Raw genomic sequence first — 223,270 nt, 5'->3', positions numbered from 1 at the left:
TAACAATGGACTGTGATCTCTCCGGTCTCCCCGATGCCCCGGAGCGCCCACCGGCACAAGCCGGAGGCGACTCCCTACGTCGACCTCACCCGAGCCGAGTGGAGCGCGCTGCGCGACAAGACGCCGCTGCCGCTCACCGCCGAGGAGGTCGAAAGGGTGCGCGGGCTCGGTGATGTCATCGACCTCGACGAGGTGCGGGACATCTACCTCCCACTGTCCAGACTCCTCAACCTCTACGTCGGCGCCACGGACGGCCTCAGGGGCGCTCTGAACACCTTCCTGGGCGAGCAGGGCTCCCAGTCCGGCACACCGTTCGTCATAGGCATCGCCGGATCCGTGGCGGGCGGCAAGTCGACCGTGGCCCGCCTGCTCCAGGCGCTCCTCTCCCGCTGGCCCGAGCACCCGCGCGTGGAGCGCGTGACGACCGACGGCTTCCTGCTGCCGACCAAGGAGCTCCAGGCCCGCGGGCTGATGTCACGCAAGGGATTCCCGGAGTCCTACGACCGCCGGGCGCTGACCCGGTTCGTCGCCGACATCAAGGCGGGCAAGGACGAGGTCACCGCCCCCGTCTACTCCCACCTGATCTACGACATCGTCCCCGGCGAGAAGCTCGTCGTGCGCCGGCCCGACATCCTGATCGTCGAGGGGCTCAACGTCCTCCAGCCGGCGCTGCCCGGCCAGGACGGGCGCACCCGGGTCGGTCTCGCCGACTACTTCGACTTCAGCGTGTACGTCGACGCGAACGCCGAGGACGTCGAGGGTTGGTACCTCAACCGCTTCAAGCGGCTGCGCGAGACCGCCTTCCAGAACCCGGACTCGTACTTCCGCAAGTACACCCAGGTGTCCGAGGAGGAGGCCCTCGACTACGCCCGCACCCAGTGGCGGACCATCAACAAGCCCAATCTGGTGGAGAACATCGCCCCCACCCGGGGCCGCGCCACCCTGGTCCTGCGCAAGGGCCCGGACCACAAGGTCCAGCGGCTGCGGCTGCGCAAGCTGTAGACGGGCCGTCGGACCGGACTGTTAAAAAGGGCACCATGCTGCATCTGCGCCTGATCACTCCGTCCGACACGACCGACGCCGTGGTCCGGCTGATCGAGAAGACGGTCGGCACCACACATCTGGTCGTCCTGCCCGGCGCCGCCCGCAACCCGGCCGGCGATGTCGTCATGTGCGACGTCGCCCGCGAGGCCGGTGACGAACTCATCGGCGGGCTACGGGCGTTGGAGCTGGACCGCACCGGCTCGATCGCCGTCGAGAACATCGACCTGTCGCTCTCGACGCGCGCCGACGAGGCCGAGGACGAGGCGCCGGGCGAAGGCGCGGACGCGGTGTTGTGGGAGCACCTGGCGGACGCCACGCACGAGGAGTCGACGCTCTCCGTCACCTACGTCGCCTTCATCACGCTCGCCACGATGATCGCGGCCTGCGGTGTCGTGCTCGACAACGCGATCCTGATCGTCGGCGCGATGGCGGTGGGCCCGGAGTTCGGCCCGCTGGCCGGCATCTGCACGTCGGTGGTGCAACGCCATCCACGGCTCGCCCTGCGCTCGTTGACCGCCCTGCTGGTGGGCTTCGCGGCGGCGATGGCGGTGACGGTCGGCTTCACGTACTTCATGCACGGCGTCGACCTGTTCAGCAAGGTGCAGTTGGAGGCCGAGCGGCCCAACACCAACTTCATCTACCGGCCGGACGCGTTCTCGTTCGTCGTCGCGGTCCTGGCGGGCATCGCCGGTGTGCTGTCCCTGACCTCGGCGAAGTCGGGCGCGCTGGTCGGCGTCGCGATCTCCGTGACGACGGTCCCGGCGGCGGCGAACGCCGCCGTGGCCTTCGCCTTCACCGAGTACCGCCAGGCCTGGGGTTCGGTCGAGCAACTCCTGCTGAACCTCCTGGGTATCGTCCTGGCCGGCATCTGCACCCTGCTGGCGCAGAAATGGCTCTGGAGGCGACCCGCCCAGGACCGGGCCGCCTCCTGAGGCCGTCGCGCTATGCCGGTCGGGCGGTCCAAGTCGCCTGGCTGGAAGGGTCGTTGAGGTCGGTGGTCACACCGGACCACCTGCCGTCGGAGCCCTGGTGGCCGTCGTAGCGGCCGGTGTGTCCGAAGTTCCAGTGGATGAAGAAGACGACGTTGTCCCCGGTGATGGTGCCGTTGATGTCCCCGCGGTCGCCGCCCACGGCGGCGAGGCCGGTGAAGCCGCCCCCGCCGTCGGGACTGTTCAGGAACAGGGCGATGTTCTGCACATTGCTCTGATCCATGGTCCACCTGCCCGCGAAATTGCCCGCCCGCAGCGCGACGGGTGCCGCCGACACCTCATGGCGGGCCCCGACGGTCGTGGCGTCCGCCGCGGAGACGGTGCAGGCCAGCACGGCGGCCGAGACGGCGGCCAGCGTCGCCACCCTGCGGATCAGTCCGGATCGCATGAGATTCACGGGATTCCTCCTCGGAAGTCTTCGGAACGCTTCGCGAAGCCAGCATGCGATGAGGGCCGTACACGGCACATACAGAGCCCGTACAGGACGACCGCGCGCCTCCACGCTCGGCTGTTGGAGTGAGAAGACGCAGGTCAGCGGGGTCCGTCGCGGTGGCGCTGGCACGCTGGGGCCGGAATCGGGACACGGCCGTGGCATGGGGGGCACCGTGGAGTTTCGCTTGCTGGGACCGCTGGAGGTACGGGACGGCGCGAGTGAGGTGGTGATACTGCGCGCCGCCCGCCAACGCTCACTGCTGGCCGGGCTATTGCTCTCGGCGAACCGGTCGGTGAGCGTGCCCCGGCTCGTCGACATGGTCTGGGGTCCTACGTCTCCCACCTCGGCGGTGGCCGGGACCCACCCTTCCGTACGACTCGAAACACGCCCCGGCGGCTATCAATTGACCGTACTCCCCGGCGAGTTGGACCTGACCGTACTTCGGACGGGCCCTACGGCTGTGGCGCGGCACCCCGCTGGAGAACCTGGTGCTGTACGGCTCCGGGGAGGCCGACCGGGCCCGGCTGGACGAGATGCGGCCCGCCGTGGTCGAGGACTGGCTGCGCGCCCGGCTGGCCTGCGGGGAGCACGCGGAGGTGATCGGCGAACTGCGCGCACTGGTCGTGGAACAGCCGCTCAGGGAACGGCTGTGGGCGCTGCTCATGCTCGCCCTGCACCGGACCGGGCGGCGCGCCGACGCCCTCGGCGCCTACGACCAGGCCCGGGCCCGGCTCGTGGACGAACTGGGCCTTGACCCCGGGCGCGAGCTGTCGGCACTGCACCGGGGCATCCTCGACGGCGACCCGGTCCTCACCGCCGGAGCGGGCGGGTGGGACACCGTTTTGGCACCGCACCCGCCCCGGCGGGAGGCTCAGCCCAGGGCCGACTTCACCGCGTCCGCCAACCGCCCCGCCACCGACCGCGCCTGATCGATGTCGGCGGCCTCGACCATCACCCGGACCAGCGGCTCCGTACCCGAAGGACGCAGCAACACCCGCCCGGTGGAACCGAGTTCACGCTCCGCGTCGGCGACCGCGGCCGCCAGGTCGGCGGAGGTGCCCACCCGGGTGCGGTCCACGTCGGGCACATTGATGAGCACCTGCGGCAGCCGCGTCATCACGGACGCGAGGTCCTGGAGCGTACGGCCGGTGTCGGCGACCCGCGCCGCGAGCATCAGGCCGGTCAGTGTGCCGTCGCCGGTGGTCGCGTGGTCCAGGATGATGACGTGCCCGGACTGCTCGCCGCCCAGCGCGTAGCCGTGCTCCTTCATCTCCTCCAGGACGTAGCGGTCGCCGACCGCGGTCTGGACGAGCGTCAGGCCCTCGCGCTCCATGGCCAGCTTGAAGCCGAGGTTCGACATGACGGTCGCGACGACGGTGTCGGAGCGCAGTGCGGAACGCTCCCGCATCGCCAGCGCGATCACGGCCATGATCTGGTCCCCGTCGACCTCTTCGCCGGTGTGGTCCACGGCCAGGCAGCGGTCGGCGTCACCGTCGTGCGCGATGCCGAGGTCGGCGCCGTGCGCGACGACGGCCGCCTTGAGGAGGTCCAGGTGGGTGGAGCCGCAGCCGTCGTTGATGTTGAGGCCGTCGGGGTCCGCGCCGATCGTGATGACCTCGGCGCCCGCCCGGGAGAAGGCCTCCGGGGAGACCCGGGCGGCGGCGCCGTGCGCCTCGTCGAGGACGATCTTCAGCCCGTCGAGCCGGTTCGGGAGCACGCCGATGAGATGGGCGACGTACTGGTCGAAGCCCTCGTTGTAGTGCCGGACCCGGCCCACGCCGGAGCCGGTCGGGCGGTCCCAGGGGGCGCCGGTGCGGTGCTCCTCGTAGATCTTCTCGATCCGGTCCTCCAGCTCGTCGTCGAGCTTGTGCCCGCCGCGCGCGAGGAACTTCAGCCCGTTGTCGGGCATGGCGTTGTGGCTCGCCGAGAGCATCACACCGAGGTCGGCGCCCAGCACACCGGTGAGATACGCCACCGCGGGGGTGGGCAGCACACCGACGAGCAGTACGTCCACTCCCGAGCTGGCCAGGCCCGCGACCACCGCGGCCTCCAGGAACTCCCCGGACGCACGCGGGTCCCGCCCGACCACGGCCGTTGCCCGGTGGCCCGCGAAGGTGCCCGCCTCGGCCAGCACGTGCGCCGCGGCGACGGAGAGGCCGAGCGCCATCTCGGCCGTCAGATCCGCGTTGGCGACACCGCGCACGCCGTCCGTGCCGAAGAGTCGTCCCACTTGTCCTCCTGAGGAAGGCGAATTTCCTGCATCCCAGGCATACGATGCCTGATCATCCGATCACACAAGCCTTTGAGCGCCTTGTGCCGTTTATACGCCCCCGGCTGTGATAAACGAACGCCCCGGCGGCACGAGTGGCGTGCCGCCGGGGCGTTCGGAGTACTACTGCCGCAGCAGGCGTGATTAACGCTTGCTGTACTGCGGAGCCTTGCGGGCCTTCTTGAGACCGGCCTTCTTGCGCTCGACCGCACGGTCGTCGCGACGGAGGTAACCGGCCTTCTTGAGGGCGCCGCGGTTGTTGTCCACGTCGGCCTCGTTCAGCGCGCGAGCCACGCCGAGGCGCAGGGCACCGGCCTGACCGGAGACGCCGCCACCCGAGATACGGGCGATGACGTCGTAGCGGCCGTCCAGCTCGAGCACCTTGAAGGGCTCGTTGACTTCCTGCTGGTGGACCTTGTTCGGGAAGTAGTCCTCGAGCGTGCGCCCGTTGACCTTCCACTTGCCGGTGCCGGGCACGATGCGAACGCGCGCGATGGCGTTCTTGCGGCGGCCCAGGCCGGCGGCCGGCTGCGGGTCGCCGAAGCGGCCGGCGAGCGACTCCGACGTGTACTCACCCTCGACGGGGACGTCGGACTCGGTGGTGTAGCTCTCGATGTCGACGAGCTCGGTCTCGGTCTCTTCGACCGGCTGCTCAACGGTGGTCTCGGCCACGGTTCTCCTCAGATCTTTTCTGTTTAGGGGTGTGGCCGGAACTACTGCGCGACCTGGGTGATCTCGAACGGCACCGGCTGCTGCGCAGCGTGCGGGTGCTGGTCGCCCGAGTAGACCTTCAGCTTGCCGAGCATCTGACGGCCCAGGGTGTTCTTGGGGATCATGCCCTTGATGGCCTTCTCGACGGCCTTCTCGGGGTTCTTCGCCAGCAGCTCGTCGTAACGGACGGAGCGCAGACCACCCGGGTAACCGGAGTGGCGGTACGCCAGCTTCTGGGTCTTCTTGTTGCCGGACAGGTGAACCTTGTCGGCGTTGATGATGATGACGAAGTCGCCCATGTCCATGTGCGGGGCATAGGTCGGCTTGTGCTTGCCACGGAGGAGGTTCGCGGCAGTGGTAGCCAGACGGCCCAGGACGATGTCCTGAGCGTCAATGACGTGCCACTGGCGAGTCACATCGCCGGGCTTGGGGCTGTACGTACGCACTTCGCAGCCTTCTTCTTCAGTGGATGGGTGCTGACACATGGCATCACTGAAGCGATCGTGCAGCTGGGGACGACAATGGCCGGGACCGAGTCCCGTATGCCGCCCACTGGTAACTGCTCCAGGGAACCTACGTAAGGGCTTCTCGTCTGAGAACGACCAAGCCGATACGCATAACAAACCGTAAGAGTACCCGCGCCGCCCCGGACGGGTCAAAACGGGGTGTGACCACCACGAGCGGCAGCACACAGCGAGGGTTCGAGCACATACCGTGACAACCCCAACGCGAGTTGCCCCAGGGCTCATTGAGGCGCACCTGTACGCCCGTTGCCCCGTCTAGGATGCGTCCCATGAGCTTCGGGCAGGGGGGACCCCAGTCCCAGTGGGATCCCTGGAAACCGCAATCACAGCAGCCGTGGGGCGGCAACGTCGACGACGAGACCCCGGACTGGGCCGCGCTCGCCGACCAGGCGGAGACACGTAACCGGCGCAAGAGACTGCTGCTCATAGGCGGCGGCGCGCTCGCGACGGTGGCCGTCGGGACGGCCGTGGCCATGGCCGTGATGTCGGCGAACGGCGACGACACCGCGTCCGGGCAGCCGACGAACCTGCCCGCGAGCGGGACCCTGCCGAGCGCCGGCGCCAGTTCGCCGTCCTTCGCGCCGACCAGCGCGCCCCCGCCGCTGGACCCGAAGGACTTCATCTCCAGCAAGGCCAAGGACACCGCGCCGCTGAGCGCGGAGATCCTGTTCCCGGGCACGCAGCTGACCGCGGGCTCCACCGTGTACAAGAAGGGCCCGACGGCCGACACCACGAACTGCGCCTCCGTCACTTCGGGCACCCTTCCCAAGGCCCTCACCGCGAGCCACTGCACCCGCCTCATGCGGGTCACCTACGTCAAGGACGACATCGCGGTCACGGTCGGCGTGGCCCTCTTCGACACCGAGGCCCAGGCGGCCAAGGCCATAGGGCAGGCAGACACCAAGAGCGTCGTCAAATCACTGTCCGGGAAGGGCGTCAAGGCGTTCTGCGAAGGCGCGGTCTGCCGTACGACGACCAACTCCTATGGCCGCTATGCCTACTTCACGACGGCCGGCTTCACCAACGGCACGGACGTGACGACGAAGGACACCAAGGTCTTCACCATGGGCGACGCCCTGGGCAAGTTCGCCTTCGACCAGATCCGCCAGCGGGGCGAGGCGCAGGCATCGGCGGCGGCACAGGGCTGACGAGCGGGCGCGGGCCCGGCGGCCCACCCGCTCAGTGCACCGCGCCCCGCACCCGCCGCGCCTGCAACTGCCGCTCCGCGAGCAGGCCGTCGGCGGGATAGGCCACTTCCTCCAGCGTCAGCCCGTGCGGCCGTACGACATGCACGGCGCTGTCGCGGACCCGCGCGTCCAGCACCTTCCGCGGCCACTCCGCGCCCCGGTGCCCGTCGCCGACGAACAGCAACGCGCCCACCATGGACCGCACTTGGTTGTGGCAGAAGGCATCGGCACGGACCTCGATCTCGACGACACCGTCGTCCCGCCGCCGCACCCCGAAGTCGAAGATCTCGCGGACCGTGGACGCGCCCTCGCGCTTCTTCGCATAGGCGGCGAAGTCATGTTCCCCCACAAGGGACTTGGCGGCGGCGTCCATCACCTCGACGTCCACCTCCCAGTCGTGCCACAGCACATGGTTCCGCAGCAGCGGGTCCACTCCCCCGGGCCGATCGCCGACCCGGTAGACGTAGCGCCGCCACAGGGCCGCGAACCGCGCGTTGAAGCCCTCGGGAGCCTCCGCCACCCGCCAGACCCGCACATCCTTCGGCAGCCGCCCCGCAAGCCGCTTCAGCAGCTTCTCCCGGTGCTCCGCCCACAGCTCCCCCGGCAGATCGACATGCGCCACCTGCCCCCGCGCATGCACCCCGGCATCGGTCCGCCCCGCCACGGTCAGCTCGTACACGGTCTCCTGCGACCGCGTCACCGTCCGCAGCGCGTCCTCGACCTCCCCCTGCACGGTCCGCCGTCCCCCGGCCTGCTTGGCCCACCCGGAGAACGCGGTCCCGTCGTAGGAGAGATCGAGTCGTACGCGTACGTGGTCGGGCAGAACTTCGTCACTCACCCCTGGATCCTTTCAGGTGCACGAAAGCGGGCCCGCCCCTCGGAAGAGACGGACCCGCTCGAAGGACTGCTTACGCGTCCTTGGACTCCTCGTCGGCCTCGGCCGGCTTGGCGTCCTCGACGACCTCGGCCGGAGCAGAAGCCTCGGCGTCCTTCGCGGCACGCTTGGTGGCGGCCTCGGCCTCGCCCGTCGCGGCCTGCGCGACGGTCAGCGCCTCGACCAGCTCGATGACAGCCATGGGCGCGTTGTCGCCGCGACGGTTACCGATCTTGGTGATGCGGGTGTAGCCACCGGGACGGTTCTCGTAGCGCGGGCCGATCTCGGTGAAGAGCGTGTGGACGACGCTCTTGTCCGTGATCACCTGGAGCACCTGACGACGGTTGTGAAGGTCGCCCTTCTTCGCCTTGGTGACCAGACGCTCGGCGTAGGGCCGCAGCTTGCGGGCCTTCGCCTCGGTGGTGGTGATACGGCCGTGCTCGAAGAGCGACTTCGCGAGGTTCGCGATCAGCAGCTTCTCGTGCGCGGCACTGCCGCCCAGACGGGCACCCTTGGTGGGCTTCGGCATGTCTTTCTCCTTGGTATCTGCCCCGGCCGTATGAGGTACCGGGGTCAGGACCCGATGAGCGGATGCTCACCGGCAACAACCGATCAGTACTGCTCGGTCTCCACAAAACCCGCGTCCACGTCGTCGTCGGCGCCGAAGGCGTCGGCAGCGGCCGTCGGGTCGAATCCGGGCGGGCTGTCCTTCAGGGCCAGGCCCATGCCGGCCAGCTTCGCCTTGACCTCGTCGATGGACTTCGCACCGAAGTTACGGATGTCCAGGAGGTCGGCCTCGGAACGAGCCACGAGCTCACCCACGGAGTGGATGCCCTCGCGCTTGAGGCAGTTGTAGGAGCGGACGGTGAGTTCCAGCTCCTCGATCGGCAGCGCGAGGTCGGCGGCAAGGGCGGCGTCCGTGGGGGACGGGCCCATGTCGATGCCCTCGGCGTCGATGTTCAGCTCGCGCGCGAGACCGAACAGCTCGACCAGGGTCTTGCCGGCCGACGCCATGGCGTCACGCGGCCGCATGGCCTGCTTGGTCTCGACGTCGACGATCAGCTTGTCGAAGTCGGTGCGCTGCTCGACACGCGTCGCCTCGACCTTGTACGTGACCTTCAGCACGGGGCTGTAGATGGAGTCGACCGGAATACGGCCGATCTCCTGGCCCACCTGCTTGTTCTGCACGGCCGAGACATAACCGCGGCCACGCTCGACCGTCAGCTCCATCTCCAGCTTGCCCTTGCCGTTCAGCGTGGCCAGGACCAGGTCGGGGTTGTGCACCTCGACACCGGCCGGGGGCGCGATGTCGGCGGCGGTGACCAGACCCGGACCCTGCTTGCGCAGGTACATCACGACCGGCTCGTCGTGCTCCGAGGAGACCACGAGCTGCTTGATGTTGAGGATCAGGTCGGTGACGTCCTCCTTGACGCCCGGCACGGTGGTGAACTCGTGCAGGACCCCGTCGATCCGGATGCTGGTGACAGCGGCGCCGGGGATCGACGAGAGGAGGGTGCGACGGAGGGAGTTGCCGAGGGTGTAGCCGAAGCCCGGCTCCAGCGGCTCGATCACGAACCGGGAGCGGAACTCGTCCACGACCTCTTCGGTCAGAGACGGACGCTGAGCGATCAGCATGTGTGATTCCTTCAGTCATGGACGCCCGCTATTTGACGTCCTGCTGTTACTGCAAGGGTACGGGCGATACGTCTCCGAAGAGTCGTACCGCCCGAAAGCCCAGAACTACCGGCCGTGCGTCAGACGCGGCGGCGCTTCGGCGGGCGGCAGCCGTTGTGCGGGGTGGGGGTGACGTCCTGGATGGAGCCGACCTCAAGACCGGTGGCCTGGAGGGAGCGGATCGCGGTCTCGCGACCGGAGCCCGGGCCCTTCACGAAGACGTCGACCTTACGCATGCCGTGCTCCTGCGCGCGACGGGCGGCCGACTCGGCGGCCATCTGCGCGGCGAAGGGGGTGGACTTGCGCGAGCCCTTGAAGCCGACGTGGCCGGCGGAGGCCCAGGAGATCACGTTGCCCGAGGGGTCCGTGATCGAGACGATCGTGTTGTTGAACGTGCTCTTGATGTGCGCGTGGCCGTGAGCGACGTTCTTCTTTTCCTTGCGGCGCACCTTCTTGGCAGCGCCCTGACGACCCTTGGGGGGCATCTATTACTCCTACGGGGAGGTGGTCGGTCCTACAGCGAAGACCGCTGATGAAGCGTTGTCCGCTGCGGACTACTTCTTGCCCGGCTTCTTCTTGCCGGCGATGGCGCGACGCGGACCCTTGCGGGTACGAGCGTTCGTGCTGGTGCGCTGACCGCGTACGGGCAGACCACGACGGTGACGGAGACCCTGGTAGCAGCCGATCTCCACCTTGCGGCGGATGTCGGCCTGGATCTCGCGACGGAGGTCACCCTCGGTCTTGATGTTGGCGTCGACGTACTCACGAATCGCGACGAGCTGCTCTTCCGAGAGGTCGCGAACGCGGGTGTTGGGGTCGATGCCGGTCTCGGCCAGCGTCAGCTGGGAAAGGGTCCGACCAATGCCGAACACGTAGGTGAGGGCGACCTCCACGCGCTTTTCGCGCGGGATGTCGACACCGGAAACGCGTGCCATTCAATGGCTCCAGTTGATCTTCGGAGGTCTTCCGCAGAACCGGATCCCGACCGCCGTACCAGGTACGAATCGGGTCCCCGGCCTCCGAGCCGGGGGTGTCGGGCGCCTACTACGCCCGGGTCCTGCGTATGAACATGTATTGCTCGCGTCGCGCGAAACTCTGCGAATCGATGCAGAGGGAAGGTCGTGCGTCAGCCCTGGCGCTGCTTGTGGCGCGGGTTCTCGCAGATGACCATGACCCGACCGTGACGGCGGATCACCCTGCACTTGTCGCAGATCTTCTTGACGCTCGGCTTGACCTTCATTGGTGAGGTTCTCCGGGTCAGTTGCCTTCGGCGCCGCTCGCGCGGAACCTGGGCAAGATCTACTTGTAGCGGTAGACGATCCGGCCACGCGTGAGGTCGTACGGAGACAGCTCCACCACGACCCGGTCGTCAGGGAGGATACGGATGTAGTGCATACGCATCTTGCCGCTGATGTGTGCCAGGACCTGGTGGCCGTTCTGGAGCTCGACCTTGAACATGGCGTTCGGAAGAGACTCGACGACAGTGCCCTCGATCTCGATGGCACCTTGCTTCTTGGCCACGCTTCGCCCTTCGAATCGACTACCTTGATCGACTCGGTGCGTTCCCCTTGCGGGGTGCATGCGGACATGCGGGTGCACGAGAGCCGACGAGTCAGTCTACGTCAGGCCTCTCGGAAAGACGAATCGAGGAAGGATGCCCCAACGCGTAGATCGTTAAGCACACGGGGCTGTATAGCGCCCCGGGAGACGCGTCCCAAAGCGGCGCGGGTCTGTGCCGATGTGCGGCTGCCGCCGCGTGAGCGCGACAAGCCCCCACCGTGCCCCTCGGCCGAAGAACTAAGCAAGAGGATCCGGCGCAGCCGTGATCCCGTGCTCCGCCAGCTTCGCCTTCCCACCATCGGGAGCCGTCAGCACGAGCGGGCCCTCCTCGGTCAGCGCGATCGAGTGCTCCCAGTGGGAGGACCATGTGCCGTCGGTCGTGATGACCGTCCAGTCGTCGGAGAGGACCTCGGTCTTCGGGGTGCCGAGGGAGACCATGGGCTCGATGGCCAGGCAGAAGCCGGGAATCAGCTTGGGGCCCTTGCCGCGGCGCTTCTCGACGTAGTTGAGGAGGTGCGGGTCCATGTGCATCTCGGTGCCGATGCCGTGGCCGCCGTAGTCCTCGATGATTCCGTACTTGCCGCCGCCGGGCTTCGGCTGGCGGCGGATGTACGTCTCGATGGCGCGGGAGACGTCGACCAGGCGGTTGCCGAGCTTCATGGCCGCGATGCCGGCCCACATCGACTCCTCGGTGACCCGGGAGAGCTCGATCAGCTCGGGGGCGTGGCCGGAGCCGACGAAGGCGGTGTACGCCGCGTCGCCGTGCCAGCCGTCGATGATCGCGCCGCAGTCGATGGAGATGATGTCGCCGTCCTTGAGGACGACCTCGTCGGAGGGGATGCCGTGGACGACGACCTCGTTCACCGAGGTGCAGATGGTGGCCGGGAAGCCGCCGTAGCCGAGGAAGTTCGGCTTCGCGTTGTGGTCCGCGAGGACCTTGCGGGCGACCTCGTCCAGATCCTTCGTGCTGGCGCCGGGCACCGCGGCCTCACGCGTGGCCGCGTGGATCGCGGCGACGACCAGCCCCGCCTCGCGCATCTTGGCGATCTGCTCGGGGGTCTTGATCTGCACCATGGGGGCCTGCGCTCTCCGTCTTCCGTGTCACATGGGAATGGCTGTACACAACAGTACGGCCGCGGCACCCGTGCGGGCACCGCGGCCGGAACTGCCTGGCTACTACTTGTCGCTCTCGTCCTCGCGCTTCAGCGCCTCCAGCGCCCGCTGGGTGATCTCGTCCACCGGACCGAGCGAGGAGATCGTGACCACCAGGCCCTGGGCCTTGTAGTAGTCGATGATCGGCTCGGTCTGCGTGTGGTAGACCTCCAGGCGGGTGCGGACCGTGTCCTCGGAGTCGTCGTCACGCTGGTACAGCTCGCCGCCGCAGACGTCGCAGACGCCTTCCTGCTTGGCCGGGCTGTACGTCACGTGGAAGACGTGGCTGGAGTCCTTCCGGCAGATGCGGCGGCCGGCGATGCGCTTGACCACCTCGTCCTCGGAGACCTCCAGGTCGAGCACCGCGTCCAGCTTGATGCCCTCGGTCTTCAGCAGCTCGTCCAGCGCCTCGGCCTGCGACACATTGCGCGGGAAGCCGTCCAGCAGAAAGCCGTTGACCGCGTCCGGCTGCTCCATGCGGTCCTTGGCCATCGCGATGGTGACCTCGTCCGGGACCAGGTTGCCCGCGTCCATGTAGGACTTCGCCAGTTTGCCGAGTTCCGTGGCCTGACTGATGTTGGCACGGAAGAGGTCGCCCGTGGAGATGTGCGGGATGTGCAGCGTCTTGGCGAGGCGCACAGCCTGCGTACCCTTACCGGCACCCGGCGGCCCGACGAGGACGATTCGCATCAGCGGAGGAACCCTTCGTAATTGCGCTGCTGGAGCTGGCTCTCGATCTGCTTCACCGTCTCCAGACCCACACCCACGATGATCAGGATGCTGGTACCACCGAACGGGAAGTTCTGGCTTGCCCCGAAGCCGACCAACGCCATCGTCGGTACGAGAGCGATCAGACCCAAATACAGCGAACCCGGCCAGGTGATCCGGTTGAGTACGTAGCTCAGGTACTCAGCGGTCGGTCGGCCAGCCCGGATGCCCGGGATGAAGCCACCATACTTCTTCATGTTGTCGGCGACTTCCTCGGGGTTGAAGGAGATCGCCACGTAGAAGAACGCGAAGAAAACGATCAGGAGGAAGTACGCGGTGATGTAGATCGGGTGGTCGCCCTTGGTCAGGTTCTGCGTCACCCAGGTCTTCCAGGCGGCGTCGCCGCTGGAGAACTGCGCGACCAGAGCCGGGATGTAGAGCAGCGACGACGCGAAGATGACCGGGATCACACCCGCCTGGTTGACCTTCAGCGGGATGTAGGTCGACGTACCGCCGTAGGAACGGCGGCCGATCATGCGCTTCGCGTACTGCACCGGGATACGGCGCTGGGCCTGTTCGACGAAGACCACCAGGCCGACCATCACCAGGCCGACGAGGATGACGGTGCCGAACTCGATCCAGCCGCCGGCCAGCGTGCCCTGCTTCTTGATGGTCCACAGCGCGGACGGGAAGGTGGCCGCGATCGAGATGAACATCAGGATCGACATGCCGTTGCCGATGCCGCGGTCGGTGATGAGCTCGCCGAGCCACATCACGACGCCGGTGCCGGCGGTCATGGTGACGACCATGGTGATGGTCGTGAAGATGGCACGGTCCGGGACGATGCTCGTCGCGACCGTGCAGCCGGAGAAGAGGGCGCCGCTGCGGGCGGTGGCCACCAGGCCGGTGCCCTGCAGGATGGCGAGCGCCACGGTCAGATAGCGCGTGTACTGCGTGATCTTCGCCGTACCGGCCTGGCCCTCTTTCTTGAGGGCTTCCAGACGCGGGATCACCACGGTCAGCAGTTGCAGAATGATGCTCGCGGTGATGTACGGCATGATGCCGAGCGCGAAGACCGTGATCTGCAGCAGCGCACCGCCGGAGAACATGTTGACCAGACCGAAGAGGCCCTGGTTGCCGGAGGCCTCGGTCACACACTGCTGTACGGCCGTGTAGTTGACGCCGGGGATCGGAACGTGGGTACCGACCCGGTAGACCACGATGATGCCGAGCGTGAAGAGCAGCTTCTTGCGCAGGTCGGGCGTCCTGAACGCCCGGGCGAACGCGGTGAGCACGGTGCCTCCTGCGACCCCCGCGCCAGTGCGTCAAGGGTGACGGTCTTGAGGTTCGACGAATACGAAACAGAACAGTGCAGGCCACCTTACCGGCGACACTGCCCCCGTGGAACGACCAACCGGGGATACCCCGTTATGGGGTATCCCCGGTCGGGATCGCTTACGTCATCGTGACGTCCGAGAGACTCAGACGAGCTCGGTGACAGTACCGCCGGCGGCGGTGATCTTCTCCTTGGCGGAGCCGGAGACGGCGTCCACCGTCACCTGCAGCGCCACCGAGATCTCGCCCTGGCCGAGGACCTTGACGAGGCTGTTCTTGCGAACGGCACCCTTGGCGACGAGACCCTCTACGGTGACCTCGCCACCCTCCGGGTACAGCGCGCCCAGCTTGTCGAGGTTGACGACCTGGAACTCGGTCTTGAACGGGTTGCGGAAGCCCTTCAGCTTCGGAAGACGCATGTGGAGGGGCATCTGGCCACCCTCGAAGCGCTCCGGAACCTGGTAACGGGCCTTCGTACCCTTGGTTCCACGACCGGCCGTCTTACCCTTCGACGCCTCACCACGACCCACACGGGTCTTGGCGGTCTTGGCGCCCGGGGCGGGACGGAGGTTGTGGATCTTGAGCGGGTTGTTCTCCGCCATGATCAGTCGACCTCCTCAACCGTCACGAGGTGGCGGACGGTGTGCACCATTCCGCGGAACTCGGGGCGGTCCTCCTTGACGACCACGGTGTTGATCCCCTTGAGACCAAGGGACCGCAGTGTGTCACGGTGGTTCTGCTTGCTGCCGATGTACGACTTCGTCTGCGTGACCTTGAGGCGAGCCATTACGCACCCGCCCCGGCACGTGCACGAAGGAGAGCCGCGGGGGCGACGTCCTCGAGGGGCAGACCGCGGCGGGCCGCGATCTCCTCGGGACGCTGCAGGCCCTTGAGGGCCGCCACGGTCGCGTGCACGATGTTGATCGCGTTGGACGAGCCGAGCGACTTCGACAGGATGTCGTGCACGCCGGCGCACTCCAGGACAGCTCGCACCGGGCCACCGGCGATAACGCCGGTACCGGGGGAAGCAGGCTTGAGCAGGACGACGCCCGCGGCCTTCTCGCCCGTGATCGGGTGCGGGATGGTGCCCTGGATACGGGGGACCTTGAAGAAGTGCTTCTTGGCCTCCTCAACACCCTTGGCGATGGCGGCCGGCACCTCCTTGGCCTTGCCGTAACCGACACCCACGGTGCCGTCACCGTCGCCCACCACGACCAGCGCGGTGAAGCTGAAACGACGACCACCCTTGACAACCTTGGCGACGCGGTTGATCGCGACTACGCGCTCAACGTACGCGGTCTTCTCGGCGGCAGCAGCGCCGCCGTCACGGCCCTTCCGGTCCCGCCGCTCGCCGCCACCGGCACCGCTTCCACGGCGCTGGGGTCCAGCCATTGGATTACCTCTCTCTTTCCGCTAGCTACGGAAGCGACTAGAACTTCAGTCCGGCTTCGCGGGCGGCGTCCGCCAGGGCGGCGATGCGCCCCGCGTACTGGTTACCGCCACGGTCGAATACGACAGCCTCGACACCGGCGGCCTTGGCGCGCTCGGCGACCAGGGCGCCGACCGACTTGGCCTGCGCGGACTTGTCGCTCTCGCCGCCGCGGATCGAGGTGTCCAGGGTCGACGCCGACGCCAGGGTGTGACCCTTGATGTCGTCGATGACCTGGGCCACGATGTGGCGGTTGGAGCGGGTCACGACCAGGCGCGGACGCTCAGCCGTACCGGAAATGTGCTTCCGGATGCGGATGTGACGACGCTTGATGGCAGCACGCTTGTAAGCGTCGCCCTTAGCGATCTTCGTACCGTATGCCATGGCTTACTTACCCGCCTTTCCGACCTTGCGCCGGATGACTTCGCCCTCGTACTTGACGCCCTTGGCCTTGTACGGGTCGGGCTTGCGCAGCTTGCGGATGTTGGCCGCAACCTCGCCGACCTTCTGCTTGTCGATGCCCTCGACAGAGAAGTGGGTCGGGTTCTCGACCTTGAACGAGATGCCCTCGGGCGCCTCGACGGTGATCGAGTGGCTGTAGCCCAGAGCGAACTCCAGGTTCGAACCCTTGGCCGCGACGCGGTAACCGACACCGCTGATCTCGAGCTTCTTCACGTAACCCTGGGTCACGCCGGTGATCATGTTCGCCACCAGCGTGCGGGACAGGCCGTGCAGGGCCTTGTTCTGACGCTCGTCGTTGGGGCGGGTGACGTTGAGAACGCCGTCCTCACCCTTGGCGATGTCGATCGGCGATGCGACGGTGTGGGTCAGCGAGCCCTTGGGGCCCTTGACCGAGACCGTACGGCCGTCGATGGTGACGTCCACGCCGGCGGGAACCGTGATGGGGAGCTTGCCAATACGCGACATAGCTTCTTCCGATTCCTTTCCGCTACCAGACGTAGGCGAGAACTTCTCCGCCTACGCCCTTCTTGCCGGCCTGCTTGTCGGTGAGGAGACCGTGCGACGTGGAGATGATCGCCACGCCGAGGCCGCCCAGCACCTTGGGCAGGGAGGTGGACTTCGCGTAAACCCGGAGACCGGGCTTGGAGATCCGCTTGATGCCCGCGATGGAGCGCTCACGGTTGGGGCCGAACTTCAGCTCCAGGACGAGGTTCTTGCCGACCTCGGCGTCCTCGACCTTCCAGCCCGTGATGAAGCCCTCCTGCTGGAGGATCTCCGCGATGTGAGACTTGATCTTCGATGCCGGCATCGTCACGGAGTCGTGGTATGCCGAGTTCGCGTTCCGCAGACGCGTAAGCATGTCTGCGATCGGATCAGTCATGGTCATGAATTGGCCTTCGGCCTCTCTCGCCGGGGTTTCCAGGTGCCCATCCCTCTCCTCGATCCGAGACGAGGCGGGTGCGGTGCGGTGGACCTACGGCGTAGTAAGTCGTTTGGGCGTCAGGCGCCCAACCCTCCTAGCCTAAGCCATGAAGGGGTGGGCACCTGACCGAGCCCTTTACTTACCGAGAGCTTCGGGAGTCCGGAACTACCGGACTACCAGGAGCTCTTGGTCACGCCCGGCAGCTCGCCACGGTGAGCCATCTCACGAAGGCACACGCGGCACAGGCCGAACTTGCGGTACACGGAGTGCGGGCGGCCGCAGCGCTGGCAGCGGGTGTAGCCACGCACACCGAACTTGGGCTTACGAGCAGCCTTGGCAATCAGAGCCTTCTTCGCCATCTCGCTTACGCCTCCTTGAAGGGGAAGCCGAGGTGACGGAGAAGGGCACGGCCTTCGGCGTCGTTGGTCGCCGTGGTCACCACGGTGATGTCCATACCCCGGACGCGGTCGATCTTGTCCTGGTCGATCTCGTGGAACATGACCTGCTCGGTGAGACCAAAGGTGTAGTTGCCACGACCGTCGAACTGCTTGGGAGACAGACCACGGAAGTCGCGGATGCGCGGGAGCGCGAGCGACAGGGTGCGGTCCAGGAACTCCCACATGCGGTCGCCACGGAGCGTGACGTGGGCACCGATCGGCTGACCCTCGCGCAGCTTGAACTGCGCGATGGACTTGCGGGCCTTGGTGATGGCCGGCTTCTGACCGGTGATGGTGGTCAGGTCACGGACGGCACCGTCCATGAGCTTGGAGTCACGGGCGGCGTCGCCGACACCCATGTTGACCACGATCTTGACGAGGCCGGGGATCTGCATGACGTTCTCGTAGGAGAACTCCTCACGCAGCTTGCCCGCGATCTCCTCGCGGTACTTCGTCTTGAGACGCGGAGTGGTGGTGGTAGCCATCAGATGTCCTCACCCGTCCGCTTGGCAACGCGAACCTTGTTGCCCTCGTCGTCGAAGCGGTAGCCGACACGCGTGACGACCTTGTTGCCGTCCTTCTCAACGACCAGCTGGACGTTGGAGACGTGGATCGGCGCCTCGGTCGTGACGATGCCGCCGGCCTGCGAACCGCTGGCGGTCGGGCCGGCCTTGGTGTGCTTCTTGACCCGGTTGACACCCTCGACCAGGACGCGCTCGTCGCGCGGGTAAGCGGCAATGACCTTGCCCTGCTTGCCCTTGTCCTTGCCGGTGATGACCTGAACCGTGTCACCCTTCTTGATCTTCATGCTTACAGCACCTCCGGAGCCAGCGAGATGATCTTCATGAACTTCTTCTCGCGCAGCTCGCGCCCGACCGGGCCGAAGATGCGGGTGCCGCGAGGGTCGCCGTCGTTCTTCAGAATGACGGCGGCGTTCTCGTCGAAGCGGATGTACGAGCCGTCCGGACGACGGCGCTCCTTCACGGTGCGAACGATGACCGCCTTGACGACGTCACCCTTCTTCACGTTGCCACCGGGGATCGCGTCCTTGACGGTGGCGACGATGACGTCACCGATACCCGCGTAGCGGCGACCGGAGCCACCGAGCACACGGATGCAAAGGATTTCCTTCGCACCAGTGTTGTCGGCGACGCGCAGTCGCGACTCCTGCTGGATCACGTCTATCTCCTGATCGTCTGCCGGTTCCCCAAGGGCCGCTCAGTGAACGGCCCTTGGAGCCTGGCGGAACTGTCCTGCGAGGTTGCCCGCAGGAGAATTACTTGGCCTTCTCGAGGATCTCGACGATGCGCCAGCGCTTGGTCGCCGACAGCGGACGGGTCTCCATCAGGAGGACCCGGTCGCCGACGCCGGCCGCGTTCTGCTCGTCGTGGGCCTTGAGCTTGTTCGTACGGCGGATGACCTTGCCGTACAGCGCGTGCTTCACGCGGTCCTCGACGGCGACGACGACGGTCTTGTCCATCTTGTCGCTGACGACGAGACCCTCACGGGTCTTGCGGAAGCCGCGGGAAGCGGTCTGCTCTTCAGTCACGTTGCTCTCGCTCATCAGGCGCTCTCCACCGTCTCGATGCCCAGCTCGCGCTCACGCATCAGGGTGTAGATCCGCGCGATGTCCTTCCGGACGGCCTTGAGCCGACCGTGGTTCTCGAGCTGACCGGTCGCCGCCTGGAAGCGGAGGTTGAACAGCTCTTCCTTGGCTTCGCGGAGCTTCGCGAGAAGCTCCTCGTCACCCAGTTCGCGCAGCTCGGACGCCTTGGTACCGGCCGACATCACGCTTCACCTGCCTCGCGCTTGACGATCCGGCACTTCATCGGCAGCTTGTGGGCTGCGCGAGTCAGGGCCTCACGGGCGATCTTCTCGTTGGGGTAGGACAGCTCGAACATGACCCGGCCCGGGTGCACGTTCGCGATCCACCACTCGGGAGAACCCTTACCGGAACCCATGCGGGTCTCGGCAGGCTTCTTCGTGAGCGGGCGGTCCGGGTAGATGTTGATCCAGACCTTGCCGCCACGCTTGATGTGGCGGGTCATCGCGATACGAGCGGCCTCGATCTGGCGGTTCGTCACGTACGCCGGCGTGAGGGCCTGAATGCCGTACTCGCCGAACGAAACCTGCGTACCGCCCTTGGCCTGACCACGGCGCTTGGGGTGGTGCTGCTTGCGGTGCTTGACCCTACGGGGGATCAGCATGTCGGTCAGGCCTCCGTTCCGGTGCTCTCAGCCGGAGCGGCAGCCGCCGGAGCCTCGGCCTTGGGGGCCTCGGCAGCGGGAGCAGCCTGCTGCGGCTTGCGACCGCGACCGCCGCGCTCGCCACCACGGCCACCACGGGCCGGGCGGTCGGCGCCGCCGCCACCACGGGCCGGGCGGTTGCCGGCGCGGGCAGCGGCGTTCTCGGCGCGGACCTCGGCGATGTTCTTGACATCGCCCTTGTAGATCCAGACCTTCACGCCGATACGGCCGAAGGTCGTCTTGGCCTCGAAGAAGCCGTAGTCCACGTTCGCGCGGAGCGTGTGCAGGGGCACACGGCCCTCGCGGTAGAACTCCGAGCGGGACATCTCGGCGCCGCCGAGGCGACCGCCGCACTGGATCTTGATGCCCTTGGCGCCGGCCTTCATCGCCGACTGCATGCTCTTACGCATGGCGCGGCGGAAGGAGACGCGGGAGGACAGCTGCTCGGCGACGGCCTGGGCCACCAGCTGAGCGTCCGTCTCCGGGTTCTTGACCTCGAGGATGTTGAGCTGGACCTGCTTGCCGGTCAGCTTCTCCAGGTCACCGCGGATGCGGTCGGCCTCGGCGCCGCGGCGGCCGATGACGATGCCCGGGCGAGCCGTGTGGATGTCCACACGGACGCGGTCACGGGTGCGCTCGATCTCAACCTTCGAGATGCCGGCGCGCTCCATGCCGGACGTCATCATCCGACGGATGGCGACGTCTTCCTTGACGTAGTCCTTGTACAGCTTGTCGGCGTACCACCGGGACTTGAAGTCCGTGGTGATGCCGAGCCGGAACCCGTGCGGGTTAACCTTCTGGCCCATTACCGGGTTCCTTCCTTGCTGCTGACGACCACGGTGATGTGGCTGGTCCGCTTGCGGATCCGGTAGGCACGGCCCTGGGCACGCGGCCGGAACCGCTTCAGGGTCGGACCCTCGTCGACGTACGCCTCGGAGATGAAGAGGCTGTCGGCGTCGGTGTGGTCGTAGTTGTGCGCGGCGTTGGCAATGGCGCTGTCCAGCACCTTGCCGACCGGCACGCTCGCGGCCTGCGGGGCGAAACGCAGGACCGCCTGAGCCTCCGTGGCGTCCATGCCACGGATGAGGTCCACCACGCGGCGGGCCTTCATGGGCGTGACGCGGATGTACCGCGCCTGGGCCCTGGCTTCCATGGTTGTCCCTTCAGTGTTTGTCATGGTCGGTCACCCCGCGCTAGCGGCGCTTCGACTTCCGGTCGTCCTTGACGTGACCCCGGAAGGTGCGCGTCGGCGAGAACTCGCCGAGCTTGTGGCCGACCATCGACTCGGTGACAAACACCGGGATGTGGGTCTTGCCGTTGTGCACCGCGATCGTGTGGCCGAGCATGGCCGGGACGATCATCGAGCGGCGGGACCAGGTCTTGATGACGTTCTTGGAACCGGCCTCGTTCTGTACGTCCACCTTCTTGATGAGGTGGCCGTCGACGAAGGGCCCCTTCTTGAGACTGCGCGGCATCTAAACCCGCTCCTAGCGCTTCTTGTTCGTCTTGCGGCGGCGGACGATGTACTTGTTCGAAGCCTTCTTCGGCGAACGAGTACGACCCTCCTTCTGACCCCACGGGGAGACCGGGTGGCGACCACCGGAGGTCTTGCCCTCACCACCACCGTGCGGGTGGTCGACCGGGTTCATCGCAACACCGCGGACGGTCGGGCGGACGCCCAGCCAGCGCTTGCGGCCTGCCTTGCCCCAGTTGATGTTGCTCTGCTCGGCGTTGCCGACCTCGCCGACCGTGGCGCGGCAGCGCTGGTCGACCAGACGGATCTCACCGGAGGGCATGCGGAGGTGGGCCATCGAGCCCTCCTTCGCGAGCAGCTGCACGGAGGCACCGGCGGAGCGGGCGAACTTGGCGCCGCCACCCGGACGGAGCTCGATCGCGTGGATCGTGGTACCGACCGGGATGTTGCGGAGCGCCAGGTTGTTGCCCGGCTTGATGTCGGCCCCGGGACCGTTCTCGACGCGGTCGCCCTGCGACAGGTTGCGGGGGGCGAGGATGTAGCGCTTCTCGCCGTCCGCGTAGTGCAGCAGCGCGATGCGCGCGGTGCGGTTGGGGTCGTACTCGATGTGCGCGACCTTCGCCGGCACGCCGTCCTTGTCGTGACGACGGAAGTCGATCACTCGGTAGGCGCGCTTGTGTCCGCCACCCTGGTGGCGAACGGTCACACGACCGGCGTTGTTACGGCCGCCCTTGCTGTGCAGCGGGCGGACCAGCGACTTCTCCGGCGTGGACCGCGTGACCTCGACGAAGTCGGCGACGCTGGAGCCACGACGGCCCGGCGTAGTCGGCTTGTACTTGCGGATTCCCATTTCTCAGTCCTCGTCCGATATCGGACGATCCGACCCGCTTACGCGGTCGGACCGCCGAAGATGTCGATACGGTCGCCCTCAGCGAGGGTCACGATCGCGCGCTTGGTGCTGGCACGCTGACCGAAACCGGTCTTCGTGCGCTTGCGCTTGCCCTGGCGGTTGATCGTGTTGACCCCGGTGACCTTGACCGAGAAGACCGCCTGGACGGCCTGCTTGATCTGGGTCTTGTTCGCGCCCGGGGCGACGATGAACGTGTACTTGCCGCCGTCGAGGAGCGCGTAGCTCTTCTCGGAGACGACCGGCTTCAGCAGCACGTCACGGTGGTCCGTGAACGACTTGCTGATCGGCGTCTCGACGGTGTTCTTGCCCTCGGTCTCGTGGCGCTTCGCCTTGGCGAGACGCGCGACCTTCTTGGCCTTGGCGGCCTTCGAGGCGATGCTCGGGTGACGCGTAGCCATCAGGCTTCGCTCCCTTCGGTGTCAGCGGCCTGGGGGCCAGACACGAAGGACTCGAAAGCGGCCTGAGTGAAGACCACGTCGTCCGAGACGAGAACGTCGTACGTGTTCAGCTGGCCCGGCTCCAGGATGTGGACCTGGGGCAGGTTGCGCGCGGAAAGCAGCGCGGCCTCGTCGGAGCGCTCGATGACCAGGAGCACGTTCTTGCGCTCGCTGACCTTGCCGAGGAAGCTCTTGGCGGCCTTGGTGGAGGGGGTCTCGCCCTCGATCACGCCGGTGACGACGTGGATACGAGCGTTGCGGGCCCGGTCGGTGAGGGCGTGGCGCAGGGCCGCGGCCTTCATCTTCTTCGGGGTCCGCTGCGAGTAGTCGCGCGGCGTGGGGCCGTGGACGACGCCACCGCCGGCGAACTGCGGGGCGCGGGTCGAACCCTGACGGGCGCGGCCGGTGCCCTTCTGGCGGTACGGCTTCTTACCGCCACCGCGGACCTCGCCACGACGCTTGACCTTGTGCGTGCCCTGACGGGCGGCGGCCAGCTGCGCGACGACGACCTGGTGAAGCAGCGGGATGCTGATCTTCTCCACGTCGAAGATCTCGGCCGGGAGCTCTACGGTCCCGGCGGTGTCGCCGGAGGGCGACAGAATGTCAATGGTGCTCATAGTCCTCAGGCCCCCTTGGCCGCGGTGCGGACCAGGACGAGGCCGCCGTTCGGACCAGGAACCGCGCCCTTGATGAGGAGCAGGCCCTTCTCCGCGTCAACGGCGTGAACGGTCAGGTTCTGGGTGGTGACCCGCTCGTTGCCCATACGACCCGCCATGCGGAGGCCCTTGAACACACGGCCCGGGGTGGCACAGCCACCGATGGAGCCGGGAGAGCGGTGCTTGCGCTGGGTGCCGTGTCCGGCGCCGAGGCCCTTGAAGTTGTGACGCTTCATGACACCGGCGAAGCCCTTGCCCTTGCTCTTGCCGGTCACGTCCACCTTGACGCCGGCCTCGAAGGTCGCGGCGGTGATCTCCTGGCCGAGGGTGTACTCGCTGGCGTCAGCGGTACGGATCTCGACGAGGTGGCGGCGGGGCGTGACGTCGGCCTTGGCGAAGTGGCCCTTGAGGGGCTTGTTCACCTTGCGCGGGTCGATCTCGCCGAAGGCGATCTGGACCGACTCGTAGCCGTCACTGTCGTTCGTACGGACCTGGGTCACGACGTTGGGGCCGGCCTTGACGACGGTGACCGGAACAACACGGTTGTTCTCGTCCCACACCTGCGTCATGCCGAGCTTCTCGCCCAGGATGCCCTTGATCTGCTTGGTCATCTCTAACTCACCGACCCGATCAGAGCTTGATCTCGATGTCGACACCGGCCGGGAGGTCGAGTCGCATCAGAGAGTCAACGGTCTTGGGGGTCGGGTCGAGGATGTCGATCAGGCGCTTGTGGGTGCGCATCTCGAAGTGCTCGCGAGAGTCCTTGTACTTGTGCGGCGACTTGATGACGCAGTACACGTTCTTCTCAGTGGGCAGCGGCACCGGGCCCGCGACCGACGCACCAGTGCGGGTCACCGTCTCGACGATCTTCTTCGCCGAGGAGTCGATGACCTCGTGGTCGTAGGCCTTGAGCCGGATGCGGATCTTCTGTCCCGCCATGGCTACTCAGTAGTCCTGTCTCTAGTAACGCTCTGCACCCCGGTAATTCCTTCCGCCCTCTACGGTTCCTCCGACCCACGCGGTCGGGTGTGTCGCACTCTCACCGACACAGAGGCCCACATTCGGAACTTCCCTGCTGGGAAAGCACGGCCCGTCCGGAACCGCAAGCCGAGGGCGAAGAAGCCCACCGGGTGCCTGGCCGGCGCTGCACTGACACTTCCCGAAAGATTCCCGTACGTCCGCCCCAGTGCTGCCGTAAGGCAGTTGGAACGACGAGTACTGTGGGACTCGCTTCCGGTCCTCCCGGCGGGAGGCGCGCAGCATCAACACTCGACCGAGCAACTCCGACAGTCTGCCATATGGGGCAGGGGGCTGGCCAATCGGGGCGTAGAGATTACCCGGGGAGTGACGTAGGTCAAACCCGGGGCCGCGGAGATCGCTCGTGGTGTACGAGCTCGCCCCCTCTACGATGCCGCCGCGCGACTAGGGCCTCCCCACAAGTGCCATGACGGCCATCCAGCCCAGACACCCCCCGCATGCGATCAGCAGCGGCACCCAGCGCTGAGCCCGCCGGGCCGAGACGATCAGCCACACCGCGCCCGCGGCCACCACGAGCCCCAGGGCGGCCGCGGCCGTCCGAAGGCCACCGACCGCTTCCCCGCGACCTGCCGCACTCCGACCGAGCACCACCAGCGAGCCGACCGCGAGCAGAACCGCGAAGAGGCCGGCGAGACCGGCGAACAGACCCCGCCCACGGTCGTCGACCGCGGCCCGCGCATCGGTACGGTCACCGAGGCGGACCCCGTTGTCGAGGTTTGCCCTGCTTTCGTGGTTCGTCACGGCGGGCACTCTATCGGCGCCGACGACGGCGTTCGCTCATTATTTCCGGCGAATCGCGAAACGTCCGCGCTGCAGCGGGAGTTGACGGGACGGGAACGCGGACGCGAGCACGGGAGGCCCGAATGAACCTCAGAGTGAACCCTTGGGACCTCAGTGGATACGCGCGGCAGATCGGCCGCGCGGCGGACGACGCGGCGGACTTCAAGAGCCACTGCACCAAGTACACAGGCGTAGCCGTCTCGGACCAGGGCCTGCTGAACCTTTTCCTGACCACACACACGGCAACGGTGAAGACGGTCAACCTGGCGATGGACAGGCTGCAGGAAGTCCTCAGAGCGGCAAGCGCGGAACTGGAACGCAACAACAAGTACTACGCGCATACGGACTTGGCTGTGGCGAGGCGTATGGACGCCACCTATCCCCTCGTCGAACGCCCGGCGGACTAGCCCCATGTCCGACTTCATCGACCTCACCGAACCGACGAGCCTGCTCAAGGCCCCGTCCGCCCCGGACGAGTACTCCTGCGGCCCGATCCTCGACACGTTCAACAACTGCGGCGACCTGATGAGCCCGACGTACTGGGTGACGGAGGCCTACAACGCGGTCTTCGGCTTCAACCCGCTGGACGAAGTGATCCAGTGGTTCGCCGGCGACTGGGAGTCGTTCGCCAAGTGCGGTGTCGTCTGGGACCAGTTGGGCAAGGCCGTGGATGCGGTCTCCGGCAACGTCAGAGCCGGCAACAAGACGCTCGACCTGACATGGGACGGACGGGCCGCCGACGCGGCCTACACGTACTTCCACACCTGCGCGGCGAAACTCGAAGAGATCAGGGACGAGTTCGGCAACCTGAGGAGTCAGTACGACCATCTGGCCCACTCCGCCTATGCAACGGCCGAGGCCGTCAACGGTTACCTGTGCGGCATCATCGACGGCCTCCTGATCACGGCCGTCGAGCTGGCGGCAGGCACCGCACTGTCGTGGACCGGCGTCGGCGCGGCGGTGGGCTACGGCCTCGCCGCACTGGAGATCGCCAACATGCTGCGCCTGTGGGGCCAGGCCACCCAGGCCATGGGCAACGTCCAAGGCATCGTGAACGGCGCGGTGGGCGTAGTGGAAACCATCGGCGCAGCCCTTTACGGAACGATCTCCGAGTTCACGAAGATCGGCGAGTACGACCACCCGGACCCGTCGATCTGACTCCGCACCCCCACCCACCGCACGCACGCACGAACCAGGGAAGACGCCCGTGCCCGACGAACTCCGCATCGGCGACGCCGACTTGATGGACATCACCGGCGGCGACCAGGCCCGCGCCCGGTCGCTCCGCAAGGCCCTCCAGACACTCGCCCACGACCGCGCCCCCGACGATCCGCTGCGCGAGATGGCCCGCGAGGTCCTCAACGGCCGCACGGGTCTGCGCGAGGCAGCCCGAGTTCCCGCATACGCGGAGGCACTCGGAGATCGCGTCGCCCGCGGCTTCCGCGAGTACAACAGCCTCTCCCCCGAGGAACGCGGGAACCAGGAGGCTGCGGCGCGGGCCTACCTGGCGGAACAGCAGGAGGAGATCGAGGCGGAGCGACTGAGCGACCGCCACGAACACCGCACAGGTTCATCTCTGTGAACGTGAATCAGGTACACGCATCTTGACGCGTCCACAGCAAGCGCTTACGTTCCCTCACGAGAACGCGGGCAAGCGCTTTCTCTTGCACGGAACCCCTGGTCATGGGACGACCCTGGAGGCAGAACGATGCAAGTGAGACCAGTCATCGCGAGTGTGAGTCTGCTGGCGGGCGCGTTCGTCGCGCTGTCCGGCGCCCCGGCGCAGGCCGCGAGCGCCACGCAGTACGTGTCACCGACCGGCACCGCGAGCGCGGCCGGCACCCTCTCCGACCCCACCACCCTCGCCACGGCGATCAGTCGCATCGCGTCCGGCGGCACGATCTACCTGCGTGGCGGGACGTACGCCTACGGCTCGACGATCACGATCCCGGCGGGGAGCGACGGCACGTCCGCCGCCCGCACCACGCTCACCGCCTACAACGGCGAGACGCCGGTCCTCAACTTCTCTTCGCAGACCGAGAGTTCGTCGAACCGCGGACTCCAGCTCTACGCCAACTACTGGCACGTCTACGGCCTCACGGTCGAGCACGCCGGCGACAACGGCATCTACGTCGGCGGCAGCGACAACGTCATCGAGCGCACGGTGACGGCGTACAACCACGACACGGGTCTGCAACTGGGCCGTATCTCCTCCAGCACGTCGAGCGCGCAATGGCCCTCGAACAACCTGGTCGTCAGCTCGGAGTCGCACGACAACGCCGACTCCGACGGCGAGGACGCGGACGGCTTCGCCGCGAAGCTCACCACCGGCACCGGGAACGTCTTCCGCTACGACGTCTCCCACAACAACATCGACGACGGCTGGGACCTCTACACCAAGACCGACACCGGCGCGATCGGCCCGGTAACCATCGAGTACAGCCTCTCCTACGGGAACGGCACCCTCACCGACGGCAGCCAGAGCGGCGACGGCGACCGCAACGGCTACAAGCTCGGCGGCGACGACATCGCCGTCAACCACGTCGTCCGGCACGACATCGCCTACGGCAACGGCCATCACGGGTTCACCTACAACAGCAACCCCGGCACGATGGCGATCTCGAACAACGTCGGCATCGACAACGCGGAACGCAACTTCTCCTTCGACACGGGCACGTCGGTCTTCCGTACGAACACGTCGTGCCGGTTCGCGGTCAGCGGCTCGAACGACAAGACCATCGGCGACGCCGACACCTCCAACCAGTTCTGGACCGGCACGAACGGTTCGCGCTGCGCGTCGTACAGCGGGAGCCTGGGGTGGTCGTTCGCCTCGGACGGGAAGCTCGCGGTGACGTTCGGGGGGAAGGTGGTGAACCCGTAGGGGCACGGCGTGCGGGGTGGGGGGTTCCTCACCCCGATGCGCCGGTGGGCCGCGAGGCGCGAGCTGCGTCCGGGCCCAACTGTTCGACATCTTCAGCAAGTTGATGCCGACCACTGACCAACAAGGCCTGCCGCGCCGAACACCGACGGACAAAGTGGTGCTCCGGATTGACTCTTGGCGGCACTAATTGACATCCACTCCTAAAGCACATCATGAAGCAGTTAATGTGCTCATCGACCGAATAATCCACTCTGTCGGTGGGGGTATGCATGCACAAGTGGGCGAAGATCGCTCTTGTGGCAGCCATGGCCTTGGGGGGAATGGCGGGACCGAGCGCAGGAGTCAGTTCCGCCGCGACGAGCTGCTACGGGGGTGCCCGGTCGGCGACCATCCAACTGCTGTACGGCAACAACGCGGTGGGGCCCTACTACACGACCAACCGCTGCATGGACGTCAACGTACGGCTTACGTACGTCCGCTACCAGACGGACGCCCGCTCCTGCCTGGAACGGGCCAACGGTTCGACGATCAGTTGCAGCCGTTGGAAGCTGCTGCCCTATCCGGGGTGGGCAACGTTGTCCACCAACGTGCGGGACAACACCCGCTTCCGCCTGGAGTTCAAGACACAGCCCGGTGAGACGATCAGCTACCTCGTAGCTTCGTAGGACGCCTCCCCTTGGGTGCAGCTGACGAGACAACGTCACCTGCACCCAAGGGTTTTGAGAGTCTCCGGGAAGCAAGCGCGCGCGGCCGTTGGTCTTGCAGGGGGCGATGGAGATTGCGCCGTCGGTGCCAGCGATTGCCTTGTGACCGAGGTTGATGCTGCGCGGTGCCGTGATCGCCGCGGAGCGATCGACTCGGGCCGGTCCACGACGTGCCCATGGAGATGCCGTGCACATCGCGCCGGTACGCCGTCTCCTGTTTCTCGGACTCGCCCGCCATGCCCTCCCAGCGCTCGGCCGCCGTGGTCAGCGTGGCGAGGTCGGTGGTCATGATCTCGTGATACGTCGGCATACGTTGTCGCCCCGGCCTCAGTACGTGTCCAGCGCCGACCGCTCCCGCAACGTCGACCCCACCGCCAGATCCGTACTGGTCAGCACCGCGTTCCCGCTCCGCAACGCGTCCCTCTCCGCGCCGAGCCGGTTCATCAGGTTCCCCACCTGGTCCGCCCAGGTCGTGTGCGCCTTCTTCAGGGCGGCGGAGGTGAGCCGGCCGTCGCCGTCCTTCGCGCCGAACTCCCGTACGGCGGCGCCGTGTTCCTCGTCAGCCCAGCGTCCCGCCGTACGCGTGCCGGACTCGATGTGGTCCTCGATCGCCTTCGCCGCCGCCCGTTTCTCACCCGGCGACGAAGCCAGTCGCCCCGGTGCCGAGACGCCCGACTCCCGCGGCACAACCGAGACATCCAGCACGCCCGGCACACCCGTCGCCCTCGCCCTCCGCCGCGCTAGACCCGCCGGCTCTCCAACGGCCCCAGGTACAGCGCCGGCAGACCCCCCGTGTCGATCACGAGCCGCTGCAGCACCACCGTCGGGTCCACCATCCAGAACTTCAACCGGTGGACCCCGGCCTTCGTCACAGAGTGTTTCGTCGCCGTCGCATTGACGTTGTCGGAGGTGTTGCGGGCCCACACCGCGTTCAACAGCCCGTCATCAGCACCGACGTTGATGTCGACGGTCTCGATCGGACCGGCGTCGAGGGAGACGCCGTAGCGCAGACCACCCGTCGGCAACGCAGGGTTACGAGGGGACAGGTGCGCCCACACCGTCACCTCTCCCGCCGACAGGAGACTCACCTCGTATTCGAGGCGCGGTGAATTCGCCCCGCCCGGCGTCTGTCTGGGCAGCGTCACCGGCCACGGGGTCATCCCCGCTCCCGTGCGTCCGATGCCGTCGATACGGCGCCATCCGCCGACCGCCCGGTCGTAGTGCTCCCCGTCGATCGCCACATAGCCGCCCGCCTCCACGAACCCGCGCAGTCCCCGGGCCGAGGGCTTCTCGGCGACGCAGGTGACGGTCGCCGATGTCCCCGCGCCGGTCACGGTCAGCACCCCCTCGGCCCGCCCGACCGGCAGCCGAGCCCAGTTCACCCTCACCTCCACCCGCACCTGCTGCTCGACCCGCCCTCGTGGCCGGTCCACCACCAGCCACGGCACCGACGTCTCGATCCGGTAGTCGAATGCCGTACGGCCCCGGTTGAACACCTCGACATACTGCTGCGGCCGCGTCTGGTACGGACTGAACACGGGCAGTACGGCCGCCCCCGAACCAGCCACACCTCCATCGCCGTCCACCGCCACTCCCAACCCCGCGGCCTCCGGCACCTCGATCCGCCGCACCGCCGGAAACAGCACGTCCGGCAACGCCACGTTGTCCTTCTCCGGCTGCTGCCAACCGGCGTTGGGCCCGTACCGCTCCACATCGCCGTAGTCGATGTGTGGCTGGGTCTGGAAGCCGGCCCACTTCCCGTCCGCCACCGCCGAGTTGAAGTGGTCGGCGAGTGCGAAGTCCTTCGACAGGCCCGACTCCGCCGCGTCCGCGAGGGAGTTGGTCGCGGAGCGGCCCTGCGCCGCGTACAGCAGGTTCGTGAACTCGGCCGACCGCAGACCGTAGAGGTTGGCGGTCGCCTGCACCTCGTAGCCGACGAGTTCGAACCACGCGTCCCGCAGCCGGGCCGGCAGCCGCCGTCCGATCCGCTCGGCGCGCTTCCCCAGCTCCCGCCACTCCTCCGTGACCCGCTCCAACTCCCGGTGCCCGAAGGCGAACGGCGTCTGCTGGTCGTCGTAGACCACCTGTCCGTCGACGAGAGTGATCCGCCGGTTCAGCAACTCCGGTTTGCGGCGGGCCTGCAACTGCCCGTAAGCCGCCAGGACGGAGGCGATCTCCTGCGACTGGTCCGCCCCGAAGTTCTGCCGCGCGTACCGGCGTTCCCATGCGCCGAGCTGCGAGAGGTCCCAACCGGGCGGATTCCAGGCGTAGTTGAGGAAGAACTCGGTGGGGAGTTCGTTCCCCTTCAGATCGCCTACGTTCGCGACCCACAGGCCGTGGTTCCCGTACGCGTGCGCCGCGTGGAGTTGCTCCCAGACGTTGCGCAGGTTCGCCGTGTCCACCCATTTGTAGTTGCGTCCGGCGCCCACGTAGTCGAAGTGGTAGTACAGGCCGTAGCCGCCGGCCCGCGCCTCCGCCGCCTCCGGGTGCTTGCGGATGTTCCCCCAGTTGTCGTCCGTCAGTACGACGGTGACGTCGTCCGGTGCCCTCAACCCCCGGTCCCAGTACCGCTGCACCTCCTTGTACAGCGTCCACACCTGCGGGGTCTCCGCCGCCGGCCGGCCCGTCACCTCCTCGATGATCTGCCGCTGCGCCGCGATGATCTCCTGCATCAACTCGATGCCGTCGCCGTCCGGGAGGCTCGTGTCGCCGTTGCCGCGCATGCCCAGCGTGACGACGCCCTCGAAGCCCTGGTCGACCATGCGCTGCACGCCGGCCCGCCAATAGGCGCGGATCGCGGGGGCGTTGAGGCGGTACGACCACTCGCCCGTACCGCCGTACGGATCGTGGCCGGGCGTCACGATCGCGCCGGAGGAGTCACGGACAGCGGCCACCGCGTGGCGGTTCCACTCCTCGATGCCCCGCATCATCGGCGCCTCGTGCGACGTGCCCATGACAACGCCGTACGCGGCCGCCCTCCGATGGTTCTCCGGGTCGTCCTCCGCGAAGGCCCGCCCCCACACCGCCGGCCACAGGTAGTTCCCCTTCAGTCGCAGCAGCACCTCGAAGACCCGGCCGTAGAAGTCCGCGTTGAAGCCGCCCGGATACCCCGGCGCCTTGCCCGGCCCGAAGTACGCCGGCGCCCAGGTCCCCAGCGCCGGGTTCTCGTCGTTGATGAAGAATCCGCGGTACTTCACCGCCGGCGTGCCCTGCGAGTACCGCCCCGGCAGCACCCACACCTGGTCACGATGGGTCGGCGGCACGTCGTCCCACCAGTGCCAGGGCGAGACCCCGATGCCGTACGACACGTCGTACGCACCGAAGATCGTGCCGCGCGGGTCGCTGCCCGCGACGACGAACGCCCGGTCCACGCCCGGCAGCGGCTGCTCGACCACCGTCTGCAACGAGGTCTCCCAACGGCCGCGGATCCCGGACACGTCCAGTTTCCCTGCGGCCACCAGGCCGTCGATCAGCGCGCTGCGCCCGATCGTGCCGACGAGTACGGCCTCACGGGCGAGCGTGCTGCCGGGGCGTACGCCGGTGACGCGTTCGATGTCGGCCCTCAGGTCGCCTGCCACCCGTACGACTCCTGGGTGATCGTCGGGGTCCACCACGACCGGGGCACCCACCAGCGAGAACGCTCCACCGGTGAACGAGATGTACGCCCCCGCCTCCAGCGGCCCCGGCCCCGCTCCCGTCTTCGACGACAACACCGGCACCGCGGCAAGTCCCGTACCCAGAACGGCTCTTCGACTGACGGACGCAGACATGGGCCCGGACATGGCACACCCCTCCACACCTAATTTGGTCAGCGGCATGACAAATGGTGGGACGAGTGGCGGGCGGGAACAACGGGTCGTACGCGCCGAATAGTTTCGTAACAGCTGGCCCGCGACGCAAAGAGGCCCGTACGACCGAAGTCGTACGGGCCTCTCTGAACTACCGGGAAACTACCGGGTCAGATCAGACTTACTTGTTGATCTTGGTGACCTGGCCGGCGCCCACCGTGCGACCACCCTCACGGATGGCGAACTTCAGGCCCTCTTCCATGGCGACGGGCTGGATGAGCGAAACCGTCATCTCAGTGTTGTCGCCCGGCATGACCATCTCGGTGCCCTCGGGGAGGGTCACGACGCCGGTCACGTCCGTGGTGCGGAAGTAGAACTGCGGACGGTAGTTGTTGAAGAACGGCGTGTGACGGCCACCCTCGTCCTTGGACAGGATGTACGCCTGGGCCTCGAACTCCGTGTGCGGGGTGACCGAGCCGGGCTTGATGATGACCTGGCCGCGCTCGACGTCCTCGCGCTTGATGCCACGGAGGAGGAGACCGACGTTCTCACCGGCCTGGCCCTCGTCGAGCAGCTTGCGGAACATCTCGATGCCGGTGACCGTGGTGGTGGTCTTCTCCTGCTTGATGCCGATGATGTCAACGGTCTCGTTGACCTTCAGGACACCACGCTCGATACGGCCGGTGACGACCGTACCGCGACCGGTGATCGTGAAGACGTCCTCGACGGGCATGAGGAACGGCTTGTCGACGTCACGCTCGGGGGTCGGGATCGACTCGTCGACGGCGGACATCAGGTCGAGGACCGTCTGGCCCCACTCCTTGTCGCCCTCAAGAGCCTTGAGCGCCGAGACCTTGACGACCGGCAGGTCGTCGCCCGGGAACTCGTACTCGGAGAGGAGCTCGCGCACCTCGAGCTCGACGAGCTCCAGGATCTCCTCGTCGTCCACCATGTCGGCCTTGTTCAGGGCGACGACGATGTACGGAACGCCGACCTGGCGGGCCAGGAGCACGTGCTCCTTGGTCTGCGGCATCGGGCCGTCGGTGGCGGCGACAACGAGGATGGCGCCGTCCATCTGCGCCGCACCCGTGATCATGTTCTTGATGTAGTCCGCGTGACCGGGGCAGTCGACGTGGGCGTAGTGACGCGTCTCGGTCTGGTACTCGACGTGCGCGATCGAGATCGTGATACCGCGCTGGCGCTCCTCAGGAGCCTTGTCGATCTGGTCGAAGGCCGAGGCCTCGTTCAGGTCCGGGTACGCGTCGTGCAGCACCTTGGTAATGGCGGCCGTGAGGGTCGTCTTACCGTGGTCGATGTGACCGATGGTGCCGATGTTGACGTGCGGCTTAGTCCGCTCGAACTTCGCCTTCGCCACTGGGTCCTCCTGTGGAGTGGTTCTGGTACGCCTTACTCATCGGCGCCAGGTGATCTTTGCTGGGATGCCGCCCGCCGGGGTCTGCCCTCCCGGGTGAGCCCCGGCGGTCGGTGTCAAGCCTAAAGCGTGCAAACGGTGTGTGTTACTCGCCCTTGGCCTTCGCGATGATCTCCTCGGCGACGTTCCGGGGAACCTCGGCGTAGGAGTCGAACTGCATCGAGTAGCTTGCGCGACCCGAGGTCTTGCTGCGGAGGTCGCCGACGTAGCCGAACATCTCCGAGAGGGGCACGAGGCCCTTCACGACGCGCGCACCGGCACGCTCCTCCATGGCCTGGATCTGGCCACGGCGGGAGTTGATGTCACCGATCACGTCACCCATGTAGTCCTCGGGCGTGGTGACCTCGACGGCCATCATCGGCTCGAGGAGCACGGGAGACGCCTTGCGCGCGGCCTCCTTGAAGGCCTGCGAACCGGCGATCTTGAACGCGAGCTCGGAGGAGTCGACCTCGTGGTAGGCACCGTCGAGCAGCGTGATGCGGACACCCGTCATCTCGTACCCGGCGAGGATGCCGAACTGCATGGCCTCCTGCGCACCGGCGTCCACCGACGGGATGTACTCCCGCGGGATACGGCCACCGGTGACCTTGTTCACGAACTCGTACGCCGGGCCGTCGGCCTCGGTGATGGGCTCGATCGCGATCTGCACCTTGGCGAACTGACCGGTACCACCGGTCTGCTTCTTGTGGGTGTAGTCCACGCGCTCGACGGCCTTGCGGATCGTCTCACGGTAGGCGACCTGCGGCTTACCGACGTTGGCCTCGACCTTGAACTCACGGCGCATACGGTCGACCAGCACCTCGAGGTGCAGCTCGCCCATACCACCGATGATGGTCTGGCCGGTCTCCTCGTCCGAGTGGACCTGGAAGGAGGGGTCCTCCTCCGCGAGACGCTGGATGGCGACACCCAGCTTCTCCTGGTCACCCTTGGACTTGGGCTCGATGGCGACCTGGATGACCGGCGCCGGGAAGTCCATGGACTCCAGGATGACCGGGTTCTTGTCGTCCGAGAGCGTCTCACCGGTGGTGGTCTGCTTCAGGCCCATGACGGCGACGATGTCGCCGGCGCCCACCGACTCGATCTCCTCACGCTTGTTCGCGTGCATGCGGTAGATCTTGCCGATGCGCTCCTTCTTGCCCTTGACCGAGTTCAGCACAGCCGAACCCGCCTCCAGGCGGCCCGAGTAGACCCGGACGAAGGTGAGCTTGCCCAGGTGCGGGTCGCTCATGATCTTGAACGCGAGCGCGGACAGCGGCTCGTCCACGGACGGCTTGCGCTTGATGACGACCTCGGGGTCCTTGACGTCGTGGCCCTCGATGGCCTCGACGTCCAGGGGGGTCGGCAGGTAGCGCACGACCGCGTCGAGCAGGGGCTGGACGCCCTTGTTCTTGAACGCGGTGCCACAGAACACCGGGGTGACCGTGACGCCCTTGGACTTGCCGGACGCGATGGTGACGCGACGGATCGCGGCGTACAGCTGCTCCTCGGTGGGCTCCTGGCCCTCCAGGAACAGCTCCATGATCTCGTCGTCGTTCTCCGCGACGGCCTCGACCAGCTTGCCGCGGTACTCCTCGGCGGCCTCGGTGTGCGTGGCCGGGATGTCGACGACGTCGTACATCTCGCCCTTCGCCGCCTCGGCGGACCACACGAGCGCCTTCATGCGGACCAGGTCCACAACGCCCTTGAAGTCCATCTCGGCACCGATCGGAAGCTGCATGATCAGCGGCACCGCGCCGAGGCGGTCCTTGATCATGTCGACGCAGCGGTGGAACTCCGCGCCGGTCCGGTCGAGCTTGTTCACGAAGCAGATGCGGGGCACGCCGTAACGGTCGGCCTGACGCCACACCGTCTCGGACTGCGGCTCGACACCGGCGACACCGTCGAACACAGTGACGGCACCGTCGAGGACGCGGAGCGAACGCTCCACCTCGACCGTGAAGTCCACGTGACCCGGGGTGTCGATGATGTTGATCGTGTAGTCGTCGTCCTCAAGCGGCCAGTGACAGGTGGTGGCAGCAGAGGTGATCGTGATGCCACGCTCCTGCTCCTGCTCCATCCAGTCCATGGTGGCGGCGCCGTCGTGGACTTCACCGATCTTGTAGCTGACGCCGGTGTAGAAGAGGATCCGCTCGGTGGTGGTCGTCTTGCCCGCGTCGATGTGGGCCATGATCCCGATGTTGCGGACCTTGGCCAGGTCAAGTGAAGTGGTAGCCATAAGGCTTCAGTCTTCTCTCGGTCTCGATGGGGTCTGCGACTACCAGCGGTAGTGCGCGAAGGCCTTGTTGGACTCGGCCATCTTGTGGGTGTCCTCGCGCTTCTTGACGGCCGCGCCGAGGCCGTTCGAAGCGTCGAGAAGTTCGTTGAGCAGACGCTCGGTCATGGTCTTCTCGCGACGGGCGCGGGAGTAACCGACCAGCCAGCGCAGCGCGAGCGTGTTGGCGCGACCGGGCTTGACCTCGATCGGAACCTGGTACGTCGCACCACCGACACGGCGGGACTTGACCTCAAGCGTGGGCTTGATGTTCTCCAGCGCGCGCTTCAGCGTGATGACCGGGTCGTTGCTGGTCTTCTCGCGCAGGCCCTCCATGGCGCCGTACACGATGCGCTCGGCGGTGGAGCGCTTGCCGTTCAGCAGCACCTTGTTGATCAGGGAGGTGACAAGAGGAGAACCGTAGACCGGGTCGATGATGACCGGGCGCTTCGGGGCGGGGCCCTTACGAGGCATTTTCTACTTCTCCTTCTTGGCGCCGTAGCGGCTGCGGGCCTGCTTGCGGTTCTTCACACCCTGGGTGTCAAGCGAACCGCGGATGATCTTGTAGCGAACACCGGGCAGGTCCTTCACACGGCCGCCGCGCACGAGCACGATGGAGTGCTCCTGCAGGTTGTGTCCCTCACCCGGAATGTAAGCGGTGACCTCGATCCCGCTGGTCAGACGCACACGCGCGACCTTACGCAGGGCCGAGTTCGGCTTCTTCGGGGTGGTCGTGAACACACGCGTGCAGACGCCACGACGCTGAGGGGAACCCTCGAGTGCGGGCGTCTTGTTCTTCTCGACCTTGTCCTGCCGGCCCTTCCGGACCAGCTGCTGGATCGTAGGCACTACTTCTCCGGTTTCTGTGTGCCGATGGTGAAGCTAACCTGGAACGTCGCCGACCCACGCGGTCGGGTGTGTCGAATCCCGCAGACTTTCGCCGGGTAGCAAAAGGGGCGCAGATTGCGGTGGCCAGTGTCGGCTCCCCTAGTGCGGTTCAAGGCACGCACGAGAGCCAGGGCACACCCCAGGCACAAGGTCTGAGCGTACCTACCTCATTCGCTGCGGTCAAAACAAATGGGTGTCACCCATGGCTCGACGGGGAAGAGGCCATAGCCGCACCCGCTCGGCGATCTTCGAATCCACGGCCCGGAGCCCTCAGCCGGACGACACGGTGGCCGCTATCAGGCCCAGCAGGATCAGCAGCCCCCAGCCCGCGACGGAGAGCCAGCCGAAGACCAGTCCGGTCAGCGCCATGCCGTCGCCGCCCTCGTCGGTCCGCCGTATTTCCGCGCGGGCGGTGTGGCCGAGAACCACCGCGGGGATGCCGGTGAGTCCGAGCGTCGGCACGGTGAGCAGGCCGCAGACCAGCGCGCCGACCGCCTTGCCGTTGGTCACCGGCACCGGGGCCGGCAGGAACGTCGGCGGGGTCGGCCGGAATCCCGGCTGCGGGCCCTGGACGGCGACCGAGGCCTGCGGGCCCTGGGGGAGATCGGCGACCAGGAGCATCAGCTCGCCCACCGTGCGGGCGTCGTAGGCCCGGGCGACCCGCTTCTCCAGCTCGTCCTCCCGCAGCCGCCCCTCGGCGAAGCCCGCCCGGAGCACGTCCACCGCCCGCTCCCGGTCCGCGGTCGCGGCCAGCATCGACGCACCGCTCTGGCCCTGCCACGGCTGCGGCTGCGATCCCTGCCCCTGCCACGGTGTCGGGTACGACACGGAACACCTCCCCCGGCGCCGGAGACCGAATGCCTCCATGATGCTCCAACGCACCGAAAACGGCACCGGTTCCCCCTCCGGGACCGAAAGGGGACGGCCACCCCGCTCCTGGTGCAAAGGGGAGCGGAGTGGCCGGTGTCATCGGGTGCGACGGGCGGTGCGTTCCGCGGCGAACACGTCCTCCAGGCGGAAGAGCTGGGCGCGGCCCGACTTCCCGGCCGCCCGGAGCCGGCCGAGCTGGACCCACTTGCGGATGGTGGCGGGCGCGACCCCGGCCTCCTGGGCGGCGAGCGGCCCGGGGATCAGGGTCGGCGGTCCGGTCCTCGTCGGTGGCGTCATCGGCTCCACTCCCCCTCGTCCCAGGTGTGCCGGTAGGCCGGGTCGTCGTGGCAGCCGCAGTCCGGCGCCGGACAACGGCAGGCGGGGTTCACACAGAGGACGGCGCCGCGGTCCGGGAAGGCCCGCAGCGAGACCGAGTCGCACCAGGGGCAGCGGCCCGACACCCGGACGACGGTCTCGGTGTCGCCCAGGGCACGGGCACACCGCCGGGCCATCCGCCGGGTCTCGTCCCGTACATGCGCCGCGAGTACGGCGTCGGCGGCGACCTCGTCGAGCAGCGCGGCGATCCGGCGCAGCCGCTCGGGCACGGACACACGCCGCGCGCGGGGCAGCCCGAGGCGGTCCCGTACGGCCTCCTCCAGTTCTACGACGCCGTCCGTGATGTCGCGGATGGTGTCGGAGATGTGCAGGCGCAGCGGGGCCGCGCTGTGGCCGGGGGCGACCAGCCCGTGCCGCTGCTCCATGAGCAGGGCCTCCGCGCGCTCCTCGCGGAGCCGGTCGGCGAGGCCGGGCGGCGGGGCGGGTGCGCGGTGGGCCGGCGTGGTGCGGCCGGGGGCGAGTTCGACGCTCAGTTCGGGGAACTGCTGGAGCAGCGTGCCGATCCAGAGGGCGGCGTGCGCGGTCGGGTCCGTCGCTGCGGACGCCTGGCTCCGGTCAGGCAAGGGAGCCTCCCCGCGGGGTCGGCAGCGCGGTCAGGGCGAGCGGGAGGAGATGGGCGGGGATCTCGACCGGGCGGCCGGAGCGGTAGAGGCGGCCGCCGCAGACGCCGTCGAACCAGTTGTCGGCCGGGGCGACGACCCGCTCGCAGTTCCGCCGTACCGTGCAGCGGGCGCAGGCCCGCAGGACGGGGGCGGCCTCCTTGGCCTTCTTGGAGAACACCGCCCTGGGCGGGAGTCCGGCGCAGGCGGCGGCGGTCTGCCAGCCCACGGGTTCGTCGTGGGGGCGGGGTGGTGGGCACGAGTCGGTGGACATGGGGCCTCCCTGTGGGTCGGGGGTGGCACGGGCGGATGGCACATGCCATCCGGGTCGACCAGGTTTACAGATTGCGCGCGCGCTCGCAACAAGAACTCTGGTCACTCACCCCACAGGACCGGCGACCACCTGTCACGAACCCGGCGATCACGGCCTCATCTCCACCGAATCTCCCCCTCATTGGGCCGGTTTTTTCCCAGTGCTTGCACGCGAGCACGTAATTCCGTGCGCGCAAGCAAGCTAAACTCGCTGCCATCCAAAGGAAGCGAGCACACGATGACCAGCCAGGATCTGGACGCGTTCGCCGCGTGGGTCGAGGACCTGATGCGCGACCGCGGCTACGACATCGACAGTCCGCGCGGCGGCGGCAAGTCACGGATAGCGGACGAGGCGGGCGTCCACCGGGCCGCCGTCACCCGCCTGTTGCAGCGCCAGAGCATGCCGGACCTGGAGACCACGCGCAGGCTCGCCCGGGTGCTGGGGGTGCCGGTGCGCGACATGCTCATCCGCTCCGGCCGGCTGACCGCGGAGGAACTGGCCGATCCGCACGAGCACTTGGCCTCCCCCGCGCCCGGCGCCGAGTTCGGCCGCCGTCCCACCCTTGAGGAGGTCGCCGATCTGCTGGGGGTGCCGGCCGACCGACGGGAGATGTTCGTGCGCGTGGTCGAGCAGTTCCTGCCCAACGACGTACCGGCCGTCGGGCACGCGGACCACGAGGAGGCGCGGCTGCTGGTGACCGACTGACCCCGGCCACCGCCCGCGCCGCCGCGCTCCACCCCCGCTCACCCACTCCCCCACCCCTCACTTCCCCCTGCTTCACCTCGCACCACTGCGTGATCACACCCCCCCACAGGCCTCTCCCCACAGATCTCCCCCGCGCTCGTTCTCGATTTTAGTTGCGTGCGCGCACGCTCCTCTGTCACAGTTGGTGCAGCGGCGGAGCTGCGCCCGCAGGTCGGCCGCTCAGTGCCTCGTCGCGTCCAGCACGCCCTCCGAAGCTGCCCCGAGGTGACCCGGCATGACCACTCCCACCCCACCGAGCGCCTTCCCCGACGTCGAGGCGATGATCGTCGACATCCTGGAGGACGACTCCCGGCTCTCCGGCGCGATCGTCGCCGTACAGGCGCCGTCGGGCTTCGACGGCACGGCCGCCGCCGTGTTCGTCAACCGGCGCGGCGGAGCCTGGGTCGGCGAACGCCACGTCGACCAGCCGCTGATCGAGCTGGAGGTGTACGGCCCGACCAAGCAGGCCGCGCACGTCCTGGCCAACGACGCCCGCCAGGCCGTACTGGCGATGGCGAACAACAAGTACGGCACGAACCTCGTCACCGAGGTGGAGGAGCAGGACGGCCCGCGCTGGCTGCCCGACTACCTCTACTCCGCGGCCAACCGCTACGTCACGGTGATGAAGGTGTACGTGGACGTCTACTGACGGACGCTCCACGCCCCGAGACCGAAGGCCCCGCCACCCCCCGGCGGGGCCTTCTTCGTACCCGGACCCCGGCGTACGACACCACCCCAGAGCACCACGAGAACAAGGAGAGACACCACCATGGCAGGAACCAACTCCTCCGAGATCCGCATCGCCGGCGTCGGCCGTCTGTACGTCGCCACCGCCGACACCGCCGTACCGTCGACGTTCTCCTCCGACACCGCCACCGACTGGGCGAGCTGGAAGAACCTCGGCTTCACCTCCGGTGACGGCGTCACCTTCAGCAAGAAGGACAAGCTGGAGCCGGTCGACGTGTGGCAGGCCGTCAGCCCGGTGCACTTCGTGTACTCGGACCGCGACCTGACCCTGAAGTTCTCGCTGATGCAGTTCAACGAGGACACGCTGCCGTTCTTCATGGGCGGCGGCGGGGTCGACGCGGTGACCGGCGCGACGGGCGTCTACCAGTACGACATCGCCGACCGGCCGTTCGCCGATGTGCGCGCCCTCGGCCTGGAGTTCACGGACGTCCGGGCGAGCGACGGCTCGACCGTGACCTACCGCTTCGGCATCCCGCGCGGTCAGGTCACGGCCGCCGACGACATCAAGCTGGCCCGCAAGTCCGCGGCGCAGCTCGGCGTCACCTTCACCGCGATGTCCGCCGCCGACGGTTCGGCGCTGGCCAGCTTCGTGATGAAGGACGCGGCGTACGCGGCTGCCTGATCCACCGGGGTGGGACAGGCCAGGGCGCCTGTCCCACCCCGACCTCGACTCCCGTTCCCGTACCGCCTGTAAAGGAGTGCCCTTCACCATGGCCCGTTTCGACGTCAACGCAGCCCGCGCCCAGCGGCTCGAAGCCCTCGGCCGCACCTGGTCGTTCGAACTCGACACCGAGAGCTACACCCTCCCCACCGAGCTGACCCGCGCCACCGCCAGGTCGCTGCGCAAGCTCGACGACAACGACGTGGACGGGCTGCTCCGACTGCTCCTGGGCGAGAAGCAGTTCGCCCGCTTCGAACAGCACGAGGTCACGATGCAGGACATCGCCGCCATCCTGGAGGCCTACGGCAAGGAGACCGGGCTCGGCCTGGGGGAAGGCTGAGCCTCGTCGGGTTCGTCGACGAACACGCCGAGGCCCTCGAAGCGGACCTGCTCCGCTATTACGGCATCGATCTGCTCGACTGGCACCGTGACCGGCTCTCCGCACGCCGGCTCACGGTGCTCGTCAGGCAGTTGCCGCGCGACAGCGCCCTCCACCGGGAGCTGCACGGCGAGGCCGCCGACTGGTCGGTGACCGACCATCTCCTGGCCGCCGCCGTGGACCATCTGGCCGCCGCGAACTGGATGTTCGCGAGCGTCAACTCGGAGGAGGGCGACCAGCCGGAGCCACCGGCACCGGTACCGCGTCCTTCGTACGACGAGGAGACACCAGGACCGGAGAACGAACCCGAGGTCGAGGAGCCGGCTCCGTCGACGGTCCAACTGGCCCGGTTCTTCGGCTGATCGTCAGTCCCCCGCCTCCTCGTCCCGGCGCCGGCCCGGGGCCCGGCCCTCCAACTCCTCCGCGAGGGCCCGGACCTTGACGGAGAGCCGGGGGCGTTCCCCGCTCCGGGTGCCGGGCGGGGGAGGCGTGGGTTCGGACGATTCGGCCGACTCGGTTCTACGTCCCCTGTCGCGGCCGGTGCCGGTGTTCAGCGGAGGGACGCTGGGCCGACCGTTGCGCCGTACGACCGAACGCCGTTCGGCGGGTGCGGCGCGCTTCTCCCGGGTGTCCCGGGCGGTGACAAGGATGTCGGGGTCGGTATCGGGATCCACCAGGTCCCGAGGGCCGTCCGCCGCGACCCGCTCCCGTTCCCCGCGCTCTTCTACCCGCGTCAACTCGGCCGGTGGGCTGAGCAGTTGGACGTAGGGCAGCTGGATGACGTCACCCCCGACGTGATCGCGATCCCGCGCCCGGCGCGGCCGGCGGCCGGTGCGGGCGTCCTCCTGGCCCTGGAGATAGGCGGCGGTGATCCGTTGCTCGTACGCCCGCCGGACGGCAGGGAGTTGCTCGTCGACGACATCGGCCCAGCCGGCGCTGTAGGCGGCCAGTTCACGCCGGTCCAGTTCGGCGCGCGGCAGGATCACCAGGTCGTCGGGCGCGTGGCCGAGCCGTAGCACCAGTTCGGACAGGCGGGCGATGAGATGCGGTAGATCGGGGGCCTGTTCGAGCCAGTCGATCACATGCGTCTGCCGCGCGTTGCTCGCGTCCCCATCCACCCCGTAGGCCTTGCTCTCGTCCGTACCCCACCGCGCCCCCCCGCGCGAGGACGGCCGCCCTGTCGCCGCCCACCGTCGTGCACAGGCCCCTCAAGTGCCGCACCGGGCCTGGTCATTCACCTTTCGTTCACCGACGGGAGAACGGCCGGATCCTACTTCACCAACCTGGCACAAGCTCCACCGCACCCCGCATCACCGCAGGTCCGGACCGCGGGGAGGGCGTTCGTCTTCGGCAAACACGGAACGGCACCACGAGATTACTCGTACACTAGTTCGAACAGACGCTTCGAACGCCTCGGGAGCGCCACCTGTACCACCAGCCGAGCGGACAGACAGGAAAGCAGGACGACGACATGGCGACTGGCACGAGTCACTCTCCGCAACAGCCGATCGACACCTACACCCGCCTCGCCCACCTCCTGCACTCACCGGCCCCCGACCGCACGGCTCTGCTCGACCGGCTGTACGAGGAGCTGCTCACCCGGGAGTCGCGGGCGTACGCGGCGGGGTGGACGGACGCGTTGACCGAGGTGGGGCGCGGGCGGGGCGGACGGCCGTAGGCGATCCACGACTCGAAGGACCCGGAACCGCCCGGCGCCCCCGTGACTCAGTAGAAGAAGATCGCGAGCACGGCACCCACGGCGATGAGCGCCAGTCCGGGCACCCAGAAGAACATCACCATGCCCCGCTCCTGGGAAGAGTCGACTTCCGCGAGGCTGCCGGTCTTGGCCCGCTTCGGCTTTCTGCGGTCGTACACCACCGGAACGACCGTGCCGACCGGCCCCCTCGGCTCCGGCCCGACTTCGATGAACTGGGGCGGTATGTCCTGGGGCGGGGCTCCCGGAATACGGATGTGGTAGTAGACGCGATGCCCACCGCTAATCCATTCCTGAAGGTCGGACACCGCCTCCCCCTCGACGCCGTGCCGCTCCAGGCTTCTCAGCTTCATAAACTTCATGAATCCCCCTGAATTCGCGAAGCAGAGCAGCACGCCAATGCCCATCAGGACGAATCCCACACCCGCGATGTTACCCATTACATCCCCCTCTTCCTGGAAAAAGATACGCGAAAGCTATCAATTGACGTCGCCCGAGGTCAACCCTCGCCGACTTCCCATCGGAGGCATACATGGCCCAGGACAAAGATACGGAAATCCTGGAGAAGGTCGAAGACGTCCGGCAGGACGTCGCTGATATCAAACGAAATCTGGCGTCCGGGAAAACCGTCACGAGCGCAGACATCACCAGCCTCAAAAAAGAACTCAAGGGCGACATCGAGAAAGGACCGGACACCAGCAAGAGCCTCTTCGAGTCGCTTTTCGAGGCGCTCGGCCTGAAGGACCTTGTCGCCGCCATCAAGGACGGATCGGATTGGGGCAGCAAACTCCTGCTGGCCTTCGGGGCCCTGGCCACGCTGGTGATCGGCCAGATGTTCAACTTCGGAAAGATCTTCAACACGGGGCTGGAGAAGATCACCCGGACCAGGGCGAACCCGGCCACCGGCCGGGCAGCCGCACCGGGAAATGTGCTGGCCATCAGCGAGACCGGCTTCCCCAAGGCCATGACCCGCGCGGAGATGGAGGGCCTCAACTCCGTCTCCATCAATCCGCACGGTCTCACGCCGGAAACGCTCAACGGGCTGAAGTCCGCTCTCGCGGGACTCCCCGAGAAAATCCGTGACTTCAGTTCCGCGACCGCGGACATGAAGTCCGCGAGCACGATCAAGAACATCGCCAAGGCCATCGGAGGGTTGAAGGAAAAGCTGGACCCGAGCCCCGAGGGAACCATCAAGGAGGTGGCCGCGGCCATCGAGACGCTCCATACGAAGCTCGCCCCCTTCGAGCACGACAAACTCCCCAAGCCCAGGACCCTCAAGGACATCGCCTCGGCCGCCCGTGATGTCGTCCGGGACGGTGACCGGCTTCGGCTGCTTTTCCGGGAGCTCGCCACCGCCTCCACCGAAGCCGCCAACCGCATCGCAGGATGATCCCGCTCTCTTCGAAGGAGGTGTGCGATGAGTCTCGTTAGTTCCCTGAAGAAGGCTTCCGGCTCCCTGGACGACTTCAAGTCCAAGGCGTCCGCCGCCGGCACGGCGGCCAAGGGGATCGGCGGCAACAGTCAGAAGAGTGCCGATCAGCTCAAGGCCCTGAAGACCGCCGCCGACGGTTCGGGAAAGGAGCTGAAGGATCTCAAGACCGCGTCGGACCAGGCCGAGAAGTCCCTCGGCAAGGCCGGCAAGACCGGTGCCGGCGCCGGCACCGGCCTCGGGAAGTACGAAACCGGGGCGGGCAAGGCGGCCAAGGGCCAGGACAAGATGAACAAGTCGATGAAGGGGAACTTCTTCGGCCTGCTCATGCAGTTGCTGCAACCCCTCATCGACAAGGTCATCGACATGGTGACCAACTCGAAGACCATGCAGAAGGTCCTGAAGCAGGCCTTCGAGGTCATCAAGTCCGTGATCGGCAACGTCATGAAGGCCATCGAGCCGATCATGAAGAACGCCGGCAAACTGATCAAGTCGGTCTGGAGCGGCATCAAGACGGCGATCACCACCGTCGTCAAGGCCGTCGCCACGGTCATCAGGACCTACGTCGCCGTGTGGAAGTCGGTCATCACCGGCGCCCTGAAGGCGATCAGCACGGTCGTCTCCACCGTCTGGAAGGGCATCAGGAACGTCATCTCGCCGGTCGTCGGTTGGGTCAAGTCCGCGATCCCGGACGCCTTCCGGGCCGTGAAGGACCGGCTGTCCAGCATCTGGGGCGGGCTGAAGGGCATCGCGAGCCGGGCCTTCGACGGCATCAAGGGCGCGGTCCGCGACCCGATCAACGCGGTCATCGGTCTCATCAACCGCGCGATCGGCGCCCTCAACGGCATCCATGTGTCCATCCCGGGCTGGGTCCCGATGGTCGGCGGCAAGACCTTCGGCGTCAGCCTGCCGAGGATTCCCGCGCTGGCCACCGGCGGTGTCGTCATGCCCCGCTCCGGCGGTGTCCCGGCGCTCCTCGCCGAGGCCGGTGAGGCGGAGGCCGTACTGCCGCTCAGCAAGCTGGACCGGCTGCTCAGGACGGCGGCCTCGCGCGGCCGGGCGTACGCCGGGGTCTCCGGGGCCGACGGCAGCGCGCTGCACATCGAGCACTACTACGCGGCCGAGACCAGCAGCCCGCAGCGCACCGCCGACGCGTTGATGTTCCTGGCGAAGGCACGCGGATGAGCAGCGCCGTGCTCCGCGATCCGCTCGCCGGTGCCGCCCCCGTCCTGCGCTCCTTCCGGACCGGGGTCGAGCGGACCCAGGCCGGCGTGCGGTCCTTCACCGCGCGCGTCACAGGCGCGGCCGGCGACCTCGACCGTGTCGCCGCTCCCGCCGCCCAGAGCGCCACCGCCGTGCAGCGCATCAGGACGAACGCCGACACCGCCGCCCGCTCCGTCACCCGGACCGGGCAGACCGCCACCGGCGCCGCCACCGGCATCAGGTCCGCCGGCACCAGGGTCAGGTCCGCCAAGAAGTCCCTCGGCACGCTCACCACCGGCCTCGGCGGTGTCTTCGCGATCGTCGGCGGACTCATCGCCGCCTCCGGTGTCCTCGGCGGCCTCCTCGACACCTTCGGCACCGCCATGACCATCGGCTCCGGCGTGATGATCGTCGTCAATGCGCTGACCCGCGCCAACCCCCTCGGCTTCGTCGCCGGCATCCTGCTCCCGTTGGCCGGCTGGCTGCTGGACATCGCGCTGAACTCGGAGACGGGCCGGCGGCTGATGGACCAACTGGCCACGCTGATCCTGAAGTACGTCCAGGGCTACCTCACGATCCTCGGCCCGGTCCTCAGGCTCGTCGCGAGCGCGGTGAACACCTACGTCACCGGCTACCTCACCCTGATCACCACCGCTCTCTCCGCCATCGGCACGGTCATCGGCACCGGCTTCGCCGTCCTCAAGGCGCTGACCACCGGCGACACCCGCGCCCTCAGCGGCAGGGTGTCCTCGATCTGGAGCGGCTTCAAGAACGCCGTCAAGCCGGTGCTGAGCTGGATCACCAAGGAGATCCCCGCCGGGTTCACCCGGGTCAGGAACGCCACCGTCAACACCCTGCGCGCGATGGGGCAGTTCGTCACCACCGGCGCGCAGACCGTCGCCGGGGTCGTGAAGGGCCCGATCCAGGGGCTCGTCGCCTTCGCGAACTGGGTGATCGACGGCCTGAACAAGCTCAGCTTCAGCATCCTCGGCAAGAAGTTCGGCGTGCACCTGGACAAGATCCCGATGCTGGCCGAGGGCGGGATCGCGGTCCCCGGCGCGCGCACCGGCCGCGTGCTGTCGCTCACCGCCCTGGAACAGCGGCGAGGCAGGACCACCAGGACCGCCCAACCCGCCCGGCGCATCAGGGAGTTCCACGAGAGCAAAGGCACCGGCGCCCACGGCACCGCGACCGACCTGCTCTTCCTGGCCTCCGCCCACGCCCGCGCATGAAGCGGCACACCCCCGACTGCGAGGTGACGGCCCCATGGCCGATCTGACGACCACCACGTCCACCGACGACGTTCCCCCCGGCTCACTCATCACCCGCGACGGGCAGATGCAGTGGGCCGGACTGCTGCTCGGCCCCGGTACGCCGTACGAGATCGGCAGTGACGGGCTGACCGGCTGGGAGGATCTGCCGGACTACGACACGACCGACGCCGACCACCCCACCGCGCACGGCGCCTGGCCGGGCGCGCGCTACGCCAAGCCCCGCAAGGTCGGCGGCTCGGTGTGGACGGTACCGACGAGCGACGACACCGCGTCCTCGCTGTCCGCGATGCGCGCCCTGCGCCGGGCCCTGCTGCTGGGCGACTCGGAGCGCTGGCTGGCGGTGCGACTGCACGGCGAGACGCTGGCCGTCCGGGCCCGGGTCAGCCAGCGGGTGCTGGCCGCGGACCGCACGTACACCACACAGGGCGTCTCCAAGGCGTCCGTGCAGTGGTACGCCACCGATCCGCGCCGGTACACCGTCGACGAGCAGACGGCCGTCACCGGCGCCCCGCAGCCGGAGAGCGGCCTCACCTGGCCGCTGACCTGGCCGCTGTACTGGGGCCAGGCCTCGTCCACCGGTGACGTGGGCGCCGACAACTCCGGTTCTGCGCCCACCCATCCGGTCCTCACCTTCACCGGCCCGTGCACCAACCCCACGGTGACGGACCGGACTTCGGGGCGGCGGCTGCGCTACGAGATCGGGCTCGCGGCCGGTGACGAGCTGGTCGTCGACACGGCGGCCGGCACCGTCACCCTCAACTCCACCGCCTCGCGCCGCCACACGGCCGCCGCGGACAGCAGCCCCGAGGAGCTGTTCGCCTTCGAACCGGGCCGCGCCGAGCTGGCGTTCCGCCCCGACACCTACGACACGGGCGCGCAGCTCTCGGTGCGCTGGCGCTCGGCGGAGTGGTGATCCCATGACGGTGAAAGCGGCCTGGCTCACCCCGGGCGACCAGACCCGGGAGGACACCCGGCTCACCCTCTCCGGCCTGCTCACCATCAACGCCGGCGCGGCCGAGAACGTCCCGCTCAAGGCGCGCGGCGGCATCGTGCCGGGCGGCTTCGCGCTCACCGGCGCCGCCGGGGCGATGACGTTCACGATCGGCACGGGGCGGGCCTTCGTGCAGAGCGGGCGGATCCTCCAGGGCGCCTACCCGGTCGCGGTCACCGACCCGGAGACCCTGACCGTGCCGGACGGCGACGCCCAGTACGGCCGTATCGACCTGGTCGAACTCGCCGTACTGGACGACGACTACGACGGCACGGGCACAACCGCCGCGCTGGTACGGCTCGTTCAGGGCACCCCGGCGGCCCTGCCCACCGTGCCGAACACCCCGAACGGCAGCGCCCTCCCGCTGTACCGGATCGCGGTGCCGGCCGGCGCCTCGGCCGGCACCGGCGGTCTGTCCTGGGCCACGGCGGTCACCAACCTGCGCTATCCGACGGCGGCGTTGGGCGGCATCGTGCCGGCGTCCGGCTTCGACGGCGCCTACGCGGGGCAGTACCGCGACACCCCGGGCACGCTCCAGCGCTGGGACGGTTCGGCGTGGGTGCCGTACCCGAAGGCGGTCGGCGGGATCGCCCCGGCCGGCGCGCTGGGCACGGGGAGTTACACGGGGCAGTACCAGGAGAGCGCGGCCGGGCTGCTGCAACGCTGGGACGGGTCCAACTGGCAGTACGCGGAGGGCCGTTCGAAGATCCTGCTGAGCGTCGAGCAGACCACCGCGCAGTCCGTGGCGACCGGGACCTGGACGCAGATCACCCTCCAGACGACGGACGTGGACGACGTCACCGGCTGGTCCGGGTCGAACACCTACACCGTGCCGAGGGCCGGGTGGTGGCGGGTGACCGCCACCCTCACCTGGTTCAACGAGTCGACCACCGGCTCACGCGGCGCCCGGATCTACCAGAACGGCGCCGGTGTCCCCCGCGCCACCTGGCTGGTCGGCGCCGGGCCGGGCGCGACCAGCGTCGGCGGCGGCACCCTCCTCAAGTGCGCGGCCGGCGACAGGCTCGCGCTCTACGGGCTGCAGAACTCCGGTTCCACGATCACCACCCTCGGCGGCTCCGGCTACGCCACCAACCTCACCGCGGAGTGGCTCCGTTCCTGAACCGCACCGCACGACACCACAGGAGACCTGCAGATGAACCTGCGCAGCTCATGGGTGGCCGAGACCGGTCAGACCCGCGAGGACACCCGGCTGACCCAGCTCGGCGCGACCACCCCCGCCAACCCCCTCGAAGTCCGCTCGGGCATCCTGCCCGGGTCCTACGACGGCCTCAACCGGATGTCCGGTTTCTGGCTGGAGGGCACCGCGGGCGCCATGACCGCGACCGTCCACGAGGGCCGTGCCGTCGTCGCCGCCGGCGCCACCCGGGGCGCCTACCCGGTCACCCTCCCCGAGCCGTCCCCCCTGACGTTCACCGACGGCGACGCGACCAACCCCCGGATCGACCTGGTCGTCCTGCGGATCTACGACTCGCTGTACGACAACTCAGGGCAGACCAAGGCCGCCCTGGAGATCGTCAAGGGCACCCCGGCCACCACTCCGGTCGCGCCAGCGGTCCCCGGCACCGGCCTGGCGCTCTACCAGGTCAAGGTCCCGGTCGGGATCAGCGCCGGCAAGGGCGGCATCAACTGGAGCACCGACGTCACCGACCTGCGCACGCCCGTCGTCGCGGTCGGCGGCATCCTGCCCGCGTACGGCGAGACCGGCAACGGCGCCTACCCGGGCCAGTTCCGCGACTCCGGCGGCGCGCTGCAGCGCTGGGACGGCTCGGCGTGGGTGTCGTACCCGAGCGCGCTGGGCGGTATCGCCCCGGCCGGCGCGGTCACCACCGCCAGCTACACCGGCCAGTACCGCGACACCTCCGCCGGAGTGCTGCAGCGCTGGAACGGCACGACCTGGGTGTCCTACCAGCCGGCGCCGACCTGGACCGACTACACACCGGTGTGGGGCGCCGAGAACGGCACCGCCCCGGCGATCGGCAACGGGACGCTGGCCGGGTCGTACGCGAAGATCGGCACGGTCGTGCACGTCCGGATCTATCTGAAGATCGGGTCGACGACCAACCTGACCGCGCAGGCCGCCAACGCCAACTGGACGTTCCGGCTGCCCGTCGCCCCGCCCACCACCGCGTGGAAGCTCGACGGGCGGGTGCTGAGCGCGGAGGCCTACGACTCCTCGGGCCTGCTCTTCTACCAGGGCAGCGGCCTGCTCTCGGTGACCAGCGGCGTCGGCTACGTCCGCTCGCTGCGCGACACCCTCGCGACCAGCACCGGCATCTGGGACAAGGCACTGCCCTTCACCTGGGCCTCCGGCGATGTGCTGTCCATCCACGGCACCTACGAGTCCGCGTCCTGACCACCCCTCAACTCCCCCCATCCTGAAAGGAGTCGGCCCATGGCCGTACGCTCCGGCTGGCTGTCCCCGGACAGCCAGTCCCGCGAGGACACCAGGCTCGTCTCGCTCGGCGCCCTCACCCCGACCTCGCCCGTCGCCACCCGCTCCGGCATCCTGCCCGGGTCCCCCGACGGCCAGTTCCGCATCTCCGGCTTCACCCTGACCGGCACCACGGGCGGCATGAGCGCCACGGTCAGCCCCGGCCGCGCGCTGGTGCAGTCCACCGACGCCCGGGGCGCCTATCCGGTCGCGCTGACCGAGTACCTCCCGGTGACCTTCGCCGACGGCGACGCCCAGTACGGCCGGATCGACCTGCTGGTGCTGCGGATCTACGACGACGTCTACGACGGCTCCGGCCGCACCGAGGCCGTCGTCGAGATCGTCCAGGGCACCCCGGCGGCCACCCCCGCGATCCCGGCCACCCCCGATCTCGCCATCCCGCTCTACCAGATCGCCGTGGCCAAGAGCACCAGCGCGGGCAGCGGCGGCATCTCCTGGGCGACCGCCCTCACCGGCGTGCGCAACGCGACGGTCGGCCTCGGCGGCATCCTGCCGGTCACCACCGACACCGCGAACGGCGCCTATCCCGGTCAGTACCGGGACGTGAGCGGCCAGTTGCAGCGGTGGAGCGGCACCGCCTGGACCGACTACCCGGTCCTGCCGACCTGGCAGAGCTGGACCCCGGCCTGGACCACCAACACCGGAGCGGCGACCCCATCCTTCGGCAACGCCACGGTGAGCTGCCGGTACGTGAAGTTCGGGACGACCGTGCATCTGAACTTCGCGATCACGTTCGGCACCACCACCAACTTCGGCACCAGCCCCACCACGAACGACAACTGGCGCTTCTCGCTGCCCGTCACCGCGGCCGCGACCCGGCTGGGGATCGGCTTCGCCGAGGTGGCGGCCAACAGCGCGAGCAACCGCGGTACGGCCCGGGTGACTCTCTCCACCACCGGGACCTTCGAGCTGGTCATGTCCTCGGGCCAGGTCAACGCCGCCGTCTTCGCCAACACCGGCGGAGTGGACTCCCTCACCCCGTGGACCTGGGCGAGCACACACACCATCATCGGCACCGCCACCTACGAGGCCGCCGCATGACCACCGTCAACACGCCCTACCGGGCGATCTTCTGCGACCTGCGCACCGACAGCACCATCGACATCCTGCCGCTGCGCGACGTCACCGTCGACGACTACATCGGCAAGGCCGGCTCGCTGTCGGGCACCGTCCCCGTCCCGGACGCGGCGATGGCCGCCCGGGTCCGCCGGATCGAGGAGGGGCGCACCTCGGTCTACCTCCAGCGCGGCACCGACCTGTGGTGGGGCGGCATCGTCTGGACCTCCACCCTGCAGAGCGACGACCAGGGCGTGCTCACCCTCGGCGTCCAGGCGGCGACCTTCGAGTCGTACGCGGGCCGGCGGCTGATCCGGGCGACCACCCCCGCCTACGACCCCGGCTACGAACTCGCGCTCGACGGCGACCAGTTGGACATCGCCCGCGACCTGTGGACCGACCTCCAGACCGCGCTGCCCGGCGGCGACATCGGCGTCAGCTACGGCACCGAGACCTCCGGGGTGACCCGCTCGGCGAGTTACCGCGACGGCGACGAGACCGTCTATCTCGACGCGCTGGACGCGCTGGCCGCGCTGGAGGACGGCTTCGAGCACTACATCTCCGTCTACACCGACCCGACCAGCGGCGCCCGGGTGCGCCGGCTGCGGCTGGGCAGCCCGAAGATCCTCACCGGGGCCACCGACCTGGTGATGGACCGGCCCGGCACGATCCTGTCGTACTCCTTCCCGCGCGACGCCACCCGGGGCGGCACCACCGACCGCGCCCGGGGCGCCTCCACCAACACCGACCAGGCCACCGAGTCCCGGCCGCTGTGCTCCACGGTCGCGGTCGCCACCGACCTGATCGAACAGGCCGGCTATCCGCGCATCGACCTGACCTCGGACCACAACGACATCACCGACGAGACCACCCTGACCGCCCTCGCCCGCACCGAACTGGCCGCCGCCACCGGCGCGGTGGTGATCCCCGAGATCAGCGTGCGGCTCGACGACCTGGTGCCGTCCGCGCTGATCGGCCGGACCGTCCGCATCCGGATCACCGACGAGTGGTACGCCGAGGGCCTCGACACCCGCTACCGGATCATCGGCGTCAAGGTCAGCCCCGCCCAGCGCGGCCGCCCCGACACCGCCGAGCTGTATCTGGAGGAGGTCTGATGCCCCAGCTCCCCGAAGACATCATCGACCGGCTCACCCAGATGGAACGCCGTATCCAGCAGCTCTCCACCGCCGTCAACACCCGGCCCGCCCTCAACACGGTCTCGGGCGGCACCCTGGAGGTCGGCCCCGCCACCGGCTCCCCGGTCTTCAAGGTCGGCAAGTGGCCCGGCGGCAGCGAGTACCGCATGGAACTCCGCCGCCAGACCGGCACCCGCGCCATGAGCATGTACAACGGCGACGGCACCGCCACCTCCGCACAGCCCCTGCGCATCTACGACATCGCCGAGCGCGAGCTGCTCTCGGACGACGTCTCCACCGGCGGTCTCGCCCGGCCCTGGCTGAACATGCTGCCGCCGCAGGACACGACCGTCACCCGCTGGCCGCTGACCACGGCGACCACGATGACGACCGTGGCGATGTCCTACAACGTCGTCTGGCAACCGAAGATGCGGCTCCTGATGAACACCCGCACCAGTTCGGGCGCCACCGGCTCCGTCCAGGTGCTCGTCAACGGCGCCCCGTGGGGCACCGTCGTCGCCGCCGGCGCGGACTACGACCAGTCGGGCCTGGTCGGCTCCGACTTCGCCTCGGTCTACGGCACCCTCCTCAAGGTCGAGGTCCAGGCCCAGGTCACCAGCGCCTCCGGCACCGTCTACGTCAACCCCGTCCTGATGTACGGCCGTCAGACCTGAGGAAGGACCCCGCCCATGGACATCGACACCGGCCAGCCCTGGGGCCTGGCCATCGACTTCGCCGGCCGCGCCACCCTCACCGAGGCCGGCCACACGATCTACGTCAACGTCACCGACTCCAGCTACAACAGCGTCATCGCGCCCGACTCGATCACCGGCACCTACTCGCCGGTCACCGTCACCGCCCAGTTCACCGAGTCCGGCGCGGGCTCCTCGGTCCTGCGCGGCAGCGGCCGGGTCACGGTCATGCCGGTCGGCACCGACCCGGTCGTCCCCGACCAGACCGCGATCCAGCGGGCGGTGGCCGCCGCCCTCGCCGACTTCGTGGACAACACCGCCGCCTGCACGGCCCTGTGCGCCAAGTGGACACCGCAGGACGGAGGTTCGGGCGGCGACACCGGCGACCTGTAGACGAATCCGCGCCCCCGCACTACCCGAGCCGCCCGCCCCGGCCCGGGTTTTTTCATGCCCACCTCCCGATCGAAAGGGCACCCCATGGCCACACCCCTCTCCGCCGACGCCCTCCTCGCCGCCCTGCGCGCCGAGGGCGTCACCGTCGTCGAGCACCCCGGCTGGCGCACCAACAACCGCAACAGCAAGGGCAGTTGGGGCCCGGTCAACGGCGTGGTCATCCACCACACCGTGACCACCGGCACCACCGGCTCCGTCAGCATGTGCTTCAACGGCCGCTCCGACCTGCCCGGCCCGCTCTGCCACGGAGTCATCGCCAAGGACGGCACGGTCCACCTGGTCGGCAACGGCCGCGCCAACCACGCCGGCAGCGGCGACGGCGACGTACTGAAGGCAGTGATCGCCCAGAGCGCCACCCTGCCCGCGCCGAACCAGAACGACACCGACGGCAACGTCCACTTCTACGGCTTCGAGTGCGTCAACCTCGGCGACGGCAAGGACCCGTGGCCCGCCGTCCAGGTGGACGCGATGGTCCGGGCCTCGGCCGCGCTGTGCCGGGCGCACGGCTGGAACGCGCACTCGGTCATCGGCCACAAGGAGTGGACCAGCGCCAAGATCGACCCGCGCGGGTTCACCATGGCCGACTTCCGCGGCCGGGTCGCGACCCGGCTCGGCACGAAGACCACCACTCCCCCGGCCAAGCCCGCCTACCAGCCCTTCCCCGGCGCCGACTGGTTCAAGAAGAACCCCAGGTCGGCGATTGTCACCGCGATGGGCAAGCGGCTGGTCGCGGTCGGCTGCTCCGCGTACGCCTCCGGTCCCGGCCCCCAGTGGACCACGGCCGACAAGGCCTCCTACGCCAAGTGGCAGCGCAGGCTCGGCTACACCGGCACCGCCGCCGACGGCTGGCCGGGCGCCACCTCCTGGGCCGCGCTGAAGGTCCCGTACAGCTCCTGAGAAAGGAGGCCCCCATGTCAGAGGCCGCCAAGCGAACCCTCCGTACCGTCGTCCAGACCGCTGTCGGCCTGTGTGTCCTGCTGCCCACGATCGTCGACGCCGTCGGCGCGTCCCGGACGATCCCGTGGGTGGCCGGCGCGCTGGCCGTGGCCGCCGGGATCACCCGGGTCATGGCCCTGCCCGCCGTACAGGCGCTGCTGCCCGGATGGCTGCGGACGGGAGGTGACGATGACCGATCCTGACACGAACGACGCGATCGCCGTCGCCCTGGAACTGGAGCGCCTGCGCGGCTCGTTGGAGGCCGGCTTCGCCCGGGCCGACGGCTCGCTCGCGCTGCTGGTCCAGCGCAGCGACCAGACCGACAAGCAACTCGCCGACCACGAGCAGCGGTTGGACGCCCTGGAGCGGTCCCGCTGGCCGCTGGCGAGCATCGGCGCGCTGGCCGCCGTGGCGACCGTCGTGGTCACCGCGTTCGAGATCACCGCACGCTGAAACGCCGAAGGGCGGTCACCCCGCGATGGGGTGACCGCCCTTCAGAACCAACTGCTACTGGTTGTACGGACCGTAGTCGTAGTCCTCCAGCGGGACGGCCTGGCCGGAGCCGGTGCCGAACGGCGAGTAGTCGATGTCGTCGTAGCCGACGGCCGAGTACATCGCGGCCTTGGCCTCCTCGGTGGGCTCCACCCGGATGTTGCGGTAGCGGGACAGACCCGTACCGGCCGGGATGAGCTTACCGATGATGACGTTCTCCTTGAGGCCGATGAGGCTGTCGGACTTGGCGTTGATCGCCGCGTCCGTCAGGACTCGGGTCGTCTCCTGGAAGGAGGCGGCCGACAGCCAGGATTCCGTCGCCAGCGAGGCCTTGGTGATACCCATCAGCTGCGGACGACCGGAGGCCGGGTGACCGCCCTCCTGGACCACACGACGGTTCTCCTGCTCGAAGCGGGAGCGCTCGACCAGCTCGCCGGGCAGCAGCTCGGCGTCGCCGGACTCGATGATCGTCACACGGCGCAGCATCTGCCGGATGATGATCTCGATGTGCTTGTCGTGGATCGACACACCCTGCGAGTTGTAGACCTTCTGGACCTCGCCGACCAGGTGGACCTGGACGGCACGCTGACCCAGGATGCGCAGCACGTCGTGCGGGTTGGTGGCACCCACGGTGAGCTTCTGGCCCACCTCGACGTGCTCGCCCTCGCTGACCAGAAGACGGGCGCGCTTCGAGATCGGGAACGCCGTCTCGTCGCTGCCGTCGTCCGGGGTGACGACGATCTTCTTGGTCTTCTCGGTCTCCTCGATCCGCACGCGGCCCTGGGCCTCGGAGATCGGGGCGACACCCTTGGGCGTACGAGCCTCGAAGAGCTCGACGACACGGGGCAGACCCTGGGTGATGTCGTCACCGGCCACACCACCGGTGTGGAAGGTACGCATCGTCAGCTGCGTGCCGGGCTCACCGATGGACTGGGCGGCGATGATGCCGACCGCCTCACCGATGTCGACCAGCTTGCCGGTGGCCAGCGAACGGCCGTAGCACATGGCGCAGGTACCGACGGCGGACTCGCAGGTCAGGACCGAACGGGTCTTGACCGTCTCGATGCCGTGCTTGACCAGCTCGTCGATGAGGACGTCGCCGAGGTCGGTGTTGGCCGGGGCCAGCACCTTGCCGTCGACGGTGATGTCCTCGGCCAGCGCACGGGCGTACACGCTGGTCTCGACGTTCTCGGCCTTGCGCAGGACACCGTCCGCGCCGCGCTCCGCGATGTGCAGCTTGAGGCCGCGGTCGGTGCCGCAGTCCTCCTCGCGGATGATGACGTCCTGGGAGACGTCGACGAGACGACGGGTGAGGTAACCCGAGTCGGCGGTACGCAGAGCGGTGTCGGCCAGACCCTTACGGGCACCGTGGGTGGAGATGAAGTACTCCAGCACGGACAGGCCTTCACGGAAGGACGCCTTGATGGGACGCGGAATCGTCTCGTTCTTGGCGTTCGACACCAGACCGCGCATACCCGCGATCTGACGCATCTGCATCATGTTTCCTCGGGCACCCGAGTCGACCATCATGAAGATGGGGTTCGTCTTGGGGAAGTTCTCGTTCATCGCCTCGGCGACCTCGTTGGTCGCCTTGGTCCAGATCGCGATGAGCTCCTGAGTGCGCTCTTCCTTGGTGATCAGACCGCGCTCGTACTGCTTCTGGACCTTCTCGTCCTGCGCCTCGTAGCCCTTGACGATCTCCTTCTTCGCCTCGGGAACGACGATGTCGGAGATGGCCACGGTGACGCCGGAACGGGTGCCCCAGAAGAAGCCGGCCGCCTTCAGATTGTCGAGCGTCGCCGCCACGATGACCTTGGGGTAGCGCTCCGCGAGGTCGTTGACGATCTCACCGAGCTGCTTCTTGCCGACCGAGTAGTCGACGAAGGGGTAGTCCTCGGGCAGCAGCTCGTTGAAGAGCGCGCGGCCCAGGGTCGTACGGAGGCGGAAGGTGTCACCCTGCTGCCACTCCGGCTCGCCCTCCTCGCGGACCGGCGGCACCCAGCCACGCGGCGGGATGGTGCCCACCGGGAAGCGGATGTCGACGGCCGACTGGAGCGCCAGCTCGCCGGCGTCGAACGCCATGGTCGCCTCGGCCGTGGAGCCGAACGCGCGGCCCTCGCCCTTGACGTCACGGAGCTCGCCGTCGGTGGTGAGGAAGAACAGACCCAGCACCATGTCCTGGGTCGGCATGGTGACGGGACGACCGTCGGCCGGCTTCAGGATGTTGTTCGAGGACAGCATCAGGATGCGGGCCTCGGCCTGCGCCTCCGCGGAGAGCGGCAGGTGCACGGCCATCTGGTCACCGTCGAAGTCCGCGTTGAACGCGGTGCAGACGAGCGGGTGGATCTGGATGGCCTTGCCCTCGACCAGCTGCGGCTCGAAGGCCTGGATGCCGAGGCGGTGCAGCGTGGGCGCACGGTTCAGCAGCACCGGGTGCTCCGCGATGACCTCTTCGAGGACGTCGTAGACGACCGTTCGGCCGCGCTCGACCATCCGCTTCGCCGACTTGATGTTCTGCGCGTGGTTCAGGTCGACCAGACGCTTCATCACGAACGGCTTGAAGAGCTCCAGCGCCATGGCCTTCGGCAGACCGCACTGGTGCAGCTTGAGCTGCGGACCGACGACGATCACGGAACGCGCGGAGTAGTCCACACGCTTGCCGAGCAGGTTCTGACGGAAGCGACCCTGCTTGCCCTTGAGCATGTCGGACAGCGACTTCAGCGGACGGTTGCCGGGGCCCGTCACCGGGCGGCCACGACGGCCGTTGTCGAAGAGCGCGTCGACGGCCTCCTGGAGCATGCGCTTCTCGTTGTTCACGATGATCTCGGGCGCACCGAGGTCGAGAAGGCGCTTCAGGCGGTTGTTGCGGTTGATCACACGGCGGTACAGGTCGTTCAGGTCGGAGGTCGCGAAGCGGCCACCGTCCAGCTGCACCATCGGGCGAAGGTCCGGCGGGATGACCGGGACGCAGTCCAGGACCATGCCCTTGGGGCTGTTGGAGGTCTGCAGGAACGCGGACACGACCTTCAGCCGCTTCAGGGCGCGGGTCTTCTTCTGGCCCTTGCCGGTGCGGATGATCTCGCGAAGGCGCTCGGCCTCCTCGTCCAGGTCGAAGGACTCCAGGCGCTTCTGCAGCGCCGCGGCACCCATCGAACCGTCGAAGTACGTGCCGAACCGGTCCCGCAGCTCGCGGTAGAGCAGCTCGTCACCTTCGAGGTCCTGGACCTTGAGGTTCTTGAACCGGGTCCACACCTCGTCCAGGCGGTCGATCTCGCGCTGCGCACGGTCGCGCAGCTGCTTCATCTCCCGCTCGGCGCCTTCGCGCACCTTGCGGCGCACATCGGCCTTGGCACCCTCGGCCTCCAGCTCGGCCAGGTCGGCCTCGAGCTTCTTGGCGCGGGCTTCGAGGTCGGAGTCCCGACGGTTCTCGACCTGCTGACGCTCCACGGAGACATGCGCCTCCAGAGAGGGCAGGTCACGCGTACGCCGCTCTTCGTCGACGAACGTGATCATGTACGCCGCGAAGTAGATGACCTTCTCGAGGTCCTTCGGGGCGAGGTCGAGCAGGTATCCCAGTCGCGACGGGACACCCTTGAAGTACCAGATGTGGGTGACGGGCGCGGCCAGTTCGATGTGGCCCATCCGCTCACGGCGCACCTTGGCGCGGGTCACCTCGACGCCGCAGCGCTCACAGATGATGCCCTTGAAGCGAACGCGCTTGTACTTGCCGCAGTAGCACTCCCAGTCCCGGGTCGGACCGAAGATCTTCTCGCAGAAGAGTCCGTCCTTTTCGGGCTTGAGCGTGCGGTAGTTGATGGTCTCAGGCTTCTTGACCTCGCCGTGGCTCCACTGACGGATGTCGTCAGCGGTGGCCAGACCGATCCGGAGCTCATCGAAGAAGTTGACGTCGAGCACTATGCGTCAATCCCTCTCAGGGTTGTAAGTCTTGGGGTCTGATACGGGGGTCCTGGGGCCGGAGACCTGCGTGGCGCAGGTCTCCGGACTCCCGTCAGACCTCTTCGACGCTGCTCGGCTCGCGCCGGGACAGGTCGATGCCGAGCTCCTCCGCTGCGCGGAAGACATCCTCGTCGGTGTCACGCATCTCGATGGACATACCGTCACTGGACAGCACCTCCACGTTCAGGCAGAGCGACTGCATCTCCTTGATGAGCACCTTGAAGGACTCGGGGATGCCGGGCTCGGGGATGTTCTCGCCCTTGACGATGGCCTCGTAGACCTTCACGCGGCCGGTGACGTCGTCGGACTTGATGGTGAGCAGCTCCTGGAGGGCGTAAGCGGCGCCGTATGCCTCCAGCGCCCACACCTCCATCTCGCCGAAGCGCTGCCCACCGAACTGCGCCTTACCGCCCAGCGGCTGCTGGGTGATCATCGAGTACGGACCGGTCGAACGGGCGTGCAGCTTGTCGTCGACCAGGTGGTGCAGCTTCAGGATGTACATGTAGCCGACCGAGATCGGCTCCGGGAACGGCTCGCCGGAGCGGCCGTCGAACAGCGGGGCCTTGCCGGTCGGGAGCACCATGCGCTCTCCGTCGCGGTTCGGGATCGTGTGCTGCAGCAGACCCGCCAGCTCGTCCTCACGCGCACCGTCGAAGACGGGGGTGGCGACGTTGGTGCCGGGCACGACCTGGTCGGCACCGATGGCCTGGAGGCGCTGCGCCCATTCCTCGCCGAGCCCGGAGACGTCCCAGCCGCGGCTGGCGAGCCAGCCGAGGTGGATCTCCAGGACCTGTCCCGGGTTCATTCGGGACGGGACACCCAGCGGGTTCAGGATGATGTCGACCGGAGTTCCGTCCTCGAGGAACGGCATGTCCTCGATCGGAAGGATCTTCGAGATAACACCCTTGTTGCCGTGGCGGCCGGCCAGCTTGTCGCCGTCGGTGATCTTGCGCTTCTGCGCAACATACACACGGACCAACTGGTTGACGCCGGGCGGCAGTTCGTCGCCCTCCTCGCGGTCGAAGACGCGGACGCCGATGACCTTGCCGATCTCGCCGTGCGGCACCTTCAGCGAGGTGTCGCGCACCTCGCGCGCCTTCTCGCCGAAGATCGCGCGGAGCAGGCGCTCTTCGGGGGTCAGCTCGGTCTCGCCCTTGGGCGTGACCTTGCCGACGAGGATGTCACCGGCGACGACCTCGGCACCGATACGGATGATGCCGCGCTCGTCGAGGTCGGCGAGGACCTCCTCGGAGACGTTCGGGATGTCCCGGGTGATCTCCTCGGGGCCGAGCTTGGTGTCACGGGCGTCGACCTCGTGCTCCTCGATGTGGATCGAGGAGAGGACGTCGTCCTGCACGAGGCGCTGCGACAGGATGATCGCGTCCTCGTAGTTGTGACCCTCCCACGGCATGAACGCCACGAGCAGGTTCTTGCCGAGCGCCATCTCTCCGAACTCGGTCGCCGGGCCGTCGGCCAGTACCTGGCCGGCGATGACCCGGGCGCCCTCGTCCACGACAACCTTCTGGTTGACGGACGTGCCCTGGTTGGAGCGGGAGAACTTCGCGAGGCGGTACGTGGTGTATGTGCCGTCGTCGTTGGCGGTGGTGATGTAGTCCGCGGAGACCTCCTGGACCACACCGTCCTTCTCCGACTTCAGGACGTCACCGGCGTCGACCGCGCAGCGGTACTCCATGCCGGTGCCGACCAGCGGCGCCTCGGACTTGATGAGGGGCACGGCCTGACGCATCATGTTCGCGCCCATGAGGGCACGGTTGGCGTCGTCGTGCTCCAGGAACGGGATCATCGCGGTCGCGACCGACACCATCTGGCGCGGGGAGACGTCCATGTAGTCGACGTCGTCACCGGGGACGTAGTCGACCTCTCCGCCACGACGGCGGACCAGGACGCGGGACTCCTCGAAGCGGAACTCGTCCGTCAGCGGCGCGTTGGCCTGCGCGATGACGAATCGGTCCTCTTCGTCGGCCGTCAGGTAGTCGACCTCGTCGGTGACGACACCGTCGGTGACCCGGCGGTACGGCGTCTCGACGAAACCGAACGCGTTGACCCGGCCGTAGGAGGCGAGCGAGCCGATCAGGCCGATGTTCGGGCCTTCGGGGGTCTCGATCGGGCACATGCGGCCGTAGTGCGAGGGGTGCACGTCACGGACCTCGAAGCCGGCCCGCTCACGGGAGAGACCACCCGGGCCAAGGGCCGACAGACGGCGCTTGTGGGTGAGACCCGACAGCGGGTTGTTCTGGTCCATGAACTGCGAGAGCTGGCTGGTGCCGAAGAACTCCTTGATGGAGGCGACGACCGGCCGGATGTTGATCAGGGTCTGCGGCGTGATCGCCTCGACGTCCTGGGTCGTCATCCGCTCGCGGACGACTCGCTCCATACGCGCCAGGCCCGTACGGACCTGGTTCTGGATGAGCTCGCCGACGTTGCGCAGACGGCGGTTGCCGAAGTGGTCGATGTCGTCGGTCTCGACGACGATCGTCGTGCCGTTGTCACCGACCGTCTCGGTCTCGCCTGCGTGCAGCTTCACCAGGTACTTGATCGACGAGATGATGTCCTCGACGGTCAGCACACCGGCGTCCAGCGGGGCTTCGCCGCCCAGCTTCTTGTTGACCTTGTAACGGCCGACCTTGGCGAGGTCGTAGCGCTTCGGGTTGAAGTAGAGGTTCTCCAGAAGCGTCTGCGCGGCCTCGCGGGTCGGGGGCTCGCCCGGACGCAGCTTGCGGTAGATGTCGAGCAACGCGTCGTCCTGGCCCTGGGTGTGGTCCTTCTCCAGGGTGGCGCGCATCGACTCGTACTCGCCGAACTCCTCCAGGATCTGCTCGGTCGTCCAACCGAGAGCCTTGAGCAGGACGGTGACGGACTGCTTGCGCTTGCGGTCGATGCGGACACCGACCATGTCGCGCTTGTCGATCTCCATCTCCAGCCAGGCGCCCCGGGACGGGATGACCTTGGCCGAGAAGATGTCCTTGTCGGACGTCTTGTCGATGGAGGAGTCGAAGTAGACGCCCGGCGAGCGGACGAGCTGCGACACCACGACACGCTCGGTGCCGTTGATGACGAAGGTGCCCTTGTTGGTCATGAGCGGGAAGTCGCCCATGAAGACCGTCTGGGACTTGATCTCGCCGGTCTCGTTGTTGGTGAACTCGGCGGTGACGAAGAGCGGCGCGGAGTACGTGAAGTCGCGCTCCTTGCACTCGTCGATGCTGTTCTTCGGAGGCTCGAAACGGTGGTCGCGGAAGGTCAGCGACATCGACCCGGAGAAGTCCTCGATCGGGGAGATCTCCTCGAAGATCTCCTCCAGACCGGACTTGGTGGGGACGTCCTGACCTGAATCCAGAGCCGCCTCGACACGAGCCTTCCACGCGGCGTTGCCGAGCAGCCAATCGAAGCTCTCGGTCTGCAGCGCAAGAAGGTTCGGAACCTCAAGGGGCTCCTTGATCTTTGCAAAGGAGATGCGCAGCGGGGCGGTGCTGGCGCCGTTGTTCGTATTCGCGGTCGAGGCAGTGCGCGAGGCGGCCAAGAGGGGGTCCTTCCGAGGGCTCGGACTCACTACGCGCGTACCGGCCCCTCGCAGGGGCAAAGAGACATGGACTTCCTGAATCGGCCCGGAAAGGCCAGGTCAGAGATGGTCCGGTCATCGATGCTCAAGTGAGGGCATGCCCCTGGTGACGGGCAGGGGACAGCTAACAGGCAGCGCAAAGGGTCAGTGTAGCCACTCGGCACACTGATGTCCAGTGCGGGTTTTTTGAGACCCTCGTTGTTCTCGACACCTGCGCAAGCCCACGCCCTCAATGCACGTTGATACTGCCCTCTTCGTCGCCGATCCATGCCTCGGATCCGGATCGTTGTGACGACGCGTCCTGAGAATTGCGCGCTGCGTGCGGTTCGTCAAGGCCTGTCTTGCCCAAACCGGGTGCTGCCATCGTCACGTTTGCGGCCTGCCACCAGGGGTCCTCGAAGGCACGACGAAGATCACCATACTCCGAGCACCCCTGCCCGCAAGGCAGTCGCGCGCCGACCCTCGGATACGCCGAAGAGCGACCACCCGGATGGATGATCGCTCTTCGGTGCGGTCGCGTTACAGCCCTCTCGGGCCGTGTCGGCGCGCAGAGGCCCTTGAGGGGGCCTCGAAGGTGTTACTTGACCTCGACGGAGGCGCCGGCGCCCTTGAGGGACTCGGCGGCCTTCTCGGCGGCGTCCTTGGCGACCTTCTCGAGGACCGGCTTCGGAGCGCCGTCCACGAGGTCCTTGGCCTCCTTCAGACCCAGGGAGGTCAGCTCACGCACGACCTTGATGACCTGGATCTTCTTCTCGCCGGCACCCGTGAGGATGACGTCGAACTCGTCCTGCTCCTCGACGGCCTCGGCGGCGGCGGCCGGGCCGACGGGGGCAGCGGCAACCGCGGCGGCCGCGGTGACGTCGAACTTCTCCTCGAACGCCTTCACGAACTCGGAGAGCTCGATGAGGGTGAGGGACTCGAACTGCTCAAGCAGCTCTTCCTGGGACAGCTTCGTCGCCATGGGGGCGATCCTTCCACTAATTTCGGCTGGTGCCGGATGTACATGTGAGGCGGGCGTACTTACGGCCCGCTGCGACCGCTGCCGGGGCGGCGGTCAATGCGCGAGCCGAATTACTCGGCACCGCCCTGCTCGGCCTGCTTGGCACGAAGCGCCTCCGCGGTGCGGACGAACTTCGAGGGAAGCGCCTTGAGGAGCTGAGCAGTCTGGGTCTGCTTGCCCTTGAAGGCACCCGCCAGCTTGGCGAGCAGAACCTCGCGGGACTCGAGGTCCGCGAGCTTCTTGATCTCGTCGGCGGACAGCGCCTTGCCGTCAAGGACACCGCCCTTGATGACGAGGTTCGGGTTGTCCTTGGCGAAGTCACGAAGACCCTTCGCCGACTCCACCGGGTCACCGGTGATGAAGGCGACCGCCGTCGGACCGTTGAACAGGTCGTCGAGCGTAGAGATGCCGGCCTCGTTGGCCGCAATCTTGGTCAGCGTGTTCTTCACCACGGCGTACTGGGCGTTCTCACCGAGCGAACGACGCAGCGTCTTGAGCTGCGCCACGGTGAGACCCCGGTACTCGGTCAGCACGGCGGCGTTCGAGTCGCGGAACTGGTCCGCGAGCTCGGCTACCGCGGCAGCCTTGTCGGGCCTTGCCATAGAGCGTCGGCCTCCTTCCGGGTGATGAGGACCGCTCAGAAGGGGCTGGGACAAAAAGAACGCCCCGGCGCAGGCGCACGGGGCGTAACTCGACCGGTAATCACATAAGCAATGCATGTGGTTTCCGGGAGAACATCCAGTTCACCTGCGCGGGTCGTCCACTGTTCAGCGGATCCTTCGGTCACCGCGCCCTCTCACGAGCACACGGCAACGACCAGCGGTCTTTGGCTTCTGGAGCAGAGTACGTGAACGGCTCACCCGCAAGCAAATCCGCCCGTACGGCTCAGGAACTCGTACCGGATCCGGTCGCCGTGTCGCCGCTGCCCGGGGTCATGCCCTGCTTCTTCAGCAGGTCCGTGAAGTCCTCGGTGTCGCCCGCCGGGGGCACGGTGGCTGTGACCTTCGCGCCGTAGTCGCTGTAGTAGGCGGTCTGGGTGTACTGACCCGAGGACATCTCGCCCTTCTCGACCTTCTTGACCAGCAGGTCCTGGGCGTTGACCCAGATGTCGACCTGCTCCGTGGAGACACCGGCCGCGGTGAGCTGCTTCTTGAGGCCGGCGAGCTGGGCCGCGGTGAGGTTGGAGTTCTTGGCGGCGAGGTCGGCGACGTTCACCGTGCCCGAGTAGTGGGTGGTCTGCTGGCCACGCACCGACTCCGTGCCGACCTTCTCGACGTCCCCGGAGGCGAGCAGGAGCTTCACCGACTGGTTCGGCGTGGAGTTCTGCATCTGGTCCTTGAGGTACGCGCCGGAGCTGCCGCCGAGCTTGGCCAGGTCGTCGTACGCGTACTTGATCCAGTGCTTGCCGCCCGCCTGCTCGGCGAACTTCTCGCCCATCTTCGCGTAGTAGGCGTCGGGCAGATAGCGGGCCTCCATCGAGGTGCTGCCGGCCGCGCGCATCGTGTCGGCGAGTGTGCCGCCGGTGTACGTCATCGTGAGGGTGCCGGTGATGCCGTCGCCCCAGCCGAGGTTGCCCTTGGCGTCCATGGACATCAGGGAGCCCATGACGGTGGAGGACTCGACCTTGGCGGAATCGGCCTTGTCGGTGGACTGCTCGGCGCTGCGCAGGGCCGCTATGGGGCTCACCCGCGTCGTGCCCTTGCCGGCGGCCCCGCCGTCCTTGCCCGAGCCCCCGGAGGAGCCCGAGGAGCCGCAGGCGGCCACTCCGGTCAGCGCGGTCGCCGCCGCGATCGAGAGACCCACCCGGCGCACGGTCGTGCTCTTCATTCGTCCCCACCCCTATGCGATTGCTGTGCCTGCCCAAAACGCTAGCGCAGGGCACTGACACCCCGTACGAAAAGAGGACGAGCCCCGCACCTCGAAGGTTGCGGGGCTCGCCCAATTCTGACGCGTACGCGACGCGGCTACCGGGGTGAGCGCGGGGCTCAGACGGAGGCCGGGTCCTCCTCGACGAGGAGGTTGCGGGTGCGGTTCGGGTCGAGCGGAATGCCGGGGCCGATCGTGGTGCTGATCGCGGCCTTCTTGATGTAGCGACCCTTGGCGGCGGACGGCTTCAGACGGAGGATCTCGTCCAGGGCCGCGCCGTAGTTCTCCACCAGCTTGGTGTCGTCGAAGGACGCCTTGCCGATGATGAAGTGCAGGTTCGAGTGCTTGTCGACGCGGAACTCGATCTTGCCACCCTTGATCTCGTTGACAGCCTTGACGACGTCCGGGGTCACGGTGCCGGTCTTGGGGTTCGGCATGAGACCACGGGGACCGAGCACACGGCCGAGGCGGCCGACCTTGCCCATGAGGTCCGGGGTGGCGACGACGGCGTCGAAGTCCAGACGGCCCTTCGCCACCTCGTCGATCAGCTCGTCGGAGCCGACGATGTCGGCGCCCGCGGCGGTCGCGGCCTCGGCACGGTCACCGGTCGCGAAGACCAGGACCCGGGCGGTCTTACCGGTGCCGTGCGGGAGGTTCACGGTGCCACGGACCATCTGGTCGGCCTTGCGCGGGTCGACACCCAGGCGGAAGGCGACCTCGACGGTGCCGTCGAACTTGGTCGTGGAGGTCTCCTTGGCGAGACGCACGGCTTCGAGCGGGGCGTAGAGCTTCTCCCGGTCGATCTTGGCGTCCGCAGCGCGGAGAGACTTGCTGCGCTTGCTCACTACTGCTCCTGATGTGTTCTGAGGAGTCGTGGTACGGACCGAGCAGGTCCCACCACAATCACTGCTACGGGGGTGGAGGTCAGCCCTCGACCGTGATGCCCATGGAACGGGCGGTGCCGGCGATGATCTTCGACGCGGCGTCCAGGTCGTTGGCGTTGAGGTCGGGCATCTTGGTCGTGGCGATCTCGCGGACCTGCGCCTGGGTGATCTTGGCGACCTTGGTCTTGTGCGGCTCGCCGGAGCCCTTCTCGACACCCGCGGCCTTGAGGATCATCTTCGCGGCCGGCGGAGTCTTGGTGATGAAGGTGAAGGAGCGGTCTTCGTAGACCGTGATCTCCACCGGGATCACCCAGCCACGCTGCGACTCGGTGGCCGCGTTGTAGGCCTTGCAGAACTCCATGATGTTGACGCCGTGCTGACCCAGCGCGGGGCCGACCGGCGGAGCCGGGTTCGCGGCGCCGGCCTGGATCTGGAGCTTGATAAGCCCCGTGACCTTCTTCTTCTTGGGAGGCATTCCGGGTCCTCTTCCTGCTTTCTGGTTTCCAGTTGCCCAAGGGCAACCGCACCACGATAAGCGACACCGTGGTGAGGCACGAAACCGAGCAGGTCAGGCCAGCTCCAAGAGCCGACCTGACCTGGACGGAAGCTACGGGGTGAGCTAGTTCTTCTGGATCTGGTCGAAGGACAGCTCGACCGGCGTCTCGCGGCCGAAGATCTCGACGAGGCCCTTGACCTTCTTCGAGTCGGCGTTGATCTCGTTGATGGTCGCCTGCAGCGTCGCGAACGGGCCGTCGGTGACGGTGACCGAGTCGCCGACCTCGAAGTCCAGCACCTGGACCTCGACCTTGCGCTGCGGAACCGGCTTGCCCTCGGCCTCGGCGGCCTCGCGGGCGGCCTTCTCCTCGGCCTCCGGGGCGAGCATCTTGACGATCTCGTCCAGGGTCAGCGGGTAGGGGTCGTAGGCGTTGCCCACGAAGCCGGTGACGCCGGGGGTGTTGCGGACGACGCCCCAGGACTCGTTCGTCAGGTCCATACGGACCAGGACGTAGCCCGGGAGCTTGTTCTGCTTGATGGTCTTGCGGTCGCCGTTCTTGATCTGGACGACCTCTTCCTGCGGCACCTCGGCCTGGAAGATGTAGTCCTCGACGTTCAGCGAGACGGCGCGCTGCTCCAGGTTGGTCTTCACGCGGTTCTCGTAACCGGCGTACGTGTGGATGACGTACCACTCGCCGGGAAGGAGACGCAGTTCCTCGCGCAGGGCGACCACGGGGTCGACGGGCTCGGCCGGTTCGGCCTCTTCCTCGTCGTCCTCGGGCGTGACCTCGTCGTCGAGGTCCTCGGTCTCTTCCGTGCCCTCGTCCTCGACGTGCACGGCGACTTCCTCGGCGGGCTCGCCCGCGTCGGCGTCCGCAGCCTCGACCTCGTCCAGCTCCTCGTCCGCGCCCTCGACGATGTCGAGTTCGTCTTCCACGGACTCGTCCGGCTCGACGGCCTCGTTCAGGTTCGGGTCAGACACGGTGGCTGCTTCTTCCTGGATACATGGGGGTGGAACACGCGAAAGGGGCGCCGGTCAGGGCGCCCTTCGCTTCCGGCCTCAGCCGAAGACGTACTTCGCGGCGTGATTGAGTCCATAGTCAATCACGGTCACCAGACCGATCATGATGACGACGAAGACGATGACGACCGTCGTGTACGTCGTGAGCTGGTTGCGCGTGGGCCAGACGACCTTGCGGAGTTCCGCGACGATCTGGCGGTAGAAGAGCGCAAGCCGCTTCAGCGGGCCCTTCTTGGCGCGCTTGCCGCCTTTACGGGCCTTCTTCTTGGACTCCGACACCTCGTCCTGGGCATCAGGCATGTCGATGGAGCCCACGGCGTCCGCCATTCATCCTCACCTGTTCCCGGGTCGTGGCCGTGCCGCGCCCGGTCTGAGCCGCACGGCGGTGCATTGCTGTACGTACATGCGCTGCGCACACATCCTGGTGAAGGTGTGTGTAGCAGGGCCGGAGGGACTTGAACCCCCAACCGCCGGTTTTGGAGACCGGTGCTCTACCAATTGAGCTACGACCCTATGTGACTTCCCCAACGTACCGCATCCACCCGGGTGCTCGGTGTGCACCAAGTAGGGCGCGGCTGCTGAAGGCCAACGAGGTAGGAGTGTACGTGCTCCGGAGCCGGTCGTCGAACAGAAAGGGCCTGTACGGGGATTGCCGGAGGAAGATCGCCCAGGCCGGGGCGGGAATCCGGACGGTTGTTCAATCCCTTCCCGATCCTGTTCAGTCTGTGAAACCGGTGTGCCGGGCGGGTTTCCGGTCTGAAACGATGGGTCCATGAGCGCCTCAACCCCTCCCACCGAGCGCCGGGTCTCCGCCCGAGTCGGCGCGATCTCCGAGTCCGCCACCCTCGCCGTGGACGCCAAGGCCAAGGCCCTCAAGGCCGCCGGACGTCCGGTGATCGGCTTCGGCGCGGGTGAACCGGACTTCCCGACTCCGGACTACGTCGTCCAGGCCGCGATCGAGGCCTGCTCGAACCCGAAGTACCACCGCTACACCCCGGCCGGCGGTCTGCCGGAGCTGAAGGCCGCGATCGCCGCGAAGACGCTGCGCGACTCGGGCTACGAGGTGGACGCCTCGCAGATCCTGGTCACCAACGGCGGCAAGCAGGCCATCTACGAGGCCTTCGCCGCGATCCTCGACCCGGGCGACGAGGTCATCGTCCCGGCGCCGTACTGGACGACGTACCCGGAGTCGATCCGGCTCGCGGGCGGCGTCCCGGTGGACGTCGTCGCCGACGAGACGACCGGCTACCGCGTCACGGTGGAGCAGCTGGAGGCGGCCCGCACCGAGAACACGAAGGTCGTCCTCTTCGTCTCGCCGTCCAACCCGACCGGCGCCGTCTACAGCGAGGCCGAGGCCGAGGCGATCGGCCGCTGGGCCGTCGAGCACGGCCTGTGGGTCATGACGGACGAGATCTACGAGCACCTCGTCTACGGCGACGCGAAGTTCACCTCGCTGCCGGCGATCCTTCCGGAGCTGCGCGACAAGTGCATCGTGGTCAACGGCGTCGCCAAGACGTACGCCATGACCGGCTGGCGGGTGGGCTGGATCATCGGCCCGAAGGACGTCGTCAAGGCCGCGACCAACCTCCAGTCGCACGCCACCTCGAACGTCTCGAACGTCGCCCAGGTCGCCGCGCTGGCCGCCGTCTCCGGTGACCTGACGGCCGTAGCGGAGATGCGCGAGGCCTTCGACCGCCGTCGCAAGACGATCGTGCGGATGCTCAACGAGATCGACGGCGTGCTCTGCCCGGTGCCGGAAGGCGCCTTCTACGCCTACCCGTCGGTCAAGGCCCTGCTCGGCAAGGAGATCCGCGGCAAGCGCCCGCAGGACACGGTCGAGCTGGCCGCGCTGATCCTGGAGGAGGCCGAGGTCGCGGTCGTTCCCGGCGAGGCCTTCGGCACCCCCGGGTATCTGCGGCTGTCGTACGCCCTGGGTGACGAGGATCTCGTCGAGGGTGTCAGCCGGATCCAGAAGCTGCTGGCGGAGGCCCAGGACTGAGGTTTCCGGAGGGAGGGCGGCAGGTGGACCCACCTGCCGCCCTCCTTTGTCTGTGCGAGTTTGTGCGAGTTGTTTGTGCGAGCGGGACCACGATCGGGGAAAGCGGTACCGGGACGACCGGAACGTACGGCAGGATTCCCAGATGGAGCGTGTACGTGATGTCTCTGAACTGCCGAAAGCCCATCTGCACCTGCACTTCACCGGGTCGATGCGGCCCACCACCGTGCTGGAGCTGGCCGACAAGTACGGCGTGCGTCTGCCCGACGCCCTGACCGAGGCGCTGACCAGCGGGGAGCCGCCGAGGCTGCGGGCGACGGACGAGCGGGGCTGGTTCCGTTTCCAGCGGCTGTACGACGCGGCGCGGTCGTGCCTGCGGGAGCCCGAGGACATCCAGCGGCTGGTGCGCGAGGCCGCCGAGGAGGACGTCAGGGACGGCTCGGGCTGGCTGGAGATCCAGGTGGACCCGACGTCGTACGCGCCGCGTCTGGGCGGGCTGATCCCGGCGCTTGAGGTCATCCTGGACGCGGTGGAGAGGACCTCCCGCGAGACCGGGCTCGGGATGCGGGTGCTGGTGGCCGCGAACCGGATGAAACACCCGCTGGACGCCCGCACGCTGGCCCGGCTGGCCGTGCGGTACGCGGACAAGGGTGTGGTCGGTTTCGGCCTCTCGAACGACGAACGCCGGGGTATGGCACGGGACTTCGACCGGGCCTTCGCGATCGCCCAGGAGGGCGGCCTGCTGTCGGCGCCGCACGGCGGCGAACTGGCGGGCCCGGCCTCGGTGCGGGACTGCCTGGACGACCTGCACGCGACCCGGATCGGCCACGGCGTGCGCGCGGCGGAGGACCCGCGACTGCTGAAGCGGCTCGCCGACCGGGGCATCACCTGCGAGGTGTGCCCCGCGTCGAACGTGGCACTGGGTGTCTACGAGAAGCACGAGGACGTGCCGCTACGGACCCTCTTCGAAGCGGGCGTCCCCCTGGCGCTCGGCGCCGACGACCCGCTCCTCTTCGGCTCCCGGCTGGCGGCCCAGTACGAGATCGCCCGCCAGTACCACGCCTTCTCGGACCGCGAACTGGCCGAACTGGCCCGGCAGTCGGTGCGTGCCTCGGCGGCCCCGGAGGACATGAAGGCGAAGCTCCTGTCGGGCATCGACGACTGGCTCAGCGCCCCGGTCGCCTGAAGTGCGCGTACGGCGGATACGGCTTGAAGGAGATCAGGATCTCGGCCTCTTCATGGGGGGCCAGTTCGCCGTGCAGACAGGTCATGAACGCCGACTGCCCCTTGACGACCCGCTTCTGCCGCGGTCCCCAGCCGGCCGCGTAGGCGAAGGACGTCGCGGCGGCGGCGAGAACGTCACGGCCGCCGATCAGGAAGTACGTCCGCGCGTGCGTGGCGTGCCGCAACCGCCCGCGGGCGTACGGCCGCTCCAGCCACGCGCGCGCGTGCCGCTCGGTACGCGCCTCGTCCGTGTGCACGGTGAGCGGCGTGCCGCGCCCGAGCGCCCGGCGCAGCTCGGGCCATTTGGAGGGCCGCAACCCCGCCTCCGGGTGCGCCAGCACCAGATCGACCAGGTCCCCGCACCCCTCGTCGGGCGGCACACAGTCCCGCAGTGGGATGTGCACGATGGTGTGCCGGGAGTGGGCGGCGAACGAGAAGAGCCCGGCCAGCCGGCTCAGCCCGTCGTGGTCGCCCATGAGCATTCCGTACGACGCCGGGTCGCGCAGTGAGGTGTGGCGCAGGGGTTGCCTGGGCTGGACGACACGGTGTTCGTGGGGGCCGGTCCTGGGTCTGAACCGAGTCAGTCTCAGCTCCATCTGGTGTGCCTCATACGAGAAGGGTCGCGGTCAGGCGGAGTCCTCGGCAACGGAGATTCCGCCCAGCAGGGTCCGGGCCAGCCGGGTCGCGAACTCGTCCACGGGCGGGCGTACGCCGGTCTCCGTCGCCTCGTAGGCGAACGCGCGTTGTGCGCAGGCGCCCAGGAGGAGGGAGGCGGCCGCGAAGGTGTCGGCGTCGGGGCGGACGCGGCCGGCGGCCTGTTCGGCGCGCAGATAGGCGTCCAGGCCCTCGATCGGCTTGTGGGGGCCGGAGCCGAGCTGTCGCAGCGCCTCGTCGTTGCGCCGCTTGAGCTGGGTCTCGGCGTACAGGGAGGCCGCGATCGGGAAGCTCTGCTCATAGAAGAGGGCCGCCTGGCGGGCGATCTCGGTGAGGTTGTCCTCCAGGGAGTGCCGGCCGGGCTCGGCGGCGAGGCTGCGCAGCAGCGGGGTGAGCCGGGGCAGCCGTTCCGCGAGGACGCTGATGAACAGCTCCTCCTTGCTGGCGAAGTACTTGTAGAGCGCGGCTTCGGAGCAGCCGGCCGCCTTCGCGATCTCCTTGGTGGTCGCCCGGGCCAGACCGACGGTGAGCATCAACTCGTGGGCGGCGTCGAGGACACGGACCCGGGCGGGCTTCTGCGCGGCGGGCTCCGCGGCCGGTTTCTGCTGCATGGGGCCCAAGGATTCCATGACCTGTCCGTTCGGGCTTGACGGGTGGGTGAGTACTTACCCACTCTAGAGGGAGACAAGGGTGAGTGAATACTCACCCACCTCGTCGAGGGGCAGGAGTGCGCCATGAAGCTCACCGTTTTCGGTGCCACCGGAGGCATCGGTCAGGAAATCGTCCGCCAGGCCCTGGCCTCGGGCCACGAGGTCACGGCGGTCGTCCGGGATCCGGGGCGGCTGGCCATGGGAGGCGAGCGTCTGGAGGTGTTCCGCGCGGACCTCACCGACCCGGGGGCGCTGCGCCCCGCGGTCACGGGCCGGGACGCGGTCCTGTCCGGGCTCGGCCCCCGCAGCCGCAAGGACGCGGGGGTCGCGACCCGGCTCACGCGTACGGTGCTGGCCGCCACGGAAGCGGAAGGCGTACGCCGGGTGCTGGTGGTGAGCGCCGGCCCGGTCGGCCCGGAGCCGAAGGGCGCCGGGCGCCTCGACCGCACCGCGCGCGGGTTGATCTCGGCGCTCCTGAAGGACGTGTACGCCGACCTGCGCGAGATGGAGGCGGAACTGGCCCGCAGCACGACCGACTGGACCTCGGTCCGCCCACCGCGCCTGCTCGACAAGCCGCTGACCGGCACCTACCGCACGGTCGTGGGCGGCTTCCCGAACAAGGGCCGTTTCATCGCCCGCGCCGATGTGGCCCACGCGATGCTGGCGATGATCGACGATGCGGGGACGGTGAAGCAGGGGGTGGGGGTGGCCTACTAGGGCCTGTCCGGCCGCAGCAGCCGGCGCTCAGCCGTCGAGACTGACGCCGACCGTCACGGGTTCGTTGACGAGGGTGACGCCGAAGGTTTCCTGTACACCGGCGACCACTTCGCGTGCCAGGGCGAGCAGGTCCGCCGTGGTCGCCTCGCCGCGGTTGGTGAGGGCGAGGGTGTGCTTGGTGGAGATACGGGCGGGCCCGCTGCCGTACCCCTTGGTGAAGCCCGCCTTGTCGATCAGCCAGGCGGCGGAGGTCTTGGTGTGGCCCTCCCCCGCCGGGTACGCGGGCGGCTCCACTCCCTCCCCGAGACGCTCCCGCACGCGCGCGTGGAACGCGGTGAACTGAGCGTCGGTGAGGATCGGGTTGGTGAAGAAGGAACCGGCCGACCAGGTGTCGTGGTCCTCGGGATCCAGCACCATGCCCTTGCCGGCACGCAGCGCGAGGACGGTCTCACGGGCCCGCGCGAGCGGCACCCGGTCACCGGGCTCGACACCGAGGACACGGGCCGTCTCGGCGTACTTGACCGGCGCCGACAGCCCGTCGGCGTCCTCCAGTTCGAAGCGGACGCGCAGCACGACATAGCGCTCGGGGTCGGCCTTGAAGCGGCTGTGCCGGTAAGAGAAGGCGCACTCCTCATTGGTGAGGGTGACCGTCTCGCGGCTACGGCGGTCGTACGCGGTGACGTCCGTGATGGTGGCGGAGACCTCCTGGCCGTACGCCCCCACGTTCTGGATCGGGGTCGCGCCCGCCGATCCGGGGATCCCGGCGAGGCACTCGATCCCGGCGAGTCCGGCCTCCACGGTGCGGGCGACCGCGTCGGTCCACACCTCACCGGCCGCCAACTCCAGCCGTGTGCCGTCGAGCACGAACCCGCGCGTGGCGATACGCAGGGCGGTCCCCTCGAACCCCTTGTCCCCGATGACCAGGTTCGACCCACCCCCGATCAGCAACAACGGCGTCCCGGCGTCATCGGCCTCCCGGACGGCGTCGATCACCTCGGCATCGGTACCAGCGGTAATCAACCGAGCCGCGGGCCCACCCAACCGGAAGGTGGTCAGCGGGGCGAGGGGAGCGTCATGGAGTTCCAGCACGGGGCCAAGAGTACGAGACGGGACTGACAATGCCGGGGGTCGGTGGGGTGGGGGGTGGATTTCGGTTGGGTGGGGGACGGGAGGTGGGGCGGGTAATGGGTGCGGGGTGGGGGTGTGGGTCCCGCGCGGCATGCGGCGCCGATGGGGCGTGCGGCCGGCACTGTGGACCACATGACCAGGACGGGTGCCCGTGGGGTCGGTGCGACTCGGACGTCCCGTCGCGAGAGACGTGCTGCGCCGACGGGATGTGCAGGGCACGGACGTGGTTGTGGGACCGGCAACGCGGACGACAGGCGCGCGGGCTCCAGCAGGGCGCGGGGCGCGCTCATGGCACGGGCACGATGTCGGCGGCCGGCCCGCTACCCGACACCATCAACCCACGACGGACACAGGCCGCATGGCATGTGCGGGGCGGCACGGGCGTCCCGCCGCGAGAACACGCTGAGCACGCTCACGGCACAGACACGACATCCACCGCCCACCCGCGGCTCGCGACATGTGGCTGCCCGTTCGGTGCGCCTGCGGCATGCGTCCGGCACGGAGCCGCTGCCGAGCGGGCGCCACGCAGGCGGCGCGCGCGGCGCGGGACGCGCCTGACACCGGCAGCCCTCCCAGCACGCACGCGTGCGGGAACGGACACCGCCAAGAGCGCGTGCGGTCCAGGCCACAGGTCGGACGTCCGACTCCACCCAGCACGAAGCACGCCCCCTGTCCGACATCCCGCATCCACCACAGCCCAGCCCCCCCATCACCTCAACGTTCGGAACAGAACCGAGCGCACCCCCGTAGAAACCCTCGCCAGCGAACCCGCACACACGCGTGAGGCCCCGCCAACATTGGCGGGACCCCACACACGCGTGCCGGATGTTCAGCTCACCGTCCGGCGGACTCCAGCACCGACGCGGACCCAGGCCCCCCAGCCGACTCCACCCGCCCCGCCGACTCAGAATCCGCGGACATCGCCTCAAGCTGCGCCGCACGCCGCCTAGTCGGGATCAGCAGGGTCGCGACTCCGGCGAGGGCGACCACCGCCGCGCCGGTGACGAGCGCGGGCTTCAGGCCGTCGACGAAGGTCTGTGCGGTCTGGTAGCCGCCCTGGGACGAGAAGATGGACGCCATGACGGCGATGCCGAGCGCGCCGCCCACCTCGCGGAGCGCGTTGTTGGCGCCGGAGGCGATGCCCTGCTCCTGCGGACGGACGCTGGACATCACCAGGTTGGAGGCCGGCGCGAAGAACAGGGCCATGCCGATGCCGCTGAGGATCAGGCCCGGCAGCTGGACGCCGTAGGACGCGTCGGTGGTGACGACGTAGGACATGTAGCCGAGACCGGCCGCCTGGAGGAAGAGGCCCGCGGCGACGACCGGGCGGCCGCCTATGCGGTCGGACAGGATGCCGGCGATCGGCGCGACGAGCATCGGCATACCGGTCCAGGGCAGCATCCTGAGGCCCGCCTCGGTGGGCGAGTAGCCGAGGACGCCCTGCATGTACTGGCTGAGCAGGAAGATCGACCCGAACATCCCGAGGAACATCAACAGGCTCGCGGCATTGATCCCGGAGAAGGCGCGGGAGCGGAACAGCCGCATCGGGAGCATGGGGTTCTTGGCGTTGACGCTGTAGACGATGAAGCCGACCAACAGCGCGCTTCCCGCGAACAGTCCGGTGAGGACGAGCGAGCTGGTCCACCCGTCGGCGGGCCCGCGGACCAGGCCGTAGACGATGCCGAAGAGACCGCCGCTGGCGAGCAGCGTGCCGGGGAAGTCGAGCGGAGCGCCGGTGCCGTGTGACTCGGAGAGGCGCAGGCGGGCGAGCGGGAGCAGCGCGAGGCCGAGCGGGACGTTCAGCCAGAAGATCCAGTGCCAGGACACGTGTTCGGTGAGGCTGCCGCCGATGAGCGGTCCGGAGGCCACGGCGAGTCCGTTCACGGCGCCCCAGATGCCGAACGCCATCCCGCGCTTGGCCGCGGGAACGGCCGCCGTCAGCAGGGTCAGTGTCAGCGGCATCATGATCGCCGCGCCGACACCCTGCACCGCGCGGGCCGCGATCAGGGACTCGATCCCGGTCGCCATGGCCGCGGCGGCGGAGGCGCCGGAGAAGATGGTGATGCCGATGAGGAAGAGCCGGCGGCGGCCGAACCGGTCGCCGAGCGCCGCGCCGAACATCAGCAGGACGGCGAAGGTGAGCGTGTAGGCACTCACGGTCCACTCCAGGTCACCCAGCGCTCCCCCGAGGTCCTTGCGGATGGACGGCAGGGCGGTGGTGACGACGAGGTTGTCGAGGGCCGCCATGAATCCGGCGACGCTGGTGATGACGAGGGCCCAGATCATGCCCCCGCGCGGTGCGGTCTTTTCTGACATCGCTCCCCCAGTGGGTGATCGCTACTGGTGATTAGTTATTGATGACTAACTTTGGCGCTCATGAAAAGGCCCGGAATCCGCCCTTCCATAGCCGCTGCCCGCTACGACTTCTCCAGCCGCCCGGTGACCCGGGCCGACGGGTACAGCCCCTCCCAGACCCGGTGCTGAGGCGGAAAACCCATCGCTGCAAGGGTGTTGATCAGCATTCCGTACGCCAGGAAGGTCGTGGTCTCGTCCACGTCCGCCCCCAGCGGCACATGCACGACATCCCAGAGCTTCATCCAGCCCCTGCGCACGGCCTCGCCGAACTCGTGGTCACCCTCCGCCTCGGCGGCGGCCACCGTGATGTACGTCTGCATCTGCATCTGGAGCTTCTCGGGGTGCTCCGTGATGAGCTGCACATAACCGTTGGCCATGGCGTGCAGGGCCTCTTCGCCCTCCAGCCCCTTGGACGACTTCTCCATGACCTGGCACACGTCGTCGACACACCTGAGCGCGGCCGCCGCGAACATCGCCTTCTTGCCGGGGAAGAGCCGGAAGAGATACGGCTGCGAGACACCGACCCGCTTGGCGATCGCCTCCGTGGAGGTCCCGTAGTACCCCCGCTGCGCGAACTCGGCGATCGCCGCGCGGACGACGCTCTCGCGCCTCTCCTCTGCGCTCATCCTGACCATGCGGCTAAGTTAGTGCTCAATCACTAACCAAGTCAAGGGGTGGTCGGGCAAGTCCCTGACACCGAACCCGGCCGACCGGGCCACGGAGTCGGCCACCAACACCTGGAGCCTGGGCCCGAGGCCCTCCGGTCCCGGGTCCGCGAACTGGGGTTCCCGGGAGTCGCGACGTTCTACGTCCGGCACGACGTCCAGGCGGGCCGACTCCGGTGTTCGACGAGCTCACTGTCGGGTGTGGGTCCGGGGAGTCGGAGCCAGGACTCAGTGAGCCGCACGCGCGGGCTCGCGCGTAAGGGGCACCCGCAATGCCGGCGCCCCTTACCTCGGCTCACCCCTGGAGACCGGTGCCCCACCGTTCACGCCAGTCGTACGACCGCGCGTGACATCCCCAGCACCTTCTGGCCCGCGCTCATCGCCACCAGGTCCACGCGAACCGTGTTGTCGTCGAGCTTGGCCGCCACCTTGGCGCTGACCTCGACGGTCGCGCCCTGGTCGTCATTCGGGACGACGACGGGCTTGGTGAAACGGACGCCGTACTCGACGACCGCGCCCGGGTCGCCTGCCCAGTCGGTGACCACGCGGATCGCCTCGGCCATGGTGAACATGCCGTGCGCGATGACGTCCGGGAGTCCGACCTCCTTGGCGAACTTCTCGTTCCAGTGGATCGGGTTGAAGTCCCCGGAGGCGCCCGCGTACTGGACGAGGCCGGCACGGGTCACGGAGAAGGTCTGGGCCGGCAACTCGGTGCCGACCTCGATGTCGTCGTAGGCGATCTTCGCGGTCATGTCAGCTCTCCTCCGCCGCACGGGCCACGAGCTTGGTCCAGGCGGTCACCACGTGCTCGCCCGCCTCGTCGTGGACCTCGCCTCGGATGTCCAGAATGTCGTTGCCCGCCATGGACTTGATCGCCTCGATCGTGGAGGTGACCGTGAGGCGGTCGCCGGCGCGCACGGGGCGGACGTAGACGAACTTCTGGTCGCCGTGCACGACCCGGCTGTAGTCGAGGCCGAGCTGCGGGTCCTGGACGACCTGGCCGGCCGCCTTGAACGTGATGGAGAAGACGAAGGTGGGCGGGGCGATCACATCGGGGTGGCCGAGCGCCTTGGCGGCCTCCGGGTCCGTGTACGCCGGGTTGGCGTCCCCCACCGCCTCCGCGAACTCACGGATCTTCTCCCGGCCCACCTCATAGGGGTCGGTGGGCGGGTAGGACCGCCCCACGAAGGACTGGTCGAGCGCCATGACTCGGCACCTCCTGATGTTTCCGCATGTCTCTGCTGACCAAACGACACGAGGCCGCCCCCAACGTGCGGGGGCGGCCTCGTGTACGAGCCTGATTTATCGCGTTTCGCGGTGCGCGGTGTGCGCGTTGCAACGCGGGCAGTGCTTCTTCATCTCCAGTCGGTCCGGGTTGTTACGCCGGTTCTTCTTGGTGATGTAGTTCCGCTCCTTGCACTCCACGCAGGCCAGCGTGATCTTCGGGCGGACGTCGGTGGCAGCCACAGGAGTGCTCCTTGACGAACGGATGGGACGATTAACGCATAGAAGAGTAACCGATCGAAGGACCGACCCCGCAATCGGCTACTGTCAGTAGCGGTGACCGGACTTGAACCGGTGACACAGCGATTATGAGCCGCTTGCTCTACCGACTGAGCTACACCGCTGTGATGCGATCCGTTCCCACCTCGCGGCGGGAACTTCTCACACCAGAGCCCCAATACGGAATCGAACCGTAGACCTTCTCCTTACCATGGAGACGCTCTACCGACTGAGCTATTGGGGCGAGCGATGAAGACATTACACGCTCGGTCGCCGTTCACCCAAATCCGTTTCGCGGCCCCACTCCTGCCGCTTCCGCGGCCCTCACAGAGGCCTCTGGAGCCCCTCCCGCACGGCGGACCACACCGGTACGACTATTGCGCTCCTCCCCTCCGCGAGCGGATCACCGCCCTAGGCTCGACGCACTCTGCGTGATCTTGCGCCCCTTTGCGCAGCCCCAGTAGTGAGCCCCGAAGCCGAGCCCGCGAAGCCCTGAGCCCCTGGAGCGCGATGCCCGACAGCCAGCCCCAGCCGTCCCACTCGTCATCGGGTTCGTCGGGTTCGTCGGGACCTGCCGATCCGGCGGCGCTCCTGTTGTGCGGGGCCCGGCTGACCGACGGCCGGACGGTGGACGTACGGCTGGGCGGCGGGCGCATCGAGGCGGTGGGCACGGCCGGCAGCCTGGCGGCGGACGCCACGCGCGCGTGCGGCGCGCGCGTGGACCTCGGCGGCTACCTCCTCCTCCCGGCCCCGGCCGAGCCGCACACGCACAGTGACACTGCCCTGTCGGCCGAGAACGGCGGACCGGTCTGCTACGACCCCCAGGACGTCCAGCGTCGCGCCACGGAGGCCGCGCTGCTGCAACTCGGGCACGGGGCCACGGCGCAGCGGGCACACGTGCGCGTGGGGGACGTCCAGGGCCTGAGCGCGCTGGCCGCCGTACTGCAGGCGCGGCGGGCGCTGCGCGGGCTGGCGGAGTTGACGGCGGTGGCGATGCCCCGGCTGCTAACCGGGGTGGCGGGGGCGGACGGGCTCGCGATGCTGCGGGACGCGCTGAAAATGGGTGCCTCCGTAGTGGGCGGTTGTCCAGATTTGGACCCCGACCCGACGGGATATGTGGAGGCCATCCTGGAGGTGGCGTCCGAGCACGGCTGTCCGGTCGACCTGCACACGGACGCCGCCGACCCGGCCCGGCTGGCCCGGCTGGCGGCGGTCGCGGGCGGCATGCGCCCCGGGGTGACGCTCGGTCCGTGCGGCGGCCTGGGGCGGCTGCCGGCGGACACGGTCACGCGGATCGCGGACCAACTGGCGTCAGCGGGCGTGACGGTGGTGTGCCTGCCGCAGGGCGGCTGCGGTGGCGTCGACCGCCGGGGCACGGCTCCCGTACGACTGCTGCGCTCCGCCGGCGTGCGGGTGGCGGCCGGCAGCGGTGCCCTCCGTGACGTGTCCAACCCCGTGGGCCGCGGGGACCCCTTGGAGGCGGCCTACTTGCTGGCCTCGCGCCACGGGATGCGGCCCGAGGACGCGTACGACACCGTGAGTTCCTCGGCACGCGCGGCGCTCGGCCTGCCTGAGGTACGGGTCGAGGCGGGATTTCCGGCCGAATTGCTCGCGGTGCGCGGCGACCGGCTCGCGGGCGCGCTGTCGCTGGCGTACAGCAGGATCGTGGTGCACCGGGGGCGCGTGGTGGCACGGACCAGCGCGGTGCGGGAGTACTGCAACTCGGCGGCGGGCGCGGAGTTGGGGCTGCCGCGCCAGGGACGGGGCGAGTTGTCCTGAGCCGCCGCTGCCGCACCGGGGCGTACGCCTGAGGCGCCGTGGTCCGTGTTCGCGCGCCCCGCGCGTGTGCCGTGGGTGTGCGCTGCTGGGACACGGCTGAAGTCATGCGGCGCGTGCGGCCGTCCGGGCGTACGGTCGAAGGCATGCGCATTGTCATCGCTGGAGGTCATGGTCAGATCGCGCTGCGGCTGGAGCGCCTGCTCGCCGCGCGCGGTGACGAGGTCGCGGGCATCATCCGCAACGCCGGACAGAGCGGCGATCTGGAGTCGGCGGGCGCCGAACCGCTCGTGCTCGACCTGGAGTCGGCCTCGGTCGAGGAGGTCGCGGCCCTGCTGCGGGGCGCGGACGCGGCGGTCTTCGCGGCGGGCGCGGGCCCGGACAGCGGTACGGCCCGCAAGGACACGGTGGACCGGGGTTCGGCGGTGCTGTTCGCCGACGCGGCGGTCCTGGCCGGCGTACGACGTCATGTCGTCGTGTCCTCGATGGGCGCGGATCCGGCGCATCCTGGGGACGGCGTGTTCGACGTGTATCTGCGGGCCAAGGGCGAGGCCGATTCGTATGTACGCGGCCTGGACGCCCTGGACTGGACGATTCTGCGCCCCGGTTCGCTCACGAACGACGCGGGCACCGGGCTGGTCCGTCTTGAGGCCCACACCGGCCCCGGCGCGATCCCGCGTGACGATGTGGCCGCCGTAATCGCGGAGTTGGTGGAGACCCCGGCCACGGCCGGACTGACACTGGAGCTGGTCGGCGGACACGCGCCGGTGTCGGTGGCGGTGAAGTCGGTGGCCGGGAACTGAGGCTCCCCGCCGGGCAGTTGACCCGTCGCCTAGAACAGCGGCATCTGGCCGGGAAACTCCGGCACCACGTACCCGTCCAACGCGGGCTGCGCCGCCCCGAGTTCCGCCTGTCGGCGGGACCCGGGGCAGGACACGAGCTCGCCGCTCTCGCGCGCGCCGGGCGGGTCGTGCCGCGCGAACCGTCCGGCCACGACGGCGATCTCACGACGGCACTCGGGGCAGCTCCTGCGACGAGACGACATGGGATCAGTCTGCCCCGCCGCAGGACGCATCGGCTGTTGAGGCTCGCTCAGCTGTGGGAGACGGTGAGGCCGTAGAAGGCGACCCGGGCGCCCTTGGTGGTGCTGTCGGAGGACGACTGGTTGTACGAACCGGCCTTGAAGTACTGCTTGTAGGCGTTGAACGACGACGGGATCGCGTAGTGCGTGGTGCTCCCGTTGACCGTCAGGTTGATGGTGTTTCCGCCCGAGACGCCGATCGTGTAGCTCCATGTCTTGCCGACCGACACGTTGCCCACGGTGTGCAGTGTCTGTCCTCCTGAGGGCGAGTTCTCCGTGCCGAGGACGATGTCGCCGCTCGACCGGTAGTACAGCTCCAGCAGCGGCTTGGTGGACGTGCCTCCCGTACCGAGGTGGATCTGGCCGACGCAGACGTTCGAGGTGACGGACACCACCCGCAGCGTCGCCTTCATCGTGTGCGTGCCGCTGAGCGACCAGTTGGCGGCGCTGCCACTGCGGTTCATCTCCCGCAGTTCGGAACGGGCGTAGTTCGAGTTCGGTGTGGTGACGCCCTTCTCCGGCGCCCAGAAGGTCATCGCGCCGTCGCGGGTGTCCGTGTAGAAGTACGCGTCCTGGAACCCGTTGGCCCCCTGGAGCCGGGCCGACGAGATCGTCGTGGGCGAGCCGGGGGAACCCACCGGCTCCTGGAGCTGCCACACCGACAGATCGAAGTTCCCACCGGGCGCGACGGACGGATCCGCGAGGGGTGAGGCGACGGCGCCGGTGACGTGGTTACTGCCCGTACTGCCCGACGCGGCGGGGGCCGCGAGGGCCAGCCCGCCGGTGACGGCGGTGACGGTGGCCAGGGAGGTGAGCAGCTTACGCATGCGCATGGGGGGTGCCTTCCTGTCTGCTCGGTGGACTCGGTTGGCGCACGCCCATGTGTTCACATAGATGAACTTCGTGTTTCAACATGAACGCGGTGCCGCGACAGTAGGGCTGTGGCACGAGCACGTCAAGACTGGGGGTGGGCGGGGGAAGGCCGCGACAGAACACTCCAGGAACGCCGAAAGGGTCTGTGATCAGCATTGCTGCTGATCACAGACCCTTTCGGTCATGTGGCGGCGCCAGGATTCGAACCTGGGAAGGCGAAGCCGGCAGATTTACAGTCTGCTCCCTTTGGCCGCTCGGGCACACCGCCGGGGTTGCTGCCTCTCGAACCGCTTTTCGGCGGTGCTCCGTGGCAACGACGTAAACGATACCCGATGCACAGGGGTGCTTCGCCACCCGATAGATCGGCGCTCGGAGGGGAGGGGGTGGCTAGGCTTATGCGGATGCGGCCCGGGCCTACACCGGGCTCGGCGACTGCCCCCACGTACGCCGATACGCAGTGACACGCATCGATACGCACCCCGATACAAGGAGCCACAGGACATGGCCGACTCCAGTTTCGACATCGTCTCGAAGGTCGAGCGGCAGGAGGTCGACAACGCCCTCAACCAGGCCGCCAAGGAGATCTCGCAGCGCTACGACTTCAAGGGCGTGGGTGCCTCGATCTCGTGGTCCGCCGAGAAGATCCTCATGGAGGCGAACTCCGAGGAGCGGGTCAAGGCGATCCTCGACGTCTTCCAGTCCAAGCTGATCAAGCGCGGTATCTCGCTGAAGGCGCTGGACGCCGGTGAGCCGCAGCTCTCCGGCAAGGAGTACAAGATCTTCGCGTCGATCGAGGAGGGCATCTCCCAGGACAACGCGAAGAAGGTGGCGAAGATCATTCGCGACGAGGGTCCCAAGGGCGTCAAGGCCCAGGTGCAGGGCGACGAGCTGCGGGTCAGCTCGAAGAGCCGTGACGACCTTCAGGCCGTGCAGGCGCTGCTCAAGGGCAAGGACTTCGACTTCGCGCTGCAGTTCGTGAACTACCGGTAGAACAGCGTGAATTACCGCTAGAACAGCGCTTCGCGCGTCCGCCGCGCGCAGGCACGAGGAAGGGTGGGCACCCGCCGGTGCCCACCCTTCTCGCCTGCTGGCTGCGGCACGGGGCGCTCAGTTGCGCGAGTTGCCGAACAGGATGCGGTAGACGATCAGGAGGACGAGCGCGCCGCCTATCGCCGAGGCCCAGGTGGCACCGTCGTAGAAGTTCTTGGCGACCGGGTGGTCCAGCCAACGGGCCGATATCCAGCCACCGATGAACGCGCCGGCGACGCCGATGATCGTCGTACCGATGAAGCCGCCGGGGTCGCGGCCCGGCAGCAGAAACTTGGCGATGGCTCCGGCCAACAGTCCCAGGATGATCCAGCTGATGATGCCCATGCCGTGAACCTGCCCTCTCGCGCTGTGCTTGCACTGATCCGGAGCTGTGAATTCCGCCCGGACAGGCTGTGTTCGTAGGTCCTTGCCCGGACCTGTCGCTGCATGTTCCGCCGTGTCGATGAACAGGACGTCACGGATGCGTGTGGTGGTTGCAGGCATCGGCGGAGTCGCGCACCGGCGGTCAGGACGTGTGCGCTGTCGTGCGTATACGGAAGTCGGCCCACGGGGTCGGCTCGGCGTCGCTCCCGTCCTCGTACCAGCCCGTGCCGTCGAGCCAGGAGCGCAGCCAGTCGGCGAGGCTGGGCGCGTCCACGTACCACGCGTGGTCCGCTTCGTCGGCGTTCGGTTCGTGGAGCAGCACGGTGGCCTGCGGGCTTCGGCAGTCCACGCACGCGTACATCCCGCAGCCCCAGTGCGATATCGGCAGGACGCCCTCGGGCCAGGGCCAGTCAGGGTCCTTGTGTCCGCTCTCGCGGTTGGCGAGGTACTGCGTGACGGCGGCGGGGCCGTCGGCGGGCGGGTTGCCTAGCAGGGGCAACAGGCCGTACTCCGGGCCGAATCCGCCGTCTCCTATCCGCAGGTAGAGCGCGGCGAGCAGCGGGGGCAGGCGGAAGCCGAGGGCGGCCTCGGCGCGGGTCACCGTGGTCTCGTCGGCGGGGGCTGGTAGTGAAGTCCAGCCAAGGGGACGGGTGTTGCGGGCCTCGGTCGCCACCCGTGTCAGCAGCTGCCGCTCGTTCTCGGTCATGGCTTCATGGTGCAACGCGCCACTGACAGTCGGGCCGGCCTGTGGACAACCCGGCGGTTGTGGAGAACCCGCCGGTCGTGCGATCCGGTGGCGGGTGCCGCATGATGGCGAACGGTCAGGCCAGGCGGATGTCGACGTGCCTCTCCGCGAGAAAGGCGAGGAGTTGGTCGAACGTCGGCGGGCGCCGGCCGGTGTGCGGGGTGCCGTCGAGGTGGGTGCGGGCGACGGCTGCGGCGTGCCAGACGAGGGTGAAGGGCGTGCGCGCTCCCCAGTGGCCGCGCAGGCAGTCGTTGAGGGCGTGCAGGTCCCGGCCGAAGTATCCGGCGGGGCCGTTCACCGCCTCGCCGAGGGCACAGAAGAAGCCGGGCAGGTCGGTGATGTGGTTGCCGTCGAGGTGGTAGGTGGTGCTCGGCGGCCGGTTCGGGGTGTCGTGGGTGTGGTGTGCCAGAGCCGTTTCCAACCACAATCGGCGGCCGTCGATGTCACAGGCGGCCCAGCGGCCGGGCTCGGCGGGGCGGCCTTCGTCCCACAGGTCCCACACCTCACGGGCCGCGAGCGGCGGCCGTTCCGACCAGGGGTCGAGGGCCAGGTCGACCAGGCCGGGGCCGCGTGCGGACGGGATCCAGGCCCGTAACTCGCCCTCGGCGGTGGGCTGGAGGGGCCGACCGGACAAGTCGACGCGGACCACCAGGGCGTGGCCGAGGTCCTCTTCCCCGCCGTCCAGGGCCGCGCGCAGCGCACCGCGCGGGGAACAGCCCAACAGGCGGACGGGAGGCTCCGGGGCTTCGGGCCCGTCCTCCTGGACGTGGGTCAAGTCCCGGCAGCCGCCCCAGGGTTCACCGTCCGCGCCCAGGAGCCGGTAGCCCGGGGAGAGAGGTGGGCGCTGCGGCTGGCCGTAGAGGTTGTCGCCGGACGGTCGTCCCTCCACGGTGACGTCCCTCAACGACATGTCATGTGCGCAAGGACGGTCGCCGATGACTCGTACGTCCTCCAGGCACCACTCGCCCTCTCCCCTGCCGCCCTTGTCGAGGGGCTCCAGGGTGAGGCGTCCGAGCGGCGCCGAACCGTCGGCACGCGCGCGTGCGAGGGCCGTGCGTAGTTCGCCCCCAGGCGCGCAGCCGAGCAGTTCGTATCTCTCCGGCATGGGTGGGGGCGGGTCGGCGAAGAGGTCGGCGGCGTCCTCGCACAGGGCCCAGGTCCGCTCGGGGCCGTACACGCCGATGGGCTCGGTCCCTTCGTCGTACGACAGCAGGACGTACTTCGGCGCCCCCACCGCTGTCCGCCGTCAGCGGGTGGCGAACGGCTGGTCCGTGGGCACGATTTCGCGGCCCAGGGGGAACAGCGAGACCGGGATCAGCTTGAAGTTGGCGATACCGAACGGGATACCGATGATCGTGACGCACATGACGATGCCGGTGACGATGTGGGCGAGGGCCAGCCACCAGCCCGCGAGGATCAGCCACAGGATGTTGCCGATGAAGGAGGGGGCGCCCGCGTCACGGCGCTCGACCGTGGTGTACCCGAAGGGCCACAGGGCGTAGACGCCGATACGGAAGGCGGCGATGCCGAACGGGATGCCGATGATCGTGATGCACAGCAGCGCACCGGCGAACAGGTACCCGAGGAACAGCCAGAAGCCGCTCAGGACAAGCCAAATGACGTTCAGGATGGTTTTCACTGGGGACGACCTGCCATCTTTTCGAGCCGGGCGATGCGCTCCGCCATCGGCGGATGTGTCGAGAACATCTTGGAGAGTCCCTGGCCCGGGCGGAAGGGGTTCGCGATCATCATGTGGCTCGCGGTCTCGATGCGGGGCTCCGGGGGCAGCGGTAGCTGCTTGGTGCCGGCGTCGAGCTTGCGCAGGGCGCTCGCGAGCGCGAGGGGGTCTCCGGTGAGCTGCGCGCCGGACGCGTCGGCCTCGTACTCCCTGGAACGGCTGATGGCCAACTGGATGAGGCTGGCCGCGAGGGGCCCCAGGATCATGATCATCAGCATGCCCAGGATGCCGGGCCCGTCGTCGTCGTTCGAGCGGCCGATCGGGATCAGCCAGGCGAAGTTGACCAGGAACATGATCACCGAGGCGAGGGCGCCGGCGACCGACGAGATCAGGATGTCGCGGTTGTAGACATGGCTGAGTTCATGACCGATGACTCCGCGCAGCTCGCGCTCGTCCAGGATGCGCATGATGCCCTCCGTGCAGCACACGGCGGCGTTGCGCGGATTGCGGCCCGTCGCGAAGGCGTTGGGTGCCTCCGTGGGTGAGATGTACAGACGCGGCATGGGCTGACGGGCCTGGGTGGAGAGCTCGCGGACCATCCGGTACAGGGCGGGGGCCTCGAACTCGCTCACCGGGCGGGCACGCATCGCGCGTAGCGCCAGTTTGTCGCTGTTCCAGTACGCGTACGCGTTCGTGCCCAGCGCGATCACGACCGCTACGACGAGCCCCATGCGGCCGAAGAAGCTGCCGATGACGATGATGAGTGCGGACAGTCCCCCGAGGAGAACTGCGGTCCTGAGCCCGTTGTGCCGGCGGTGCACGGTACGCCCTCCAAATCGTGCGGCGGGGGAACCCTTTGCTTGCTGATCTCTGATGCCACTGGTGTCGTCGTGTCACGTCCAGTGGACCCTTCCGTACTGGTCAACGCCAGGCGGGGGGCTCTAGTTCCCTTGTGCGTGCGGCGGCGGGCGTGGGCCGTCCGGGTGAGGACGGTGGTATGTGCCGGTGGCTCAGAAGAGTCCGGTGGCGGCGAAGCGCAGGACCAACTGGGGTGCTCCGGAGAGGGCGATTCCGAGGGCTCCGGTGAGGGCGATCGCGGCGGTGAGGGGTGCGGGGACGCGGTGCTTGCCGTGCTCGCCCTCGGGGGCGCGGAACAGCAGGGCCGTCCACTGGAGGTAGTAGAAGAGCGCGATCACCACGTTGACGGCCATGACGACGGCCAGCCAGCCCAGGCCCGCGTCGACGGCCGCCGAGAACACGGTGACCTTCGCGAAGAGACCGATGACGCCCGGTGGCAGTCCGGCGAGACACAGCAGGAAGAAGGCCAAGAGCAGGGCGGCGAGCGGGTTCGACGCGTACAGGCCGCGGTAGTCGCTGATGCGGTTGAGGGCTCTGCTACGGCCCACCAGCGCGGCCACCGCGAAGGCGCCGAGGTTCACGGCCGCGTACATGAGGGCGTAGGCGACGGTGGAGCCGATCGACTTCTGGGCGTCCTTGCCGTACGCGGCGGCGGCGATCGGCACCAGGAGGTAGCCGGCCTGCCCGACGGAGGACCAGGCGAGCAGCCGTACCGCGCTGTACGCGCGCGTGGCCTGTTGGCGCAGGGCGCCCAGGTTGCCGACCGTCATGGTGAGGGCGGCCAGCGCGGCGAGAGCCGGGCCCCACACGTGGGCGTACGACGGGAAGGCGACGACGGTGACGAGGATCAGGCCGGAGAAACCGACCGCCTTGCCGACGACCGACAAGTAGGCGGCGATCGGGAGCGGCGCTCCTACGTAGGTGTCGGGTACCCAGAAGTGGAAGGGGACGGCGGCCGTCTTGAAGGCGAAGCCGACGAGGGTGAGGACGACGCCGGTCTGGGCGAGGGTGTCGAACTGGCCGTCGACGTGCTGGATGCGGTCGGCGATCCGGGTGAGGTACAGGGTGCCCGTGGTGGCGTACACGAAGCTGACGCCCATCAGGCTGACCGCGGTCGCGGTGACCGAGGACAGGAAGAACTTCAGGGCCGCTTCGGCGGACTTCTTGTCGCCGTGCCGGATGCCGACGAGGGCGAACGCGGGCAGGGAAGCGACCTCCAGGGCGACGATCAGGGTCGCGAGGTCGCGGGAGGCGGGCAGGAGGGCGGCGCCCGCGGCGGAGGACAACAGCAGGAACCAGTACTCCCCTTCGGGGAGTCCCCTGTTGGCGTCCTTCAGGGCGGTGACCGACAGGAGGGCCGCGAGGAGCGCGCCGCCGAGGACCAGGAGCTGGATGACCAGGGTGAAGCGGTCCGCCGTATAGCTGCAGGCGGTCGCGTCGCCGGTCAGGCAGAAGGTGGCGCGATCGCCGTCCAGGAGAGGCAGCAGCATGAGGGCGGAGGCGGCCAGGCCCGCGACCGACAGCCAGCCCAGGAGCGCCTTTTTGGCGTCCGGGAGGAACAGGTCGGCGACGAGGACCACCAGGCCGACGACCGCCGTGATGGTGGGCGGTGCGATCGCGAGCCAGTCGACGGACTGGACCGCCGACTCCGCCAGGGGCTGGGCCAGGGGGCTCATCGGGTGCCTCCCGCGAGGAGTTGCTGCACGGCAGGGTCGGTCAGGCCGAGGAGCGCCTTCGGCCACAGGCCGGCGGCGACGGTGAGGGCGACGAGCGGGGTCCAGGCCGCGAACTCGTACGTCTGCACGTCGGCGAGTTTCGGCGCTTCCTGCGCGACGGCGCCCATGCAGACGCGGCGGACCACGGCGAGCATGTAGGCGGCGGTCAGGAGAGTGCCGAAGGCCGCGATGGCCATGAAGGTGAGGAAGGCCGGGCGGCTGAGGTCGGCGGCGGGCTTGAACGCACCGAACAGCGCCAGCATCTCGCCCCAGAATCCAGCGAGTCCGGGCAGTCCGAGCGAGGCGACGGCGGCGAACGCGAGCAGCCCGCCGAGGCGTGGGGCCTTGCCGTAGAGGGCCGCCCCGGTCTCCTCGGCCAGGGTGTCCAGGTCGGTCGTGCCCGTGCGGTCCTTGAGGGCGCCGACGAGGAAGAAGAGCAGGCCTGTGATGAGGCCGTGGGCGATGTTGGCGAACAGCGCGCCGTTCACGCCGGTCGGGGTCATGGTCGAGATGCCGAGCAGGACGAAGCCCATGTGGCCGACGGAGGAGTAGGCGATGAGGCGCTTGAGGTCGCCCTTCGCGCCCCGTTTCGCGAGGGCGAGGCAGGCCAGAGAGCCGTAGATGATCCCGACTACGGCGAAGGCGGCGAGATAGGGCGCGAAGGTGCGCATGCCGTCGGGTGCGACCGGCAGCAGGATGCGGACGAAACCGTACGTGCCCATCTTCAGCAGCACACCGGCCAGCAGGACCGAGCCGACGGTCGGCGCGGCGGTGTGGGCGTCGGGCAGCCAGCTGTGCAGCGGCCACATCGGCGTCTTCACCGCGAGCCCGATCCCGATCGCCAGAACCGCGATGACCTGCACGGATGTGGTCAGCGACCGGCCGTTGTCAGTGGCGAGTGCCACCATGTCGAATGTGCCCGCCTTGATTCCGATCAGGAGCAGGCCGAGCAGCATGACGACGGAGCCGAGCAGCGTGAAGAGGATGAACTTCCAGGCGGCCTGGGTCCGTTGGGCACCGCCCCAGCGGGCGATGAGGAAGTACATCGGGATCAGGACCGTCTCGAAGGCGAGGAAGAAGAGGATCAGGTCGAGGACGGCGAAGGTGGCGAGGGTGCCGGACTCCATGACGAGGAGCAGGGCCACGAAGGCCTTCGGGGACGGGCCCGCGGGCATCTTGAAGTAGGAGTAGAGCGCGCACAGGAAGGTCAGCAGCGCGGTCAGGATCAGGAGGGGGAGGGAGATGCCGTCGATGCCGAGGTGGATGCGCACGTCGAGTGCGGGGATCCAGCTGATGTCGGTCGTGGCCTGCATCTTCGACGGATGGTCGTGGTCGAAACCGAGCGCGAGGACGATCGCGGCGATGAGGACCGCTCCGGTCACGGTGACACCGTGCCGCAGTACGGCCTGCTCTGGTGACTTCCCCTTCAGCCCGGGCGGGGCGGGCAGCAGGGCGGCGACGGCGCCGAGGAGCGGGCCGACGACGACGAACGCCAGAAGGACCTGCATCAGGGACTCGTTGATATCGATCACGCCTGCTCACGCTCCCGTGGCGACGAGGAGGACGGCGACCGTCAGGACGACGGTGCCGGCGAGCAGCGCGCTCACATAGGTCTGCACATTGCCGGTCTGGGCGCGCCTGACGGCGGCTCCGAGGAGGCGGGGCAGGGTGCCCGCGCCGCGTACGTAGGTGTCGACGACCTCGCGGTCGAGGAACCGGACGAGACTCGCCGCCGCCGTCACCGGGCGGACGAACAGGGCCGCGTACACGGCATCCAGGTGGAAGCCGGTGGCCGCGTGGCGGTGCAGCGGGCCGAGCAGGAGGCGGCCCGGGTCCGCCGGGTCGGGTGCTGAGGCGACGTCTCCGTAGGCGGGCGCGTGGCTCGCGATGGCCTCGGCCTCGACTAGTCCGGCGTCGCCCTCGGGGTGGGCCGCGACCGCGCCCAGCGGTGCGCGGGCCGCGAGTGCGGTGGTGTGCCGCCACGCGCCGTAGGTGAGGATGCCGCCGACCAGGGCGACACCCGTGCCCAGGACGGACGTGGTGAGCGTCGGGGTGAGGTCGCGGCCGTCGAACCAGTCGGGGAGCACGCGGTAGGCGAGTCCGCCGAGGGCGAGGGACGGGACGGCGAGCACCCACAGCACGGCGTTCATCGCCACGGGCTGCCTGCCGTGGTCGGGGGCCTCGGCGCCCCGGCCGTGGAAGGCGAGCAGCCACAGGCGCATCGCGTAGGCGGCGGTGAGGAGAGCGGTGAGCAGGCCGGCGGCGAGGACGATCCAGCCTGCGGCGCCGGGGATGCGTCCGCTCTGCTCGGTGGCGACGTGTTCGGCGGCGCCGAGGACGGACTCCTTGGAGAAGAAGCCGCTGAAGGGCGGGATCGCGGCGAGCGCGAGGAGCGCCACGGTCATCGTCCAGAAGGCGTCGGGGACACGGGCGCGGAGGTTGCCCATACGGGACATGGCGGCCAGTGAGTTGGTGCCGGAGGCGTGAATGATCACGCCGGCCGCGAGGAAGAGCAGCGCCTTGAAGGCGCCGTGAGACAGGAGGTGGAAGACGGCGGCACCGCGGTCGCCGACGGCGAGGGCGCCGGTCATGTAGCCGAGTTGGCCGATCGTCGAGTAGGCGAGGACGCGCTTGATGTCGTCCTGGGCGAGCGCGGCGAGGCCCGAGCCGGCCATCGTCACGGCGGCCATGACGGCGAGGACGACCATCGCGGCCGAGGAGGCCTCGAAGACCGGAAGGAGACGGGCGATGAAGTAGACACCGGCGGCGACCATCGTCGCGGCGTGGATCAGCGCGGAGACGGGGGTGGGGCCCGCCATCGCGTCGGGGAGCCAGGTGTGCAGCGGGAACTGCGCCGACTTGCCCGCCACGCCCGCCAGGAGCAGAAGGGCGATCAGCGTCGGGTGGTGCAGCCCGCCGCTCGCGACGGTGCCGAGGACCTTGGTGATGCGGAAGGACCCGGCGGCGGTGGCGAGCGCGAACAGGCCGATCAGGAAGGGGACATCGCCGAGTTTGGTGACGAGGAATGCCTTGATGGAGGCGGCGCGGGCCTCGGGGGTCTCCCAGTAGTGGCCGACCAGGAAGTAGGAGCAGATACCCATGACTTCCCAGCCGACCAGCAGCACGATCAGGTCGCCGGAGTAGACGACGAGGAGCATCGCGGAGGTGAAGAGGGAGACGAGGGCGGCGTACGAGGGGTAGCGCGGGTCGTCGCGCAGGTAGCCCGTCGAGTAGATCTGCACACAGGTGGCGACGAAGCCGACCAGGACGGCGACGAGGGCGGCGAAGCCGTCGATGTGCAGGGCGAGTTCGACGGGGACCGAGCCGGTGGGCGTGAGTTCGGTGGCGGAGTCGATGGCCGCCTCACCGCCCTGGCGTACGGCGATCACGGCGGCCAGAGCGAGTGCGGCGAGGGTCGGCAGGACGGCGAGCGGGCGGACGAACCCGGGGGCGGTGCGGCCCAGGAGCAGTCCGGCCGCGGCGCCCAGGAACGGAAGGAGGGGGACGAGGACGGCGAGGGTGGTCGTGGTCACGCGGTGGCCTCAGCCTTCTCGGCCGCGGGGGGCTCGGTGCCGTCGTTGTCGGAGCCGTCGGGACTGTCGGCCCCGCCGGGGCCGCCGGGACCGTCGGATTCGTGGCCCTCGGCGGTGTCGCGGAGCTTGTCGACGTCGGAGGTGCCGCGGCCCCGGTAGACGGCGAGGACGATCGCCAGGCCGATGCCGATCTCGGCGGCGGCGATGGCGATGGTGAACAGGGTGAGGGCCTGGCCGGAGTGCAGCTTGTCCTCGGCGGTCCTGCTGAGCCAGACGTCGAAGGCGACCAGGTTCAGGTTGACGGCGTTGAGCATCAGCTCGACCGACATCAGCACGAGGATCGCGTTGCGGCGGGCGAGGACACCGTAGAGGCCCGTGCAGAAGAGGAGGGCGGCGAGCACGGCGGGATAGGCGAGGTGCATCAGTGGGCTCCTTCCTGCTCGGTCGGATCGTTGCCTGGATTCGGGTTGTTTCGCCCGATCGTGTGATTACGGGAATCCGGGACGGATGGGGAACTACCGGTCGAGGCCCGGGAGTTCACAGGGGGAGAGCTCGACTCCGCCTTCGCTTTGCGGGACAGGACGATCGCGCCGACCAGGGCCGCGAGGAGAAGGACGGAGAGGGCCTCGAAGGGAAGGACCCAGTTCTGGAACAGGCTCGCGCCGGTCACCGCGGTCGAGCCGGCGGCCGGACCGTCCAGGTCCATCCAGGTCGCGCGGAAGGCGTCGACGACGACCCACACCAGGGCCGCCGCGGCGGCGACGGCCACGGAGAGGGCGACCCACCGGTTGCTCGAGTCGGCGTCCGGGGAGCGGCCGATGGGGGCCTTGGTGAGCATCAGACCGAAGAGAAGGAGGACGACGACGGAACCGACATAGATGAGGACCTGCACCCAGGCGATGAACTCGGCGGTGAGCAGGAGGTATTCGACGGCGAGACCCCCGAGGGTCACCACGAGCCACAGGGCGGCGTGCACCAACTGCCTGGTGGTGACGGTGACAAGAGCGGCGCCGAAGGTGACCAGGCCCACGAGGAGGAAGGCGATCTCCACACCGGTCGGCGAGAGAAAGCCGTGGGTGTGGGCGGCGGCGACGGTCGCCGTGGCGGTGGAGACGGCGAGGGTCACGACTGTCCCTCCGGCGGCTCGGTGGGCTCGGGCCCGGCGGCTTCGGACTCGGGCCGCCCGACCTCCGCGGCCTGAGCGGCAGCCTGAGTCGCGGCCAGCTTCTCGGCGGACTTGCGGGCGGCGGCGATCTCCTTGGGTTCCTCGGCGCCGGGGTCGAGGGCGGGTGGGGCCGGGACGGTCCACATCCACTCGCGGAGCTTGTCGCGTTCGTGGGTGAGTTCGTGGATGTCGGTCTCGGCGTACTCGAACTCCGGGGACCAGAACAGGGCGTCGAAAGGACAGACCTCGATGCAGATACCGCAGTACATGCAGAGGGAGAAGTCGATGGCGAAGCGGTCGAGGACGTTGCGGCTGCGCTCGCGGCCGCCGGGGGCCGCCGCCGGGACCGTCTCCTTGTGGGAGTCGATGTAGATGCACCAGTCGGGGCACTCACGGGCGCAGAGCATGCAGACCGTGCAGTTCTCCTCGAACAGGCCGATGACTCCGCGGGTGCGGGGCGGGAGGTCGGGCTGGGTGTCCGGGTACTGCTCGGTGACGGTCTTCTTCGTCATCGTGCGCAGGGTGACGGCCAGGCCCTTGGCCAGGCCGGAGCCGGGGAACGGGGTCACTGGAGGAACACCACCTTCACGATGCCGGTGAGGGCGATCTGAGCGAGGGAGAGGGGGACGAGGAGGGTCCAGGAGAGCTTCTGGAGCTGGTCCTCGCGCAGGCGGGGATAGGTGACGCGGAGCCAGATGACGACGAAGGCGAGGAGCGCGGTCTTCAGCAGGGTCCACACCCAGCCGAGACCGTCCGCACCCCACGGGCCGTGCCAGCCGCCCAGGAAGAGGACGGTGGTCAGGCCGCACAGGACGACGATTCCTGCGTACTCGGCGAGGAGGAAGAGGGCGAAGCGCAGACCGGTGTACTCGGTGTACGCGCCGAAGATGATCTCGGAGTCGGCGACGGGCATGTCGAAGGGAGGGCGCTGGAGTTCGGCCAGGCCGGCCACGAAGAACACGATCGCGCCGACGATCTGCCAGGGCAGCCACCACCAGTGGAAGGCGTCGAGGATGCCGAGGAGGGAGACCGTGCCGGCCGCCATCGCCACGGAGGCGGCGGTGAGCAGCATGGGGAGTTCGTAGGCGAGGAGTTGCGCGGCGGTGCGGAGGCCGCCGAGGAGGGAGAACTTGTTGGCGGAGGCCCAGCCGGCCATGAGGGAGCCGAGGACGCCCACTCCCATCACCGCGAGGACGAAGAAGATGCCCGCGTCCAGGACCTGGCCGACGGCGCCCTCGCTCGGGCCGATCGGGATGGCGAGGAGGACGAGCAGATACGGGAGGAGGGCGACGGCGGGGGCGAGTTGGAAGATACGGCGGTCCGCGCCCGCCGGGACGATGTCTTCCTTCTGCGCGAACTTCACGCCGTCCGCGACGAGTTGGGCCCAGCCGTGGAAGCCACCGGCGTACATCGGGCCGAGGCGGCCCTGCATGTGGGCCATCACTTTGTGCTCGGTCTGGCCGACGATCAGGGGGAAGGTGAGGAAGACGACGAAGACGATCAGGAGTCGCAGGGCGACGTCGAGCGCGTCGTTCACTGCGAGCCTCCTGCGGGGGTGTCGGGGGTTGGGTCTTCGGGGGCTTCGGGGGCCGGGTCTTCGCGGGCCGGTTTCTCGGGGGTTTGGTCGGCTTCGGATGGCGGTCCGTCGGCCGGCCCCGTGGTGGAGTCCGGATCCGGCTGAGGCGCCGGCTCGGACGCGGGCTCGTCGAAGGCTGGGCGGGCGTGGTGCCACGGGGCGTCTGCGGTGCGGGGCGGGGTGGCGGGCTGCGTGGCGGCGCTTTCCGGTGCCGGTGCGGATGCGGACGCCGAGTCTGGTGCGGCTGCCGGTTCCGCCGCGGGCTCCAGGGGCGGGGTCGGTGCCTGTGCCTGTGCCTGTGCCTGTGCCTGCTGCGAAGCTGAACCCTCGCTCGCGCTGCGCGCCCGGCGCGGCCTCGCGGCAGCGCCCTCGGCCGACGGCGCTTCACTGCCGGCCTGCGACTGCGGCTGCGGCGCTTCGCTCCCGGCCGGTGCCGTCTGGCTCGCCGAGCCCTCCGAGGCCGTGCGGGCGCGTCGCACCGGACGGTCCCCGGCGGCCGCTCGGGCCGGACGGTCCCCTTCGGCAGCTCGGGGTGGGCGGCCGCCCGCCGCTCGGGTGGGGCGGGTCGGGGCCGGGGGGAGTTGGCCCTTCAGGGGGCCCCATTCGTTCGGGTCGGGGACGCCGGGTGGGAGCATCTGGCGGCGCTTGGGGCCGCCGTGGTCGGACTCGCCCGGTTCCTTGGCGCCGGGCCAGGCCTTGGCTACGCGGGCCGCCAGGACGAAGTCCTTGCGGAGGGGGTGGCCTTCGAAGGTCTCCGGGAGAAGGAGGTGGTCCAGCGCCGGGTGGCCCTCGAAGTCGACGCCGAACATTTCGTGCGTCTCGCGTTCGTGCCAGGCGGCGCCCGCGTAGACGTCCACGGCGGTGGAGAGTGCCGGGTTCTCGTGCGGGACTGTCGTACGGACGAGGAGACGGCGTACCGGTGACAGTGCCACGACGTGGGCCGAGACGCGGAAGCCGGTACCCGGCTCGTCGACCGCGCTCAGCCAGTCGAAGTAGGTGCAGCCGAGGTCGTCGCGGGCGGTGCGCAGGGCGGAGAGCCAGGTGGTGGGGGGTACGTCGACGGTGAGGAGTTCGTACGACTCCTCGGCCGTGGATTCCGGGCCGAAGAGTTCCTCGGTGGGTGCGGGCAGCCAGCCGACGGCGGTCATCGGGCGTCCCCCGGGTCCGAGGAGTCCGAGGCGTCCGTGGCGTCCGTGGCGTCCGTGGCTGTCTCGCCAGGCGCCGGCGACGGTGTCGGCGCCGGTGGCGTCACCAGTCCGCTCTGCAGGGCCGCCGTAGAGGGACGCGCCCCCTCGGTCCCGTACCCGTACCGCTCCCCCAGTGACTCGCGGGCGATCTTCTCCTGGAGTTTGAGGATGCCCTGGAGGAGGGCTTCGGGGCGGGGCGGGCAGCCGGGGACGTAGACGTCGACCGGGATGATCTGGTCGACGCCCTTGGTGACGGAGTAGGAGTCCCAGTAAGGACCGCCGCAGTTGCTGCACGCGCCGAAGGAGATGACGTACTTCGGTTCGGGCATCTGCTCGTAGAGGCGTTTCACGGCGGGGGCCATCTTGTCCGTGACCGTGCCGGAGACGACCATCAGGTCGGCCTGGCGCGGGCCGGGGGCGAAGGGGATCACGCCGAGACGGATGAAGTCGTGGCGGGCCATGGACGCGGCGATGAACTCGATGGCGCAGCAGGCGAGGCCGAAGTTGAAGACCCAGAGCGAGTAGCGGCGGCCCCAGTTGAGGACCACCTTCATCGGCTCGGGGGCGAGGCGGGCGAGGGTGCCCAGCCGTTTCGGCTCCGGCAGCGGCACGGGCTCGGGGGTCACGTCCATGTCAGGACGCCCTTCTTGTATGCGTACAGCAGGCCCACGGTGAGGAAGCCGAGGAAGATGAACATCTCGACGAGGGTGGTCGCGCCGTAGCCCGGCGCGGCGAAGACCGTGGCCCAGGGGAAGAGGAAGATCGAGTCGACGGCGAAGATGACGTAGAGGAACGCGTAGACGTAGTAGCGGACCTGGGTGTGGGCCCAGCCCTCGCCGACGGGGTCGACGCCGCACTCGTAGGTGAGCAGTTTCTCGGGGGTGGGGACGACCGGGCGCAGCAGACGGCCGGCGCCGAAGGCCACGGCGACGAAGAGGACGCCGACGACGGCGAGCAGTCCCACGACGGAGTAGGACCGGAAGTAGTCCGCCGCGACGACCACGGTCGGTTCCCGCAAGCTCTGCCGGAAGCTCTCCGGCAAGGTCCCCTGCAACGTCTCCCGCAAGTCCGGCTCCTCCTCTTCCGCGCGGGTTCCCACGGGCCCGCTCCCGATGCCCGGTGCCCCGGTGACCCGTGTGAACTCTGTGTTCGACGATCCGTACGCACGGGAGTCTAGGCCCTGTTAAAGGGACCGTAAGCAGCCCGTCACGGCTTGAGATCCGCTCGGAATGATGGGAGGTAATGATTGGGACGGAGGCGAGGGTGGGGTTTTCCCCAGGAGACCGGGGCGGCGTACCTCATGGCGCGGGAGCGCGCCGCGCGGCACGCTGGCCCATATGACCGTACGCATCCCCTACGCAGACCCGGCGGCCCTTGGCGGCGACAAGCTCGACGAGCCGTTGCCGCCGGCCCGCTTCGCCTACGACAGACACACCTGGAAGGAGATCGCGCACCTCCTGGCGAATCTGCCGATGGCGGTGTTCGGGTTCGTCTATGTGGTGACGGTGCTGGTCACCAGTTCCGCGCTGACCGTCACGGTGGTCGGGTTTCCGCTGCTCGCGCTGGGGCTGATGGGCGCGCGGCTGATCGGGAAGTTCGAGCGGGGCCGGGCCAGGCGGCTGCTCGGGGTGCGGATCGAGGAGCCGAGCCCGTTGCCGTTGCGCAAGGGGGGCGGGCTGCTGCAGCGGGTGTGGATGGCGCTGAAGGATCCGGTGGGGTGGCGGACGGTGCTGTACGACGGGATGCGGTTGCCGTGGGGCATCGTCACCTTCACCATCACGCTGACCTCGTTGTTCGTGCTGTGGCCGGTGCTGCCGTTCATCGCGCGGGGGCTGGCGAACGCGGACCGGGCGATGGTGCGCGGTCTCCTCTCCCCCTCAGACGAGCTGGAGCGCCGTATCGCCGAGCTGGAGTCGGACCGGGGTGTCGTGGTCGACACGGCGGCGGCGGACCTGCGGCGGATCGAGCGTGATCTGCACGACGGGGCGCAGGCCCGGCTGGTCAACCTGGCCATGGGTCTGGGCCTGGCCAAGGAGAAGCTGCTGGAGGGCCAGGCCGACGAGCATGTCGCCGCGATGGTCGACGAGGCGCACGGCGAGGTGAAGCTCGCGCTCCAGGAACTGCGCGACCTGGCGCGCGGCATCCATCCCGCCGTCCTCACTGACCGGGGTCTCGACGCGGCGCTGTCCTCGGTCGCCTCGCGGTGCACGGTCCCGGTGAAGGTGACGGCCGACCTGGGGGCGCGCCCGGCGGCGGCCATCGAGGGCATCGCGTACTTCACCGTCTCCGAGCTGCTGCAGAACATCAGCAAGCACAGCGGCGCCCGTTCCGCGTCGGTGGACGTGTGGCGGGCGGAGGACCGGCTGCTCATCCAGGTATGGGACGACGGCCGCGGCGGCGCCCGCCTCGACGGAGGCACCGGCATGCGCGGCCTGGCGGACCGACTCGGCGCGGTGGACGGCCTGTTCGTCCTCGACTCCCCTCCCGGCGGCCCTACGACGATCACGGCAGAGCTGCCGTGGCGCGAACGCGCGGCGGATGCGGGCGGCCGGCAGTAGCGCAGCCTCACGACCACACACACGCGCGCCGGAGACGCGGCCTCCCCGACCAACCCGCCGCCGTGGACGGCCTGTTCATCCCCGATGTCCAAACAGGCGACCCCAGGACAGGCACAGCGGTCGCCGCCTTGGCACGAACGCGCCGCCGACCCGGGCAGCTCGCAGTAGCGCAACCTCCCGACCACACACACGCCGGAGACACGACCTCCCCGGCCAACTCGCCGCCGTGGACGGCCCGTCCGCCCCCGACCACCCCCACCCGGCGGATCTACGACCGCTCACGGTAGAGCTGCCTGGCGGAAACGTGCCGCCGTCCCGGGCGGCCGCAGATAGCGCAACCTCCCGACCACCCACACCGGGGCCCGACCTCCCCGACCAACCCACCGCCGTAGACCGCTGCCTTGGCGCGAACGGGCCACCGAGCCGGACTGCCACAAGACGGAATCCCCGACCACCCACGCCCAAGCAGCAACGCCGCCCGCCAACTCGCCACCGTGGACGGCCTGTTCATCCCTGGCCCCCCGCCTGGCGGCCCTACGACAGCCACCGCCGAACCACCCTGGCGCGAACGCGCCGCCAGCCCGGGCGGTCGGAAATAGCGCACCCACCGAACCACCCGCACCGGGAACACGGCCTCGCCGACCAACGCGCCGCCGTACACCCCTGTCCGTCCCCGATCCCCCACCCGGCGGCCCCACGACAGCCACCGCCGAACCACCCTGGCGCAAACGCGCCGCGCCGGGCCGAGCGGTCGGAGGTAGGGAAAACCCCCCTTCGAGGACGCCGACGGACTCCATGGCTCGGGGAGGTGGGAGCGAGCAGTGTGGAGGTACGACAGCACCGCTGCGGAAGCAGGCGGACGATGAGGACAGGAAGACGCCGATGGCCACGGAGTACGGGCAGGGGTACCGATCGCACGGGACGGTCGTCGCCGAGGAGCGGGCGCGGCGTCGGCTGCCGACCGTGCTGCGCGCGCCGTTGGAGGGGCGTAGCTGGCGGGAGTTCGGCTATGTGCTGCTGAGTCTGCCGATCAGCGTCCTGCTCTTCACCTACGCGGTGACGATGGCGGCGCTCGGCGCGGGCCTGCTGATCACGTTCCTCGGGGTTCCGGTCCTGGCGGGGGCCCTGGCCGGCTGCCGGGGCTTCGGGGCGCTGGAGCGGGCGCGGGCGCGGTGGCTGCTCGACCTCGACGTCGCCGCCCCCGAGCCGCTGCGGATGAAGAAGAGCGGCCCGATGGCCTGGATGGGCGCGGTCCTCAAGTCCGGCGCGTCCTGGCGCCACCTGCTCTACGCGGTGCTGCACTTCCCGTGGGCGGTCTTCTCCTTCGTCGTCGCCCTCAACTTCTGGGCCTACGGCTGGGCGCTGCTGACCTATCCGCTGTGGTTCTGGCTCTTCCCGATGTACGGCGGCCAGGGCGGCCTTCAGTTGTACGGGGACGGGCAGCACCAGATCTATCTCGACAACCCGTTCGAGATCACGGTCACCGCGCTGGTGGGACTGCTGTTCACGCTGGCCACGCCGTGGATCGTGCGGGCGCTGACGATGGTGGACCGGCTGCTGGTGCACGGGCTGCTCGGGCCGTCGTCGCTGGCCACGCGGGTCGTGGAGCTGGAGTCGGACCGGGGTGTCGTGGTCGACACGGCGGCGGCGGACCTGCGGCGGATCGAGCGGGACCTGCACGACGGGGCGCAGGCCCGGCTGGTCAACCTGGCCATGGATCTGGGGCTGGCGAAGGAGAAGCTCGCGGAGGACCCGGAGGCCGCCGCGCGCATGGTGGGCGAGGCGCACGGTGAGGTGAAGACGGCGTTGCAGGAGTTGCGGGATCTGGCGCGCGGCATCCACCCGGCGGTGCTGACGGACCGGGGGCTCGACGCGGCGCTCTCCTCCGTCGCCTCGCGCTGCACGGTGCCGGTGCAGGTGGACGTGGACCTGCCCTCGCGGCCCGCCGCCGCCATCGAGGGGATCGCGTACTTCACCGTCTCCGAGCTGCTGCAGAACATCAGCAAGCACGCCAAGGCGACGTGGGCGGCGGTGGACGTGTGGCGGGTGGAGAACCGGCTGATGCTGCAGGTCGTGGACAACGGGGTCGGCGGAGCGGATGCCGCCGGCGGGTCGGGGTTGGCTGGTCTTGCCGGGCGGTTGGATGCGGTGGACGGGATTCTGGTGGTCGATTCGCCGGTTGGGGGGCCTACCCGGATCACCGCGGAGTTGCCGTGGCGGGGGCGAGGGTGAGGGTGAGGGTGAGGGTGAGGGTGAGGACGAGGGCGAGGGAGTAGGCGGGCCGCTGCCCTGGCCCCCTGGGGGCTGCGCCCCCAGACCCCCCTTCGGCCTGGACGGCCTCGTCCTCAAACGCCGGACGGGCTGATGATGCCGACCCCACCGAAAAGTGACCGCCGTACAGGCTGAAGATGCCAGCCAACTGAAAAGTGACCCCCCACCCCCCTAATCCAGTCGCTCGGGCGCACCCCGGTCCGAATACTGGAATGCTGGCCTTGTCGTGCCAGAGCGGGCTATGGGGGGCCGAACATCGTGGAGGACAGGGTGCGGGTGGTCATCGCCGAGGATTCAGTGCTGCTCAGGGAGGGCCTGACCCGGTTGCTGACCGACCGCGGGCATGACGTGGTGGCCGGGGTGGGCGACGGGGACGCGCTGGTCAAGACCATCACCGAGCTGGCCGACCAGGGGACGTTGCCGGACGTCGTCGTGGCGGACGTACGGATGCCGCCGACGCACACGGACGAGGGCGTGCGGGCGGCGGTGGAGCTGCGCAAGGCGCATCCGGGGCTCGGCGTGCTGGTGCTGTCGCAGTACGTGGAGGAGCGCTACGCCACCGAACTGCTGGCCGGTTCCACCCACGGCGTCGGCTATCTGCTCAAGGACCGGGTGGCGGAGGTGCGTGAGTTCGTCGACGCGGTGGTGCGGGTGGCCTCGGGGGGTACGGCGCTCGACCCGGAGGTGGTCGCGCAGTTGCTGGGGCGCAGCCGTAAGCAGGACGTGCTCGCGGGGCTCACCCCTCGGGAGCGCGAGGTGCTGGGGCTGATGGCCGAGGGGCGGACGAACTCCGCGATAGCCCGGCAGTTGGTGGTGAGCGACGGCGCGGTCGAGAAGCACGTCAGCAACATCTTCCTGAAGCTGGGGCTGTCGCCCAGTGACGGGGATCACCGGCGTGTTCTGGCCGTCCTCACCTATCTCAACTCCTGACAAACTGACACTGTGTCAGCCATGGATGCCGTGTCGGTCGGGGACTCCGTCTCGGCCTGGCCGGTCATCCACTGGCCGGGACTGCCCGCCGTTCGTCGAGTCCGAGAACCGGACAATGCAAGGGGAGCGTCGCAAGCATCGCCAAAGGGAAGCGTCGGGGGGCTAGAAATCATGACAAGTCAGGGCGTCCGGCCGTCTCAAAACAGCGTCCATCATGCGAACGGCCGAAGGAAGGCGACCCTTACGGACGTAGGGTTGATCCTGGGAGGGTCGGTGGTACGACCATGCCCGGACAGCGTCCTCGAAGAGGAGGTCCAGTTCAGTGACCAGCCAGGTCAGTAGCCCAGCGGAGCGGTCCGACAAAGCCGTCGTCGGAGAGCTCGGGGAACAACGCAAACCGGCGGGGGTGAAGGACGTCCAACGCCTGGACCGGGTGATCATCCGGTTCGCCGGTGACTCGGGTGACGGTATGCAGCTCACCGGCGACCGCTTCACCTCGGAGACGGCGTCCTTCGGGAACGACCTGTCGACACTGCCGAACTTCCCCGCCGAGATCCGCGCCCCCGCAGGCACCCTGCCGGGGGTTTCGTCGTTCCAGCTCCATTTCGCCGACCACGACATCCTGACCCCGGGCGACGCGCCCAACGTGCTGGTCGCGATGAATCCGGCCGCCCTGAAGGCGAACATCGGTGACGTTCCGCGCGGTGCGGAGATCATCGTCAACACGGACGAGTTCACCAAGCGCGCGCTGCAGAAGGTGGGTTACGCCGCCTCACCCCTCGACGACGGCTCGCTGGACGGCTACAGCCTGCACCCCGTCCCGCTCACGACCCTCACCGTCGAAGCGCTCAAGGAGTTCGGCCTGACCCGCAAGGAGGCCGAGCGCAGCAAGAACATGTTCGCGCTGGGCCTGCTGTCGTGGATGTACCACCGGCCGACCGAGGGCACCGAGAAGTTCCTCAAGACGAAGTTCGCCAAGAAGCCCGAGATCGCCGCCGCCAACATCGCCGCGTACCGGGCGGGTTGGAACTTCGGCGAGACGACGGAGGACTTCGCCGTCTCCTACGAGGTCGCCCCGGCCGCGACGGCGTTCCCGACCGGCACCTACCGCAACATCTCCGGGAACCTGGCCCTGTCCTACGGACTGGTCGCCGCGTCCCAGCAGGCGGACCTCCCGCTGTTCCTGGGCTCGTACCCGATCACGCCCGCCTCCGACATCCTGCACGAGCTGAGCCGGCACAAGAACTTCGGCGTCCGGACCTTCCAGGCCGAGGACGAGATCGCCGGCATCGGCGCGGCGCTGGGCGCGGCCTTCGGCGGCTCGCTGGCCGTCACCACGACGTCCGGCCCGGGTGTGGCACTGAAGTCGGAGACGATCGGGCTCGCGGTCTCCCTCGAACTGCCGCTCCTCATCCTGGACATCCAGCGCGGCGGCCCGTCCACCGGCCTGCCGACCAAGACCGAGCAGGCGGACCTGCTCCAGGCGATGTTCGGGCGCAACGGCGAGGCGCCGGTCCCGATCGTCGCCCCGTGCACACCGGCCGACTGCTTCGACGCGGCGATCGAGGCGGCGCGGATCGCGCTGACCTACCGCACCCCGGTGATGCTGCTCTCGGACGGCTACCTGGCCAACGGCTCCGAGCCCTGGCGCGTCCCCGAGATCGACGAACTCCCGGACCTCACCGTCCAGTTCGCCCAGGGCCCGAACCACACCCTGGACGACGGCACCGAGGTCTTCTGGCCCTACAAGCGGGACCCGCAGACCCTCGCCCGCCCCTGGGCGATCCCCGGCACGCCCGGCCTGGAACACCGCATCGGCGGCATCGAGAAGCAGGACGGCTCGGGCAACATCTCCTACGACCCCGCCAACCACGACTTCATGGTCCGCACCCGCCAGGCCAAGATCGACGGCATCGACGTACCGGATCTGGAGGTCGACGACCCGCACGAGGCGCGCACGCTGGTCCTCGGCTGGGGTTCGACGTTCGGCCCGATCACCGCGGCGGTCCGCCGCCTGCGGGCCTCCGGCGAGTCCATCGCGCAGGCGCACCTGCGCCACCTCAACCCCTTCCCGCGGAACCTCGGCGCGGTCCTGAAGCGTTACGACAGAGTGGTGATCCCCGAGATGAACCTCGGTCAGCTCGCCACGCTGGTCCGGGCGAAGTACCTGGTGGACGCGCACTCGTACAACCAGGTGAACGGAATGCCGTTCAAGGCTGAGCAGCTCGCCACGGCTCTCAAGGAGGCCATCGATGGCTGAGACGTCCACGGAAGGCACGGGCACGATCGAGGCACTTTCGCTCGTCCCCAAGGCCGAGGCCCGCCAGTCCATGAAGGACTTCAAGTCCGATCAGGAAGTGCGCTGGTGCCCCGGCTGCGGTGACTACGCGATCCTGGCCGCCGTTCAGGGCTTCATGCCCGAACTGGGCCTGGCCAAGGAGAACATCGTCTTCGTCTCGGGCATCGGCTGCTCGTCCCGCTTCCCGTACTACATGAACACGTACGGCATGCACTCCATCCACGGCCGCGCCCCCGCGATCGCGACCGGACTCGCCACCTCCCGGCGGGACTTGAGCGTCTGGGTGGTGACGGGCGACGGCGACGCCCTCTCCATCGGCGGCAACCACCTGATCCACGCCCTGCGCCGCAACGTGAACCTGAAGATCCTGCTCTTCAACAACCGGATCTACGGCCTGACGAAGGGCCAGTACTCGCCGACCTCCGAGGTCGGGAAGATCACCAAGTCGACGCCGATGGGTTCGCTGGACGCGCCGTTCAACCCGGTGTCGCTGGCGATCGGCGCGGAAGCGTCCTTCGTGGCGCGGACCGTGGACTCCGACCGCAAGCACCTGACGGAGGTGCTGCGCCAGGCCGCCGCCCACCCGGGCACCGCGCTGGTGGAGATCTACCAGAACTGCAACATCTTCAACGACGGCGCCTTCGACGTCCTCAAGGACCGGCAGCAGGCCGAGGAGGCGGTGATCCGCCTGGAGCACGGGCAGCCGATCCGCTTCGGCGCGGACGGTGCGCGGGGGGTCGTACGGGATGTGACCACGGGCGACCTGAAGGTGGTCGACGTGACCCCGGCCAACGAGTCCCAGATCCTGGTCCACGACGCCCACGCCACCTCCCCGACCACCGCCTTCGCCCTCTCCCGCCTGGCCGACCCGGACACCCTGCACCACACGCCGATCGGTGTCCTGCGGTCCGTGGAGCGGCCGGTGTACGACACGCAGATGGCCGACCAGCTCGATTCCGCGATCGTGCAGAACGGCAAGGGCGACCTGGCCGCGCTGTTGGCGGGCGGGGACACCTGGACCGTTGTGGGTTGAGGATCCGCTCGTACGACATGAGGGCCTGGGCGCGCTGCCCAGGCCCTCTCGTATGTTCACGTCACGCGTTTGTTCACGTCACGCGTCGGGCTCGGAGCCGACGACCCACCACTCCTCCAGATCATCCGGCCGCTCGTCCATGACCGCGTCGACCGCCCGGCCCGTCCGGGCCTCCAGCGACTCCTCGGGCAGCAGCAGCCGGTGCTCGGCTGTGCGCTGCCAGTACTCCGCGAAGACGGAGTTCCTGCTCAGAACCTTCAGGTCTCCGAGGAGTTCGCCTCGGTCTATCACCCCGACACGATAGGCGAGCAGAATAAGGCCGTACTGCCGATTGGCGAAAATCATCTGACGTCGCCTACTCGCAGATATATCACCCAAGGTACTCAAGGCGTCGGCAAGCAACGGATCACTGATCGAGCGATCCAACTGCTCCGCGAAAAGCCGCTGTATCTGAATGATGTTCGCCCTGTGCATCTCTTTCACGACACCCGCCAGCCCGTCGGAGACGGCGTTGAGTGCACGGAGTAAATCTCCAGCACTCTCTTCCTGGTTCGACATCGCCACGCCTTGACCTCCCGACGTCCGGTGGCCGTGCGCGCACCGGGCACTCGGAGCGGCGGCGCACGGCGAACAAAGCCGCCGCCCCAGCGTGCCCGCCGGAGCGGACAGAGTCAGAGGCGGACAGGGGGCGCACGGAGGGACACTCGGCACCGCCCCGTCCGCCTTTTGCCCTATACGTCGGGGATGTCGTTCTTGGCGTGAATCAGGGTGGCGCGAGTGATGACGACGATGCGTTCGTAGTCGGCTCTGGCCGCGTCGGGCGGGAGGAAGGGATCGAGGGCGTCGGTGGCCTCGGTGCCGATGACGGCGAAATTGCCGTCGCCGAGCTCGAAGATGTCCGGGCAGGTCTCACTGCTTCGACTGTCCCGCATTTCCGGGACTGTTCCGAGGCGACGAATCACTTCATGAGAAAAGGAATTACTGGACATGCCATCCTGCCTTGAGAGCCGACCGTTGAGATGCTGCGATGCTGCTCAACATACAAGGCAAACATGCACACACTGCTGAAGATTTTCTAACCAGTGTAATTACATCTGCATGTCGACATCCTCATCTATATGTCGGTACCCCCTTCAAGGCAGACCGAAGGCCACATCACTGGACTCGGCGAACAAGAAAAGGCCCGAGCACCCGTCACCCCTTCTCCTTGGCCTGGTCGTACAACTCCCGCGCCTTCTCCACTTCCCCCATCCGCGCCTCGGTCCACCGCGCCAGCCCCCGCACCTGTTCCGCCGCCTCGCGGCCCAGGTCGGTGAGGGAGTAGTCGACGCGGGGCGGGATCACCGGCTTGGCGTCTCGGTGGACGAAGCCGTCGCGCTCCAGGGTCTGCAGGGTCTGGATCAGCATCTTCTCGCTCACCGGCTTCACCCGGCCGACCGCCCGGCGGAGTTCGCTGAAGCGGTACGGGCGGTCGAGGAGTTCGATCAGGACCAGGACGCCCCAGCGAGACGTGACATGTTCCAGCACCAGGCGGGAGGGGCACATCGCCTCGCTCACGTCCCGGCGGGCCGGCGTCTCCGCTACCTCTGCGCTTACCGTCATGCCAGTACCTTACTTCAAAGTGGGTACTTTCGCTGAGTTAGCGCACCTCCTAGGGTTAGTGCCATCGCACCCCACAAGGAGTTGTCATCATGAGCATCGTCGTCACCGGAGCCACCGGACATCTCGGCCGCCTGGTAGTGGAGCAGCTGCTGGAGAAGGTTCCGGCCGATCAGGTCACCGCCGTCGTGCGCACCCCGGAGAAGGCCGCCGACTTCGCCTCCCGCGGCGCGAAGATCGTGGTCGCGGACTACAACGCCCCGGAGACCTTCGACGGCGTCTTCGCCGCCGGCGACAAGGTGCTGCTGATCTCCGGCAACGAGTTCGACAAGGGCCGGGTCGAGCAGCACAAGGTCGTCATCGCGGCCGCCAAGGCCGCGGGCGTTGCCCTGCTCGCCTACACCAGCGCCCCCGGCAGCCTCACCGCCGCCCTGGCCGACGACCACCGCGGTACCGAGGAGGCGCTGCTGGCCTCCGGTCTGCCGTACGCCCTGCTCCGGAACGGCTGGTACAACGAGAACTACACCGAGCAGCTGGCCCCCGTCCTGGAGCACAACGCCGTCGTGGCCGCCGCCGGTGACGGCCGGATCTCCTCCGCCGCGCGCGCCGACTACGCCGCCGCCGCCGTCGCCGTGCTGACCGGCGAGGGCCATGAGAACCAGACGTACGAGCTGGGCGGTGACGAGGCGTGGAGCTCGGCCGAGTACGCGGCCGAGCTGAGCCGGCAGACCGGCAAGGAGATCGCCTACAACAACGTCCCCGCCGAGGTTCTCATCGGCATCCTCACCGGCGCCGGAGTGCCCGAGCCGCTCGCCGTGATCCTCGCCGGCGTCGACGCGTCCATAGAGAAGGGCGAGCTGGTCATCGCCACCGGTGACCTGTCCCGTCTCTCGGGCCGCCCGACCACGCCGATCAGCGAGTCGATCGCGGTCGCACTCAAGGGCTGACATCCCACCCCCGCGGGGCCCCGCCCCCGCCTGTCATGACCGTATGGCAATACGGGCATGACAGGCGGGGGCGCTCGGCGTTACCTTCGTGCTGGCCGCGCTGCCGCGGCCGACGGGTGTGGCGCGCGAAGGAGGGGCCCGTGAGCGGGAAGCCGAAGGGTGAACAGCACCACATAGGTCTGCTGAACGGCTTCGCGGCATACGGCATGTGGGGCCTGGTCCCACTGTTCTGGCCGGTGCTCAAGCCCGCGGGCGCGGCCGAGATCCTCGCCCACCGGATGGTGTGGTCGCTCGCCTTCGTCGCCGTGGCGCTGCTGGTGATCCGGCGCTGGGCCTGGGCCGGTGAACTGCTGCGGCAGCCGCGCAGGTTGGGGCTCGTCACGATCGCCGCGGCCGTCATCACCGTCAACTGGGGCGTCTACATCTGGGCCGTGAACAGCGGTCACGTCGTCGAGGCCTCGCTCGGCTACTTCATCAACCCGCTCGTCACCATCGCGATGGGCGTCCTGCTCCTGAAGGAACGGCTGCGCCCGGCGCAGTGGGCCGCGGTCGGCGTCGGCCTCGCCGCCGTGATCGTCCTGACCGTCGGCTACGGACAGCCCCCGTGGATCTCCCTCTGCCTCGCCTTCTCCTTCGCGACCTACGGCCTGGTCAAGAAGAAGGTCAACCTCGGCGGTATCGAGTCGCTGGCCGCGGAGACCGCGATCCAGTTCCTGCCCGCGCTCGGGTACCTGCTGTGGCTGAACTCCCACGGCAGCCTGACGTTCGCGTCCGAAGGCGCCGGGCACGCCGCGCTACTCGCCTCCACCGGCGTCGTCACCGCGCTCCCCCTCGTCTGCTTCGGCGCGGCGGCGATCCGGGTGCCGTTGTCGACGCTGGGGCTGCTCCAGTACCTGGCACCGGTTTTCCAGTTCCTGCTCGGCATCCTCTACTTCCACGAGTCGATGCCGCCCGCGCGCTGGGCGGGGTTCGGGCTGGTGTGGCTGGCGCTGGTCGTGCTGACGTCGGACGCGTGGCGCACGGCGCGCAGGGGCAGGGCGGCGTCCGCTACGACACCTCTCGCGCACAAGGACAAGGGCGGGGCCGGGGCTGGGGCCGGAGCGCCCAGCACAGACCCGGTCGACGTGGTGGACGCGTAGTACCGCGGGCGCGGCGCGTGCCGGCGATGCCAGAGTGAAGGGCATGACACAGACTCCCTCCCCGACAGGCACCCCCGCCCCCGTCCACTGGAAGCTCGTCATCGACGCCGCCGACCCGCACGCGCAGGCGGACTTCTGGGCCGCCGCGCTGCATTACGAGGCCGAGGACAACAGCGCGCTGGTCGAACGGCTGCTGGAGCTCGGCGCGCTGCCCGCCGCGGCGACCGTCACCTTCCACGGCCGCCCGGCCTTCCGGGACCTGATGGCCGTACGGCATCCCGACGATCCGTACGACAAGGAGCGCGGCACCGGGCTGGGGCGGCGGCTGCTGTTCCAGCGCGTGCCCGAGTCGAAGTCGGCCAAGAACCGGCTGCATCTCGATCTGCATCCCGGTGAGGGGCTGCGGGAGGCCGAGGTGGAGCGGCTGACGGGGCTGGGGGCGAGTGTGCTGCGGCGGGTGTCGGAGCCCGCCGGGGCGTGGGTGGTGATGGCGGACCCCGAGGGGAACGAGTTCTGCGTGGCGTAGGCGGGCGGGCTCAGCCGGAGTTCTTGCGGGCGCGTTCGGTGAGGCGGCCCATGCGGGCGCGGGCGGACTCCAGTTCCTCTATGTCCTCCACGGCGGGGCCGTCCTCGGTGGCGAGTTCGGTCCACAGGTCGATCAGGTCGCGGCCGAGGGCCAGGCCCTGCTCCGGGTCGCGTACGGCGCGCCAGGCGGTGGCGGCGCTCTGGACGTTGCCGTAGGCGGCCTCCGCGTCGTGCGCGCGGTGACGGATGCGGGCGAGGTCGAGGGAGAGGTGGAAGGAGCGGAGCGGGTCACCGGCCAAGTAGGCGATGTAGGCGGTGAGTTCGCGCAGTCGCAGCACCTCGGGGTGCTCCGGCCCGAGCCCGGCCGCCGCCTCGTCGACGGTCCGCTCCGCCAGCCCCGCCGCCTCCTCGATCCGTCCCGCCTTGACGGCCTCGTTGATCAGCCCCATCGGCTCCACGAGGAACGCGGTCCCCGCGCCGTCGGTCACCAACGGTTCGTCCCCGAGCACGGCTTCGGCAACAGCGTCGAACCCACGCGCGGGCGTCGGCTTGGCGTCGGGCTCCGGCGCGGTCAGCGCGAGATCGGGGATGGGAATGGGCGCGGGCCGCTGAACACGCTCGGGCCGGTACCCCGTTTCCGGTACACCCACTGCGGCGGGCCTCACGTCCATGGGGGGCGGCACGTCGGCGAGCGGCCCGGCGCCTGCGACCGGCGGGGTGCCCGCGAATGGCCCAGCACCTGCGCCCGGCGATGCATCCGCGATCGACCCAGCGCCCATGCCCGGCAGCGGTCCGACGACCGGCACCCCGCCCGCGCCCGGAGGTACATCCGTCACCGGCGACGCGCCTGCGACCGGCCGAGCGTCCGTGACTGGCTGGGCATCCATGGCTGGCGCTCCGTCCGCGACCGACTGGGCGCTCACGCCCGGTCGGGCGCCCAGAACCCGCGAAGCGTCCGCATCCGGCACTGCATCCCTACGCGGAGCGTCCGAGACCGGCGCTCCGTCCGCGACCGGTGGGGCACCCACAACGGGCCGAGTATCCGTGACCCACGGATCATCCACCGCCGACGGGGCACTCGCACCCGGCGCAACATCCCCACCCGGCAGAGCTCCCGCACCCGCACCCCGCGAAACACCCTCCCCCGGCACCGCATCCGCGCCCGGCACTCCACCCATAACCGGCGGCGGCCCAAACGCCCCCGTCGGAGGCTGGACCAACCCAAGCGGCGTACCGCCCTGGGCCGCCGACTCCGGTACCGCGTGCAAGGGGAACGTCGGTGCCGACTCCCCCGCCGACTCGGGCACCGCCCGCAATGGGAACGTCGGGACCGCCTCTCCCGCCGGCCCCTCCGCCACCGCCAGCAGCCGATGCGTCGCCGGGTCGCCGCTCGGGCGACGGTCCTCGGGGTCCCCCTCCGACCCCGAATCCGATCCCGCTCCTGATCCCGGAGCCGTAGCCGATCCCGTAACCGGTGCCGATCCCGAACCCACTGCCGCGACCGGCACCGACGGGACCTCCGCCGCCCCCGGCGGAAGCGCAACCGGCGCCGGCGGGACCGCTGCCGGAGTCGGCGGAGTCGCGACCGGTGTCGGCGGGACCCCCGCCACCCCCGTCGCCCGCGGCTCCCCCGAGAAGTGGCTGGAGCCGTCCGGGTCGATCCGAAGCGGTACGACATAGCCGATGCGGTCGTCGTGGATCGTCGCCTGGACGGAGTTGCCGGTGGCCGTGGCGATGCGGTGGAGGTGGCTGAGGACCGCCTGTTGGATCTCCTCGCCGGGGGGCACGGTGACCGGTACGCCGCCGATCGAGGCGGCGCCGTCCACGGGTACCCGTACCTCGAAGGGTGCCGAGCGTGCGGCTCGCTTCTGTTCCCGCTTCTTCTCGCGGCTGAGTCGAGTCATCGGTTCCCTCACTCGCATGCGTCGGGGAGTCGGTCGGAAGCGGCTACGGATCCCATGGTGCCCCCATGGAACCCTTCCCGCCGACGGGCCCACGCTCCCCAGCGTCAAGATCCGTTCGTACGCGTACTGTTGAGTCTCGCCGTTTCCTTCCGGTTCTCCGGTCACCGCGACGTCACAGCCTCGTCCCAGGAGTTCGCGGCCACTCGCGCGCCCGGTCGGAGGCCAGGATTCGGCGGGGCCACGAGGGAGGAGTGCGGTCATGCAGACGGGTGGACGGCAGGGGCCGGAGATCTGGCTCCGCGGACCGGTGGACGACGCGCCCGAACGCCCCTCCGGCATCCCCGCCACCGCGCGCCGCTTCTCCTGGGTCGCCACCCACGGCGGCGCCGGCGTCACCACCCTCGCCGCCGTCTACGGCGGTCAGGACTGCGGACGCGACTGGCCCGGGCCGCAGGACCCGCCGTCCGTACTGCTCGTCGCCCGCACCCACGCCTCCGGGCTGGCCGCCGTCTCCCGCGCGGTGGAGGTCTTCCGGCGCGGTGAGGCACCCGCGGGGCTCGACCTCGACGCGGTCGTCCTCGTCGCGGACGCACCGGGGCGGCTGCCCCGACAACTCGCCCCTCACCTCAAGGCCATCGAGTCGGTGATCGACGTCTACCGCGTGCCGTGGGTACCGGCCTGGCGCGTCGGCGACCTCAGCGGTGCGCCGCCCCGCGAGTCGGAGACGCTGGCCCGGCTCACGGGGACACCGGCCCGACGCACTCGCTGACGTACAGCGGCAGTCCATCAGCCAACAAGCACCCCTTGGACAAGTAATTGCGTGCGCATATAATGCACGCAGATGTAATCGTCGCGCGCCCACTACCCCTGGGGGACCCATGACCCGCCGATTCCTCTTCGTGCTGGGCAGCGCCCGCGCCGAGGGCAACACCGAACTGCTCGCCCGCCGGGCCGCCGAGCAACTGCCCCCGGACGTCGAGCAGCAGTGGATACGCCTCGCCGAGCACCCGCTCCCCGACTTCGTGGACATCCGGCACGACGGTCCCGTCCAGCCGCCCTCCGACGACAATGTGCGCCGGCTCCTCGACGCCACCCTCCGGGCGACGGACATCGTGATCGCCTCGCCGGTCTACTGGTACTCCCTGTCCGGCCTCACCAAGCGCTACCTGGACTACTGGTCCGACTGGCTGCGCGTCCCCGGCGCCGACTTCAGGGCGACGATGGCCGGCCGCACCCTCTGGGGCGTCTCCGTCCTCGCCGACGAGGAGGAGGTGGTCGCCGACCCGCTGACCGGCACGCTCAACAACTCGGCCGCGTACCTGAAGATGCGCTTCGGCGGGGTCCTGCTCGGCAACGGCAGCGCCCGCGGCGACGTACTGAAGGACACCCGTGCGCTGGCCCGCGCCAAGACGTTCTTCGGGCGGGACGCGGCCCTGGCCCGCTTCCCCTACGAGGACACCGCCGCGTAGGCCTTACGCCGTGATGTCCTTCGCCGTGAACCTCGCCCAGGCCGCCGAGCCGAACACCGCCGCGTACAGGGCCTGGAGGCCGAGGTTCTTCACCAGGTCGTCCCAGTAGACCGGTTCGCGCATGAGGTCGGCGAAGGACAGCCAGTAGTGGGAGAAGAAGTACGGCTGGAGCGCGTGCAGTTGGGGGATCTGGTCGAGGATCTGGACGGTGATCAGCAGGCCGACGGTGGTCGCCATCGCCGCGATGCCGCTGCTCGTCATCGTCGAGATGAACAGGCCCAGGGCCGCGATGCCGATGAGGGACGCGGCGACCACCAGCGCGATCAGCAGGGCCCGGCCGAGTCCCTCGGTGAAGCTGATCTGAGTGCCGGAGATCGTCGTCAGGTCGCCCAGTGGGAAGAGCAACGCCCCGACGGTCAGTGCCGAGAGCGCCACCACCAGGGTCGCCACCAGGCAGAACGTCATCACCGTCACGTACTTGGTGAGCAGCAGGCGGGTGCGGCCGGCCGGGGCCACCAGGAGGTAACGCAGGGTGCCGCCGCTCGCCTCGCCCGCGATGGCGTCACCGGCGACGACTCCGATGGCCATGGGCAGGAAGAACGGGAGGGTCGCGGCCAGGGCCGTGAACACCAGGAACAGGCCGTTGTTGGTGATCTGCGCGATGAACGCCGGTCCCCCGCCGCCGTCCCCGCGCCCGGGCGAGGACCCGTCCTGCGTCTCCAGCTTGACCGCGATACCGACCAGGATCGGCACGGCGGCCAGCACCCCGAGCAGCGCGAGCGTGCGCCAGCGGCGGAACGTGGTCACCAGCTCGCTGCGCAGCAGCCCGAAGGTCCATGTGAACTGGGGCGCCCGCAGCGCGACTTCAGCCTGCGACATCGAAGCCCTCCCCCGTGAGCGCCACGAACGCGTCCTCCAGGGAAGCCCGTTCGACCCCGAAGCCGCGGACGCGGACCCCGGCCGTCACCAACGCCTGGTTCACCTCGGCGAGTTCACGCTCGGGCGGCTCGGCCGTCACCCGTTCCTCCGCTACGACCACGTCCGCCAGCCCCTGTTCCTTCAGCACCCGTGCCGCGTCCCCGGTGTCGGGTGTCGTCACGAACAGCCGGCCTCTGGTGCCCGCCGCCAGCTCGGCCACCGAGCCCTGGGTGATCAGCCTGCCCTGGGCCATGACGGCCGCGTGGGTGCAGACCTGCTCGATCTCGTCGAGGAGGTGGGAGGAGAGGAAGACGGTGGTGTTCTCCGAGGCCAACTCCCGGATCAGGGAACGGATTTCGCGCATGCCCTGGGGGTCGAGGCCGTTGGTCGGCTCGTCCAGGACGAGCAGTTTCCGGGGCTGGAGCAGGGCGGAGGCGAGGCCCAGCCGCTGCTTCATGCCCAGGGAGTACGCCTTGGCCTTCTTCGCCGAGGCCGCCGTCAGGCCCACCCGGTCGAGGGCGGCGGCGACGCGGGTGTGCCGGGTCCGCGGGTCGGCGGTCGGGTCGGCGGCGTCGTAGCGCAGGAGGTTGTCGCGGCCGGAGAGGAAGCCGTACAGGGCGGGGCCCTCGATCAGGGCGCCGACGTGCGGCAGGACCGAGCGGACGGATCTCGGCATGGGGCGGCCCAGGACGCGGGCCGTGCCGGAGGTGGGTTCGATCAGGCCCATCAGCATGCGGATGGTGGTGGTCTTGCCCGAGCCGTTCGGGCCGAGGAAGCCGAAGACGCTGCCCGTCGGGACGGTCAGGTCGAGACCGTCCACGGCGAGCTGCCCGCCGCGGAAGCGCTTGGTGAGACCGCGGGTGGCGATGATGCCGTCACCCGCGTCCACCACTTGCCCTGATTCCGGCTCCGTGGCGGACCGTTCGTCCATCGGCTCCCTCAATTTCCCTGTCTCCGTACGGTAGTTGCTTACCTCCCGGGTTACTTCCCGGGCTCCGTACGGTAGTTGCCTACTTCGCCGCGTTCGCCGCCTTCACCAGCGCGCTCTTGTTCACCGCACCGACGTAGACCTTGCCGTCGTCGGTGACCAGGGCGTTGACCAGGCGGGTCGAGAAGACCGTGCCCGAGCCGAAGTCGCCCTTGACCTGGTCGCCGAGCGAGCCGAGGAAGCCGCCGAGGTCGCCGCCGCCGGCCGAGGAGCCGGTCGGGACGCCCTGGCCGCCGGTGTCGAAGGTGGCGATGGAGTTCCAGCCCTTGCCGAGGACCGTGAGGTCGTCGAGGCCCTTGCCGAGGTCCTCGTCGGACTTGGCGGAGTGGTCCGGGGCCGCCTTGGTGGCGCTGTCCTCCGTGGTGACCTTCGCGCCCTTGGGCGTCTTGAAGTCGAAGGTCGACGCGGCCGGCTTGCTGAGGCTGAGCTGGGTGAAGCCGACGTCGACCACGGCCGCGCCGCCGCTCGCCGGGGTGAGCGTGAACTTGAGCGGCAGGCCCGTCTTCGAGTCCACCGCGATGCTGATCGCGCCGACCGTGGTGCCGGACTGCTTCGGCTTGATCAGCAGCTTGTAGGCGTCGCGGCCCGCGACGTGCTCGGTGCCGTCGACCGTGACGGACGTGGTGTCGTCGATCGACTTCAGCGCCTCGTCGGTGAGGCCCTTGGGCGTGGCCCGGGTCTCGTCGTTCTTCGAGGCGTCGTCGGCGGCCGTGCCGTGGAAGACCTCGTTCGACTGGCTGTCGTAGCCCCAGATGTCCTTGCCGTTGTGGATGAGGCTGTACTCCGCCGCGTTCTCCAGCAGGGAGACCTTCTGCTTGTCGGGGCCGTCGGCCGCGACGCGCAGGGTGTGGGTGCCGGTGGCCAGCTCGGTGAGCTTGCTGGTGGGGTCGGCGGAGGAGCCGTCGCCGGACTTGGTGGCGCCGGACATCACGCTGCTCTCCAGGCCGCCGAGGTCGGGCAGGCCCAGGTCCGTGCTGATCTTCACCGTGCCGGAGAGCTGCTGGACGTCCGACTTGGCGACCTTGTCGAGGAGTTGCTGCGCGGTGATCTTCGGCAGGTTCGGGTCGCCGGAGTCGGCGAGCGCCGGGACCAGTCCGATCGTCGCGGCCGCCACCCCCACCACGGTGACCGGGACGATGTACCGCGCCGCCCTGCGCCGCCCGGACCGGAGCTCGTCGGCCTCTCCGGTGTCCGTGCTGTCGTCGGTTTCGTACGGTGCCATGTCTGCCTTACCTCCGTCGTCGGCGGCGGCCTGCCCCCTGTACTGGTCCCACTCTCAGCCGCCATTCTCACCCGAATCGGTGAGGAGTGGTGTTTTCCGTGTTCTCCATCTGACCAAATCCGCCGGGGATAAGCGTCAGACCCGGGAGGCAACTCCGCGTACTCCTGCGGTATGACACACGGCCGCGGCGCCTCCCCGAAACCCCTAGGGGAAGGCGCCGCGCGGCACATCGAGTAACAAACAGCCCGAATACGTACCTATGGGTGGCACTGCCCAGCATCGACCAAAGGGGTCGCCATGCACGCCACCCACCACCTCACCGGGTACGCGGCCACGGGCGCCGCGATCCTGACCCTCACGCTCGCCGGCTGCGGAAGCGGCGGCGGCAACGGGTCCGCGGCCGGCACACCGGCCGGGGCCACCACGGCGACGACGCTCATGACCGCCAAGGTCGGCAAGGTGGGCACCGTCGTCACCGACGGCAAGGGGTACGTCCTCTACCGCTTCGACGCGGACTCGGTCCACCCGACCAAGGTCACCTGCTACGGCACCTGCGCGGTGGTCTGGCCGGCCGCGACCGTCAAGGGCTCCGTGACCGTCAAGGGCATCGACAGGAACCTTGTCTCCACGGTGAAGCGCTCCGGCGGGACCTCGCAGCTCACGCTGGCGGGCTGGCCCCTGTACCGGTATGCCGAGGACCACGGGCCCAAGCAGGCCCACGGCCAGGGCGTGGACGGCACCTGGTGGGCGGTGACAGCCACCGGGGCGAAGGCCACGACCGCCAGTACCTCCGGTACGGGAGGCGGCGGCTACTGAGCGGCCTCAACCCGCCCGGTGCACCACCGCGTCGCACATCTCCAGGAGGGCGACCTTCGCGTCGCACTCGGGGAGGGGGGCGAGGGCCGCGCGGGCGTCCTCGGCGTAGCGGACGGTGTCCCGGCGGGCGTGCTCCAGGGCCGGGTGGGTGCGGAGCCGGGAGAGGGCCTCGGCGAGGCGGGCGTCGTCCGTGAGGTCGGAGTCGAGCAGCTCGCACAGGGCGATGTCCTCGGCGAGGCCGAGGCGGTCGGCCCGCTCGCGGAGCCGGAGCACCGGCAGGGTGGGAATGCCCTCGCGCAGGTCCGTGCCCGGGGTCTTGCCGGACTCGTGGCCGTCGGAGGCGATGTCCAGGACGTCGTCGGCGAGTTGGAAGGCGACACCGAGCCGCTCGCCGTACTGGGTGAGGACGTCCACGATCGTGTCGTCGCAGCCGGACATCATCGCGCCGAAGCGGCAGGCGACCGCGACGAGCGAACCGGTCTTGCCGGCCAGCACGTCGAGGTAGTGCTCGACCGGGTCGCGTCCGTCGGACGGCCCCGCCGTCTCCAGGATCTGGCCGGTGACCAGGCGTTCGAACGCCTCGGCCTGCACCCGCACCGCCTCGGGACCGAGGTCGGCCAGGGTGTGCGAGGCGCGCGCGAAGAGGAAGTCGCCGGTGAGGACCGCGACCGAGTTGCCCCAGCGGGTGTTGGCGCTCTCCACACCGCGCCGCACGGCCGCCTCGTCCATCACGTCGTCGTGGTACAGCGTGGCGAGGTGGGTCAGCTCGACCACGACGGCCGAGGGCACGACACCCGGCGCGTACGGGTCGCCGAACTGCGCGGCGAGCATCACGAGGAGCGGCCTGAACCGCTTCCCGCCCGCGCGCACGAGGTGCTGGGCGGCCTCCGTGATGAAGGGGACCTCGCTCTTGGTGGCTTCGAGCAGACCCTCCTCGACGGCCGTCATTCCGGCCTGGACATCGGCTTCCAGAGCCTGGTCCCGCACGCTCAGCCCGAACGGCCCGACGACGGTCACGAGGGGTCTCCTGTCTGCTGGTGTCCCTGGGCGGTCACACGGTTTGTCGATAGGTCGCTGCCATCACTCAAGTCAGCGTATCCGGTCGGCTTTCGATCACAGGTGCCACCCACCCCAGTCCATGGCGGGCGGTATCGGATCACGACCGGTATGTTTTTGATCACCTGATATGAACGGATAACTATAGATTTAGGCGGAAGCAGTGGATGGTGTCTCGAACCGCGCTTGAAGCAGAGCCCGACAGCCCGCCACCACCCGGGGACGACCACGCCTTCTTCGGCCAGCCCAGGGGTCTGCTCACGCTCTCGGGCCTGGAGGTCTGGGAGCGCTTCTCGTTCCTGGGCATGCAGGCCATCCTCGTCCTCTACTTCGCGGATTCGCTCGCGCACGGCGGCATGGGCATGTCGTCCGGAACGGCCGCGTCCGTATCCGCAGCCTACGGAACCCTGGTCTATCTCGTCTCGGTCGCGGGCGGTTGGCTCGCCGACCGCATCCTCGGCTCGTTCCGCGCGGTGCTGTGGGGCGGGATCCTGATCGCCTGCGGGCACTACGCGATGGCCGTCCCGACGCCGACGATGACCTGGGTCGGCCTCGGCCTCATCAGCGCCGGGACCGGCCTGCTCAAGCCCAACGTGGCCACCATGGTCGGCAAGCTCTACCGCACGGACGACGAGCGCCGGGACGCCGGTTTCGCGCTGTACTACATGGCCATCAACATCGGCGCCTTCGCGGGCCCGCTGATCACGGGCTGGCTCGGCGACCACCAGGGCTGGCACTGGGGCTTCTCGGCCGCCGCGATCGGCATGACCTTCGGCCTGATCCAGTACGTCGCCGGACGCCGTCACCTGGCCGGGCGCAGGAACAGCGCGGAGTTCGCGCTCGCACCGGACGCGCTGCGCCGCGCGGTCCGGCTGATCGTCGCGGGGGTCGCGGTCGCCGCCGTGCTCGCGGTGATGCTGGCCTTCGCCGGCCGGCTGACCATGGGCCGCTTCGTCGACCTGCTCACCGTGGTCTCGGTCATCGCCCCGGCCGTGTACTTCGCGGTGATGTTCATGAGCCCCCGGGTGACCGCCGGGGAACGCGGCCGGCTGCGCCCGTACATCGTGCTGTTCCTGGCCTCCACGGTCTTCAACTTCATCCTCTTCCAGGCCTATTCGACGATGATGCTGCTGGCCGCCTCGAACGCCGAGACGACCATCCTGGGGTTCGACTTCCCCGCGAGCTGGTACGCAAGCGCGCTCGGCGCCTTCGAGGTGGGGCTCGCGCCCGTGGTCGCCGCGCTCTGGGTCCGCATGGGCCGCGGCCAGCCGCACGCCTCCAACAAGATCGCCATCGGGGTCGTCCTGGGCGGCCTGTCGTTCCTGCTGATGGCTGTGCCGACCTCCGGCCACGCGAACGACGCCTACCTGATGTCGGCCTGGTGGATCGTCGGCTCGTACTTCCTGCTCGGCCTCGGCGACATCCTGCTGGAGACCTCCGGCATGTCGGCCACCACCAAGCTCGCCCCGGCCGCGTTCTCCAGCCAGACCATGTCCCTCTGGTTCCTGTCCCTCGCCCTCGCCAACGGCATCCAGGCCCAGACGGTGAAGCTCTACGACGACGTCTCCAAGCCGGCCTACTTCGGCGTCAACGGCGCCATCGCGGTGGCCGCCGGCCTCGCGGTGATGGCCGCCGCGCCCTGGCTGCGCCGCACCATGCACCCGGTCCACTGAACCTGCGGGGTCCCTCATGCGCATCCGTACGACCTTCCCCCACGAGAGCACCCATGAGGACCTCCGCATCCCCCTCCCGGACGGAACCCTCCTCTACGCCCGCGTGTGGCGCCCGGTGACGGACGAGCCGGTGCCGGCCCTCCTCGAATACCTCCCGTACCGCCTGACCGACTGGACCGCGCCCCGCGACGCCCAGCGCCACCCCTGGTACGCGGGCCACGGCTACGCCTCCGTCCGGGTCGACGTGCGCGGGCACGGCAACAGCGAGGGCATGCCCACGGACGAGTACTCGGCCGTCGAGCTGGCCGACGGGGTCGAGGTCGTCAACTGGCTTGCCGCGCAGCCCTGGTGCACCGGCAAGGTCGGCATGTTCGGCATCTCCTGGGGCGGTTTCAACTCGCTCCAGATCGCGGCCCTCGCGCCGGAGCCGTTGAAGGCGATCGTCACGGTCTGCTCGACCGACGACCGTTACGACAACGACGTGCACTACATGGGCGGTTCGGCCCTCGCCGTCGACCTGCACGCCTGGGCGGCCACCATGCTCGCCTTCGTCGCGCGCCCGCCGGACCCCGAGTACGCGGGCCTCGTCTGGCGGGACCTGTGGCTCAAACGCCTCGAACAGATCGACCCGTTCATCCACACCTGGCTGGCCCACCAGATCCGGGACGACTACTGGAAGCACGGCAGCGTCTGCGAGGACTACGGCGCGATCAGCGCGGCGGTCCTCGCGGTGGGCGGCTGGCACGACCCGTACCGGGACACGGTCCTACGGCTCGTCGAACACCTCCCGCCCGACCGGGTGCGCGGCCTGATCGGCCCCTGGTCCCACCAGTACCCCGACCGGGGTCTGCCGCCGGGCCCCGCGATCGGCTTCCTCCAGGAGACCCTGCGCTGGTGGGACCACTGGCTCAAGGGCGAGGACACCGGCGTCACCGACGACCCCCGACTACGCGCCTACGTCAGCGACTCGCACCCTCCGGCCACGGTCTACGACACCCTGCCGGGCCGCTGGGTCGGCGAGCCGTCCTGGCCCTCGCCGCACGTCAAGACGACGACGTACGGTCTGCGCGGCGCGCCCGTGATCGTCCGCTCCCCCATGCACACCGGTGTGGACGCGGGCCGGTTCTTCCCCTTCGGGAACGACGCCGATCTGCCGCCGGACCAGCGGGACGAGGACGCGCGGTCGGCGTGCTTCCAGTTCGAGGTGCCGGACGAGACCTGGGTGCTGGGGCGGCCCAGGGTGCGGCTGCGGCTGACCTGCCCGGTGCCGCGCGGGCAGGTGATCGCCCGGCTGTGCGACGTCGCCCCGGACGGCTCCTCGACCCTGGTCACCCGGGGCGTGCTCAACCTGTCGGCGCGGCACGGGCGGGACCGGGCGGTGCCGTGGACGCCGGGTGCCACCGAGGACGTGACCTTCGAGCTGAACGGCATCGGGTACGCCGTCCCGCCCGGCCATCGCATCCGCCTCGCGGTGTCGTCGGCGTACTGGCCGTGGATCTGGCCCCAGCCGGAGTCGGCGGCCGGCTTCACCCTGGACCCGGAGGGCAGCGCGCTCGAACTCCCCGTGCGGGAGCGGGAGTTGACGGATGACCTTCGCACCGACGACATCCGTTTCGAGGAGCCCGAGGAGGCCGAGCCGCTCGGGGTGAGCCAGCCGGTCACCCTGGACGAGCCGCGGCCCGAGCGGCTGGTCGTGCGGGATGTCGCGAAGGGCGAGTGGCGGCTGGAGGTCGACCCGCGCTACGGCGGGACGCGCGTGTATCCCGACGGCCTGGAGTTCACCGAGGACGCGCTGGAGACGTACACGATCGACGAGTCGGATCCGCTGTCGGCGCGCACCCGCTCGGACTGGTCGATCCGGCTGCACCGGCCGGAGTCGGCCTGGGACACGACCGTGCGCACACGGTCGGAGATCACGTGCGACGAAACGGACTTTATTACCTCGAATGAGGTTATCTGCACCGAAGGCGAAGAGGTGATCTTTCACCGAACCTGGGAGAAAAGGATTCCGAGAACTGCCAGTTGAGGATGAATGCCCGATTTGCCGTTCTTAATCCTCCCGTGAGTTGGGTCACGCTTTTCTGTGGATGACCTGTGTCCCGCTCTGTCCGCGTTTCCCCTTACGGCGTTTGACAGTTGACCCTTGGCTCGCGCAAAGGATCAAGTGCCCCATACGTCTCAGACCAAGGTCAATAGGGGTTAGGTGTGATTCCGCCACTTGTTCCGGACATGTGCTCTCGCATACGTTCCCGGCCTGTCGGGCGGAACGCCGAATCCTGCCGCCGTCCGGTATCCCAGTCACGAACATCTCGCACGGCAGGAGCGGGGGACCCAGGTAAGTCGCCGGACCGGTCGGCACGACCGGCACGGCTTGGGGTTAAGTCACGTCCGCAAGGGCGCGGCCGGGCACCTCCCAGCCCGAACCCGACAGCTCACCTCGCAGGCGACGGAGAGGAACCTCGTCATGCCTGCAACCGCTCAGTCCCGCCGCGCCCGCCTCGGCCGCAACCTCGCCGTCCTCGGCACCGGTGCCGCGATCCTCGCCCTGCCGATCGTCGGCGCGACCTCCGCCTCGGCCGCCACGACCACCTCGACCACGGCCGCCGGCTACACCAACAACCTCGACGGCTGGATCCGCGAGTCCCTCGCGATCATGGCGCAGAAGGGGATTCCGGGCACGTACAACGGCATCTACCGCAACGTGATCCGTGAGTCCTCCGGCAACCCGTGGGCCATCAACAACTGGGACTCCAACGCGGCGGCGGGCACCCCGTCGAAGGGCCTGCTCCAGGTCATCGACCCGACGTTCAACGCCTACCACGTGGCGGGTACGGCGTACGACCCGTACGACCCGGTCGCGAACATCACCGCCGCCTGCAACTACGCGGCGGCGGTCTACGGCTCCATCGACAACGTGTACGGCGCCTACTAGAAACCGGCGTCCAGCAGCAGTCTTTCGAGGACGACGGCGATGCCGTCGTCCTCGTTCGACGTCGTCACCTCGTCGGCCACCGCCTTGAGTTCGGGATGGGCGTTGGCCATCGCCACGCCGTGGGCCGCCCAGTCGAACATCGGGATGTCGTTCGGCATGTCGCCGAAGGCGATGGTGTCGGCCGGGGTCAGGCCCAAGTGCCGGGCGGCGAGGGCGAGGCCGGTCGCCTTGGTGATGCCGAGTGGCTGGAGTTCGACGGTGCCGGGGCCCGACATGGTGACCGAGGCCAGCGAACCCACCACCGAGCGCGCCGTGCACGCCAACTCGTCGTCCGCCAGGGCGGGATGACGCAGCAGCACCTTGCTGATCGGCTCGGCCCACAGGTCGTCCCGCCGCTCGACCCGTACGGCGGGGAGCGTGGGGTGCGGCATGAGGTAGCCGGGCTCGATGAGGGTGAGGCCGTCCACCCCGTCCTGGTCCACGGCCGCGTACACCTGGCCCACCTCGGCCTCGATCTTGCCGAGCGCGGTCTCCGCCAACTCCCGGTCCAGGGTGACCGACCAGAGCAGACGGTCCGCGCCGGCGTCGTACAACTGCGCGCCCTGTCCGCACACCGCGAGCCCCCTGGAGCCGAGGTCGTCGAGGAGCGGCCGCACTCTCGGGGCGGGCCGGCCGGTGACGACGAGATGCCGGGCACCGGCCGCCGCCGCCCGCCGCAGCGCGGCGAGGGACCGGTCGGAGAGCGTGTCGTCGCCGCGCAGCAGCGTCCCGTCCAGGTCGGTGGCGATCAGTGCATATGCGAGGGGTGCGGCCATGATCAGAGAATACGGATGGAAAGCCCCACCGACTCGACACGAACCGGACGGCTGCTGCCTTCACATCCGTTGACCCGTGTTCCGGTTGGTTTTACAGCGAAGACCGTTATGCCGACTCCCGGACGACCAGTTCCGTCGGCAGGATGACGCCCGCCGTGTCCTCGCCGGCGATCTGGGCCAGCAGCATCCGGACCATCTCGGCGCTGATGCGGTCGTAGGGCTGGCGCATGGTGGTGAGGGCCGGGGTGATGGAGGTGGCCGCCGCCGAGTCGTCGAAGCCTCCGACAGCGATGTCATCGGGGACCGAACGGCCGGACTGCTGAAGGGTGTTGACGACTCCGAGGGCCATGAGGTCGGAGGCCACGAACACCGCGTCGATGTCGGGGGCCTGGGTGAGGAGTCGGCGGGCGGCCTCTTCGCCGCCGGTGCGGCGGTAGTCGCCCTCGACGACGAGGGCCGGGTCGTGGGGCAGACCCGCTTCGGTGAGGACGTCTCGGTAGCCCGCGAGACGGTCCGGGCCGCCGGGGGCGTCGAGCGGCCCGGTGACCATGCCGATGCGGCGCCGGCCGCGGGCGATGAGATGGCGGACCATCTCCTGGGCGCCGTCACGGTCGGCGGCGGCCACATAGCTGTACTTGGAGGCGGTCCCGAGCGGCTTGCCGCAGGCCACCAACGGGATGCCCGCGTCCCGGAGTTCGGCCGCGACCGGGTCTCCACTGTGGTTGGAGACGAGCAGCACGCCGTCCACGTGGCCCGAGGTGATGTACCGGGTCAGGCGGCGGCGCTCGTCGCGCGAGGAGGCCAGCATCAACAGCAGGGGGATGTCGTGGCGGGCCAGGTGTTCGGTGCAACCCCTCAGCAGGACATTGAAGTTGGGGTCCTCGAAGAACTTCTCCTGCGGCTCGGTGAGGAGGAACGCCACCGAGTCCGAGCGTCCGGTGCTCAGGGAGCGGGCGTGCCGGTTGACGACGTAGCCCGTCTTCCTGATCGCCGTCTCCACCGCGTTGCGCGCGGCGGGCGAGACGTAGTGGCCGCCGTTGAGGAACCGGGAGACGGTGCCCCGGGAGACCCCTGCCTCCCGGGCCACGTCGTGGATGGTGGGCGGTTTGCGGCGTCCGTTCGGACTGGTGGTCATGGTCCTCGTTCTGCCCGTTCGGGTGCGGTGGGGGGAGGTTCGGCTCCGTACGTGCCTCAGGCCTTGACCGAGCCGCTCAGCAGGTCCAGGGACCAGAACCGCTGGATCACCAGGAACAGCCCGATCAGCGGGAGGATCGCGAGGAAGCAGCCCATGATGACCAGCGTGTAGAGGGCCGGTTGGGAGGCGCCCTGGGAGAGCAGGGTGTAAAGGCCCAGTGTGATCGGGAACTTGTTGTCGTCCGCGAGCATCACGTACGGCAGCAGGAAGTTGTTCCAGATGGCGACGAACTGGAACAGGAACACCGTGATGAGCCCCGGCATCATCATCGGCACCGCGATCCGCGAGAAGATCCGCCACTCGCTCGCGCCGTCCATGCGGGCCGCTTCGAGGAGTTCGGCGGGGACCGAGGCCGCCGCGTAGATCCGGACGAGATAGACGCCGTAGGGCGAGAGGATCGACGGCAGCAGCATCGACCAGTACGAGTCGGCCAGGCCCAGCTTCGACAGCAGCAGGTACTGGGGGACGGTCAGCACGATGCTCGGGACCAGTACGCCCGCCAGCATCAGCTTGAAGAGGAACTCCCGTCCCCTGAAGGCGAACCGGCCGAGCGCGTAGCCGCCGGCGGCCGAGACCGCGGCGGAGAGCAGGGCGCCGCCGCCCGCGTACAGGAGGGAGTTGGCCATCCACTGCCAGTAGATGCCGTCCCGGTAGGAGCTGAGTTCCTTCAGGTTGTCGAGGAAGCCGGTGCCGGGGGCGAAGGTGAACGTGGAGAACAGTTCGCCGCGGCCCTTGCTCGCCGCGATGACCACCCAGACCACGGGGATCAGGCAGTACAGCGAGCCGAGGACCAGCACCAGGGTGGGCACCCAGGCGGTGCGCCTCGGCTTCGCGGGGCCCGGCCGGGTGTCGGTGGCGGTCAGGGTGAGGGGGGTCATGCCCGGTCCTCCCGGGTGTAGCGGTCGGAGACGCGCAGCAGCGCGAAGGAGACCACGAAGGTCGCCAGGGCCAGCACCACCGCGGTGGCGGAGGCGCCGTAGATGTCGGACCTGAGGAAGGCGCTGTCGTAGATGGCCATCAGCGGACTCCAGGACGTGGACAGGCCGTTGGTCAGCGGCCTCAGCGTCATGGGTTCCGTGAAGACCTGGAGGGTGGCGATGACAGAGAAGAAGAACGTCAGCACCAGGGAGGGCAGCACGATCGGGATCTTGATGCGCAGGGCGATCTTCAGGTCGGACGCGCCGTCGATGCGGGCGGCCTCGTAGATCTCCTGCGGGATCGCGCGCAGCGCGGTGTAGATCACGATCATGTTGAAGCCCGTGCCGCCCCACACCGCGATGTTCGCGAAGGACAGGTACAGGTTGCCGCCGTCGAACAGGTCGGGCTGCGGCAGGTGGAACTCGCGCAGGATGTAGTAGAAGGGGCTGACCGTCGGCAGGTAGAGGAAGCCCCACATCAGTGCGGCGATGATGCCGGGCACGGCGTACGGCAGGAAGATCGCCAGCCGGGCGAACTTGGCGCTGCGCGCCTGCGGGGTGTCCAGCATCAGCGCGAAGACCAGCGCCAGACCGAGCATCGTGGGGATGACGATCAGGCCGTAGCCGAAGGCGCGCAGGACGCTGTGGCCGAACTCGGAGTCGTGCAGGACGTCGGTGTAGTTGCCGATGCCGTTCCACACCTGCTGGCGGGCGCCCTTGCCGAGGCCGATGCCCTTGACCTGGACCTTGTGGAGACTGAGCCACACCGCGTACCCGATGGGCACGACGGTGAAGGCGGCGAACAGGAGCACGGCCGGTACGAGGAACCAGTACGGCGCGCTGCGGCCACGGCGACGGAGGCGGGGGCGGACGGAGGTGGCGGTGCCGTCCGCCAAGGGCCCGGCCGTCAGCCGGTCGGAGCCCTTGAGCGGAGTGCTGGTCATGCCTCGGTCACCTTGAAGCCCTGCTTCTTCATGTCGGCGAAGGTCGACGCCTGCATGGTGGTGAGCGCGGTGTCGAACTGGGCCGCCTTCTTCGCCTTGGTGGCCTTGCCGAACGCGTCGCTGAAGGTGTCGTAGGCGACCTGGACGTTCGGGCCCCAGGCGGAGGCGGCCGTGGTCGCGGCGATCTTGGCGGCCGTGTCGTAGAAGTCGGTCTGGTTCGGGAAGAACGCGGGCGGGGTGAGCACCGAGCCGGACTGGCCCTTGGTGGCCGCCGGGTAGATACCGACCTCCTTGACCAGGGCCGCGAGGGCCTCCGGGTCGGTGTTCAGCCAGTTGGCGAACTTGGTCGCGGCCTCGGCGTGCTTGGAGTCGGTGGAGACGCCGGTGGAGGAGCCGCCCCAGCTGCCGGTGACGCTCTCGCCCGCGCTCCACTGCGGCAGCGGTGCCATGCGCCACTTGCCCTTGGTGTCGGGGGCCGAGCTGACCAGCACTCCGGGCGCCCACACGGCGGAGACCCAGCCGAGGTGGGTGCCCTTGTTCAGGGCGTTGTTCCAGGCCGGCGTGTACATCGGCTGGTTGTCGATCGCGCCCTCCGCGACCAGGCCGCCCCAGAAGTCGGTGACCTTCTTGGTGGCCGCGTCGTCGATGCCCACGGTCCACTTGCCGCCGCTGCCCACGGTCCACCACTTGGCACCGGCCTGCTGCGCCAACCCGGCGAACAGACCGGGGTCGTTGGACGAGAACGTCGTCAAGTAGGCGTTCGGGACGGCCTTCTTGGCGGCGCGGGCGGTCGCGGCGAACTCGTCCCAGGTGGTCGGGACGGTCAGCTTGTGCTGCTTGAACAGGTCCTCGCGGTAGAAGAACATCAGCGGCCCGGAGTCCTGCGGTATCGCGTACACGGCGTCGGTGCCGAGCGTGACCATGCCCCAAAGCCCCTCGGCGAACTCGGACTTGGCGGACTTCGCGTACTTCGAGATGTCCGCGAGGACGTCGTTCGACACCAGCGTCGGCAGCGACTGGTACTCGACCTGGATCAGGTCGGGGGCGTTGCCCGCCTTCTTCGCGGTGATCAGCTTGGAGACGATGTCCTTGCCGGCCGCCTGCTTGGAGACGGTGACCGTGATGTCCGGGTTCTTCTTGTTCCAGATCGCGGCGACCTTGTCCATGTTCGGCGCCCAGGACCAGTAGGTCAGCTTGACGGGACCGCTGCTCTTGCCGGAGTCGTCGTCGGAACCGCCGCAGGCGGCGAGGGTGCCCGTCAGGCCGACGGCTGCTGCCCCGGCAAGGATGCTGCGCCTGCTGAACTGGTGGCGGTGGATCGACATCTTCATCTCCCCTGACTGAGTGCGAGCCGGTCAGCGGCTCTGTGATCGTGCACAGTAGAGAATTGTTTCGGACCCTTGTCAATGGATGAAGCCTGGGGTTACCTACTTGTTGCTGACGGATGGCGGCCGTAACCATCCATGTGCACGATCACAGAAACAGCCGAGTTTCACCCGTCTCATTCGCCGATCACCCGGGAGTGAACCCATGCCGTCCCCCGCCCCGCACGACCGTCTGCCGCTCGCCTTCGGAGGTGACTACAACCCCGAGCAGTGGCCGCCGGAGGTCTGGGAGGAGGACGTACGGCTGATGCGGGAGGCCGGTGTCACGGCGGTCTCCCTCGGCGTCTTCTCCTGGGCCAAGCTGGAGCCGCGGCCGGGCGCGTACGACTGGGAGTGGCTGGACACGGTGATCGGCCTGCTGCACACGGCCGGGATCTCCGTGAACCTCGGCACACCGACCGTGGTCCCGCCGGCCTGGTTCTACCGCGCCCACCCCGACGCCCTGCCCGTGACCCGCGACGGCGTCCGCCTCGCCTTCGGCTCACGCGGCGCGATCTGCCACTCGAACCCCGACTACCGGGCGGCCGCGGCCGGCATCACACGGGCCCTCGCCGAGCGCTACGGCAGCCACCCCGCCGTCGTCCTGTGGCACGTCCACAACGAGTACGGCGCCCCCGTCCTCGCCTGCTACTGCGACACCTGCGCGGCAGCCTTCCGGGGCTGGCTGCGGGACCGCCACGGCACGCTCGACGCACTCAACGAGGCCTGGGGAACGGCTTTTTGGGGCCAGCAGTACGGCGACTGGGAGGAGATCACCCCGCCCCGCGCGACCCCGTCCGTGTGCAACCCCACCCAGCAACTCGACTACCACCGCTTCGCCGACGCCCAGGCCCGCGCCAACTTCGTCGCCGAGCGCGACATCCTGCACCGGCTCTCCCCCGGTGTGCCCGTCACCACCAACTTCATGGTCGCGCCGAGCCAGGGCCGGACCGTCGACTACTGGGCCTGGGCGAAGGAGGTCGACCTCGTCACCAACGACCACTACCTGATGACGGACGGCCGCCGCACCCACGTAAATCTCGCCCTGGCCGCCGACTTGACGCGCTCGGTGGCGGGCGGCGCCCCCTGGCTCCTCCTGGAACACGCCACGTCCGGGGTCAACTGGCAGCCGTACAACCCGGCGAAGCGTCCCGGTGAGATGGCGCGCAACTCACTCGGGCACGTGGCCCGGGGCTCCGAGGGCGCGATGTTCTTCCAGTGGCGGCAGTCGCGGTCCGGCGCGGAGAAGTTCCACACCGCGATGCTGGCGCACTCCGGGACGGACAACCGGGGCTGGCGCGAGGTGACCGAACTCGGCCGCCGCGTAGCGGACTTGAGCTCGTCCGGCCTGCGGGGCACGCGGACGCGCGCCGACGTGGCGATGGTGTGGTCCTGGGACTCCTGGTGGGCGCAGAGCCTGGAGTGGCGCCCGAGCCAGGACCTGGACGCACGGGAACGCCTGGACGCGTTCTACGAGACCTTGTACGACCGGCACTTGACGGTGGACTTCCTGCCGCCGACGGGCTTGGCCGAACTGGACCCGGAGCGGTATCCGCTGCTGGTGGTACCGCAGTTGTACGCGGCGCCGGTGGGGGTGGGCGCGGATCTGGAGCGGTACGTGTCGCGGGGCGGAACCCTGCTGGTGTCGTTCTTCTCGGGAATCGTCGACGAGAACGACACACTCCATCCGGGCGCGTATCCGGGGGCGCTGCGGGACGTACTCGGCCTGACCGTCGAGGAGTTCGACCCGCTGCTGCCGGGCGAGACGGTGTCGGTGCGGGGGCCGGAGGGGTCGTCGTACACGGCCGATCTCTGGTCGGAGGTCGTGGTGCCGGGGGCCGGCTGCGAGACGGTCGCGGTCTTCGCGGACGGGCGTACGGCGGGACGGGCGGCGTTGACCCGGCACGCGGTGGGGTCGGGATCGGCGTGGTACCTGGCCACGCGTCTCTCCGGTGCCGATCTGGCCGCCGTCGTGGACCTCGCCCTCGCGGACGCGGGCATCACGCCGGTCGGTCTGCCGCGCGATGTCGAACTCGTCGTACGGGAGGGCGAGTCGGGGACGTTCCGCTTCGCGGTGAACCACACCGGGAGCGAGGTGAAGGTGGTGCTGCCGGACGGAAGCCGGGCGGCGGTGCCGGCGGGCGGGGTGGAGGTCTTCCGGGACCCGCGCTGACCTCGGCCACCGGTCCTCCGCTCGACTTGCTTGTTTCTTTTGTCACTTGCTGAAGGAGAACTTCGTAATGCGCAGACGCAGTGTTCTTACGGCGGCCGGTGCCGCCGCGCTCGCGGTGCCGGTGCTGGGCGCGGTGCCCGCGGTCGCCGCCGACCGGCGCCGCCTCGAGATCCGGGGCATGGACATCTCCTCCCTCCCCAAGGACGAGGCCTTCGGCGCGGTGTACCGCCGGGCGGACGGCCGCCGGGACGACCCGATCCGCATCCTCGCCGACGCGGGCATCACCCACGCCCGCCTCAAGGTCTGGGTGAACCCGGCCGACGGCTACAACGACAAGCGGCACATCCTGCCGCTGGCCAAGCGGCTGAAGCGGGCCGGCATCGGCATCTGGGTCGACTTCCACTACTCCGACACCTGGGCCGACCCGTCCCACCAGACCAAGCCTGCGGCCTGGGCCGACCTGGACGTGGCGGGCCTGACCAGGGCGGTCTACGACCACACGGCGGACGTACTGGGTTCGCTGCGCCGCCAGGGCACCCCGGCCGACCTGGTGCAGATCGGCAACGAGATCAACGGCGGTGTCCTGTGGCCCACCGGCAAGAACTGGGGTGACGACGGCGGCGGTTGGGGCAACCTGACCGCCTTCCTCAAGGCCGGCCTCACCGCGGCCCGCGACACGACCCCGCGCATCCGCACGATGCTCCACATCGCCTCGGGCGGCGACAACGGCACGTCCCGCTGGTGGTACGACAACGCCGTCTCCTACGGCCTCGACTTCGACATCATCGCCCAGTCGTACTACCCGTTCTGGCACGGCGCCCCGGCGGCAGCTGCGGCCAACCTGGCCGATCTCGCGGCGCGTTACGACAAGCCGGTGCTGATCGCCGAGACCGCGTACCCGTTCACGCTGGAGAGCGAGGACGCGACGAACGACATCATGTACGACGCCTCGCAGCTCACCGAGGGCTATCCGGCGACCCCGGCGGGCCAGGCGGCCTGGCTGCGCACGGTGGCCGACCTGATGGCGGACGTCCCCGGCGGCAAGGGCCTCGGCTACTGCTACTGGGAGGGCGTGTGGACCTACCGCAAGGGCGACGGCTGGGACCCGGCCGACCCGACGTCGGGCAACGCGTGGGAGAACCTGGCGCTGTTCGACTTCGCGGACAAGGAGTTGCCGGGGTTGCGGACGCTGGGGCGGTACCGGTCGTAGCGCCTGTTCGTCGGGGCGTCAGGTGAGGGTGACCACTTCGTCCGGACAGCAGGATCGCGTGCGGGCGTCGGTGGGTCTCGGTCATGCCGCTTCGTCGTGGACGGAGTCCAGGGTGGCGAGTTCGTCCCCGGACAGGCGCAGGGCGCCGGCGTCGACGTTCTGGGCGAGGTGGTCGGGATTGCCGGTGCCGGGGATGGCCAGGACGTGGGGGCCCTGGTGCAGGGTCCACGCCAGCCGGACCTGCGCTGTGCTCACCGCGTGAGCGCGGGCGACGGCGTTCACCTCGGCACTGTCGCCAGTGCTCGCGCCGGCCGTGCGCCCGATGCCGGCGATCGAGTAGAACGGCACGAAGGCGACGCCCTGCTCACCGCAGCTGCGCAGGAACGTCTTCTGCTCGGCCGAGGCGCCGATGCCGTGCATGTTCTGCACGCACACCACCGGGGCGATGGCCTGGGCCTCGGCGAGGTGGTGGGGCCGGATGTTGGAAAGCCCCAGATGGCGGATGAGCCCGGCCTCGCGCAGTTCGGCCAGAGCGCCGAAGCGCTCGGCGATCGAATCGGTTCCCACGATGCGCAGGTTCACCACGTCGAGGTGGTCGCGGCCGAGCTGGCGCAGGTTCTCCTCCACCTGGCCGCGCAACTCCCGGGGGGTGGCGTGGGGCAGCCAGTGCCCCGAGGGGTCCCGTCCCGGTCCGACCTTGGTGGCGATGACCAGCTCATCACGGTAAGGGGCGAATGCCTGGTTGATCAGTTCGTTGGCCGACCGCAGCGGCGAGAAGTAGAACGCGGCGGTGTCGATGTGGTTCACCCCGAGCTCGACCGCGTGCCGCAACACCGTGATCGCCCGCGCGCGGTCGCTCGGGACGGCGTCGGCGGCGAACGCCTCGCCGTTCTGCGTCAGGCGCATCGCGCCGAAGCCCATTCGGTTGACCACCAGGTCGCCGAGCGTCCAGGTCCCCGATGCCACCGCAGTGATCGTCTCTGCTGTCATGCCGGGATGATCCCCGCGCCGTGAGCCGGTGCGCTATTGATTCAGGTATGCCTGAATCTTTGGAGTGGATGTGATGGAAGGGCTGACGTTCTCGGCGGGCGACCTGGCGCAGATGCGATTCGCCGTCTCGCCGATGTGGGAGATCACGCCCAGCTTCCGGCTGCTGACGTCGGCCGCCGCGCATCCCGTGCACCACCCCTGGGTGGACCAGGTACGGCCACGGATGGCAGCCGCCGGGCTGGACCGGGGCTGGCTCGCCGAGCTGATCCCGCCCTCGGGCTACGTCCCGGACTTCCTCAACCCCGCCCCCGCCGGGCCGGCCCCCACGCCGGCCTCGGAGCTGGCGGCGATCCGGGCCGCACCCGCCGACCGGATCCGGCGCGACCTCGACCACCTCGCCCGCCACCAGGGCCGACTCGGCCTCAGAACACGGGCCCTGTACGCCGATCCGCAGAGCCGCCTACCGAAGGTCACCGAGGCGATCGAGACCTACTGGGAACTGGCACTCGCCCCCTACTGGGCCCGTATCCGCACCCTGCTCGACGCCGATATCCTCCACCGGGCCCGGCAAGTCGCCGAACGCGGCACAACCCACCTCTTCAACGACCTGCACACTTCAGTCAGCTGGGACGACAACGCGCTGCGGCTGGCCGGCCGCAAGCAACCCCTGACCCGGCCGACCGCAGGCCCGGGGCTGATACTGATCCCCTCCGCCTTCACCGGACCCGGACTGCGCAGCCGGACATCGCTGCCCGACCCGCCGCAGCTCGCCTATCCGGCCCGGGGCACCGGCCTGCTCTGGGAATCTAGGCCCACCACCAGGACCGGCGCCCTGGCCGCCGTACTCGGCCGCTCACGCGCCCTGCTTCTGACCGAACTGGACACCCCCGCTTCCACCACCGAATTGGCACACCGCACCGGTCTCTCCACAGCCGGCGTCTCCCAGTACCTGACGGCACTACGCAACGCGGGCCTGGTCAGCGCCCACCGCGTCGGCCGCTCCGTCCTCTACGCCCGAACCACCACCGCCGAATCCCTCCTCGAAGCCGCCTCTGGCTGAGACCCGAAGTCAACCCCCCGAAGGATTTCGACGGCTTTGCCACCGCGCCACCCGCCCACCAACTCCCGGAGTGATCAAGCGTGTTCACCCCTGAGGAACGCGACCGCATCCGCGCCCGGCTCCTCGCCCACGCCGAGGCCGACGACTCGATCGTCGGCCTCGCCTTCACCGGCTCGCACGCCACCGGTACCGGCGACCGCTGGTCGGACACGGACCTCGTGCTCGCGGTACGGGGCACGGTCTCCGACACGGTGAACCGCTGGACCGCCTGGCTCTACGACGAGTTCGACGCCCGGCACCACTGGGATCTCGGCGTCGGTGGCGCGAGCGTCGTCCGGGTGTTCCTGCTGCCGGGGTGGGTGGAGCTGGACATCACCTTCGCCCCGGAGCCGGAGTTCGGTGCGCGGGGCCCGCAGTGGCGGACGGTGTTCGGTACCCCGCGGGCACGGGAGCACTTCCCGCCACCCGATCGCGACACCCTGATCGGCTTCGCCTGGCACCACGCCCTGCACGCCCGCATCTGTATCGAACGGGCCCGCTGGTGGCAGGCCGAACACTGGATCAGCGCCCTGCGCGACCAGGCGATCTCCCTCGCCTGCCTACGACTTGGCCTCCCCACGGCGTACGCAAAGGGCGCCCATCTGCTGCCGGACGAGGTGACGGCCCCACTGGATGCGACACTGGTCCGCTCACTCACGGAAGGGGAACTCCGGCGCGCGCTGGCCGCCACCGTCGCCGTGGTGACGGCGGAACTGGACCGCTCCGACCCCGAACTCGCGGCCCGTCTGCGGCCGATGCTCACGGAGTTGACGTAGCCCATGGCCACGACCGCGCACATCGAACTCGTCCCCGTCCCGTCCGGGCACGTCACCCTCTCCGACCGTCGCAGCCAGCGCAGTTGGACGGTCGAACTCGCGCCGTTCGCACTCGCCCTTCTCCCGGTCACACAGGAGCAGTACGCCCGGGTCACCGGCGAGCGGCCCAGCTCCGCGCGGGGCGACCGGCTCCCCGTGGAGACCGTGTCGTGGCAGGACGCGGTGCTCTTCTGCAACGCCCTGTCACGGGAAGAGGGCTTGACGCCCGTGTACGGCGTCGACGGGGAGGCCGTCGTACGGGAGACCGCCGCCGATGGTTACCGCCTCCCGACCGAGGCCGAATGGGAGTACGCGTGCCGGGCCGGGACGAGCGGCCCCCGGTACGGACCGCTCGACGACATCGCCTGGCACCGCGGCAACTCCGGGGAGCGACCCCACGAACCGGGCGGCCGACTGCCCAACCCGTGGGGCCTGCACGACATGCTGGGCAATGTGTGGGAGTGGTGCTGGGACCTCTACGACCCCGAGGTCTACGGCACCTACCGAGTACTGCGCGGTGGCGGATGGTTCGACGAGCACTGGAGTTGCCGTGCTTCGGTACGGCGCCGAAGCCATCCGACCTTCCGCGTCGACGACGTGGGCTTCCGCGTCGCCCGGTCGCCCATGACGAGTTGAGAGCCCGTCGCCCCAACTACCCGTGCGCCGCCGCCAGATGCCTGGCCAGTCGCGGTGAAGCGAACTCCGTGCCGCACACGAACCGCATCACCGGGCCGTACGACGACGCGGCCGGGAGACCGGTGAAGTAGACCCCCGGCACGGAGGACACATACCCGGCGCCGAGCTTCGGTGTGCCGCGGCTGACCGCGAGTTGGGTGCGCAACTCGTGGCCCAGGAAGTCCATCGCGGCGATGTCGACGCGGTAGCCCGTGGCCGCGATGACATGGTCGGCGGTGAATTGCTGCGTGCCGCCGCCGGGGGTGGCGACGGTCAGCTCGGGGGTGCCGGTCGTCGCGTCCGCCCGGATGATCCGGTCGACCTCGCTGACCTGCACCTTGCCCTCGAACCGGTCCTTCAGCCACCAGGCGCCGAGCGGGCCCAGCACCCGGCGGACCAGGTAGTGGCGGGTCTCCTCGGGCAGATAGCGGTACGGGTGGGGGTAGTAGCTGAGGGCCCAGAGCGACCAGGCGCGGCCGAACGGGGACTCGGGGCGCAGCCTGGGCTGGTCCCAGGGCGGTGCGCCGAACGCGACCCGGCCGCGTCCGCGCGAGACGATACGGACCTGTGCGCCGGCCTCCGCCGCCAGCGCCGCCGTCTCCAGCGCGGACTGGCCGGCGCCGACGACGATCAGCTCCTTGCCCTTGAAGCCGCTGAGGTCGTGGTGCTGGGAACTGTGCGAGACGGGTCCGGTGGGTGCGGGGCCGTCGGCCGCCGCTGCCGCCAGCTCCGGCGGCAGGTGGGCCAGGCCGTAGAGGCCGGTCGCGACGACGACCGCCCGGGCGGTGAACAACTCCCCCGAGTCCAGCTTGAGTTCGAAGCCTCCGCCCTTGTTGCGGTCCACGGACACCACCCGGACCCGCTCCAGCTCGGGCACCAGTTTCCGCTGGAACCACTCGCCGTAGCCGATGAAGGTCTCCACCGGGATGATGTCCTCGTCGGTGACCAGGCGGGGGATGCCGGCCGCGTCGCAGTAGTCGACGAGGTTGTGGCCGGGCTGCGGGGCGTCGAGGTTGGAGGCGACGGGGGTCGACTTCAGGAGCATCCCGGCGGGCATGTGGTCACGCCAACTGACCATGGGCTCGCCGAAGACACGGACCGGGATGCCGCGCGCCTTCAGATGCGCGGCGGTGGACAGGCCGAACGGCCCGGCGCCGATGACTGCTACCGGTTGAATCACGAAGTCCCTCCCCAGGACGTCAATTCGTCACTTCGTGCTGGAACTGATGGTGCTGATGGTGCTGCCGCTGGAGCCTTTGCCTCAGCCGCTGTTGGTGCCGTTGCCGCGGCGATTGGAGCGCCACAGCTGATACAGGTGCTTCGCGCCTGGCCGCACGAAGCGGGCGAGCATCGTGAAGAACGGCCGCAGGTCGTCACCCGCGAGCCAGGCCAGCTCGGTCCCGCTCGCCTTCGCCGGCGCGTGCGGCGTCGTATAGCCACTGCGGCGGTAGGCGAGGAGGGCGGGCAGGTCGATGTTCTCCACGATGTACCGATGGCCGGCGCGCTGTTCCCCCTCCGGGACGGAGCGGCCGGTCAGGTCGAGGTGCATGGCGCGGACGACGTCCACCCCCGACTCGTTCTCGAAGAGCCGGAACTGGGCGCCCATGCGGGGGTTGAAGTCGAGCAGCTTGTACCGGCCGTCGCGCCGGTCGAAGCGCAGGTCGAGGTCGATGATTCCGGTGAAGCCGATCTGCTTGATGAAACGTGCGGCGATGTCCGCGAGTTCCGGATTGTCGACCACGTACGCGTTTGCCGTCATCCCCGCGTGCGGCGGCCAGGAGCGGACCTTGACGCCGGTGAACAGGGCGAGCGGGGTGGAGTCCTGGTCGAAGTAGGCGTGCACGATCCAGTCCTCGGCCTCCTCTCTCGGCAGGTACTCCTGGAGGATCACGCCGGGGTGCTCGCCCCAGTCGCGGGCGAGCGCGAGCAGTCCCTCGCGGGTCGGGATCCTGGTCGTGCCGTTCACCGCGGGCCGGGAGCGTCGTACGAACGCCTCCCTGTTCTTGGCCACGATCGGGAAGCGGGCCTTCTCCGCGAAGTCCACGATGTCGTCGTAGGACTGCGGGAAGGCGGCCGAGGGGCTGGGTATGCCGTGTTCCACGCAGAGTTCGTGCAGCCCCTGCTTGCTGGCGAGGTGTCGGGGCAGCTTCGGTTCCACGCGCGGGAAGAGGAAGCGGTGGCCGAGCGCGTCCTGGTGCTCGGCGATCAGGACCGCGGCCTCCTCGTCGGTGGGTATGAGGACGGCGGGACGGCCGATGCGGCGCCCGATGCGCAGCAGGCCCTCCACCAGTCGCTCGGGTTCCTCGGTGCCGGTCGTCGGCCAGACGAACGCGCGCTCCAGATAACGGGACGCGGCCGCCGGCGTGTAACGGTCCTCCGTGATCGCATACATCGGCACGCCGAGGCGGCCCAGACTGCGGATCGCGCCCACCCCGCCGTGATGCAGCGGATAGTCGCCGAATTTCACGATCAGGCCCGGCACCTCGCGATCGGCCTCGAAAGGCACACCGCTGGTGCTGTCGGCCACGGGTCCCCCCACGTGTCCCCCCTACGGACCGGACCCACCCCGTCCGTGTCCCCCAAAGGACGCTAAGCCGGAATTGCCGCCTCCGACAAGACCTATTCGGACATTGCGAACTCTTTATGCACTGTCGGTCACCGCCGATCACCGCTGATCGCTGCCGGTCCGGGCAACGCACCCGTAACGTGTGGCGCGGCCACATGCGAGTTCGCAGGAAAGCAGTCACGAGAGCGAGGCAGCACCCATGCCCCCCTTCGATCTTCCCGAGGGCGACCCCTTCGGTCCGCACAACCTTCCGTACGGCGTCTTCTCTCCGGTCGGCTCGGACCGGCGGACCGTGGGCGTCCGGTTCGGCGACCAGGTGCTCGACGCGGGCGCGGCGGCACAGGCGCTCGGTTCGCCCTACGTCTCGCTCCTCGCACACCCCACGCTGGGCCCGCTGCTCGCCGCGGGCCGCACGGCCTGGTCGGACGTCCGGCGCGCGCTGACCGCGTGGGTGACGGTGCCCTCCCACCAGGAGACGATCGCCCCGCACCTCCACCCGCTCTCCGCGGTGACCCTGCATCTGCCCTTCGAGGTCGCGGACTACGTCGACTTCTACGCCTCCGAGAACCACGCCCGGAACGTCGGCCGCATCTTCCGCCCCGACGCGCCGGACTCCCTGACCCCCAACTGGAAGCACCTGCCGATCGGTTACCACGGCCGCTCCGGCACGGTCGTGGTCTCGGGCACGGATGTCGTACGACCGTCCGGGCAGCGCAAGGCCCCGGCCGACCCCGCGCCCGTCTTCGGTCCGTCCGTCCGCCTGGACATCGAGGCGGAGGTCGGCTTCGTGGTGGGAGTGCCGTCGACGATGGGCGAGCCGGTGGGCCTCGCCGACTTCCGCGAGCACGTGTTCGGTCTCTGCCTCCTCAACGACTGGTCGGCACGCGACATCCAGGCCTGGGAGTACGTCCCCCTCGGCCCGTTCCTCGGGAAGTCCTTCGCCACGTCGGTGTCGGCGTGGATCACCCCGCTGGACGCGCTGGAGGAGGCGCGGGTGGCGCCGCCGGAGCGCACGGAGCCGCTGCTGCCTTACCTGGACGACAGCGAGGACGAACCCGGCGGCTACGACCTCCGTATCTCCGTCGCGATCAACGGTCACCCGGTGTCCGAGCCGCCCTTCTCCACCATGTACTGGACGGCCGCCCAGCAGCTCGCCCAGATGACGGCCAACGGCGCCTCCCTGCGCACCGGCGACCTGTACGGCTCGGGCACGGTCAGCGGGCCGGCCGAACGCGAGCGCGGTTCACTGCTGGAGCTGACCTGGAACGGCCGGGACACCCTCGAACTCCCGGACGGCAAGCGGACGTTCCTGGAGGACGGCGATGTCGTGACCCTGTCGGCGTGGGCCCCGGGCGCGAACGGGACGCGGGTGGGTCTGGGCGAGGTCACCGGACGGATCGTGGCACGGGACTGAGGGGGAGTGCGCGGCGGGCTCGGCGGGCGGGGCGGCTGGTCCGGTGCTCCCCGTACACCTGACTCCGGCCGCCCGTGCAGTCATACTGACGGCGGGCGGCACACAGGTCGTGCGCCGGCCCTCGGGTACAGCCGCACCCGCATTTTCTGTTGTTTTCTCTGTCCCTGTTCCTCCGTCTGTTTCCTCTGCTGACCAGGATCCGGAGCCCGTGGCATGACTGTCTGCCTGCTCCTGCTGAGCGTCGTCGCCCTCGCGGCCGCCGTGCCGGCTCCGCGTGCGCTGACCCGTGCCGTGTGGCCCGAGCGGGAACCCGTGGTCGGCCTGTGGGCGTGGCAGTGCCTGGTCGCGACGGTCCTGCTGTGCTGTCTGGCCGCCCTCGTGCTGGGCGCCGCGGCCGTCTTCCACACGGTCCGCGACCATGTCTTCGCCCCCGCTCCGCCCGCCGTCACCGCGGCCTACGACCTCTCCGCCGCCCCCGCCTGGGCCGTCGCGCTGACCCTGTCGCTGGCGTGCGGCGCCGCCTGGACGACCGCGATGCTGGCCCGCGAACTCGCCGAGGCCCGGCGCCGGCGCGGCCAGGCCCGCGCGCATCTTCGGGAGCGCGCCCCCGACCTGCCCGCCGGACTGCCCCCGGCGCGCGGTCCGCTCCTCGTCCTGGAGGACGAGTACCCGGACGCCTGGTGGATGCCCGGCCATCCGCCCCAACTCGTCGTCACCACGGGCGCGTTGCACCGGCTCACCGGCCACCAGCTCGACGCGGTCCTCACCCACGAACGCGGTCACGCCCGCGCCCACCACGACTGGCTGCTGCATCTGTCGACCGCGCTGGCCTCCGGTTTCCCGCACGTCCCGCTGTTCGCCCACTTCTGCGACCAGACCCACCGCCTGGTGGAACTCGCCGCCGACGACGCCGCGTCCCGCCAATGCGGCCACCTGACCACGGCGTTGGCCCTGATCGAACTCAACAACCACCGCGGCGTCCTCTCCTGCGCCTCCAGCCACCGCCTCCTCGGCGAACGCGTCGACCGCCTCCTGACCCCCCGCCCCCGCCTGGACCGCCGCCGCCGCGCCCTGACGACAACGGTGGCGTCCCTGGTCCCCCTGCTTCCGCTGCTGATCGTGTTCGCACCGGGGTTGACGGCGTTGAGCTGAGGCCGGCGGCTTGCGGGACACGCCAGACGGCACCCGACACTCGACACCCACCCGAGAGTGTCCGCGCGCCCCTCGCCACGGCGACCACCGACTCGGACGCGGACGCGGACGCGGACGTGGACGTCAGGGCGTACGCGACCCGTGCGCTGCAGCGGGGAGCCTCAACCCCGACCGGCTACATCCAGTCCTCGGGCTCCGGCTCCTCATCCATCTCCGGCCAGTAGTCCGGACCGGGATCACGGTCATCCGCCGCCCGGGCCGGTGCGGGTACCGAACCCTGCGCCGGGCCCGCGCCGGGCGCCCCGCCCAGCGAGGCCAGCACCCCGATCACGCCCTCCCCGTACGTCGCCAGCTTCTTCTCGCCGACCCCACTGATCTCCCCCAACTGCCCCACCGACGTGGGCCATACCGTCGCGATCTCCCGGAGCGTGGCGTCATGGAAGATGACGTACGCCGGGACGCCCTGCTCACGGGCCTGTTCCGCACGCCAGGCGCGCAGGGCCTCGAAGGCGGGCCGCAGGGACTCGGGCAGTTCGACCGCCGCGGCCTTCGCCTTGCGCTCGCCCCTGCCGGAGGAACCCGACCGCGAACTCGCCGGTTTCTTCGGCTCCTTGCGCAGCGGCACCTCCCGCTCGCGCCGCAGCACCGTCCCGCTCGCCTCGGTGAGCACCAGCGTGCCGTACTCCCCCTCGACCGCGAGCAGCCCCTGCGCGAGCAACTGCCGTACGACACCCCGCCATTCGCCCTCGCCCAGGTCCTCGCCGATGCCGAACACGGAGAGCTGGTCGTGGTCGAACTGGATCACCTTGGCCGTCCGGCGTCCCATGAGGATGTCGACGATCTGCACGGCGCCGAACTTCTGGCCCCGCTCCCGCTGCAGCCGCACCACCGTCGACAGCACCTTCTGCGCCGCGACCGTGCCGTCCCAGGTCTCCGGCGGGACGAGGCAGGTGTCGCAGTTGCCGCAGGCCGCCGCGTCCGGGTCCTGCCCGAAGTAGGCGAGCAGTTGGCCGCGCCGGCACTGCGCCGTCTCGCACAGCGCGAGCATGGCCTCCAGGTGGGCGGCGGCCCGGCGGCGGAACGCCTCGTCACCCTCGCTGGACTGGATCATCTTGCGCTGCTGTATGACGTCGTTGAGGCCGTACGCCATCCAGGCCGTGGAGGGCATGCCGTCGCGGCCGGCGCGGCCCGTCTCCTGGTAGTAGCCCTCGACGGACTTGGGCAGGTCGAGGTGGGCGACGAACCGTACGTCCGGCTTGTCGATGCCCATGCCGAAGGCGATGGTCGCGACGACGATCAGGCCGTCCTCGCGCAGGAACCGGGACTGGTGCGCCGCGCGTGTGCCCGAGTCGAGGCCCGCGTGGTACGGCACCGCCTCGATGCCGTTGCGCGACAGGAACTCGGCGGTGGCCTCGACGGACTTGCGGGACAGGCAGTACACGATGCCCGCGTCGCCCGCGTGCTCCTCGCGCAGGAAGCTCAGCAACTGCTTCTTGGGGTCGGCCTTCGGCACGATCCGGTACTGGATGTTGGGCCGGTCGAAGCTCGCCACGAAGTGCCGGGCGTCCGGCATCTTCAGCCGCTGGGTGATCTCCTGGTGCGTCGCGTCCGTGGCCGTCGCCGTGAGCGCGATCCGCGGGACGTCCGGCCAGCGCTCGCCCAGCAGGGAGAGGGAGAGGTAGTCGGGCCGGAAGTCGTGGCCCCACGAGGACACGCAGTGCGCCTCGTCGATCGCGAACACCGAGATCTTGCCGCGCGAGAGCAGGTCCAGGGTGGAATCGAGGCGCAGCCGCTCCGGCGCCAGATAGATCAGATCCAGCTCACCGGCCAGGAACTCGGCCTCGACCAGGCGCCGCTCCTCGAAGTCCTGCGTGGAGTTCATGAACCCGGCGCGCACGCCCAGCGCCCGCAGCGCGTCCACCTGGTCCTGCATCAGCGCGATCAGCGGGGAGACGACGACACCCGTACCAGCTCTGACCAGGGACGGAATCTGGTAGCACAGCGACTTGCCGCCGCCGGTCGGCATGAGGACCACGGCGTCGCCGCCGGCCACCACATGCTCGATGACCTCCTCCTGCGCGCCGCGGAAGCTGTCGTATCCGAAGACGCGGTGGAGCGTGGCCAGCGCCTCGCTCTCGCCGTGTGCCGCCGGCGTCCGTACTTCGGTCGTCACAACCGTCCCGCCCATCCCGTGCATCGCTCGTCCCCCATACGTCGTCCCTCGACCACTGCGTCCACGATAGGCGTCCGGACTGACAGCGTCGGAGTTATCCACAGGCCGGTGGCGACGATGGTTCGGTGACCGGGTGTGGTCAGTCGAATGGCTCCCGTCACATGGCGCGACCGGTACGGCCGGAACATGCTGCTCGGGCGGGACCGCGGAGGCCCGCCATGCCCCCGAAGGGACGGCGCGCCGTGTGTGCGGCCGCCTCCCGAAAGTCCAAGGAGCCTCACCATGTCCCCTCGGCCCCTGCAGAACGCCGTCAAGGCCGCCGGCGCGGTGGCGACGGCCGCGGCCTTCGCGCTGACCGCCGCCCCGGCCCACGCCGCGTCCGATCCCGACCCGTCGGTGTGGACCACGCTGAGCAAGACGTACCAGGCCACCTCGAAGTACGGGTACGAGGGGTTCGCCAAGGCCGGCGGCTATGCACGCACCGACGTCTGTGTCGCCGACCCGACCGAGGGCGGCATGGGCTACCACTACGTCAACCCGGCGAACATCGGCTCACTCGATCCGGCGAAGCCCGCGGCCCTGGTGTACGCGGACGGGTCCGACTTCGTCGAGGGCCGCAGGCTGGTCGCGGTGGAATGGGTGGTGAAGGACACGGGGCAGGCCGCGCCGACGTTGTTCGGGCAGACCTTCCAGAAGAACCAGCTCCCCGGCTACTTCACGCTCCACGCCTGGATCTACAAGCCCAACCCCTCGGGTCTGTTCGCGGCCTGGAACCCCGAGGTGACCTGCCCGAAGGCCTGACCGCGCATACGCGAAGGCCCCGGCTCCCTTCATGGGGGGCCGGGGCCTTCACCTTGCGCTCAGCGGACGAAGATCCCCGCCTGGTTGGCCAGGTCCAGGAAGTACTGCGGGGCCACACCGAGGACGAGCGTGGCCGCCACGGCCACCCCGATCGTCGCCATGGTCAGCGGGGACGGCACCGCGACGGTGGGTCCGTCCGGCCTCGGCTCGCTGAAGAACATGAGCACGATCACTCGGATGTAGAAGAACGCCGCGATAGCGGAGGAGAGCACACCGACCACGACCAGCGGGGCCGCTCCGCCCGCCGCAGCCGCCTTGAACACGGCGAACTTCCCGGCGAAGCCGGCCGTCAGCGGGATGCCCGCGAAGGACAGCAGGAACACCGCGAAGACCGCCGCGACCAGCGGCGAACGCCGCCCGAGCCCCGCCCACTTGGACAGGTGCGTCGCCTCGCCGCCGGCGTCCCGCACGAGGGTGACGACCGCGAAGGCGCCGATCGTCACGAACGAGTACGCGCCCAGGTAGAACAGGACCGACGAGACGCCGTCCCGGGTGGTCGCGATGACACCGGCGAGGATGAAGCCCGCGTGCGCGATCGACGAGTACGCCAGCAGCCGCTTGATGTCGGTCTGGGTGATCGCGACGATCGCGCCGCCCAGCATCGTGATGATGGCCACCGCCCACATGACCGGCCGCCAGTCCCAGCGCAGGCCCGGCAGCACGACGTAGAGGAGCCGGAGCAGCGCTCCGAAGGCGGCCACCTTGGTCGCTGCGGCCATGAAGCCGGTGACCGGGGTCGGCGCGCCCTGGTAGACGTCGGGCGTCCACATGTGGAACGGCACCGCGCCCACCTTGAACAGCAGCCCCATGACGATCATCGCGCCGCCGATGAGCAGCAGCGCGTCGTTGCCCATGGTGTCCGCGAGGGCCGGGTCGACGTTGGTGATGGAGCCGTCGACGACCTGCGCGATCGTGCCGTACGACATCGAGCCCGCGTAGCCGTAGAGCAGCGCGATGCCGAACAGGGTGAACGCGGAGGCGAAGGCGCCGAGCAGGAAGTACTTGACCGCTGCCTCCTGCGACAGGAGCCGCTTGCGGCGGGCCAGGGCGCACAGGAGGTAGAGCGGGAGCGAGAAGACTTCCAGGGCCACGAACAGGGTCAACAGGTCGTTGGCCGACGGGAAGACCAGCATGCCGGAGACCGCGAAGAGCAGCAGCGGGAAGACCTCGGTGGTGGTGAACCCGGCCTTGACGGCGGCCTTCTCGCTGTCGCTGCCGGGCACGGAGGCGCCCTGCGCGGCGAAGGAGTCGACCCGGTTGCCGTGCGCCTCCGGGTCGAGGCGCCGCTCCGCGAAGGTGAACAGGCCGACCAGTCCGGACAGCAGGATCACGCCCTGGAGGAACAGGGACGGTCCGTCGACCGCGATCGCGCCCATCGCGGCGATGTGCGCCTTGGTGGTGCCGTACCCGTCCGCCGCGAGCGCCACGACCGCCGCGAAGGCGGCGCAGAGTGCTACGGCGGACACGAACACCTGGGCGTAGTAACGGGACTTGCGCGGGACGAACGCCTCGACCAGCACCCCGATGAGGGCCGCGCCGAGGATGATCAAGGTGGGCGACAATTGCCCGTACTCGATCTTCGGCGCGTCGATCTTCGAGATCGGGTCGGCCGCGGTTGCCGCCGTTGTCCACAGGCTGTGGACGGCTGTTGCGCTCACTTGGCCGCCTCCACCGAGGGCTTGGGATCCTTCTTGTGTACGTCGGACAGGGTCTGCTTGACCGACGGGTTCACGATGTCCGTGACGGGCTTCGGGTAGACGCCCAGGAAGATCAGCAGCACGATCAGCGGGGCGACGACCAGGAGTTCACGTGGTCGCAGGTCCGGCATCGCGGCGACCTCGGGCTTCACCGGGCCGGTCATCGTCCGCTGGTAGAGGACGAGGGTGTAGAGCGCGGCGAGGACGATGCCGAAGGTGGCGATGATGCCGATCGCCGGGTAGCGCGTGAACGTGCCGACCAGGACCAGGAATTCACTCACGAAGGGCGCGAGTCCCGGCAGCGACAGGGTGGCCAGGCTGCCGATCAGGAAGGTGCCGGCGAGCACCGGGGCCACTTTCTGCACCCCTCCGTAGTCGGCGATCAGACGCGAGCCGCGCCGCGAGATCAGGAATCCGGCGACGAGCATCAACGCGGCCGTGGAAATACCGTGGTTGACCATGTAGAGCGTCGCCCCGGACTGGCCCTGGCTGGTCATCGCGAAGATGCCCAGGATGATGAACCCGAAGTGCGAGATCGACGCGTACGCCACCAGCCGCTTGATGTCCCGCTGGCCGACCGCGAGCAACGCCCCGTAGATGATGCTGATCAGGGCGAGGACGAGGATGACGGGCGTCGCCCACTTGCTGGCCTCCGGGAACAGCTGGAGGCAGAAGCGGAGCATCGCGAAGGTGCCGACCTTGTCGACGACCGCCGTGATGAGCACGGCGACCGGCGCGGTGGACTCCTGCATCGCGTTGGGCAGCCAGGTGTGCAGCGGCCAAAGGGGCGCCTTCACCGCGAAGGCGAAGAAGAAGCCCAGGAACAGCCAGCGTTCGGTGTTGGTCGCCATGTGCAGCGAGCCGTTGGCACGCGCCTGCGCGATCTCCGCGAGCGAGAAGTTCCCGGCCACCACGTAGAGGCCGATCACGGCCGCCAGCATGATGAGCCCGCCGACCAGGTTGTAGAGCAGGAACTTGACGGCGGCGTACGACCGTTGGGTGGCCGCCGCCTCGTCGCCGTGCTGGTGGGCCCGGTCCCCGAAGCCGCCGATGAGGAAGTACATCGGGATCAGCATGGCTTCGAAGAAGATGTAGAAGAGGAAGACGTCGGTGGCCTCGAAGGAGATGATCACCATCGCCTCCACCGCCAGGATGAGCGCGAAGAAGCCCTGGGTGGGCCGCCAGCGCTTGCTGCCGGTCTCCAGCGGGTCGGCGTCGTGCCAGCCGGCCAGGATCACGAAGGGGATCAGCAGGGCGGTGAGCGCGATGAGCGCCACCGCGATGCCGTCCACGCCCAGTTCGTAGCGGACGCCGAAGGCCTTGATCCAGGCGTGGGACTCGGTGAGTTGGTAGCGGTCGCCGTCCGGGTCGAAGCGCACCAGGACGGTGATGCCCAGCGCGAGCGTCGCCAGTGAGACGAGCAGCGCCAGCCATTTGGCGGCGGTGCGCCGCGCGGCCGGGACGGCGGCCGTGGCGACCGCCCCGAGCGCCGGGAGCGCCGCCGTCGCTGTCAGGAGAGGAAAGGACATCGGTATCAGACCGCCCTCATCAGCAGGGTCGCGGCGACGAGGATGGCCGCACCGCCGAACATCGAGACCGCGTACGACCGCGCGTAGCCGTTCTGCAGCTTGCGCAGCCTTCCGGAGAGGCCGCCCATGGAGGCCGCCGTGCCGTTGACGACGCCGTCGACCAGGGTGTGGTCGACGTAGACCAGGGATCGGGTGAGGTGTTCTCCGCCGCGCACCAGGACGACGTGGTTGAAGTCGTCCTGGAGGAGGTCGCGGCGGGCTGCCCGGGTGAGCAGCGACCCGCGCGGGGCGACGGCCGGGACCGGGCGGCGGCCGTACTGCGCCCAGGCGATCGCGACACCGACGATCAGGACCGCCATGGTGGCCAGGGTGACCGTCAGGGCGCTGACCGGGGAGTTGCCCTCCTCGTGGCCGGTGATGGGCTCCAGCCAGTGCAGGAAGCGGTTCCCGATCCCGAAGAAGGCGCCCGCGCCGACCGAGCCGATCGCCAGCACCATCATGGGGATGGTCATGGTCCTCGGGGACTCGTGCGGGTGCGGCTCGTTGCCGTTCTCGTCGGGCTGCCAGCGCTTCTCTCCGAAGAACGTCATCAGCATCACGCGCGTCATGTAGTACGCCGTGATGGCCGCGCCCAGCAGGGCCGCGCCGCCGAGGATCCAGCCCTCGGTGCCGCCCTTGGCGAAGGCCGCCTCGATGATCTTGTCCTTGGAGAAGAAGCCGGACAGGCCCGGGAAGCCGATGATGGCGAGGTAGCCGAGGCCGAAGGTGATGAACGTGATCGGCATGTACGAGCGGAGGCCGCCGTACTTGCGCATGTCGACCTCGTCGTTCATCCCGTGCATGACGGAGCCGGCGCCGAGGAAGAGCCCGGCCTTGAAGAAGCCGTGCGTCACCAGGTGCATGATCGCGAAGACGTAGCCGATGGGGCCGAGGCCGGCGGCGAGCACCATGTAGCCGATCTGCGACATGGTCGAGCCCGCGAGGGCCTTCTTGATGTCGTCCTTCGCGCAACCGACGATCGCACCGAACAGGAGCGTGACGGCGCCGACGACGGTGACGACGAGCTGTGCGTCGGGCGCCGCGTTGAAGATCGCTCCGGAGCGGACGATCAGGTACACGCCCGCGGTCACCATGGTCGCCGCGTGGATGAGGGCGGAGACCGGGGTCGGGCCCTCCATCGCGTCGCCGAGCCAGGACTGGAGGGGCACCTGGGCGGACTTGCCACAGGCGGCGAGCAGCAGCATCAGGGCGATGCCGGTGAGCTTGCCCTCGGAGGCGTCACCGACGTGGCTGAGGACCGGGCCGAAGGCGAAGGTCCCGAACGTCGTGAACATCAGCATGATGGCGATCGACAGGCCCATGTCGCCGACCCGGTTGACCAGGAAGGCCTTCTTCGCGGCGGTGGCCGCGCTGGGCTTGTGCTGCCAGAAGCCGATCAGCAGGTAGGAGGCGAGACCGACGCCCTCCCAGCCGACGTACAGCAGAAGGTAGTTGTCGGCGAGTACGAGGATCAGCATCGCCGCGAGGAACAGGTTCAGATAGCCGAAGAAGCGGCGGCGGCGCTCGTCGTGCTCCATGTACCCGACCGAGTACAGGTGGATCAGCGAGCCGACACCGGTGATCAGCAGGACGAAGGTCATCGACAGCTGGTCGAGGCGGAAGGTGACGTCCGCCTGGAAGCCCTCGACGGGGACCCAGGTCCACAGGTGCTGCATGAGCGTCCGGTGCTCGGCGTTCTTCCCCAGCAGGTCGGTGAAGAGGACGACACCGATCACGAAGGAGGCGGACGACAGGAGCGTGCCGATCCAGTGGCCGACGGCGTCGAGCCGCCGGCCGCCGCACAGCAGTACGGCCGCTCCGAGCAGAGGCGCCGCTACCAGCAGCGCAATCAGGTTCTCCACGATTCAGCGACCCCTCAGAGCTTCATCAGGCTGGCGTCGTCGACCGAGGCCGAGTGGCGGGAACGGAACAGCGACACGATGATCGCGAGCCCGACCACGACCTCCGCGGCGGCGACGACCATCGTGAAGAAGGCGATGACCTGACCGTCGAGGTTGCCGTGCATCCGGGAGAAGGTGACGAACGCGAGGTTGCAGGCGTTGAGCATCAGCTCGACGCACATGAAGACGACGATCGCGTTCCGCCTGATCAGTACGCCGGTGGCGCCGATCGTGAACAACAGGGCGGAGAGATAGAGGTAGTTGACGGGGTTCACTTCGACGCCTCCTCGGTCCGCTTGAGGTTCGCCGGTTCGATCTCGGTGCGCTCCAGGCGCTCCTCGGCGCGCTGCTCCAGGGCCCGCAGGTCGTTCAGCGCCTGGCTGGACACGTCACGGATCTGGCCGCGGTCGCGGAGCGTCTTGCTGACCGTCAGCTCGGACGGGGTGCCGTCCGGGAGCAGGCCCTGGACGTCCACCGCGTTGTGCCGGGCGTAGACGCCGGGGGCGGGGAGCGGCGGGACGTGCTTGCCCTCGCGGACGCGCTGTTCGGACAGCTCGCGCTGCGTCTTGGCCCGCTCGGTGCGCTCGCGGTGGGTGAGCACCATGGCGCCGACGGCGGCCGTGATCAGCAGGGCGCCGGTGATCTCGAAGGCGAAGACGTACTTGGTGAAGATGAGGGCTGCGAGGCCCTCCACGTTGCCGTTCGCGTTGGCCGTGCCCAGGCCGTCGAACTGGTTGAGGGAGGCGTTGCCGATGCCCGCGAACAGCAGGATGCCGAAGCCGAGCCCGCAGAGAAGGGCAAGCCAGCGCTGGCCCTTGATGGTCTCGGTCAGGGAGTCCGCCGCCGTGACGCCGACCAGCATCACCACGAACAGGAACAGCATCATGATCGCGCCGGTGTAGACGACGATCTGTACGACGCCCAGGAAGTAGGCGCCGTTGGCGAGGTAGAACACCGCCAGGATGATCATGGTCCCGGCGAGGGAGAGGGCGCTGTGCACGGCCCTCTTCATGAGGACGGTGGACAGGGCGCCGATCACCGCGACCGTGCCGAGGACCCAGAACTGGAAGGCCTCCCCGGTGGAGGTGGAGTAGGCGGCGGCGAACTGCGCGCTCATGCCTCCACCCCCTCTTCCTCTGGCTTCTCGCCCTTGGAGACGGCGACTTGGGGCACCGTGCCGGGTGCGGCCTCCGTCACCAGGCCCCGGTAGTAGTCCTGTTCGTCCATCCCCGGGTAGATGGCGTGCGGGGTGTCGACCATCGTGTCTTCGAGGCCGGCCAGCAGCTGTTCCTTGGTGTAGATGAGGTTGGCGCGGCTGCTGTCGGCCAGCTCGAACTCGTTGGTCATCGTCAACGCGCGCGTGGGGCACGCCTCGATGCACAGGCCGCACAGGATGCAGCGGGCGTAGTTGATCTGGTAGACGCGGCCGTACCGCTCGCCCGGCGAGTAGCGCTCCTCGTCGGTGTTGTCGGCGCCCTCCACATAGATGGCGTCGGCGGGGCAGGCCCAGGCGCACAGCTCGCAGCCGACGCACTTCTCCAGGCCGTCCGGATGGCGGTTGAGCTGGTGCCGTCCGTGGAACCGGGGGGCGGTGGTCTTCTGCTGCTCCGGGTACTGCTCGGTCAGCCGCTTCTTGAACATGGCCTTGAAGGTCACGCCGAAGCCGGCCACCGGGTTCTGGAAACCGGGTTTGGTCTCCTTGGGCTCCTCAGCCATCGGACGCCTCCTTTCCATCCAGAGATCCGTCACTGCCAGTATCCGAGCCACCACTGACAATCAGCTCCCGCTCGCGTCGCGAGGGGCGCCGCGGCACCGGTGGCAACTCCTGTCCCGGCAGCGGCGGTACGGGGAATCCGCCCGCCATCGCGTCGAACCCGGCGGGTTCCTCGGCCGACTGAGCGGTCTCGTTCGCCTTCTGGCGGAACATGTCCGCGACGAAGGACAGCAACAGCAGGACGAGCACACCGCCGACGACGTAGAGGGTGATGTCGGCGAAGTCGTAGTTCTCGTTCTTGAGGGTCCGTACGGTCGCGACGAGCATCAGCCAGACCACGGAGACCGGGATGAGGACCTTCCAGCCGAGCTTCATCAACTGGTCGTAGCGCACGCGCGGGAGGGTGCCGCGCAGCCAGATGAAGAAGAACAGCAGCAGTTGGACCTTGATGACGAACCAGAGCATCGGCCACCAGCCGTGGTTCGCGCCCTCCCAGAAGGAGCTGATCGGCCACGGGGCCCGCCAGCCGCCCAGGAAGAGCGTGGTCGACACCGCGGAGACCGTCACCATGTTCACGTACTCGGCGAGCATGAAGAGCGCGAACTTGATGGACGAGTACTCGGTGTTGAAGCCGCCGACCAGGTCGCCCTCGGACTCCGGCATGTCGAAGGGGGCGCGGTTGGTCTCGCCGACCATCGTGATGATGTAGATGATGAAGGAGACCGGCAGCAGGATGATGTACCAGCGGTCGTGCTGTTGTTCAACGATCGCCGATGTGGACATCGACCCGGAGTAGAGGAACACCGAGGCGAACGCGGCGCCCATGGCGATCTCGTAGGAGATCATCTGCGCGCAGGACCGCAGGCCGCCCAGCAGCGGGTAGGTGGATCCGGAGCTCCAGCCCGCCAGGACGATGCCGTAGATGCCGACCGAGGCGACCGCGAGGATGTAGAGCATCGCGATCGGCAGGTCGGTGAGCTGCATCGTGGTGCGGTGGCCGAAGATCGAGACCTCGTTGTCGGCCGGTCCGAAGGGGATGACCGCGATCGCCATGAAGGCCGGGATGGCCGCGACGACCGGCGCGAGGATGTAGACCACCTTGTCCGCGCGCTTGACGATCAGGTCTTCCTTGAGCATCAGTTTCACGCCGTCGGCGAGCGACTGGAGCATGCCCCAGGGGCCGTGCCGGTTGGGGCCGATGCGCAGTTGCATCCAGGCGACGACCTTGCGTTCCCAGACGATCGAGAACAGCACGGTGATCATCAGGAAGGCGAAGCAGAACACCGCCTTGACGACGACCAGCCACCAGGGGTCGCGGCCGAACATGGAGAGGTCTTCGGCAGCGAGGTACGGGTACGGGCTCATGCCTCCACCTCCTTGGGGGCCTCGCTCGCGGGCGTGGCCGGGCCGATGCGGACGAGTGCGCCGGGCAGCGCCCCGGTGTCGGAGGCGACGCCCCCGCCGGTGGAGTTCAGCGGGAGCCAGACCACGCGGTCGGGCATCTCGGTGATCAGCAGCGGGAGTTCGACGGTTCCGGAGCTGCCGGTCACGGCGAGGGCGTCGCCGTCCTTGATGCCCGCCTCGGCGGCCGTCGCGGGCGACACGCGCGCGTGAGCGGCGTGCCGGGTACCGGCGAGTGCTTCGTCGCCCTCCTGGAGGGTCCCCTGGTCGAGCAGCAGGCGGTGCCCGGCGAGCACGGCCTCCCCGGCGGCCGGCCGGGGCAGCACGCCCGCGGTCTCCAGCGGTTCGGTGGCCCGCGGGCCGCTCCAGGCGCCCAACCGGTCCAACTCCGCGCGCGTGGTGCGCAGATCGGGCAGTCCCAGGTGTACGTCCATGGCGTCGGCCAGCATCTGCAGGACGCGCCCGTCGGTGGGCGCGAGGCGCCGGGTCATCTGGTCGGGCTTGAGCGCGGCGTCGAAGAAGCGGACCCTGCCCTCCCAGTTGAGGAAGGCACCCGCCTTCTCGGCGACCGCCGCGACCGGGAGGACGACGTCGGCGTGTTCGGTGACCTCGCTGGGCCGCAGTTCGAGCGAGACCAGGAAGCCCACTTCGTGCAGTGCCGCACGCGTGCGTGCCGGATCGGGCAGGTCGCCCGGGTCCACGCCCGCGACGAGCAGCGCCCGCAGCTCACCACCGGCGGCGGCCTCGACGATCTGGCCGGCGTCGCGGCCGTAGCGGTGCGGGAGTTCGGCGACGCCCCAGGCGGCGGAGACCTCCTCACGCGCGCGTGGATCGGTGGCCGGGCGTCCGCCAGGCAGCAGCGACGGCAGCGCACCCGCCTCGATCGCGCCCCGCTCCCCGGCCCGGCGCGGGATCCACACCAGGTGGGCACCGGTCGCGGACGCGGCCCGTACGGCGGCGGTGAGGCCTCCGGCGACGGCGGCCAGCCGCTCGCCGACGACGATGACCGCACCCTCGGCGCGCAGCGCCTCGGAGGCGCTGGCGCCGTCGTCCTCCAGGCCGAACCCGCTGGTGAGCGCGTCCAGCCACTCGGTCTCGGTGCCGGGAGCGGCCGGCAGCAGGACGCCGCCCGCCTTCTGCAGTCCGCGTGTGGCGTGGGTGGCGAGCGAGAACACTCGCTGCCCGTGTTTACGCGAGGCCTTGCGCAGCCGCAGGAAGACGCCGGGCGCCTCCTCCTCGGACTCGAACCCGACCAGCAGGACGGCGGGCGCCTTCTCCAGGGAGGTGTAGGTGACGCCCTCGCCGTCGAGGTCCCGGCCGTGGCCTGCGACCCGGGCGGCCAGGAAGTCGGCCTCCTCGCTGCTGTGCACGCGCGCGCGGAAGTCGATGTCGTTGGTGTCGAGCGCCACGCGCGCGAACTTGCTGTACGCGTAGGCGTCCTCGATGGTGAGCCGGCCGCCGGTCAGGACACCGGTGCGGCCGCGCGAGGCGAGCAGTCCCTGGGCGGCGATCTGCAGCGCCTCCGGCCAGGAGGCCGGGACGAGCTCGCCCTCGGGGTTGCGGATCAGCGGCGTCTCCAGCCGGTCGCGCTGCTGCGCGTACCGGAAGGCGAAGCGCCCCTTGTCGCAGATCCACTCCTCGTTGACCTCGGGGTCCACGGCCGCCAGGCGCCGCATGACCTTGCCGCGCCGGTGGTCGGTGCGGGTCGCGCAGCCTCCGGAGCAGTGCTCGCACACGGAGGGCGTGGAGACCAGGTCGAAGGGGCGGGAGCGGAATCGGTACGCCGCCGAGGTCAGCGCGCCCACCGGGCAGATCTGGATGGTGTTCCCGGAGAAGTACGACTCGAAGGGGTCGCCCTCACCGGTGCCGACCTGCTGCAGCGCGCCCCGCTCCAGCAGCTCGATCATCGGGTCACCCGCGATCTGGTTGGAGAACCGGGTGCAGCGGGCGCACAGCACGCACCGCTCGCGGTCGAGCAGCACCTGGGTGGAGATCGGGACCGGCTTCTCGTAGGTCCGCTTCTTCCCCTCGAAGCGGGACTCGGACTGGCCGTGCGACATCGCCTGGTTCTGCAGCGGGCACTCGCCGCCCTTGTCGCAGACCGGGCAGTCCAGCGGGTGGTTGATCAGGAGCAGTTCCATCACACCGTGCTGGGCCTTCTCGGCCACGGGCGAGCTGAGCTGGGTCTTGACGACCATGCCGTCCGTGCACGTGATCGTGCAGGACGCCATCGGTTTGCGCTGTCCCTCGACCTCGACGATGCACTGACGGCAGGCGCCGACCGGGTCGAGGAGGGGATGGTCGCAGAACCTGGGGATCTCGATGCCGAGTTGCTCGGCGGCGCGGATGACCAGGGTGCCCTTGGGCACGCTGATCTCGGCGCCGTCGATCGTCAGCGAGACGAGATCCTCCGGCGGGACCGCCGCCTCTCCCCCACCCGAGGGAGCGCTCGTGGTCACCGTCATGCGTTCACCTCCGTGCGGTCGGCCCAGGCCGTGGACTTGGCCGGGTCGAAGGGGCAGCCCCGGCCCGTGATGTGCTCCTCGTACTCCTCGCGGAAGTACTTGAGCGAGGAGAAGATCGGCGAGGCGGCGCCGTCGCCGAGGGCGCAGAAGGACTTGCCGTTGATGTTGTCGGCGATGTCGTTCAGCTTGTCGAGGTCGGACATCGAGCCCTTGCCGGCCTCGATGTCGCGCAGCAACTGCACGAGCCAGTACGTCCCTTCGCGGCACGGTGTGCACTTGCCGCAGGACTCGTGGGCGTAGAACTCGGTCCAGCGGGTGACGGCACGCACGACGCAGGTCGTCTCGTCGAAACACTGCAGAGCTTTTGTGCCGAGCATGGAACCCGCGGCACCCACTCCTTCGTAGTCAAGAGGGACGTCGAGGTGCTCGTCGGTGAACATCGGCGTGGAGGACCCGCCCGGCGTCCAGAACTTGAGGCGATGCCCGGCGCGCATCCCGCCGCTCATGTCGAGCAGTTGACGGAGTGTGATGCCGAGCGGCGCCTCGTACTGACCGGGACTGGTGACATGGCCGCTGAGCGAGTAGAGCGTGAAGCCCGGAGACTTCTCGCTGCCCATCGACCTGAACCATTCCTTGCCCTTTTGCAGAATCGCGGGAACTGACGCGATCGACTCGACGTTATTGACAACAGTTGGGCACGCATAGAGGCCCGCGACGGCAGGGAAAGGGGGACGGAGCCGCGGTTGACCACGGCGGCCTTCGAGCGAGTCGAGCAGTGCGGTCTCCTCACCGCAGATGTACGCGCCCGCGCCCGCGTGCACGGTGAGCTGGAGGTCGAGTCCGCTGCCCAGGATGTTCTCGCCGAGGAAGCCCGCCTCGTAGGCCTCACGCACGGCCTCGTGCAACCGCCGCAGTACTGGGACGACTTCACCCCGCAGATAGATGAAGGCATGCGAAGACCTGATGGCATAACACGCGATGACAATGCCCTCGATGAGGCTGTGCGGGTTCGCGAAGAGGAGCGGGATGTCCTTACAGGTCCCGGGCTCCGATTCGTCGGCGTTGACAACTAGATAGTGCGGTTTTCCATCCCCTTGAGGAATGAATTGCCATTTCATTCCGGTGGGGAAGCCCGCGCCACCGCGACCGCGCAGACCGGAGTCCTTCACATACGCGATGAGGTCGTCCGGCGACATGGCGAGCGCCTTGCGGAGCCCCTCGTATCCCTCGTGCCTCCGGTAGACGTCGAGAGTCCAGGACTCGTCCTCGTCCCAGAAGGCCGACAGCACGGGTGCGAGCAGCTTCTCGGGGCTGTGGTCTTTCAGTTCGGGTGCCAAGGTCATCACTCCCCCTCCTCGGCTACGGGCCCCGCCGGGTGGGCGGGGTCGGAGGCCGACGTGTCCTGCGGCGCGTCGTGCGAACTGAGGTGTTCGGTCGGCGGCTCGTTCTGCGGTGCGCCGGAGCCGCGCGGATGGACCACGCGCGCGGGTGCGGCCTCTCCCCTGGCCAGGCGGAGGCCCACCAGCGACGCGGGTCCCGCACCGCCGCTCGCCTCGACGGCCCCGGGCCGCTCGTCGGGGAAGCCGGCCAGGATCCGCGCGGTCTCCTTGAACGTGCACATCGGTGCCCCGCGCGTGGGTGCCACGGGTGCGCCCTCACGCAGGTCGTCGACGAGACGCCGGGCGCTGGCGGGGGTCTGGTTGTCGAAGAACTCCCAGTTGACCATCACGACGGGCGCGAAGTCGCAGGCCGCGTTGCACTCGATGTGCTCCAGGGTGACCTTGCCGTCGTCGGTGGTCTCACCGTTGCCGACGCCCAGGTGTTCCTGGAGGGACTCGAAGATCGCGTCGCCGCCCATCACCGCGCACAGCGTGTTGGTGCAGACCCCGACCTGGTAGTCGCCGCTCGGCCGGCGCCGGTACATGGAGTAGAAGGTCGCCACGGCCGCGACCTCGGCGGTGGTCAGCTCCAGCAGGTCCGCGCAGAACTGCTGTCCGGTGCGCGTGACATGACCCTCCTCCGCCTGCACGAGATGCAGCAACGGCAGGAGGGCCGAGCGGGAGTCCGGGTAGCGGGCGATGATCTCCCGCCCGTCGGCCTCCAGCCGGGCCCGGACGTCGTCCGGGTAGGCGGGCGCGGGCAGTTGGGGCATGCCCAGACTGACGCCCTGCTCCGAAGAACTGGTGGTCACCGGTCGACGCCTCCCATCACGGGGTCGATGGACGCGACGGCGACGATGACGTCGGCGACCTGGCCGCCCTCGCACATCGCCGCCATGGCCTGAAGGTTGGTGAAGGACGGGTCCCTGAAGTGGACCCGGTAGGGGCGGGTGCCTCCGTCGGACACGGCGTGCACCCCGAGTTCGCCCTTGGGCGACTCGACCGCCGCGTACGCCTGTCCCGGCGGCACGCGGAAGCCTTCGGTCACCAGCTTGAAGTGGTGGATCAGGGCCTCCATGGAGGTGCCCATGATCTTCTTGATGTGGTCGAGCGAGTTGCCCAACCCGTCCGGCCCCAGGGCGAGTTGGGCGGGCCAGGCGATCTTCTTGTCGGCGACCATGACCGGACCGGGCTGCAGCCGGTCCAGGCACTGCTCGACGATCCTGAGGGACTGGCGCATCTCCTCCAGGCGGACGAGGAAGCGGCCGTAGGAGTCACAGGTGTCGGCGGTCGGGATGTCGAAGTCGTAGGTCTCGTAGTCGCAGTAGGGCTGCGCCTTGCGCAGGTCGTGCGGCAGGCCGGTGGAGCGCAGGATCGGGCCGGTGGCGCCGAGGGCCATGCAGCCGGCCAGGTCGAGGTAACCGACGTCCTGCATACGGGCCTTGAAGATGGGGTTCCCGGTGGCGAGCTTGTCGTACTCCGGGAGGTTCTTCTTCATCTTCTTCACGAACTCGCGGATCTGGTCCACCGCGCCGGGCGGCAGGTCCTGGGCGAGTCCGCCGGGGCGGATGTACGCGTGGTTCATCCGCAGGCCGGTGACCAGCTCGTAGATGTCGAGAATCATTTCACGATCGCGGAATCCGTAGATCATGATCGTGGTGGCGCCGAGTTCCATACCGCCGGTGGCGATGCACACCAGGTGGGAGGACATCCGGTTCAGCTCCATCAGGAGCACCCGGATGATCTTCGCCCGCTCGGTGATCTGGTCCTCCACGCCGAGGAGTTTCTCGACGGCGAGACAGTAGGCCGTCTCGTTGAAGAAGGACGTCAGGTAGTCCATGCGCGTCACGAACGTGGTGCCCTGCGTCCACGTGCGGTATTCGAGGTTCTTCTCGATACCGGTGTGGAGGTAGCCGATGCCGCAGCGGGCCTCGGTGACCGTCTCGCCGTCGATCTCCAGGATCAGACGGAGCACACCGTGCGTGGAGGGGTGCTGGGGCCCCATGTTGACGACGATGCGCTCGTCGTCGGCCCGGTCCGCGGACTGGACGACCTCGTCCCAGTCGCCACCGGTGACCGTGTAGACGGTGCCCTCGGTGGTCTCACGGGCCGAAGCGGCGGATGCTGACTGCGTGCTCATGAGTACGACCTCCGCTGGTCCGGAGCCGGGATCTGGGCGCCCTTGTACTCGACGGGGATGCCGCCGAGGGGGTAGTCCTTGCGCTGCGGGTGGCCCTGCCAGTCGTCCGGCATCATGATCCGCGTCAGGGCCGGGTGACCGTCGAAGACGATCCCGAAGAAGTCATAGGTCTCGCGTTCGTGCCAGTCGTTGGTCGGATAGACGGAGACCAGGGACGGGATGTGCGGGTCGGCGTTCGGGGCACTGACTTCGAGGCGGATCAGCCGGTTGTGGGTGATCGAGCGCAGGTGGTAGACGGCGTGCAGCTCACGGCCCTTGTCGTGCAGGTAGTGGACCGCGCTGACGCCGGTGCAGAGTTCGAAGCGCAGGGCCGGGTCGTCGCGCAGGGTGCGGGCGACGCGGAGCAGATGCTCGCGTTCGACGTGGAAGGTGAGTTCGTCGCGGTCGACGACCGTCTTCTCGATCGCGTTGCCGGGCAGCAGGCCCTGTTCCTCCAGGGCGCCCTCCAGTTCGTCGGCGACCTCGTCGAACCAACCGCCGTAGGGCCGGCTCGCCGCTCCTGGGAGGCGGACCGAGCGGACCAGGCCGCCGTAACCGGATGTGTCGCCGCCGTTGCTGGCGCCGAACATCCCGCGCTGGACGCGGATCTCCTCACCGCCCTCGCCGCGCTGGCCGGGGAGGTTGGAGGCACTCAGGTCCTTCTCCGGATTGGCTCCGTTGATGCCGTTCGCGTCGCTCACCGCAGCAGGCCCTTCATCTCGATGGTGGGCAGGGCCTTGAGCGCCGCCTCCTCCGCCTCGCGGGCCGCCTCCTGGGCGTTCACACCGAGCTTGGAGGACTGGATCTTCTGGTGGAGCTTGAGGATCGCGTCCATCAGCATCTCGGGCCGTGGCGGGCAGCCCGGGAGATAGATGTCGACCGGGACGATGTGGTCGACGCCCTGCACGATCGCGTAGTTGTTGAACATGCCGCCCGACGAGGCACAGACCCCCATGGAGATCACCCACTTGGGGTTCGGCATCTGGTCATAGACCTGCCTGAGGACCGGCGCCATCTTCTGGCTGACCCGGCCCGCGACGATCATCAGGTCCGCCTGGCGGGGAGATCCGCGGAAGACCTCCATACCGAAGCGCGCCAGGTCGTAACGGCCGGCGCCGGTCGTCATCATCTCGATGGCGCAGCAGGCGAGGCCGAACGTGGCCGGGAAGACGGACGCCTTGCGCACCCAGCCCGCGGCCTGCTCGACGGTGGTCAGCAGGAATCCGCTCGGCAGTTTTTCTTCGAGTCCCATGTTCTAAGGCCCCTCAGTCCCATTCCAGGCCGCCGCGCCGCCATACGTACGCGTACGCGACGAAGACGGTGAGCACGAAGAGCAGCATCTCCACGAGCCCGAAAACACCCAGGGCGTCGAAGGTGACGGCCCAGGGGTAGAGGAAGACGATCTCGATGTCGAAGACGATGAAGAGCATCGCCGTCAGGTAGTACTTGATGGGGAAGCGCCCGCCGCCGGCCGGCGTGGGGGTCGGCTCGATGCCGCACTCGTACGCTTCGAGCTTGGCCCGGTTGTACCGCTTCGGACCGATCAGCGTGGCCATGACCACGGAGAAGATCGCAAAGCCTGCCCCGAGGGCTCCCAGTACGAGGATGGGCGCATACGCGTTCACCGCTCCTCGCTCCTCTCAGTCGGCACTGACTGCTGGCGATGGCGTCGGACTCACACCCGCCTCACACACCCCACAACTCCCGCCCGTCCCGGCGAAGATCGCGAACATGTGAAGCAGGTCACAAGCCCAACCGCTCCGCATCTTATGCCCGTCGCTCTGTGATCTGCGACACGGGGTATTACACAAGCTTTGTGATCTCCACCACCCGGCGAAGGATCACGGCGTCGAGCGGGCGGTGATCTTCGCACACGAAGCGCCCGAGCGATCACCAGAGGTGACATTTCCGCTCGTCACCACGGGCGAAGGGCAGCGTCTCAATATCAAGAGGCTTCCCTTGCATGCAAATTGGAGTTGGACGCGACGGCTTGATAGTGGGAGCCCGTTCACACGCCAGAGGGAGTCACGAGGAGGGGTGTGGACGCGTGCACGCGTTCACGAAGTCACCCGTCCGACGACCCGCTCGCGGTACCCGCACGAGACGCATGCATTCCGGTAACCGTTCCGTGACCTCCACCACACTCATGAGAGGCGGATGAGAACGGGGCTTGGCCACCCGTCCCAACAGGTGGTAGGCGGCGGGCAATTCGGGCGTACCGACGAAAGACCGTGATCACGGGCCTGATCGGTCAGGTCCGCAATGTCCGTTACGGCGTCAATAAGGAACGGCACAAGGGGGTTTCGTGGTGCCCGTTGAACAATTGTGGCGCAGCACACGTTTCTTGAAGGTATGGAGGAGCCCCTGATACCGGTTGGTCTCATGTCCCACACCGCTCACATACGCAGCCACCGGAAACCCCGCCGCAGCGCGACGACGAACATCGCCGTGCGTGCCGGAGTTGCCGGTGGCGTTCTCAGCATGGCGGCGGCGGGCGCGGCATCGGCCAACGCGGCCGAGACGACGCAGACCCTGCAACTGCCCACCCTGACGGCCGATCTGTCCACCCAGGTCGCACAGTCCGCCGAGGCCACCCAACAGGCCGCGGCGAACTACCAACTGCGCGCCGAGCGCGACGAGGCCGCCGCGAACGCCGCAAAGCAGGCCAAGGCGGACCTCGCGGTCGCCAAGAAGAAGGCGGAGGCGAAGAAGAAGGCCCAGGAGGCCGCCCGCAAGGCCGCTGCCGCCCAGGCAGCGTCCCGCAGCTCGGAGCGGACCACCCTGTCCGCCTCGGCGTCCACCAGCGCCTCCACGAGCACGACGACGAGCACGTCCACGGCCACCGGTTCGGCCGCCGCGATCGTCTCCTTCGTGAAGGCCCAGATCGGCAAGTCCTATGTCCTGGGCGCCACCGGCCCCAGCGCGTACGACTGCTCCGGTCTCGTGCAGGCCGCCTTCAAGCAGGTCGGCGTCAGCCTGCCGCGCGTCTCCCAGGACCAGTCGACCGCCGGTACTCAGGTGTCCCTGAGCAACCTGCAGGCCGGCGACATCCTGTACTGGGGCAGCGCCGGCAGCGCGTACCACGTGGCGGTGTACGTGGGCGACGGCATGTTCGTCGGCGCGCAGAACCCCTCCACCGGAATCGTGGAGAAGCCGCTGTCGTACGACCCGCCGACCGGCGCGGTGCGGGTGCTCTGAGCCCCCGTCCGACGCCGTGAGCATGGGGCCGCTGCCGCTCGGGGGCAGCGGTCCCCTCGGCGTTCCCTCTACCGGAGTCCGCGGCTCTCCTGCAAAGCTCTCTTCTCAAGTGCGGCCAGCCAGAAGGCCGGACGCCAAACCCGAGGAGAGTCATCCATGCCACGTGTCTTCGTCCAGGGCAGCCCCGTCGACTCCTATCCGCGCCACGCACCCGAGTCCCGGCGCGGTTCCGTGCGCCGTGTCACCGAGGTCGGCGAAGAGGTCCTGCACCGGCCGAGCCGGGACGTCACCGAGTTCGGGCCCGACCTCGCGGCGCTCATCGACGACATGTTCCTCACCATGTACGTCGCCGAAGGAGCCGGCCTCGCGGCCAATCAAGTGGGCGTGGATCTGCGCCTGTTCGTGTACGACTGCCTCGACGACGACGGTGTCCGACATGTCGGACACATCGTCAACCCGGTGCTGGACCCGCTCGACCCGGCCGGGCGCCGGCTGCTCGACGAGGGCGAGGGCTGTCTGTCGGTGCCGGGTGCGGTGATGGACGTACCGCGTCCGGACCGGGCCGTGGTGCGCGGGCTCGACAAGGACGGCCGGGCGCTGGTGATCGAGGGCACGGGGTACTTCGCGCGCTGCCTCGCCCACGAGACCGACCACGTCAACGGCCAGGTCTATCTGGACCGGCTCTCCAAGCGGGACCGCAAGGAGGCGCTGCGGCAGGTGGCGGACCGACGGGACGAGGTGTTCGCCCGCCGGGCCGCCAAAGCGCAGGCTCTGACCGCCTGATCAGGCCTTCGGAGCCACCTTGCTCAGCCCGTTGATGATGCGGTCCATCGCGTCGCCGCCCGTGGGGTCGGTGAGGTTGGCCAGCATCTTCAGGGTGAACTTCATCAGCAGGGGGTGGGTGAGGCCACGCTGGGCCGCGATCTTCATGACCTTCGGATTGCCGATGAGCTTCACGAAGGCGCGGCCCAGCGTGTAGTAGCCGCCGTAGGTGTCCTTGAGGACGCGCGGATAGCGCTGGAGGGCGAGTTCGCGGCTCGCGGGGGTGGGGCGGGCGTGGGCCTGGACGATGACGTCGGCGGCGATCTGGCCCGACTCCATGGCGTAGGCGATGCCCTCGCCGTTGAAGGGGTTCACCAGGCCGCCGGCGTCGCCGACCAGCAACAGCCCCTTCGTGTAGTGGGGCTGGCGGTTGAAGGCCATCGGGAGGGCGGCGCCGCGGATCGGGCCGGTCATGTTCTCGGGGGTGTAACCCCAGTCCTCGGGCATGGACGCGCACCAGGCCTTCAGCACCTCGCGCCAGTCCAACTCCTTGAAGGAGTCGGAGGTGTTGAGCACGCCGAGGCCGACGTTGGAGGTGCCGTCGCCCATGCCGAAGATCCAGCCGTAGCCGGGCAGGAGACGGTCCTCGGCGCCTCGGCGGTCCCACAGTTCCAGCCAGGACTCCAGGTAGTCGTCCTCGTGGCGGGGCGAAGTGAAGTACGTGCGGACCGCGACGCCCATCGGGCGGTCCTCGCGGCGGTGCAGGCCCATCGCGAGGGAGAGGCGGGTGGAGTTGCCGTCGGCGGCGACCACCAGGGGCGCGTGGAAGGTGACTTCGCGTTTCTCCTCGCCGAGCTTGGCGTGCACGCCGGTGATACGGCCGGTGCGCTCGTCGGTGATCGGGGCGCCGACGTTGCAGCGCTCGTAGAGGCGGGCGCCCGCCTTCTGGGCGTTGCGGGCGAGCTGCTCGTCGAAGTCGTCGCGCTTGCGGACGAGGCCGTAGTCCGGGAAGGAGGCGAGTTCCGGCCAGTCCAACTGGAGGCGCACGCCTCCGCCGATGATGCGCAGGCCCTTGTTGCGCAGCCAGCCGGCCTCCTCGGAGATGTCGATGCCCATGGCCACGAGCTGCTTGGTGGCACGCGGGGTGAGGCCGTCGCCGCAGACCTTCTCGCGCGGGAACTCGGTCTTCTCCAGCAGGAGGACGTCGAGTCCGGACTTGGCGAGGTGGTAGGCGGTGGCGGAGCCGGCTGGCCCCGCGCCGACGACGATCACATCGGCGGTGTTTTCGGAGAGGGGCTCGGTCACGGCGGGATCTCCCCAAGTTCGGAATCTGCGTGCCGACGGGCACTGGACATGGGCAGTCTATTCAGCGTCGCTGATCACCCGGCTGAAGGGCTGCCCCGTGAACCGAGCTCTCCCCGCAGTACGGCTGCGTGTCCCCACCGACGAGGACGCCGTCGCCTGGCACCGGGTCTTCGACGACCCCGACGTCATGGAGTTCCACGGCGGCCGGTCCGCGGAGCTGTCCGTCTACGAGGAGTTGACCGCCCGCCAGCGCCGGCACGACGCGGAGCGCGGTTTCTGTCTGTGGACCATGCTCGACGAGAAGGACCGGGTCATCGGTTTCACCGGTGCCCAGCCGTGGCCGCAGGACTGGGGACCCAAGGGCGAGATCGAGATCGGCTGGCGGCTGGGGCGGGAGTTCTGGGGCCGGGGGTACGCCACGGCGGCGGCGGAGACGACCCTGGAGCGGGTGCGGGCGGCGGGGGTGCCCAGCGTGGTGGCGATGGTGCTGGCCCGCAACACCCGGTCGATCGCGGTGACCCGGCGACTGGGGATGGAACTCGCCGAGGTCTTCACCACGCCCACGCGCGAGGAGGAGGGCCACTGCTACCGTCTCACCCTGTAACTCTGTAACTCAGAGTAACTATCGGCTACAGAACGACACTTGACGCTTCCGGTCGGGACCGGACCGGGGTTACCCTTCCGGTACCGCTGGGGGTGACATCTGTGCGCTTAACACCCAAAACACCCGAAGTGCGCGTGCCACGGCTCGTCGGCCTGATGGCCGTGGACGCGCGCGAGACGGCCCAGTCACGCGGGCTGTTCATCAACTCGCCGGACCGGCCCGACTTCCATCTCGCCGTCGTCGACTACGTCGTACGGCAGTATCCGCAGCCCGATGCCGAGGTGCCGCGGGACTCCATCGTCTACGTGTGGTTCGACTTCGGCGACGGGGACGGCGGGGGCGGGATGCGTGAGCCGCGCATGCCGAGGCCGCCGAGGGGCGGAATGCAGCGCGAGCTGGACGAGCCGCCGGGCGACGCGTTCATCTCGACGGTGATCAGCTAGCAGCCCACGCGGTCCTTGAAGCCGCGGTGCAGGGCGACGATCCCGCCGCTGAGGTTGCGATAGGCGACCTTGGACCAGCCGGCCTTGCGCAGCCGCTCGGCCAGGGCGGGCTGGTCGGGCCAGGCGCGGATGGACTCGGCGAGGTAGACGTACGCGTCGGGGTTCGAGGAGACCGCGCGGGCGACCGGCGGCAGCGCGCGCATCAGGTACTCGGTGTAGACCGTGCGGAAGGGCGCCCAGGTCGGGTGCGAGAACTCGCAGATGACGACCCGGCCGCCGGGCTTGGTCACCCGGTACAGCTCGCGCAGCGCGGTGTCCGTGTCCTGCACGTTGCGCAGCCCGAAGGAGATGGTCACGGCGTCGAAGGTGTCGTCCTTGAACGGCAGCTTCGTGGCGTCGCCGGCCGTGAGCGGCAGCCAGGGGTGACGCTTCTTGCCGACCTGGAGCATGCCGAGGGAGAAGTCGCAGGGGACGACATAGGCACCGCTGCGGGCGAAGGGGAGCGAGGAGGTGGCCGTACCGGCGGCCAGGTCCAGGATCTTCTGCGCGGGGCGGGCGTCGACCGCCTTCGTGACCTCCTTGCGCCATCGGCGGTCCTGGCCGAGCGACAGCACGTCGTTGGTGAGGTCGTACCGTTCCGCCACGTCGTCGAACATCGAGGCGACTTCGTGCGGCTGCTTGTCCAGGGATGCGCGGGTCACGGGCCCATTGTGGCAGTACGGGCCGGGCAGCCCGAAGGCGCCCGGCCCGAAGCACACGCGTCGAAAGGGAATCTCACGACGGCAGCAGTCTCGGTTTCTTCTTCGCCGCCACGTCCTCCACCCAGCCGCAGAGCAGGATGAAGACGGCGATGAGGATCCAGCCGATGCCGAACATGAACCACTGGCTCTCCAGCGGCAGCCACTTCTCGAAGGCGGGCACGTTCCAGAACTGGTCGATCAGCGGTACCGCCAGGACCAGCGCGATCTCGTGCCAGAGGTAGATCGTCACGGCCCGCGCGTTGAAGATCGTGACGGTCCGGTCCAGCTTCTTGAAGCGGGTCAGCCAGGCGAAGTCGATGTTGAAGTAGGACTTGGCCCACATCAGCAGCATGACGTAACCGGCCGACCAGTAGGTCTGGGCGAGCGGGTTCTCGTCCAGGTCGTAGGTGCCGGCCTCGGCCTGGTGCGTGAAGGCGTACCAGCCGCCGAAGGCGATCGCGGCGATCGAGAGCGTGACCACCAGGAAGGGCTTCAGTTTCTGGAGCACCCCGTCGCGGTGGGCGAAGCCGAGGATCCAGCAGAAGAGGTACGTCGAGAGGTCCCAGAGCGCGTTGCCGAAGCGGTTGTCCGGCCCCGCCCACACGAACTTGAGGACGACGATCGGCACCAGGGTCAGCAGCAGCACCGGGATCGGCGCCTTGCGGAAGATCCACAGCAGGGCCGGCGAGAGCAGGACGAACCAGAGGTAGGTCCGCAGGTACCAGAGGATCTCCCAGGCCTGCGTGCCCCAGGCGTTGCCCGGCGGGTCGCCGACCGGCACCACCCAGAAGACGATCTGCCAGCCCGGCATCCAGTCGTGGATGAGCATCGCCAGGACCACGAAGAAGCCCCAGAACCAGAACGGCGGCAGCAGCCTCCGCATCCGGCTCTTGACCACCTTGAACGCGGGCCGCTCAAGCGACTTCGCCATCAGCGTCCCGGCCAGGCCGAACATGATCCCCATGGAGGGGAACACCATCCCGCACCAGGCCCACCCGAAGGTGTGGTAGGTCACGACCCGGATCAGCGCGACGGCCCGCAGGGTGTCGAAGTACCGGTCCCGGCCCGCCGGTTTGGGCGCGGGCGCGGACTCCCGCTCTGCTACGACCTCCTCGGCCACCGGCTCCGCTGCGGGCTCCGGTTCCGCCTCGATCGGGGGCAGGGTCGCCGTCTCGTCCACGGCGACCGGCGCAGCTCCCTGCCCGTGGTCCGTCGCCGCGTACTGCTGCGGATACGGCGACTGCTGCTGGTACGGCTGTTGTTGATACGGCTGCTGCTGGTACGGCTGCGGGGGCTGGCCGTACGGCTGAGGCTGGCCGTACCCCTCGTAGCCGTAGGGCTGTTGGGGCTGCTGGGGCTGCCCGTAGCCGCCGTACCCCTGCTGCTCCCAGGTCATCAGCTCGCTCCCGCCGGTGTGCCGACCTCGCCGGTGCGCTTGAGTTTCTGCCAGCGCAGCCGGCCGCCCGTCAGGGCGGTGATGCAGGAGTGGATGAGGACGAGGTACATCATCTGGCGATAGGCGAGCTGCTGGAGCGGCAGCATCATCAGGTAGCGGTACTTCTCCCGGTCGAGCCGGAAGGCGTAGGCCGCGCAGAAGAGCTGGATGCCGAGCACCGCGAACCACATCGCGAGGGACGCCCAGAAGTCGACGAAGATCATCGAGTAGACGGTGAAGACGTCGATCAGCGGGGCGAAGACCGGCGTGATGATCTGGAAGATCACCACGAGGGGCATCCCGACCCGGCCGAAGCGGCCCGAAGGACCCTTGTCCGTAAGGGACTTGCGGTGCTTCCACAGGGCCTGCATGGTGCCGTAGGACCAGCGGTAGCGCTGCGACCAGAGCTGCTTCAGCGAGGCCGGGGCCTCGGTCCAGGCCCTGGCGTGCTCCTGGTAGACGACCCGCCAGCCCTCGCGGTGCAGGGCGATGGTGATGTCGGTGTCCTCGGCGAGGGTGTCCTCGCTCATGCCGCCGACGGCGAGCACCGCCTCGCGGCGGAAGGCGCCGATCGCGCCCGGGATGGTGGGCATGCAGCGCAGCAGGTCGTACATACGGCGGTCGAGGTTGAAGCCCATCACGTACTCGATGTGCTGCCAGGCGCCGATGATCGTGTTGCGGTTGCCGACCTTGGCGTTGCCCGCGACCGCGCCGACCTCGGGGTCGGCGAAGGGCTGCACCAGCTGGTGCACGGCGTCCGGCTCGAAGACGGTGTCGCCGTCCATCATGATGACGATGTCGTAACTGGCGTTGCGCACACCGTTGTTGAGGGCGGCCGGCTTGCCCGCGTTCTCCTGGCGGATGACCCGGACGTTGTTCATGCCGAACGAGCGGGCCGCCTCGCGGGCGATCTCGGAGGTGCCGTCCGAGGAGCCGTCGTCGACGACGATGATCTCGATCGGATGGGTGCTCTTCGCCAGCGACTCAAGGGTGTTGGCGATGCACTCCTTCTCGTTGTACGCCGGGACGATCACCGACACCGGGCGGGTGACGGTCGCTCCCCAGCTGAATCGGCGTTTGTTGCGCTGTCTGTAGTGGCGCCGGGCGAGGATCAGCATCATCCCGAACCGGCTCATGACGGCGACGCCGACGACGGTCAGGCCCGCCGCGAGTCCCGGCACCACCCACTCGGCGACTCTGACCGCCCAGATCAGCGACTTGCCCTCGTAGAGGGTCATGCCGGTGGCCTCGCGGTGGGCGGCCTGGAGGGCCGAGATCCGGCCGTTGCCGTTGCCGTTCCCGTTCCCATTGCTGTTGCCGTTGCCGCCGACGGCCGAACCGGTCGTCGTCTGGCCGCTGCCGGGCGCGGTGCCGGCGGGGGCGCCCGCGGTGGGCGCGGCGGAGGGCTGCGCGCCGGCGGTGACCGTGCCGGAGCTGGTACCCGCGGCGGCACCCGTGCTCGTGACGGGGCGCTGGGCGGCGGTGTTCTTGGCGATGGCGCCGCTCACGGTGGTGAACGTGTAGCCCTTCGCCTTCATCTTCGCGATGTACGTGGGCAGCGCCTTCATGGTCTGCGAGCGCACCCCACCGGCGTCGTGGAACAGCACCGAGGAGCCCGAAGTCCCGGACGGAGTCGCCCACTTGATGATCTTCGCGACGCCGGGCTGCTTCCAGTCGTCGCTGTCGGTGTCGACGAAGACGCTGGTGTAGCCGTCGGCGCCGAGCTTCTTGTAGACGGGGTAGCTGTAGTTGTCGATGGCGTCCGTCTCCGAGGAGTACGGCGCGCGGAACAGCGTCGTCGTGATGCCGGCGGCGCCCGCCAGCGCGAGCTGCGTCTGTTCCATCTCCCGCTTGATACGGGCGTCGCTCTGGTAGGAGAGGTCGACGTGGGTGAAGGTGTGGATGCCCACCTCGTTCCCCTGCGAGACCATCTGCTTCACGATGTCCGGGTAGCGCGAGACCATCGAGCCCACCAGGAAGAACGTGGCGGGGACGTCGTACTTCTTGAGGATCTTCAGAACTGTCGGTGTGTAGGTGGGGTTCGGGCCGTCGTCGAAGGTGAGGACGATGGTCTTCTTCGGAATGGTCTGCGTGACCGGCTGACCATTGCGGAAAGTCAGGATCGGGCCGCCGTTGAGCACCTTGTCGGGGACCTTGCTGGCGCTCGCGCCGTCCCGGACGCGCTGGTCGCCGCCGACTTCCGCGCGCAGGTAGCCGTCGAGCAGCATCACGCAGGTGAGGCCGAGGAGAAGCAGCAGGGCGAGAATCACCCGGGGCCGCTGGAGGGCGGCGGCCTTGCCGGCCGCGCGCTCCATCCGGGTGGGGGCGCGGCGGCGCCCGCGCGAGGGAGTCGTCGTAGTCATGGCTGCGGTCGCGCTCCGGTTACTGTGCGGTGGCTGAGGCGGACGGGGCCGCACCCGTGGGGGCGCCCGAGGGGATGTCGGTCGGCGCGCCGGTCGGAACGCCGGAGGGCGCCACACCGCCTCTGCCGCCGTCGGGGCCGTAGCCACCGCCCGGAGCCGACCCGGCCTGGCCGCCGCCGAAGGGCAGCAGCGAGGAGGGGTTGACGGAGATGCCCCAGCCCATGAACGCCATGCCGAGTACGAACGCGTACCCCAGGCAGACGACACCCATGAGGAGGCCGATCCGGCGCAGCACCTTTGACCGGCGGCCGGAGTTGTCAACGAACACGGGGCCTTCTGCGGACCCGTTGCCGCGTTTACGGCGGCGACCCCGCTCGGAGGCGGGGTTTTCGATGGCGGACTCGGATTGCATTCCCCAGATATTAGGCGGGCTTTATGTGACCAAAACTCGGAATCACTTGTGAGCCTGCCAAGAAAATCGACGGAACCTGTCTCTTCCCTTAGAGAAACCAGGAAACGCCTTATGAACAGCCAGTGTCAGTAGTGTCCCCAATTTTCCGCCTTGTCGCCCGACTTGACCGTTTCGCGCATCGACACCCGTGGGTTTCCTATGTTTTATCTGTCTTCGTAAGACACAGCCCCATGTGCTTCATTTAGGCTTCGGAAACCGACTCTGTTTCCATCCTGAGACAGAAATCACCGTCCCCACGCGGAAAGGGTGCATGCTCAATGAGGAGTTTCCTGAAACCGGCGGCCGGGCTCACCTGCTTGTTTGCCCTGACGGTCACCGGGTGCTCCTCAAGCTCCGACGACACGTCGGACGCGGCACCCGAAGCGACCCGGCAGACCAGTACGGCGCCCTCCGAAAGCGCCTCGTCGACACCGTCGTCGACCACGTCCTACGCCCCGTACGTCAGCGTCACCACCGCCGCCGACATGGACGCCACCGGGGCCCCGACGACGTACAACCTCGCCTTCGCCATCGCCAAAGGCAGCACCTGCACGCCGGAGTGGAACGGCACGACCGCCATCGACAACGCGGCCGTGAAATCCAGGATCGCGGCGCTGAAGACCTCCGGCGCCACCGTCCGCGTCTCCTTCGGCGGGGCCTCCGGCAAGGAGCTGGCCACGACCTGCACCAGCGCGACCGCGCTCGCGAAGGCCTACGGCGAGGCGCTGGACGCGGCCGGCTCGACTCAGGCCGACTTCGACATCGAGGGCGACACCCTGACCGACTCCACCTCGGTCGCCCTGCGCTCCAAGGCGATAGCCCTGCTCCAGAAGGAACGCACCGATCTCAAGGTCTCGTTCACGCTCCCGGTGATGCCCAGCGGCCTCGACTCCGACAGCCTGGCGCTGCTGGAGTCCGCCAACGACAACGCGGTCGAGGTCTCCACCGTCAACATCATGACGATGAACTACGGCGAGTCGTACACCGCCGACATGGGCGACTACGCGATCACCTCGGCCACGGCCACGCACACCCAGCTCAAGAAGGTCTTCGGGCTCTCGGACGCCGGCGCCTGGCAGGGCATGGCGCTCACCTCGATGATCGGCGTGAACGACGTGTCGGGCGAGACGTTCTCCCTCGCGGACGCGGCACAGGTACGGACGTTCGCCGAGGAGAAGCAGATCGCCTGGGTGTCGATGTGGTCGACCTTCCGCGACCAGCAGTGCGAGAGCGGTTCGTCCAACGACGACGCGGCTACTGACTGCAGTGGAGTGACCCAGAGCTCGGGCGCCTTCGCGAAGGCGTTCGCGGGCTGAGGTCCCCTCCGGGGGTCAGACCGTGTCCGCGAAGTCCCGCCGTTCGCCAGCAGGGCGGGCCTCGCGCCCGCCGCGGAAGCGGCCGGTGTCGCAGTCGGTGTGTGCTCTCGGCGTGCCGGGCGTCGCCGGGCAGGCGGGACTTTCGCAACAGGCCCTAGCGGCGCCGGTGCACCAGTCGCCCTGCGCACACGGTGGCGATGCACGCGCCGGTCCCGTCGAGGACGGCGAGGTCGGCGCGGCCCAGGACGACAAGGGCCACGGGACGTGGGCGGGCGAGGATCACGACGTCGTTCCGCTCTGCGGCGGCCCGGAGTTCGGGTGAGTCGACGTGTTCCGCCAGGACAGCCGTAGCCCCGGTCTTCAGTACGGCGTGGATACGTTCCCGCGGGCTCGGCGCGTCCGGGAGCGGCCCCTCGTGGACGCGGGCGGGCCCCAGCACACCGGGCCAACTCCGCACCCTCGCACCCGGAAACCGCGCCTGGACCTCCGCCAGCGTCCCCACACCCGCGATCCGGGCGCCCTCGACGGCGACGGCCCCACCCTCGTCCGCCGTGTGAATCGTCAGCACGGCGGCCCTAGTTGGCGGAGAGCAGCTTCAACTCGGGGTGAGCGGTGCCGCCTTCGATCGCCGTGGACGAGATGTGCGACATGACCCGCTCGTCGACGGGGTCGTTCGCCGGGTCGTCGTGGACGACGATGTGCTCGTACGTCGTGGTCCGCTGGGCCGGGACGCGCCCCGCCTTGCGGATGAGGTCGATGATCTCCATACGGTTGGAGCGGTGCTTGGCACCGGCCGAGGAGACGACGTTCTCCTCCAGCATGATCGAGCCGAGGTCGTCCGCGCCGTAGTGCAGGGAGAGTTGGCCGACCTCCTTGCCGGTGGTCAGCCAACTGCCCTGGATGTGGGCGATGTTGTCCATGAAGAGGCGCGCGATGGCGATCATGCGCAGGTACTCGAAGAGCGTGGCCTGCGTGCGGCCCTTCAGGTGGTTGTTCTCGGGCTGGTAGGTGTACGGGATGAAGGCGCGGAAGCCGCCGGTCCGGTCCTGTACGTCGCGGATCATCCGCAGGTGCTCGATGCGCTCGGCGTTGGTCTCGCCGGTGCCCATGAGCATGGTCGACGTCGACTCGACGCCCAGGTTGTGCGCCGCCTCCATGATCTCCAGCCAGCGCTCGCCGGACTCCTTGAGCGGGGCGATCGCCTTGCGGGGGCGCGCGGGCAGCAACTCCGCGCCGGCCCCGGCGAAGGAGTCGAGACCGGCCGCGTGGATGCGGGTGATGGCCTCCTCGACCGACACCCCGCTGATCCGGGCCATGTGCTCGACCTCGGACGCGCCGAGGGAGTGGATGACCAGTTCGGGGTACGCGCCCTTGATCGCGGCGAAGTGCTTCTCGTAGTACTCGACGCCGTAGTCCGGGTGGTGCCCGCCCTGGAACATGATCTGCGTGCCGCCGAGTTCGACGGTCTCGGCGCAGCGCCGCAGAATGTCGTCGAGGTCACGCGTCCAGCCCTTGGCGGTGTCCTTGGGCGCGGCGTAGAAGGCACAGAACTTGCACGCCGTGACGCACACGTTCGTGTAGTTGATGTTCCGCTCGATGATGTACGTCGCGATGTGCTCGGTCCCCGCGTACCGACGCTTGCGTACGGCGTCGGCGGCGGCGCCGAGCGCGTGCAGCGGGGCGTCGCGGTAGAGGTCGAGGGCCTCTTCGGGGGTGATGCGCCCGCCCTCGGCGGCACGGTCGAGGACGGACTGAAGCTCGGCCTTCTCGGTCACCGGGGCGTCCCTTTCGTCAAGGGTTGTGGACGGACTCAGCCAGCCTACGCCAGCGCATATCGCGTCCCGACCTCAGGCCGTGAAGGCACCGACCAGCAGCCCGAGAAAGGCACCGGCGAGCAGAAACGGCCCAAAAGGGACGGCACGCGTCCCCCTCCCGGCAAGGACACCCCCGTACAACGCCCGGAGCAGAAACCCCGCCAAGGCGCCCAGCATCACCGTCGGCCACCCGTACCACCCGAGCACGACCCCCGCCCCGACCGCGAGCCGCACCTCCCCCAGGCCCAGACCGCCACCGGGATCGAGACGGGACAGACCGAAGTAGCCCGCCCCCAGCCCCAGGCCTCCGAGCAGCGCGCCCGTCCAGTGACCGGCGTGCTCGGGCAGGAGGACGACGAGACCGAGAAGGAAGAGAGCACCACCGGCGAGGGGAAGCGCTCGGTCGGCGGGTGCGGGCAGCAGGACGGCGGGCGCGAGCAGCAGCCACACCACCAGCTCGGGCCTGATCCCGGTGGCCACGGCGAGGGCGACGCACACCAGCGTGACGAGGAGCGCGGTACCGGCACCGCGCCGGCCGGCCCGCGCCACCACCGCCCCCGCACCCGCGCCCCACACCCCCGCGAGGGCGATCAGCAGATGGTCGTAGTCCACTGCGCGACTACCCGACCTTGGACATCCGCGCGGTCGGCGAACCCTCGGCCGAGCTGTCCGACGCGTAGGTGAGGTCGTCTCCGGTGGGGGTGAGGGTGACGGTGTGTGCGGCCTGGTTGCACACGTCACGGTTCGTCTTCGCGCCCGCAGCCGTGGCGACGAGCCGGGTCTTCGTCACCTGCTTCAGGGTCAGTACGTCGTCGCAGACACCGCCGAGCGTGTCGGTCTGCCGCAGAACGCCCAACTGCTGCCCTACGGCCGCCTTGCGCACCGTGAGCCGGAAGGTCCCGTCCGGGAGGGTGCCGCCGAGGGCGGTGCCGTCGCCCTGCCAGGTGCCGAGGTAGACGGCGGGGACGGTCCCGGCCGGGGTGGCCGCGGGCGCGCTCGGCGTACTGCTGCCGCCAGTTGCGCTACTGCTCGGCGTGCTCCCTGCCGTCGGTTCCTTCGCGGAGCCCGCGGAGGTGTCCGTACCCCCGTCGCCCGGCAGCATCCGGAACAGGAGGACCGACCCCACGGTCACCGCCGCGAGCGCCCCGGCGACGGCGAGCACGACCGAGCAACTGACCTTGCGCCCACGCCCGTTGACCCCCGGAGCGGCCGTGGCGGCAAGGGAGACGGAGACCTTCCCGGGGCGATGGCCGGCATCAGGGGGAAGGGTGTCGTGCGGGGCCGCGTCACGGGGCTCGGGCACGAGACCGGGCGTGACGGTCGGAGTCATGGGTGTCATGGGTGCCATGGGCATCACCGGCGGCGGCCCGAACGCACCCGCCCCCGACGAGGGGCTGCTGAACCCCACCGGCCCGGAGGACCCCGAAGGCACCCCCTCGGCCACCCCCGCCGCCTCAAGGTTCAGCAGTTGTACGGCACTTCGGCTGACCTGCTCGACCAGCGCCCCCGGCAGCCACCCACCGGCCACCAGCCGGGCGGCCCCCTCCGGGGCGAGCAACCGGCCCACCTCACCGGGGGTGGGCCGGACGACCGGGTCCTTCGCCAGACAGGCACTCACCAGCTCCCGCAACTCACCACCCATCTCCCCCAGTTGGGGCTCCTCGTGGACGACCTTGTAGAGGAGGGCGGCCGAGGAGTCACCGGGGAAGGGCGACTCACCGATGGCCGCGTAGGCGAGCACCGCGCCCAGGGAGAAGACGTCCGAGGCGCCGGTCGCCCCTTTCCCGAGGATCTGCTCGGGGGCCATGTAGCCGGGCGAGCCGACGGAGACGCCGGTGGAGGTGAGGGAGGCGGTGCCGTCCGTGGCGCGGGCGATCCCGAAGTCGATGAGGAGCGGACCGTCCAGGGTCAGCAGCACGTTGGACGGCTTCACGTCCCGGTGCACGAGCCCCAGTTCGTGGACGGCGACCAGTGCTTCGGCGAGGCCCGCGCCCAGCGCCCGTACGGAAGGAATCGGCAGCGGCCCGCCGTCCACGACGGCGGCGGAGAGGGACGGACCGGCCGCGTACGCCGTGGCAACCCACGGCACCGCGGCCTCCGGGTCGGCGTCCAGGACGGGCGCGGTCCAGGCGCCGCCCACCCGGCGCGCGGCGTCGACCTCACGGCGGAAGCGGGCCCGGAACTCCTCGTCGAGCGCGAAGTGCGGATGCACGATCTTGACCGCGACCGTACGGCCACCCGCGCTGCGCCCGAGATAGACCCGGCCCATCCCGCCGGAACCGAGCCGGCCGAGCAGCCGGTAGGGCCCCACGACCGCGGGTTCGTCGTCTCCGAGCGGCTGCATGCCGTCCACCCCTCCCCCGTACGACTTCCAGCAGGGTAGTGGAGCGCCCCTCCCGTGATTACGGCTGGAGCAGATCCACGTTCACGTCGGCCGGGAAGCCGGTCGTGGGTCCCACCCGGCGGGCGAACTCGGCGACCGCGGCGAGCTGGGGGCCGCCGAAGCGGAAGTCGAGGGTGGTGAAGTACCGCTCCAGGACCTCCTCGTCGAACTCCTCCCAGCGGGCGGCCTGTTCGGCGACCTTGCCGACCTCTTCGAGGGAGAGGTTGCGGGAGGCGAGGAAGGCCTCGTGGACCTTGCGGGTGATGACCGGTTCGCGCTCCAGGTAGTCGCGGCGGGCGGCCCAGACGGCGAAGACGAACGGCAGCCCGGTCCACTCCTTCCAGAGCGAGCCGAGGTCGTGCACCTCAAGCCCGAAGCGCGGCCCGTCGAGGAGGTTGGCGCGCAGCGCGGCGTCACCGATGAGTACGGCCGCCTCCGCCTCCTGCATCATCAGGCTCAGGTCGGGCGGGCAGGTGTAGTAGTCGGGCTGGACGCCGTAGCGCTCGGCGAGGAGGAGCTGGGCGAGCCGGACGGAGGTCCGCGAGGTCGAGCCGAGGGCGACGCGGCGGCCGTCGAGCTGGTCCAGCGGGACCTGCGAGACGATCACGCAGGACATCACCGGGCCGTCGCAGCCGACGGCGATGTCGGGGAAGGCGACCAGGTCGTCCGCGTTGCGGAGGAATTCGACGAGCGTGATGGGCCCGATGTCGAGGTCCCCCTGCACCAACTGCTCGCTGAGCTTCTCCGGGGTGTCCTTGGTGAGCTCGAAGTCGAGAAGCGTGCCTGTTCTCGCGAGCCCCCAGTACAGGGGCAGGCAGTTCAGGAACTGGATGTGGCCGACGCGCGGCCGGGTGCGAGAATTGTCCACAACGTGAGGCTAGACCTCATGAGGTACGCTCCATACTTCGGCCCCACAGTCAAGCCTTTGGCGATCTTCAAACGTCCGGGTGATGTGATCTTGGCCTCTATTGCTTTCGGCTGCCCGCATGCTAGGCTCGCCGCAAGTTGCAGTTTGGTTTCCCTTGCAGTACAGAGCCTGCGGAGCATGTAACCGCAGGCTCTAGTCGTTTTCAGACGTATGCAGTAGTGCGGGACTTGTTTTCACACTTGCAGGGTTCTGGAGCAGGGCAACCCTTTGGGCCCAAGGAGGGCTTATGGCTACCGGAACCGTGAAGTGGTTCAACGCCGAAAAGGGCTTTGGCTTCATCGCCCAAGAAGGCGGCGGCCCCGACGTCTTCGTTCACTACTCCGCGATCAACGCGAGCGGCTTCCGTTCGCTGGAGGAGAACCAGCAGGTCTCCTTCGACGTGACCCAGGGCCCGAAGGGCCCGCAGGCGGAGAACGTAACCCCCGTCTGAGTCACTTGATCGATAGCAGTCATTCGGTCTCGGAGCCTGGTGTTTTGCCTGGTGCTTTGATCCGGAACAGATAGCAGTACCCAAGGAGCCCCGCGCCGCAAGGCGACGGGGCTCCTGCCTTTGCCTCCGGCGGTCGGGCGGGCGGGCTGTCGGTGGGGGTCGGTAGGGTCCCCGGCCATGACATCGACGCCATCCGCCGAAGCCGGCTTCGTGACCACCACCCGGACCTTCTACGACGCCATCGCCGAGGACTACGCGGACATGTTCGCGGGTGAGCCCGGCGGCAGGCCGCGCGACTGGACGGTGCAGGCCGCCTTCGCCGAGCTGGTGAACCGTGGCGGGGGCGGCCAGGTGGCCGACCTCGGCTGCGGCCCGGGGCGGACCACCGCGCACCTCGCCTCCCTCGGCCTGGACGTCTTCGGGCTCGACCTGTCCGCGTCCATGCTCACGATCGCCCGGCGCGAGAACCCGGGACTGGTCTTCCGTCAGGGCTCGATGCTGGACCTGGACATCCCCGCCGGGACACTCGCGGGAGCCGTCTCCTGGTACTCGTCCATCCACACCCCTGTGGACCGACTCCCGTCCCTCTTCGCGGAGTTCCACCGCGTCCTGGCCCCGGGCGCCCACCTCCTGCTCGCCTTCCAGGCGGGCGACCGACCCCTCACCCTCGACCGGCCCTTCGGCCACCCGGTACGCCTGGACTTCGAACGACGGCGACCGGACGCGATGGCTGGGCTGCTGGAGGCGGCGGGGTTCGTGCTGCGGTCGCGGACGGTGCGGGAGGCGGACGAGGAACTCGGGGAGTCTTCAGCGCAGGCGTTCTTGCTCGCCCGCAAGGCTTCGGCTGTGCTCCAGGGCTCGGCGGGCGCCGACCTCGCTGGGGTACTCGCGGACTGAGAACACGGCCGCGATCGTGCCGACGCACCACGCGAAGAGGGCCGGCACGACGGGGAGCACGAGCAACGCGGGGAGGACGGCGGCGCGGCCCAGCCCCTGGCCGCGTTGCGTCGCGTACCGCTTGTCCAGCCAGGCCTGGGTGGGAGTCGGCGGGTTCAGCATCTTCTCGCGGATGTCCCGGCGCTGCTTCACCCAGCCCCAGACAAAGGCCCCGCATGCTGCGAGCGCCTGCGTCCAGTCCCACACCGTGCGCAGGGGCGCGGGCAGGTGAGGGCGGAACGACTGGTAGAGCCCGAGGACGATGAAGCACATGAAGGCCAGAATCACGAACCAGAGGAGTGCGCCGGAGGCGCGGCGCAGCCAGTAGCGGGCGCCGCGCTTGTACCAGGTTCTGCCGAGGCCGGGCAGTTTCGGGATGTCGGACGGGGTCATGTTCCGGAGGGGTGCTCCTGGAGCCAGCGACGGGCGCCGACCTCGCTGGGGTATTCGCGGACCGTGGTCCAGGCGGCGAGCCAGCCGACGAGGTACGCGGCAAAGGCCGGCATGACGGGTGCCGCCAGGGCGATGAGCACCCGCCCGCCCGCGGCACCGAAGCCGGCCGACCTGCCGGCCTGCCGGTTGTGGTCGCGCTTGGCGATCCAGGTCTCCTTCGGGCTGGGCGGGTTCAGGAGCGCCTTGCGATGACCTTGGCGCTGCTTGATCCAGCCCCAGACGAGGGCCGCGCAGCACAGGACGACCTGTGCCCAGTCGTACGCGGTGCGGGCGTTGGACGGCAGCAGGTCGCGGACTCCCTGGAAGAGGCCGAAGGTGAACAGGCAGTAGAGGGTCATGAAGACGAGCAGGAAGACCGTCGTACGCGCACGGCACAGCCAGTAGAGCGTGCCGCGCTCGTACCAGGTCCTGCCGAGTTTCGGCAGCTTCGGGATCTCCACGTGCGCCGTGGCGGCGGCCTCAGAAGATGCTCGTGACGCCATGCCACACGTCCTTCACCAGTCGTTTCCCGTCGTCCAAGGTCTCGGAGCCGACATCACCCACGCCGTGCAGCACACCGCCGACCACACCGTGGTCGTGGATGTCCTCGCTCCAGTGCTCGTGGACGGCGTGGTCGATGACGCTGGTCGCGGCGATGGTCGCACCGACGCCGACCGCCGCCACCGCCACCGCGCCCTCGACCGGCAGTGCAACCACCGCCAGCGCACCCGCAGCCACACCCCCGACAGCCACCCCGACGTCCACCGTCACCGACTTCTGCCACGACCATCCCTTGTCATGGTCGTCCTTCGCCTCCACCAGCCCGCACGCGGCGGCCGCGGCGACATCGATGACCGGAACCTCCTTGAGGAACTCCGGCAGCGCCTCAAGACCCTTGCCCAGCCGCAACGCGTCCGCCGCGTCGGCGAGCTTGACGTTCAGGACCCGGTCGTACGGCAACTTGCTGCTGCCGACGTCGGCGCGGGCGATGGCCTCCTCCAGGGAGTCGACCTTCATGACCGCGTCGCCGTAGGCGCCCTTGGCGGGCAGGTCCTTGGGGAGGCCGCGGCCCGCCTTCTGGTATGCCTTGCGCTCCGCCCGCATCTCCTTCTTCGCCGCCTGTGCCTCGGCCTTGGCGTCGTCGAGCTGGGCGCGCGCCTTGATGCCGCCGGCCCGGGCGTCCTCGGCGTCGTAGGCGTACAGGGTGCGCAGCGCGTCGGCGATGGTGATCTTGTCGCCGGTCGACACCTTGTCGGTGACCTGCGCGTACAGGCCGTTCAGCTTGTCGGCGGCGACCAGCCGGGCGTGCTGGGCGGTGTGCATGACCTGCTTGCGGACGGTGTCGTACTCGGTCATCGCGGAGATGGTCTTCTGGTCCGCCCCGCTGGGCGGATTCGCCGTGACCATCGGCAGGGGCACACCCTTGTCCCCCATGGGCACGCCCTTGGTCGTGGCGACGTGCTCGGCGTTCTGCAGGGCCGTCTCGCAGGTGGACAGCGCGTCGGCGAGGGTGCTGAGGATGTCGCCCACGTCGCTCACCATGCTGGCGAAAGCGCCCGCCGTCAGCGCGTCCTCGCTCCACTTGGCGCGGAACTCCTCGGCTGCGTCGCCCTTCCAGCCCGCGTCGCCGACCAGCTTCTCGACGGCGCCGGTGACCGGGCGGACGACGTCGTCGAGTTTGTCCTTGGCGTTCTTGTACGTGGTGGCCATCGTGCGCAGCCCGCCGATGTCACCGCCGACCCAACTGTCGCCCATCAGCCCTCCACCATCAGGTCCTCGAACACGCCGTGGACGTCCACGTCGTGCCGGTGGAACGAGTCACGCGCGTACGCGACCTTGTCGCCGTGGTCGTCCAGCCGGTCGGCGAAGCCGGTGTGCAGGCCGAGGATGAGGTTCGCGACCTCCTTGATGGCGTCGTCGAGCCCCGCGTCCCCTCCGCTCACCACGGGCGGGGAGACGTCGGTGGCGAGTCCCCGGTAGTCGGTGGCCTGGTCGTGGAAGGTCTTGGTCATCGAGGTGAGATCGCTCAGCACCGCCTTGAAGTCGGCCGACATCAGCGCACCTCCCGTGCGAGGGCGGCCAGGTCGGCCGGCCGCCAGTTGGGCCGCCCCGGGGCGACCTTCGGGTCGAGGACGACGGTCGCTCCCCGCTCCCCCATCGCCTCGGCGAGCGGTCCGATCGACGTGAGGACCCAGGGCTGGGCCTCGCCGAACGCGGCGACGAGCTTGTCCAGCGTGCTGAAGGCGAAGGCCGCGGAGTGGGCGGCGGGGTGTTCGAAGAGTTCGTAGACGACGAACGGCATCCGGACCGGACGCCCGTCCCCGTTCACGGCCTCGATGGACCGGGGGTGCGCCGGCACGAACACCGCCGTCTCGTACGGCGGCACGCCCGGCCTGGGCCCCGGTCGGCCGTCCGGCTCCGGGCCGCGCGGCGGCTCCGCGTCCGCGTAGTCGAGCAGGCTCGACCGGCGACGCTCCTCCGACTTCCCCGTGGGCGGACCCTGTGTGTAGTCAAGAAGGCGTGAACGGTTCGGCTCCCCCACCGCCGTCTCCTCTTCCCCGTAGGTCGTCGTGGTCGCTGTGGTCGCTGTGGACGTATTCGCGCCATCACAGTAGCCACCGGATCAACGCCCATATCCGGCTATGTCCCGTCTGCGAACCCGTTGCATGCGCAATGCATACGGCCGCTTGGCCCCGGCCTGGTCATCTCTTGACCCCGTAATGACCAGGCCGGGACGGCGGCTCCACAACCGCTACAGCGCTCCCGCCAGATCCAGCGCCGCCACATACCCGAACGTCATCGCCGGGCCGATCGTCGAGCCCGCGCCCGCGTAGCTGTGCCCCATCACGGCGGCGCTCGCGTTGCCCGCCGCGTACAGGCCGGGGATCACCGAACCGTCCGCCCGCAGCACCCGTGCCCGTGCGTCCGTGCGCATGCCGCCCTTGGTGCCGAGGTCGCCGGGGACGATGCGGAAGGCGTAGTACGGGGGCAGCCAGAGCGGGGCCAGGCAGGAGTTGGGGAGTATCGACGGGTCCGTGTAGTAGTGGTCGTAGGCGCTGTCGCCGCGCCCGAAGTCGGTGTCCTTGCCGCTGCCCGCAAGGGAGTTGAAGCGGTTGACGGTCGAGCGGAGGGCTGCCGCCGGGACCCCTGTCGACGAGGCCAGCGCGTCGAGAGTCCACGCCTTGTACGCCGCGCCCGAGCTGTACCAGTCGTCGGGGAACGTGAACGTCGGTGCCACGTCCTTGAAGAGGTAGCGGTTGCGGTAGTTCTGGTCGACGATCAGCCAGGCCGGGATGTCGGGGGCGGCCGTGTTGCGGTCGTACATGGTGTGGACTACGTCGCTGTACGGCGCCGCCTCGTTGACGAAGCGGGAACCCGCCTGGTTGATCAACAGGCCGCCGGGGAGGGTGCGTTCGGCGAGGCAGAAGTACGGGTCGCCGGGGAGCGGGATGGTGGGGCCCCACCACGCGTCGTCCATCAACGCCAGTGCCGCGCCCACGCGTTGGCCCGCCTGGATGCCGTCGCCGGTGTTCTCCTTCGCGCCGACCGTCCAGTCCGTGCCGATCGGTTGACGCTGGTACTGCGCGCGCATCGCCGCGTTGTGCTCGAAGCCGCCGGAGCCGACCACCACCCCGCGCCGGGCCCGGACCAGTCCGGCGGCTCCGGCGCGGGTGACGACGGCTCCGGTGACGGCGCCGCCCTCCAAGTACAGGTCGGTGAGCGGGGTGTTGAGCCACACCGGCACCTGGGCGCTCAGCAGCCCCGCGCGCAGGCCGGCGGCCAGTGACTGGCCCATGGTGAGGGGTTTCTGGCCGAGCAGGGCCGCCTTCGTCCCCCGGGACAGACATTCCGTCGCTACGGCCGCGCCCTTGACGCTCACCGCGGACAGGGCGAGCCACTTGTAGTCGGCGCTGAAGACGACCATGCCGGTCGGGACGGCCAGGTACGGCGGGTTGAGGTGGGCGAGTTCGGCGCCGAGGATGTTGCCGTCGAATTGATCGGGTTCTATGGAACGGCCGCCCGGCAGACCGCCCGGCAACTCCGGGTAGTAGTCGCTGTATCCCTCCATCCAGCGGAAGCGCAGCGGGCTGTTCGCCATGACGAAGGAGATCATGGCGGGGCCGTGGGAGAGGAAGGACTGCTGGCGGTCGGCGGGGACGTCGGAGCCGACGACCGCGGCCAGATAGCCGGCGGCCTTCGCGGGGGTGTCCGGGACTCCGGCCGCCAGGATCACGGGGTTGTTGGGGATCCAGATCCCGGCTCCCGAGCGGGCCGCCGAGCCGCCGAACGTCGGTGCCTTCTCCACCACCACACAGCTCAGGCCCTGTTTGGCGGCGGTCAGCGCGGCGGTCATGCCGGCCGCGCCCGAGCCGATCACGACGACGTCGTAGGTGCCGAGGAGGGGGAGGTCGGCGGCGTGGGCCGACTGCCGGGCTCCGGTGGCGACGGTGAGCGCGGCGGCCGCACCACCGGCCAACACACGTCTTCTACCGGGGAGTTCCTGATGTGCGTCCGTGCTCGGGGTCATGGCCGCTCCAGCCCGACAAGGAAATGGGCTGGGAATGTCGCGCGGGGGTCTTGTGAAGTCAATGAGCGGGGCCGAAGCGGAACTACGTCAGTCCGATCGCCGCGCAGTCCGCCGCATACGCCGCCGTGCAGATGTCCTTGACGGTGTAGACGCCGTCCGCGATCACCGTGTCCTTGATGTTGTCGCGGGTGAGGGCGACCACCGGGACGAGCATGGAAGGGATGTCCTTCTTCGTCGGGCTGTCGACCTTGTCGCGGGTCAGCGCGTCGAACTCGATGTCCTGGCCCTGGACTTCGGCCACCGCCATCTTCGCCGCGTAGGTCGCCTCGTCCAGGAAGGACTTGTACACGGTCATGTACTGCTCCCCCGAGATGACCCGCTGCACCGCGTCGAGGTTCGCGTCCTGCCCGGTGACCGGCGGCATCGTGGTCGCCCCCGCCGCCTTCAGCTCGTCGATGACGGCGCCGGCCATGCCGTCGTTCGCGGAGTAGACGGCCGCGATGTTGCTCAGGCCGACCGACTGGATCGCCTTCTTCATGTTCGCCTTGGCGACCGCGGGCGACCACTTGTCGGTGTTGTACTGCTTCACGATGTCGACGCTGCCCTTGAGTTCGCTGAGCGCGCCTTCCTCCAGCAGGGCCGTGTTCGGGTCGGCGGGGTCGCCGTTCATCATGACGACCTTGCTCGTCTTCGCCTTCGAGCCGAGCGCCTCGATGACGGCGCGGGCCTGTACCTGGCCGACGAGTTCGTTGTCGTGGGAGATGTACGCGGTGATCGGGCCCTGCGCGAGCCGGTCGTAGGCGATGACCGGTATGCCCGCGTCCTTGGCCTTCTGGACGTCCGGCGCGATGCCCTTGGCGTTCAGCGCGTCGACCAGCACCACGTCCACCTTGGCGTCGATCATCTGCCCGAACTGCTCGCTCTGCTTGGCCTCGCTCGCCCCGGCGTTGGCGTAGCGGACCTTGCCCTTGCCGTGGGTGAGGGTGGCCACCTCCTTCTCGATGATGGGGCGGTCGAACTTCTCGAAGCGGGCGGTGTCCCGGTCCGGCAGCAGCAGCCCCACCGTGATGTCGTCGCCCTTCTCCGGGGTGGCGGAGTCGCTCCCGGAGGAGCCGTCGATGACCCCGCACGCGGCGAGCGAGAGGGCGGAGGAGAGAGCCGTCAGGACGGTGGCGGTACGGCGCACAGCGGTCCCGCGGGTGGTACGAACGTTCACTTGAGCAACCCGGTGTCGTGACGTACGGATGGACCTTGGTGGTGCCTGGATGGGAGGGGGATACGGGACGGGGGCTATCGCTCCTGCGCGTACAGTTCCTCGATCTCCTTCGCGAAGTCCCCCATGACGACCTCGCGCCGGAGTTTCATCGACGGGGTGAGGTGGCCGGCCGCCTCCGTGAAGTCGACCGGCAGGATGCTGAAGCGGCGGATGGACTCGGGGCGGGAGACCAGCTTGTTGGCGTCGTCGACGGCCCGTTGCAGGACTCTCCTCAACTCCTCGTCGTTGACGAGGAGTTCGGCCGGCACCGGGTGCTTGCCGTTCATCTGGCGCCAGTGGGTGATGCCTTCGAGGTCGAGGGTGATGAGGGCGGCGACGTAGGGGCGGCGGTCGCCGACGACCATGCACTGGGCGATGAGGGGGTGGGAGCGCAGCCAGTTCTCCAGCGGGGCCGGGGCCACGTTCTTGCCGCCGGCCGTGATCAGGATCTCCTTCTTGCGGCCGGTGATGGTCAGATAGCCGTCGTCGTCGAGGCTGCCGATGTCGCCGGTCGCCAGCCAGCCGTCGGGGGACGCGGGGATCACGCCGTCCCCGTGCGGGTCCCAGTAGCCCCGGAAGACCTGGCCGCCGGCGAGCAGGATCTCGCCGTCCGAGGCGATCCGCACCTTGGTGCCGGGCATCGGCCAACCGACCGTCCCCAGGCGGGGTTTGAGCGGTGGGGTGCACGTCGCCGCCGCCGTGGTCTCGGTCAGGCCGTAGCCCTCGAAGATCTCGATGCCCGCGCCGGCGTAGAACGCGGCGAGGCGGCGGCCGAGCGGGGAGCCGCCGCAGATGACGTAACGGAGCTTGCCGCCAAGGGCGTTGCGGATCTTGCGGTAGACCAGCGGGTCGTAGAAGGCGCGGGCCGTCCTCAGCGGGCGGCTCGGGCCCGAGCTCTTGCCTGACTGACGGGCCTCCAGGGCCTCGCCGTAGCGACGGGCCACGTTGGTCGCGCGGTCGAAGACCCTGCCCCGGCCACCCTTCTCCGCCTTCGCCCGCGCGTTGTTGAAGACCTTCTCCAGCATGTACGGGATGGCCAGCAGGAAGGTCGGCTGGAAGCTCGCCAGATCGGCCAGCAGATCCTCGGACTTGAGGCTCGCCGCATGCCCGAGGCGGACCCGGGCGCGGACGCAGGCGACGGCGACCATCCGGCCGAAGACATGGGAGTAGGGCAGGAAGAGGAGGGTGGAGGGCTCTTCGTTCGGCTTGTTCTTGAAGACCGGATAGAGCAGTTCGATCGCGTTGTCGACCTCGGCGAGGAAGTTGCCGTGCGTGATCGCGCAGCCCTTGGGGCGGCCGGTGGTGCCCGAGGTGTAGATGACGGTGGCGAGCGTGTCGGGCAGCAACACCCCACGCCGTACGGCGACTTCCTGGTCCGGGAGGGCCCGGCCCAGCTCGGCCAGCCGGTCCAGATGACCCTTCTCGAAGACCCACATGTGGCGCAGGTCGGGGAGCCGGGGCGTCTCCGGGCCGAGGGCGGCGGCCTGCGCGACCGTCTCGGCGGCCATCGCCACCGCGCCCGAGTCCTGGAGGATCCACCGGGTCTGGAAGAGGGAGGAGGTCGGATAGATCGGGACGGTGACCAGGCCCGCCGCCCACGCGGCGAAGTCGAGGAGCGTCCACTCGTACGACGTCCGGGCCATGACCGCGATCCGGTCGCCCGGCGCGAGGCCCTCCGCGATCAGCCCCTTGGCGACGGCCCGCACCTGCTCGGCGAACTCGGCCGCCGTCACGTCGGTCCACCCCCCGTCCTCCGTCTGCCTGCTGAGGACCAGGTGTTCCGGGGCCGCCGTCGCGTTCTCGAAGGGTATGTCGGCGAGCGAGCCGTGGGTGGCCGGCGGCACCAGCGGCGGTACGGACACCTCGCGCACCACGCCGTCCAGCCGCCGTATCTCTGGCTCGACGAGTACGGGCGCGCCGTCGTAGTCGTAGCCGGACGGGTAGGCGAGGGACATGGCGGCTCCTGAGGCGTGCAGCTTGTACCGCTCTGCTGCATTAGGTACGCATGGCGCGTACCGAGGTGTTCATCCGCGGCCCTCGGCCGGGGTTACCTCGGGTCAGGTCGCAGATCGTACGGGGCCCGCGTGGTGACTTTGTGCGGGTTCGGGGGTGGTACGGAGCCGGGCCTGTGCAGCCTCGGCGGGTTCAAGGGGCTCTGTCAGCCATACGTCAGTTATATGTCGGCCTTGTGCGGCCCCTGCGTCACCCATGCGTGCCCCATGAACCGTCCGGCTCGCCCCACTTGGCCTTACCTGCGGTAACCTTACTCCGAAGTAAGCCGAAAAGAGCCGCCCAGGACGCCACTCGGGAGTGGGACATGGCCAACCCCTATCCGACCCTCACCGACACCCCCGCGCTCACCCCGCTCCTCCTCCGCGGTGCCCTGCTCTCTCCGTTCAAGAGACCGCGCCCCGACGCCGAGTTCGCCCGCACCGGGCTCGTGCTGCCCGGCGTCCGCGTCGACCTGGCCAGACTCGCGGCCTACGAGCGGGTCTGCGGCTTCGCCACCGGCGAGGACGCCCTCCCCGTCACCTATCCGCACGTCCTCGGCTTCCCGCTGGCCATGCGGCTGATGAGCTGCCGGGCCTTCCCGCTCCCCCTGCTCGGCCTCGTCCACACCTCCGTGGAGATCACCCGGCACACGGCCGTACCGGCCACCGGTGAGTACGAACTCGCGGTGCGCATCGACGAGTTGGCCCCGCACCGACGCGGCACCGAGGCGACGGTCAGCACGGAGATGCGGAGCGGTGACGGGGGTACGGGCGGGGGCCGGGTCGTCTGGGAGTCGCGGAGCACCTATCTCGCCCGGCACCGTCGCACCGGCACGGCCGCGCCCGAAGTCCCGGACGATCGGGCCCCGTTGCCCACCGTCGCCGAATGGCACCTCGCCGAGGACGTCGGCCGTCGCTACGGCGCCGCGTCCGGCGACCGCAACCCCATCCACCTCCACCCGCTCACCGCCCGCCTCTTCGGCTTCCCCCGGACCATCGCGCACGGCATGTGGACGGCGGCCCGGTGCCTGGCCGCGCACGGCACGCCCGAATCGGCTTATGTGCAGGCCAAGTTCAAGGCGCCGGTGCTGCTGCCGGGAGTGGTGGAGTACGCGGCGGAGGGCGGCCGTTTCCAGTTGCGGAGCGGGGAGCGCACGCATCTGGACGGGGTCGTACGGCCGCTCACGTCCTGAGCGTCATGAGCGCTCGGCGTCCGCGATCACGGGCGGAGTCCAGGGCCGTCCCTCCATCAGGCCGCCAAGGCCCGCCCACGCGAAGTTCATCAGGGTCGCCGCCGCCTGCTTGGCGGTGACGCCCGGGGTCGAGTTCGACCAGGCGGCCAGGGACTCGGCGGCGCCGACCAGCGCCTCGGCGAGGCCGGCCACCTCGCGCTCGGGAAGGTCGGGGTTGCGGTGCGCCTCGCGGGCGGCGGCCGCTATCAACTGGGTGACGAACGCGACGAGTTCGGCGCGCATCGCGGCCACCTCGGCCGCGAAGGGCTCGCCGTGGGTGCGGGCCTGGAGGTGCAGCACGGACCAGCCGTCCGGGTGCTGGGCGGTGTGGGTGAAGAACGCCCGCAGCCCGTCCCAGAGTTGGCTGTCGGCGGGCGAGGCGGTGTCCACCCCGGCCCGGACCGTCTCGGTGAGCGCCTGGCCCTCGCGCCGGATGCACGCGGTGAAGAGGTCTTCCTTCGAGTTCAGGTAGAGATACACCAACGGCTTGGAGACGCCCGCGAGTTCGGCGATCTCGTCCATCGACGCGGCCATGTAGCCGCGCTGTCCGAAGGTCCGCACGGCGGCGTCGAGCATCTGCTGCTCACGGACCGCCCGCGGCATCCGCTTGGTCTTCACGGCACCCATGGGGGCAAGGGTAGTTCGACCCGGGCACCCGGCCTGCCGACAGAACGTACAGCAGCGGTACTAGGAGGCCTGGCCCTGCGGACCGGCGGCGTCGACCGCCTCGTCCTCCTGGTTGCGGTTGGCGTCCAGGTTCGCCTTCATCCGGTCGACCCGCTCGACGATCTGCACGGAGGCCCGGTCCCGCACCCCGCGCAGCGCCACGAAGCTGATCGGCGCCGAGATCACCAGCGCCAGCAGCACGATCCACATGCCGTTGGACTCACCGAAGCCGCGCGGGAAGACGCCGAGGTAGACGAGGCCCCAGACGACTCCGAGGCAGCCCGCGAAGACCCCGAGGCGCATCAGTGTGTAGCGGAACATCTCAATCCACTCTTCCGTGAGCTTCCGAAACCATGACGAACAGTCCTACTCAGTGAAGCACGCGCCCCCGCCGATCTTCGGGCGGGGTGCGCGGCTCACATCAGGGGCAGCAGCATGAAGATGTCGTCCCGGTCGTCACCGGGGGCGACACGGATCGCGCCGGGCACCCGGCCGACCTCCTTGTAGCCGCAGGAGCCGTAGAACCGCTCCAGGCCGTGGCCGCCCCGGCAGGTCAGGCGGATCGCCTCGATGCCGTCGAGGCCGCGGGCGGCCTCCTCTGCGGCGGCGAGCAGGTCGCGGCCGTAGCCCTTGCCCTGGTGGCGGGGGTGGACCATCACCGTGTAGAGCCACACCCAGTGCAGCATCAGCCGGTGGGTGTTGAACGCGAGGAACACGGTCGCGGCGACCGTGCCCGACTCGTCCCGGCCGACCAGCAGCCGGGTGCGGCCCTCGGCCATGGCGACGAAGTGCCGGACCAGTTCGGGCCGTATCTCGTCCACCGCCACCGGTGGGACGAACCCGACGGAGCCGCCCGCGTTGGAGACGTCCGCCCACAGGGTGAGGATCTCCTCGCGCAGGGCAGGGGTTATCGCGGGGTCCAGTTCGAAAGTGAGCGCCATCGTGCCGTGGTCACACTCGCATCGGCTGCGGGGACTCGCGCCGCGCCGGGTCCGGGCCGTCGTACTCGCGGATGATCTCGTAGCGCGTGTTCCGCTCGACCGGCTGGAAACCGGCGTCGCGGATCAGGTCGAGGAGGTCGTCGCGGGTGAGCTTGTTCGGGGTGCCGTAGTTGTCGGCGTCATGCGTGATCTTGTACTCGACGACCGAGCCGTCCATGTCGTCCGCGCCGTGCTGGAGGGCGAGTTGGGCGGTCTGGACGCCGTGCATGACCCAGAAGACCTTGACGTGCGGGACGTTGTCGAAGAGCAGCCGCGAGACCGCGAAGGTCTTGAGCGCCTCGGCGCCGGTCGCCATCTGGGTGCGGGCCTGGAGGCGGTTGCGGACCTTCCCGTCCTTCATGTCCACGAAGTCGTGCTGGTAGCGGAGCGGGATGAAGACCTGGAACCCGCCGGTCTCGTCCTGGAGTTCCCGCAGCCGCAGTACGTGGTCGACCCTGTGCTTCGGCTCCTCGATATGGCCGTACAGCATGGTGCACGGGGTCTTGAGCCCCTTCTCGTGCGCCAGCCGGTGGATCCGGGACCAGTCCTCCCAGTGGGTGCGGTGGTCCACGATGTGCTGGCGGACCTCCCAGTCGAAGATCTCCGCGCCGCCGCCGGTGAGGGATTCGAGGCCGGCCTCGATCAGCTCGTCGAGGATCTCTGAGGCGGAGAGCCCGGAGATGGTCTCGAAGTGATGGATCTCGGTCGCCGTGAACGCCTTCAGCGAGACGTTCGGGAGGGCCTTCTTCAGCTCGCTCAGGGAGCGCGGGTAGTAGCGCCAGGGGAGGTTCGGGTGCAGCCCGTTGACGATGTGCAGCTCGGTGAGGTTCTCGCCCTCCATCGCCTTGGCGAGGCGGACGGCCTCCTCGATGCGCATCGTGTACGCGTCCTTCTCGCCCGGCTTGCGCTGGAACGAGCAGTAGGCGCAGGACGCGGTGCACACGTTGGTCATGTTGAGGTGCCGGTTGACGTTGAAGTGGACGACATCGCCGTTCTTCCGCGTCCGCACCTCGTGCGCCAGCCCGCCCAGCCAGGCCAGGTCGTCCGACTCGTACAGCGCGACGCCGTCCTCACGGGACAGCCGCTCACCGGAGCGGACCTTCTGCTCCAGCTCGCGCTTGAGCCCGACATCCATGCCCTTACCTCTTCCTGAGACAGCTTGTTAAACGGTACGCCTAGACCTCTAGGCTTCTTCGGGCAGCTCTCCGACCCGGTTCTCCCACTTCGTGGAGAGCACGATCGTGGTACGGGTCCTGGAGACCCCCTTCGTCCCGCTGAGCCGCCGGATGGTCTTCTCCAGGCCGTCCACGTCCGGTGCCCGCACCTTGAGCATGAACGAGTCCTCGCCCGCGATGAACCAGCAGTCCTCGATCTCGCTGAGGTCCTTCAGCCGGCGTGCCACGTCCTCGTGGTCGGCGGCGTCGGAGAGCGAGATGCCGATCAGGGCGATGACGCCGAGGCCGAGGGAGGCCGAGTCGACGGTCGCGCGGTAGCCGGTGATGACACCGGCCGCCTCCAGCCGGTTGATGCGGTCGGTGACGCTGGGTCCCGACAGGCCGACGAGGCGCCCCAGCTCCGCGTAGGAAGCCCGGCCGTTCTCTCTCAGGGCCTGGATGAGCTGCCTGTCCACCGCGTCCATGCGATCGATTGCCTTCCGGTGATGAGGATGAATTCGTGGGTGCCGTACGTCAGTTGCCGGTGGTGCGGGAGCCCCCGAGGTCGCCCTTCCACCGGCGGTACAGATCGTGCTCGACGCCCGCCGCGTCCAGGACCCGCCCGGCAACGAAGTCCACCAGGTCCTGGATGTGGGTGGCGCCCGCGTAGAAACCGGGCGAGGCCGGCACCACGGCCGCGCCCAGGTCGTCCAGGGTCACGAGGTGGCGCAGCGTCTGTCCGTTCAACGGGGTCTCGCGCACGGAGACCACCAGCCTGCGCCGCTCCTTGAGGGTCACGCTCGCCGCCCGCTGCAACAGGTCCTTGCTGAGGCCGAGGGCGACCCCGGCGACACAGGCGGTTGACGCGGGCACGATGAGCATCCCCTTCGCGGGATACGACCCCGAGGACGGACCAGCCGCGAGGTCGCCCGCGCTCCAGTGCCGTACGGCGTCGGTGTCGATGGCGGGCTGGAAGGTGCCGGGCTTGCCGTCGGCCCCGCGGGCCAGCCATTCCCGCAGGTCGTCCTGCCAGTGCGCGTCCCTGAAGGCGATCCCCGTCTCGTCGAGGAGGGTGAGCCGGGAGGCCCGGGACACGACGAGGTCGACGCTCTCGCCCGCGTCGAGGAGCCCGCGCAGGACCGCAGCCGCGTATGGGGTGCCGGAAGCGCCGGACACCCCTACGATCCAAGGCGTACGCGGCGTCTCTCCTGGCTTGACTGGGTTCACGACACCGAGCCTAGCTGGCGTGGCGGAGCGGGAACCGGCCAAGGGTGCCGGGCGTTGTGTGGTGGGGACGAGTGGACCGTGGGGGGTGCCATGTCCGGTACGAGGTTCGGTACGGAGTTGGAGTGGTCGCGGGGCGACCGCGCGAAGGCCGCGGCGAAGCTGATGGTGGGCTGGGTCGCGCTGTTGTGGCTGCTCGAAGTGGTCGACGTGATCAGCGGCCACGCCCTGGACGGCCTCGGCATCGTCCCGCGCGAGCCCTCCGAGCTGGTCGACATCATCCCGGCCGCGTTCATCCACTTCGGCTTCGCCCACGTGGCGGCGAACAGCGTGCCGCTGTTGGTGTTCGGCTTCCTCGCGGCCCTGGGCGGCATCCGCCGCTTCGCCGCGGTCTCCGCGCTGATCATCGTCGCGGACGGCCTGGGCGTCTGGCTGATCTCCCCCGCCCACACCAACACGGCCGGCGCCTCCGGCCTGATCTTCGGCCTCTTCGGCTTCCTCCTCGTCAGCGGCTTCGCCGAGCGCCGCCCCCTCGGCATAGCCGTCGGCCTCCTCATCGGCGCGGTCTGGGGCACCTCGATCCTGCTCGGCCTGGCCCCGACCCAGTCGGGCGTGAGCTGGCAGGCCCACCTGATCGGCCTGGCGGCGGGGGTGGGGGCGGCGTTCGCGTTCCGGCGGGGGCCGGCGCAGCGGCCCGCCGCGCTTACACCGTGAGCCCCCGCACCAGCAGATCCAGCAGCGCGCACAGGAACAACGCGATCCCGATGAACCCGTTGACGCTGAAGAACGCCCTGTTCAACCGCGAAAGATCATGGGGCCGGACGATCGAGTGCTCGTACACGAAGGCGCCCGCGACGATCAGCAGGCCGAACCAGTAGAAGGCGCCGGCGCCGGTCGTCGCGCCGTACCAGGCGAGGAGGGCCGTGGTGATGGCGTGGCAGACGCGGGCGCCCCGGATGGACGCCGGGATGCCGAAGCGGGCCGGGACCGACATGACGCCGATCTCGCGGTCGGTCTCGATGTCCTGGCAGGCGTAGATCAGGTCGAAGCCGCCGATCCAGATGCCGACGGCGAGGCCGAGGATCACCGCGTCCCAGGACCACTCACCGGTGATCGCGAGCCAGCCGCCGACCGGCCCCATCGCCTGGGCGAGACCGAGGATGGCCTGCGGGAAGTTCGTGAACCGCTTGCCGTAGGGGTAGATCACCATCGGCACGACCGCGATGGGGGCAAGGGCCAGACAGAGGGGGTTGAGGAGGGCCGCCGAGCCCAGGAAGACGACGAGCGCGACGAGCGCGCCCGTCCACGCGTGCTTCACCGTCATCGCGCCGGTCACCAGCTCGCGGTGCGCGGTGCGCGGGTTCCGGGCGTCGATCTCCCGGTCGATGATCCGGTTGACCGCCATCGCGAAGGTCCGCAGCCCCACCATGCAGATGGTGACCAGCAGCAGCCGCCCCCAGTGGATGTTCTTGTCCCACTGGAACATCGCGGTCAGCGCGGCGATGTAGGCGAAGGGCAGGGCGAAGACGGAGTGCTCGATCATGACGAGGCGTAGGAACGCCTTGGTGCGCCCCGGCTGCGGGATCGCGGCTGATGCGCTGCTCACGAAAGTCCGTACTCCTTCCACCGGCGGTCGACCTTCGCCGCCGTCTCCGGGTCGGACAGCACCATCTCGGGCCAGCCGCCGTCCCGCGTGTAGCCCTCCTCGGGCCACTTCCTCGTCGCGTCGATCCCCGCCTTGCCGCCCCAGAACTGCTGGTAGGAGGCGTGGTCGAGATGATCGACGGGTCCTTCCACGACCGAGAGGTCACGGGCGTAGTCCGTGTTGCCGAGGGCCCGCCACGCGACCTCGTGCAGATCGTGGACGTCGCAGTCGGAGTCGACGACCACGATCAGCTTGGTCAGGGACATCATGTGTGCCCCCCAGACCGCGTGCATCACCTTCTGCGCGTGCTTCGGATACTTCTTGTCGATGGAGACGATCGCGCAGTTGTGGAATCCGCCCGCTTCGGGCAGGTGGTAGTCCACGATGTCCGGCACGATGATCTTCAGCAGGGGGAGGAAGAAGCGCTCCGTGGCGCGCCCCAGCGGTCCGTCCTCCGTCGGAGGCCGGCCTACGACGATCGACTGAAGCAACGGCCGCTTCCGCATCGTCACGCAGTCGATGGTCAGCGCCGGGAAGGGTTCCTGCGGGGTGTAGAACCCGGTGTGGTCGCCGAAGGGACCTTCCGGGAGCATCTCGCCCGGCTCCAGCCAGCCCTCGATCACCACCTCCGCCTGCGCCGGCACCTGCAACGGCACGGTCTTGCAGTCGACCATCTCGATCCGCTTGCCCGCGATGAACCCGGCGAAGAGGTACTCGTCGATGTCACCGGGCAGCGGCGCGGTGGAGGCGTACGTCACGGCGGGCGGACACCCGAAGGCGATGGCGACCGGCAGCCGCTCACCCCGCCGGGCCGCGACCTGGTAGTGGTTCCGGCTGTCCTTGTGGATCTGCCAGTGCATGCCGATGGTGCGCTTGTCGTGGCGCTGGAGCCGGTAGAGCCCGAGGTTGCGGATCCCGCTCTCCGGGTCCTTCGTGTGCGTGAGCCCCAGGTTGAAGAAGGACCCGCCGTCCTGCGGCCAGGTGAAGAGGGCCGGCAGCTCGTCGAGGTCGACGTCGTCGCCGTGCAGCACGACCTCCTGCACGGGAGCGTTGTCGGATTTCACCTTCTTCGGCGGCACATGGGTCATCGAGCCGAGCTTGCCGAAGGCGTCCCGCACCCCCACGAACCCCTGCGGCAGCTCGGGCCGCAGCAGCCCGCCGATCTTCTCGGAGATCTCGCCGTACGACTTCAGCCCGAGCGCCTTCAACAGCCGCCGGTCGGTCCCGAAGACGTTCATGGCGAGGGGCATGGAGGACCCCTTCACGTTCTCGAAGAGAAGCGCGGGGCCACCGGCCTTCTGGACCCGGTCGACGATCTCCCCGACCTCCAGATAGGGGTCCACCTCGGCCTTGATGCGCTTGAGGTCGCCTTCGCGCTCCAGTGCCCTGAGCAGGGAGCGAAGATCGTCGTAAGCCATGTGTCCAAGTATCGGCCACCGGCTAACCTGACCCCGTCACCGGGGCCGCCTCACCTCTCTTCTCACCACTCTGGAGAAACTCACCACCATGCTCAGGTATCTGCCCTTCCTGCTGGTCCTGGCGCTGTGGATCTACGCCTTCGTGGACTGCCTGAACACGCCCGAGGAGGATGTGCGGGGCATGCCCAAGGTGGCGTGGGTGTTCGTCATCCTGCTCTTCGGCGAGGTCCTGGTCGGGCCGATCGGCTGGCTGATCGCCGGGAAGAAGCGCCGGGAGACGGGGCCGGGCGCGACCCAGGCCGAGGGCCGGTGGATCGCGCCCGACGACAACCCCGAGTTCCTCAAGTCCCTCAGGCCGGAGAGCGAGGAGCGGGACGGGGAGTGATCCCGGGACAGCCGCGGATCAGCTGCCGCTCCGGCACTGGCTGACCGAACTGCAGCTCCGGGTGTAGGAGTTCGCGCTCGGGGAGTCGATGTCCGTGTTGTAGCCCCAGTTGGCGCTGCCGTCCCGGGCCGGGTCGTAGGTGACGCGGGCGGCGACGTGGTGCGGGTTGGCCACGAACTGGTCGTAGTTGAAGGTGATGGTGCTCGGCCGGATGAAGCCCTCGTTGTAGCTGGCCGTCATCGTGTAGATCCGCACGCCGGTGATCGCGTAGTTCGGGATGTGCCGGACGTACGCCCACTCGTCCTGCGAGTGGTAGTGGTTGTAGAGGTCCTGGTTGCCCCGGATCTGGTCGGGGACGTACATCGCGTTCGACGCCCAGGTGGGGTCGATCAGGTAGACGAAGGTGCGTGCGGTGACGGTGCCGTGCAGGCACCGGTCCATGAGGTACGGCCCGATCCCGGGAAGGATGGCGTAGGTGACCAGACGAGACGTGGAGCACTGGCTGTTCAGGGCCAGGTTGGCCATGGTGTTGGCGCCCTGACTGCGCGCGAACTGCACGGCCACGTTCATGTTCCCCGACGTCGAGATGTACTCGCTGTTGAGGGAGCGGTCGCCCTGGACGTGCGAGCGGATGTCGGAGTTGGTGCCACGGGACCAGAATCCGGCGTCGAAGATGCCCTGCCCGTTGGGCGCGACCGGCGGGCGGGCGTCGCCGCGGTACACGACCGAGGGGAACGCCCGCTCGGCGACGAGGTCGCGGTTGTGCAGGGAGGGACAGGTGCCCTGACCGGACGACGAGGCGCCCGACGAGGGGCCGCCCGCGCAGGGGTAGGTCGCGGCCTGGGCGGTGGACAGCGGGCCGAAGAGGGTGGCGAGCACGGCCAGCAGAACCGCGCTCACCGTGCCCGTGATGGTGTGTGTGCGATGGGACATGGCACGAGACTCGAACCCCTGGAATTGAAAGGCACCCCCCTCCCACCACGCCAATCAATCCCGCGGCCGGGAAACCGGTCCGGCGACCGTCCCCGACAGGTTGTACGTCACCGAGCCCCCCGAAGCGGACAATGCGCCCCTGGGCCTGTGGCCCCCGGAGCCGGACACTTACCTCGCATGACGACTGCTCCCGCCGACTCCACCGGCACCCTCGCCCCCGCATACGGTGACAAGGTCATCGCCGTCGAGACGGCGGGCGCCGAGCCCATCCCCGACGCCGAACGCCATGGCAGCCCGCTCCAGCTCCTGTGGACCTGGGCCTCCCCGAACATCGAGTTCGCGACCGTCTACATCGGCGTGATCTCGGTCCTCTTCTTCGGCCTGAGTTTCTGGCAGGCGACCGCCGCGATCGTCCTGGGCACCGGCCTCGGCGCGATCACACAGGGTTTCCTCTCCCTGGACGGCCCGCGCTTCGGCGTCCCGCAGATGGTGATCGGCCGCTTCTCCTTCGGCTTCCGCGGCAACATCCTGCCGTCGGCGGCGAACGGTCTGGTGGCGGGCGTGGGCTGGTTCGCGGTGAACAGCGTGAGCGCGGCCTTCGCCCTCAACACACTGACGGGCCTACGCCCCCTGCCGTCGCTGCTGCTCGTGGTGGTCGCCGAGATCCTGATCGGCTTCATCGGCCACAACTTCGTGCACACCTTCGAGAAGTACGCCTTCCCGGCCCTCGCGGTGATCTTCCTGCTGGCCGGCGTGTGGACCTTCAAGGACGCGCACCTCGGCGGGGGCGGCACGGGCGGCGGGGTCGGCGGCTTCCTGCTCGCGTTGAGCGCGGCCTGGGGTTACGCGGCCGGCTGGAACCCGTACGCGACGGACTACGCGCGCTACCTCCCCCGTACGGCGAACAAGTTCAGGACGATCCTCTACCCGGCGGTCGGCCTGTTCGTGTCCGTCACGTTCGTAGCGGTGATGGGCGCGGCCTCGGCAACCCTCCTCGCCCCCAAGAACGCGACCCCCACGGCGGCCTTCACCGGCCATCTCCCCTCCTGGCTGGGCAACTTGGTGCTGATCGCGATCATCCTCGGCGCGGTCTCGGCGAACGCCCTCAACGTCTACTCAGGCGCGATCTCCCTCACCGCGCTCGGCCTGAAACTCCCCGCCTGGCTGAACCGCGGCGTCCTGGTCGTGGTGTCGGGCGTGGCCGGCACGGCGGCGGCCTGGGCGTCACTGTCCGACGCGGGCTCGGCATACGAGGCGTTCCTTCTGGTCATCGCGTACTGGGTGGCACCGTGGCTGGGCGTGGTCCTGGTCGAACGCTGGTACCAGTCCCGCATCCCCACCGCCGACCTGTCCCCCCGCCTGACCGACCCCACCTTCACCAACTGGCCCGGCCTGACAGCCCTGTTGACCGGCATCGCGATCTCGGTCCCCCTCTTCTCCAACCAGGAGGACTACGTCGGCTACGTCCCGAAGCACTGGCCGTCGTTCGGGGACAGCACGCCGATTGTGGGGTTTGTGGTGAGTGCGGGGGTTTATGTGGGGTTGCGGACGGTGCTGGGGAAGAAGGGGGAAACTGCGGGGACGCTGGGTGAGACTCAGCCGACCGGCACTTCCGCCTGACGCCTGCGACCTGCGCGGGGAGACTTGATGACGAGGAGTGCGTCGACGCGCGGCTGTCCCGTCGCCATCGACGAGGGTGACTCACACGTCACGTTCACTCCGCACGCTGCGTGACACCCGAGCTGTCAGATGGCAGGTCACGAAGTCGCACCAGAGGGTCACCGCGCCAGGCTCTGTCGTGGTGTGGGGGCCGGGATAGCCGAGCAGGTGCTTGTCGTGTTCTGACCCCAGGGCGTCGAAGAGGGCGAGTTGGCCGGCCCTGGGGAAGATCGCGTCGTGCCATTGGACGTGGAACAGCGTCGGGACGGTGATCCGGCGGGCGTCCGACGCGACCCGCTCCGGCACGTTCAGGCCCTCGTGCAGGCGTGACCCTTGCACGAGGCCGAACTTGCCGAGGACGACGCAGCGGAGCCGGTCACCCAGGGCGGCCGCCAGCGGGACACCGAACCGTGCCGCCATGGACATTCCCAGGTAGGCGAGGCGGTCGGGGTCCACAAGGCCCAAGGCACCGAGGGCGCCCACCACCGCCCGCCAGTCGTCCGTCATCCGGTCGAGGACGACTTCGATCCCCTCCGCGGCGATACGGGCCTGGTACTCCACGGCAGGTTGGGGGTGGGCGACTCGCTCGCCGTGATACGGCCCGTCGACCGCGAGCGCGGCGAACCCGGCCCGGGACGCGAACCAGTCGGCCAGCGCGACGACCCGCTCGCTCCTCTTGTGCCCGCTGCCCCCATGTCCCAGCAGGACGAGAGGAGGGGGTGACGCGCTCGGCGACGGCGGCAGCCAGAGCACGCCCGGAACGGCACCGGTCGCGCGGCCCAGACGAAAACCCCGCTCGACGACACCGTCGTCCGCTACCCGACGGTCGGTCCACTCGATCGCCTCGTCCATACCGGCATCCAATCAAGCGGCTCGGTCGGCCCGCCTCAGGACAAGCGCCAGAAGCCCCGGAAAGCTCGCCTCGAACTCCTCCCGGCGGAGTCGGTTGACACGCTTGGGGCCCTCGTCTCGCTGTTCGACGAGGCCCGCGCCGCGCAGGACCGCGAAGTGGTGGCTGAGGGCCGCCTTGCCGACGGGTACGTCGAAACTGCCGCAGGAGCGGGACCAGTCGGCCGAGCCCGCCAACTCCCTTACGAGGGTGAGGCGTACGGGGTCGGCGAGTGCGGCGAGGGCCGTCTGGATCGGGACCTCGTCGGGGTGGGCGTGTTCGGGGGCGGTCCGGTGACTCCCGGTGGTGCCGTTTCGCTGCGTCATGGCCACCTCACGCTCCCTCCCGCTTGCCGAGTGTTCGATGAAAACCATACACTCACGAGTGTTCGCTTTTCATTGAACAGTTGAGCGGGAGTCTGGCATGTCTGGCATGCGCGCGGTCGAAGTGCGGGAGTACGGCGGTCCCGAGGTCCTGAAGGTCGTGGAGACGGACGTCCCGCGGCCCGGCCCCGGGCAGGTGAGCGTCGACGTGTCGTACACCGGGGTCAACTTCGCGGACCTCAAGGCGCGGGCCGAGGGGTACCGGGTGCCAAGTCTCCCCTTCGTGCCCGGACTTGAGGTCTCGGGGCGGGTACGGGAGCTCGGCGCCGACGTCGAGGGCCTCGCCGTAGGCCAGGAGGTCGCGGCGCTGACGGCGGGCGGCGCGTACGCGGACGTGGTCGTCACCGACGCGGTGACCGTCTTCCCGCTCCCGCCCGGCATCGACCTGCGCACGGCCGCCACCCTCCCCACCGTCCTCCCGACCGCCTACGCCCTCGTCCACACGGTCGGCCGACTGCAACCCGGCGAGACACTGCTCGTGCAGGGCGCGGCGGGCGGAGTCGGCACGGCGGTGGGGCAGTTGGCGAAGGCGGCGGGGGCCGGTGCGGTGTACGGAGTCGTATCGGGCGCGGGGAAGGCGGAGTTCGCGCGCCGGTACGGCTACGACGACGTGTTCGTCGGCGAGTTCGAGGCGCCGGTGCGGGCGGCGACCGGTGGGCGCGGGGTCGACCTGGTGCTGGATCCGGTCGGCGGCGACACGTTCCGCGCCGGGTTGGCCTCCCTCGCCACCTTCGGCCGCCTGGTCTCCTTCGGCAACGCGAGTTCGGCGGAACCCTGGCAGGTGGGCCAGCCCGAGCTGTACCCCGGCGCCCGTTCCGTCTCCGGTTTCTCGATCCTGACCCTGGCCCAGAACGACCCGGCAGCGTTCCGGGCCCTGGCCGAGCGGGCGTTCACCAAGGCGGCGGACGGGACGGTGGCTCTGCCGGTCACAGCCGAGTTCGAGTTGGCGGAGGCGGCGGAGGCGCACCGGTTGATGGGGGCGCGGACGAGTACCGGGAAGTTGCTGTTGCGGGTGACCGGCTGACAGAGGCCAACGTCAGCCGCATGTAGGCGAGTTGGCCTTCGGCAGAGCGGCCCCTCGCCGTAAGCACAAGGTCCGGACCCCCTTCCTCTATCCACCCGGTGCGGGATACCCCTGAAGGTGAGCCGCCGCTCGGCGGACCGCCGGTACGGAAGGGAATGGCCATGGGTGAGGAACGGTTCGAGGGCGGCTGGCGGGTGGACGAGCGGTGCACGAACTGCGACGTGGCCCGCCAGCTCGCCCCCGGTCTGATCGGCGAGGTCGACGGCCGCTCGGTCGTACTGCGCCAGCCCCGCGACCGTACCGAGGTCCGGCAGCTGAACGCCGCCGCGCACGCCTGTCCCCCGAGGTCGATCCGCCCCCCGACCGGTCAACTGGACGCGGACCAGGACCCCTTCCCGCTCGCCCTGGACGACACCGTGCACCTGTGCGGGCACAACTCCCCGCACACCGCAGGGGCCAACTCCTACCTCCTGCGCCGCCCCGACGGCACGGCGATGATGGTGGACACGCCCCGCTGGAGCCCCTCACTGGCCGCGCGCTACGAGTCGCTGAGCCCGGTCACCGACGTCCTCCTCACCCACCGCGACCACGCCGCGCACGGCCGGAGCTACGCCGACCACTTCGGCGCCCGGCTGTGGATCCACGAGGGCGACCTCGACGCCGCCCCGGACGCCGACCGCGTACTCCGCGGCACCGACCCGACGCGGATCGCCGACGGCGTGGTCGCCTTCCCCTTACCCGGGCACACCCGGGGCAGCGTGCTGTTCCTCGCGGACGAGCGGTACTGCTTCAGCGGCGACAGCTTCTACTGGTCGCGCGGCACCGGGGACATCGAGGTGGCCGAGACCGTCACCTGGTACTCCATCACCGAACTGGCCGCGTCCCTGGCCCGAACCGTCGACCGGCTGCACTTCGAGTGGCTCCTGCCGGGCCACGGCGACCGCCGCCACCTCCCCGCCGACGACATGGCTCGACGACTACGGCGACTGACGGCACACACCGGCCAACTGCGGCCCCGCGCCATCGATTTCGACGCGGTGCGCTGGTAACGCTGTCAGCGAAGAGCCGCCGTAAACACCGACCAGGCGGAGCGGGTGAGCGCGAGCGTAAAAGCGGCCAACCAGCGCTCGGGGGAAGGGAATTCGACGGCCGAGCCGCCGTTCGACATCAGTACGCCGCCCACCCCCGTCCCCGACTGCCCCGCCTGCTCCGACCTCGCCGCGCTCCGGCACGAGGCACTCGTTCGCGGCGACGGTGCGGCCGAGACCGACGCGAACGTCCTGCTGCGCCGGCATCAGCGCCGGGACCACTGACGAGCCGCAGGCCACGCACTGAACAAGAAGGCCGGGACCGCGGCCGTCCGTATCCCCCGAAACGGGCGGACGCGGGCCCGGATACCGCCAAGTCTGGATCTACGGGTGGCCAGACCGGAAGAGGGTTCCAGAAATCTGCTCTAGAAATTCACTCTAGAACTGATCCCCAATACCCTGTCCGGCATGAGCCGAAAGCAACAGCGCGGAGAGGTCACGGCCGACCTCCTCCTCGACGCCGCGCTGCGCGTCTTCACGGAACAGGGTGAACAGGGCCTCACCGTCAACGCCGTGACCAAGGCCAGCGGGGTCAGCCTCGGCAGCATGTACCACCACTTCGGCAGTCTGGACGGGCTGTACGACGCCCTGACGCAGCGCTGGCTGAGCCGGCTGCTGGGCGAGCTGGTCATCGCGCTCCGGTCCACCCGTACCGCCCGTACCGGCATCCGCGCGATCGTAAGGACGTATCTCGCCTTCGTCCGTGAACACCGGGACGCCGCCATGCTGTTGCACTCCGCCAGGACCGACCAGCGGAGCATGACCCGGGCCCGAGAACTGCGCGACTCCCAGGAGGCCAGGCTGTCGGTGTTGGCCCTCTGGATCCAGTCCCACGTGGATTCGGGGGAGTTGGCGCCACTTCCCCCCGCGCTGATCGAGTCCCTCGTCCTGGGCCCGCTGATCGGCGTGGTCCGCCGCTGGCTCTCCGGCGTCGACGACACCGAACTCGACCTCGACGAGGCCGCGCGCGTCCTGCCGGACCGGATCTGGCGATCGGTCGGCGCGGAGCCGAACTGAGCACCGCGCGCGCCACGCCACCCCTGCCGCACTATGGGCTCATGCGCACACGGGTTCGGTACCAGCTGGACGGTGCGGACCGGCGGGCGGCCGGGAACCCCTGCCGTCGACGACGGTGTCGTCTACGTCGGCGACCGGGACGGATACCTGTACGCCGTGGACGCGGAGCCGACGCGAAGGTGCAGGTGAAGATGAAACCTGAACACCACCGCGCCGGCTCCGCACCGAGCCCCCTCCCCCGGGCTCTCCCCCGGTCAGCCGAACGTCGGCACGTCGCCTGAGCAGGTCAACTGGCTTGTGTCCGTGGGCACGATCCGCTCGACCGAGCCGACGACCCTGCCGCCGGAACCGGCCTTCTGCTGGTCGGCCGTCAGGTAGCCGATGAACATCTGCTTCCCGGCCGGCATCGCGGCGGGGTCGAAGTCGAAGACCACCTTGTCGTCGCCCTCCCGGTGGGCCGTACGCACGTCGTTCACGCCGGGCCCGGTGCCGCTGCGGTCGAGCGTGCCGGGGTCGTCGGTCCCCTTGCAGAACTCGCCGACCTTGATGAGCACCGGGAACCCGGCGTCGTGCAGGGCCTTCGCCAGCCCCGCGTGGTCGTCGAAGTAGGCCTGCTTGTCCCAACTCACCCTGACCGAGCCGTTTTTGAGGCTGTCCACCGTGTAGGCCGCGGTACGGATGTGGATGGTTCCGGCCCCGGTGGCGATCTCGTCCGAAGGCGGCGCGGTGGACGGGTTGCCGTAGGTCGACACACCCAGCGCCAACGCGGCTGCGGCGACGCCGGCACCGGCGGTCAGTCCCAGGCGGCGCGTGCGGCGCCGGGCGCGTCCGGTGGCGACGATCCGCTCGACGGGGGTGTCGAGGGCGACGTCGGCGAGCGAGGCCCGCAACGCGTTCAGTACGTCCAGGTCGGGTGCGTTCGTGTCGAGTTCGGTCATGGTCCGGCCTCCGGGGTGACGAGGTGGCCGCGCAGGGTCGCGACGGCCCGTGACAGGTGGGCGGTGACGGTGCCGGGTGCGATCCCCAGCGCCTTCGCGGTGGCCTCGGTGTCGAGGTCCAGGAAGACCCGGAAGGCGATCACCTCCCGCTGGCGGCGCGGCAGTCGGCGCAACAGGACGAGCAGCGCCGGATCGAGTCCGGCGTCGGCGACCGCGGGGGCGGCCCGGTCGTGCCCGGCGTCGTCGAGGGCGACCTCGCGCCGCCTCCGCCGCCACCACGAGACACGCGTGTTGAACGCCGTCCGCACGACCCACGCCCGGGGCGCCGGATGCCGGCCGACCTTCGCCCACCCCATCCACGCCCGGGTGAACGCCTCGGCCACCAGATCCTCGGCAAGCTGCCGCTCACCCACACCGGCGAGCACGGCCCTCAGGCACACGTCCCGGCTGCTGCTGTAGAACTCCGCGAACTCCAGCTCCTTCACACCCCCTATACGCCGTGGGGCGGGGATCCGCTTACGTGGTGCCGGACGCCGACCCCGACCGGCATCATCTCGCCCCCCTGGACAAACCCGGGCGAATTTTGACACGGTGAGCACATCAGCCCGAATTCGAACGCACTGTCGATTGAATCACCCGGGAGACCCGCCTTGTCCCTCGCCTTCTACACCATCCACAGCACGTTCTCCGACCCCGGCGCCCTCGCCCACCGCTACGCCGACCTCCCCCGCGACCCCGCCCAACTCGCCCGCATCACCCGCGACTTGCTCATCCACCGCCTGGAAGACGAGTTCTTCGACCACACCCATGCCACCGACCGCCTGCACAACGACGCCGAGACCCGCTACATCGACGACGTCCTGCGCATCCTCGTCGAGCGCGACCCCGCCCCGCTCGACCGGCGACGCGCGACCGGCGACCGATTCGTCGGCGTGTGCCGGGACTTCGCGCTGCTGCACTGCTCGTTCCTGCGGCACGCCGGCATCCCGGCCCGCATCCGCACGGGCTTCGCCGACTACTTCGGCTCCGAGGACTCCGACCGCTTCCACGGCGATCACGTCGTCACCGAGTACTGGCACGACGACCGCGGCTGGCTCCTCGCCGACTCCCAGCTCACCGACCCGGTCATCATGGCCCAGTGGAACATCGGCTTCGACCCGATGGACGTCCCCCGCGACCGCTTCCTCGTCTCCGGCGAGGCCTGGCGGGCGATCCGCGAGGACGGCGCGGACCCGGAGACCTTCGGACTGCACCCCCCGAACGAAGGCCCGTTCTGGGGCGAACGGTTCGTCGCGGGCAGCATCCGCCTCGACCTGGCCTCGCTCAACAAGGTGGAGACCCTGCTCTGGGACGTCTGGAGCGAGGACGAGGGCAACCCCGGCGAGCCCCTCCCCGAGCCGTCCCGCCTCTTCTACGACCGTGTCGCCCCCGTCGTCAGCGGCGAGGTCTCCTTCGAGGCGGCCCGGAAACTCTTCGCCGATGACGACATCCTGCGCACCCCGCCGACAGTGACGTGCTACGCCCCCTTCAACGGACCCGGCCTCGTCACCCTGCGCCAGAACGACTTCTAAGCCACCGTCCGCAACCCCCGCCCCCGGGCGACCGCCCCCATCCCCCGCACCACCCGATGCGCGCACACCGCCGCCAGCAACTCCCCCAGCAGATCCGGGTCGTCGATCTCCAGGCCGAGCAACGACTCGATGCGCTCAAGGCGTTGGTAGAGGGACTGGCGGCCGATGTGCAGCAGGGCCGCCGTGCGGGTCGGGGAGCAGCCGTGGCGCAGGTGGACTTCCAGCGTGCGCACCAGGTCGCTCGGGTGGGCCGACTCCCAGGCCAGCAGGGGGCCCAGCGCGTGCTGCACCAGGCGGGCGAGGCGGTCGCGGTTGGCGTCCACGCCCCCGCGGGTCAGCTCCCGTTCCAGCGCGAGCGCTCGGGCCGATGTCACCAACGGGCCCTCCGGTACGGCGGGTTCGGCGGCCGGGACCGTCAGGGCCAGCTCCAGGGTCGTACGGGCCGCCCGCAACGTGTCGCTCCACCGGAGCCAGCCGCTGCCCGCCTCCACCGCGTGCCCGACCGCCACGGTCAGCCCGGGATCGGCGGCCGTACGGAAGGCCTCCTGGACGGCGCGGATCGGGTCGCCGGGGACGGAGGCGGGGAGGGCCAGCAGCGCCAGTACGTCGCCCGGAAACGCCGCCCGCAGCACACTCGCCCCGCCCAGCAGCCGTACCGCCCGGTCGACGGAGGCCACCTCGCGCGTGCCGTGCACCGAGACGCCGATCAGCCGGGCGCCGGGGCCGGGGTGGAAGCCGGCCAGCGCCGAGCGTGCCTCGACCTCCGGCTGGTTCAGCGCGGCCCGGTCCGCGAGGTCGGCCAGCAGGGCCGCCGTGTGGTCGTCGCCCCACGGCCGTACCACCGAACGGCCGGACAGGCCCCGGGCCACGATCGCCCGGTTGGCCGCCTCGGTGATCCGTACGAAGGGGACGACCCGGTGCAGGGCCAGGAGGGGGAGGCCCAGGCGGCGGGCCTCGTCCGTGACCTCCGCCGGCATGGTCGGGAGGGAACGGCCGATCTCGACCGCCAGGCCGGAGGCACCCCGGGCGGCCAGCTCACGGACGTAGCGGCGGCGGATCTCGGCGTCCGTGTCGGTGAGGCCGAAGCCGTTGGTGAGAAGGAGTTCGCCGCCGTCCAGGAAGTTCGCGCCCTCGTAGACCTCGCTGGAGTGGACCCAGCGCACGGGGCGGTCGAGGGCGGCCTCGCCGGCCAGCAGGGCGGGCTCGGCGGCCCTTACGGGGTCGAGGTCCAGGACTTCGCGGAGGGTGAGGGCGGCCACGGGCACCTCCAGGGACAGCGCGTGGACACTTCGTCCGGCGGCGGGATGCCCGGAGAGTACTTTCCGCACGTTGCCCTCGTGTTTCGGCCACAGGAGAGTGGGACGTATGGATCAGGCACAGGCACACACGTGGCTCGCCACGGCCGTCGAGGAGGCCCGCGCCGGGCTCGCCGAGGGCGGCATCCCGATCGGGGCCGCGCTCTACAGCGCCGACGGCACCCTGCTGGGGCGCGGCCACAACCGGCGCGTCCAGGACGACGACCCCTCGATGCACGCGGAGACGGCCGCGTTCCGCGCGGCGGGACGGCAGCGGTCGTATCGCGGGACGACCATGGTGACCACCCTTTCGCCGTGCTGGTACTGCTCGGGGCTGGTACGGCAGTTCGGTATCTCGCGGGTCGTGGTCGGCGAGGCGGTCACCTTCCACGGCGGGCACGACTGGCTGGCCGAGCATGGTGTGGAGATCGTCCTCCTCGACGATCCCGAGTGCACCACGCTGATGCGCGACTTCATCACGGACAACCCGGCACTCTGGAACGAGGACATCGGTGAGTAACCCGCGTATTCCGACCATCGACCTACGGCCCTGGGTCGGCGGCGACCCCGCCACCCGCGCCGAGATCGCCCGCACCGTCGACGAGGCCCTCCAGACCGCCGGGTTCCTGCTGGTCACCGGGCACGGGGTCGACCCGGACCTGCGGTCCCGTATCCGCGACGCCGCGCGCGCGTTCTTCCGGCTGCCCGTCGAGGTGAAGGAGCCGTACGGCGTCAAGGTCGGCGGGCGTGGCTGGCTCGGGCCGGGGGCCGAGGCCAACGGGTACTCGGAGGGGACCGAGACCCCGCCCGATCTGAAGGAGTCGCTGACCTTCGCCACGCACGAGCCCTTCGCGGACCCGGTGGTCAACGCGGAGTGGTACGCGCCCAACGTGTGGCCGGCGGAGATCCCCGAACTGCGGTCGCTCTGCGAGGAGTACCTCGACCGGATGGGCGAGTTGGAGAAGCAGCTCCTCTCGCTCCTGGGGTCCGCTCTCGGGCTCGAACCCGACTTCTTCTCCCGGCACATGGACCATCCGACGTACGGGTTCAACATCAACTGGTATCCGGGGACGGAAGTTGTCGGGGAGCCGGAGCCGGGGCAGTTCCGGATCGGGCCGCACACCGACTTCGGGACGGTGACGATCCTCGACCGGCAGGCCGGGAAGGGGGGATTGCAGGTCTTCACCGATGAGGGCGGGTGGGAGGACGCGCCGTTCGACCCGGACGCCTTCACCATCAACATCGGTGATCTGATGGCCCGTTGGACCGGGGACCGGTGGCGGTCGGGGCGGCACCGGGTGCTGCCGCCGCCCGCGGACGCGCCCGCCGAGGAGCTGATGTCGCTCGTCTACTTCGGCGAGTGCACGCCCGGTACACGCGTGGAGTCCGTGCCCGCGCCGGTCGGACGGGTGGCGTACGAGGCCGTCGACTCGCATGACTATCTGCGGGAAAAACTGGACTCCATCACCGTCAACTGAGGTCACCGTTCCGACAGTTTTCGTAACCCAACGGACATCGCACAACCTAGTCCGAACCAACTCCCCCTATTTACCCTGGTGTTGATAAGACTCACGACCGTACCAAGGGGGAGGTTCGGTGGCCAACGGGGTGCACGGGCGCGGAGCGCTCTTCGACGAGGATCCGCCCGGTCTCGCTTCGCGCGTGGTGGGGGTACGGCCGTACCGGCACCGGCCCTCCCCGTACGAGCACCAGGGCGACGTCCCCTTCGTGGTGCTGGCGGGCGCGCGCGGCCTGGGCAAGAGCCTGATGCTCGACAGGCTGCGTGCCGCCTACCGGACGCATACGCCGGTCGCGCTGATCGACTGCGAGTCCGCCCGGTACGCGGCACCTCCCGCAGGCCGGCCGGCCACCACCTGGTCACCGGTGGCGCAGGCGCTGACCGACATCGCGGAACAGCTGCGGGAGCCGGTGGTCCAGGGCGCCGGAGTGCTCCGCTTCCCCCGGCTGCAGGCCGGGCTGCTGGCCGTGTCCGCCACCGGATGGCGGGGCGGGGACGCCGACGGCTCGCGCGAGGAGACCGCACGGCGGATCCTGCTGCTGGACGAACCCCGCCGCCCCTGGTCCTGGGTCCTGCGGAAGTGGGCGACCCGGGTCGCGGCCAAGCTGATCAGCCAGTTGACCGGGCCGGCGCCCCAGGCGGTCGTCGAGGCCACCCTGGAAACGCTCTTCGAGGTCGTCTGGTCTCCCCGCCGGCGCCTGGCGAAGGCCGCCGGCTGGTACCGGAACTATCCCGGCGGCGCCGGAGACCGCCGGTTCGCCCTGACCGCGATCGCCGAGGACTTCGCCGCGGCGGAGAACTCCCGCGTCAACGCCGAGCAGTGGCTCGTACGCGCCCTGCTGGCCGACCTGACGGCCGGCTACCGCGGGTGGTGGCAGAGGTCGCACCGGCTCGGCCGGCCGGTCGTCCTCGTCGACAACGTGCAGTCCGGTCCGGGGCCGGGGCTGATGAAGGCGGTGCTGGACGAACGCACGCAACTCACCGACGAGGCCGCGTTCTTCGCCTCCCTGCGCGGGCACAGCCACCCGGCCCTGCACCACGCGATCGTCCGTACGCTCCCGGAGACGGCCCGTTCCAGCGGCTGGACCCGCGACGTCCCCTCGTCTTCCGGCGCCCTTCTGGTGTCGCTGCCGCCGCTGACACGGGAGGAAGCACGACAGGTCATCGGCGACGTCTGCGCGGGCGCCACCTACGAGGTGGACGGCGAACGCCGCCGACTGGAGGTGGCACCCCAACTGCAGTACGCCATACATCGGTTGACCTTCGGCAATCCGCTCGGCGTCGCCCTGCTCGCCCGCACGCTGCGGCAGCTGGAGCCGAAGGACCCCGTCGACCCCGGCACCCTGCTCACTTCCGGCCTGCGGCTCGACGAGCGCGCCGGCGGCGAGGACCCCACGGCCTACCAGCAGCTCCTGATCCGGCTCGCGCCGACGGACCACCTGGAGGAGCTGACCCTGCTCGCCGCCGCCCACGACGGTGCGTCCGCACTGGCCGTGGCCCAGGAGCGGCTGCCCGTCACCTTCGGCGCGGGCGGTCTGAACCGGCTGCGGACGGCACTGGCCGAGGAGGGCCTGCCGCCCGTCGACGGGTACTTCGTCGGCGACCCGTTCCTGCGCTCGCTGCTCCTGCTGCGGTTGCACCTCGACGAGGACCCGCACCGTGACCACCAGCGCTGGCAGGCCGTGCACCACACCCTCATCCGGCACTACGCGGAGGTGCCCGGCGCCCCGGACGACCCGGCCCGCAGCCGGTTCCGCCTGCACCACGAACTCGCCCTCGGCGAGACCGGGAACGCGGTGGCGTACCTGCGGGACACCTTTCGCCGTACCGAGCCGTGCGGCTGGCTGAAGACGCTGCTCTTCGTCGCCTCCGCGCCGTACTACCACGCACACGATCCACGCGGTCGCGACATGGGCGCCGCCGACCACCGGGCGGCCGTCGCGCGCGCCCGCACCGACGACAGCGAGGTCCCGCCGGACAGTGTGGACGCCACCCTGCATCTGACCGTGCGCCGGGTCCTGCACGCCGTGTGGCAACTGAACGATCCGTTGGTGCTGCCCGACCCGGAGGTCGCCCGGCGGATGCAGTGGGACCTGGAGCAGCTGTCGGGCCTGTGGGCCGCGGGCAACGCGGCGCTGTGGCAGACCGCACGGGATTGGCACGAGGACGCCCGGGCCTGCCGCCCCCTACGGGCACCCTGCCAGGACGGCACCGCAGACGCGAGGAGGGACGGGCAGTGAGGGATTTGCTCGAACGGCTCTGGAATCCGCCGTTCCACCGGTACCTGACCCTCGCGGCGGTGGCCGTCCTGCTGGCCGGCCTCGGGTACTGGATCGCCGTTCCCACACCCGCTCACAAGTGCGCACCCGGCGTCACCCGCCCCAAGGGTGCCGCCGAGTGCGTGGGCGTCTCGGCGACGGCGTACGACTTCGGGGTGACGCCGTTCGCCGCCACCGTGCGGGCGATCAACCGGGAGAACCACCGTCTGAAGCCCGGCGGTTACGTCACCGTCGCGCTCTTCGAACCGTTCACCGCGGGCGACCAGGACAGCGTCGACGACACCCTGCACGAACTGCAGGGCGCCTACCTCGCCCAGTACCAGGCCAACCACAACACCACCGGTGAGACCCCCGACATCCGGCTCGTGCTGGCCAACACCGGTGCCGACGGCAGGTACTGGCCGCAGGTGGCGGACCAGCTGATCGGGATGGTCAAGGGGCCCGACCGGCTGCGAGCGGTCACCGGGATAGGGCTGAGCACCGACAACAACGAGGCCGCCGTCAAACGGCTGACACAGCACGGCGTCCCGGTCGTCGGCTCCTCCATCACCGCCGACAGCTTCGCCAACGGCCAAAACGGCCAGGACACCTTCCCGGGGCTCGCCCGGGTCGCCCCCACCAACAGCGACTCGGCCCGCGCCCTCGCCTCGTTCGCCGGCTTCTCGGCGAGCAGTTCCATCCTGGTCTACGACAAACCGGGCGACCCGTACACGCAGACCCTGCAACAGGCGTTCGCGAAGCTGACGGCCGGCTCGCCGTACCAGCCGCAGCCGTACACGACCGGACCCGGCACCCCCAACACCTTCCGGCAGATCACCAGCATCCTGTGCGGCACCCCGCGGACCACGAACACGATCCTGTTCGCCGGACGGCACGTCCCCCTGCGGCAGTTCATCAACGTGCTCGGGCAACGCGGCTGCATGGACCGGCACTTCACCGTGCTGACCGGTGACGAGGGCTCGTATCTCACGACCGACACACAGCTCGACCACAAGGCGCTCACCCGCAACCTCACCGTCCGCTACACCGCGCTCGCCCACCCGGACGCGTGGAAGCAGGACAAGACGAAGACCGGCGGCAGCGCGGCGGACGCGGCCGTCCTCGACGGACTGCTCGGCCAGAGCACGAAACAGCCGGTCGGCCCGATCGGCCCGGTCGACCTCCAGGACGGGCAACTGATCATCGCCTACGACGCGATGCGGCTGGCGGTGGCGGGGATCCGGGAGGCGACGAGCGGCGACCAGACGACGCCCCGGATCGCGGACGTGGTCAACGAGTGGTCGCTGATGAAGGGCACACAGAAGGTGCAGGGGGCGAGCGGCTGGATCTGCCTCGACGCACACGGCAACCCGTACGACAAGGCCGTACCGATCGTGGAACTGACCCCGCAGGGCGGCTCGCGCTTCGTGAAGATCGCCTGGCCGGAAGGCAAGCCACCGTCGAAGGAGTGCCTGCCCCCGGCCTGAACAGCCTTACTCCCTACGGGCGTTGGCCCGCCTTGTCGACGACGGCCCGGCGCAGGACTGCGGTGTCGGCGGTGATCTCCCCCTTCTTCACACCCGCGTTGTCCTTGGTCGCCACCTCGCGTTCGCCGAGGAACTCGTAGGTCTTCGCGTCGAAGATCCACTCGTTCCGGAGCGGGTTGTCGGGGTCGGTGCGGGCGATGCCGATGCCGGGCCGGCCGGCCGCGTCCTTCACGTGCTCGACCGTCGTGATGCCGGGAATCCTCGCGACCGCCCGGAAGAGCGCGGCACTCTGCCGCGGCGGCATGATCGAGTCGCGGAGGAGATCGCCGACGAGCACGAACATGGCCTGGCTCTTCTCCTGATCGCTGTACTTCGTGGCGGTCCTGGCCAGATAGGCGTACATCGCGTCGGCGTCGGCGGGCAGTGTCTTCACGTGGTTGTAGAAGGACGACGCGTCCCAGCCGACCTGGCCGGGCTTGACGTCGGGCGGGACGGAGTGCCCCGGCGTGCCGGCCTCCCGCACCAGACCGGTGTGCAGTCCGTCCACCGACATCCACACCTCCTGCCGGTGCGCCGGTTCGATCGTGGTCTTCCGGCCGTTCCCCGACTGCGCGTAGGACACCTCGCTGTCCACGTACACGAACTGGTCGTCGCGGACCGTGCCGTAGGACTTCTCGTGCTCGGCCGCCAGCGCGATGTCCTCCAGGAGCGCGGCGGTCGACCTGCGGGTCGGCTGCTGTACGTCCGGCCGCGCGCCGCCGGACGACGGCAGGAGGACGAAGGTGACGGCCGCGGCGGTGGCGACGGCCGCCGCCGCGAGCGCGGGGCGCAGCAACCTGCCGCGCTTCGGGGCGGGTTGCTCGTGCCGGATCTCGGTCATCAGATGCTCCTTGAGGAGTCGGTGACGGCCCGGCGGAAGGTCTCTCTCGGGAAGTTCCGGGAGTCCGTTCATCGCTTGTCCTCCCTCAGGGGCCCGACCGCACTGCCGCGGTCACCGTTCATCTGTCCGTCCCCGGTGGGGAGTTCCATGCTTTTGACATGTTTCGCGAGTTTTGCGCGAGCGCGCGAGAGCCGCGACCGTACGGTCCCGACGGGCACCCCGAGCGCCTCGGCGGCGGCCCGGTAGTCGAGCCCGGACCACACGCACAGGGCCAGCACCTCGCGCTCGGCACGGCGGAGCGTGGCCGACGCCGTTCGTACGAGGGCGAGTTCGGCCGTGTCGTCGAGGCGGGCGGCGACCTCGTCGGCGAAGTCGCGCTCGACCTCGTCGCGGGGCAGCCGGGAGACGGCCGCCGCGTGTCTTCGGGCCGCTCGGCGGGTGTTGCGCGTGACGTTGGTGGCGATGCCCAGCAGCCAGGGCCGTAGCGAACCGCCCTCCTCGTCGAGCCTGCCGCGCAGCCGCCAGGCGTCCAGGAAGGTCAGCGAGACGATGTCCTCGGCCTGCGCCCAGTCCCCGGTGAGCCGGAAGGCGTGGTTGTAGACGGAGCGTGCGTACGCGTCGAAGAGCTGACCGAAGGCGTCGTGGTCCCCCGCGCGGATGCGCTTCCTCAGATTCGTATCCACACCCTTGCACCTGTCCGCACGACGAAGGCCGGTTCCGGTGACCCATGTCACACGGAACCGGCCTGCGCCGAAAGGGAGTTACGGCCTACACGCCCGCGTAGGAGTGCTTGCCGCTGACGAAGATGTTGACGCCGTAGTAGTTGAACAGCCAGCAGCCGAAGGCGATCATGGCCAGGTAGGCGGCCTTGCGGCCCTTCCAGCCGGCCGTGGCGCGGGCGTGCAGGTAGCAGGCGTAGGCGACCCAGGTGATGAACGCCCAGGTCTCCTTGGGGTCCCAGCCCCAGTAGCGGCCCCAGGCGGACTCCGCCCAGATCGACCCCGCGATGATCGTGAAGGTCCAGAGCGGGAAGACGGCGGCGTTCACCCGGTAGGAGAACTTGTCGAGGCTGGCCGAGGCGGGCAGCCGCTCCAGCACCGAGGTGGCGAAGGCGCCGGGCTTGCCGCCATTGGCCAGCTTGTTCTCGTAGCTGTCCTTGAACAGGTAGAGCAGCGTGCCGACCGCTCCCACGTAGAAGACCGCGCCGCAGATGATCGCGGTCGAGACGTGGATGTACAGCCAGTACGAGTGGAGGGCGGGAACCAACTGGTCGCTGGCGGTGTACAAGACGGTGACGGCGATGCCGAGATCGAGGAGGACCGTCGTGACCAGGAACAGGCCGAGCCAGCGCACGTTCTTCCTGAGCAGCAGCAGTGTGAGGTACACACCGACGGCGACCGTGGAGAAGGTGATGTTGAACTCGTACATGTTGCCCCAGGGCGCCCGCTGCACCGAGGCCGCGCGAGCGATGACACCGCTCAGCTCGACGAGGAACGCGAGCACGGTGAGGGACACGGCGATACGCCCGTAGAGGTCGCCCTGTTCGTCCCCGCCGTGCGCCCCGGGCCCGTCCGGCACATCGCGCGAACCGGACGCGGCCCGTACGACGACCTGCGGCCGCTCCAGCACGGTGGTGCCGCCGGCCTTCTTGACGGCGACGGCGGGTGCGGCCGCCTTCTCGGCACCGGTCAGCGCGGCGGCCGTACGGCCGATCTTGCTGCGGCTGCCGAAGGTCCATTCGGCGATGTACGCCAGGAAGGCCAGGGTGTAGACGGCCATCGAGGAGTAGATCAGCGTGTTGCTGATGTTGGCGAGGTGTTCGTTGGTGGCGGCGGCGAGATTCACTGCTGCTCAGCCCCTTCGGCGGGTACGGGGGGTTCGACGTCGGAGTCGTCGGAGTCGGGGGTGTGTTCGTCGTCGGTCTTCGTCGGGGCCCGGTCGTGCACGAGTGCGGCCAGGTCGCCGAGTTCCTCGGGGAGTTTCGCGGACTCGCTGCGGCCGAGCCCGGCCATCTCGACGACGGTGATGCCGTCGTCACCGGTGGTGGCCCGCACCCAGACGCGGCGGCGCTGGATGAACAGGGAGCCGGCCAGACCGAGGATCGCGGTGAGCGCGCCGCCCAGTGCCCAGGTGGTGCCGGGCTGCTGGACGACCTGGAAGCCCGCCCACTCCTTGATCTGCTTGTCGAAGGTGATCGACCCGGCGCCGTTCGGCAGCTTCATCGTCTCGCCGGGCAGCAGTTGGGCCTTGAGGATGTCGCCCTTGGAGTCCTTGAACTGCTTCAGGTTCTTGGTGTCCAACTGGTACACGTTCTGCGGGATGCCCGAGTTGACGCCCAGGTCACCGTGGTAGCCGGTCACGTTGAGCACCGGGTAGTCGAGGCCCGGGTACTGGGAGAACATCGTGCCGCTGCCCTTGGCGTACGTCGGCACGAACAGGGCCGCGAAGCCGAGCTGTTCGGCGACGCCCTGGGCGTTCTTGTAGCCGTCGAGGACCTTGATCGCGCCCTGCGAGGTGACGTTGGAGTCGATCGGCAGCATCGGCACGGCCTGGTGGAAGACCACGTTGCCCTTGCCGTCCCGGACGGTGACGACGGGGGCGTAGCCGTGGCTGACGAGGTAGACCTTCGAGTCGCCGATCTCCAGCGGCTCGTTGACCTTGATGGTGTGCTTCTCCGCCTTGCCGTAGGCGCCGAGGCTGTAGGTGATGTCGGCCTGGTAGGTGCGCGGGGTGCCGCGGTTGGGGCCGGTGCGCTCGTAGGTGCCGACGAAGTTCTTCAGGTTGAAGCTGAAGGGCACCAGGTCGTCGTCGCTGAAGAGGTTGCCGGACTTGAAGTCGTCGTACTGGGTGAGGGTGTTGGAGAAGCCGTCGCCCTCGACGATCAGCTTGTCGCCCTCGGACTTGAAGAGCTGGCCCCAGGCGAAGGCGATCAGCATCACGATCAGCGCGAGGTGGAAGAGCAGGTTGCCGGTCTCCCGCAGATAGCCCTTCTCGGCGGCGACGGCGTCACCGGCGACATGGGCGCGGAAGCGACGCTTCTTCAGGACCTGGAGGGCGGTCTCGCGGACCAGTTCGGGTTCGGCGGCGGTGCGCCAGGTGGCGAAGGCGGGCAGCCTGTCGAGCCGCTTGGGAGCGCCCGGCGGCCGGCCGCGGAGCTGGCCGACGAACTGCCAGGTGCGCGGGATGATGCAGCCGATGAGGGAGACGAAGAGCAGCACGTAGATCGCGCCGAACCAGGCCGAGCCGTAGACATGGAAGAGGCCGAGCTTGTCGTAGATCGGCGCGAGCGTCTTGTGCGCGGACTGGAACTCGGAGACCTTCAGCGCGTCGGTGCCGGTCTGCGGGATCAGCGAGCCGGGGACCGCGCCGAGCGACAGCAGGAACAGCAGCATCAGCGCGACCCGCATCGAGGTCAGCTGCCGCCACATCCAGCGCGCCCAGCCGAGCGCTTCACGGCCGGTCCAGGCGAGCCAGCCGGTCAGGCCGGGCCTCCGGTTGCCGCCGAAGGAGCCGGGCATGGCCGTCTCGACGGGGGCCGTGGAGAGCTGGGAGCCGGCGGCACCGAGGTCCTGGTCCTCGCCTGCCGGGTTCTCGGGCGCTTCCGTGGACGTCTTGCTCATCGATCAGATCCCTACAGTGAAGCCGTCGGACCAGCTCTGCATGTCCTGCACCAGCGCGTCCCAGGCGCCGGTGAGCAGCAGCACGCCGGTCACGATCATCATGGTGCCGCCGACGCGCATCACCCAGACGTAGTGCCGCTTGACCCAGCCGAAGGCACCGAGGGCCTTGCGGAAGGCGACCGCGGTGAGGACGAAGGGGACACCCAGGCCGAGACAGTACGCGACGGTGAGGATGGCGCCGCGACCGGCACTGGCCTGGTCCATGGAGAGCACTTGCACGGACGCGAGGGTAGGACCGATGCAAGGGGTCCAGCCGATGCCGAACAGCGCGCCCAGCAGTGGTGCCCCTATCAACCCGGTGGTCGGCCGCTTGTGGAAGCGGAACTCACGCTGCGTCAGCCAGGGCATCAGCCCCATGAAGAACACGCCCATGAGGATCATGAGCACGCCCAGCACCTTGGACAGGACGTCCTTGTTCTCCTGGAGCGTCTGCCCGAAGTAGCCGAACAGGGCCCCGCCGGAGACGAACACGACGGTGAAGCCGAGGACGAAGAGGGAGGCACCCACGACCATCCGGCCGCGCCGGGCATCCCCGAGGTCGGTGCCGGTGACTCCGGTCACATAGGACAGATAGCCGGGGACCAGCGGCAGGACGCAAGGGGAGAAGAAGGAGACGAGTCCGCCGAGCACGGCGATCGGCAGCGCGAGCACCAGCGCCCCGCTGCGGACCGTCTGGTTCGGGTCGGTTACTGCGGCGAGCAGCACGTCAGCTCACTTCTCCGCGATGACCGGGTCGAGCATCTCGCGCAGCTTGTCCTCGCTGAGCGCCTGGAGCGCGCGGGCCGCGATCTTCCCGTCCCGGTCGATGACGATCGTGGAGGGGATGGCCTGCGGGTTGAGCGTGCCCTTCTTGAACCGGAGCATCAGCTTGCCCGTCGGGTCGTACAGGCTCGGGTAGGGGACGTCGTACTTCTTCTCGAAGGCGACGGCCGGTTCGGTGCTGGTGTCACGGGTGTTGAGGCCGACGAACTGGACGTCCTTGTTCGCGGTGGCCTTGGCGACCTGGACCAGGTTGTCCGCCTCGGCGCGGCACGGGGAGCACCAGGAGCCCCACACGTTGACGACGAGGACCTTGCCCTTGTAGTCGGCGGTGTCGAGCGTCTTGCCGTCGATGGTCTTGCCGGACAGGTCGGGGGCGGCCTGGCGGTCGCCCTTCTTGACGGTCGCGATGCCGTCGGAGCCGGTGATGAAGTTGGTGTTGCCCGAGCCTCCGGAGGTACCTCCGGAGCTGCACGCGGAAAGCACCAACGCGGCGGCGGCAACGCCGGCGGTCGACAGGACGGCGCGGCTACGGGCGCGACTGGCGGCACTCATGTGAAAAGTTTCGCATGCCCGTTCTGAGGATCTTGCGCGCCCCCCTCAACGGCGTCTTGCGGGCGGAAACCCGCATTTCAGGCCCGCATTTCAGGCCCGCTTCTCAGGCGGCTTTTCAGGCGGCGTCGGACGAGGAGGCGCTCGGGCTCGCGGCCAGGAAGGACTTCCAGCCACCCGCCGGGGCCTGGCCGACGTCGAGGGTGCGCAGCTTGGCGAGCACCTCGGGCTTCTGCACATCGATCCAGTCGGTGAACTGCTTGAAGGAGACGAGCCGTACGTCCGCGCCCTTCTCCTTCTCCTGGGCTATGTGCTTGAACGCCTTCTCGACGGCGTCCATGTAGATGCCGCCGTTCCAGTGCTCGAAGTGGTTGCCGATGAAGAAGGGGGCACGGTTGGTCTCGTACGCCCGCTGGAAGCCGGATATGTAGGCCTGCGCGGCCTGGGTACGCCAGCCCGGGTAGTTGTAGGCGGGTGCGTTGGTGGAGTTGACCGACTGGTTGGCCAGCATGTTGTAGTCCATCGAGAGGACCTCGAAGCTGTGCCCGGGGAAGGGAACCGCCTGGAGCGGGTAGTCCCACACCCCGTTGCGCTTCACGGGCCAGACCTGGCGGCCGCCGGGCGAGGAGGCGTCGTAGCGCCAGCCGAGCGAGCGGGCGGTGGGCAGCAGGTTGTCCTGGCCGAGGAGGCAGGGCGTACGGCCGCCGACGAGCTCCTTCTCGTAGTCGAAGGGCAGCGACGGCAGGTTCGTCCACCCGGTGTTCGTCCGCCACTCCTTCACGAAGGACTTGGCCTGGTCGATCTCGCTGCGCCACTGCTGCGGCGTCCAGTTGGCGACCGTGCCGTAGCCGGAGCAGAAGTGGCCGTTGAAGTGGGTGCCTATCTCGTGGCCTTCGAGCCAGGCGCGCCGGACGTTGGTGAGCGTGGCCTTGACGTGCTCGTCGGTGAGGTAGCCGATGTCGGAGGCGCCGCGCGCGTTGTTCGGCGGGTTGTACAGGCGCTTCTTCGACTCGGGCAGCAGATAGAGGCCGGAGAGGAAGAAGGTCATGGACGCGCCGTGCTGCTTGGCGAGGTCGAGGAAGCGGGGGAACAGTCCGTTGCCGACCTCGCCCGCACCGTCCCAGGAGAAGATCACGAACTGCGGCGGAGTCTGCCCGGCCTCCAACGGCACGGGCTTCGCGGGCTGCTTGGGCTGCGCGCCGGTGAAGGACGTGGAGCCGTCACCGATGGGCTTGGCCCGCGGCTCCATCGACTTGGCGGGACCGCCGGAGGAGCCCGACCCCTTCCCTGAACTGCCGGAGGTGTCGGACCCCGTACCGAGCGTGCCGCACCCCGCCAGTCCTACGGCCGCCGCGGCGCCCGCACCGACTCCGAGCGCTCCCCGTCGCGTGAGACTCCGCATCGCTTCCCCATCCATCGCGTCCTCTGTGGTCAATCTGTGAGAGGACGCGGCGGACGGGAAAGTTCACCGGGAACGGTGTGTGTTGCGAAACAAATGTCACGGAACAGCGACAGGTGTGAGGGCGATGTCAGGTGCCCTCGGTCGACCTGGGCCGGTCTCAGGCTCCGAACGCCTTGCCCTGTCCCTTCACGGGCTTCGCGCCCGCGAGGAGATGGGCCGGTACGAGATCGCGGGCCGGCTCGGTGTAGCCGACGGACACGATCTTGTCGCCCCGGTAGGTGAAGGACGTCAGGGACGCGAGCGTGCACTGCCGCTTGCGCGGGTCGTGCCACAGCCGCCGCTTTTCGACATAGGACCGCACGATCCAGATCGGCAGTTGATGGCTGACCAGCACCGCCTCGTGGCCGCGGGCGGCGTCCTTGGCGGCGTCCAGCGCGGCCATCATGCGGACGACCTGGTCGACGTAGGGCTCGCCCCAGGACGGCTTGAACGGGTTGACCAGGTACTTCCAGTTCGCCGGCTTCTTCAGCGCCCCGTCGCCGACCCCGAAGGTCTTGCCCTGGAAGACGTTGTCGGCCTCGATGAGCCGCCCGTCGGTCGCGAGGTCGAGCCCGTGCGCCTTGGCGATCGGCGTGGCCGTCTCCTGCGCCCGCTCCAGCGGGGAGGCGACGACGTGGGTGACATCGCGGGAGGAGAGGTGCTCGGCGACCCGGTCGGCCATCTGCCGGCCCAGCTCGGAGAGGTGGTAGTCGGGCAGACGGCCGTACAACACCCCGTCCGGGTTGGCGACTTCACCGTGCCGCATCACATGGACGACGGTGATGTCGCTGTCACTGCTGCTCATCGGGTGGCCTCCGCCGCCGCTTTGGCCGCCGCCGGGAGGGCGTCGGCGATCCGCTGGATGGCCCGTTCGTCGTGGGCCGTGGACACGAACCAGGACTCGAAGGACGAGGGAGGCAGATAGACCCCGCTCGCCAGCATCGAGTGGAAGAAGGCGGTGAAGCGGTACGACTCCTGCGCCTTGGCGTCCTCGTAGTTGCGCACGCTCCGGTCGGTGAAGAACACGGAGAACATGTTGGAGGCGTTCTGCACCCGGTGCGCGACGCCCTCCTTGCCGAGCGCCTCGGTGACGAGCGCCTGGATCTGCGCCGATACGGCGTTCACCGTGTCGTAGGCCGCGTCGTCGAGGAGCCGCAGCTGGGCGAGACCGGCGGCGGTGGCGACCGGGTTCCCGGAGAGGGTGCCGGCCTGGTAGACGGGTCCGGCCGGAGCGAGGTGCGCCATGATGTCGGCGCGCCCGCCGAACGCGGCGGCGGGGAAACCGCCGCCCATCACCTTGCCGAAGGTCATGAGATCGGGAGTGACCCCGTCGATTCCGAACCACCCGGCCCGGCTGGTCCGGAACCCGGTCATGACCTCGTCGGAGATGAACAGCGCCCCGTTCTTCCCGCAGGCGTCCTTGAGCCCCTGGTTGAACCCGGCGACGGGCGGCACGACCCCCATGTTCCCGGGCGAGGCCTCGGTAATAACGCAGGCGATCTCACCGGGATGCCGGTGGAAGGCCTCGTTCACGGCTTCGAGATCGTTGTACGGCAGCACGATCGTGTCGCCGGCCTGGGCGCCGGTGACACCGGGGGTGTCGGGCAGCGCGAAGGTGGCGACCCCGGAACCGGCGGCGGCGAGCAGCGCGTCGACGTGACCGTGGTAACACCCGGCGAACTTGATCACCTTGGGCCGGCCGGTGAACCCGCGAGCGAGCCGGATCGCGGACATGGTCGCCTCGGTGCCGCTGCTGACCAGCCGCACCTGCTGCACCGGCTCGACCCGGGCGACGATCTCCTCGGCGAGCGCGACCTCGCCCTCACCGGGGGTGCCGAAGGAGGTCCCGCGCGAGACGGCGTCCTGGACGGCGGCGATCACCTCGGGCTGCGAGTGCCCGAGGATCATCGGCCCCCAGGAACACACGAGGTCGACGTACTCGCGTCCGTCCGCGTCCGTCAGATACGGGCCGTCGCCGGACACCATGAACCGGGGCGTACCGCCGACGGCGCGGAAGGCGCGCACCGGGGAGTTCACGCCGCCCGGTGTGACGACCGCGGCACGGTCGAAAAGAGCCTGCGAGACGGGCGCTTCGTATGAATAGGGCAGTTCGGGTGGCGTTTCGCTGGGCGTTTGGCTCATGACCTGCGACTTCTCCGACTTCTCGGACTCCGGGATCTCAGTTACCTCCTCAGGGTAGGCGGCGGGACGGCGGACACGGGCCCCCACCCATCTGCGAGACTGGGAGGTGATACACACAGGTACACACAGCTCGTGCGGGCACCGGTGTTCAGGGCTTGCGAATATCTTGCGGACAGGTGTTTCAGCGCACGTTTCGGCGGGCGGCCGTGGGGGAGGTCACTGACACGATGATCGGGTTGCGCGGCTGGGGCCACGCGTCCTAGAAAAGCAGTCGGGTGGAGATATGCATCGCGGTGGCGGACTGGGCGAGGGGACTGACGACCTGGGTCCTCGGCGTGCCCGGCGGGGGAAGCACCGACGCGAGGCGGAGGAAGCCGCCGAGGCACGGCAGGCGCAGCAGGGGCAGCAGGGTGGTTCGGGACCTGGTTCGGTCTCGGGTGAGTCGGAGCGGGACGAGCGACGTATCGAACGTCGGATCGATCAGTTGCGGGCGGGGAGCAGGAATGGTGGTCGGGTGGGGGTGACGTACAAATACTTCGGCGCGCCCGACGGCGCGACGGCGGCCCGCGTCCCGATCTCGATGCGCCCCGAGGAACTCGGCGGCGACGAGCTCGGGATGAACGGCATGTTCACCAAGATCAAGCCGGAGACGATGGCCGCGATGGTCCTCACCGGCATCGAGGGCGTCCCCCTCAACAAGGTCCCCCCGCTGGAACTGGTCGTCCTCCACCCCGACTACGCAGTCGTCAAACTCCCGATGACGGTCGTCGACCCCCTGCGCGGAATCGGCGAGGAGGCGGTGGGGGCGGCGGCGTTCATCTGGTCGACCGTGCCGGATCGGGGCGGGCCTCGGGATGCGTTCAATGTGTATCAACTGCTGCACGAGTGGCAGGACTTCAGCCATCGGTTGCATGAGGCGGGGCATCAGCCTTATTGCTTGGTCTGGCCCTGAGCGGCCAGGGCACATGAGTCTCGGCGAGGAAGCTAACGTGCCTCCTGACCGTCGATGAGCTGCTGAATCGCGGACAGAATCCCCTCCACAGCAGCGGGCTCGGACGCGAGGACTGTCAGGGAGACGGACGGCCAGCCGTTGTAGCCCTTCGCCGGCAGAGCCTCCAGCTTTTCCGCGAGGCCGGGGAGAGTCGGCAGCAGAGCCGCGAACGCCGCTGCCCGCTCGTGGCCGAGGTGATAGGTGATCGAGCCGAAGGCGAAGGAGAGGTCGTCCTTCGCCGGGTCGTCGCGCAGGGAGAGCGTCGCGATCGGTACGTCCCGTCCGGAGACTCGGTAGTAGATGCGCATGCTCCGGTACTTGGCCGTACCGCACTCCAGCCGCCCCTCGGCCACCGCGTGATCGAGCAGGACCGTCGCGGCCCGCCGTACGTCCGGGTCGGGGCGCGATGCGATCGCCGCGTCCATGTCGGCCCGAGTGGTCCGCTGTGCAGTGCGGTGGCCCGAGGGGGACTTGGCCGCGGTGGCGACCTCGCCGTGCACGCGGGGGACCAGGACGCGGAGGTCACCGCCACCTCGGTACTGGGTCAACTCGACCGCGTACACATCGGTCTGCCGCAACTGCCCGTTCAGGAACTCGACGATCGCCCGCAGTTCAAGCGGAATCTGGTCGGCGACGAACAGCAGCCGCATCTGGCCGGCGGCCAACCGCTCCTCGACCGTCGTCCAGAACTCCTCCGCGGACCGCTCGCCCTGGTCACCGAGCAGTTCCCCATACCCCTCCTCCAGCGACCGGCCGTCCTTGACACACGTGTCCTCGAAGGAGCGCCGCAGGAGTGCGGCCGGCCAGTAACGAGCGGCGTTCGCCGCATAGTCCAGCATCTGGCCGACGACCTCACGCCGGATCCGGGTGTCCGTGGCCCGCTTGACCTCAACCAGGGTCGGCACGCCGTCGGCGTCGACGAAGAGATGGTCCAGCCAGTACGCCGGAGCACTCTCCGTGCTCGTCGGCACCCCCATCTCCCGGGCCACCAGCACCAGCCGCAGCGGTCGCCCATCGGCCAGCGAGCCGAAGTCCAGCACCCGAGGATGACGCGCGAGCAGCTCCTGGAACTCCGCCTCGGTCTCGAACTCGGCCCGCTCCAGGGCCTGTAGTTCCTTGCCCAGGACGAACACCGGCTGGTTCGTCATGTGATTCCACCCCCGTGATCCGACTCCCACGATCATTGATCGTTTCCACGCCGATTGAAACAGGACGCTACCGACAACGACGCCCCGTCTCCCTCGTGGTCTCCAAGGAGGTGGGCTTCTCGTTCGGCCGTCAGTCCGGTCGCCAGTTCACGCGGGCCGGTCGCGCTCAACGCCCAGAGGCTGCTGACCCGTCGGGCCCGCTGCCAGAGCCGGTCACCTACCTCCACAGCGGTGTGGAAGGGCACAACGGTGATGTCATGGGCGGCGAACGGCTGGTAGTCGAGATAGCGCAAGCCACCGGTGCCACACAGGTAGTAGCTGCTGCCGGTGGCCACGGCGAGGTCGGCCAGCCGCTCGGACCGACCCTGGCGGGTCGGGATGGCGCTGCTTTCCAACGCTTCACCATTCCAGCCGAGAGCGGTGAGCAGGGCAAGGGTCGATGTCCCCGCGAGGTCCGCCACGCGTTCCGTGTCCTCGAACCGGTCGAGGACCACGTCCAAGACCTCACGCACGACAGGCCAGTAGCGGCTGCGGCCGTAGTACTGGCGAACGAGGAGACTGACAGTTCTACGGGATCGGCGCGGCTCGACGAGCATTGCCTGGTTGATGAGCGTCGGGCGCCCGTTGGGCAGGTGCGTGGGGAGCGTGAGCCACTGCTGCCTGCTCGGGTCGTCGGGAACCGCGAGCCGGGCGCGGTGCTGGTAGTCGCGGCGCGCGAACTGAACATCGTCGAGGACGATCCACCGGTCGGCGGCGAACAGTTTGGCCAGCGTGGACAGCCGGGGAAACAGGTTCGGCTGGTGGATCGCACACACCGCACCGCTCGCCCCGAGTCGGCGTGTGTCAGCTGTTGATGAGGCGGCTGTCGAAGCCGGCACCCAGGAGGCGCTCGTAGGCGTCATGCACATCCCCCGGTACGTTCTGCTCGACGGCGAAGCCGAACTTCGGGTACTCGATCACCCGTTGCAGGTCGCCGACGAGCATGTCGACGACGAGCTTCTCGTCACCGATCGATTTAATGTAGTCGTCCAACTCCAGAGGCTCGGAGGCGCAGATGACCTCTACCTCGGGCCACAGCTTGCGGCAGGTCGCGTACGAGCGGCGTTCCATGTACGGCTTGGAGATCAGTAGCAGCGACTCCACCTCCACGCCCGCTTCCGCCAGCAACTCCCGGGAGAAGGTGATGTTCTGGCCGGTGTTCGCCGCCTTCGACTCGACCAGGATCGCCTCGTCCGGCACACCCAGGCTCAGGGCGTGCTCGCGGTAGTGGACGGCCTCGCCGCGCGGGAAGCGGGCGCGGGTGGTGGGGCTGTTGCCGCCGCTGAACACGACGACGGGGAAGAGGCCGGCGCGGTAGAGATCTGCGGCTGTCGTAGCGACACCCAGGTCGTGGCTGCCCAAGCCGATCGCCGCTGAGCAGGGGCGCGCCTCGTGGCCCATCTGGTGGTAGCTCCAGATCAACGTCGCGTCGTCGAACTGCTCGTTGGTGATCTGACGCTGCTGATGCTCCGGCACTGGCACTCCCTGACTCATCCCTGCTGGCCCTTTCGGATGCCCTCGATGCTGCGCAACTGGTGGCTCAGCCCGAACTGCTGGGCCACCTGTGC

At 69.2% G+C, this 223,270-nt stretch carries 234 protein-coding genes, 4 tRNA genes, 2 pseudogenes and 1 riboswitch (1 of these 241 cut by a window edge); of the genes and pseudogenes, 78 read left to right on the top strand and 162 right to left on the bottom strand.

The window, feature by feature from the left end; genetic code table 11:
* Nucleotides 1–33 precede the first annotated feature (33 nt).
* Nucleotides 34–1,002, top strand: coding sequence for a type I pantothenate kinase (coaA, locus tag AB0M63_RS01705; protein WP_355905219.1), 969 nt, complete (start codon nt 34–36; stop codon nt 1,000–1,002).
* 35 nt (nt 1,003–1,037) lie between these two features.
* Nucleotides 1,038–1,976: a DUF389 domain-containing protein gene (locus AB0M63_RS01700; RefSeq protein ID WP_355905217.1), complete on the top strand. Its 939-nt coding sequence runs from the start codon at nt 1,038–1,040 to the stop codon at nt 1,974–1,976.
* Between the two features lie 10 nt (nt 1,977–1,986).
* On the opposite strand, the gene AB0M63_RS01695 is transcribed toward AB0M63_RS01700, so the two are convergent.
* Nucleotides 1,987–2,430, bottom strand: coding sequence for a hypothetical protein (locus AB0M63_RS01695; protein WP_366018006.1), 444 nt, complete (start codon nt 2,428–2,430; stop codon nt 1,987–1,989).
* A 488-nt stretch (nt 2,431–2,918) separates the two neighbouring features.
* On the opposite strand from AB0M63_RS01695, the pseudogene AB0M63_RS01690 reads away from it, so the two are divergent.
* A pseudogene (locus tag AB0M63_RS01690) lies at nt 2,919–3,395 on the top strand (AfsR/SARP family transcriptional regulator); the annotation flags it as partial.
* Here the strand turns inward: AB0M63_RS01690 and glmM are convergent.
* The 3 genes from glmM to rplM form a co-directional block, all read right to left on the bottom strand.
* Complete coding sequence (gene glmM / locus AB0M63_RS01685) at nt 3,338–4,696, bottom strand: phosphoglucosamine mutase (protein WP_355905209.1); 1,359 nt, start codon at nt 4,694–4,696, stop codon at nt 3,338–3,340. The pseudogene AB0M63_RS01690 and the gene glmM overlap by 58 nt on opposite strands.
* Nucleotides 4,697–4,879: 183 nt before the next feature.
* Entirely contained in the window at nt 4,880–5,407 is a 528-nt protein-coding gene (gene rpsI / locus AB0M63_RS01680) for a 30S ribosomal protein S9 (protein WP_328831012.1), read from the bottom strand.
* Between the two features lie 41 nt (nt 5,408–5,448).
* The gene (rplM, locus tag AB0M63_RS01675; protein WP_280878443.1) at nt 5,449–5,892 is read right to left on the bottom strand and encodes a 50S ribosomal protein L13; all 444 of its coding nucleotides are present in this window, start codon (nt 5,890–5,892) and stop codon (nt 5,449–5,451) included.
* A 347-nt stretch (nt 5,893–6,239) separates the two neighbouring features.
* On the opposite strand from rplM, the gene AB0M63_RS01670 reads away from it, so the two are divergent.
* Entirely contained in the window at nt 6,240–7,118 is an 879-nt protein-coding gene (locus tag AB0M63_RS01670) for a hypothetical protein (protein WP_355905204.1), read from the top strand.
* Nucleotides 7,119–7,149: 31 nt separating this feature from the next.
* Here the strand turns inward: AB0M63_RS01670 and truA are convergent, their stop codons facing one another.
* The 32 genes from truA to AB0M63_RS01510 form a co-directional block, all read right to left on the bottom strand.
* A complete protein-coding gene (truA, locus tag AB0M63_RS01665; protein ID WP_355905201.1) occupies nt 7,150–7,995 on the bottom strand; it encodes a tRNA pseudouridine(38-40) synthase TruA in 846 nt (281 codons plus the stop codon).
* 70 nt (nt 7,996–8,065) lie between these two features.
* Entirely contained in the window at nt 8,066–8,560 is a 495-nt protein-coding gene (gene rplQ, locus AB0M63_RS01660; RefSeq protein ID WP_366018005.1) for a 50S ribosomal protein L17, read from the bottom strand.
* 83 nt (nt 8,561–8,643) lie between these two features.
* Nucleotides 8,644–9,666 carry a DNA-directed RNA polymerase subunit alpha gene (locus AB0M63_RS01655; protein ID WP_019055532.1) on the bottom strand — a complete coding sequence of 341 codons (1,023 nt, stop codon included), beginning with the start codon at nt 9,664–9,666 and terminating at the stop codon, nt 8,644–8,646.
* Nucleotides 9,667–9,785: 119 nt separating this feature from the next.
* Entirely contained in the window at nt 9,786–10,190 is a 405-nt protein-coding gene (gene rpsK, locus AB0M63_RS01650) for a 30S ribosomal protein S11 (protein ID WP_003956432.1), read from the bottom strand.
* 69 nt (nt 10,191–10,259) lie between these two features.
* Nucleotides 10,260–10,640: a 30S ribosomal protein S13 gene (gene rpsM, locus AB0M63_RS01645; RefSeq protein WP_019055531.1), complete on the bottom strand. Its 381-nt coding sequence runs from the start codon at nt 10,638–10,640 to the stop codon at nt 10,260–10,262.
* Between the two features lie 191 nt (nt 10,641–10,831).
* Nucleotides 10,832–10,945 (bottom strand): 50S ribosomal protein L36, encoded by a 114-nt coding sequence (gene rpmJ, locus AB0M63_RS01640; protein WP_003998809.1) that lies wholly within the window; start codon nt 10,943–10,945, stop codon nt 10,832–10,834.
* A 59-nt stretch (nt 10,946–11,004) separates the two neighbouring features.
* Nucleotides 11,005–11,226, bottom strand: a complete 222-nt coding sequence (gene infA, locus AB0M63_RS01635) for a translation initiation factor IF-1 (protein WP_003948620.1) — start codon at nt 11,224–11,226, stop codon at nt 11,005–11,007.
* A gap of 276 nt (nt 11,227–11,502) precedes the next feature.
* The gene (gene map, locus AB0M63_RS01630; protein WP_366018004.1) at nt 11,503–12,339 is read right to left on the bottom strand and encodes a type I methionyl aminopeptidase; all 837 of its coding nucleotides are present in this window, start codon (nt 12,337–12,339) and stop codon (nt 11,503–11,505) included.
* A 102-nt stretch (nt 12,340–12,441) separates the two neighbouring features.
* Nucleotides 12,442–13,107 carry an adenylate kinase gene (locus tag AB0M63_RS01625; protein ID WP_355905190.1) on the bottom strand — a complete coding sequence of 222 codons (666 nt, stop codon included), beginning with the start codon at nt 13,105–13,107 and terminating at the stop codon, nt 12,442–12,444.
* Entirely contained in the window at nt 13,107–14,420 is a 1,314-nt protein-coding gene (gene secY, locus AB0M63_RS01620; RefSeq protein WP_328831007.1) for a preprotein translocase subunit SecY, read from the bottom strand. Before secY ends, AB0M63_RS01625 begins: the two co-directional genes overlap by 1 nt.
* A 186-nt stretch (nt 14,421–14,606) precedes the next feature.
* Complete coding sequence (gene rplO, locus AB0M63_RS01615; RefSeq protein ID WP_189190330.1) at nt 14,607–15,062, bottom strand: 50S ribosomal protein L15; 456 nt, start codon at nt 15,060–15,062, stop codon at nt 14,607–14,609.
* Between the two features lie 2 nt (nt 15,063–15,064).
* On the bottom strand, nt 15,065–15,247 hold the full coding sequence (gene rpmD, locus AB0M63_RS01610) for a 50S ribosomal protein L30 (protein ID WP_006376032.1): 183 nt from the start codon (nt 15,245–15,247) through the stop codon (nt 15,065–15,067).
* Complete coding sequence (gene rpsE, locus AB0M63_RS01605) at nt 15,247–15,852, bottom strand: 30S ribosomal protein S5 (protein WP_006376045.1); 606 nt, start codon at nt 15,850–15,852, stop codon at nt 15,247–15,249. The genes rpmD and rpsE overlap by 1 nt, the downstream gene beginning before the upstream one ends.
* 37 nt (nt 15,853–15,889) lie before the next feature.
* Nucleotides 15,890–16,273: a 50S ribosomal protein L18 gene (rplR, locus tag AB0M63_RS01600; protein ID WP_019055526.1), complete on the bottom strand. Its 384-nt coding sequence runs from the start codon at nt 16,271–16,273 to the stop codon at nt 15,890–15,892.
* 3 nt (nt 16,274–16,276) lie between these two features.
* Nucleotides 16,277–16,816, bottom strand: a complete 540-nt coding sequence (gene rplF, locus AB0M63_RS01595) for a 50S ribosomal protein L6 (protein WP_355905184.1) — start codon at nt 16,814–16,816, stop codon at nt 16,277–16,279.
* 22 nt (nt 16,817–16,838) lie between these two features.
* Nucleotides 16,839–17,237: a 30S ribosomal protein S8 gene (gene rpsH, locus AB0M63_RS01590; protein ID WP_013001411.1), complete on the bottom strand. Its 399-nt coding sequence runs from the start codon at nt 17,235–17,237 to the stop codon at nt 16,839–16,841.
* 209 nt (nt 17,238–17,446) lie between these two features.
* A complete protein-coding gene (locus tag AB0M63_RS01585) occupies nt 17,447–17,632 on the bottom strand; it encodes a type Z 30S ribosomal protein S14 (protein ID WP_003948630.1) in 186 nt (61 codons plus the stop codon).
* Between the two features lie 5 nt (nt 17,633–17,637).
* Entirely contained in the window at nt 17,638–18,195 is a 558-nt protein-coding gene (gene rplE, locus AB0M63_RS01580; protein WP_020132628.1) for a 50S ribosomal protein L5, read from the bottom strand.
* Nucleotides 18,195–18,518, bottom strand: a complete 324-nt coding sequence (gene rplX / locus AB0M63_RS01575) for a 50S ribosomal protein L24 (RefSeq protein WP_067367101.1) — start codon at nt 18,516–18,518, stop codon at nt 18,195–18,197. Before rplX ends, rplE begins: the two co-directional genes overlap by 1 nt.
* Nucleotides 18,519–18,520: 2 nt before the next feature.
* Entirely contained in the window at nt 18,521–18,889 is a 369-nt protein-coding gene (gene rplN, locus AB0M63_RS01570; protein WP_003998823.1) for a 50S ribosomal protein L14, read from the bottom strand.
* Between the two features lie 97 nt (nt 18,890–18,986).
* A complete protein-coding gene (gene rpsQ / locus AB0M63_RS01565) occupies nt 18,987–19,274 on the bottom strand; it encodes a 30S ribosomal protein S17 (protein ID WP_019072282.1) in 288 nt (95 codons plus the stop codon).
* Nucleotides 19,274–19,498 (bottom strand): 50S ribosomal protein L29, encoded by a 225-nt coding sequence (gene rpmC, locus AB0M63_RS01560; RefSeq protein WP_003998824.1) that lies wholly within the window; start codon nt 19,496–19,498, stop codon nt 19,274–19,276. Before rpmC ends, rpsQ begins: the two co-directional genes overlap by 1 nt.
* Nucleotides 19,498–19,917, bottom strand: a complete 420-nt coding sequence (gene rplP, locus AB0M63_RS01555; RefSeq protein ID WP_010986348.1) for a 50S ribosomal protein L16 — start codon at nt 19,915–19,917, stop codon at nt 19,498–19,500. Before rplP ends, rpmC begins: the two co-directional genes overlap by 1 nt.
* A gap of 5 nt (nt 19,918–19,922) precedes the next feature.
* Entirely contained in the window at nt 19,923–20,762 is an 840-nt protein-coding gene (rpsC, locus tag AB0M63_RS01550) for a 30S ribosomal protein S3 (RefSeq protein ID WP_355905177.1), read from the bottom strand.
* On the bottom strand, nt 20,762–21,109 hold the full coding sequence (gene rplV, locus AB0M63_RS01545) for a 50S ribosomal protein L22 (protein WP_003974262.1): 348 nt from the start codon (nt 21,107–21,109) through the stop codon (nt 20,762–20,764). The genes rpsC and rplV overlap by 1 nt, the downstream gene beginning before the upstream one ends.
* A 40-nt stretch (nt 21,110–21,149) precedes the next feature.
* Nucleotides 21,150–21,431, bottom strand: a complete 282-nt coding sequence (gene rpsS, locus AB0M63_RS01540) for a 30S ribosomal protein S19 (protein ID WP_019055518.1) — start codon at nt 21,429–21,431, stop codon at nt 21,150–21,152.
* A 12-nt stretch (nt 21,432–21,443) separates the two neighbouring features.
* Nucleotides 21,444–22,280: a 50S ribosomal protein L2 gene (rplB, locus tag AB0M63_RS01535; RefSeq protein ID WP_093824855.1), complete on the bottom strand. Its 837-nt coding sequence runs from the start codon at nt 22,278–22,280 to the stop codon at nt 21,444–21,446.
* 38 nt (nt 22,281–22,318) lie between these two features.
* On the bottom strand, nt 22,319–22,738 hold the full coding sequence (gene rplW / locus AB0M63_RS01530; RefSeq protein WP_355905172.1) for a 50S ribosomal protein L23: 420 nt from the start codon (nt 22,736–22,738) through the stop codon (nt 22,319–22,321).
* Nucleotides 22,738–23,394: a 50S ribosomal protein L4 gene (gene rplD / locus AB0M63_RS01525; RefSeq protein ID WP_328831004.1), complete on the bottom strand. Its 657-nt coding sequence runs from the start codon at nt 23,392–23,394 to the stop codon at nt 22,738–22,740. Before rplD ends, rplW begins: the two co-directional genes overlap by 1 nt.
* A 5-nt stretch (nt 23,395–23,399) precedes the next feature.
* On the bottom strand, nt 23,400–24,044 hold the full coding sequence (rplC, locus tag AB0M63_RS01520) for a 50S ribosomal protein L3 (protein ID WP_355905167.1): 645 nt from the start codon (nt 24,042–24,044) through the stop codon (nt 23,400–23,402).
* A gap of 19 nt (nt 24,045–24,063) precedes the next feature.
* Nucleotides 24,064–24,372, bottom strand: a complete 309-nt coding sequence (gene rpsJ / locus AB0M63_RS01515) for a 30S ribosomal protein S10 (RefSeq protein ID WP_003948644.1) — start codon at nt 24,370–24,372, stop codon at nt 24,064–24,066.
* A gap of 483 nt (nt 24,373–24,855) precedes the next feature.
* A complete protein-coding gene (locus AB0M63_RS01510; protein WP_366018002.1) occupies nt 24,856–25,212 on the bottom strand; it encodes a hypothetical protein in 357 nt (118 codons plus the stop codon).
* 122 nt (nt 25,213–25,334) lie between these two features.
* Between AB0M63_RS01510 and AB0M63_RS01505 the strand changes: the two genes are divergently transcribed.
* The 5 genes and pseudogenes from AB0M63_RS01505 (at nt 25,335) to AB0M63_RS01485 (ending at nt 28,797) form a co-directional block, all read left to right on the top strand.
* The gene (locus tag AB0M63_RS01505) at nt 25,335–25,658 is read left to right on the top strand and encodes a hypothetical protein (RefSeq protein WP_355905162.1); all 324 of its coding nucleotides are present in this window, start codon (nt 25,335–25,337) and stop codon (nt 25,656–25,658) included.
* Between the two features lie 4 nt (nt 25,659–25,662).
* Nucleotides 25,663–26,409, top strand: coding sequence for a hypothetical protein (locus AB0M63_RS01500; protein WP_355905159.1), 747 nt, complete (start codon nt 25,663–25,665; stop codon nt 26,407–26,409).
* Between the two features lie 49 nt (nt 26,410–26,458).
* A complete protein-coding gene (locus AB0M63_RS01495; RefSeq protein WP_366018001.1) occupies nt 26,459–26,833 on the top strand; it encodes a hypothetical protein in 375 nt (124 codons plus the stop codon).
* 213 nt (nt 26,834–27,046) lie between these two features.
* A pseudogene (locus AB0M63_RS01490) lies at nt 27,047–28,132 on the top strand (right-handed parallel beta-helix repeat-containing protein); the annotation flags it as partial.
* A gap of 320 nt (nt 28,133–28,452) precedes the next feature.
* Nucleotides 28,453–28,797 carry a hypothetical protein gene (locus tag AB0M63_RS01485; protein ID WP_355905152.1) on the top strand — a complete coding sequence of 115 codons (345 nt, stop codon included), beginning with the start codon at nt 28,453–28,455 and terminating at the stop codon, nt 28,795–28,797.
* Between the two features lie 366 nt (nt 28,798–29,163).
* On the opposite strand, the gene AB0M63_RS01480 is transcribed toward AB0M63_RS01485, so the two are convergent.
* The 10 genes from AB0M63_RS01480 to AB0M63_RS01435 all read right to left on the bottom strand — a co-directional run bounded on the left by AB0M63_RS01480 (nt 29,164) and on the right by AB0M63_RS01435 (nt 39,334).
* Nucleotides 29,164–29,541 carry a hypothetical protein gene (locus AB0M63_RS01480; protein WP_366018000.1) on the bottom strand — a complete coding sequence of 126 codons (378 nt, stop codon included), beginning with the start codon at nt 29,539–29,541 and terminating at the stop codon, nt 29,164–29,166.
* A 35-nt stretch (nt 29,542–29,576) separates the two neighbouring features.
* The gene (locus AB0M63_RS01475; RefSeq protein WP_366017998.1) at nt 29,577–32,606 is read right to left on the bottom strand and encodes a glycosyl hydrolase 115 family protein; all 3,030 of its coding nucleotides are present in this window, start codon (nt 32,604–32,606) and stop codon (nt 29,577–29,579) included.
* Between the two features lie 199 nt (nt 32,607–32,805).
* Entirely contained in the window at nt 32,806–33,999 is a 1,194-nt protein-coding gene (tuf, locus tag AB0M63_RS01470) for an elongation factor Tu (RefSeq protein WP_355905143.1), read from the bottom strand.
* 142 nt (nt 34,000–34,141) lie between these two features.
* Nucleotides 34,142–36,271, bottom strand: coding sequence for an elongation factor G (fusA, locus tag AB0M63_RS01465; protein WP_355905139.1), 2,130 nt, complete (start codon nt 36,269–36,271; stop codon nt 34,142–34,144).
* A 39-nt stretch (nt 36,272–36,310) separates the two neighbouring features.
* Complete coding sequence (rpsG, locus tag AB0M63_RS01460; protein WP_005481264.1) at nt 36,311–36,781, bottom strand: 30S ribosomal protein S7; 471 nt, start codon at nt 36,779–36,781, stop codon at nt 36,311–36,313.
* A gap of 3 nt (nt 36,782–36,784) precedes the next feature.
* Nucleotides 36,785–37,156 (bottom strand): 30S ribosomal protein S12, encoded by a 372-nt coding sequence (rpsL, locus tag AB0M63_RS01455; protein ID WP_003948652.1) that lies wholly within the window; start codon nt 37,154–37,156, stop codon nt 36,785–36,787.
* Between the two features lie 309 nt (nt 37,157–37,465).
* Nucleotides 37,466–38,023, bottom strand: coding sequence for a DUF1707 and DUF4190 domain-containing protein (locus tag AB0M63_RS01450; protein ID WP_366017997.1), 558 nt, complete (start codon nt 38,021–38,023; stop codon nt 37,466–37,468).
* Between the two features lie 138 nt (nt 38,024–38,161).
* Entirely contained in the window at nt 38,162–38,362 is a 201-nt protein-coding gene (locus AB0M63_RS01445) for a hypothetical protein (RefSeq protein WP_355905132.1), read from the bottom strand.
* Nucleotides 38,359–39,024: a hypothetical protein gene (locus AB0M63_RS01440; protein WP_355905129.1), complete on the bottom strand. Its 666-nt coding sequence runs from the start codon at nt 39,022–39,024 to the stop codon at nt 38,359–38,361. Before AB0M63_RS01440 ends, AB0M63_RS01445 begins: the two co-directional genes overlap by 4 nt.
* A complete protein-coding gene (locus tag AB0M63_RS01435; RefSeq protein WP_355905126.1) occupies nt 39,017–39,334 on the bottom strand; it encodes a WhiB family transcriptional regulator in 318 nt (105 codons plus the stop codon). Before AB0M63_RS01435 ends, AB0M63_RS01440 begins: the two co-directional genes overlap by 8 nt.
* A 276-nt stretch (nt 39,335–39,610) precedes the next feature.
* On the opposite strand from AB0M63_RS01435, the gene AB0M63_RS01430 reads away from it, so the two are divergent.
* The 5 genes from AB0M63_RS01430 (at nt 39,611) to AB0M63_RS01410 (ending at nt 42,266) form a co-directional block, all read left to right on the top strand.
* Nucleotides 39,611–40,078, top strand: a complete 468-nt coding sequence (locus tag AB0M63_RS01430) for a helix-turn-helix transcriptional regulator (protein WP_355905123.1) — start codon at nt 39,611–39,613, stop codon at nt 40,076–40,078.
* Between the two features lie 274 nt (nt 40,079–40,352).
* Complete coding sequence (locus AB0M63_RS01425; protein WP_327401935.1) at nt 40,353–40,766, top strand: hypothetical protein; 414 nt, start codon at nt 40,353–40,355, stop codon at nt 40,764–40,766.
* A gap of 120 nt (nt 40,767–40,886) precedes the next feature.
* Nucleotides 40,887–41,486 carry a phage tail protein gene (locus AB0M63_RS01420; protein ID WP_355905119.1) on the top strand — a complete coding sequence of 200 codons (600 nt, stop codon included), beginning with the start codon at nt 40,887–40,889 and terminating at the stop codon, nt 41,484–41,486.
* Between the two features lie 88 nt (nt 41,487–41,574).
* A complete protein-coding gene (locus AB0M63_RS01415) occupies nt 41,575–41,865 on the top strand; it encodes a hypothetical protein (RefSeq protein ID WP_355905116.1) in 291 nt (96 codons plus the stop codon).
* A 65-nt stretch (nt 41,866–41,930) separates the two neighbouring features.
* A complete protein-coding gene (locus tag AB0M63_RS01410; protein ID WP_355905296.1) occupies nt 41,931–42,266 on the top strand; it encodes a hypothetical protein in 336 nt (111 codons plus the stop codon).
* A 3-nt stretch (nt 42,267–42,269) separates the two neighbouring features.
* Here AB0M63_RS01410 and AB0M63_RS01405 read toward each other — a convergent pair whose 3' ends face one another.
* Nucleotides 42,270–43,022, bottom strand: a complete 753-nt coding sequence (locus AB0M63_RS01405; RefSeq protein ID WP_366017996.1) for a hypothetical protein — start codon at nt 43,020–43,022, stop codon at nt 42,270–42,272.
* Nucleotides 43,023–43,375: 353 nt separating this feature from the next.
* Between AB0M63_RS01405 and AB0M63_RS01400 the strand changes: the two genes are divergently transcribed.
* A complete protein-coding gene (locus AB0M63_RS01400) occupies nt 43,376–43,582 on the top strand; it encodes a hypothetical protein (protein WP_355905110.1) in 207 nt (68 codons plus the stop codon).
* 47 nt (nt 43,583–43,629) lie between these two features.
* Here AB0M63_RS01400 and AB0M63_RS01395 read toward each other — a convergent pair whose 3' ends face one another.
* Nucleotides 43,630–44,040 carry a DUF3592 domain-containing protein gene (locus tag AB0M63_RS01395; RefSeq protein ID WP_366017995.1) on the bottom strand — a complete coding sequence of 137 codons (411 nt, stop codon included), beginning with the start codon at nt 44,038–44,040 and terminating at the stop codon, nt 43,630–43,632.
* A 110-nt stretch (nt 44,041–44,150) separates the two neighbouring features.
* On the opposite strand from AB0M63_RS01395, the gene AB0M63_RS01390 reads away from it, so the two are divergent.
* The 13 genes from AB0M63_RS01390 (at nt 44,151) to AB0M63_RS01330 (ending at nt 55,714) form a co-directional block, all read left to right on the top strand.
* On the top strand, nt 44,151–45,008 hold the full coding sequence (locus AB0M63_RS01390; RefSeq protein ID WP_366017994.1) for a hypothetical protein: 858 nt from the start codon (nt 44,151–44,153) through the stop codon (nt 45,006–45,008).
* A gap of 27 nt (nt 45,009–45,035) precedes the next feature.
* Nucleotides 45,036–46,232, top strand: a complete 1,197-nt coding sequence (locus tag AB0M63_RS01385) for a phage tail protein (RefSeq protein WP_366017993.1) — start codon at nt 45,036–45,038, stop codon at nt 46,230–46,232.
* Nucleotides 46,229–47,482, top strand: coding sequence for a tape-measure protein (locus AB0M63_RS01380; protein ID WP_366017992.1), 1,254 nt, complete (start codon nt 46,229–46,231; stop codon nt 47,480–47,482). The genes AB0M63_RS01385 and AB0M63_RS01380 overlap by 4 nt, the downstream gene beginning before the upstream one ends.
* 34 nt (nt 47,483–47,516) lie before the next feature.
* Nucleotides 47,517–48,437, top strand: coding sequence for a phage tail protein (locus tag AB0M63_RS01375; RefSeq protein ID WP_366017990.1), 921 nt, complete (start codon nt 47,517–47,519; stop codon nt 48,435–48,437).
* A gap of 4 nt (nt 48,438–48,441) precedes the next feature.
* Nucleotides 48,442–49,635, top strand: a complete 1,194-nt coding sequence (locus AB0M63_RS01370; protein ID WP_366017988.1) for a hypothetical protein — start codon at nt 48,442–48,444, stop codon at nt 49,633–49,635.
* Between the two features lie 33 nt (nt 49,636–49,668).
* Nucleotides 49,669–50,889: a hypothetical protein gene (locus AB0M63_RS01365; RefSeq protein ID WP_366017986.1), complete on the top strand. Its 1,221-nt coding sequence runs from the start codon at nt 49,669–49,671 to the stop codon at nt 50,887–50,889.
* A 39-nt stretch (nt 50,890–50,928) separates the two neighbouring features.
* Nucleotides 50,929–52,029, top strand: a complete 1,101-nt coding sequence (locus AB0M63_RS01360) for a hypothetical protein (protein WP_355905086.1) — start codon at nt 50,929–50,931, stop codon at nt 52,027–52,029.
* Entirely contained in the window at nt 52,026–53,159 is a 1,134-nt protein-coding gene (locus AB0M63_RS01355) for a hypothetical protein (protein ID WP_366017985.1), read from the top strand. Before AB0M63_RS01360 ends, AB0M63_RS01355 begins: the two co-directional genes overlap by 4 nt.
* Nucleotides 53,159–53,854 (top strand): hypothetical protein, encoded by a 696-nt coding sequence (locus tag AB0M63_RS01350; RefSeq protein WP_355905080.1) that lies wholly within the window; start codon nt 53,159–53,161, stop codon nt 53,852–53,854. The genes AB0M63_RS01355 and AB0M63_RS01350 overlap by 1 nt, the downstream gene beginning before the upstream one ends.
* A gap of 15 nt (nt 53,855–53,869) precedes the next feature.
* Nucleotides 53,870–54,265, top strand: a complete 396-nt coding sequence (locus tag AB0M63_RS01345; protein ID WP_355905077.1) for an ATP-binding protein — start codon at nt 53,870–53,872, stop codon at nt 54,263–54,265.
* 84 nt (nt 54,266–54,349) lie between these two features.
* Nucleotides 54,350–55,222: a peptidoglycan-binding protein gene (locus AB0M63_RS01340; RefSeq protein WP_366017984.1), complete on the top strand. Its 873-nt coding sequence runs from the start codon at nt 54,350–54,352 to the stop codon at nt 55,220–55,222.
* Nucleotides 55,223–55,236: 14 nt separating this feature from the next.
* Nucleotides 55,237–55,464 (top strand): hypothetical protein, encoded by a 228-nt coding sequence (locus AB0M63_RS01335; RefSeq protein ID WP_355905071.1) that lies wholly within the window; start codon nt 55,237–55,239, stop codon nt 55,462–55,464.
* Nucleotides 55,451–55,714 carry a hypothetical protein gene (locus AB0M63_RS01330; protein ID WP_355905068.1) on the top strand — a complete coding sequence of 88 codons (264 nt, stop codon included), beginning with the start codon at nt 55,451–55,453 and terminating at the stop codon, nt 55,712–55,714. The genes AB0M63_RS01335 and AB0M63_RS01330 overlap by 14 nt, the downstream gene beginning before the upstream one ends.
* 54 nt (nt 55,715–55,768) lie before the next feature.
* Here AB0M63_RS01330 and AB0M63_RS01325 read toward each other — a convergent pair whose 3' ends face one another.
* From AB0M63_RS01325 to AB0M63_RS01280, 10 genes are all read right to left on the bottom strand, one after another.
* Entirely contained in the window at nt 55,769–59,668 is a 3,900-nt protein-coding gene (locus AB0M63_RS01325; RefSeq protein ID WP_355905065.1) for a DNA-directed RNA polymerase subunit beta', read from the bottom strand.
* A gap of 94 nt (nt 59,669–59,762) precedes the next feature.
* A complete protein-coding gene (gene rpoB, locus AB0M63_RS01320) occupies nt 59,763–63,248 on the bottom strand; it encodes a DNA-directed RNA polymerase subunit beta (RefSeq protein WP_355905062.1) in 3,486 nt (1,161 codons plus the stop codon).
* 616 nt (nt 63,249–63,864) lie between these two features.
* The gene (rplL, locus tag AB0M63_RS01315) at nt 63,865–64,248 is read right to left on the bottom strand and encodes a 50S ribosomal protein L7/L12 (RefSeq protein WP_366017983.1); all 384 of its coding nucleotides are present in this window, start codon (nt 64,246–64,248) and stop codon (nt 63,865–63,867) included.
* Nucleotides 64,249–64,358: 110 nt separating this feature from the next.
* Nucleotides 64,359–64,889, bottom strand: a complete 531-nt coding sequence (gene rplJ, locus AB0M63_RS01310) for a 50S ribosomal protein L10 (RefSeq protein WP_355905055.1) — start codon at nt 64,887–64,889, stop codon at nt 64,359–64,361.
* Nucleotides 64,890–65,172: 283 nt separating this feature from the next.
* On the bottom strand, nt 65,173–66,114 hold the full coding sequence (locus AB0M63_RS01305) for a hypothetical protein (RefSeq protein ID WP_366017982.1): 942 nt from the start codon (nt 66,112–66,114) through the stop codon (nt 65,173–65,175).
* Nucleotides 66,115–66,272: 158 nt separating this feature from the next.
* A complete protein-coding gene (gene rplA / locus AB0M63_RS01300; RefSeq protein ID WP_355905049.1) occupies nt 66,273–66,998 on the bottom strand; it encodes a 50S ribosomal protein L1 in 726 nt (241 codons plus the stop codon).
* A gap of 79 nt (nt 66,999–67,077) precedes the next feature.
* Nucleotides 67,078–67,512, bottom strand: coding sequence for a 50S ribosomal protein L11 (rplK, locus tag AB0M63_RS01295; RefSeq protein WP_030359033.1), 435 nt, complete (start codon nt 67,510–67,512; stop codon nt 67,078–67,080).
* Nucleotides 67,513–67,656: 144 nt separating this feature from the next.
* The gene (gene nusG / locus AB0M63_RS01290) at nt 67,657–68,514 is read right to left on the bottom strand and encodes a transcription termination/antitermination protein NusG (RefSeq protein ID WP_355905046.1); all 858 of its coding nucleotides are present in this window, start codon (nt 68,512–68,514) and stop codon (nt 67,657–67,659) included.
* A gap of 78 nt (nt 68,515–68,592) precedes the next feature.
* Nucleotides 68,593–68,880: a preprotein translocase subunit SecE gene (secE, locus tag AB0M63_RS01285; protein WP_355905043.1), complete on the bottom strand. Its 288-nt coding sequence runs from the start codon at nt 68,878–68,880 to the stop codon at nt 68,593–68,595.
* A gap of 113 nt (nt 68,881–68,993) precedes the next feature.
* A tRNA-Trp gene (locus tag AB0M63_RS01280) sits at nt 68,994–69,066 on the bottom strand.
* A 259-nt stretch (nt 69,067–69,325) separates the two neighbouring features.
* Between AB0M63_RS01280 and AB0M63_RS01275 the strand changes: the two genes are divergently transcribed.
* Both AB0M63_RS01275 and AB0M63_RS01270 read left to right on the top strand, forming a co-directional pair.
* A complete protein-coding gene (locus AB0M63_RS01275; RefSeq protein ID WP_355905040.1) occupies nt 69,326–70,552 on the top strand; it encodes a pyridoxal phosphate-dependent aminotransferase in 1,227 nt (408 codons plus the stop codon).
* 142 nt (nt 70,553–70,694) lie between these two features.
* Nucleotides 70,695–71,735 carry an adenosine deaminase gene (locus AB0M63_RS01270; RefSeq protein WP_366017981.1) on the top strand — a complete coding sequence of 347 codons (1,041 nt, stop codon included), beginning with the start codon at nt 70,695–70,697 and terminating at the stop codon, nt 71,733–71,735.
* On the opposite strand, the gene AB0M63_RS01265 is transcribed toward AB0M63_RS01270, so the two are convergent.
* Together AB0M63_RS01265 and AB0M63_RS01260 are read right to left on the bottom strand one after the other, a co-directional pair.
* Complete coding sequence (locus AB0M63_RS01265; protein WP_366017980.1) at nt 71,716–72,369, bottom strand: hypothetical protein; 654 nt, start codon at nt 72,367–72,369, stop codon at nt 71,716–71,718. The two genes, AB0M63_RS01270 and AB0M63_RS01265, sit on opposite strands and share 20 nt — an antisense overlap.
* A gap of 30 nt (nt 72,370–72,399) precedes the next feature.
* Nucleotides 72,400–73,038 carry a helix-turn-helix domain-containing protein gene (locus tag AB0M63_RS01260; protein WP_355905031.1) on the bottom strand — a complete coding sequence of 213 codons (639 nt, stop codon included), beginning with the start codon at nt 73,036–73,038 and terminating at the stop codon, nt 72,400–72,402.
* Between the two features lie 123 nt (nt 73,039–73,161).
* Here AB0M63_RS01260 and AB0M63_RS01255 point away from each other — a divergent pair, with 123 nt between their 5' ends.
* Nucleotides 73,162–73,794, top strand: coding sequence for an NAD(P)H-binding protein (locus AB0M63_RS01255; protein WP_355905028.1), 633 nt, complete (start codon nt 73,162–73,164; stop codon nt 73,792–73,794).
* A gap of 27 nt (nt 73,795–73,821) precedes the next feature.
* Here AB0M63_RS01255 and AB0M63_RS01250 read toward each other — a convergent pair whose 3' ends face one another.
* The 8 genes from AB0M63_RS01250 to AB0M63_RS01215 all read right to left on the bottom strand — a co-directional run bounded on the left by AB0M63_RS01250 (nt 73,822) and on the right by AB0M63_RS01215 (nt 79,689).
* A complete protein-coding gene (locus tag AB0M63_RS01250; RefSeq protein WP_366018511.1) occupies nt 73,822–74,943 on the bottom strand; it encodes a UDP-N-acetylmuramate dehydrogenase in 1,122 nt (373 codons plus the stop codon).
* An 813-nt stretch (nt 74,944–75,756) separates the two neighbouring features.
* A complete protein-coding gene (locus tag AB0M63_RS01245) occupies nt 75,757–77,238 on the bottom strand; it encodes an MFS transporter (RefSeq protein WP_366017979.1) in 1,482 nt (493 codons plus the stop codon).
* Between the two features lie 101 nt (nt 77,239–77,339).
* Nucleotides 77,340–77,912: a helix-turn-helix domain-containing protein gene (locus AB0M63_RS01240; protein ID WP_355905022.1), complete on the bottom strand. Its 573-nt coding sequence runs from the start codon at nt 77,910–77,912 to the stop codon at nt 77,340–77,342.
* Nucleotides 77,913–78,265: 353 nt separating this feature from the next.
* Nucleotides 78,266–78,694, bottom strand: a complete 429-nt coding sequence (locus tag AB0M63_RS01235; RefSeq protein WP_366017977.1) for a MaoC family dehydratase — start codon at nt 78,692–78,694, stop codon at nt 78,266–78,268.
* A 1-nt stretch (nt 78,695) separates the two neighbouring features.
* Entirely contained in the window at nt 78,696–79,148 is a 453-nt protein-coding gene (locus AB0M63_RS01230; RefSeq protein ID WP_366017976.1) for a MaoC family dehydratase N-terminal domain-containing protein, read from the bottom strand.
* Between the two features lie 96 nt (nt 79,149–79,244).
* Nucleotides 79,245–79,409 (bottom strand): 50S ribosomal protein L33, encoded by a 165-nt coding sequence (rpmG, locus tag AB0M63_RS01225; protein ID WP_003948671.1) that lies wholly within the window; start codon nt 79,407–79,409, stop codon nt 79,245–79,247.
* 88 nt (nt 79,410–79,497) lie between these two features.
* Nucleotides 79,498–79,570 (bottom strand) — tRNA-Met (locus AB0M63_RS01220).
* 46 nt (nt 79,571–79,616) lie between these two features.
* Nucleotides 79,617–79,689, bottom strand: a tRNA-Thr gene (locus AB0M63_RS01215).
* A gap of 266 nt (nt 79,690–79,955) precedes the next feature.
* Here AB0M63_RS01215 and AB0M63_RS01210 point away from each other — a divergent pair.
* Nucleotides 79,956–81,224, top strand: a complete 1,269-nt coding sequence (locus AB0M63_RS01210) for an amidohydrolase family protein (protein ID WP_366017974.1) — start codon at nt 79,956–79,958, stop codon at nt 81,222–81,224.
* 143 nt (nt 81,225–81,367) lie between these two features.
* Nucleotides 81,368–82,024 (top strand): NAD(P)H-binding protein, encoded by a 657-nt coding sequence (locus AB0M63_RS01205; RefSeq protein WP_366017972.1) that lies wholly within the window; start codon nt 81,368–81,370, stop codon nt 82,022–82,024.
* A 29-nt stretch (nt 82,025–82,053) separates the two neighbouring features.
* Here the strand turns inward: AB0M63_RS01205 and AB0M63_RS01200 are convergent, their stop codons facing one another.
* The 3 genes from AB0M63_RS01200 to AB0M63_RS01190 form a co-directional block, all read right to left on the bottom strand.
* On the bottom strand, nt 82,054–82,266 hold the full coding sequence (locus AB0M63_RS01200; protein ID WP_355905007.1) for a hypothetical protein: 213 nt from the start codon (nt 82,264–82,266) through the stop codon (nt 82,054–82,056).
* Nucleotides 82,267–82,313: 47 nt separating this feature from the next.
* Complete coding sequence (locus tag AB0M63_RS01195) at nt 82,314–83,135, bottom strand: polysaccharide lyase family 7 protein (RefSeq protein WP_366017971.1); 822 nt, start codon at nt 83,133–83,135, stop codon at nt 82,314–82,316.
* Between the two features lie 226 nt (nt 83,136–83,361).
* Nucleotides 83,362–83,443, bottom strand: a tRNA-Tyr gene (locus AB0M63_RS01190).
* 233 nt (nt 83,444–83,676) lie between these two features.
* On the opposite strand from AB0M63_RS01190, the gene AB0M63_RS01185 reads away from it, so the two are divergent.
* On the top strand, nt 83,677–84,165 hold the full coding sequence (locus tag AB0M63_RS01185) for a YajQ family cyclic di-GMP-binding protein (RefSeq protein WP_043682730.1): 489 nt from the start codon (nt 83,677–83,679) through the stop codon (nt 84,163–84,165).
* Between the two features lie 117 nt (nt 84,166–84,282).
* Here the strand turns inward: AB0M63_RS01185 and AB0M63_RS01180 are convergent, their stop codons facing one another.
* The 15 genes from AB0M63_RS01180 to AB0M63_RS01110 form a co-directional block, all read right to left on the bottom strand.
* Nucleotides 84,283–84,549 (bottom strand): GlsB/YeaQ/YmgE family stress response membrane protein, encoded by a 267-nt coding sequence (locus tag AB0M63_RS01180; RefSeq protein WP_355905000.1) that lies wholly within the window; start codon nt 84,547–84,549, stop codon nt 84,283–84,285.
* Between the two features lie 181 nt (nt 84,550–84,730).
* Nucleotides 84,731–85,294 (bottom strand): SMI1/KNR4 family protein, encoded by a 564-nt coding sequence (locus AB0M63_RS01175; protein WP_366017970.1) that lies wholly within the window; start codon nt 85,292–85,294, stop codon nt 84,731–84,733.
* A gap of 115 nt (nt 85,295–85,409) precedes the next feature.
* Complete coding sequence (locus tag AB0M63_RS01170) at nt 85,410–86,567, bottom strand: barstar family protein (protein ID WP_366017969.1); 1,158 nt, start codon at nt 86,565–86,567, stop codon at nt 85,410–85,412.
* A 12-nt stretch (nt 86,568–86,579) separates the two neighbouring features.
* Entirely contained in the window at nt 86,580–86,972 is a 393-nt protein-coding gene (locus AB0M63_RS01165; protein WP_355904991.1) for a YccF domain-containing protein, read from the bottom strand.
* Entirely contained in the window at nt 86,969–87,832 is an 864-nt protein-coding gene (gene htpX / locus AB0M63_RS01160; RefSeq protein ID WP_355904988.1) for a zinc metalloprotease HtpX, read from the bottom strand. The genes AB0M63_RS01165 and htpX overlap by 4 nt, the downstream gene beginning before the upstream one ends.
* A 189-nt stretch (nt 87,833–88,021) precedes the next feature.
* Nucleotides 88,022–89,545, bottom strand: a complete 1,524-nt coding sequence (locus AB0M63_RS01155; RefSeq protein WP_366017968.1) for an NADH-quinone oxidoreductase subunit N — start codon at nt 89,543–89,545, stop codon at nt 88,022–88,024.
* Entirely contained in the window at nt 89,542–91,116 is a 1,575-nt protein-coding gene (locus AB0M63_RS01150; RefSeq protein WP_366017966.1) for an NADH-quinone oxidoreductase subunit M, read from the bottom strand. The genes AB0M63_RS01155 and AB0M63_RS01150 overlap by 4 nt, the downstream gene beginning before the upstream one ends.
* Nucleotides 91,117–91,122: 6 nt before the next feature.
* The gene (locus tag AB0M63_RS01145) at nt 91,123–93,117 is read right to left on the bottom strand and encodes an NADH-quinone oxidoreductase subunit L (protein ID WP_366017964.1); all 1,995 of its coding nucleotides are present in this window, start codon (nt 93,115–93,117) and stop codon (nt 91,123–91,125) included.
* A complete protein-coding gene (gene nuoK, locus AB0M63_RS01140) occupies nt 93,114–93,539 on the bottom strand; it encodes an NADH-quinone oxidoreductase subunit NuoK (RefSeq protein ID WP_355904976.1) in 426 nt (141 codons plus the stop codon). Before nuoK (AB0M63_RS01140) ends, AB0M63_RS01145 begins: the two co-directional genes overlap by 4 nt.
* The gene (locus AB0M63_RS01135) at nt 93,539–94,243 is read right to left on the bottom strand and encodes an NADH-quinone oxidoreductase subunit J (protein WP_366017963.1); all 705 of its coding nucleotides are present in this window, start codon (nt 94,241–94,243) and stop codon (nt 93,539–93,541) included. Before AB0M63_RS01135 ends, nuoK (AB0M63_RS01140) begins: the two co-directional genes overlap by 1 nt.
* Nucleotides 94,240–94,851 carry an NADH-quinone oxidoreductase subunit I gene (locus AB0M63_RS01130; RefSeq protein ID WP_366017962.1) on the bottom strand — a complete coding sequence of 204 codons (612 nt, stop codon included), beginning with the start codon at nt 94,849–94,851 and terminating at the stop codon, nt 94,240–94,242. Before AB0M63_RS01130 ends, AB0M63_RS01135 begins: the two co-directional genes overlap by 4 nt.
* Complete coding sequence (locus AB0M63_RS01125) at nt 94,848–95,819, bottom strand: complex I subunit 1 family protein (protein ID WP_366017960.1); 972 nt, start codon at nt 95,817–95,819, stop codon at nt 94,848–94,850. Before AB0M63_RS01125 ends, AB0M63_RS01130 begins: the two co-directional genes overlap by 4 nt.
* Nucleotides 95,816–97,006: an NADH-quinone oxidoreductase subunit C gene (locus AB0M63_RS01120; RefSeq protein WP_366017959.1), complete on the bottom strand. Its 1,191-nt coding sequence runs from the start codon at nt 97,004–97,006 to the stop codon at nt 95,816–95,818. The genes AB0M63_RS01125 and AB0M63_RS01120 overlap by 4 nt, the downstream gene beginning before the upstream one ends.
* A complete protein-coding gene (locus AB0M63_RS01115; protein ID WP_366017958.1) occupies nt 97,003–97,677 on the bottom strand; it encodes an NADH-quinone oxidoreductase subunit B family protein in 675 nt (224 codons plus the stop codon). The genes AB0M63_RS01120 and AB0M63_RS01115 overlap by 4 nt, the downstream gene beginning before the upstream one ends.
* Entirely contained in the window at nt 97,668–98,063 is a 396-nt protein-coding gene (locus AB0M63_RS01110) for an NADH-quinone oxidoreductase subunit A (protein WP_355905290.1), read from the bottom strand. The genes AB0M63_RS01115 and AB0M63_RS01110 overlap by 10 nt, the downstream gene beginning before the upstream one ends.
* Before the next feature lie 319 nt (nt 98,064–98,382).
* Here AB0M63_RS01110 and AB0M63_RS01105 point away from each other — a divergent pair, with 319 nt between their 5' ends.
* The 5 genes from AB0M63_RS01105 to AB0M63_RS01085 all read left to right on the top strand — a co-directional run bounded on the left by AB0M63_RS01105 (nt 98,383) and on the right by AB0M63_RS01085 (nt 106,136).
* The gene (locus AB0M63_RS01105) at nt 98,383–99,603 is read left to right on the top strand and encodes a sensor domain-containing protein (RefSeq protein ID WP_355904956.1); all 1,221 of its coding nucleotides are present in this window, start codon (nt 98,383–98,385) and stop codon (nt 99,601–99,603) included.
* Between the two features lie 882 nt (nt 99,604–100,485).
* Nucleotides 100,486–101,835, top strand: a complete 1,350-nt coding sequence (locus AB0M63_RS01100; protein WP_366017957.1) for a sensor domain-containing protein — start codon at nt 100,486–100,488, stop codon at nt 101,833–101,835.
* Nucleotides 101,836–102,144: 309 nt separating this feature from the next.
* Nucleotides 102,145–102,804 (top strand): response regulator transcription factor, encoded by a 660-nt coding sequence (locus tag AB0M63_RS01095; protein WP_355905287.1) that lies wholly within the window; start codon nt 102,145–102,147, stop codon nt 102,802–102,804.
* Between the two features lie 322 nt (nt 102,805–103,126).
* On the top strand, nt 103,127–105,064 hold the full coding sequence (locus AB0M63_RS01090; protein ID WP_355904950.1) for a 2-oxoacid:acceptor oxidoreductase subunit alpha: 1,938 nt from the start codon (nt 103,127–103,129) through the stop codon (nt 105,062–105,064).
* The gene (locus AB0M63_RS01085) at nt 105,057–106,136 is read left to right on the top strand and encodes a 2-oxoacid:ferredoxin oxidoreductase subunit beta (protein ID WP_355904947.1); all 1,080 of its coding nucleotides are present in this window, start codon (nt 105,057–105,059) and stop codon (nt 106,134–106,136) included. The genes AB0M63_RS01090 and AB0M63_RS01085 overlap by 8 nt, the downstream gene beginning before the upstream one ends.
* A gap of 78 nt (nt 106,137–106,214) precedes the next feature.
* On the opposite strand, the gene AB0M63_RS01080 is transcribed toward AB0M63_RS01085, so the two are convergent.
* From AB0M63_RS01080 to AB0M63_RS01070, 3 genes are all read right to left on the bottom strand, one after another.
* Nucleotides 106,215–106,694 (bottom strand): DUF6082 family protein, encoded by a 480-nt coding sequence (locus tag AB0M63_RS01080; RefSeq protein ID WP_355905284.1) that lies wholly within the window; start codon nt 106,692–106,694, stop codon nt 106,215–106,217.
* A gap of 173 nt (nt 106,695–106,867) precedes the next feature.
* A complete protein-coding gene (locus AB0M63_RS01075; protein WP_366017955.1) occupies nt 106,868–107,068 on the bottom strand; it encodes a hypothetical protein in 201 nt (66 codons plus the stop codon).
* Nucleotides 107,069–107,330: 262 nt separating this feature from the next.
* Nucleotides 107,331–107,738 (bottom strand): helix-turn-helix domain-containing protein, encoded by a 408-nt coding sequence (locus AB0M63_RS01070; protein WP_366017954.1) that lies wholly within the window; start codon nt 107,736–107,738, stop codon nt 107,331–107,333.
* Between the two features lie 89 nt (nt 107,739–107,827).
* Between AB0M63_RS01070 and AB0M63_RS01065 the strand changes: the two genes are divergently transcribed.
* The 3 genes from AB0M63_RS01065 to AB0M63_RS01055 all read left to right on the top strand — a co-directional run bounded on the left by AB0M63_RS01065 (nt 107,828) and on the right by AB0M63_RS01055 (nt 110,347).
* On the top strand, nt 107,828–108,682 hold the full coding sequence (locus AB0M63_RS01065; protein ID WP_355904939.1) for an NAD(P)H-binding protein: 855 nt from the start codon (nt 107,828–107,830) through the stop codon (nt 108,680–108,682).
* Between the two features lie 140 nt (nt 108,683–108,822).
* Nucleotides 108,823–109,821 carry an EamA family transporter RarD gene (gene rarD / locus AB0M63_RS01060; RefSeq protein ID WP_366017953.1) on the top strand — a complete coding sequence of 333 codons (999 nt, stop codon included), beginning with the start codon at nt 108,823–108,825 and terminating at the stop codon, nt 109,819–109,821.
* A 43-nt stretch (nt 109,822–109,864) separates the two neighbouring features.
* A complete protein-coding gene (locus AB0M63_RS01055; RefSeq protein WP_366017951.1) occupies nt 109,865–110,347 on the top strand; it encodes a VOC family protein in 483 nt (160 codons plus the stop codon).
* Nucleotides 110,348–110,357: 10 nt separating this feature from the next.
* Here the strand turns inward: AB0M63_RS01055 and AB0M63_RS01050 are convergent, their stop codons facing one another.
* The gene (locus AB0M63_RS01050; protein ID WP_366017950.1) at nt 110,358–110,996 is read right to left on the bottom strand and encodes a hypothetical protein; all 639 of its coding nucleotides are present in this window, start codon (nt 110,994–110,996) and stop codon (nt 110,358–110,360) included.
* A 1,513-nt stretch (nt 110,997–112,509) separates the two neighbouring features.
* Here AB0M63_RS01050 and AB0M63_RS01045 point away from each other — a divergent pair.
* Together AB0M63_RS01045 and AB0M63_RS01040 are read left to right on the top strand one after the other, a co-directional pair.
* Complete coding sequence (locus AB0M63_RS01045) at nt 112,510–113,019, top strand: DUF6668 family protein (RefSeq protein WP_355904929.1); 510 nt, start codon at nt 112,510–112,512, stop codon at nt 113,017–113,019.
* Between the two features lie 109 nt (nt 113,020–113,128).
* Complete coding sequence (locus AB0M63_RS01040; protein ID WP_366017949.1) at nt 113,129–113,719, top strand: NAD(P)H-dependent oxidoreductase; 591 nt, start codon at nt 113,129–113,131, stop codon at nt 113,717–113,719.
* 3 nt (nt 113,720–113,722) lie between these two features.
* On the opposite strand, the gene AB0M63_RS01035 is transcribed toward AB0M63_RS01040, so the two are convergent.
* From AB0M63_RS01035 to AB0M63_RS01025, 3 genes are all read right to left on the bottom strand, one after another.
* Nucleotides 113,723–114,598, bottom strand: a complete 876-nt coding sequence (locus AB0M63_RS01035; protein WP_366017948.1) for an ABC transporter permease — start codon at nt 114,596–114,598, stop codon at nt 113,723–113,725.
* On the bottom strand, nt 114,585–115,568 hold the full coding sequence (locus tag AB0M63_RS01030) for an ABC transporter ATP-binding protein (protein ID WP_366017946.1): 984 nt from the start codon (nt 115,566–115,568) through the stop codon (nt 114,585–114,587). The genes AB0M63_RS01035 and AB0M63_RS01030 overlap by 14 nt, the downstream gene beginning before the upstream one ends.
* A 79-nt stretch (nt 115,569–115,647) precedes the next feature.
* Nucleotides 115,648–116,847 (bottom strand): DUF2092 domain-containing protein, encoded by a 1,200-nt coding sequence (locus AB0M63_RS01025; protein ID WP_366017945.1) that lies wholly within the window; start codon nt 116,845–116,847, stop codon nt 115,648–115,650.
* 297 nt (nt 116,848–117,144) lie between these two features.
* Between AB0M63_RS01025 and AB0M63_RS01020 the strand changes: the two genes are divergently transcribed.
* Nucleotides 117,145–117,663, top strand: a complete 519-nt coding sequence (locus AB0M63_RS01020; RefSeq protein ID WP_366017944.1) for a hypothetical protein — start codon at nt 117,145–117,147, stop codon at nt 117,661–117,663.
* A gap of 6 nt (nt 117,664–117,669) precedes the next feature.
* Here the strand turns inward: AB0M63_RS01020 and AB0M63_RS01015 are convergent, their stop codons facing one another.
* Complete coding sequence (locus tag AB0M63_RS01015) at nt 117,670–118,680, bottom strand: polyprenyl synthetase family protein (protein WP_366017943.1); 1,011 nt, start codon at nt 118,678–118,680, stop codon at nt 117,670–117,672.
* 206 nt (nt 118,681–118,886) lie between these two features.
* Here AB0M63_RS01015 and AB0M63_RS01010 point away from each other — a divergent pair, with 206 nt between their 5' ends.
* From AB0M63_RS01010 to AB0M63_RS01000, 3 genes are all read left to right on the top strand, one after another.
* Nucleotides 118,887–120,392, top strand: a complete 1,506-nt coding sequence (locus tag AB0M63_RS01010; RefSeq protein WP_366017942.1) for a peptide MFS transporter — start codon at nt 118,887–118,889, stop codon at nt 120,390–120,392.
* Nucleotides 120,393–120,408: 16 nt separating this feature from the next.
* A complete protein-coding gene (locus AB0M63_RS01005) occupies nt 120,409–122,418 on the top strand; it encodes a CocE/NonD family hydrolase (RefSeq protein ID WP_366017941.1) in 2,010 nt (669 codons plus the stop codon).
* A gap of 231 nt (nt 122,419–122,649) precedes the next feature.
* Nucleotides 122,650–122,851, top strand: a riboswitch (cyclic di-AMP (ydaO/yuaA leader).
* Between the two features lie 5 nt (nt 122,852–122,856).
* The gene (locus tag AB0M63_RS01000) at nt 122,857–123,324 is read left to right on the top strand and encodes a transglycosylase SLT domain-containing protein (protein ID WP_366017940.1); all 468 of its coding nucleotides are present in this window, start codon (nt 122,857–122,859) and stop codon (nt 123,322–123,324) included.
* Here AB0M63_RS01000 and AB0M63_RS00995 read toward each other — a convergent pair.
* The 5 genes from AB0M63_RS00995 to AB0M63_RS00975 form a co-directional block, all read right to left on the bottom strand.
* The gene (locus AB0M63_RS00995) at nt 123,321–124,139 is read right to left on the bottom strand and encodes an HAD family hydrolase (protein ID WP_366017939.1); all 819 of its coding nucleotides are present in this window, start codon (nt 124,137–124,139) and stop codon (nt 123,321–123,323) included. The two genes, AB0M63_RS01000 and AB0M63_RS00995, sit on opposite strands and share 4 nt — an antisense overlap.
* Nucleotides 124,140–124,245: 106 nt before the next feature.
* The gene (locus tag AB0M63_RS00990) at nt 124,246–125,274 is read right to left on the bottom strand and encodes a LacI family DNA-binding transcriptional regulator (protein ID WP_355904897.1); all 1,029 of its coding nucleotides are present in this window, start codon (nt 125,272–125,274) and stop codon (nt 124,246–124,248) included.
* A 56-nt stretch (nt 125,275–125,330) separates the two neighbouring features.
* Nucleotides 125,331–126,212, bottom strand: coding sequence for a carbohydrate ABC transporter permease (locus AB0M63_RS00985; RefSeq protein WP_355904894.1), 882 nt, complete (start codon nt 126,210–126,212; stop codon nt 125,331–125,333).
* On the bottom strand, nt 126,209–127,195 hold the full coding sequence (locus AB0M63_RS00980; RefSeq protein WP_366017938.1) for a sugar ABC transporter permease: 987 nt from the start codon (nt 127,193–127,195) through the stop codon (nt 126,209–126,211). The genes AB0M63_RS00985 and AB0M63_RS00980 overlap by 4 nt, the downstream gene beginning before the upstream one ends.
* Nucleotides 127,192–128,526 carry a substrate-binding domain-containing protein gene (locus AB0M63_RS00975; RefSeq protein ID WP_355904888.1) on the bottom strand — a complete coding sequence of 445 codons (1,335 nt, stop codon included), beginning with the start codon at nt 128,524–128,526 and terminating at the stop codon, nt 127,192–127,194. The genes AB0M63_RS00980 and AB0M63_RS00975 overlap by 4 nt, the downstream gene beginning before the upstream one ends.
* A gap of 199 nt (nt 128,527–128,725) precedes the next feature.
* Here AB0M63_RS00975 and AB0M63_RS00970 point away from each other — a divergent pair, with 199 nt between their 5' ends.
* On the top strand, nt 128,726–130,732 hold the full coding sequence (locus AB0M63_RS00970; protein ID WP_366017936.1) for a beta-galactosidase: 2,007 nt from the start codon (nt 128,726–128,728) through the stop codon (nt 130,730–130,732).
* Nucleotides 130,733–130,799: 67 nt separating this feature from the next.
* On the top strand, nt 130,800–131,942 hold the full coding sequence (locus AB0M63_RS00965) for a glycosyl hydrolase 53 family protein (protein WP_366017935.1): 1,143 nt from the start codon (nt 130,800–130,802) through the stop codon (nt 131,940–131,942).
* Nucleotides 131,943–132,023: 81 nt separating this feature from the next.
* Here AB0M63_RS00965 and AB0M63_RS00960 read toward each other — a convergent pair whose 3' ends face one another.
* Nucleotides 132,024–132,932, bottom strand: a complete 909-nt coding sequence (locus AB0M63_RS00960) for an aldo/keto reductase (RefSeq protein WP_366017934.1) — start codon at nt 132,930–132,932, stop codon at nt 132,024–132,026.
* A gap of 73 nt (nt 132,933–133,005) precedes the next feature.
* Between AB0M63_RS00960 and AB0M63_RS00955 the strand changes: the two genes are divergently transcribed.
* The 3 genes from AB0M63_RS00955 (at nt 133,006) to AB0M63_RS00945 (ending at nt 135,482) form a co-directional block, all read left to right on the top strand.
* Nucleotides 133,006–133,992: a winged helix-turn-helix domain-containing protein gene (locus tag AB0M63_RS00955; protein ID WP_355904875.1), complete on the top strand. Its 987-nt coding sequence runs from the start codon at nt 133,006–133,008 to the stop codon at nt 133,990–133,992.
* An 80-nt stretch (nt 133,993–134,072) separates the two neighbouring features.
* Complete coding sequence (locus AB0M63_RS00950) at nt 134,073–134,807, top strand: hypothetical protein (RefSeq protein ID WP_366017933.1); 735 nt, start codon at nt 134,073–134,075, stop codon at nt 134,805–134,807.
* 3 nt (nt 134,808–134,810) lie between these two features.
* On the top strand, nt 134,811–135,482 hold the full coding sequence (locus AB0M63_RS00945; protein WP_366017932.1) for a formylglycine-generating enzyme family protein: 672 nt from the start codon (nt 134,811–134,813) through the stop codon (nt 135,480–135,482).
* A gap of 16 nt (nt 135,483–135,498) precedes the next feature.
* Here AB0M63_RS00945 and AB0M63_RS00940 read toward each other — a convergent pair whose 3' ends face one another.
* Both AB0M63_RS00940 and AB0M63_RS00935 read right to left on the bottom strand, forming a co-directional pair.
* On the bottom strand, nt 135,499–136,701 hold the full coding sequence (locus AB0M63_RS00940) for an NAD(P)-binding domain-containing protein (RefSeq protein WP_366017931.1): 1,203 nt from the start codon (nt 136,699–136,701) through the stop codon (nt 135,499–135,501).
* Between the two features lie 81 nt (nt 136,702–136,782).
* On the bottom strand, nt 136,783–138,048 hold the full coding sequence (locus AB0M63_RS00935) for an ATP-grasp domain-containing protein (protein ID WP_366017930.1): 1,266 nt from the start codon (nt 138,046–138,048) through the stop codon (nt 136,783–136,785).
* Between the two features lie 238 nt (nt 138,049–138,286).
* On the opposite strand from AB0M63_RS00935, the gene fahA reads away from it, so the two are divergent.
* The gene (fahA, locus tag AB0M63_RS00930) at nt 138,287–139,501 is read left to right on the top strand and encodes a fumarylacetoacetase (RefSeq protein ID WP_366017929.1); all 1,215 of its coding nucleotides are present in this window, start codon (nt 138,287–138,289) and stop codon (nt 139,499–139,501) included.
* Nucleotides 139,502–139,714: 213 nt separating this feature from the next.
* A complete protein-coding gene (locus AB0M63_RS00925; RefSeq protein WP_355904857.1) occupies nt 139,715–140,653 on the top strand; it encodes a M56 family metallopeptidase in 939 nt (312 codons plus the stop codon).
* Nucleotides 140,654–140,828: 175 nt separating this feature from the next.
* Here AB0M63_RS00925 and recQ read toward each other — a convergent pair whose 3' ends face one another.
* Nucleotides 140,829–142,841 (bottom strand): DNA helicase RecQ, encoded by a 2,013-nt coding sequence (recQ, locus tag AB0M63_RS00920; RefSeq protein WP_355904854.1) that lies wholly within the window; start codon nt 142,839–142,841, stop codon nt 140,829–140,831.
* 267 nt (nt 142,842–143,108) lie between these two features.
* Between recQ and AB0M63_RS00915 the strand changes: the two genes are divergently transcribed.
* Complete coding sequence (locus AB0M63_RS00915) at nt 143,109–143,627, top strand: hypothetical protein (RefSeq protein WP_366017928.1); 519 nt, start codon at nt 143,109–143,111, stop codon at nt 143,625–143,627.
* Between the two features lie 59 nt (nt 143,628–143,686).
* Here AB0M63_RS00915 and nuoN read toward each other — a convergent pair whose 3' ends face one another.
* The 14 genes from nuoN to AB0M63_RS00845 are packed head-to-tail and all read right to left on the bottom strand — an operon-like array spanning nt 143,687 to nt 159,616.
* A complete protein-coding gene (gene nuoN / locus AB0M63_RS00910; RefSeq protein WP_355904848.1) occupies nt 143,687–145,345 on the bottom strand; it encodes an NADH-quinone oxidoreductase subunit NuoN in 1,659 nt (552 codons plus the stop codon).
* Nucleotides 145,342–146,913: an NADH-quinone oxidoreductase subunit M gene (locus tag AB0M63_RS00905; protein WP_355904845.1), complete on the bottom strand. Its 1,572-nt coding sequence runs from the start codon at nt 146,911–146,913 to the stop codon at nt 145,342–145,344. Before AB0M63_RS00905 ends, nuoN begins: the two co-directional genes overlap by 4 nt.
* Before the next feature lie 5 nt (nt 146,914–146,918).
* A complete protein-coding gene (nuoL, locus tag AB0M63_RS00900; RefSeq protein ID WP_355904842.1) occupies nt 146,919–148,814 on the bottom strand; it encodes an NADH-quinone oxidoreductase subunit L in 1,896 nt (631 codons plus the stop codon).
* A gap of 14 nt (nt 148,815–148,828) precedes the next feature.
* Nucleotides 148,829–149,128, bottom strand: coding sequence for an NADH-quinone oxidoreductase subunit NuoK (gene nuoK / locus AB0M63_RS00895; protein ID WP_019074282.1), 300 nt, complete (start codon nt 149,126–149,128; stop codon nt 148,829–148,831).
* Nucleotides 149,125–149,970 (bottom strand): NADH-quinone oxidoreductase subunit J, encoded by an 846-nt coding sequence (locus AB0M63_RS00890; protein ID WP_355904838.1) that lies wholly within the window; start codon nt 149,968–149,970, stop codon nt 149,125–149,127. Before AB0M63_RS00890 ends, nuoK (AB0M63_RS00895) begins: the two co-directional genes overlap by 4 nt.
* Nucleotides 149,967–150,569, bottom strand: coding sequence for an NADH-quinone oxidoreductase subunit NuoI (nuoI, locus tag AB0M63_RS00885; RefSeq protein WP_355904835.1), 603 nt, complete (start codon nt 150,567–150,569; stop codon nt 149,967–149,969). The genes AB0M63_RS00890 and nuoI overlap by 4 nt, the downstream gene beginning before the upstream one ends.
* Nucleotides 150,562–151,932: an NADH-quinone oxidoreductase subunit NuoH gene (gene nuoH, locus AB0M63_RS00880; protein ID WP_355904833.1), complete on the bottom strand. Its 1,371-nt coding sequence runs from the start codon at nt 151,930–151,932 to the stop codon at nt 150,562–150,564. Before nuoH ends, nuoI begins: the two co-directional genes overlap by 8 nt.
* On the bottom strand, nt 151,929–154,433 hold the full coding sequence (locus AB0M63_RS00875) for an NADH-quinone oxidoreductase subunit G (protein ID WP_366017927.1): 2,505 nt from the start codon (nt 154,431–154,433) through the stop codon (nt 151,929–151,931). Before AB0M63_RS00875 ends, nuoH begins: the two co-directional genes overlap by 4 nt.
* Nucleotides 154,430–155,779: an NADH-quinone oxidoreductase subunit NuoF gene (gene nuoF, locus AB0M63_RS00870; protein ID WP_355904827.1), complete on the bottom strand. Its 1,350-nt coding sequence runs from the start codon at nt 155,777–155,779 to the stop codon at nt 154,430–154,432. The genes AB0M63_RS00875 and nuoF overlap by 4 nt, the downstream gene beginning before the upstream one ends.
* Entirely contained in the window at nt 155,776–156,624 is an 849-nt protein-coding gene (nuoE, locus tag AB0M63_RS00865; RefSeq protein ID WP_366017926.1) for an NADH-quinone oxidoreductase subunit NuoE, read from the bottom strand. The genes nuoF and nuoE overlap by 4 nt, the downstream gene beginning before the upstream one ends.
* Complete coding sequence (locus AB0M63_RS00860) at nt 156,621–157,952, bottom strand: NADH-quinone oxidoreductase subunit D (RefSeq protein ID WP_366017925.1); 1,332 nt, start codon at nt 157,950–157,952, stop codon at nt 156,621–156,623. Before AB0M63_RS00860 ends, nuoE begins: the two co-directional genes overlap by 4 nt.
* Nucleotides 157,949–158,692 (bottom strand): NADH-quinone oxidoreductase subunit C, encoded by a 744-nt coding sequence (locus AB0M63_RS00855; RefSeq protein ID WP_366017924.1) that lies wholly within the window; start codon nt 158,690–158,692, stop codon nt 157,949–157,951. Before AB0M63_RS00855 ends, AB0M63_RS00860 begins: the two co-directional genes overlap by 4 nt.
* Entirely contained in the window at nt 158,689–159,243 is a 555-nt protein-coding gene (locus AB0M63_RS00850) for an NADH-quinone oxidoreductase subunit B family protein (RefSeq protein ID WP_361466338.1), read from the bottom strand. Before AB0M63_RS00850 ends, AB0M63_RS00855 begins: the two co-directional genes overlap by 4 nt.
* A 13-nt stretch (nt 159,244–159,256) precedes the next feature.
* Entirely contained in the window at nt 159,257–159,616 is a 360-nt protein-coding gene (locus AB0M63_RS00845; protein WP_007383963.1) for an NADH-quinone oxidoreductase subunit A, read from the bottom strand.
* A 757-nt stretch (nt 159,617–160,373) separates the two neighbouring features.
* On the opposite strand from AB0M63_RS00845, the gene AB0M63_RS00840 reads away from it, so the two are divergent.
* Together AB0M63_RS00840 and def are read left to right on the top strand one after the other, a co-directional pair.
* Nucleotides 160,374–161,189 carry a C40 family peptidase gene (locus AB0M63_RS00840; RefSeq protein WP_355904815.1) on the top strand — a complete coding sequence of 272 codons (816 nt, stop codon included), beginning with the start codon at nt 160,374–160,376 and terminating at the stop codon, nt 161,187–161,189.
* 156 nt (nt 161,190–161,345) lie between these two features.
* Nucleotides 161,346–161,972, top strand: coding sequence for a peptide deformylase (gene def / locus AB0M63_RS00835; RefSeq protein WP_366017923.1), 627 nt, complete (start codon nt 161,346–161,348; stop codon nt 161,970–161,972).
* On the opposite strand, the gene AB0M63_RS00830 is transcribed toward def, so the two are convergent.
* Entirely contained in the window at nt 161,973–163,256 is a 1,284-nt protein-coding gene (locus AB0M63_RS00830) for a geranylgeranyl reductase family protein (RefSeq protein ID WP_355904808.1), read from the bottom strand. It lies immediately after the preceding gene.
* A 97-nt stretch (nt 163,257–163,353) separates the two neighbouring features.
* Here AB0M63_RS00830 and AB0M63_RS00825 point away from each other — a divergent pair, with 97 nt between their 5' ends.
* Both AB0M63_RS00825 and AB0M63_RS00820 read left to right on the top strand, forming a co-directional pair.
* Complete coding sequence (locus AB0M63_RS00825; protein WP_366017922.1) at nt 163,354–163,860, top strand: GNAT family N-acetyltransferase; 507 nt, start codon at nt 163,354–163,356, stop codon at nt 163,858–163,860.
* Between the two features lie 128 nt (nt 163,861–163,988).
* Nucleotides 163,989–164,303 (top strand): PASTA domain-containing protein, encoded by a 315-nt coding sequence (locus AB0M63_RS00820; RefSeq protein ID WP_366017921.1) that lies wholly within the window; start codon nt 163,989–163,991, stop codon nt 164,301–164,303.
* Here AB0M63_RS00820 and AB0M63_RS00815 read toward each other — a convergent pair.
* From AB0M63_RS00815 to AB0M63_RS00800, 4 genes are all read right to left on the bottom strand, one after another.
* The gene (locus AB0M63_RS00815) at nt 164,300–165,004 is read right to left on the bottom strand and encodes a demethylmenaquinone methyltransferase (protein ID WP_355904799.1); all 705 of its coding nucleotides are present in this window, start codon (nt 165,002–165,004) and stop codon (nt 164,300–164,302) included. The genes AB0M63_RS00820 and AB0M63_RS00815 overlap by 4 nt on opposite strands.
* A 73-nt stretch (nt 165,005–165,077) precedes the next feature.
* Nucleotides 165,078–166,439, bottom strand: a complete 1,362-nt coding sequence (locus AB0M63_RS00810; RefSeq protein ID WP_366017920.1) for an acyltransferase — start codon at nt 166,437–166,439, stop codon at nt 165,078–165,080.
* On the bottom strand, nt 166,439–168,841 hold the full coding sequence (locus AB0M63_RS00805; protein WP_366017918.1) for a bifunctional polysaccharide deacetylase/glycosyltransferase family 2 protein: 2,403 nt from the start codon (nt 168,839–168,841) through the stop codon (nt 166,439–166,441). The genes AB0M63_RS00810 and AB0M63_RS00805 overlap by 1 nt, the downstream gene beginning before the upstream one ends.
* 19 nt (nt 168,842–168,860) lie before the next feature.
* On the bottom strand, nt 168,861–169,253 hold the full coding sequence (locus AB0M63_RS00800; protein WP_355904790.1) for a hypothetical protein: 393 nt from the start codon (nt 169,251–169,253) through the stop codon (nt 168,861–168,863).
* 317 nt (nt 169,254–169,570) lie between these two features.
* Between AB0M63_RS00800 and AB0M63_RS00795 the strand changes: the two genes are divergently transcribed.
* Complete coding sequence (locus AB0M63_RS00795) at nt 169,571–170,608, top strand: chitinase (RefSeq protein ID WP_355904787.1); 1,038 nt, start codon at nt 169,571–169,573, stop codon at nt 170,606–170,608.
* Between the two features lie 154 nt (nt 170,609–170,762).
* On the opposite strand, the gene AB0M63_RS00790 is transcribed toward AB0M63_RS00795, so the two are convergent.
* The 5 genes from AB0M63_RS00790 to AB0M63_RS00770 form a co-directional block, all read right to left on the bottom strand.
* The gene (locus tag AB0M63_RS00790) at nt 170,763–171,176 is read right to left on the bottom strand and encodes a hypothetical protein (protein WP_355904784.1); all 414 of its coding nucleotides are present in this window, start codon (nt 171,174–171,176) and stop codon (nt 170,763–170,765) included.
* 7 nt (nt 171,177–171,183) lie between these two features.
* The gene (mqnC, locus tag AB0M63_RS00785; RefSeq protein ID WP_366017917.1) at nt 171,184–172,383 is read right to left on the bottom strand and encodes a cyclic dehypoxanthinyl futalosine synthase; all 1,200 of its coding nucleotides are present in this window, start codon (nt 172,381–172,383) and stop codon (nt 171,184–171,186) included.
* A gap of 72 nt (nt 172,384–172,455) precedes the next feature.
* A complete protein-coding gene (locus AB0M63_RS00780; protein ID WP_366017916.1) occupies nt 172,456–173,034 on the bottom strand; it encodes a hypothetical protein in 579 nt (192 codons plus the stop codon).
* A 7-nt stretch (nt 173,035–173,041) separates the two neighbouring features.
* Entirely contained in the window at nt 173,042–174,766 is a 1,725-nt protein-coding gene (locus AB0M63_RS00775) for a serine/threonine-protein kinase (RefSeq protein WP_366017914.1), read from the bottom strand.
* Nucleotides 174,767–174,824: 58 nt separating this feature from the next.
* Nucleotides 174,825–175,673: a menaquinone biosynthesis protein gene (locus tag AB0M63_RS00770; protein ID WP_355904773.1), complete on the bottom strand. Its 849-nt coding sequence runs from the start codon at nt 175,671–175,673 to the stop codon at nt 174,825–174,827.
* 286 nt (nt 175,674–175,959) lie between these two features.
* Here AB0M63_RS00770 and AB0M63_RS00765 point away from each other — a divergent pair, with 286 nt between their 5' ends.
* A complete protein-coding gene (locus AB0M63_RS00765; protein WP_003992177.1) occupies nt 175,960–176,163 on the top strand; it encodes a cold-shock protein in 204 nt (67 codons plus the stop codon).
* Between the two features lie 177 nt (nt 176,164–176,340).
* Nucleotides 176,341–177,060 carry a class I SAM-dependent methyltransferase gene (locus AB0M63_RS00760; RefSeq protein WP_366017912.1) on the top strand — a complete coding sequence of 240 codons (720 nt, stop codon included), beginning with the start codon at nt 176,341–176,343 and terminating at the stop codon, nt 177,058–177,060.
* Here the strand turns inward: AB0M63_RS00760 and AB0M63_RS00755 are convergent.
* The 8 genes from AB0M63_RS00755 to AB0M63_RS00720 form a co-directional block, all read right to left on the bottom strand.
* On the bottom strand, nt 176,971–177,492 hold the full coding sequence (locus AB0M63_RS00755; RefSeq protein ID WP_366017911.1) for a hypothetical protein: 522 nt from the start codon (nt 177,490–177,492) through the stop codon (nt 176,971–176,973). The two genes, AB0M63_RS00760 and AB0M63_RS00755, sit on opposite strands and share 90 nt — an antisense overlap.
* A complete protein-coding gene (locus tag AB0M63_RS00750; RefSeq protein WP_366017910.1) occupies nt 177,489–178,034 on the bottom strand; it encodes a hypothetical protein in 546 nt (181 codons plus the stop codon). Before AB0M63_RS00750 ends, AB0M63_RS00755 begins: the two co-directional genes overlap by 4 nt.
* Nucleotides 178,012–179,286, bottom strand: coding sequence for a hypothetical protein (locus AB0M63_RS00745; RefSeq protein WP_366017909.1), 1,275 nt, complete (start codon nt 179,284–179,286; stop codon nt 178,012–178,014). The genes AB0M63_RS00750 and AB0M63_RS00745 overlap by 23 nt, the downstream gene beginning before the upstream one ends.
* A complete protein-coding gene (locus tag AB0M63_RS00740) occupies nt 179,286–179,585 on the bottom strand; it encodes a DUF6317 family protein (protein WP_355904757.1) in 300 nt (99 codons plus the stop codon). Before AB0M63_RS00740 ends, AB0M63_RS00745 begins: the two co-directional genes overlap by 1 nt.
* The gene (locus tag AB0M63_RS00735; protein WP_366017908.1) at nt 179,585–180,073 is read right to left on the bottom strand and encodes an SAV_915 family protein; all 489 of its coding nucleotides are present in this window, start codon (nt 180,071–180,073) and stop codon (nt 179,585–179,587) included. Before AB0M63_RS00735 ends, AB0M63_RS00740 begins: the two co-directional genes overlap by 1 nt.
* Before the next feature lie 210 nt (nt 180,074–180,283).
* A complete protein-coding gene (gene kstD / locus AB0M63_RS00730; RefSeq protein WP_366017907.1) occupies nt 180,284–182,059 on the bottom strand; it encodes a 3-oxosteroid 1-dehydrogenase in 1,776 nt (591 codons plus the stop codon).
* An 82-nt stretch (nt 182,060–182,141) separates the two neighbouring features.
* The gene (locus AB0M63_RS00725; RefSeq protein WP_355905281.1) at nt 182,142–183,245 is read right to left on the bottom strand and encodes a substrate-binding domain-containing protein; all 1,104 of its coding nucleotides are present in this window, start codon (nt 183,243–183,245) and stop codon (nt 182,142–182,144) included.
* 104 nt (nt 183,246–183,349) lie between these two features.
* Nucleotides 183,350–185,269, bottom strand: a complete 1,920-nt coding sequence (locus AB0M63_RS00720; RefSeq protein WP_355904748.1) for an AMP-dependent synthetase/ligase — start codon at nt 185,267–185,269, stop codon at nt 183,350–183,352.
* 362 nt (nt 185,270–185,631) lie between these two features.
* Between AB0M63_RS00720 and AB0M63_RS00715 the strand changes: the two genes are divergently transcribed.
* Nucleotides 185,632–186,498: a MaoC/PaaZ C-terminal domain-containing protein gene (locus AB0M63_RS00715; RefSeq protein ID WP_355904745.1), complete on the top strand. Its 867-nt coding sequence runs from the start codon at nt 185,632–185,634 to the stop codon at nt 186,496–186,498.
* A 3-nt stretch (nt 186,499–186,501) separates the two neighbouring features.
* Here AB0M63_RS00715 and AB0M63_RS00710 read toward each other — a convergent pair whose 3' ends face one another.
* The 6 genes from AB0M63_RS00710 to AB0M63_RS00685 form a co-directional block, all read right to left on the bottom strand.
* Entirely contained in the window at nt 186,502–187,164 is a 663-nt protein-coding gene (locus tag AB0M63_RS00710; RefSeq protein WP_366017905.1) for a TetR/AcrR family transcriptional regulator, read from the bottom strand.
* 60 nt (nt 187,165–187,224) lie between these two features.
* Nucleotides 187,225–187,524, bottom strand: a complete 300-nt coding sequence (locus tag AB0M63_RS00705; protein WP_355904739.1) for a DUF4229 domain-containing protein — start codon at nt 187,522–187,524, stop codon at nt 187,225–187,227.
* Nucleotides 187,525–187,619: 95 nt separating this feature from the next.
* The gene (locus AB0M63_RS00700) at nt 187,620–188,144 is read right to left on the bottom strand and encodes a GNAT family N-acetyltransferase (protein ID WP_366017904.1); all 525 of its coding nucleotides are present in this window, start codon (nt 188,142–188,144) and stop codon (nt 187,620–187,622) included.
* Nucleotides 188,145–188,154: 10 nt separating this feature from the next.
* Nucleotides 188,155–189,318 carry an aminofutalosine synthase MqnE gene (gene mqnE, locus AB0M63_RS00695; protein ID WP_355904733.1) on the bottom strand — a complete coding sequence of 388 codons (1,164 nt, stop codon included), beginning with the start codon at nt 189,316–189,318 and terminating at the stop codon, nt 188,155–188,157.
* Nucleotides 189,319–189,366: 48 nt separating this feature from the next.
* A complete protein-coding gene (locus AB0M63_RS00690; RefSeq protein ID WP_355904730.1) occupies nt 189,367–189,822 on the bottom strand; it encodes an Lrp/AsnC family transcriptional regulator in 456 nt (151 codons plus the stop codon).
* Nucleotides 189,823–189,871: 49 nt separating this feature from the next.
* The gene (locus AB0M63_RS00685; RefSeq protein ID WP_366017902.1) at nt 189,872–190,564 is read right to left on the bottom strand and encodes a UbiX family flavin prenyltransferase; all 693 of its coding nucleotides are present in this window, start codon (nt 190,562–190,564) and stop codon (nt 189,872–189,874) included.
* 90 nt (nt 190,565–190,654) lie between these two features.
* On the opposite strand from AB0M63_RS00685, the gene AB0M63_RS00680 reads away from it, so the two are divergent.
* Complete coding sequence (locus tag AB0M63_RS00680; protein ID WP_355904724.1) at nt 190,655–191,275, top strand: rhomboid family intramembrane serine protease; 621 nt, start codon at nt 190,655–190,657, stop codon at nt 191,273–191,275.
* Here AB0M63_RS00680 and mqnP read toward each other — a convergent pair.
* Both mqnP and AB0M63_RS00670 read right to left on the bottom strand, forming a co-directional pair.
* A complete protein-coding gene (gene mqnP, locus AB0M63_RS00675; protein ID WP_355904721.1) occupies nt 191,265–192,167 on the bottom strand; it encodes a menaquinone biosynthesis prenyltransferase MqnP in 903 nt (300 codons plus the stop codon). The genes AB0M63_RS00680 and mqnP overlap by 11 nt on opposite strands.
* Nucleotides 192,164–193,624, bottom strand: a complete 1,461-nt coding sequence (locus AB0M63_RS00670; RefSeq protein WP_355904718.1) for a menaquinone biosynthesis decarboxylase — start codon at nt 193,622–193,624, stop codon at nt 192,164–192,166. The genes mqnP and AB0M63_RS00670 overlap by 4 nt, the downstream gene beginning before the upstream one ends.
* A gap of 88 nt (nt 193,625–193,712) precedes the next feature.
* Between AB0M63_RS00670 and AB0M63_RS00665 the strand changes: the two genes are divergently transcribed.
* A complete protein-coding gene (locus tag AB0M63_RS00665) occupies nt 193,713–194,009 on the top strand; it encodes a PLD nuclease N-terminal domain-containing protein (protein WP_366017901.1) in 297 nt (98 codons plus the stop codon).
* Between the two features lie 18 nt (nt 194,010–194,027).
* On the opposite strand, the gene AB0M63_RS00660 is transcribed toward AB0M63_RS00665, so the two are convergent.
* Nucleotides 194,028–194,942, bottom strand: coding sequence for a hypothetical protein (locus tag AB0M63_RS00660; protein ID WP_366017900.1), 915 nt, complete (start codon nt 194,940–194,942; stop codon nt 194,028–194,030).
* Between the two features lie 177 nt (nt 194,943–195,119).
* On the opposite strand from AB0M63_RS00660, the gene AB0M63_RS00655 reads away from it, so the two are divergent.
* Nucleotides 195,120–196,562: a cytosine permease gene (locus AB0M63_RS00655; RefSeq protein ID WP_366017899.1), complete on the top strand. Its 1,443-nt coding sequence runs from the start codon at nt 195,120–195,122 to the stop codon at nt 196,560–196,562.
* Nucleotides 196,563–196,643: 81 nt separating this feature from the next.
* Here AB0M63_RS00655 and AB0M63_RS00650 read toward each other — a convergent pair whose 3' ends face one another.
* A complete protein-coding gene (locus tag AB0M63_RS00650; RefSeq protein ID WP_366017898.1) occupies nt 196,644–197,453 on the bottom strand; it encodes a dienelactone hydrolase family protein in 810 nt (269 codons plus the stop codon).
* A gap of 12 nt (nt 197,454–197,465) precedes the next feature.
* Nucleotides 197,466–197,816 (bottom strand): transcriptional regulator, encoded by a 351-nt coding sequence (locus AB0M63_RS00645; RefSeq protein ID WP_355904703.1) that lies wholly within the window; start codon nt 197,814–197,816, stop codon nt 197,466–197,468.
* Between the two features lie 106 nt (nt 197,817–197,922).
* Here AB0M63_RS00645 and AB0M63_RS00640 point away from each other — a divergent pair, with 106 nt between their 5' ends.
* The 5 genes from AB0M63_RS00640 (at nt 197,923) to AB0M63_RS00620 (ending at nt 201,191) form a co-directional block, all read left to right on the top strand.
* Nucleotides 197,923–198,897 carry a zinc-binding dehydrogenase gene (locus AB0M63_RS00640; RefSeq protein WP_366018510.1) on the top strand — a complete coding sequence of 325 codons (975 nt, stop codon included), beginning with the start codon at nt 197,923–197,925 and terminating at the stop codon, nt 198,895–198,897.
* Between the two features lie 161 nt (nt 198,898–199,058).
* Entirely contained in the window at nt 199,059–199,946 is an 888-nt protein-coding gene (locus AB0M63_RS00635) for a ferredoxin (RefSeq protein ID WP_366017897.1), read from the top strand.
* 45 nt (nt 199,947–199,991) lie between these two features.
* Nucleotides 199,992–200,210, top strand: a complete 219-nt coding sequence (locus tag AB0M63_RS00630; protein WP_366017896.1) for a hypothetical protein — start codon at nt 199,992–199,994, stop codon at nt 200,208–200,210.
* A 183-nt stretch (nt 200,211–200,393) separates the two neighbouring features.
* A complete protein-coding gene (locus AB0M63_RS00625; protein WP_355904696.1) occupies nt 200,394–201,002 on the top strand; it encodes a TetR/AcrR family transcriptional regulator in 609 nt (202 codons plus the stop codon).
* Between the two features lie 33 nt (nt 201,003–201,035).
* A complete protein-coding gene (locus tag AB0M63_RS00620; protein WP_366017895.1) occupies nt 201,036–201,191 on the top strand; it encodes a PQQ-binding-like beta-propeller repeat protein in 156 nt (51 codons plus the stop codon).
* Nucleotides 201,192–201,256: 65 nt separating this feature from the next.
* Here the strand turns inward: AB0M63_RS00620 and AB0M63_RS00615 are convergent, their stop codons facing one another.
* Nucleotides 201,257–201,940, bottom strand: coding sequence for a hypothetical protein (locus tag AB0M63_RS00615; RefSeq protein ID WP_366017894.1), 684 nt, complete (start codon nt 201,938–201,940; stop codon nt 201,257–201,259).
* Nucleotides 201,937–202,425, bottom strand: a complete 489-nt coding sequence (locus AB0M63_RS00610) for a sigma-70 family RNA polymerase sigma factor (RefSeq protein ID WP_356056342.1) — start codon at nt 202,423–202,425, stop codon at nt 201,937–201,939. The genes AB0M63_RS00615 and AB0M63_RS00610 overlap by 4 nt, the downstream gene beginning before the upstream one ends.
* Nucleotides 202,426–202,590: 165 nt before the next feature.
* Here AB0M63_RS00610 and AB0M63_RS00605 point away from each other — a divergent pair, with 165 nt between their 5' ends.
* Nucleotides 202,591–203,511, top strand: coding sequence for a transglutaminase-like domain-containing protein (locus AB0M63_RS00605; protein ID WP_366017893.1), 921 nt, complete (start codon nt 202,591–202,593; stop codon nt 203,509–203,511).
* On the opposite strand, the gene AB0M63_RS00600 is transcribed toward AB0M63_RS00605, so the two are convergent.
* Nucleotides 203,508–204,770, bottom strand: coding sequence for a PucR family transcriptional regulator (locus AB0M63_RS00600; RefSeq protein WP_366018509.1), 1,263 nt, complete (start codon nt 204,768–204,770; stop codon nt 203,508–203,510). The genes AB0M63_RS00605 and AB0M63_RS00600 overlap by 4 nt on opposite strands.
* A gap of 106 nt (nt 204,771–204,876) precedes the next feature.
* Between AB0M63_RS00600 and AB0M63_RS00595 the strand changes: the two genes are divergently transcribed.
* From AB0M63_RS00595 to AB0M63_RS00580, 4 genes are all read left to right on the top strand, one after another.
* Nucleotides 204,877–205,326, top strand: coding sequence for a nucleoside deaminase (locus AB0M63_RS00595; RefSeq protein ID WP_366017892.1), 450 nt, complete (start codon nt 204,877–204,879; stop codon nt 205,324–205,326).
* On the top strand, nt 205,319–206,284 hold the full coding sequence (locus AB0M63_RS00590) for a 2-oxoglutarate and iron-dependent oxygenase domain-containing protein (RefSeq protein WP_366017891.1): 966 nt from the start codon (nt 205,319–205,321) through the stop codon (nt 206,282–206,284). Before AB0M63_RS00595 ends, AB0M63_RS00590 begins: the two co-directional genes overlap by 8 nt.
* Before the next feature lie 118 nt (nt 206,285–206,402).
* A complete protein-coding gene (locus AB0M63_RS00585; RefSeq protein ID WP_366017890.1) occupies nt 206,403–208,565 on the top strand; it encodes a hypothetical protein in 2,163 nt (720 codons plus the stop codon).
* On the top strand, nt 208,562–210,070 hold the full coding sequence (locus AB0M63_RS00580; RefSeq protein WP_366017889.1) for a hypothetical protein: 1,509 nt from the start codon (nt 208,562–208,564) through the stop codon (nt 210,068–210,070). Before AB0M63_RS00585 ends, AB0M63_RS00580 begins: the two co-directional genes overlap by 4 nt.
* 13 nt (nt 210,071–210,083) lie before the next feature.
* On the opposite strand, the gene AB0M63_RS00575 is transcribed toward AB0M63_RS00580, so the two are convergent.
* The 9 genes from AB0M63_RS00575 to hemL form a co-directional block, all read right to left on the bottom strand.
* Nucleotides 210,084–211,022, bottom strand: a complete 939-nt coding sequence (locus tag AB0M63_RS00575; RefSeq protein ID WP_366017888.1) for a CU044_5270 family protein — start codon at nt 211,020–211,022, stop codon at nt 210,084–210,086.
* Nucleotides 211,019–211,633, bottom strand: coding sequence for a sigma-70 family RNA polymerase sigma factor (locus AB0M63_RS00570; RefSeq protein ID WP_355904669.1), 615 nt, complete (start codon nt 211,631–211,633; stop codon nt 211,019–211,021). Before AB0M63_RS00570 ends, AB0M63_RS00575 begins: the two co-directional genes overlap by 4 nt.
* An 85-nt stretch (nt 211,634–211,718) precedes the next feature.
* Complete coding sequence (gene ccsB, locus AB0M63_RS00565) at nt 211,719–212,795, bottom strand: c-type cytochrome biogenesis protein CcsB (protein ID WP_355904666.1); 1,077 nt, start codon at nt 212,793–212,795, stop codon at nt 211,719–211,721.
* Nucleotides 212,792–214,570, bottom strand: a complete 1,779-nt coding sequence (locus AB0M63_RS00560) for a cytochrome c biogenesis protein ResB (RefSeq protein WP_355904663.1) — start codon at nt 214,568–214,570, stop codon at nt 212,792–212,794. Before AB0M63_RS00560 ends, ccsB begins: the two co-directional genes overlap by 4 nt.
* A 3-nt stretch (nt 214,571–214,573) precedes the next feature.
* A complete protein-coding gene (locus tag AB0M63_RS00555) occupies nt 214,574–215,335 on the bottom strand; it encodes a cytochrome c biogenesis protein CcdA (protein ID WP_355904660.1) in 762 nt (253 codons plus the stop codon).
* 6 nt (nt 215,336–215,341) lie between these two features.
* Nucleotides 215,342–215,944, bottom strand: coding sequence for a TlpA disulfide reductase family protein (locus AB0M63_RS00550; protein ID WP_355904657.1), 603 nt, complete (start codon nt 215,942–215,944; stop codon nt 215,342–215,344).
* A 115-nt stretch (nt 215,945–216,059) separates the two neighbouring features.
* Complete coding sequence (locus tag AB0M63_RS00545) at nt 216,060–217,343, bottom strand: hypothetical protein (RefSeq protein ID WP_366017885.1); 1,284 nt, start codon at nt 217,341–217,343, stop codon at nt 216,060–216,062.
* A 157-nt stretch (nt 217,344–217,500) separates the two neighbouring features.
* The gene (locus AB0M63_RS00540; protein WP_355904651.1) at nt 217,501–218,187 is read right to left on the bottom strand and encodes a histidine phosphatase family protein; all 687 of its coding nucleotides are present in this window, start codon (nt 218,185–218,187) and stop codon (nt 217,501–217,503) included.
* The gene (gene hemL, locus AB0M63_RS00535) at nt 218,184–219,524 is read right to left on the bottom strand and encodes a glutamate-1-semialdehyde 2,1-aminomutase (RefSeq protein ID WP_366017883.1); all 1,341 of its coding nucleotides are present in this window, start codon (nt 219,522–219,524) and stop codon (nt 218,184–218,186) included. The genes AB0M63_RS00540 and hemL overlap by 4 nt, the downstream gene beginning before the upstream one ends.
* 514 nt (nt 219,525–220,038) lie before the next feature.
* Here hemL and AB0M63_RS00530 point away from each other — a divergent pair.
* Nucleotides 220,039–220,476, top strand: coding sequence for a hypothetical protein (locus AB0M63_RS00530; RefSeq protein WP_019061278.1), 438 nt, complete (start codon nt 220,039–220,041; stop codon nt 220,474–220,476).
* Nucleotides 220,477–220,508: 32 nt separating this feature from the next.
* Here AB0M63_RS00530 and AB0M63_RS00525 read toward each other — a convergent pair whose 3' ends face one another.
* The 4 genes in view from AB0M63_RS00525 to AB0M63_RS00510 are tightly spaced (at most 32 nt apart) and all read right to left on the bottom strand, a layout consistent with a single transcriptional unit that may run on beyond the window.
* Nucleotides 220,509–221,663 (bottom strand): hypothetical protein, encoded by a 1,155-nt coding sequence (locus AB0M63_RS00525; protein WP_366017881.1) that lies wholly within the window; start codon nt 221,661–221,663, stop codon nt 220,509–220,511.
* Between the two features lie 32 nt (nt 221,664–221,695).
* Nucleotides 221,696–222,478 (bottom strand): WbqC family protein, encoded by a 783-nt coding sequence (locus AB0M63_RS00520; RefSeq protein ID WP_366017880.1) that lies wholly within the window; start codon nt 222,476–222,478, stop codon nt 221,696–221,698.
* A gap of 28 nt (nt 222,479–222,506) precedes the next feature.
* Complete coding sequence (locus AB0M63_RS00515) at nt 222,507–223,196, bottom strand: YdcF family protein (RefSeq protein ID WP_366017879.1); 690 nt, start codon at nt 223,194–223,196, stop codon at nt 222,507–222,509.
* Nucleotides 223,193–223,270 carry the 3' portion of a hypothetical protein gene (locus AB0M63_RS00510; RefSeq protein ID WP_366017878.1) on the bottom strand. The gene runs 966 nt beyond the window's last position, so 78 of the gene's 1,044 nt are visible here — the last part of the coding sequence; its start codon lies off the right edge, out of view; it ends in the stop codon at nt 223,193–223,195. Before AB0M63_RS00510 ends, AB0M63_RS00515 begins: the two co-directional genes overlap by 4 nt.

Origin of the sequence: Streptomyces sp. NPDC051576, assembly GCF_040681835.1 — a bacterium.
Taxonomy (GTDB): Bacteria; Actinomycetota; Actinomycetes; order Streptomycetales; family Streptomycetaceae; genus Streptomyces.
Note: the sequence above shows the minus strand (reverse complement) of the source record. Positions and strands in the feature narration are given on the sequence as shown.

Bases quoted from the DNA above. Each gene is read 5' to 3' on its own strand.
- AB0M63_RS01155 (WP_366017968.1), bottom strand. From the start codon at position 89,545: ATGAGCCCCCTGGCCCAGCCCCTGGCGGAGTCGGCGGTCCAGTCCGTC.
- AB0M63_RS01330 (WP_355905068.1), top strand. From the start codon at position 55,451: ATGACCGATCCTGACACGAACGACGCGATCGCCGTCGCCCTGGAACTG.
- AB0M63_RS00760 (WP_366017912.1), top strand. From the start codon at position 176,341: ATGACATCGACGCCATCCGCCGAAGCCGGCTTCGTGACCACCACCCGG.
- AB0M63_RS01350 (WP_355905080.1), top strand. From the start codon at position 53,159: ATGCCCCAGCTCCCCGAAGACATCATCGACCGGCTCACCCAGATGGAA.
- AB0M63_RS01585 (WP_003948630.1), bottom strand. From the start codon at position 17,632: ATGGCGAAGAAGGCTCTGATTGCCAAGGCTGCTCGTAAGCCCAAGTTC.
- nuoI (WP_355904835.1), bottom strand. From the start codon at position 150,569: ATGGCTGAGGAGCCCAAGGAGACCAAACCCGGTTTCCAGAACCCGGTG.
- AB0M63_RS00715 (WP_355904745.1), top strand. From the start codon at position 185,632: ATGGCCAACCCCTATCCGACCCTCACCGACACCCCCGCGCTCACCCCG.
- AB0M63_RS01235 (WP_366017977.1), bottom strand. From the start codon at position 78,694: ATGACCGCGAAGATCGCCTACGACGACATCGAGGTCGGCACCGAGTTG.
- AB0M63_RS01005 (WP_366017941.1), top strand. From the start codon at position 120,409: ATGCGCATCCGTACGACCTTCCCCCACGAGAGCACCCATGAGGACCTC.
- recQ (WP_355904854.1), bottom strand. From the start codon at position 142,841: ATGGGCGGGACGGTTGTGACGACCGAAGTACGGACGCCGGCGGCACAC.
- AB0M63_RS01360 (WP_355905086.1), top strand. From the start codon at position 50,929: ATGGCCGTACGCTCCGGCTGGCTGTCCCCGGACAGCCAGTCCCGCGAG.
- AB0M63_RS00995 (WP_366017939.1), bottom strand. From the start codon at position 124,139: ATGGCCGCACCCCTCGCATATGCACTGATCGCCACCGACCTGGACGGG.
- AB0M63_RS01275 (WP_355905040.1), top strand. From the start codon at position 69,326: ATGAGCGCCTCAACCCCTCCCACCGAGCGCCGGGTCTCCGCCCGAGTC.
- AB0M63_RS00550 (WP_355904657.1), bottom strand. From the start codon at position 215,944: ATGAGTGCCGCCAGTCGCGCCCGTAGCCGCGCCGTCCTGTCGACCGCC.
- AB0M63_RS00710 (WP_366017905.1), bottom strand. From the start codon at position 187,164: ATGGGTGCCGTGAAGACCAAGCGGATGCCGCGGGCGGTCCGTGAGCAG.
- map (WP_366018004.1), bottom strand. From the start codon at position 12,339: ATGGTGCAGATCAAGACCCCCGAGCAGATCGCCAAGATGCGCGAGGCG.
- AB0M63_RS00680 (WP_355904724.1), top strand. From the start codon at position 190,655: ATGTCCGGTACGAGGTTCGGTACGGAGTTGGAGTGGTCGCGGGGCGAC.
- AB0M63_RS01175 (WP_366017970.1), bottom strand. From the start codon at position 85,294: ATGACCGAGAACGAGCGGCAGCTGCTGACACGGGTGGCGACCGAGGCC.
- hemL (WP_366017883.1), bottom strand. From the start codon at position 219,524: ATGAGCCAAACGCCCAGCGAAACGCCACCCGAACTGCCCTATTCATAC.
- AB0M63_RS00800 (WP_355904790.1), bottom strand. From the start codon at position 169,253: ATGCAATCCGAGTCCGCCATCGAAAACCCCGCCTCCGAGCGGGGTCGC.
- AB0M63_RS01270 (WP_366017981.1), top strand. From the start codon at position 70,695: ATGGAGCGTGTACGTGATGTCTCTGAACTGCCGAAAGCCCATCTGCAC.
- AB0M63_RS01345 (WP_355905077.1), top strand. From the start codon at position 53,870: ATGGACATCGACACCGGCCAGCCCTGGGGCCTGGCCATCGACTTCGCC.
- rplR (WP_019055526.1), bottom strand. From the start codon at position 16,273: ATGGCATACGGTACGAAGATCGCTAAGGGCGACGCTTACAAGCGTGCT.
- AB0M63_RS00640 (WP_366018510.1), top strand. From the start codon at position 197,923: ATGCGCGCGGTCGAAGTGCGGGAGTACGGCGGTCCCGAGGTCCTGAAG.
- AB0M63_RS01385 (WP_366017993.1), top strand. From the start codon at position 45,036: ATGAGTCTCGTTAGTTCCCTGAAGAAGGCTTCCGGCTCCCTGGACGAC.
- AB0M63_RS00540 (WP_355904651.1), bottom strand. From the start codon at position 218,187: ATGAGCAGCAGTGACAGCGACATCACCGTCGTCCATGTGATGCGGCAC.
- AB0M63_RS00795 (WP_355904787.1), top strand. From the start codon at position 169,571: ATGAGGAGTTTCCTGAAACCGGCGGCCGGGCTCACCTGCTTGTTTGCC.
- rpmJ (WP_003998809.1), bottom strand. From the start codon at position 10,945: ATGAAGGTCAAGCCGAGCGTCAAGAAGATCTGCGACAAGTGCAGGGTG.
- rplB (WP_093824855.1), bottom strand. From the start codon at position 22,280: ATGGGAATCCGCAAGTACAAGCCGACTACGCCGGGCCGTCGTGGCTCC.
- AB0M63_RS01085 (WP_355904947.1), top strand. From the start codon at position 105,057: ATGGCTGAGACGTCCACGGAAGGCACGGGCACGATCGAGGCACTTTCG.
- AB0M63_RS00690 (WP_355904730.1), bottom strand. From the start codon at position 189,822: ATGGACGCGGTGGACAGGCAGCTCATCCAGGCCCTGAGAGAGAACGGC.
- rplJ (WP_355905055.1), bottom strand. From the start codon at position 64,889: ATGGCAAGGCCCGACAAGGCTGCCGCGGTAGCCGAGCTCGCGGACCAG.
- AB0M63_RS00975 (WP_355904888.1), bottom strand. From the start codon at position 128,526: ATGAAGATGTCGATCCACCGCCACCAGTTCAGCAGGCGCAGCATCCTT.
- AB0M63_RS01055 (WP_366017951.1), top strand. From the start codon at position 109,865: ATGACACAGACTCCCTCCCCGACAGGCACCCCCGCCCCCGTCCACTGG.
- AB0M63_RS00625 (WP_355904696.1), top strand. From the start codon at position 200,394: ATGAGCCGAAAGCAACAGCGCGGAGAGGTCACGGCCGACCTCCTCCTC.
- AB0M63_RS01255 (WP_355905028.1), top strand. From the start codon at position 73,162: ATGAAGCTCACCGTTTTCGGTGCCACCGGAGGCATCGGTCAGGAAATC.
- AB0M63_RS00955 (WP_355904875.1), top strand. From the start codon at position 133,006: ATGGAAGGGCTGACGTTCTCGGCGGGCGACCTGGCGCAGATGCGATTC.
- AB0M63_RS00965 (WP_366017935.1), top strand. From the start codon at position 130,800: ATGCGCAGACGCAGTGTTCTTACGGCGGCCGGTGCCGCCGCGCTCGCG.
- AB0M63_RS01115 (WP_366017958.1), bottom strand. From the start codon at position 97,677: ATGGACGTGACCCCCGAGCCCGTGCCGCTGCCGGAGCCGAAACGGCTG.
- rpsS (WP_019055518.1), bottom strand. From the start codon at position 21,431: ATGCCGCGCAGTCTCAAGAAGGGGCCCTTCGTCGACGGCCACCTCATC.
- AB0M63_RS00765 (WP_003992177.1), top strand. From the start codon at position 175,960: ATGGCTACCGGAACCGTGAAGTGGTTCAACGCCGAAAAGGGCTTTGGC.
- rplX (WP_067367101.1), bottom strand. From the start codon at position 18,518: ATGAAGATCAAGAAGGGTGACACGGTTCAGGTCATCACCGGCAAGGAC.
- AB0M63_RS00990 (WP_355904897.1), bottom strand. From the start codon at position 125,274: ATGACCACCAGTCCGAACGGACGCCGCAAACCGCCCACCATCCACGAC.
- AB0M63_RS01045 (WP_355904929.1), top strand. From the start codon at position 112,510: ATGCAGACGGGTGGACGGCAGGGGCCGGAGATCTGGCTCCGCGGACCG.
- AB0M63_RS00660 (WP_366017900.1), bottom strand. From the start codon at position 194,942: ATGTCCCATCGCACACACACCATCACGGGCACGGTGAGCGCGGTTCTG.
- AB0M63_RS01105 (WP_355904956.1), top strand. From the start codon at position 98,383: ATGACCGTACGCATCCCCTACGCAGACCCGGCGGCCCTTGGCGGCGAC.
- AB0M63_RS00960 (WP_366017934.1), bottom strand. From the start codon at position 132,932: ATGACAGCAGAGACGATCACTGCGGTGGCATCGGGGACCTGGACGCTC.
- AB0M63_RS01245 (WP_366017979.1), bottom strand. From the start codon at position 77,238: ATGTCAGAAAAGACCGCACCGCGCGGGGGCATGATCTGGGCCCTCGTC.
- AB0M63_RS00545 (WP_366017885.1), bottom strand. From the start codon at position 217,343: ATGCGGAGTCTCACGCGACGGGGAGCGCTCGGAGTCGGTGCGGGCGCC.
- AB0M63_RS00615 (WP_366017894.1), bottom strand. From the start codon at position 201,940: ATGACCGAACTCGACACGAACGCACCCGACCTGGACGTACTGAACGCG.
- rpmD (WP_006376032.1), bottom strand. From the start codon at position 15,247: ATGGCTCGCCTCAAGGTCACGCAGACGAAGTCGTACATCGGCAGCAAG.
- AB0M63_RS00740 (WP_355904757.1), bottom strand. From the start codon at position 179,585: ATGTCGGCCGACTTCAAGGCGGTGCTGAGCGATCTCACCTCGATGACC.
- AB0M63_RS01020 (WP_366017944.1), top strand. From the start codon at position 117,145: ATGCACGCCACCCACCACCTCACCGGGTACGCGGCCACGGGCGCCGCG.
- AB0M63_RS01340 (WP_366017984.1), top strand. From the start codon at position 54,350: ATGGCCACACCCCTCTCCGCCGACGCCCTCCTCGCCGCCCTGCGCGCC.
- AB0M63_RS00810 (WP_366017920.1), bottom strand. From the start codon at position 166,439: ATGACCTGGGAGCAGCAGGGGTACGGCGGCTACGGGCAGCCCCAGCAG.
- AB0M63_RS00670 (WP_355904718.1), bottom strand. From the start codon at position 193,624: ATGGCTTACGACGATCTTCGCTCCCTGCTCAGGGCACTGGAGCGCGAA.
- AB0M63_RS00575 (WP_366017888.1), bottom strand. From the start codon at position 211,022: ATGAACGGACTCCCGGAACTTCCCGAGAGAGACCTTCCGCCGGGCCGT.
- AB0M63_RS00595 (WP_366017892.1), top strand. From the start codon at position 204,877: ATGGATCAGGCACAGGCACACACGTGGCTCGCCACGGCCGTCGAGGAG.
- fahA (WP_366017929.1), top strand. From the start codon at position 138,287: ATGCCCCCCTTCGATCTTCCCGAGGGCGACCCCTTCGGTCCGCACAAC.
- AB0M63_RS00705 (WP_355904739.1), bottom strand. From the start codon at position 187,524: ATGTTCCGCTACACACTGATGCGCCTCGGGGTCTTCGCGGGCTGCCTC.
- AB0M63_RS01180 (WP_355905000.1), bottom strand. From the start codon at position 84,549: ATGGGCATCATCAGCTGGATCATCCTGGGACTGTTGGCCGGAGCCATC.
- rplV (WP_003974262.1), bottom strand. From the start codon at position 21,109: ATGGAAGCCAGGGCCCAGGCGCGGTACATCCGCGTCACGCCCATGAAG.
- AB0M63_RS00840 (WP_355904815.1), top strand. From the start codon at position 160,374: ATGTCCCACACCGCTCACATACGCAGCCACCGGAAACCCCGCCGCAGC.
- AB0M63_RS01435 (WP_355905126.1), bottom strand. From the start codon at position 39,334: ATGTCCACCGACTCGTGCCCACCACCCCGCCCCCACGACGAACCCGTG.
- AB0M63_RS01240 (WP_355905022.1), bottom strand. From the start codon at position 77,912: ATGGTCAGGATGAGCGCAGAGGAGAGGCGCGAGAGCGTCGTCCGCGCG.
- AB0M63_RS00980 (WP_366017938.1), bottom strand. From the start codon at position 127,195: ATGACCAGCACTCCGCTCAAGGGCTCCGACCGGCTGACGGCCGGGCCC.
- AB0M63_RS00925 (WP_355904857.1), top strand. From the start codon at position 139,715: ATGACTGTCTGCCTGCTCCTGCTGAGCGTCGTCGCCCTCGCGGCCGCC.
- AB0M63_RS00890 (WP_355904838.1), bottom strand. From the start codon at position 149,970: ATGAGCGCGCAGTTCGCCGCCGCCTACTCCACCTCCACCGGGGAGGCC.
- AB0M63_RS01035 (WP_366017948.1), bottom strand. From the start codon at position 114,598: ATGTCGCAGGCTGAAGTCGCGCTGCGGGCGCCCCAGTTCACATGGACC.
- AB0M63_RS00985 (WP_355904894.1), bottom strand. From the start codon at position 126,212: ATGACCCCCCTCACCCTGACCGCCACCGACACCCGGCCGGGCCCCGCG.
- AB0M63_RS01000 (WP_366017940.1), top strand. From the start codon at position 122,857: ATGCCTGCAACCGCTCAGTCCCGCCGCGCCCGCCTCGGCCGCAACCTC.
- rpmC (WP_003998824.1), bottom strand. From the start codon at position 19,498: ATGTCGGCCGGTACCAAGGCGTCCGAGCTGCGCGAACTGGGTGACGAG.
- AB0M63_RS01625 (WP_355905190.1), bottom strand. From the start codon at position 13,107: ATGCGAATCGTCCTCGTCGGGCCGCCGGGTGCCGGTAAGGGTACGCAG.
- rpsG (WP_005481264.1), bottom strand. From the start codon at position 36,781: ATGCCTCGTAAGGGCCCCGCCCCGAAGCGCCCGGTCATCATCGACCCG.
- AB0M63_RS01500 (WP_355905159.1), top strand. From the start codon at position 25,663: ATGTCCGACTTCATCGACCTCACCGAACCGACGAGCCTGCTCAAGGCC.
- AB0M63_RS01195 (WP_366017971.1), bottom strand. From the start codon at position 83,135: ATGCGCATGCGTAAGCTGCTCACCTCCCTGGCCACCGTCACCGCCGTC.
- AB0M63_RS01100 (WP_366017957.1), top strand. From the start codon at position 100,486: ATGGCCACGGAGTACGGGCAGGGGTACCGATCGCACGGGACGGTCGTC.
- rplE (WP_020132628.1), bottom strand. From the start codon at position 18,195: ATGGCTACCACCACCACTCCGCGTCTCAAGACGAAGTACCGCGAGGAG.
- rplK (WP_030359033.1), bottom strand. From the start codon at position 67,512: ATGCCTCCCAAGAAGAAGAAGGTCACGGGGCTTATCAAGCTCCAGATC.
- rplO (WP_189190330.1), bottom strand. From the start codon at position 15,062: ATGGCGGAGAACAACCCGCTCAAGATCCACAACCTCCGTCCCGCCCCG.
- AB0M63_RS00850 (WP_361466338.1), bottom strand. From the start codon at position 159,243: ATGGGACTCGAAGAAAAACTGCCGAGCGGATTCCTGCTGACCACCGTC.
- secE (WP_355905043.1), bottom strand. From the start codon at position 68,880: ATGGCGGACGCCGTGGGCTCCATCGACATGCCTGATGCCCAGGACGAG.
- rpsM (WP_019055531.1), bottom strand. From the start codon at position 10,640: ATGGCACGCGTTTCCGGTGTCGACATCCCGCGCGAAAAGCGCGTGGAG.
- AB0M63_RS01065 (WP_355904939.1), top strand. From the start codon at position 107,828: ATGAGCATCGTCGTCACCGGAGCCACCGGACATCTCGGCCGCCTGGTA.
- AB0M63_RS01485 (WP_355905152.1), top strand. From the start codon at position 28,453: ATGGCGGGACCGAGCGCAGGAGTCAGTTCCGCCGCGACGAGCTGCTAC.
- AB0M63_RS01475 (WP_366017998.1), bottom strand. From the start codon at position 32,606: ATGTCTGCGTCCGTCAGTCGAAGAGCCGTTCTGGGTACGGGACTTGCC.
- rpsC (WP_355905177.1), bottom strand. From the start codon at position 20,762: ATGGGCCAGAAGGTTAACCCGCACGGGTTCCGGCTCGGCATCACCACG.
- rpsE (WP_006376045.1), bottom strand. From the start codon at position 15,852: ATGGCTGGACCCCAGCGCCGTGGAAGCGGTGCCGGTGGCGGCGAGCGG.
- AB0M63_RS01445 (WP_355905132.1), bottom strand. From the start codon at position 38,362: ATGACGCCACCGACGAGGACCGGACCGCCGACCCTGATCCCCGGGCCG.
- rplP (WP_010986348.1), bottom strand. From the start codon at position 19,917: ATGCTGATCCCCCGTAGGGTCAAGCACCGCAAGCAGCACCACCCCAAG.
- AB0M63_RS01210 (WP_366017974.1), top strand. From the start codon at position 79,956: ATGCCCGACAGCCAGCCCCAGCCGTCCCACTCGTCATCGGGTTCGTCG.
- AB0M63_RS01380 (WP_366017992.1), top strand. From the start codon at position 46,229: ATGAGCAGCGCCGTGCTCCGCGATCCGCTCGCCGGTGCCGCCCCCGTC.
- rpsK (WP_003956432.1), bottom strand. From the start codon at position 10,190: ATGCCCCCCAAGGGTCGTCAGGGCGCTGCCAAGAAGGTGCGCCGCAAG.
- AB0M63_RS00745 (WP_366017909.1), bottom strand. From the start codon at position 179,286: ATGGGCGACAGTTGGGTCGGCGGTGACATCGGCGGGCTGCGCACGATG.
- AB0M63_RS00755 (WP_366017911.1), bottom strand. From the start codon at position 177,492: ATGACCCCGTCCGACATCCCGAAACTGCCCGGCCTCGGCAGAACCTGG.
- AB0M63_RS01400 (WP_355905110.1), top strand. From the start codon at position 43,376: ATGGCGACTGGCACGAGTCACTCTCCGCAACAGCCGATCGACACCTAC.
- rplC (WP_355905167.1), bottom strand. From the start codon at position 24,044: ATGACCAAGCAGATCAAGGGCATCCTGGGCGAGAAGCTCGGCATGACG.
- rpsQ (WP_019072282.1), bottom strand. From the start codon at position 19,274: ATGAGCGAGAGCAACGTGACTGAAGAGCAGACCGCTTCCCGCGGCTTC.
- AB0M63_RS00775 (WP_366017914.1), bottom strand. From the start codon at position 174,766: ATGCAGCCGCTCGGAGACGACGAACCCGCGGTCGTGGGGCCCTACCGG.
- AB0M63_RS01670 (WP_355905204.1), top strand. From the start codon at position 6,240: ATGAGCTTCGGGCAGGGGGGACCCCAGTCCCAGTGGGATCCCTGGAAA.
- AB0M63_RS01415 (WP_355905116.1), top strand. From the start codon at position 41,575: ATGGCCCGTTTCGACGTCAACGCAGCCCGCGCCCAGCGGCTCGAAGCC.
- AB0M63_RS01505 (WP_355905162.1), top strand. From the start codon at position 25,335: ATGAACCTCAGAGTGAACCCTTGGGACCTCAGTGGATACGCGCGGCAG.
- AB0M63_RS00905 (WP_355904845.1), bottom strand. From the start codon at position 146,913: ATGTCCTTTCCTCTCCTGACAGCGACGGCGGCGCTCCCGGCGCTCGGG.
- AB0M63_RS01070 (WP_366017954.1), bottom strand. From the start codon at position 107,738: ATGACGGTAAGCGCAGAGGTAGCGGAGACGCCGGCCCGCCGGGACGTG.
- AB0M63_RS01040 (WP_366017949.1), top strand. From the start codon at position 113,129: ATGACCCGCCGATTCCTCTTCGTGCTGGGCAGCGCCCGCGCCGAGGGC.
- AB0M63_RS01080 (WP_355905284.1), bottom strand. From the start codon at position 106,694: ATGTCGAACCAGGAAGAGAGTGCTGGAGATTTACTCCGTGCACTCAAC.
- rplD (WP_328831004.1), bottom strand. From the start codon at position 23,394: ATGAGCACCATTGACATTCTGTCGCCCTCCGGCGACACCGCCGGGACC.
- AB0M63_RS00875 (WP_366017927.1), bottom strand. From the start codon at position 154,433: ATGACGGTGACCACGAGCGCTCCCTCGGGTGGGGGAGAGGCGGCGGTC.
- AB0M63_RS00560 (WP_355904663.1), bottom strand. From the start codon at position 214,570: ATGAGCAAGACGTCCACGGAAGCGCCCGAGAACCCGGCAGGCGAGGAC.
- rpsJ (WP_003948644.1), bottom strand. From the start codon at position 24,372: ATGGCGGGACAGAAGATCCGCATCCGGCTCAAGGCCTACGACCACGAG.
- kstD (WP_366017907.1), bottom strand. From the start codon at position 182,059: ATGACCCCGAGCACGGACGCACATCAGGAACTCCCCGGTAGAAGACGT.
- AB0M63_RS01655 (WP_019055532.1), bottom strand. From the start codon at position 9,666: ATGCTGATCGCTCAGCGTCCGTCTCTGACCGAAGAGGTCGTGGACGAG.
- AB0M63_RS01030 (WP_366017946.1), bottom strand. From the start codon at position 115,568: ATGGACGAACGGTCCGCCACGGAGCCGGAATCAGGGCAAGTGGTGGAC.
- AB0M63_RS00620 (WP_366017895.1), top strand. From the start codon at position 201,036: ATGGGCTCATGCGCACACGGGTTCGGTACCAGCTGGACGGTGCGGACC.
- def (WP_366017923.1), top strand. From the start codon at position 161,346: ATGCCACGTGTCTTCGTCCAGGGCAGCCCCGTCGACTCCTATCCGCGC.
- AB0M63_RS01335 (WP_355905071.1), top strand. From the start codon at position 55,237: ATGTCAGAGGCCGCCAAGCGAACCCTCCGTACCGTCGTCCAGACCGCT.
- AB0M63_RS01420 (WP_355905119.1), top strand. From the start codon at position 40,887: ATGGCAGGAACCAACTCCTCCGAGATCCGCATCGCCGGCGTCGGCCGT.
- AB0M63_RS00805 (WP_366017918.1), bottom strand. From the start codon at position 168,841: ATGACTACGACGACTCCCTCGCGCGGGCGCCGCCGCGCCCCCACCCGG.
- rplQ (WP_366018005.1), bottom strand. From the start codon at position 8,560: ATGCCGAAGCCCACCAAGGGTGCCCGTCTGGGCGGCAGTGCCGCGCAC.
- AB0M63_RS01365 (WP_366017986.1), top strand. From the start codon at position 49,669: ATGAACCTGCGCAGCTCATGGGTGGCCGAGACCGGTCAGACCCGCGAG.
- nuoK (WP_355904976.1), bottom strand. From the start codon at position 93,539: ATGCACCTCGCCTATCCCGCCGTGCTCGCCGCCCTCCTCTTCTGCACG.
- AB0M63_RS01010 (WP_366017942.1), top strand. From the start codon at position 118,887: ATGGTGTCTCGAACCGCGCTTGAAGCAGAGCCCGACAGCCCGCCACCA.
- AB0M63_RS01260 (WP_355905031.1), bottom strand. From the start codon at position 73,038: ATGCAGCAGAAACCGGCCGCGGAGCCCGCCGCGCAGAAGCCCGCCCGG.
- fusA (WP_355905139.1), bottom strand. From the start codon at position 36,271: ATGGCTACCACTTCACTTGACCTGGCCAAGGTCCGCAACATCGGGATC.
- AB0M63_RS01700 (WP_355905217.1), top strand. From the start codon at position 1,038: ATGCTGCATCTGCGCCTGATCACTCCGTCCGACACGACCGACGCCGTG.
- AB0M63_RS01355 (WP_366017985.1), top strand. From the start codon at position 52,026: ATGACCACCGTCAACACGCCCTACCGGGCGATCTTCTGCGACCTGCGC.
- AB0M63_RS00645 (WP_355904703.1), bottom strand. From the start codon at position 197,816: ATGACGCAGCGAAACGGCACCACCGGGAGTCACCGGACCGCCCCCGAA.
- AB0M63_RS01265 (WP_366017980.1), bottom strand. From the start codon at position 72,369: ATGGAGCTGAGACTGACTCGGTTCAGACCCAGGACCGGCCCCCACGAA.
- AB0M63_RS00515 (WP_366017879.1), bottom strand. From the start codon at position 223,196: ATGAGTCAGGGAGTGCCAGTGCCGGAGCATCAGCAGCGTCAGATCACC.
- rplW (WP_355905172.1), bottom strand. From the start codon at position 22,738: ATGGCTACGCGTCACCCGAGCATCGCCTCGAAGGCCGCCAAGGCCAAG.
- AB0M63_RS01205 (WP_366017972.1), top strand. From the start codon at position 81,368: ATGCGCATTGTCATCGCTGGAGGTCATGGTCAGATCGCGCTGCGGCTG.
- mqnE (WP_355904733.1), bottom strand. From the start codon at position 189,318: ATGGATGTCGGGCTCAAGCGCGAGCTGGAGCAGAAGGTCCGCTCCGGT.
- AB0M63_RS00525 (WP_366017881.1), bottom strand. From the start codon at position 221,663: ATGACGAACCAGCCGGTGTTCGTCCTGGGCAAGGAACTACAGGCCCTG.
- AB0M63_RS01305 (WP_366017982.1), bottom strand. From the start codon at position 66,114: ATGAAGAGCACGACCGTGCGCCGGGTGGGTCTCTCGATCGCGGCGGCG.
- rpsH (WP_013001411.1), bottom strand. From the start codon at position 17,237: ATGACCATGACTGATCCGATCGCAGACATGCTTACGCGTCTGCGGAAC.
- AB0M63_RS00970 (WP_366017936.1), top strand. From the start codon at position 128,726: ATGCCGTCCCCCGCCCCGCACGACCGTCTGCCGCTCGCCTTCGGAGGT.
- rplL (WP_366017983.1), bottom strand. From the start codon at position 64,248: ATGGCGACGAAGCTGTCCCAGGAAGAGCTGCTTGAGCAGTTCGAGTCC.
- AB0M63_RS00655 (WP_366017899.1), top strand. From the start codon at position 195,120: ATGACGACTGCTCCCGCCGACTCCACCGGCACCCTCGCCCCCGCATAC.
- AB0M63_RS00945 (WP_366017932.1), top strand. From the start codon at position 134,811: ATGGCCACGACCGCGCACATCGAACTCGTCCCCGTCCCGTCCGGGCAC.
- coaA (WP_355905219.1), top strand. From the start codon at position 34: ATGCCCCGGAGCGCCCACCGGCACAAGCCGGAGGCGACTCCCTACGTC.
- AB0M63_RS01200 (WP_355905007.1), bottom strand. From the start codon at position 82,266: ATGTCGTCTCGTCGCAGGAGCTGCCCCGAGTGCCGTCGTGAGATCGCC.
- AB0M63_RS01390 (WP_366017994.1), top strand. From the start codon at position 44,151: ATGGCCCAGGACAAAGATACGGAAATCCTGGAGAAGGTCGAAGACGTC.
- AB0M63_RS00650 (WP_366017898.1), bottom strand. From the start codon at position 197,453: ATGGACGAGGCGATCGAGTGGACCGACCGTCGGGTAGCGGACGACGGT.
- nuoH (WP_355904833.1), bottom strand. From the start codon at position 151,932: ATGAGCCCGTACCCGTACCTCGCTGCCGAAGACCTCTCCATGTTCGGC.
- AB0M63_RS01185 (WP_043682730.1), top strand. From the start codon at position 83,677: ATGGCCGACTCCAGTTTCGACATCGTCTCGAAGGTCGAGCGGCAGGAG.
- AB0M63_RS00700 (WP_366017904.1), bottom strand. From the start codon at position 188,144: ATGGCGCTCACTTTCGAACTGGACCCCGCGATAACCCCTGCCCTGCGC.
- AB0M63_RS01120 (WP_366017959.1), bottom strand. From the start codon at position 97,006: ATGACCGCCGTCGGCTGGCTGCCCGCACCCACCGAGGAACTCTTCGGC.
- AB0M63_RS01025 (WP_366017945.1), bottom strand. From the start codon at position 116,847: ATGGCACCGTACGAAACCGACGACAGCACGGACACCGGAGAGGCCGAC.
- AB0M63_RS00665 (WP_366017901.1), top strand. From the start codon at position 193,713: ATGCTCAGGTATCTGCCCTTCCTGCTGGTCCTGGCGCTGTGGATCTAC.
- AB0M63_RS01075 (WP_366017955.1), bottom strand. From the start codon at position 107,068: ATGCGGGACAGTCGAAGCAGTGAGACCTGCCCGGACATCTTCGAGCTC.
- AB0M63_RS01370 (WP_366017988.1), top strand. From the start codon at position 48,442: ATGACGGTGAAAGCGGCCTGGCTCACCCCGGGCGACCAGACCCGGGAG.
- AB0M63_RS01375 (WP_366017990.1), top strand. From the start codon at position 47,517: ATGGCCGATCTGACGACCACCACGTCCACCGACGACGTTCCCCCCGGC.
- AB0M63_RS00860 (WP_366017925.1), bottom strand. From the start codon at position 157,952: ATGAGCACGCAGTCAGCATCCGCCGCTTCGGCCCGTGAGACCACCGAG.
- AB0M63_RS01425 (WP_327401935.1), top strand. From the start codon at position 40,353: ATGACCACTCCCACCCCACCGAGCGCCTTCCCCGACGTCGAGGCGATG.
- AB0M63_RS00750 (WP_366017910.1), bottom strand. From the start codon at position 178,034: ATGGCGTCACGAGCATCTTCTGAGGCCGCCGCCACGGCGCACGTGGAG.
- rplF (WP_355905184.1), bottom strand. From the start codon at position 16,816: ATGTCGCGTATTGGCAAGCTCCCCATCACGGTTCCCGCCGGCGTGGAC.
- AB0M63_RS00915 (WP_366017928.1), top strand. From the start codon at position 143,109: ATGTCCCCTCGGCCCCTGCAGAACGCCGTCAAGGCCGCCGGCGCGGTG.
- AB0M63_RS00720 (WP_355904748.1), bottom strand. From the start codon at position 185,269: ATGTCCCTCGCCTACCCGTCCGGCTACGACTACGACGGCGCGCCCGTA.
- AB0M63_RS01430 (WP_355905123.1), top strand. From the start codon at position 39,611: ATGACCAGCCAGGATCTGGACGCGTTCGCCGCGTGGGTCGAGGACCTG.
- AB0M63_RS01230 (WP_366017976.1), bottom strand. From the start codon at position 79,148: ATGGCGCTCGACCAGTCCTTCGTGGGGCGGTCCTACCCGCCCACCGAC.
- AB0M63_RS00635 (WP_366017897.1), top strand. From the start codon at position 199,059: ATGGGTGAGGAACGGTTCGAGGGCGGCTGGCGGGTGGACGAGCGGTGC.